The 230,686-nt window shown below is 47.6% G+C and carries 216 protein-coding genes, 4 tRNA genes, 3 rRNA genes, 1 pseudogene and 1 riboswitch (2 of these 225 running past the window's edge); of the genes and pseudogenes, 120 read left to right on the top strand and 104 right to left on the bottom strand.

What is annotated here, in order from left to right; genetic code table 11:
* The 3 genes from UM402_RS11865 to UM402_RS11855 form a co-directional block, all read right to left on the bottom strand.
* Positions 1-511: the 5' portion of a hypothetical protein gene (locus tag UM402_RS11865; RefSeq protein WP_322295324.1), read on the bottom strand. The gene continues 191 nt to the left of window position 1, outside the view; only the first 511 of its 702 coding nucleotides appear in the window; its start codon is at positions 509-511; the stop codon falls past the left edge of the window.
* 114 nt (positions 512-625) lie between these two features.
* Positions 626-1,180, bottom strand: coding sequence for a hypothetical protein (locus UM402_RS11860; RefSeq protein WP_322295323.1), 555 nt, complete (start codon positions 1,178-1,180; stop codon positions 626-628).
* Positions 1,181-1,234: 54 nt separating this feature from the next.
* Positions 1,235-1,441, bottom strand: coding sequence for a helix-turn-helix transcriptional regulator (locus UM402_RS11855; RefSeq protein ID WP_053953341.1), 207 nt, complete (start codon positions 1,439-1,441; stop codon positions 1,235-1,237).
* A 134-nt stretch (positions 1,442-1,575) separates the two neighbouring features.
* Here UM402_RS11855 and radC point away from each other — a divergent pair, with 134 nt between their 5' ends.
* Positions 1,576-2,049, top strand: coding sequence for a RadC family protein (gene radC, locus UM402_RS11850; RefSeq protein WP_322295322.1), 474 nt, complete (start codon positions 1,576-1,578; stop codon positions 2,047-2,049).
* 63 nt (positions 2,050-2,112) lie between these two features.
* On the opposite strand, the gene UM402_RS11845 is transcribed toward radC, so the two are convergent.
* Positions 2,113-2,796 carry a YagK/YfjJ domain-containing protein gene (locus UM402_RS11845; RefSeq protein ID WP_322295321.1) on the bottom strand — a complete coding sequence of 228 codons (684 nt, stop codon included), beginning with the start codon at positions 2,794-2,796 and terminating at the stop codon, positions 2,113-2,115.
* Between the two features lie 57 nt (positions 2,797-2,853).
* Here UM402_RS11845 and UM402_RS11840 point away from each other — a divergent pair, with 57 nt between their 5' ends.
* Positions 2,854-3,021: a hypothetical protein gene (locus tag UM402_RS11840; protein ID WP_322295320.1), complete on the top strand. Its 168-nt coding sequence runs from the start codon at positions 2,854-2,856 to the stop codon at positions 3,019-3,021.
* A 50-nt stretch (positions 3,022-3,071) separates the two neighbouring features.
* Here UM402_RS11840 and UM402_RS11835 read toward each other — a convergent pair whose 3' ends face one another.
* From UM402_RS11835 to istA, 3 genes are all read right to left on the bottom strand, one after another.
* A complete protein-coding gene (locus UM402_RS11835) occupies positions 3,072-4,517 on the bottom strand; it encodes a hypothetical protein (protein ID WP_322295319.1) in 1,446 nt (481 codons plus the stop codon).
* A 502-nt stretch (positions 4,518-5,019) separates the two neighbouring features.
* Positions 5,020-5,742 (bottom strand): IS21-like element helper ATPase IstB, encoded by a 723-nt coding sequence (gene istB / locus UM402_RS11830; RefSeq protein ID WP_416182886.1) that lies wholly within the window; start codon positions 5,740-5,742, stop codon positions 5,020-5,022.
* Between the two features lie 22 nt (positions 5,743-5,764).
* Positions 5,765-7,258: an IS21 family transposase gene (istA, locus tag UM402_RS11825; RefSeq protein WP_322295311.1), complete on the bottom strand. Its 1,494-nt coding sequence runs from the start codon at positions 7,256-7,258 to the stop codon at positions 5,765-5,767.
* A 153-nt stretch (positions 7,259-7,411) separates the two neighbouring features.
* Between istA and UM402_RS11820 the strand changes: the two genes are divergently transcribed.
* The gene (locus UM402_RS11820; RefSeq protein WP_322295318.1) at positions 7,412-8,068 is read left to right on the top strand and encodes a hypothetical protein; all 657 of its coding nucleotides are present in this window, start codon (positions 7,412-7,414) and stop codon (positions 8,066-8,068) included.
* A gap of 200 nt (positions 8,069-8,268) precedes the next feature.
* On the opposite strand, the gene UM402_RS11815 is transcribed toward UM402_RS11820, so the two are convergent.
* Positions 8,269-8,820, bottom strand: coding sequence for a 3'-5' exonuclease (locus UM402_RS11815; RefSeq protein WP_058578498.1), 552 nt, complete (start codon positions 8,818-8,820; stop codon positions 8,269-8,271).
* A gap of 218 nt (positions 8,821-9,038) precedes the next feature.
* On the opposite strand from UM402_RS11815, the gene UM402_RS11810 reads away from it, so the two are divergent.
* The 4 genes from UM402_RS11810 (at position 9,039) to UM402_RS11795 (ending at position 12,266) form a co-directional block, all read left to right on the top strand.
* The gene (locus UM402_RS11810; RefSeq protein WP_058578497.1) at positions 9,039-9,335 is read left to right on the top strand and encodes a hypothetical protein; all 297 of its coding nucleotides are present in this window, start codon (positions 9,039-9,041) and stop codon (positions 9,333-9,335) included.
* A 17-nt stretch (positions 9,336-9,352) separates the two neighbouring features.
* Entirely contained in the window at positions 9,353-9,772 is a 420-nt protein-coding gene (locus UM402_RS11805; protein WP_058578496.1) for a nuclear transport factor 2 family protein, read from the top strand.
* 99 nt (positions 9,773-9,871) lie between these two features.
* A complete protein-coding gene (locus UM402_RS11800; RefSeq protein WP_058578495.1) occupies positions 9,872-11,740 on the top strand; it encodes a DUF885 domain-containing protein in 1,869 nt (622 codons plus the stop codon).
* 82 nt (positions 11,741-11,822) lie between these two features.
* Positions 11,823-12,266 carry a YaiI/YqxD family protein gene (locus UM402_RS11795; RefSeq protein WP_058578620.1) on the top strand — a complete coding sequence of 148 codons (444 nt, stop codon included), beginning with the start codon at positions 11,823-11,825 and terminating at the stop codon, positions 12,264-12,266.
* A gap of 6 nt (positions 12,267-12,272) precedes the next feature.
* Here the strand turns inward: UM402_RS11795 and UM402_RS11790 are convergent, their stop codons facing one another.
* On the bottom strand, positions 12,273-12,551 hold the full coding sequence (locus tag UM402_RS11790) for a peptidylprolyl isomerase (protein ID WP_053953327.1): 279 nt from the start codon (positions 12,549-12,551) through the stop codon (positions 12,273-12,275).
* Positions 12,552-12,664: 113 nt separating this feature from the next.
* Here UM402_RS11790 and UM402_RS11785 point away from each other — a divergent pair, with 113 nt between their 5' ends.
* Entirely contained in the window at positions 12,665-13,342 is a 678-nt protein-coding gene (locus UM402_RS11785; RefSeq protein WP_322295317.1) for a DNA-3-methyladenine glycosylase I, read from the top strand.
* Here UM402_RS11785 and upp read toward each other — a convergent pair.
* A complete protein-coding gene (gene upp, locus UM402_RS11780; RefSeq protein ID WP_058578494.1) occupies positions 13,339-13,968 on the bottom strand; it encodes a uracil phosphoribosyltransferase in 630 nt (209 codons plus the stop codon). The two genes, UM402_RS11785 and upp, sit on opposite strands and share 4 nt — an antisense overlap.
* 18 nt (positions 13,969-13,986) lie before the next feature.
* On the bottom strand, positions 13,987-15,171 hold the full coding sequence (locus tag UM402_RS11775; RefSeq protein WP_058578493.1) for an MFS transporter: 1,185 nt from the start codon (positions 15,169-15,171) through the stop codon (positions 13,987-13,989).
* A gap of 72 nt (positions 15,172-15,243) precedes the next feature.
* On the opposite strand from UM402_RS11775, the gene UM402_RS11770 reads away from it, so the two are divergent.
* The gene (locus UM402_RS11770; RefSeq protein ID WP_058578492.1) at positions 15,244-15,498 is read left to right on the top strand and encodes a YkoF family thiamine/hydroxymethylpyrimidine-binding protein; all 255 of its coding nucleotides are present in this window, start codon (positions 15,244-15,246) and stop codon (positions 15,496-15,498) included.
* Here UM402_RS11770 and UM402_RS11765 read toward each other — a convergent pair.
* On the bottom strand, positions 15,495-16,142 hold the full coding sequence (locus UM402_RS11765) for an isoprenylcysteine carboxylmethyltransferase family protein (RefSeq protein WP_322295316.1): 648 nt from the start codon (positions 16,140-16,142) through the stop codon (positions 15,495-15,497). The genes UM402_RS11770 and UM402_RS11765 overlap by 4 nt on opposite strands.
* A gap of 89 nt (positions 16,143-16,231) precedes the next feature.
* Here UM402_RS11765 and UM402_RS11760 point away from each other — a divergent pair, with 89 nt between their 5' ends.
* Entirely contained in the window at positions 16,232-16,726 is a 495-nt protein-coding gene (locus UM402_RS11760) for a hypothetical protein (protein WP_058578491.1), read from the top strand.
* Here UM402_RS11760 and UM402_RS11755 read toward each other — a convergent pair.
* Positions 16,713-17,144 (bottom strand): nuclear transport factor 2 family protein, encoded by a 432-nt coding sequence (locus UM402_RS11755; protein WP_058578490.1) that lies wholly within the window; start codon positions 17,142-17,144, stop codon positions 16,713-16,715. The genes UM402_RS11760 and UM402_RS11755 overlap by 14 nt on opposite strands.
* Before the next feature lie 79 nt (positions 17,145-17,223).
* On the opposite strand from UM402_RS11755, the gene UM402_RS11750 reads away from it, so the two are divergent.
* A complete protein-coding gene (locus UM402_RS11750; protein ID WP_058578617.1) occupies positions 17,224-17,646 on the top strand; it encodes a secondary thiamine-phosphate synthase enzyme YjbQ in 423 nt (140 codons plus the stop codon).
* Between the two features lie 2 nt (positions 17,647-17,648).
* Positions 17,649-18,545: a TIGR00730 family Rossman fold protein gene (locus tag UM402_RS11745; protein ID WP_058578489.1), complete on the top strand. Its 897-nt coding sequence runs from the start codon at positions 17,649-17,651 to the stop codon at positions 18,543-18,545.
* Between the two features lie 38 nt (positions 18,546-18,583).
* Here the strand turns inward: UM402_RS11745 and pgsW are convergent, their stop codons facing one another.
* The 5 genes from pgsW to UM402_RS11720 form a co-directional block, all read right to left on the bottom strand.
* Positions 18,584-19,735: a poly-gamma-glutamate system protein gene (pgsW, locus tag UM402_RS11740; protein WP_058578488.1), complete on the bottom strand. Its 1,152-nt coding sequence runs from the start codon at positions 19,733-19,735 to the stop codon at positions 18,584-18,586.
* A 15-nt stretch (positions 19,736-19,750) separates the two neighbouring features.
* Positions 19,751-20,326: a poly-gamma-glutamate biosynthesis protein PgsC gene (gene pgsC, locus UM402_RS11735; RefSeq protein WP_058578487.1), complete on the bottom strand. Its 576-nt coding sequence runs from the start codon at positions 20,324-20,326 to the stop codon at positions 19,751-19,753.
* Entirely contained in the window at positions 20,323-21,528 is a 1,206-nt protein-coding gene (gene pgsB / locus UM402_RS11730; protein WP_058578486.1) for a poly-gamma-glutamate synthase PgsB, read from the bottom strand. Before pgsB ends, pgsC begins: the two co-directional genes overlap by 4 nt.
* Positions 21,529-21,659: 131 nt before the next feature.
* On the bottom strand, positions 21,660-21,998 hold the full coding sequence (locus tag UM402_RS11725; protein WP_058578485.1) for a zinc ribbon domain-containing protein YjdM: 339 nt from the start codon (positions 21,996-21,998) through the stop codon (positions 21,660-21,662).
* Positions 21,999-22,057: 59 nt separating this feature from the next.
* A complete protein-coding gene (locus UM402_RS11720) occupies positions 22,058-23,422 on the bottom strand; it encodes an SLC13 family permease (protein ID WP_058578484.1) in 1,365 nt (454 codons plus the stop codon).
* Between the two features lie 61 nt (positions 23,423-23,483).
* Between UM402_RS11720 and UM402_RS11715 the strand changes: the two genes are divergently transcribed.
* The gene (locus tag UM402_RS11715) at positions 23,484-24,425 is read left to right on the top strand and encodes an ATP-grasp domain-containing protein (protein ID WP_058578483.1); all 942 of its coding nucleotides are present in this window, start codon (positions 23,484-23,486) and stop codon (positions 24,423-24,425) included.
* A gap of 69 nt (positions 24,426-24,494) precedes the next feature.
* On the opposite strand, the gene UM402_RS11710 is transcribed toward UM402_RS11715, so the two are convergent.
* Positions 24,495-26,633: a TonB-dependent receptor family protein gene (locus UM402_RS11710; RefSeq protein ID WP_058578482.1), complete on the bottom strand. Its 2,139-nt coding sequence runs from the start codon at positions 26,631-26,633 to the stop codon at positions 24,495-24,497.
* 228 nt (positions 26,634-26,861) lie between these two features.
* On the opposite strand from UM402_RS11710, the gene UM402_RS11705 reads away from it, so the two are divergent.
* The 3 genes from UM402_RS11705 to UM402_RS11695 are packed head-to-tail and all read left to right on the top strand — an operon-like array spanning position 26,862 to position 29,557.
* Entirely contained in the window at positions 26,862-27,797 is a 936-nt protein-coding gene (locus tag UM402_RS11705) for an META domain-containing protein (protein ID WP_058578481.1), read from the top strand.
* A gap of 25 nt (positions 27,798-27,822) precedes the next feature.
* Positions 27,823-28,272 carry an RrF2 family transcriptional regulator gene (locus UM402_RS11700; RefSeq protein WP_058578480.1) on the top strand — a complete coding sequence of 150 codons (450 nt, stop codon included), beginning with the start codon at positions 27,823-27,825 and terminating at the stop codon, positions 28,270-28,272.
* 13 nt (positions 28,273-28,285) lie between these two features.
* The gene (locus UM402_RS11695) at positions 28,286-29,557 is read left to right on the top strand and encodes a metal-dependent hydrolase family protein (RefSeq protein ID WP_058578479.1); all 1,272 of its coding nucleotides are present in this window, start codon (positions 28,286-28,288) and stop codon (positions 29,555-29,557) included.
* A 15-nt stretch (positions 29,558-29,572) separates the two neighbouring features.
* On the opposite strand, the gene UM402_RS11690 is transcribed toward UM402_RS11695, so the two are convergent.
* The gene (locus UM402_RS11690; RefSeq protein ID WP_058578478.1) at positions 29,573-30,460 is read right to left on the bottom strand and encodes a MaoC family dehydratase; all 888 of its coding nucleotides are present in this window, start codon (positions 30,458-30,460) and stop codon (positions 29,573-29,575) included.
* Positions 30,461-30,575: 115 nt separating this feature from the next.
* The gene (locus tag UM402_RS11685) at positions 30,576-32,615 is read right to left on the bottom strand and encodes a BCCT family transporter (protein ID WP_058578477.1); all 2,040 of its coding nucleotides are present in this window, start codon (positions 32,613-32,615) and stop codon (positions 30,576-30,578) included.
* Between the two features lie 146 nt (positions 32,616-32,761).
* On the opposite strand from UM402_RS11685, the gene UM402_RS11680 reads away from it, so the two are divergent.
* Positions 32,762-33,931: a PAS domain-containing protein gene (locus UM402_RS11680; RefSeq protein ID WP_058578476.1), complete on the top strand. Its 1,170-nt coding sequence runs from the start codon at positions 32,762-32,764 to the stop codon at positions 33,929-33,931.
* A 12-nt stretch (positions 33,932-33,943) separates the two neighbouring features.
* Here UM402_RS11680 and UM402_RS12750 read toward each other — a convergent pair.
* Positions 33,944-34,099 (bottom strand): annotated as a pseudogene (locus UM402_RS12750) (4-coumarate--CoA ligase); the annotation flags it as partial.
* A 192-nt stretch (positions 34,100-34,291) separates the two neighbouring features.
* On the opposite strand from UM402_RS12750, the gene UM402_RS11675 reads away from it, so the two are divergent.
* Positions 34,292-34,882 carry a TetR/AcrR family transcriptional regulator gene (locus tag UM402_RS11675; RefSeq protein WP_058578475.1) on the top strand — a complete coding sequence of 197 codons (591 nt, stop codon included), beginning with the start codon at positions 34,292-34,294 and terminating at the stop codon, positions 34,880-34,882.
* On the opposite strand, the gene UM402_RS11670 is transcribed toward UM402_RS11675, so the two are convergent.
* Positions 34,866-36,080, bottom strand: coding sequence for a cyanate transporter (locus UM402_RS11670; protein ID WP_063744322.1), 1,215 nt, complete (start codon positions 36,078-36,080; stop codon positions 34,866-34,868). The genes UM402_RS11675 and UM402_RS11670 overlap by 17 nt on opposite strands.
* Positions 36,081-36,189: 109 nt before the next feature.
* On the opposite strand from UM402_RS11670, the gene gmk reads away from it, so the two are divergent.
* The 4 genes from gmk (at position 36,190) to UM402_RS11650 (ending at position 39,766) form a co-directional block, all read left to right on the top strand.
* Entirely contained in the window at positions 36,190-36,831 is a 642-nt protein-coding gene (gene gmk, locus UM402_RS11665; RefSeq protein ID WP_058578474.1) for a guanylate kinase, read from the top strand.
* Between the two features lie 63 nt (positions 36,832-36,894).
* Positions 36,895-37,164, top strand: a complete 270-nt coding sequence (rpoZ, locus tag UM402_RS11660) for a DNA-directed RNA polymerase subunit omega (protein WP_053953306.1) — start codon at positions 36,895-36,897, stop codon at positions 37,162-37,164.
* A gap of 102 nt (positions 37,165-37,266) precedes the next feature.
* Entirely contained in the window at positions 37,267-39,372 is a 2,106-nt protein-coding gene (spoT, locus tag UM402_RS11655) for a bifunctional GTP diphosphokinase/guanosine-3',5'-bis pyrophosphate 3'-pyrophosphohydrolase (protein ID WP_058578473.1), read from the top strand.
* Position 39,373: 1 nt separating this feature from the next.
* Complete coding sequence (locus UM402_RS11650; protein ID WP_058578472.1) at positions 39,374-39,766, top strand: RidA family protein; 393 nt, start codon at positions 39,374-39,376, stop codon at positions 39,764-39,766.
* An 8-nt stretch (positions 39,767-39,774) separates the two neighbouring features.
* Here UM402_RS11650 and UM402_RS11645 read toward each other — a convergent pair whose 3' ends face one another.
* Positions 39,775-41,115, bottom strand: coding sequence for a Na+/H+ antiporter NhaC family protein (locus tag UM402_RS11645; RefSeq protein WP_058578471.1), 1,341 nt, complete (start codon positions 41,113-41,115; stop codon positions 39,775-39,777).
* Between the two features lie 136 nt (positions 41,116-41,251).
* Here UM402_RS11645 and UM402_RS11640 point away from each other — a divergent pair, with 136 nt between their 5' ends.
* From UM402_RS11640 to UM402_RS11630, 3 genes are read left to right on the top strand one after another with little or no spacing between them, the layout of a single operon-like run.
* Positions 41,252-42,475: a hypothetical protein gene (locus UM402_RS11640; protein WP_058578470.1), complete on the top strand. Its 1,224-nt coding sequence runs from the start codon at positions 41,252-41,254 to the stop codon at positions 42,473-42,475.
* Entirely contained in the window at positions 42,475-43,029 is a 555-nt protein-coding gene (locus tag UM402_RS11635; RefSeq protein WP_058578469.1) for a hypothetical protein, read from the top strand. Before UM402_RS11640 ends, UM402_RS11635 begins: the two co-directional genes overlap by 1 nt.
* Positions 43,029-43,952 carry a cation diffusion facilitator family transporter gene (locus UM402_RS11630; RefSeq protein ID WP_058578468.1) on the top strand — a complete coding sequence of 308 codons (924 nt, stop codon included), beginning with the start codon at positions 43,029-43,031 and terminating at the stop codon, positions 43,950-43,952. The genes UM402_RS11635 and UM402_RS11630 overlap by 1 nt, the downstream gene beginning before the upstream one ends.
* On the opposite strand, the gene UM402_RS11625 is transcribed toward UM402_RS11630, so the two are convergent.
* Positions 43,949-45,157 carry an EAL and HDOD domain-containing protein gene (locus UM402_RS11625; protein WP_058578467.1) on the bottom strand — a complete coding sequence of 403 codons (1,209 nt, stop codon included), beginning with the start codon at positions 45,155-45,157 and terminating at the stop codon, positions 43,949-43,951. The two genes, UM402_RS11630 and UM402_RS11625, sit on opposite strands and share 4 nt — an antisense overlap.
* Before the next feature lie 95 nt (positions 45,158-45,252).
* Here UM402_RS11625 and trmH point away from each other — a divergent pair, with 95 nt between their 5' ends.
* The 11 genes from trmH to hemB are packed head-to-tail and all read left to right on the top strand — an operon-like array spanning position 45,253 to position 56,010.
* Positions 45,253-45,936, top strand: coding sequence for a tRNA (guanosine(18)-2'-O)-methyltransferase TrmH (trmH, locus tag UM402_RS11620; protein ID WP_058578466.1), 684 nt, complete (start codon positions 45,253-45,255; stop codon positions 45,934-45,936).
* A gap of 9 nt (positions 45,937-45,945) precedes the next feature.
* Positions 45,946-48,027, top strand: coding sequence for an ATP-dependent DNA helicase RecG (recG, locus tag UM402_RS11615; protein ID WP_058578465.1), 2,082 nt, complete (start codon positions 45,946-45,948; stop codon positions 48,025-48,027).
* Positions 48,028-48,069: 42 nt separating this feature from the next.
* Complete coding sequence (gene ubiE, locus UM402_RS11610) at positions 48,070-48,825, top strand: bifunctional demethylmenaquinone methyltransferase/2-methoxy-6-polyprenyl-1,4-benzoquinol methylase UbiE (protein ID WP_058578464.1); 756 nt, start codon at positions 48,070-48,072, stop codon at positions 48,823-48,825.
* Complete coding sequence (locus UM402_RS11605) at positions 48,825-49,430, top strand: ubiquinone biosynthesis accessory factor UbiJ (RefSeq protein WP_058578463.1); 606 nt, start codon at positions 48,825-48,827, stop codon at positions 49,428-49,430. Before ubiE ends, UM402_RS11605 begins: the two co-directional genes overlap by 1 nt.
* Positions 49,430-51,088, top strand: coding sequence for a ubiquinone biosynthesis regulatory protein kinase UbiB (ubiB, locus tag UM402_RS11600; RefSeq protein ID WP_058578462.1), 1,659 nt, complete (start codon positions 49,430-49,432; stop codon positions 51,086-51,088). The genes UM402_RS11605 and ubiB overlap by 1 nt, the downstream gene beginning before the upstream one ends.
* Positions 51,089-51,108: 20 nt before the next feature.
* The gene (tatA, locus tag UM402_RS11595) at positions 51,109-51,333 is read left to right on the top strand and encodes a Sec-independent protein translocase subunit TatA (protein ID WP_058578461.1); all 225 of its coding nucleotides are present in this window, start codon (positions 51,109-51,111) and stop codon (positions 51,331-51,333) included.
* Complete coding sequence (tatB, locus tag UM402_RS11590; RefSeq protein ID WP_053953292.1) at positions 51,334-51,684, top strand: Sec-independent protein translocase protein TatB; 351 nt, start codon at positions 51,334-51,336, stop codon at positions 51,682-51,684.
* Entirely contained in the window at positions 51,681-52,424 is a 744-nt protein-coding gene (gene tatC, locus UM402_RS11585; protein WP_058578460.1) for a twin-arginine translocase subunit TatC, read from the top strand. The genes tatB and tatC overlap by 4 nt, the downstream gene beginning before the upstream one ends.
* A gap of 2 nt (positions 52,425-52,426) precedes the next feature.
* On the top strand, positions 52,427-53,206 hold the full coding sequence (locus tag UM402_RS11580; RefSeq protein WP_058578459.1) for a TatD family hydrolase: 780 nt from the start codon (positions 52,427-52,429) through the stop codon (positions 53,204-53,206).
* 6 nt (positions 53,207-53,212) lie between these two features.
* Positions 53,213-54,988, top strand: a complete 1,776-nt coding sequence (locus UM402_RS11575; RefSeq protein ID WP_322295315.1) for a diguanylate cyclase — start codon at positions 53,213-53,215, stop codon at positions 54,986-54,988.
* A gap of 17 nt (positions 54,989-55,005) precedes the next feature.
* Complete coding sequence (hemB, locus tag UM402_RS11570; RefSeq protein WP_058578457.1) at positions 55,006-56,010, top strand: porphobilinogen synthase; 1,005 nt, start codon at positions 55,006-55,008, stop codon at positions 56,008-56,010.
* A gap of 3 nt (positions 56,011-56,013) precedes the next feature.
* Here hemB and UM402_RS11565 read toward each other — a convergent pair whose 3' ends face one another.
* Positions 56,014-56,940: a Ppx/GppA family phosphatase gene (locus UM402_RS11565; protein WP_058578456.1), complete on the bottom strand. Its 927-nt coding sequence runs from the start codon at positions 56,938-56,940 to the stop codon at positions 56,014-56,016.
* Positions 56,941-56,946: 6 nt separating this feature from the next.
* Complete coding sequence (rhlB, locus tag UM402_RS11560; protein ID WP_058578455.1) at positions 56,947-58,218, bottom strand: ATP-dependent RNA helicase RhlB; 1,272 nt, start codon at positions 58,216-58,218, stop codon at positions 56,947-56,949.
* Between the two features lie 91 nt (positions 58,219-58,309).
* On the opposite strand from rhlB, the gene trxA reads away from it, so the two are divergent.
* The 8 genes from trxA (at position 58,310) to UM402_RS11520 (ending at position 67,354) form a co-directional block, all read left to right on the top strand.
* On the top strand, positions 58,310-58,636 hold the full coding sequence (gene trxA, locus UM402_RS11555) for a thioredoxin TrxA (RefSeq protein WP_053953285.1): 327 nt from the start codon (positions 58,310-58,312) through the stop codon (positions 58,634-58,636).
* 250 nt (positions 58,637-58,886) lie between these two features.
* Positions 58,887-60,155: a transcription termination factor Rho gene (gene rho / locus UM402_RS11550; protein ID WP_053953284.1), complete on the top strand. Its 1,269-nt coding sequence runs from the start codon at positions 58,887-58,889 to the stop codon at positions 60,153-60,155.
* A 7-nt stretch (positions 60,156-60,162) separates the two neighbouring features.
* Positions 60,163-61,635 (top strand): 4-hydroxy-3-polyprenylbenzoate decarboxylase, encoded by a 1,473-nt coding sequence (gene ubiD / locus UM402_RS11545; protein WP_058578454.1) that lies wholly within the window; start codon positions 60,163-60,165, stop codon positions 61,633-61,635.
* Positions 61,636-62,337 carry an NAD(P)H-flavin reductase gene (gene fre, locus UM402_RS11540; protein WP_058578453.1) on the top strand — a complete coding sequence of 234 codons (702 nt, stop codon included), beginning with the start codon at positions 61,636-61,638 and terminating at the stop codon, positions 62,335-62,337. It begins immediately after the preceding gene.
* A 40-nt stretch (positions 62,338-62,377) separates the two neighbouring features.
* A riboswitch (TPP riboswitch) is annotated at positions 62,378-62,476 on the top strand.
* 49 nt (positions 62,477-62,525) lie between these two features.
* A complete protein-coding gene (locus UM402_RS11535; RefSeq protein WP_058578452.1) occupies positions 62,526-64,649 on the top strand; it encodes a TonB-dependent receptor in 2,124 nt (707 codons plus the stop codon).
* 9 nt (positions 64,650-64,658) lie between these two features.
* The gene (pnuC, locus tag UM402_RS11530; RefSeq protein WP_322295314.1) at positions 64,659-65,276 is read left to right on the top strand and encodes a nicotinamide riboside transporter PnuC; all 618 of its coding nucleotides are present in this window, start codon (positions 64,659-64,661) and stop codon (positions 65,274-65,276) included.
* Positions 65,273-66,016 (top strand): phosphotransferase, encoded by a 744-nt coding sequence (locus UM402_RS11525; RefSeq protein WP_058578451.1) that lies wholly within the window; start codon positions 65,273-65,275, stop codon positions 66,014-66,016. Before pnuC ends, UM402_RS11525 begins: the two co-directional genes overlap by 4 nt.
* 12 nt (positions 66,017-66,028) lie before the next feature.
* Complete coding sequence (locus UM402_RS11520) at positions 66,029-67,354, top strand: MFS transporter (RefSeq protein WP_058578450.1); 1,326 nt, start codon at positions 66,029-66,031, stop codon at positions 67,352-67,354.
* A 22-nt stretch (positions 67,355-67,376) separates the two neighbouring features.
* Here the strand turns inward: UM402_RS11520 and UM402_RS11515 are convergent, their stop codons facing one another.
* The gene (locus UM402_RS11515; RefSeq protein ID WP_053953278.1) at positions 67,377-67,574 is read right to left on the bottom strand and encodes a DUF3185 family protein; all 198 of its coding nucleotides are present in this window, start codon (positions 67,572-67,574) and stop codon (positions 67,377-67,379) included.
* Positions 67,575-67,752: 178 nt separating this feature from the next.
* Between UM402_RS11515 and UM402_RS11510 the strand changes: the two genes are divergently transcribed.
* On the top strand, positions 67,753-70,206 hold the full coding sequence (locus tag UM402_RS11510) for a TonB-dependent receptor plug domain-containing protein (RefSeq protein ID WP_058578449.1): 2,454 nt from the start codon (positions 67,753-67,755) through the stop codon (positions 70,204-70,206).
* A gap of 95 nt (positions 70,207-70,301) precedes the next feature.
* Here UM402_RS11510 and UM402_RS11505 read toward each other — a convergent pair whose 3' ends face one another.
* Both UM402_RS11505 and UM402_RS11500 read right to left on the bottom strand, forming a co-directional pair.
* Positions 70,302-70,778 (bottom strand): Dps family protein, encoded by a 477-nt coding sequence (locus UM402_RS11505; protein ID WP_058578448.1) that lies wholly within the window; start codon positions 70,776-70,778, stop codon positions 70,302-70,304.
* A gap of 147 nt (positions 70,779-70,925) precedes the next feature.
* Positions 70,926-71,849, bottom strand: a complete 924-nt coding sequence (locus tag UM402_RS11500; protein ID WP_058578447.1) for a rhodanese-related sulfurtransferase — start codon at positions 71,847-71,849, stop codon at positions 70,926-70,928.
* A 48-nt stretch (positions 71,850-71,897) separates the two neighbouring features.
* Here UM402_RS11500 and UM402_RS11495 point away from each other — a divergent pair, with 48 nt between their 5' ends.
* Complete coding sequence (locus UM402_RS11495) at positions 71,898-72,734, top strand: sulfite exporter TauE/SafE family protein (RefSeq protein WP_322295313.1); 837 nt, start codon at positions 71,898-71,900, stop codon at positions 72,732-72,734.
* Here the strand turns inward: UM402_RS11495 and UM402_RS11490 are convergent.
* Together UM402_RS11490 and UM402_RS11485 are read right to left on the bottom strand one after the other, a co-directional pair.
* Positions 72,642-73,697, bottom strand: coding sequence for a CNNM domain-containing protein (locus UM402_RS11490; RefSeq protein ID WP_058578446.1), 1,056 nt, complete (start codon positions 73,695-73,697; stop codon positions 72,642-72,644). The two genes, UM402_RS11495 and UM402_RS11490, sit on opposite strands and share 93 nt — an antisense overlap.
* Before the next feature lie 25 nt (positions 73,698-73,722).
* Entirely contained in the window at positions 73,723-74,307 is a 585-nt protein-coding gene (locus tag UM402_RS11485; RefSeq protein WP_058578445.1) for a YqaA family protein, read from the bottom strand.
* A 141-nt stretch (positions 74,308-74,448) separates the two neighbouring features.
* Between UM402_RS11485 and hemH the strand changes: the two genes are divergently transcribed.
* Genes hemH through UM402_RS11465 form a run of 4 tightly spaced genes read left to right on the top strand, consistent with a single transcriptional unit; the run spans position 74,449 to position 79,087 of the window.
* Positions 74,449-75,552 carry a ferrochelatase gene (hemH, locus tag UM402_RS11480; protein WP_058578444.1) on the top strand — a complete coding sequence of 368 codons (1,104 nt, stop codon included), beginning with the start codon at positions 74,449-74,451 and terminating at the stop codon, positions 75,550-75,552.
* 2 nt (positions 75,553-75,554) lie between these two features.
* Positions 75,555-76,058 carry a retropepsin-like aspartic protease family protein gene (locus UM402_RS11475; protein ID WP_058578443.1) on the top strand — a complete coding sequence of 168 codons (504 nt, stop codon included), beginning with the start codon at positions 75,555-75,557 and terminating at the stop codon, positions 76,056-76,058.
* A gap of 30 nt (positions 76,059-76,088) precedes the next feature.
* On the top strand, positions 76,089-76,631 hold the full coding sequence (locus UM402_RS11470; protein ID WP_058578442.1) for a hypothetical protein: 543 nt from the start codon (positions 76,089-76,091) through the stop codon (positions 76,629-76,631).
* 20 nt (positions 76,632-76,651) lie between these two features.
* Complete coding sequence (locus UM402_RS11465; RefSeq protein WP_058578441.1) at positions 76,652-79,087, top strand: bifunctional diguanylate cyclase/phosphodiesterase; 2,436 nt, start codon at positions 76,652-76,654, stop codon at positions 79,085-79,087.
* A 2-nt stretch (positions 79,088-79,089) separates the two neighbouring features.
* Here UM402_RS11465 and UM402_RS11460 read toward each other — a convergent pair whose 3' ends face one another.
* Positions 79,090-79,719 (bottom strand): peroxiredoxin, encoded by a 630-nt coding sequence (locus UM402_RS11460; protein ID WP_058578440.1) that lies wholly within the window; start codon positions 79,717-79,719, stop codon positions 79,090-79,092.
* A 137-nt stretch (positions 79,720-79,856) separates the two neighbouring features.
* Here UM402_RS11460 and UM402_RS11455 point away from each other — a divergent pair, with 137 nt between their 5' ends.
* Together UM402_RS11455 and gdhA are read left to right on the top strand one after the other, a co-directional pair.
* Positions 79,857-81,047: a GGDEF domain-containing protein gene (locus UM402_RS11455; protein WP_058578439.1), complete on the top strand. Its 1,191-nt coding sequence runs from the start codon at positions 79,857-79,859 to the stop codon at positions 81,045-81,047.
* Between the two features lie 68 nt (positions 81,048-81,115).
* Positions 81,116-82,468, top strand: a complete 1,353-nt coding sequence (gene gdhA / locus UM402_RS11450) for an NADP-specific glutamate dehydrogenase (RefSeq protein WP_058578438.1) — start codon at positions 81,116-81,118, stop codon at positions 82,466-82,468.
* Positions 82,469-82,518: 50 nt separating this feature from the next.
* On the opposite strand, the gene UM402_RS11445 is transcribed toward gdhA, so the two are convergent.
* From UM402_RS11445 to UM402_RS11435, 3 genes are all read right to left on the bottom strand, one after another.
* Entirely contained in the window at positions 82,519-85,392 is a 2,874-nt protein-coding gene (locus tag UM402_RS11445) for an insulinase family protein (protein WP_058578437.1), read from the bottom strand.
* 93 nt (positions 85,393-85,485) lie between these two features.
* A complete protein-coding gene (locus UM402_RS11440) occupies positions 85,486-86,358 on the bottom strand; it encodes a LysR family transcriptional regulator (protein ID WP_058578436.1) in 873 nt (290 codons plus the stop codon).
* A gap of 81 nt (positions 86,359-86,439) precedes the next feature.
* A complete protein-coding gene (locus tag UM402_RS11435; protein ID WP_058578435.1) occupies positions 86,440-87,063 on the bottom strand; it encodes a hypothetical protein in 624 nt (207 codons plus the stop codon).
* Between the two features lie 31 nt (positions 87,064-87,094).
* On the opposite strand from UM402_RS11435, the gene UM402_RS11430 reads away from it, so the two are divergent.
* Complete coding sequence (locus UM402_RS11430; RefSeq protein WP_058578434.1) at positions 87,095-87,433, top strand: YnfA family protein; 339 nt, start codon at positions 87,095-87,097, stop codon at positions 87,431-87,433.
* Here UM402_RS11430 and UM402_RS11425 read toward each other — a convergent pair.
* The 4 genes from UM402_RS11425 to UM402_RS11410 all read right to left on the bottom strand — a co-directional run bounded on the left by UM402_RS11425 (position 87,430) and on the right by UM402_RS11410 (position 92,791).
* A complete protein-coding gene (locus tag UM402_RS11425) occupies positions 87,430-88,185 on the bottom strand; it encodes a DUF3307 domain-containing protein (protein WP_053954632.1) in 756 nt (251 codons plus the stop codon). The two genes, UM402_RS11430 and UM402_RS11425, sit on opposite strands and share 4 nt — an antisense overlap.
* Positions 88,178-88,819, bottom strand: coding sequence for a hypothetical protein (locus tag UM402_RS11420; protein ID WP_053954631.1), 642 nt, complete (start codon positions 88,817-88,819; stop codon positions 88,178-88,180). Before UM402_RS11420 ends, UM402_RS11425 begins: the two co-directional genes overlap by 8 nt.
* A gap of 181 nt (positions 88,820-89,000) precedes the next feature.
* Entirely contained in the window at positions 89,001-90,353 is a 1,353-nt protein-coding gene (gene gorA, locus UM402_RS11415; protein ID WP_058578433.1) for a glutathione-disulfide reductase, read from the bottom strand.
* Positions 90,354-90,490: 137 nt separating this feature from the next.
* The gene (locus UM402_RS11410) at positions 90,491-92,791 is read right to left on the bottom strand and encodes a S9 family peptidase (RefSeq protein WP_058578432.1); all 2,301 of its coding nucleotides are present in this window, start codon (positions 92,789-92,791) and stop codon (positions 90,491-90,493) included.
* A gap of 134 nt (positions 92,792-92,925) precedes the next feature.
* Here UM402_RS11410 and prlC point away from each other — a divergent pair, with 134 nt between their 5' ends.
* Positions 92,926-94,968, top strand: coding sequence for an oligopeptidase A (prlC, locus tag UM402_RS11405; RefSeq protein ID WP_058578431.1), 2,043 nt, complete (start codon positions 92,926-92,928; stop codon positions 94,966-94,968).
* Positions 94,969-95,103: 135 nt separating this feature from the next.
* Here the strand turns inward: prlC and UM402_RS11400 are convergent, their stop codons facing one another.
* Both UM402_RS11400 and UM402_RS11395 read right to left on the bottom strand, forming a co-directional pair.
* Positions 95,104-95,325: a DUF2970 domain-containing protein gene (locus tag UM402_RS11400; RefSeq protein WP_058578430.1), complete on the bottom strand. Its 222-nt coding sequence runs from the start codon at positions 95,323-95,325 to the stop codon at positions 95,104-95,106.
* Positions 95,326-95,336: 11 nt separating this feature from the next.
* A complete protein-coding gene (locus UM402_RS11395) occupies positions 95,337-95,639 on the bottom strand; it encodes a hypothetical protein (protein ID WP_058578429.1) in 303 nt (100 codons plus the stop codon).
* Positions 95,640-95,773: 134 nt separating this feature from the next.
* On the opposite strand from UM402_RS11395, the gene rpe reads away from it, so the two are divergent.
* The 4 genes from rpe to UM402_RS11375 all read left to right on the top strand — a co-directional run bounded on the left by rpe (position 95,774) and on the right by UM402_RS11375 (position 99,306).
* Positions 95,774-96,448 (top strand): ribulose-phosphate 3-epimerase, encoded by a 675-nt coding sequence (gene rpe, locus UM402_RS11390; RefSeq protein WP_058578428.1) that lies wholly within the window; start codon positions 95,774-95,776, stop codon positions 96,446-96,448.
* 14 nt (positions 96,449-96,462) lie between these two features.
* Positions 96,463-97,473, top strand: coding sequence for a tryptophan--tRNA ligase (gene trpS, locus UM402_RS11385; RefSeq protein ID WP_058578427.1), 1,011 nt, complete (start codon positions 96,463-96,465; stop codon positions 97,471-97,473).
* Positions 97,474-97,482: 9 nt separating this feature from the next.
* A complete protein-coding gene (locus UM402_RS11380) occupies positions 97,483-98,064 on the top strand; it encodes an anthranilate synthase component II (protein WP_058578426.1) in 582 nt (193 codons plus the stop codon).
* Positions 98,065-98,133: 69 nt separating this feature from the next.
* The gene (locus tag UM402_RS11375; RefSeq protein WP_058578425.1) at positions 98,134-99,306 is read left to right on the top strand and encodes an HDOD domain-containing protein; all 1,173 of its coding nucleotides are present in this window, start codon (positions 98,134-98,136) and stop codon (positions 99,304-99,306) included.
* On the opposite strand, the gene UM402_RS11370 is transcribed toward UM402_RS11375, so the two are convergent.
* A complete protein-coding gene (locus UM402_RS11370) occupies positions 99,303-100,007 on the bottom strand; it encodes a flagellar brake domain-containing protein (protein ID WP_058578424.1) in 705 nt (234 codons plus the stop codon). The two genes, UM402_RS11375 and UM402_RS11370, sit on opposite strands and share 4 nt — an antisense overlap.
* A 335-nt stretch (positions 100,008-100,342) precedes the next feature.
* Between UM402_RS11370 and UM402_RS11365 the strand changes: the two genes are divergently transcribed.
* The 5 genes from UM402_RS11365 to UM402_RS11345 all read left to right on the top strand — a co-directional run bounded on the left by UM402_RS11365 (position 100,343) and on the right by UM402_RS11345 (position 104,941).
* Complete coding sequence (locus tag UM402_RS11365) at positions 100,343-101,545, top strand: aspartate aminotransferase family protein (protein WP_058578613.1); 1,203 nt, start codon at positions 100,343-100,345, stop codon at positions 101,543-101,545.
* Positions 101,546-101,561: 16 nt separating this feature from the next.
* Positions 101,562-102,587 (top strand): arginine N-succinyltransferase, encoded by a 1,026-nt coding sequence (gene astA, locus UM402_RS11360; RefSeq protein WP_058578423.1) that lies wholly within the window; start codon positions 101,562-101,564, stop codon positions 102,585-102,587.
* A 15-nt stretch (positions 102,588-102,602) separates the two neighbouring features.
* The gene (gene astD, locus UM402_RS11355; protein ID WP_053954343.1) at positions 102,603-104,072 is read left to right on the top strand and encodes a succinylglutamate-semialdehyde dehydrogenase; all 1,470 of its coding nucleotides are present in this window, start codon (positions 102,603-102,605) and stop codon (positions 104,070-104,072) included.
* Between the two features lie 71 nt (positions 104,073-104,143).
* On the top strand, positions 104,144-104,494 hold the full coding sequence (locus UM402_RS11350; RefSeq protein ID WP_058578422.1) for a DUF3802 family protein: 351 nt from the start codon (positions 104,144-104,146) through the stop codon (positions 104,492-104,494).
* A 42-nt stretch (positions 104,495-104,536) separates the two neighbouring features.
* Positions 104,537-104,941 (top strand): OsmC family protein, encoded by a 405-nt coding sequence (locus tag UM402_RS11345; protein WP_322295486.1) that lies wholly within the window; start codon positions 104,537-104,539, stop codon positions 104,939-104,941.
* Positions 104,942-104,944: 3 nt separating this feature from the next.
* Here the strand turns inward: UM402_RS11345 and UM402_RS11340 are convergent, their stop codons facing one another.
* From UM402_RS11340 to UM402_RS11330, 3 genes are all read right to left on the bottom strand, one after another.
* Positions 104,945-105,847: a phosphoribulokinase gene (locus UM402_RS11340; protein ID WP_053954340.1), complete on the bottom strand. Its 903-nt coding sequence runs from the start codon at positions 105,845-105,847 to the stop codon at positions 104,945-104,947.
* 61 nt (positions 105,848-105,908) lie between these two features.
* Positions 105,909-106,133: a SlyX family protein gene (locus UM402_RS11335; RefSeq protein WP_058578420.1), complete on the bottom strand. Its 225-nt coding sequence runs from the start codon at positions 106,131-106,133 to the stop codon at positions 105,909-105,911.
* Positions 106,133-107,125, bottom strand: a complete 993-nt coding sequence (locus tag UM402_RS11330) for a WD40 repeat domain-containing protein (RefSeq protein ID WP_058578419.1) — start codon at positions 107,123-107,125, stop codon at positions 106,133-106,135. Before UM402_RS11330 ends, UM402_RS11335 begins: the two co-directional genes overlap by 1 nt.
* 94 nt (positions 107,126-107,219) lie before the next feature.
* On the opposite strand from UM402_RS11330, the gene fkpA reads away from it, so the two are divergent.
* Positions 107,220-107,975 (top strand): FKBP-type peptidyl-prolyl cis-trans isomerase, encoded by a 756-nt coding sequence (gene fkpA, locus UM402_RS11325; protein WP_058578418.1) that lies wholly within the window; start codon positions 107,220-107,222, stop codon positions 107,973-107,975.
* A 58-nt stretch (positions 107,976-108,033) separates the two neighbouring features.
* Here fkpA and UM402_RS11320 read toward each other — a convergent pair whose 3' ends face one another.
* Positions 108,034-108,510 carry an Rsd/AlgQ family anti-sigma factor gene (locus tag UM402_RS11320; RefSeq protein ID WP_053954336.1) on the bottom strand — a complete coding sequence of 159 codons (477 nt, stop codon included), beginning with the start codon at positions 108,508-108,510 and terminating at the stop codon, positions 108,034-108,036.
* Between the two features lie 102 nt (positions 108,511-108,612).
* Between UM402_RS11320 and nudC the strand changes: the two genes are divergently transcribed.
* From nudC to UM402_RS11300, 4 genes are all read left to right on the top strand, one after another.
* A complete protein-coding gene (gene nudC, locus UM402_RS11315; RefSeq protein ID WP_058578417.1) occupies positions 108,613-109,410 on the top strand; it encodes an NAD(+) diphosphatase in 798 nt (265 codons plus the stop codon).
* Positions 109,411-109,495: 85 nt separating this feature from the next.
* Positions 109,496-110,566 carry a uroporphyrinogen decarboxylase gene (hemE, locus tag UM402_RS11310; RefSeq protein ID WP_058578416.1) on the top strand — a complete coding sequence of 357 codons (1,071 nt, stop codon included), beginning with the start codon at positions 109,496-109,498 and terminating at the stop codon, positions 110,564-110,566.
* A 157-nt stretch (positions 110,567-110,723) separates the two neighbouring features.
* Positions 110,724-111,779, top strand: coding sequence for an efflux RND transporter periplasmic adaptor subunit (locus UM402_RS11305; protein ID WP_058578612.1), 1,056 nt, complete (start codon positions 110,724-110,726; stop codon positions 111,777-111,779).
* Positions 111,780-111,782: 3 nt separating this feature from the next.
* Positions 111,783-114,881: an efflux RND transporter permease subunit gene (locus UM402_RS11300; RefSeq protein ID WP_058578415.1), complete on the top strand. Its 3,099-nt coding sequence runs from the start codon at positions 111,783-111,785 to the stop codon at positions 114,879-114,881.
* Here UM402_RS11300 and UM402_RS11295 read toward each other — a convergent pair.
* From UM402_RS11295 to rsgA, 3 genes are read right to left on the bottom strand one after another with little or no spacing between them, the layout of a single operon-like run.
* Positions 114,878-115,606: a glycerophosphodiester phosphodiesterase gene (locus UM402_RS11295; protein ID WP_058578414.1), complete on the bottom strand. Its 729-nt coding sequence runs from the start codon at positions 115,604-115,606 to the stop codon at positions 114,878-114,880. The two genes, UM402_RS11300 and UM402_RS11295, sit on opposite strands and share 4 nt — an antisense overlap.
* Positions 115,603-116,451 carry an archaetidylserine decarboxylase gene (asd, locus tag UM402_RS11290; RefSeq protein WP_058578611.1) on the bottom strand — a complete coding sequence of 283 codons (849 nt, stop codon included), beginning with the start codon at positions 116,449-116,451 and terminating at the stop codon, positions 115,603-115,605. Before asd ends, UM402_RS11295 begins: the two co-directional genes overlap by 4 nt.
* A gap of 44 nt (positions 116,452-116,495) precedes the next feature.
* A complete protein-coding gene (gene rsgA / locus UM402_RS11285; protein WP_058578413.1) occupies positions 116,496-117,539 on the bottom strand; it encodes a small ribosomal subunit biogenesis GTPase RsgA in 1,044 nt (347 codons plus the stop codon).
* A 69-nt stretch (positions 117,540-117,608) separates the two neighbouring features.
* Here rsgA and orn point away from each other — a divergent pair, with 69 nt between their 5' ends.
* The 5 genes from orn to UM402_RS11260 all read left to right on the top strand — a co-directional run bounded on the left by orn (position 117,609) and on the right by UM402_RS11260 (position 120,149).
* Positions 117,609-118,160 carry an oligoribonuclease gene (orn, locus tag UM402_RS11280; protein WP_058578412.1) on the top strand — a complete coding sequence of 184 codons (552 nt, stop codon included), beginning with the start codon at positions 117,609-117,611 and terminating at the stop codon, positions 118,158-118,160.
* A gap of 68 nt (positions 118,161-118,228) precedes the next feature.
* A tRNA-Gly gene (locus tag UM402_RS11275) sits at positions 118,229-118,304 on the top strand.
* A 38-nt stretch (positions 118,305-118,342) separates the two neighbouring features.
* Positions 118,343-118,418 (top strand) — tRNA-Gly (locus tag UM402_RS11270).
* 166 nt (positions 118,419-118,584) lie between these two features.
* Positions 118,585-118,830 (top strand): helix-turn-helix domain-containing protein, encoded by a 246-nt coding sequence (locus UM402_RS11265; RefSeq protein WP_054491303.1) that lies wholly within the window; start codon positions 118,585-118,587, stop codon positions 118,828-118,830.
* Complete coding sequence (locus UM402_RS11260; RefSeq protein WP_058578411.1) at positions 118,830-120,149, top strand: type II toxin-antitoxin system HipA family toxin; 1,320 nt, start codon at positions 118,830-118,832, stop codon at positions 120,147-120,149. Before UM402_RS11265 ends, UM402_RS11260 begins: the two co-directional genes overlap by 1 nt.
* Here the strand turns inward: UM402_RS11260 and UM402_RS11255 are convergent.
* From UM402_RS11255 to UM402_RS11245, 3 genes are read right to left on the bottom strand one after another with little or no spacing between them, the layout of a single operon-like run.
* Positions 120,146-121,291 (bottom strand): dicarboxylate/amino acid:cation symporter, encoded by a 1,146-nt coding sequence (locus UM402_RS11255; RefSeq protein ID WP_058578410.1) that lies wholly within the window; start codon positions 121,289-121,291, stop codon positions 120,146-120,148. The two genes, UM402_RS11260 and UM402_RS11255, sit on opposite strands and share 4 nt — an antisense overlap.
* Positions 121,292-121,336: 45 nt before the next feature.
* Positions 121,337-122,254, bottom strand: a complete 918-nt coding sequence (locus UM402_RS11250) for a histone deacetylase family protein (protein WP_058578409.1) — start codon at positions 122,252-122,254, stop codon at positions 121,337-121,339.
* Between the two features lie 3 nt (positions 122,255-122,257).
* Complete coding sequence (locus UM402_RS11245) at positions 122,258-124,099, bottom strand: bifunctional acetyl-CoA hydrolase/transferase family protein/GNAT family N-acetyltransferase (protein ID WP_058578408.1); 1,842 nt, start codon at positions 124,097-124,099, stop codon at positions 122,258-122,260.
* Positions 124,100-124,192: 93 nt separating this feature from the next.
* On the opposite strand from UM402_RS11245, the gene UM402_RS11240 reads away from it, so the two are divergent.
* Both UM402_RS11240 and UM402_RS11235 read left to right on the top strand, forming a co-directional pair.
* Positions 124,193-126,289: a GGDEF domain-containing protein gene (locus tag UM402_RS11240; protein ID WP_058578407.1), complete on the top strand. Its 2,097-nt coding sequence runs from the start codon at positions 124,193-124,195 to the stop codon at positions 126,287-126,289.
* On the top strand, positions 126,286-127,506 hold the full coding sequence (locus UM402_RS11235) for an Nramp family divalent metal transporter (protein WP_054491309.1): 1,221 nt from the start codon (positions 126,286-126,288) through the stop codon (positions 127,504-127,506). Before UM402_RS11240 ends, UM402_RS11235 begins: the two co-directional genes overlap by 4 nt.
* Positions 127,507-127,560: 54 nt before the next feature.
* Here the strand turns inward: UM402_RS11235 and UM402_RS11230 are convergent, their stop codons facing one another.
* On the bottom strand, positions 127,561-128,559 hold the full coding sequence (locus UM402_RS11230; RefSeq protein WP_058578406.1) for a DUF4382 domain-containing protein: 999 nt from the start codon (positions 128,557-128,559) through the stop codon (positions 127,561-127,563).
* 172 nt (positions 128,560-128,731) lie between these two features.
* Here UM402_RS11230 and maoP point away from each other — a divergent pair, with 172 nt between their 5' ends.
* Positions 128,732-129,097 carry a DUF413 domain-containing protein gene (gene maoP / locus UM402_RS11225; RefSeq protein ID WP_053954321.1) on the top strand — a complete coding sequence of 122 codons (366 nt, stop codon included), beginning with the start codon at positions 128,732-128,734 and terminating at the stop codon, positions 129,095-129,097.
* Here the strand turns inward: maoP and UM402_RS11220 are convergent.
* The 12 genes from UM402_RS11220 to cutA all read right to left on the bottom strand — a co-directional run bounded on the left by UM402_RS11220 (position 129,094) and on the right by cutA (position 141,571).
* Entirely contained in the window at positions 129,094-130,878 is a 1,785-nt protein-coding gene (locus UM402_RS11220) for a bifunctional diguanylate cyclase/phosphodiesterase (protein ID WP_058578405.1), read from the bottom strand. The genes maoP and UM402_RS11220 overlap by 4 nt on opposite strands.
* A gap of 70 nt (positions 130,879-130,948) precedes the next feature.
* The gene (purD, locus tag UM402_RS11215) at positions 130,949-132,232 is read right to left on the bottom strand and encodes a phosphoribosylamine--glycine ligase (protein ID WP_058578404.1); all 1,284 of its coding nucleotides are present in this window, start codon (positions 132,230-132,232) and stop codon (positions 130,949-130,951) included.
* Positions 132,233-132,240: 8 nt separating this feature from the next.
* The gene (locus tag UM402_RS11210) at positions 132,241-133,104 is read right to left on the bottom strand and encodes a class I SAM-dependent methyltransferase (protein WP_058578403.1); all 864 of its coding nucleotides are present in this window, start codon (positions 133,102-133,104) and stop codon (positions 132,241-132,243) included.
* An 86-nt stretch (positions 133,105-133,190) separates the two neighbouring features.
* Complete coding sequence (purH, locus tag UM402_RS11205; RefSeq protein WP_058578402.1) at positions 133,191-134,747, bottom strand: bifunctional phosphoribosylaminoimidazolecarboxamide formyltransferase/IMP cyclohydrolase; 1,557 nt, start codon at positions 134,745-134,747, stop codon at positions 133,191-133,193.
* A 74-nt stretch (positions 134,748-134,821) separates the two neighbouring features.
* Positions 134,822-135,115 carry a DNA-binding transcriptional regulator Fis gene (gene fis, locus UM402_RS11200; RefSeq protein ID WP_053954316.1) on the bottom strand — a complete coding sequence of 98 codons (294 nt, stop codon included), beginning with the start codon at positions 135,113-135,115 and terminating at the stop codon, positions 134,822-134,824.
* A 7-nt stretch (positions 135,116-135,122) separates the two neighbouring features.
* A complete protein-coding gene (dusB, locus tag UM402_RS11195; protein WP_053954315.1) occupies positions 135,123-136,094 on the bottom strand; it encodes a tRNA dihydrouridine synthase DusB in 972 nt (323 codons plus the stop codon).
* 124 nt (positions 136,095-136,218) lie between these two features.
* Entirely contained in the window at positions 136,219-137,100 is an 882-nt protein-coding gene (gene prmA / locus UM402_RS11190) for a 50S ribosomal protein L11 methyltransferase (protein WP_058578401.1), read from the bottom strand.
* A 4-nt stretch (positions 137,101-137,104) separates the two neighbouring features.
* A complete protein-coding gene (gene accC / locus UM402_RS11185) occupies positions 137,105-138,454 on the bottom strand; it encodes an acetyl-CoA carboxylase biotin carboxylase subunit (RefSeq protein ID WP_058578400.1) in 1,350 nt (449 codons plus the stop codon).
* A gap of 20 nt (positions 138,455-138,474) precedes the next feature.
* Entirely contained in the window at positions 138,475-138,936 is a 462-nt protein-coding gene (gene accB, locus UM402_RS11180; RefSeq protein ID WP_053954312.1) for an acetyl-CoA carboxylase biotin carboxyl carrier protein, read from the bottom strand.
* Positions 138,937-138,944: 8 nt separating this feature from the next.
* Positions 138,945-139,409: a type II 3-dehydroquinate dehydratase gene (gene aroQ / locus UM402_RS11175; protein WP_058578399.1), complete on the bottom strand. Its 465-nt coding sequence runs from the start codon at positions 139,407-139,409 to the stop codon at positions 138,945-138,947.
* A 144-nt stretch (positions 139,410-139,553) separates the two neighbouring features.
* On the bottom strand, positions 139,554-141,263 hold the full coding sequence (locus tag UM402_RS11170) for a protein-disulfide reductase DsbD (protein WP_058578398.1): 1,710 nt from the start codon (positions 141,261-141,263) through the stop codon (positions 139,554-139,556).
* A complete protein-coding gene (gene cutA, locus UM402_RS11165) occupies positions 141,260-141,571 on the bottom strand; it encodes a divalent-cation tolerance protein CutA (protein ID WP_058578397.1) in 312 nt (103 codons plus the stop codon). Before cutA ends, UM402_RS11170 begins: the two co-directional genes overlap by 4 nt.
* A gap of 172 nt (positions 141,572-141,743) precedes the next feature.
* Between cutA and UM402_RS11160 the strand changes: the two genes are divergently transcribed.
* The 3 genes from UM402_RS11160 to UM402_RS11150 all read left to right on the top strand — a co-directional run bounded on the left by UM402_RS11160 (position 141,744) and on the right by UM402_RS11150 (position 144,349).
* Positions 141,744-142,034 carry a co-chaperone GroES gene (locus UM402_RS11160; protein WP_053954308.1) on the top strand — a complete coding sequence of 97 codons (291 nt, stop codon included), beginning with the start codon at positions 141,744-141,746 and terminating at the stop codon, positions 142,032-142,034.
* Between the two features lie 51 nt (positions 142,035-142,085).
* A complete protein-coding gene (gene groL, locus UM402_RS11155) occupies positions 142,086-143,732 on the top strand; it encodes a chaperonin GroEL (protein WP_053954307.1) in 1,647 nt (548 codons plus the stop codon).
* A gap of 116 nt (positions 143,733-143,848) precedes the next feature.
* Entirely contained in the window at positions 143,849-144,349 is a 501-nt protein-coding gene (locus UM402_RS11150; protein ID WP_058578396.1) for a DUF3016 domain-containing protein, read from the top strand.
* Here UM402_RS11150 and UM402_RS11145 read toward each other — a convergent pair.
* Both UM402_RS11145 and epmB read right to left on the bottom strand, forming a co-directional pair.
* On the bottom strand, positions 144,346-144,666 hold the full coding sequence (locus UM402_RS11145; protein ID WP_053954305.1) for a hypothetical protein: 321 nt from the start codon (positions 144,664-144,666) through the stop codon (positions 144,346-144,348). The genes UM402_RS11150 and UM402_RS11145 overlap by 4 nt on opposite strands.
* Positions 144,667-144,679: 13 nt before the next feature.
* The gene (epmB, locus tag UM402_RS11140) at positions 144,680-145,702 is read right to left on the bottom strand and encodes an EF-P beta-lysylation protein EpmB (RefSeq protein WP_058578395.1); all 1,023 of its coding nucleotides are present in this window, start codon (positions 145,700-145,702) and stop codon (positions 144,680-144,682) included.
* Between the two features lie 106 nt (positions 145,703-145,808).
* Here epmB and efp point away from each other — a divergent pair, with 106 nt between their 5' ends.
* The 3 genes from efp to UM402_RS11125 all read left to right on the top strand — a co-directional run bounded on the left by efp (position 145,809) and on the right by UM402_RS11125 (position 147,896).
* Entirely contained in the window at positions 145,809-146,378 is a 570-nt protein-coding gene (efp, locus tag UM402_RS11135; protein ID WP_053954303.1) for an elongation factor P, read from the top strand.
* Between the two features lie 9 nt (positions 146,379-146,387).
* Complete coding sequence (gene epmA / locus UM402_RS11130) at positions 146,388-147,359, top strand: EF-P lysine aminoacylase EpmA (protein ID WP_058578394.1); 972 nt, start codon at positions 146,388-146,390, stop codon at positions 147,357-147,359.
* A gap of 141 nt (positions 147,360-147,500) precedes the next feature.
* A complete protein-coding gene (locus UM402_RS11125) occupies positions 147,501-147,896 on the top strand; it encodes a MerC domain-containing protein (protein WP_053954301.1) in 396 nt (131 codons plus the stop codon).
* Positions 147,897-147,898: 2 nt separating this feature from the next.
* Here UM402_RS11125 and trmA read toward each other — a convergent pair whose 3' ends face one another.
* Positions 147,899-149,002, bottom strand: coding sequence for a tRNA (uridine(54)-C5)-methyltransferase TrmA (trmA, locus tag UM402_RS11120; RefSeq protein ID WP_058578393.1), 1,104 nt, complete (start codon positions 149,000-149,002; stop codon positions 147,899-147,901).
* A 491-nt stretch (positions 149,003-149,493) separates the two neighbouring features.
* Here trmA and UM402_RS11115 point away from each other — a divergent pair.
* The 10 genes from UM402_RS11115 (at position 149,494) to UM402_RS11070 (ending at position 161,472) form a co-directional block, all read left to right on the top strand.
* Positions 149,494-151,036: ribosomal RNA gene (locus tag UM402_RS11115) — 16S ribosomal RNA — on the top strand.
* Between the two features lie 66 nt (positions 151,037-151,102).
* Positions 151,103-151,179 (top strand) — tRNA-Ile (locus UM402_RS11110).
* Between the two features lie 152 nt (positions 151,180-151,331).
* Positions 151,332-151,407, top strand: a tRNA-Ala gene (locus UM402_RS11105).
* A 218-nt stretch (positions 151,408-151,625) separates the two neighbouring features.
* Positions 151,626-154,509: ribosomal RNA gene (locus tag UM402_RS11100) — 23S ribosomal RNA — on the top strand.
* A gap of 108 nt (positions 154,510-154,617) precedes the next feature.
* Positions 154,618-154,733: ribosomal RNA gene (gene rrf, locus UM402_RS11095) — 5S ribosomal RNA — on the top strand.
* The 16S, 23S and 5S rRNA genes sit together here with 2 tRNA genes alongside, the layout of an rRNA operon.
* 363 nt (positions 154,734-155,096) lie before the next feature.
* Entirely contained in the window at positions 155,097-157,526 is a 2,430-nt protein-coding gene (locus tag UM402_RS11090) for a TonB-dependent receptor plug domain-containing protein (protein ID WP_058577079.1), read from the top strand.
* Between the two features lie 157 nt (positions 157,527-157,683).
* Positions 157,684-158,001, top strand: coding sequence for a hypothetical protein (locus UM402_RS11085; protein WP_053953856.1), 318 nt, complete (start codon positions 157,684-157,686; stop codon positions 157,999-158,001).
* 44 nt (positions 158,002-158,045) lie between these two features.
* Positions 158,046-158,459 (top strand): copper chaperone PCu(A)C, encoded by a 414-nt coding sequence (locus UM402_RS11080; protein ID WP_058577078.1) that lies wholly within the window; start codon positions 158,046-158,048, stop codon positions 158,457-158,459.
* Positions 158,460-158,480: 21 nt separating this feature from the next.
* Positions 158,481-159,170: a TIGR04219 family outer membrane beta-barrel protein gene (locus UM402_RS11075; RefSeq protein WP_053953858.1), complete on the top strand. Its 690-nt coding sequence runs from the start codon at positions 158,481-158,483 to the stop codon at positions 159,168-159,170.
* 88 nt (positions 159,171-159,258) lie between these two features.
* On the top strand, positions 159,259-161,472 hold the full coding sequence (locus tag UM402_RS11070; protein WP_058577077.1) for an EAL domain-containing protein: 2,214 nt from the start codon (positions 159,259-159,261) through the stop codon (positions 161,470-161,472).
* Here UM402_RS11070 and UM402_RS11065 read toward each other — a convergent pair.
* The 5 genes from UM402_RS11065 to UM402_RS11045 form a co-directional block, all read right to left on the bottom strand.
* Positions 161,466-161,936, bottom strand: coding sequence for a DUF3299 domain-containing protein (locus tag UM402_RS11065; protein ID WP_058577076.1), 471 nt, complete (start codon positions 161,934-161,936; stop codon positions 161,466-161,468). The genes UM402_RS11070 and UM402_RS11065 overlap by 7 nt on opposite strands.
* Positions 161,933-163,162: an ABC transporter permease gene (locus UM402_RS11060; protein ID WP_058577075.1), complete on the bottom strand. Its 1,230-nt coding sequence runs from the start codon at positions 163,160-163,162 to the stop codon at positions 161,933-161,935. Before UM402_RS11060 ends, UM402_RS11065 begins: the two co-directional genes overlap by 4 nt.
* Positions 163,159-163,857 (bottom strand): ABC transporter ATP-binding protein, encoded by a 699-nt coding sequence (locus tag UM402_RS11055; protein ID WP_058577074.1) that lies wholly within the window; start codon positions 163,855-163,857, stop codon positions 163,159-163,161. Before UM402_RS11055 ends, UM402_RS11060 begins: the two co-directional genes overlap by 4 nt.
* A gap of 26 nt (positions 163,858-163,883) precedes the next feature.
* Positions 163,884-164,414: an inorganic diphosphatase gene (gene ppa, locus UM402_RS11050; protein WP_053953863.1), complete on the bottom strand. Its 531-nt coding sequence runs from the start codon at positions 164,412-164,414 to the stop codon at positions 163,884-163,886.
* Positions 164,415-164,497: 83 nt separating this feature from the next.
* The gene (locus UM402_RS11045; protein ID WP_053953864.1) at positions 164,498-165,481 is read right to left on the bottom strand and encodes a class 1 fructose-bisphosphatase; all 984 of its coding nucleotides are present in this window, start codon (positions 165,479-165,481) and stop codon (positions 164,498-164,500) included.
* Between the two features lie 150 nt (positions 165,482-165,631).
* On the opposite strand from UM402_RS11045, the gene mpl reads away from it, so the two are divergent.
* From mpl to panP, 6 genes are read left to right on the top strand one after another with little or no spacing between them, the layout of a single operon-like run.
* A complete protein-coding gene (gene mpl / locus UM402_RS11040) occupies positions 165,632-166,978 on the top strand; it encodes a UDP-N-acetylmuramate:L-alanyl-gamma-D-glutamyl-meso-diaminopimelate ligase (RefSeq protein ID WP_058577073.1) in 1,347 nt (448 codons plus the stop codon).
* Positions 166,978-167,598 (top strand): flavin prenyltransferase UbiX, encoded by a 621-nt coding sequence (locus UM402_RS11035; protein ID WP_053953866.1) that lies wholly within the window; start codon positions 166,978-166,980, stop codon positions 167,596-167,598. Before mpl ends, UM402_RS11035 begins: the two co-directional genes overlap by 1 nt.
* Before the next feature lie 8 nt (positions 167,599-167,606).
* Positions 167,607-168,536, top strand: a complete 930-nt coding sequence (locus UM402_RS11030) for an ABC transporter ATP-binding protein (protein ID WP_058577072.1) — start codon at positions 167,607-167,609, stop codon at positions 168,534-168,536.
* Complete coding sequence (locus tag UM402_RS11025; RefSeq protein WP_058577071.1) at positions 168,533-169,309, top strand: ABC transporter permease; 777 nt, start codon at positions 168,533-168,535, stop codon at positions 169,307-169,309. The genes UM402_RS11030 and UM402_RS11025 overlap by 4 nt, the downstream gene beginning before the upstream one ends.
* The gene (gene trmB / locus UM402_RS11020; RefSeq protein ID WP_058577070.1) at positions 169,309-169,983 is read left to right on the top strand and encodes a tRNA (guanine(46)-N(7))-methyltransferase TrmB; all 675 of its coding nucleotides are present in this window, start codon (positions 169,309-169,311) and stop codon (positions 169,981-169,983) included. Before UM402_RS11025 ends, trmB begins: the two co-directional genes overlap by 1 nt.
* Positions 169,984-171,633, top strand: coding sequence for a pyridoxal-dependent aspartate 1-decarboxylase PanP (gene panP / locus UM402_RS11015; protein ID WP_058577069.1), 1,650 nt, complete (start codon positions 169,984-169,986; stop codon positions 171,631-171,633).
* A 13-nt stretch (positions 171,634-171,646) separates the two neighbouring features.
* Here panP and panC read toward each other — a convergent pair whose 3' ends face one another.
* The 7 genes from panC to sfsA all read right to left on the bottom strand — a co-directional run bounded on the left by panC (position 171,647) and on the right by sfsA (position 177,423).
* A complete protein-coding gene (gene panC / locus UM402_RS11010) occupies positions 171,647-172,492 on the bottom strand; it encodes a pantoate--beta-alanine ligase (RefSeq protein WP_058577068.1) in 846 nt (281 codons plus the stop codon).
* Positions 172,489-173,283: a 3-methyl-2-oxobutanoate hydroxymethyltransferase gene (gene panB / locus UM402_RS11005; RefSeq protein ID WP_058577067.1), complete on the bottom strand. Its 795-nt coding sequence runs from the start codon at positions 173,281-173,283 to the stop codon at positions 172,489-172,491. Before panB ends, panC begins: the two co-directional genes overlap by 4 nt.
* Before the next feature lie 19 nt (positions 173,284-173,302).
* Entirely contained in the window at positions 173,303-173,809 is a 507-nt protein-coding gene (gene folK / locus UM402_RS11000; protein ID WP_058577066.1) for a 2-amino-4-hydroxy-6-hydroxymethyldihydropteridine diphosphokinase, read from the bottom strand.
* Complete coding sequence (gene pcnB, locus UM402_RS10995) at positions 173,796-175,118, bottom strand: polynucleotide adenylyltransferase PcnB (protein ID WP_322295485.1); 1,323 nt, start codon at positions 175,116-175,118, stop codon at positions 173,796-173,798. Before pcnB ends, folK begins: the two co-directional genes overlap by 14 nt.
* A 148-nt stretch (positions 175,119-175,266) precedes the next feature.
* Positions 175,267-176,118: a tRNA glutamyl-Q(34) synthetase GluQRS gene (gluQRS, locus tag UM402_RS10990; RefSeq protein WP_058577065.1), complete on the bottom strand. Its 852-nt coding sequence runs from the start codon at positions 176,116-176,118 to the stop codon at positions 175,267-175,269.
* A gap of 6 nt (positions 176,119-176,124) precedes the next feature.
* Positions 176,125-176,577: an RNA polymerase-binding protein DksA gene (dksA, locus tag UM402_RS10985; RefSeq protein WP_053953875.1), complete on the bottom strand. Its 453-nt coding sequence runs from the start codon at positions 176,575-176,577 to the stop codon at positions 176,125-176,127.
* A gap of 141 nt (positions 176,578-176,718) precedes the next feature.
* Positions 176,719-177,423 (bottom strand): DNA/RNA nuclease SfsA, encoded by a 705-nt coding sequence (sfsA, locus tag UM402_RS10980; protein ID WP_058577064.1) that lies wholly within the window; start codon positions 177,421-177,423, stop codon positions 176,719-176,721.
* 55 nt (positions 177,424-177,478) lie between these two features.
* Between sfsA and pepB the strand changes: the two genes are divergently transcribed.
* The 3 genes from pepB to mrcB are packed head-to-tail and all read left to right on the top strand — an operon-like array spanning position 177,479 to position 183,498.
* Complete coding sequence (gene pepB / locus UM402_RS10975; protein WP_058577063.1) at positions 177,479-178,777, top strand: aminopeptidase PepB; 1,299 nt, start codon at positions 177,479-177,481, stop codon at positions 178,775-178,777.
* Between the two features lie 6 nt (positions 178,778-178,783).
* Positions 178,784-181,240, top strand: a complete 2,457-nt coding sequence (gene hrpB / locus UM402_RS10970; RefSeq protein ID WP_058577062.1) for an ATP-dependent helicase HrpB — start codon at positions 178,784-178,786, stop codon at positions 181,238-181,240.
* Positions 181,237-183,498 carry a penicillin-binding protein 1B gene (gene mrcB, locus UM402_RS10965; protein ID WP_058577061.1) on the top strand — a complete coding sequence of 754 codons (2,262 nt, stop codon included), beginning with the start codon at positions 181,237-181,239 and terminating at the stop codon, positions 183,496-183,498. The genes hrpB and mrcB overlap by 4 nt, the downstream gene beginning before the upstream one ends.
* A 49-nt stretch (positions 183,499-183,547) precedes the next feature.
* On the opposite strand, the gene hemL is transcribed toward mrcB, so the two are convergent.
* From hemL to UM402_RS10945, 4 genes are all read right to left on the bottom strand, one after another.
* On the bottom strand, positions 183,548-184,831 hold the full coding sequence (hemL, locus tag UM402_RS10960; RefSeq protein WP_058577060.1) for a glutamate-1-semialdehyde 2,1-aminomutase: 1,284 nt from the start codon (positions 184,829-184,831) through the stop codon (positions 183,548-183,550).
* A 15-nt stretch (positions 184,832-184,846) separates the two neighbouring features.
* Complete coding sequence (locus UM402_RS10955; RefSeq protein ID WP_053953881.1) at positions 184,847-185,860, bottom strand: aspartate carbamoyltransferase; 1,014 nt, start codon at positions 185,858-185,860, stop codon at positions 184,847-184,849.
* Positions 185,861-185,930: 70 nt separating this feature from the next.
* Positions 185,931-186,362, bottom strand: coding sequence for a protoporphyrinogen oxidase HemJ (gene hemJ / locus UM402_RS10950; RefSeq protein WP_058577059.1), 432 nt, complete (start codon positions 186,360-186,362; stop codon positions 185,931-185,933).
* Positions 186,359-188,047 carry a chloride channel protein gene (locus UM402_RS10945; protein ID WP_058577058.1) on the bottom strand — a complete coding sequence of 563 codons (1,689 nt, stop codon included), beginning with the start codon at positions 188,045-188,047 and terminating at the stop codon, positions 186,359-186,361. Before UM402_RS10945 ends, hemJ begins: the two co-directional genes overlap by 4 nt.
* A 94-nt stretch (positions 188,048-188,141) precedes the next feature.
* On the opposite strand from UM402_RS10945, the gene UM402_RS10940 reads away from it, so the two are divergent.
* The 3 genes from UM402_RS10940 to pepQ all read left to right on the top strand — a co-directional run bounded on the left by UM402_RS10940 (position 188,142) and on the right by pepQ (position 190,695).
* Positions 188,142-188,888, top strand: a complete 747-nt coding sequence (locus UM402_RS10940) for a DUF6776 family protein (RefSeq protein WP_058577057.1) — start codon at positions 188,142-188,144, stop codon at positions 188,886-188,888.
* Positions 188,889-188,943: 55 nt separating this feature from the next.
* The gene (gene erpA / locus UM402_RS10935) at positions 188,944-189,294 is read left to right on the top strand and encodes an iron-sulfur cluster insertion protein ErpA (protein WP_058577056.1); all 351 of its coding nucleotides are present in this window, start codon (positions 188,944-188,946) and stop codon (positions 189,292-189,294) included.
* A gap of 81 nt (positions 189,295-189,375) precedes the next feature.
* Positions 189,376-190,695, top strand: a complete 1,320-nt coding sequence (gene pepQ / locus UM402_RS10930) for a Xaa-Pro dipeptidase (RefSeq protein WP_053953886.1) — start codon at positions 189,376-189,378, stop codon at positions 190,693-190,695.
* Between the two features lie 15 nt (positions 190,696-190,710).
* Here pepQ and UM402_RS10925 read toward each other — a convergent pair whose 3' ends face one another.
* Together UM402_RS10925 and UM402_RS10920 are read right to left on the bottom strand one after the other, a co-directional pair.
* Positions 190,711-191,817, bottom strand: a complete 1,107-nt coding sequence (locus tag UM402_RS10925) for an anhydro-N-acetylmuramic acid kinase (RefSeq protein WP_058577055.1) — start codon at positions 191,815-191,817, stop codon at positions 190,711-190,713.
* Positions 191,817-193,133, bottom strand: coding sequence for an OapA family protein (locus UM402_RS10920; protein WP_273269469.1), 1,317 nt, complete (start codon positions 193,131-193,133; stop codon positions 191,817-191,819). The genes UM402_RS10925 and UM402_RS10920 overlap by 1 nt, the downstream gene beginning before the upstream one ends.
* A 204-nt stretch (positions 193,134-193,337) precedes the next feature.
* On the opposite strand from UM402_RS10920, the gene tyrS reads away from it, so the two are divergent.
* Positions 193,338-194,543, top strand: a complete 1,206-nt coding sequence (gene tyrS, locus UM402_RS10915) for a tyrosine--tRNA ligase (RefSeq protein ID WP_053953888.1) — start codon at positions 193,338-193,340, stop codon at positions 194,541-194,543.
* Between the two features lie 79 nt (positions 194,544-194,622).
* Here the strand turns inward: tyrS and UM402_RS10910 are convergent, their stop codons facing one another.
* The 7 genes from UM402_RS10910 to UM402_RS10880 are packed head-to-tail and all read right to left on the bottom strand — an operon-like array spanning position 194,623 to position 203,253.
* Positions 194,623-196,623, bottom strand: coding sequence for a methyl-accepting chemotaxis protein (locus UM402_RS10910; protein ID WP_058577054.1), 2,001 nt, complete (start codon positions 196,621-196,623; stop codon positions 194,623-194,625).
* Positions 196,624-196,661: 38 nt separating this feature from the next.
* Positions 196,662-197,474, bottom strand: coding sequence for a symmetrical bis(5'-nucleosyl)-tetraphosphatase (locus UM402_RS10905; RefSeq protein ID WP_053953890.1), 813 nt, complete (start codon positions 197,472-197,474; stop codon positions 196,662-196,664).
* A gap of 2 nt (positions 197,475-197,476) precedes the next feature.
* Complete coding sequence (gene apaG / locus UM402_RS10900; protein WP_053953891.1) at positions 197,477-197,848, bottom strand: Co2+/Mg2+ efflux protein ApaG; 372 nt, start codon at positions 197,846-197,848, stop codon at positions 197,477-197,479.
* Between the two features lie 3 nt (positions 197,849-197,851).
* Positions 197,852-198,670 (bottom strand): 16S rRNA (adenine(1518)-N(6)/adenine(1519)-N(6))-dimethyltransferase RsmA, encoded by an 819-nt coding sequence (gene rsmA, locus UM402_RS10895; RefSeq protein WP_053953892.1) that lies wholly within the window; start codon positions 198,668-198,670, stop codon positions 197,852-197,854.
* Positions 198,663-199,655, bottom strand: a complete 993-nt coding sequence (pdxA, locus tag UM402_RS10890) for a 4-hydroxythreonine-4-phosphate dehydrogenase PdxA (RefSeq protein WP_053953893.1) — start codon at positions 199,653-199,655, stop codon at positions 198,663-198,665. The genes rsmA and pdxA overlap by 8 nt, the downstream gene beginning before the upstream one ends.
* Entirely contained in the window at positions 199,652-200,950 is a 1,299-nt protein-coding gene (surA, locus tag UM402_RS10885; RefSeq protein WP_058577053.1) for a peptidylprolyl isomerase SurA, read from the bottom strand. Before surA ends, pdxA begins: the two co-directional genes overlap by 4 nt.
* An 11-nt stretch (positions 200,951-200,961) precedes the next feature.
* Positions 200,962-203,253, bottom strand: a complete 2,292-nt coding sequence (locus tag UM402_RS10880) for an LPS-assembly protein LptD (RefSeq protein WP_058577052.1) — start codon at positions 203,251-203,253, stop codon at positions 200,962-200,964.
* A 125-nt stretch (positions 203,254-203,378) separates the two neighbouring features.
* Here UM402_RS10880 and UM402_RS10875 point away from each other — a divergent pair, with 125 nt between their 5' ends.
* The 3 genes from UM402_RS10875 to djlA are packed head-to-tail and all read left to right on the top strand — an operon-like array spanning position 203,379 to position 205,887.
* On the top strand, positions 203,379-204,380 hold the full coding sequence (locus tag UM402_RS10875) for an aminoglycoside phosphotransferase family protein (protein WP_058577051.1): 1,002 nt from the start codon (positions 203,379-203,381) through the stop codon (positions 204,378-204,380).
* Entirely contained in the window at positions 204,377-205,054 is a 678-nt protein-coding gene (murU, locus tag UM402_RS10870; protein WP_058577050.1) for an N-acetylmuramate alpha-1-phosphate uridylyltransferase MurU, read from the top strand. Before UM402_RS10875 ends, murU begins: the two co-directional genes overlap by 4 nt.
* Positions 205,051-205,887, top strand: coding sequence for a co-chaperone DjlA (gene djlA / locus UM402_RS10865; RefSeq protein ID WP_058577049.1), 837 nt, complete (start codon positions 205,051-205,053; stop codon positions 205,885-205,887). Before murU ends, djlA begins: the two co-directional genes overlap by 4 nt.
* A gap of 6 nt (positions 205,888-205,893) precedes the next feature.
* Here the strand turns inward: djlA and UM402_RS10860 are convergent, their stop codons facing one another.
* From UM402_RS10860 to rapA, 3 genes are read right to left on the bottom strand one after another with little or no spacing between them, the layout of a single operon-like run.
* Positions 205,894-206,685: a DUF3530 family protein gene (locus UM402_RS10860; protein ID WP_058577048.1), complete on the bottom strand. Its 792-nt coding sequence runs from the start codon at positions 206,683-206,685 to the stop codon at positions 205,894-205,896.
* 54 nt (positions 206,686-206,739) lie between these two features.
* Complete coding sequence (locus UM402_RS10855; RefSeq protein ID WP_053953900.1) at positions 206,740-207,396, bottom strand: pseudouridine synthase; 657 nt, start codon at positions 207,394-207,396, stop codon at positions 206,740-206,742.
* A complete protein-coding gene (gene rapA / locus UM402_RS10850) occupies positions 207,396-210,056 on the bottom strand; it encodes an RNA polymerase-associated protein RapA (RefSeq protein WP_058577047.1) in 2,661 nt (886 codons plus the stop codon). Before rapA ends, UM402_RS10855 begins: the two co-directional genes overlap by 1 nt.
* Before the next feature lie 142 nt (positions 210,057-210,198).
* Between rapA and UM402_RS10845 the strand changes: the two genes are divergently transcribed.
* Positions 210,199-211,593, top strand: coding sequence for a PhoH family protein (locus UM402_RS10845; RefSeq protein ID WP_407716541.1), 1,395 nt, complete (start codon positions 210,199-210,201; stop codon positions 211,591-211,593).
* A 10-nt stretch (positions 211,594-211,603) separates the two neighbouring features.
* Here the strand turns inward: UM402_RS10845 and UM402_RS10840 are convergent, their stop codons facing one another.
* The 6 genes from UM402_RS10840 to UM402_RS10815 are packed head-to-tail and all read right to left on the bottom strand — an operon-like array spanning position 211,604 to position 215,655.
* Complete coding sequence (locus UM402_RS10840; protein ID WP_058577046.1) at positions 211,604-212,572, bottom strand: hypothetical protein; 969 nt, start codon at positions 212,570-212,572, stop codon at positions 211,604-211,606.
* Positions 212,573-212,591: 19 nt separating this feature from the next.
* Positions 212,592-212,882 (bottom strand): hypothetical protein, encoded by a 291-nt coding sequence (locus UM402_RS10835; protein WP_053953904.1) that lies wholly within the window; start codon positions 212,880-212,882, stop codon positions 212,592-212,594.
* A gap of 37 nt (positions 212,883-212,919) precedes the next feature.
* The gene (gene ruvX, locus UM402_RS10830; RefSeq protein ID WP_053953905.1) at positions 212,920-213,354 is read right to left on the bottom strand and encodes a Holliday junction resolvase RuvX; all 435 of its coding nucleotides are present in this window, start codon (positions 213,352-213,354) and stop codon (positions 212,920-212,922) included.
* The gene (locus UM402_RS10825) at positions 213,351-213,908 is read right to left on the bottom strand and encodes a YqgE/AlgH family protein (protein WP_053953906.1); all 558 of its coding nucleotides are present in this window, start codon (positions 213,906-213,908) and stop codon (positions 213,351-213,353) included. Before UM402_RS10825 ends, ruvX begins: the two co-directional genes overlap by 4 nt.
* 60 nt (positions 213,909-213,968) lie before the next feature.
* Complete coding sequence (gene gshB, locus UM402_RS10820; protein WP_053953907.1) at positions 213,969-214,913, bottom strand: glutathione synthase; 945 nt, start codon at positions 214,911-214,913, stop codon at positions 213,969-213,971.
* 10 nt (positions 214,914-214,923) lie between these two features.
* Complete coding sequence (locus tag UM402_RS10815; protein ID WP_058577045.1) at positions 214,924-215,655, bottom strand: 16S rRNA (uracil(1498)-N(3))-methyltransferase; 732 nt, start codon at positions 215,653-215,655, stop codon at positions 214,924-214,926.
* A 115-nt stretch (positions 215,656-215,770) separates the two neighbouring features.
* Here UM402_RS10815 and metK point away from each other — a divergent pair, with 115 nt between their 5' ends.
* The 11 genes from metK (at position 215,771) to tgt (ending at position 229,537) form a co-directional block, all read left to right on the top strand.
* Complete coding sequence (gene metK / locus UM402_RS10810) at positions 215,771-216,916, top strand: methionine adenosyltransferase (protein WP_058577044.1); 1,146 nt, start codon at positions 215,771-215,773, stop codon at positions 216,914-216,916.
* Between the two features lie 90 nt (positions 216,917-217,006).
* The gene (gene tkt / locus UM402_RS10805; protein ID WP_058577043.1) at positions 217,007-219,007 is read left to right on the top strand and encodes a transketolase; all 2,001 of its coding nucleotides are present in this window, start codon (positions 217,007-217,009) and stop codon (positions 219,005-219,007) included.
* Positions 219,008-220,027 (top strand): erythrose-4-phosphate dehydrogenase, encoded by a 1,020-nt coding sequence (gene epd, locus UM402_RS10800; RefSeq protein WP_058577042.1) that lies wholly within the window; start codon positions 219,008-219,010, stop codon positions 220,025-220,027. It abuts the gene before it with no gap.
* 27 nt (positions 220,028-220,054) lie between these two features.
* On the top strand, positions 220,055-221,236 hold the full coding sequence (locus tag UM402_RS10795; protein WP_058577041.1) for a phosphoglycerate kinase: 1,182 nt from the start codon (positions 220,055-220,057) through the stop codon (positions 221,234-221,236).
* Positions 221,237-221,268: 32 nt separating this feature from the next.
* Complete coding sequence (gene fba / locus UM402_RS10790; RefSeq protein WP_058577040.1) at positions 221,269-222,333, top strand: class II fructose-bisphosphate aldolase; 1,065 nt, start codon at positions 221,269-221,271, stop codon at positions 222,331-222,333.
* Between the two features lie 10 nt (positions 222,334-222,343).
* The gene (locus UM402_RS10785; RefSeq protein ID WP_063744300.1) at positions 222,344-223,129 is read left to right on the top strand and encodes a DUF481 domain-containing protein; all 786 of its coding nucleotides are present in this window, start codon (positions 222,344-222,346) and stop codon (positions 223,127-223,129) included.
* A gap of 120 nt (positions 223,130-223,249) precedes the next feature.
* On the top strand, positions 223,250-225,169 hold the full coding sequence (locus UM402_RS10780; RefSeq protein WP_058577039.1) for a methyl-accepting chemotaxis protein: 1,920 nt from the start codon (positions 223,250-223,252) through the stop codon (positions 225,167-225,169).
* A 92-nt stretch (positions 225,170-225,261) separates the two neighbouring features.
* Positions 225,262-225,942: a TIGR00153 family protein gene (locus tag UM402_RS10775; RefSeq protein WP_058577038.1), complete on the top strand. Its 681-nt coding sequence runs from the start codon at positions 225,262-225,264 to the stop codon at positions 225,940-225,942.
* Between the two features lie 14 nt (positions 225,943-225,956).
* Positions 225,957-227,228 (top strand): inorganic phosphate transporter, encoded by a 1,272-nt coding sequence (locus UM402_RS10770; RefSeq protein ID WP_058577037.1) that lies wholly within the window; start codon positions 225,957-225,959, stop codon positions 227,226-227,228.
* A 105-nt stretch (positions 227,229-227,333) separates the two neighbouring features.
* A complete protein-coding gene (gene queA / locus UM402_RS10765; RefSeq protein WP_058577036.1) occupies positions 227,334-228,389 on the top strand; it encodes a tRNA preQ1(34) S-adenosylmethionine ribosyltransferase-isomerase QueA in 1,056 nt (351 codons plus the stop codon).
* A 32-nt stretch (positions 228,390-228,421) separates the two neighbouring features.
* Positions 228,422-229,537: a tRNA guanosine(34) transglycosylase Tgt gene (tgt, locus tag UM402_RS10760; RefSeq protein ID WP_058577080.1), complete on the top strand. Its 1,116-nt coding sequence runs from the start codon at positions 228,422-228,424 to the stop codon at positions 229,535-229,537.
* Here the strand turns inward: tgt and UM402_RS10755 are convergent.
* On the bottom strand, positions 229,513-230,686 hold the 3' portion of the coding sequence (locus UM402_RS10755) for a protein kinase domain-containing protein (RefSeq protein WP_058577035.1). It continues 143 nt past the right edge of the window; the window shows 1,174 of its 1,317 coding nt (coding positions 144-1,317); its start codon lies off the right edge, out of view — the gene reads right to left on this strand; the stop codon is at positions 229,513-229,515. The genes tgt and UM402_RS10755 overlap by 25 nt on opposite strands.

The following is a 230,686-nucleotide window of genomic DNA, read 5'->3' as shown; positions in this document are numbered from 1 at the left end:
CTTTGATGACCTTATCTATTCGCGTAGCTGAGGTGTTTGCAATCGCTTCTATGAACAATGGATAAATAGTGTCTGGCATGTAATAGCCGTGGGACTTCAGATATACGGTTACTACTCGAGCCAGATATTGATAAAAGCGCTCAGCCGACTCTGGCTCTTTGGGCGTCAGCTGGGCCGCTTGATAGGTAAATGATGCAATGTAAACAAACGGGTCTGGCGCGTGGGTAGCTGCGATTAAGTGCCACCATGTTACCGACTCAAGCTGGTTATTCGTTATTCGTTCGCAATCACCATCCCAGTTTGACGGATTAAGTGAGTGTTTTACGGCGTCCAAAAGTTCTTTCGTGATTGGTGTGACATTGAGCTCTGCTATCGCAACGCCTGCTCTGTAAGCTTCATTTAACCGGACTTGAATCATTTCTTTTGATGCGTGGTCATAGACCGAAACGAGAGGCATGTGTGTTCGGCGAAATCCAGTATCGACATAACCTTCTTGGGGATCGAATCTCAAAACGTTACTCCTTGTTTTGGGTAGACTGGAGTAATCGAGTTGATAATTAGTGGTGGTTAATTACCCCAGTATGAAAGGGTGACATTACTTGTTTACTTTATTAGATTCAACGGGTTAGTCGTTGACGTAGTTGTCCCACTGAACGCCTTTGCATCCTGATACAGTGAAACTTTCTCTTAAGCTCCTTAAACCCGTTATAAGCGGTCCAAAACGAATCGGTGAGTGAATCCTCCGCTTTGTCATTTCAAGGGCATCACCTGCTGTTAAGGGCTCGCTCGAATTGCTTATGATGGTCTTGGCGTGCTCTAACATGAGTCGTGGTGCAAACTTATCGACCGTTGTCCATTCGTCCCGCATGACGTTGAACAATATCTGGTCATTGCCTTTCATGGGGATGCCATACTGATTCAAAAATAGCAGGCACACAGCAAATGCAGTTTCTGCGGCACGGTTGGTATCCTCTGTCCACTCGGTGTGTGCTAAGCGAATAGCGTACTCAGCAGCAATTGAGAATATCGAGTCTAAGTTAACGGTGTAATCAAAATACTCACGGTCAATGGTGCTGCATATATCGACAAGCTGAGCAAAGTTGGGCTGGTGTTTCGCTTCGCGGTGCATCCCCTTGTGTATTTTGACGATGTCCATGGGTTTGACTAGACGTAAAATCATAATGGTCTCCGATTGATAAGTGGCGGCGAGCTGCCGCCATTGAGAAATGCAGGGTTAGCAGTTCATATCTGGAATGGCGTCGCCGCGTTGGTCGGCAATGCGTTGCATAATCCATTCGTCGACTTCTGAGTCTATCCAAGCGACATTTTTGCCAAGGATTTTGACCGGCTTAGGAAATGTGCCTTCGTTAATCATTTTGTAGATTGATGTAGTGCCCAAGCCTATGCGCTCTTTAACTTCTTTTAAGCGTAAGAATCTCATTGTTATTTCCTCTGATTGGTTTGTCTCAGAGGATTCACAGGGGCTGTAACGAATAACCATGAAAAACGAAACCACTGGATTTCAGGCCTATATTACGCACGTGCATTCAAGAATCGAAAACATGGAGACACAAAATGCACGAGCAAAATGCTGAGTATGTAACGAATGGGCCGATGACTGAGAACGATGTGCTGAACAAAGCGTCTGAGATCCTCGAGACGAAGTTTTTGAAGGGGGACGGCTTTACCAGCCCATCTGCTGCAAAAGACTTCCTGAGATATAAGCTGGCGCATCAAAAGCGTGAAGTGTTTGCTGTCATGCTGATGGACTCACAGCATCGCCTGATTGAATACAAGGAGTTGTTCTTTGGGACGATTAACGCGGCTCCTGTATATCCCCGTGAGGTGATGAAGGAAGTGCTTCAGCAAAACGCTGCAGCCATCATCCTGGCGCACAATCATCCATCGGGTGTGACAGAACCATCGGAGGCTGACAAGCGTGTGACGACGCGTATCAAGGACGCGCTCAATCACATAGACGTCCCCGTGCTTGACCACATCGTAGTAGGCCAAGACACGGTTTCGTTTGCTGAAAGGGGATTATTGTAGTTGCACTGTCACTAAGCACGTAGAAGAGGTTGTCCCTGGGCCTTTTCTACGTTGCTTGGTGCCTTATGCTGGCGCTTTATTTTTTGCATTACTGCTGTAAAACGACTGACGCTTACCCTGGTACTTGGTCGTGCCTTCTTTGCATAGGTAGCTGAAATGCAGGAATGCGTCTCTGTGTACTGGGTCGTCAGTACTGAGTGGTCCTTGCAATACCCTAAACACGGGCGTCGATGTGTGAAGGAGCGCTACGGGCGAGTCAGCTGATAACCCATGCGTCTTGAGCCATGCTTGTCGGATAATCTGACCCAGCTTAGTAGGGTCTTCATGGCTTAAGTTACCGACCGGATACAGCGTGTCTTTGTTGGTGAATAGTACGACGTGGTAGTGCTCTAATTCGCACTCCTCAGTCTGTTCAACCTTAGCAAGGTATTCGACGTCCGTTAGATAAACACGTTTGCTACGGCGGTTTAGGGACTTTTGATAGCTTGCAATGCCTGCCTTAACTCGCTCTATAAACTCCGTAATCGGATTACGCTGCAGGTAAGGGTTCGTATGAGCCGGTAGATGCAAGTCAAACTTTACTGCCAGTACTCGCTTATGGTTCTGGAGCACTCTATCCATGACCGTATGTAAGCGGTCTAGAAACGGCAGGATGTATGGTGCATTAGCAGTGTGTAAATCAAAGCCCGCATATTCAGCATCGTAATGTAGCGTGTGATTATGGTTATTGGTGTTACGTTTTCTCATTTCAGACCTCTTGATCGTTATTGATTCATAAGAGATCTGATCCTGTAATCTTTAACCATGAGTCAGGCGGTAAGCTTAGCGGCTTACCTGTCACTGGCTAAGCATTGGTTACTAGACGTACCAATGAATGATGCACTGATTGATAATAGTGAAGGGTGTATATATTACTATTACCAACAGGTGCTTAATAAGCGATTCACGTTCATTTGGTTACTATTGCAATGAGAAACACTTGGCCTGTCATAAGTAAAAATTCTGATAATTTAGAATACTGATTAGAGAATCGGTCGTTTGAGTCTGAAATTGCCGTTTTCGGGAAGTGGGATCACAAACAGTGTATGCTCTCTGTGGTAAGAATAATCCGCTGGTAGAAGGCATGTAGCTGCTCGTCTTTGCTGATTGTTTAGCGAGCTAACGATATCAACGTCTTGAATAGGATTTGCACGAGCCATCGCAGCTGCAATACTGAAACAAAAAGTGGTCCAATCAAATATCGGGTTATCAAAATTATCTGCTTTATGCCAGACCATCTCGGGTATAAGTTGAGAGTGCTTTAAAACAAAACGCACTTCCTTCATTATGCTACGCAATTTGATGACATCCTGATGGGCTGGGTTTGACACATCCAATTTGAGCTCTTTCAAATGCTCATATCCTATATTTGCATACGGCTTTTCAGTGACCTTTTTAGGCTTCAAACTCTCAATGAAACGCAGTGCATTACTCACTGAAAATGGCTCTTTTCCTTCACTAAGGGAAAGTCTTTTAATCAATGACTTTGTAATCGCATAAAGCTCTTTGTTAGCTAGAGGATAAATATGCGTTGGTTCCGATAATCCATGTGTGATTGACAAGTTAAGTGAGCATGCGGACTCGACGATTCTGTCATCAAAAAATGAATCAAATTTCAGAGATACGGAAGGCAAGATTCTCTCTAATTGAAATTTTAGTTGATACGGTTTAACACAGCTCGCTTCGAACAAATGGTAGCTGAAAACAGGGAAGCTCGGGCAGCTAATTAGAGCTGGATGAGCAATGTTTATTTGATACGATGATGCCGAAAAACCAAGTCTTGATGAGTGGGGATGTTGATGCTGATAAACTCTAATAACTAGTTTATGCTTTACTAATTGATCAATATATCGTCGCACTTGGCTCCGACTCAAACCGCTTATCTTACCTAACCTGCTATAGCCAGCTTCAACAACGAACGCATTGTCCGTGTGGCTAAACATACTGCAAAACAGGTGAATCATTTTATATTTATCCGTTGACGATAAGCTACTGAAAAAGTCGTGAGCTTCCTCCGCAACCTCTCTACTAGTGCGAGAGTTATAATGGCGTTTGAGCATGTCGGTTGTTGCGGTGACATTTAATTGACCGTCGAATGCAGCTCCCCATAACTCATTATACAACTGATCTTCAAAAGGCCACTTTGAAGCTTCTGTACTCACAAGTTTATCGTGCGTACTAGTTGATATCTGTAAACTCCTTTTGCCTCTGATACCCGACGACAAGAATTCTTTCGTCAGAATACCCTGACTGATTAACTTAGTGATTCCTTTTTCAATGAGCCACTTTGGCAAAAACAAACGACTTTCAAGCTCCTTCGCTGAAAGGCACGTGGCTTCAAATCCAATGGCGCTAATGAAGCGGGAAATTACGATCGACGAGTGACAACCTAGTTTTGACGAATCAATATTTAGTGATGTGCTATGCATAAAAAGCCTAATTAGTGAGCCAGCTATAATAGCACAGTAATTACGCTGCATTAAAGTTAATTTATTTTGTAAGCTTGACGTCAATGATTGATGGCATCCATTTATTCATGTAATGTCGGTGGAAATAAATTTTTTACACTGATATTTCGTAATTTGACTATGCAAAGGAAAGAAAACCGAGGGCGAAAGAAGGAGAGCTTTGAAAAATGGCTCAACCGCCCTAGCGATAATGGGAATACTCACAAAGATGAAATTGTGCGAGCACATTGTATTCAGCAACTGCCGAAATCAGTGCGAGAAGCAGCGAGTCAACTCACCACGCTAGAATTATACAAGCGAGCTTTAAATTCGGTTCCGATGGGAGAGGCTAAGTTTCTTGATGAGTTAAAAGTTAAGTTTCGACATTCAAGGCCTAAAAAGCAAAGGATGTTCGGGGAGCTATGTAGCGTCAATTACCTTGGCCGGTTTTCCGGCAATTATCCTGGCCGGTTGATACCGATTTTTAACTACCGTTGCTCATTGCCATTTTGCGACGGTAACTTTCACCTTCACAATGAAGGATTGTCGCATGATGCACCAGCCGATCGATGGCGGCGATGGTCATCGTTGAGTCATCGAACAGTTCATCCCATTGCTCGAACGACTTATTTGATGTGATGATCATGCTGTGTCTTTCGTATCGATGTGCGATTAGCTCGAACAGCACACTGGTTTCCTGCTCGGTTTTGCGAACGTAACCTACGTCGTCCACGATAAGCAGGTTGTACTTATCCAGTTTCAGTAACTCATCCTGCAACCGAAGGTGCTGTTTCGCTTGTTGTAGCTGTTGCACGATGGCTGACGCCGCGATGAACTTAACCTTATAGCCCTGCTCGATAAGCCCGTAACCGATGCCACTGGCGATATGGGTTTTACCCAGTCCGCTGGCTCCGAACAGTAAGACGTTAGAGCCCAGTTTCAACCACCCGGGTTGGTTAACCAGATCGATGATCTGGTGTTTCGAGATACCGTCGACCAGATTAAAGTCGAAGTTGCCAAGGTTTTTTCCAGCCGGTAACTTTGCGTCTTTTAGCAGCCGCTGTAAGCGTTTGTCTTCACGGTTTGCCAGCTCGATATGGCAGAGCTCCGATAAGTATTGCTGGGGGCTCCACTGCTCTTTAACGGCTTTATTGCCCAGCGCATCCCACTCCTTAACCATGGTGGCCAGCTTAAGCCGCTTGAGCATGAGTGATAATGAGGCCGTTGTGTTATCCATGCAGACCTCCCGGTATCATACTGGCATACGAGCTTAGACTGTGTTGCTTGATGGTAAGTGATGGTGCTTTCGGCTCGATAACTAAAAAGCGCTCTTCGCATTCCCGGATGGCCGGTAATTGTCGCTGGGTAATTGACGCAGCAATAAATCGGCCTAATTGACGCTCACAGCCGCTTTGTTTGGCTAAATGAAGCAGTTTTACCATGTAATAGCTGGCTTTATCGGCCGTTAGCGTGTCGTCGACATACTCCCAGATGGTCTTGTAATTGTCGTCCGGTAATAGGTCATCGCGCAACTGTGAGTGGCGGAACGCACGCGGTTTCTTAGCCAGTGCATCAATAACATGCCGGTAATTGACGCTGCGGGCGCGACCACCTTTGTCGGCATAGACTCGCTCAAGCTCCATCACGAAGTCGGTGCCGTAAAATAGCGCTAACCGGTCATCATAAAGCCGTACCAGCAATCGGCTGTCAATAAGCCGTGATGGCACCGTGTAGGTGACGCGCTTGAGGCAAATCGTGCTTGTCCGCGACACCGTGACATAATGCTCGGTGTAATTGACGCTCATTGCCGTGGGCAGCGGCTGTAATTGCCGCTGCTCGAGTTGGTATTTGTCGCTGACGCGGCGATTACGCCGTGCTACCACACTGGCGACAAAGGCTTCATACGCATCACGGCTGTCGAAGTCATAACTGCCGCGGATTTTTAGTGCTTGCTCGACTTGGGACTTGGTGTGTCCGTGCGGACTTTCGATAGCACCGTTCTCATGCGCAACACCCGGATTATTGCGTGTTGCTTTAAAACCGTAATGCTTCACAAGGTCGTTGAAGCGCTCGGTTAAGTCATCAGCCGATGAGTGATTCTTATAAGCGGCACTCAGGCTGTCGGTACGGACTTCCCGAGGCACACCACCGGCAGCATGTAGCGCATTTTGTAATCCATCAGAGAAAGCCGCAAAGCTTTCACCACCGTAGATGACCTGCACGAACGCCCAGCCGCTGGCCGGCATCCGGTAATGAAACAGCATGTGCTTTAATGGCTCACCGGCAATGGTGACCGGCGATTTCACATGAGTAAAGTCGGTAATACCGAGCGCACCATATTCATGCGTTTGTATAAACACAACGTCTTTAGCAGGCCCGTGTAACGACCGCCATTTACGGATGCGGCGCTCAAGTGTACGACGCGAGCCGGGACTGAATTTATCAGTGTGATATTCGCAAAGGTGATCAAAAACGCCCACCGGCGTAATGTCATTATCCTGCTTGAGTATGGGAACAACAACGCTATCCCATACCGCTTCAAGCGGATCTTTGCGGGTGCGCCACTGGCGCTTACCGTCGTTCGTTTGTTGATTGGCTTTATCAAGGCGCCGGGCTGATCGCTCTGAAATGCCTGCCTTAGCAGCAGCGACAACTTGGCTATTTCGTGTTCTGTGTTTCATATAGATCATGACCTGTTGATCCGTGATTCGTGTTCCCGGCACAGTGAACTCCCTCCGTTCTGCTGTGCCGAACCTTATCAGATCAACCGGCCAAGATAATTGCCGCTAGACCGGCCACCGTAATTGTCGCTCAATAGGGAGCTTGTTAATTACATACCAACTCAAGTGAAGATTCCCAAATCCGTGGTTAAAGCTATGGACCAGTACATCAGTAGAAAAGAAAACATCAATAACCGTTCGGAGCTATTTGTTAAAGCATTCCAAAATTTGCAGAAGTTGGATAAGGATCTTAAGTTTTATTACAAAGAATGGGAAGCAGACGTTGAGCGTAATTTTAAGACTAGGGTAGAGAAAGAAATTGACAAGAAAGAACGAAAAATCAGTAAGTTAATGGACGATAATGAAAGTTTGAAGTCTGAGCTAGCTAGTCATAAGAAGGTCATACAGCGTTGTGAATCCCTGATGCTTGTAGAGTTAGAAGGCTTGTATTCGAGGTTAGATAGTTACGAGGAATTGTTTGACCGTCACAGTATAGATTATGCCGAGCTTAGAAAGCCTGGATCAAAGCTGTCAAGGCGCGCTCACGCTGAAATGAAGCACCTTAAAAGTAGAATACGAGAGCTTCGAATCGAAGGTAAGAAGGCTGAGCCCGAAGAGGTCAGTAGCTCGGGACTTGTTGACCGAGCTGATTCATCAAAGACAAGGCTTAAACCTAGAAAATCACAAACGATACCTAAAGATTTGAGGGAAGCGATGCGAGATACAGATAAGGCTGAGCCCGACTGTAACCCTCAAGCAAAAGGAGAAGGTGTTATGACCAACTCTGAGACTCAAGGTAAGACGGATAAGTAATTAAGGCCATTTGCATCGAGGTAAGTATCGACAGTTAATTGGATAGCATAGGTGGTTTAATTGGTGGGTTAACTTAAAAAACAAAAAATTTCATCTTTTTAAATCTATGATAAATAACCGATATTTATTGTTATTCAACATTAAGATCCAGAACATAGAATAACCCCGGCGTAGCCTGCGGTTCTACCGCAGGTGCGATCTTATAACTCAGTAAACCGCATCAATCGGGTAATATTTAACGCATCATCAATACCTCGGTGATGCGTGCCTTCAAAAGACAAACCATGATAGTTAAGAGCATTGGCTAAGCCAGCGCTACGACTATTCACTTTGCCCTGTCGCCACTGTTGTTTGATGTTAATGTGCGGCAGCGAGAAAAACTTTGGGACTAGGCTATGACGTCTTTGCTCTGCGCTAATCTGGTTTTTGTCGTAATTACCCCATGAGCCCCAGGCCTCTAACTTATAGTCCTTTAACCATAGGTCTATTTGAGGGACGACACTTTGGTAAACAGCAGCCGCGTCAACATCACTTTGCGTGATACTTGTCAGCTGTGTACAAAACTCACTGAGGTTAGGGTGCAATTGCGGACGCACCATGAATGAACGACAGTCTATTACAGTGCCATTGTCTTCCGCGACAGCACAGCCGAATTCGATAATTTCCATATCGTCGACTGTTTGCTTTCGGTTTAAACCTTCAACATTGCCGTCCCAGCAAGTGGCTTCAAGGTCGACTATTAGAATAACCATTTTTGAACTCACAATATCTGGATTCTTTTCTCATGGCCTGTAAACGACTTTTCTTGTAGTTATTAAGATATATAAATAATAGTGAATTTTATATTTGGAAAGGAATTTATGTATAGGAAATGCAGTTTTTTATACATAATGGGCAGAATATAAGTGGTGCGTCCCGCTTGTTTTTCTTTGCAATGCACAACATAGTTTGGTCGACGAGAAAACTCCTTATGCGAAAAAATGACAAAAAAATCGAACGAGAAATCATCCGCAAGCTGACCCGGGTGTGTGAAGAGGCCAAATTTGACCATCCAGGCTTTATTTGGCTGACGCACGACGTGAATTACCAACGCTTTCCGCAGAGTTTAAAGGTAACTCTGGTATTCAATGAGCAAGTCGATGAAGCGGTTATGCTGTCTGAGTTTGGCCAATTAATTCCGATCGTTCAGGCTGCGCTGGAACCCGTTATTGGTGGTATGCTGCCAGCTAAACAAATTGAAGCTCGCCGTGAGCATACCCTGCAATGATGGGTTAAGGACTGATCATGTGTTACCTACGTTACTTCTTTGTGTTTTTCTGCTTTATTTTATCTGCGCCTAGTTTTGCAGAATCGAACCGATTCGAACAAGTTGAGCAGTTTGTCGCTGCGTTTAATGACCACAATGCTGAGCGAATGGCGCAATATGTGACTGAAGATGTGCAGTGGCTATCGGTAAATGGTGACAAGATCACGGTTGAAACCCGTGGTAAAGAAAGCTTGGTTAAGGCGATGAGCGGTTACTTTACGTCTTGTCCATCGTGCCAAAGCCGATTAGAAGACTTTACTGTGCTAGGCAGTCGCATCAGCGTTGTGGAAGAGGCCAGCTGGCGCCGGAACGGCGAGCTCCGTTCGCAGAAAAGCCTGGCCGTTTATGAGTTTTCCAATAACTTAATTCACCGCGTTTATTATTTCCCTGCTGAATAGGTCTATTGACCTTAGTAACTGACCTCACCACCGCGCATCAATTGACATCCTGTGCTGCAACCGTTATCAAGTTAAGCACAACAACAGGAGAACACACACATGTTTGAATATAAGAAAATTGCGCTGGTGGTATCGCTGGTGCTGATGACAACTGCATGCTCAGATGCTGCAAAAGACAACACAACAAATAAAGCTGCAGAAACGCAAACGGCGAGCGCTGAAAACACCAACCAACAGTCAGAGCAAACCGAGTCAGAAAAGGCTAACCAGCTGTTTGAAGACATTTTCATGGGAAATGTCATGCGCAGCCCAATGTATCAGTCTTATCTGGGTATTAAAGACGACCAGGATAAGTGGGATGACATTTCTGACGAGCAAGCCAAAGAAGACTTGGCGTTAACCAAAAAACATTTAGAGCAAGTTAAAGCCATTGACGAATCAAAGCTTAATGAGCAAACCAAAATTAGCTGGATGCTCATGAAGCAGAGTCTGGAAAACGACATAGCTGACTTTAAGTGGCGCCATCACAACTACCCGGTTAACCAAATGTTTGGTATGCACTCGCAAGTTGCTTCATTGCTGATCAACCAACATGGTATTGGGAGTGTCGACGATGCCGAAGATTATATTGCGCGGTTAAATGGCTTGCCGGGATTATTTGATCAGCTTGCAGAAAACCTGGAGCTACGTGCCGAAAAAGGCATTATCGCCCCTAAATTTGTTTACCCTTACGTCATCAGCGACAGCAAAAACATCATTACCGGCGCGCCATTTGACGATAGTGAGCCAAGTGCACTGTGGGAAGACTTTACCAGCAAAGTTGAGCAGCTAGAGCTTGAAGAAAGCCAGCGTGAAGAGCTGTTAGCGGCGGCCGAGAAGGCTATGCTTGAGTCAGTTAAACCGGCTTACCAAGACTTAATTACTGCCGTCGAGGGCATTGCTGAGCAAGCCACGACCAAAGACGGCGCCTGGAAGTTCCCGGACGGTGAAGCGTTCTATAATAACGCGTTACAACGCACCACGACGACTGACTTAACGGCAGAAGAAATCCACGAAATAGGCTTAAGCGAAATGGAGCGTATTCATGAAGAAATGCGCGCCATTATGGAAGAAGTTGGTTTTGAAGGCTCGCTGCAAGAGTTCTTTGTCCACATGCGCAACAGTGACAAGTTTATCTATCCAAACACGGAAGAAGGTCGCCAGCGTTATCTGGATGAAGCAACAGCCTACATCGATAACATGCGTGAGCGTCTGGATGAATTGTTCATCAATAAGCCAAAAGCGGGTCTTATCGTGAAGGCGGTTGAACCGTTCCGCGAAAAGTCTGCGGGTAAGGCGTTTTACCAACAACCTTCAATGGACGGCTCACGTCCAGGCACTTACTATGCCAACTTGTACGATATGGAGGCTATGCCAACGTATCAAATGGAAGCGCTGGCTTACCACGAAGGTATTCCTGGTCACCATATGCAAATTGCTATTCAGCAAGAGCTGGAAGGTATTCCTAAGTTCCGCCGCTTCGGTCGCTACACCGCCTACAGCGAGGGTTGGGGACTGTATACCGAAAAGCTGCCGAAAGAAATTGGCTTATATAAAGACCCATATTCAGACTTTGGCCGCCTAGCAATGGAGTTATGGCGTGCGGTGCGTTTGGTCGTGGATACCGGTATTCACGACAAGAAGTGGACGCGCGAAGAGGGTATCGATTTCTACGTGACCAATACCCCAAATGCCAAATCTGATGCAGTGAAGATGGTCGAGCGTCATATTGTTATGCCAGGTCAGGCAACGGCTTACAAAATTGGTATGAACAAAATTCTGGAACTGCGTGAAAAAGCGAAGTCAGAACTTGGTGATAAGTTTGATATTCGCGAGTTCCATGACGTAGTGCTTGGCAGTGGTCCAGTACCACTTAACATACTTGAGCAGTTCGTTAATGATTATATTAGCGAGAAAAAGAGCGCATAGTCGCAAACGTTAAGCTCATTTTAAGCAGGCACCATCGATATGCGGTGGTGCCTTTTTTCGTTAGGAAGTCACTATGACCACAATCACAATTTGGGTGGATGCCGATGCCTGTCCTACGGTTATAAAGGATATTTTGTATCGTGCGGCAGAACGCAAACAACTGCCGTTGGTATTAGTAGCGAATCAGCCACTGCGGGTGCCTCCGTCTAAATTTATACGGACGATGCAAGTGTCAGCTGGATTTGACGTTGCAGATGATGCCATTGCCGAACAATGCCAGCCGGGTGATTTAGTTATTACAGCTGATATACCATTGGCAGCGGATGTTATTAAAAAGGGTGGACAGGCACTGAGCCCACGGGGTGAGCTTTTTACAAAAAGTAATATCGGCTCGCGGCTCAATATGCGTGATTTTATGGATACTATGCGTAGCAGCGGTGAACATACCGGCGGTCCACCACCCTTGCACCAGCGCGATCGTATGGCTTTTGCGAACGAGCTGGATAAAATTCTGGCGCGTGTTTAAGCAGCTTTAGCTGCGGGAAAGCGTTTTAATTAAATGCCAGCCAAACGCGGTTTTTACCGGGCCGTGTACTTCCAGCGTGGGCTTGCCAAACACGACCTTGTCGAAAGCCGGAACCATTTCTCCGCGGCGAAACTCACCCAGGTCGCCGCCCTTTTTACCCGAAGGGCAAAGTGAATGTTTGCGCGCTAAGTCTGCGAACTTGGCACCGCCAGCCAGTTTCTTCTTCAAGTCTTCTGCTTCTTCTTTGGTTTTCACTAATATGTGTACTGCGTGCGCTCGTGCCATGTCGGACTCCTCTGTTTATTAACTGTATTTTACCTAAATTTGCATCATGAGCCGAATAGAATCATTATTTGGCTCAAAGTGTAAGCGGAATAGCGAGGCTGTAGTAAACCAGAATGACTGACATTATCGACTTTTCAGTATTTTATGAGCGTGCCTGCGAACGCAAGGGCGGAGAAGCAGCAATGCGCGCCATGTTACCCGAGGTGGTAAGCGATACAGAACTAGCAAAAATTACTGATGACAGAGTCCTCTCGTTAATGACCCATTGTATCTTTCGGGCAGGTTTCGTCTGGCAAATTATTGACCGCAAGTGGCCACAGTTCGAAGAAGCCTTCAGTGGTTTTGTACCGCTTTACTGGCAGCAAGTGCCACCGGAGCGACTAGAAGAGCTGGCGCAAGACGAGCGTATTGTGCGTAATTTTCAAAAAATAATAACCGTACCTGTTAACGCCCGAATGATTGTAGAGGTTTCTGAAGAGCACGGGAGTTTTGGCAAGTTTTTGGCGAGCTGGCCGCATGATGATCAAGTTGGGTTATTGATGTTCTTAAAGAAGAATGGTGCGCGCTTAGGCGGTAACACGGGTCAGTATTTATTACGCATGTTGGGCTGGGACGGCTTTGTTTGCGCAAGTGATGTGCTCACTGCGCTACGGAACTACAATTTATTAGATGCCTCACCGACAAGTCAAAAGGGTCTTAAGCAAATACAAGCAGCTATTAACCATTGGCACGAGGAAACAGGACTGCCGCGCAGCCATATTTCCCGGATATTGTCATACAGCGTTGGTTAACGCGTACCAAAAATTTTGTCGCCGGCATCACCCAAACCAGGGATAATATAGCCGTTTTCGTTGAGCTTCTCGTCTAACGCTGCGGTGAATATACGCACGTCAGGGTGTTTCGCTAAAACAGCTTCTACGCCCTCGGGTGCTGCGACTAACACGAGTACGCGAATGTCTTTACAGCCTTTGGCTTTCAGCATGTCCAATGTTGCTATCATACTGCCACCGGTTGCCAGCATCGGGTCAATAACGAGCGAAATACGCTGGTCGAGACTGCCAACAAACTTATCAAAATAACTGACGGGCTCTAAGGTTTCTTCGTTGCGATATAGTCCGACCACACTGACTTTGGCGTTGGGTATTAAGTCGAGAACGCCGTCCAACATGCCAATACCCGCTCTTAAAATAGGCACGACAGTCACTTTTTTGCCTTTTAACTGTTCGACTTCTATGGCTTCACCGCTCCAACCGTCAATAGTGGTCATTTCTAAGGCAAAGTCACTGGTTGCTTCATAGGTCAGTAGGCTGCCAACTTCGTTGGAAAGCTCGCGAAAACTTTTGGTTGATATACCCGACTTACGCATTAAGCCGAGTTTATGCTGCACCAGAGGGTGCTTGATGACTTCTAATCCCATGGTTTGTGTTCCTATCGTTTAATTCGAGCTGATTTTACCAAACTTTCGCATTGCCCAAAGCCCTAAAACAGGGCCGGGTAATAGCAGCCAGGCGACCCACTCGTTTAATACTGGCCAGCTCCAGCTAGCTAACCAGATGGCTGGAATAGTCAGGGCGAATCCAACCGAGTTCATTACCGCTAAGGCACTGCCAACTTTGTAAGCTGGCGCCTCTTGAGCGGCTAAAGCTGAAAACTGAGGTGAGTCGGCGATAACCGAAACACCCCAAAGCGTCAGAGTAAAAAGAGCAACCCAAGCCGGTAGTTCAATAATGAATGGGTATAACAAACACATTGTGCCGGAAGTGATAAGAGCGAATCTGGCAACCGACATGCCACCATGCTTTTTGCTAAGCCAACCACCGCAGATACAACCAAGAGCGCCTACCCCAATTAACGAGAATGATAACCAGGGAATGGAAGACAAAGACCAGCCAAGCTCAGATACCGGTGCTAATAGCAGCAGAGGTATCAGCATCCAGAAGGCGTAGAGCTCCCAGCAGTGGCCAAAGTAGCCACCGGCAACCGCGCGGAAGCGTGGCTGTTTAAGCGCCGATAATCCCTGATTTAACGCCGCTGGTTTAGCTGTTGCCGGCAAATGTGGCCCACTACCCAGAAGCCCTACGGCTATACCGCCTAAAATGGCTAACACAGAGGCAGCAAACAAAGGTATGTGCCAATCTAAACCAAGAGTGAAGCCTCTCATTAAGTGCGGTAGAGCGGTGCCCAGGGTCAGCATTGCCAGTAACCAGGAAAGAGCCGCGCCGGCGTATTTAGGCACCCAGGAAATAATCAGTTTCATGCCCATCGGGTAAATGCCGGCCAAACACAAGCCGGTTAGCAAGCGGAGAAACCACGCGAGTGAGAAATGGTCGACGGCAGTAATGAAGAGCGCATTAATTAACGCGCCGAACAAACTAGAAAGGCAGAAAATAGCGCTGGCTTTGTAGCGATCAGCCAAACCGGTAAGCGCTAAAAACAGGGTGCCGACAATGAAGCCTAACTGAACGGCTAGAGTTAATGCCCCTAAGTCGGCTTCTGAAAGACCCTGCGCTGACGACAGGCTTAACCAAACACCATTAACGCTGAACCATAACGAGGTGCCTAGCAGCTGAGCTAAAATGATAACCGGTAAAGCAATGCGCGAGCGGACATCCGATGTCATTCATCAACCTCGTGTTAATATGAATAGCCTGGTAATTTACGTCGCAATAGTAACGACAAAGGAGTGACTATCATGAAACTGACGGTTGAAATTAGCAAGTATCCACTGGCAGATGACTATATTGGCCCAATCAAAGGCTTTATTGATGAGCTGAATAAAACCGATGATGTAAAAATTATCACCAATACATTGAGTACTCAGATATTTGGCGACTACGACAAGGTGATGGAAGCCTTGCAGCGCTGTATTAAATGGTCATTTGAGCGTTACGGAAAAGTCGTCTTTGTTTGTAAGTTTTTACACGGCGACCTGAGTCCGGAAGACTAAAAAAGCCAACGCGGAACCTGAGCTTTGTAGTTTTGATACTCTTTGCTATAAAGCTCATTTAGGGCGTGCTCTTCTTTAATGGCTTGAGCATGCACCATGGCCACGCCGACCAATAAGCACACTAAGGTAAACAGGCTGGGTAGCGCCAGGAATAAACCCAGTTGGCCAAGCATAATGGCTAAGAACATAGGGTTACGCGAGCGCGCAAACGGGCCTTGCGTTAACAGTGCTCGGGAGTTGTCGCTGTCGATACCTGAACGCCAGTCCTGGCGCATATAGGCGTGGCTGTAACTGACAAACCCAAGTGATACCAACATTGTGAGCATGCCAATAGACAGCACCCAGGGTGTGTAAAGAGGTTCTATAATGCCGAGCCAGGTATCAATAGGGTAAAAGACACGGGCAATACAAATAAGCAAAATTGCACCGCGGAAGAGGTTAAAAACCTGACGTATCCACCATGTCGCACTGCCTTTTTCACCATATTGAATGTGGCTTTGTGAGGTACGGCTATTAAGCCCAATGGCAGTACTGGCGTAATGAACCGCAATAAACAAAAAGTACACGGCTAAAAAGTGGCGGCTAATCAGGTCAATATCGAACAAAAAGATCTCCAAGCTTCGGTACACGCAATCATCTCCCATTCTACGGTTCTTTAAAGAGATTGAAAGAGTCGGGTGAAATATCGTTTTTTGTGCTATTGCTTAACTGTGCTCTTGGTAAAGGAAAAATTATGCGCGTTATAACCTATGGTGCTCTGCTATTAATTGCCCAGGCGTTGGTTGGCTGTGCCTCGCCAACCTCCTCCATTCTTATTGGTGATGCCCGACCGGAAATTCCGGTAGAACAAGTAAAAGTCTACTTAGAGGCGCCTGACAGCTACGAGGAAATAGCCCTTATAGAAGCAAGCAGTGATGCCTCCTGGAGCTTTGGTGAACAAGCGAAAATGGAAGCCGTGCTGAAGCGACTGAAGCAGGAAGCGGCTAAAGTGGGCGCTAATGGTGTGTTGTTACAAAAAACCGGAGACAAGCAAGGCGAGTCAGTTTATGTCGGAGCTGGCTCTGGTGGCTATTCAGGTAATGTTGGCTTCGGGGTCAGTGTCGGCAAAGCTTTTGGTTTGACGGATAAAACCGGAGAAGGCATCGCCATTTATGTAAAACCAGATAATGGCGATGCGGCACCAGAGAACGGCTCGTCAGAAATTAAGGAACCTCTTAAGGAACTTTAGTCGCGTTCCAGTTAACCGCTTGCCAGCGGCCATCGCGGTGAATTAAAACTCCGGTATTATAGAAGTACTTAGTGACTTTACCTTCTTCTTCAGCGGTTAACGTGAAGTTGAATACAACGGTGTCACCAAACTGTTTTACCTCGATGTCTTCAGCGCCATACCAGACTTTAACGTTGTCTGGGTCTTTGGCTTTAGCGTCTTTCATACCCGACATAAGTTGCTCTTTACCAAAACGCTCCCCGCTGGAACTGGTATAGGTCAGCTCCTCTGCCCAGAAACGGTCATGCGCTTTGGGTGCGCCAATGCTAGCGCCGTATAAAAACGCTTCTACTGCTTTAGTTGTTGCTTCTTCAACGCTTTCTTGTGCGGTGCACGCCGCACTGAACAAAACGGCGATGGTAAATAATAAGTAACGCATTGTCGTTATTCCTTTCGGTTGTTTTTCGGTATGCTGTAAGCATATGGCAAGCAATGAAGCACGGCAAACAGGTTTACAAATGCTTATCAAACAAACGGAACTGCAACTGGCGCCTCATCCACGGGGCTTTCACCTTATTACCGACGAGATTGAACGAGCTTTGGTTGAGCTTGGGCAGGTATCAACCGGGTTACTACATGTGTTTATTCGGCATACATCGGCGTCGCTGACTGTTAATGAAAATGCTGACTCGACGGTTCGTCAGGACTTTGAAAGCCACTTTAATGAAATGGTGCCGGAAAACGCTCCTTACTACCGGCATACGTTTGAAGGGCCTGACGACATGCCAGCTCACTTAAAATCGAGCATTCTGGGGAGTAGTTTAACTCTGCCTGTAACCAATGGGCGTTTAAACCTGGGAACCTGGCAAGGCATTTACCTGTGTGAACACCGAGACCACGGCGGATCTCGAACGCTAATTTTAACTCTGCAAGGCGAATAACAATGACAGAAAAAGAATTGCACCGACGCCGCCTTATTTCTGCTAAGCAGTCTGAAGAGTCTATTGCGAAGATTGAAGGGCAAGGCTCTTACAAATTAGCGTTTGCTGACAATGAGTTTTTGCTGAGTGATGACTTACGAGCCGTGCGCCTTCAACTGGAGTATTTAAAGCCACAGCTGACTCTGGAAAAGCACAATGTTGATGCCACTATTGTAGTGTTTGGCAGTGCAAGGTTTTTGCCGCCCGAGCAGGCACAGCATGATGTTGGTGTCGCCGAGCAGGCGCTGGAGAAAGACCCTGAAAACGATACCCTTAAAGGACACCTTAAGCGGGCAAAAAGGGCTCTGAAAAACAGTGCTTATTATCAGCAGGCAATGGACTTTGCGCGTATTGCGACAGAACACAACCTCTGCCACGACGATGAAAACCTAATGATTGTCAGTGGTGGAGGTCCCGGCGTCATGGAAGCGGCAAACCGCGGAGCGATGGAAGCCGGAGGTGACAGCATTGGCTTGAATATTGTGTTGCCTCACGAGCAACGGCCAAACCCTTATATAACCCCCGAATATTGCTTCCAATTTCATTATTTTGCTATTCGTAAAATGCATTTTTTGCAACGAGCCCGTGCCCTGGTCGCTTTCCCCGGTGGATTTGGTACATTGGATGAACTGTTTGAGACGTTAACATTGGTGCAAACGAAAAAGTCCGAACCTGTACCTATTGTGCTCGTTGGAAAAGAGTTTTGGCAGCGGCTAATTGACTTTGATTTACTCGTTGAAGAAGGCACTATCTCCGAGCATGACCTAGAGTTATTTGAAATTGTCGATAGTGCCGAAGAAGCCTGGCAGGCCATTTGCCATTGTTATGACTTAAAAAACGGCGGCGAGCCAGTTGCCTAGTTCGCCGCTTTGAGTGCTCTTGGATGAAGTGGTCACGATTAAACCATGGGCTTTGTGCCTTTACCGCTGTGGCCCGAACGTTGCCATAAACTGGTAATACGTGCAGAGCGAACAATAAGCCAAGTCAGACCAAATAAGCCAATGGCTAAGCCCAGCGCTAACCACCGGTTATAGGTGGTCGCAGAATAAACACCGCCGTTTCCAACCGGCACTGCTTCTGGTGGCATTAACGGCAAACCGTGACGCTCAGCCATAGTTTTAATGCCAATGAAGTGAATGCCCGGAATATCTTCTTGTAAGAAGTAACCCATAACAGTCTCTACGGCAAAGGCGCGTGCAGGGGCATCTGTTTGCAAGCCCGAGCTGAACATATCATCAATGCCCGGAGGGCCTACCACGGTAGCACCACCGCCGACGTTAATGTAAGCAGTGTAATTGCGCTCAGCTGAGTATTCACGGAAAATCGCAATGCGATCAGCAACCGCCTCCTGATAGTTTGCCGGGTCAATAAACTTAACATCAGCACGGTCAATTGAACGGCGAATGGATTGAATGCCTTCCTCAGGAATGCCAATGCCCCTATCTTCAATGCCGCCAATAGACGCATAATCGGCATGAAGTGAAATAACGCCAGCTTCACGAAGCTTGCGTTCCATATCCAGCCATAAAAAGTTGGGCACATTTGCTCCCCACTGCGATGACGAGGCAGACGCAACAATAACGGCATTAGCTTCCATTGCCTCAAGCGCGGAATATACCGCTAAGTTCAGTGCCGGAAAAGAGCCCGAAACAGTCACTGCAACCAGGTCGCCTTTTTTAACACCGGCTTCCGCTAACAGCTTTACTGCAACGGCAGCCCAGTTTGGGTTGACTGTGGTCTGCTTAGATTCGCGGCCACCGTGGTTGGTTGTCACAATACTGTTTTCTAAACCGACCAAGCCAGACCTTTGTGGGTCAAACTCCGGGTTAATAGGTGCTAATTGAGCTCTTAGTGGCTGTAGCACATTCATGCCTTCACGCATGATTTTAGCAGCGTTCACCATGGTCGCGTAGTTGTCTTCAACGACTGGATCGCGTTGTTTCATTTTTTCTGCCGCGACAACCACGATAATTGCGACGACAATTAAGAAAATAAGTCCCCAGGTTGGTACACCTGAAGAGCGCCAATAAATTTTAGTAAAACTACTCATTATAGGGTTCTCCTGTTACCAACCGGGCATTTGAAAGGCTTTGCTGGCTTCGTACATTTGCAATGACTCGGGCATAATGACAATGAGTGCTAAACGCACTAAAACAGCGGTAACTGCCAGTCCGCATAGTGTTTGCAAAACGCCTTGCCGTTCAAACCAAATAGCAATAAGCCCCGGAATAATGTAACCGATAATGCTACTTTCCATGACCGACATCATCACGGTTGATTCGAGCGCTCCAACTTGTGCTTGTGCATTGTCACCGCCGGCAATCATTTGTAAGTCGGCCCAGTTGACTAAGTTGCCAATGAACAGGTCGAACAGACCAGCAATTAAATAGCCGGTTAAAATCATGATGATGGTTTGGCGGCGTCCATAAATAATGGCAAAGCTTGCTATGACTTTAACAATCAAGTAAGTAATCAGCGCAGCAAGTAAAGTTATAGCAAGGCTGAGGGGGTCCGTCAGCTGTAAAGCGACATAGCCCGGAACAACCAAACCACCTGCTGCGAGCCCTAACGTATGGGTCAGTAGTAACGTAAAAAATAAGCCAACGCCAATGGCAACGGCCAATATGTTAAGCGCTATCATAAATCTTCCTCTTTAACGGCACGGTTTTGGAAGAAGCGAGCGACTTCTTCGCCGCCGCCGTGAATATTACACATACCTACAACCAGTGCGTTGCCTGCAGATTCTTCTAAAATAGTTTCGGTAATATCGGTAGTTTCGCCGCCTTCTAGCACCAGTAGTTTTTCTGGGTCGAGGCCGTATTTGACTGCATTACGAACAAAGACAAAACAACCTGAGCCCATTAATATGACTTTGTCTGCGGCAGTCCATTTGCCTGCTTCTTCGGCCATTTGCTGTGAGCGGTGAGGTCGGTCAGCCCGGCAATTAATGAGCATGATCTTCTTGCGGCCTTCGCCGAACTTCTCAATCATGTTTTCCCAAATTTTACCGGTCGACTCAGGGTCGTTAGCGGCAAAGCCGTTAACGAACACAATTTCGCGTTTGAAGTAGTTAATGTGCAGAACCTGCATGGCGCCGGCTTCCGGTTCGAGTTCGGTCATGCCTTTTAAGGCTTTATCGCGGTCAACGCCCAGGTGTTCGCAAATTTTTAAGGCCAAAGCGACGTTTTCTTTATGCTCGGCATAGCGAAACTGACTCATGGTGTCATCAGAAATCGCTTCGACTTCTTCTAATGTGACACCGTGTAACTCTGACTTTCTGTCTTTGCAGGAATGCTCGAAAGTCGGCAATAAGTCACGTTCTGCGGTAAATAAATTACCTTTCACCGGAGTGCTTCCCGCCAGCGCTAAGGCGACGTCTTCTTCTCCAGGACCCATGACATCTAAGTGGTCGGGACGGGCGTTGGTAATGACACCCACATTAGAGCGCACCATGCGTAGCTCACTTAAAGACTGGTACTGTGGTTGTAATGCCATACACTCCATCACGACAATCTCAGGCTTTAATCTTGCCATGCGTTTAAGTGTTCGCATTTGCTCTATAATGTTTGCGCCACTGATGCGGTAAATTGGGAACTCGCGACCGTCAGGGTCGGTGACTGCGGCGGCGGAGCCCGTTGTTTTCGCACAAACACGTTTACCGCCGGCACGAAGCCCTGCGGCAATGAGTCTAGTGACACTGGTTTTCCCGCGCGTACCATTGACATGAACACGAACCGGAATGCGGCTCACCAGCCAACGGTGTTTTAGCGCTTCTAAGCCGCCTGCCAGAACAAGTGCTACCCAAAGTCCTGCAACAATGGCGAGCAAAACAGGTATTTCCATAATCGCTCCCCTTAACATACATAAATGTATGTATTCTTTTTAGCGAACCTTTATGAAAAAAACCAATGAATTTAGGGATCTTTACACTTTAGTTCGCAAGAAGAAGCGGATGACCGTATGGCGAATTGGGATTATGCTTTTTTAACGAATTCGGACTTTAATTTCATGGGACCAATGCCGTCTATTTTGCAGTCGATGTCATGATCACCCTCTACCAGGCGAATATTTTTTACTTTCGTGCCGACCTTAACGACGGAAGAAGATCCTTTTATTTTCAAGTCTTTAATCACAGTGACGGTATCGCCGTCTTCAAGCGGTGTGCCGTTAGAGTCACGGTACTGGGGGGTATTTTCAGTGTCTATTGGTTCATCTTCAGACCACTCATGGCCGCATTCAGGGCAAACCAGTAAGTTACCGTCGTGATAAGTGAAGGTTGACTGGCATTCAGGGCAGGCGGGGAAGTCGCTCATTAGAAATCCTTTTAAATTAAAAAGAGGCGCAATTATAGCCTGTTAGCGCCACGCCCGCATTAAACGAACAGCAACACCGCAATTGTTGTTATTACGGCCAGTAGAACGTTAAGAACAACTCCCTCTCGTGCCATAGCTTTTATCGTAATGCGTTTAGAGGCAAACACAATAGAGTTTGGCGGTTTTGCGACAGGCATGCAGAATGCACAGCTACAGGCAATAACGGCCGGAATCATCAGTAATTCAATCGGTAACTGTAATGCCGTAGCGGTGGCTGCCAAAATAGGCATAAGTAGAGTGGCGGTCGCTGTATTGGACGTGACTTCAGTGACAAAAGACACTGTCAAAGTGAGCACAAAAATGAGCAACCACAAGGGTAGCGTGCCTAATGACGTAAGTGACTGGCCAATAATATCGCCTAAGCCACTTTCCATAACACCTCGTGCCAGGCAAATACCGCCGGCGAACAACAACAAGATGCCCCAGGGGATGTCCTTTGCCAACGGCCAGTTGAGCAGCTTTTCGTGCTTAACTTTACCGCTTGGAATGACAAACATGGCAACCACACCGGCTAAGGCAACAGTGGCGTCATTTAAGCTGCCCAACCCTAAAAGCCTGGTCCAGCCGCCAAATGGTGCTGTGCGGGTTATCCACAGAAAAACGACGGCACCAAACACTATTAATACGCGCTTTTCATAGGTGGTCATTTTACTCGTAGTGGGAAGCTCTAATGGTTTTGTGAGCTTGACGTTTCGGGTGAGCCAGAAGGCAATAACAGGCAACCCGAGTAATACCATCGGTAAACCAATGCCAAGCCAGCGGGTAAAGCTGAACTCGGTTCCGGTAATATTCTGATAAATGGAGGCGAAAATTAAATTAGGCGGTGTGCCGACCAGGGTAGCAATACCGCCTAACGAGCCGGCGTAAGCAAGACCCAATAACAGTGCGCGTTGAAAGCTTTCGTCGTCGCTGGCATCGGCGAGTGCCAGAGCGACGGGCAAAAGTGCCAGAACACCAGCGGTATTCGATATCCACATGGATAAAAATGCGGTCGCAGCCATAAACGAGATAACCACTTTGCGACCATTGTCAGCTCCGATACGGGCGATAAGCGTTAATGCCATACGTTTGTGAACGCCGCTGGCTTCCACCGCTTTGGCCAACATAAAGGCACCCATGAACAATAAAATGATATTGTCACCCAGCGCGCCTGCAGCGGTGCTGGTATCAATAACTCCGAATACGGGCAGTAACACGAAGGGCAACAATGAAGTGACAGGCAGAGGAATGCATTCGGTGACCCACCACCAAGCGACCCAGACAACTGTGCTTAGAGTGAGAGCCGCCGGTAAAGGCATGTTGGCGAGTTGGGTGGCAAGCAGTACAATGAGAGCGGTTAAAGGCCCCAGCGCTAAATGTTTCATTAAACGATTTTTCTATCCATAGCGTATCTTTCCCAGTAAAGATAATAGATAAGAGGTTCACATGCGAGATATTGTTATTCTGCACGAAAATGAAGAGTGGCTAGTGCCATTGAGAGCAGAATTTGAGAAGCGCGGAGTTGCGGCCAAAGAATGGTTTCTTGATACGGGCGTTATTCCTTTTACAGAATTGCCCGATGATGCGGTGTACTACAACCGTATGAGCGCATCGTCACATACGCGTGGACATCGGTTCGCACCTGAACTGACCCGTATGGCGCTTACCTGGCTTGAAAACAATAACCGCACCGTTGTGAATGGCAGCGGTGTGCTGGCGCTGGAAGTGTGTAAATTATCGCAGTATGCGGCTTTGCAAAAAGCCGGACTCAATGTGCCAAAAACACAAGCTGTGGTTGGCAAAGAGCTTATTGCGGAAGCGGCTGAAAACTTTGCTCAATGGCCACTTATTTTGAAACCAAACCGTGGCGGTAAGGGCTTGGGAGTTATCAAGTTTGACGATGTGGCCGGTTTGCAAGCTTATATAGAGAGCGATGACTACGAAGAGCCATTAGACGGTGTTTGGCTGTTGCAGGAGTACATTAAGCCGAAGCAACCGCACATTACTCGTAGCGAATTTGTTGGTCAGAAGTTTGTATACGCAGTCAATGTGAATACAGAGCAGGGTTTTGAGCTTTGTCCGGCGGACGTATGCAGTGTTGATGATGCGTTCTGCCCCACCAGCAAAGCACCGGCTGAGACCCCCAATAAGTTTTCGATTACAAAACGCTTTAACGGCCACGAAATTATTTTCGCGCTTGAGGCGTTTTTGAAAGCGAATGATATTGATGTAGCGGGTATTGAGTTCATTGAGGACGAAAAAGGCGAGTTGTACGTTTATGACGTGAATACCAATACGAACTACAATCAAACTGCCGAGCGCGAAGCTGGTGTGAAGCAAACCGGAATGGGAGCGTTGGCGGATTACCTTATTGGTTTAGCCAAATAGTTAACCTGTAAATAAAAAAACGGCCCCAACCTTTGGGGCCGCAAAAAAGCCAGGGAGAGAGTCTGGCGTTTAGAAAGTGTATTCAACACCAAATGACGCTGTTTGAGGTTTGTTAGGGCGTGCACCATGCGGTGAGCGAGCCACAATTTTTTGCTGATCAAACAGGTTTTCGACTTTGAAATAAACCGCCATGTTGTTGTTCATCTCATAACGGCTGACAAAATCAGTCACAAATACAGACTCCGTTCTGTCGAATTGACTGTCGGTACGGTTACAGCCGACATCGACACACATCTCGTCCGCGTACTTCGCTACAACGTAGTTAACCCAACCGTTTTGGTTGTCTAGAGCAACGCGCATACTAAAGGTGTTTTGCGGAATATCGTTTAACTCATCGCCATCCATTAGACCTGACACGGCGTTGTCTTTGCTAATTTCACCTTTGGTGTAGGTGTAAGTCACATCTACAGGTATCAGGAAACTACCCGCTTCAAAGGTGTTGCTCGCCTGGAATTCTAAACCGCGAACAACCGACTCACCCAATACATAGTTGCCTGACTCCGCACCGTTGTCACAAGGATTAGCAATAGAGCATTGCTGTGTGGTGTCGCTAAAGTCGCTGTAGAAACCAACCGCTTCGACAAATAAAGCGCCTTGGTTGTAACGCACGCCAGCTTCATAGTTCGTGCTGGTTTCAGGCTCTTGGTTTTCTTTTGCACCGCCACCTAAAGGAGAGAAGCCCTTATGAACGCCAGCCAGAACCTGCCAGTTGTCGTTTACGTCATAAGTAAAGGAGGCACCAGGTAACCATTCGCTGCTGTCGTTAGAGCGGAAGCTGTCCAGCTGTGAGCGATCTGTGTCAGCAAACTGATAACGGTAAGACTCCACATCTTCATATCTAAGCGCAAAATTAACCATCAGGGCGTCTGATAGTTGCCATTGGTCGGTTAACCATACGCTCAACGCGTCAGCGCCTTCTAAACGATTATTACCGCCGGTAGGCATGATTTCGTTTTGATAAACCAAACTGCCGTTTATTTGATCGTATATGGAAACAGGCTGGAAGCGATCCATCTCATCACTATGGTCGCGCGCCCCTAACTCCAGGTTATGATTGGCTAAATTGAACTGCGCATTCAATTCGATGCCTTTTGACTCGTACGCGCGGTTGTTGTTTTTGTAGTTCAGGCCAGTCTCATCCATGGAACCGTGCAGTATGGCTAAGGCATCTTCGTCGCCATTGTTAGCGGCATTAACATAAGCATTACCGCCATCAAGTTTGAACCAGTTACGAGCGAAGTCATTGTAGTAACCAAGGATATTAAGCGTAAGGTTATCTGTTGCTTCGAATGCATAATTCAAACTGTAGCCTTTATGTGAATTGTCCATCTGATCGATTTCTGACAATCCATAACGACGGTTTTCATCTTTTTCGAAGTCTGAATCTGTCAGTCCCAGGTAGGTTTCGTTTGAAATCTCTTCGGAGTACTGAACTTTAGCCAATAAACTTTGGCGATCTCCTGTCCATTTTAGTTTGGCCACATAATCTTCAATGTCGAATCCAGCGTCACGGCTGCTGCGGTCGATATCTTTAAAACCATCGCTGCTGCGTTGAACGGTTTCTAGCAAGAAGCCCCACTGGCCCTCTGTTCCACCAACGTGAGCATGAATGTCTCGGCTACTGTTTTCACCAAACTCAGTTAATACTTGCCCACCAAACTGCTCTGGAATAGGGGTCGTGACTAAGTTAAGCACACCACCGGTTGTTTGAGGGCCGTAACGCAATAACGGAGCGCCTTTCAGTACCTCAATAGAAGACATTCGGAATGTCGTTGGGAAGTAATACGCGGCCGGGTTTGAATAAGGCGCTGGCGCTACCATAACGCCGTCCTCCAAAAGGGTAACTTTACTGACACGACCAGCGGTTGCGGCACGGATGCCAATGTTTGGGCGGAGGCCTTGGCCGTCTTCTTCACGAACATAAACACCAGGAATGGTTTTCATCAACTGGTTAATGTCTGTAGGGACTTCAATGCGCATTTGCTCTTCATCGATAACGGCGCTTGAGCCAGCTGTAGCTCTGGAATCAGTTTTCGTGCCGATTATTTTTATCTGCTCGATATCGTCAGGTCGGTCTACTGCGACCTCTGCAAAGGCCGGAGCTGCAAAGCTTGCAAGAATAGCCGTAGTCAGTAACGTCTTTTTCATGATCTACCCTGTTAATGTTTTTTGAAAGGTTATTTCATTATTGGTTTATCAAATCGCCGCGAATGCTAATATAAATAATAATGATTCGCAACAACAGTTTTGATCTTTAGCAATTTTTTGGTCGGTTTTTTTGTGGTACTTGTCGCTGTCTTAGTCAGAGAGGTTGGTTAAACGCGCTTGGGCGAGGTAAAGTGTTTATAAAGAGGGGAAACCGTAAAGGCGCTTTAAATGACGAAAATAATAAAACTGACCACTGTGCTAACCGTATTAGCTAGTGTAGTCGGTTGCAGTTCATTAACCAGTGACTCAGAGCAAACCATTCAGTATCAATGCGGGGCGGCAGAAGTTGAGCTCAACTTTATTGACGCGGCAGCGACACTTCATTACAAAGGCAGCTCGACACACTTGCAGCAGGTGGTTAGTGCATCGGGCGCACGGTATAACGATGGTGCTGATCCCGTCACCCAATATTGGGGGAAAGGTAATGAGGCGACTATTACCTGGCAGGGACAGGAATTGCCAATCTGTGTGGAAAAAGGCACTTTGCCTAAGTACTTTACCGGACGTGGCAACGAACCCTTCTGGCAGGTTGCCGTTAACCCGCAACACATGACCATTACGACACCGAATACCGAGGCAATTGTTGATGTCTCGCCGGCCAAAGTCGTTTCTGAGAACCCTTATGAATGGCGTATTGAGTCGGCAACAAAAACTCAGTTAGTGGTCATAGACACCTTATGTCGAGACTCAATGAGCGGACGGCTCTACCCCTACCAAGTCGATTTGCACGAAGGCGGTAACGTGTACTCTGGTTGCGGTGGTGACAGTGAATGGCTGGTTCAGGGGGTTGAGTGGCAATTGGTTGAGTTTGATGGGCATTCGTTGAATACGAAAGCGCCAACACTGAGTTTTCTGGCTGACGGTCAGTTGACCGGCTTTAATGGCTGCAACCGCTACTTTGGTCAATACAACTTAGGTGGTGAGCTGGCGCAGATACGACTGATGGGTAGCACGAAAATGGCGTGTCCGGAAACTGCCAGCCAACTGGAAAGAGGTTTCAGTGAAGCCATGCAGCGTGTTTATCAAATCAGCATCGATAATAAAGAGCGGTTAGTGCTGACCACTCGTGGTAATCGACAACTGATATTTGTCGAGCAACAATAGCAATATCCTGATAGGGTTAACACCTATGCAACTTAAAAAATACACCGATTATGGCTTGCGCGTTTTAATGTATCTAGCGGCCAAAAAAGACGACGACAGAGTCACTATCGATGAACTCAGTGCCATCTTTAATGTGCCCAGAAACCACTTAAATAAAGTGGTTCATCAGTTAGGAAAGGAAGGGCTCATTGAAACCCGGCGAGGGAAAAACGGCGGTTTTTTGTTGGCTGTTGACCCGGCTGATGTTCGACTAGACAAGATTATACGCCGGCTAGAAGGCGACGAATACTGGATAGATTGTCACAAACCTGAATGTGCGATATTTCCAGCCTGCGAGCTTAAGAATTTAATCAACGAAGGTAAGGAAACGTTCTACCGGTTTTTATCAGACTATACATTAGCCTCGCTAATGCAGAATGACGCTGGTATTCGCCGACTCTGGGGACAGGAAATTCCAATAAACGAAGCACAATAATAAGGGGAGTTTCATGCTTAAAAAGTTAGCAGTAGGTATAGCCGTTGGTTTGGCTGCAACATCAGCGCAAGCGAACGACTGGCTGCATTGCGGGGACGTATTTGATAGTCAATCCGGACAGCTTGTTGGTGAGCGCTATATTGAAGTTGAAAACGGTGATATTAAGTCGGTGAAGGTTAATGCCCCTGGTGACTCAAGTCGTTTAATCGATTTATCGGACAGCACTTGCCTTCCTGGGTTTATTGACCTCCATGTGCACTTAGACGGTCAGTCCGGGCCAAACTCGTACATTAAACAGTTTACTCAAAACCCGGCTGACTTAGCCCTGGTTGCTCAGAATTATGGCATGAAAACGTTGAAAGCGGGATTTACAACGGTTCGTAACCCGGGTGACTCTGACAATGTGACCATTGCTTTGCGGGATGCGATTAACGCGGGTATTACCGATGGACCACGCATTTATACCGCAGGCAAATCTATTGCAACAACAGGTGGGCATGCGGATCCGACAAATGGCTGGAAAGAACAACTCATGGGTCGCCCAACGCCGAAAGACGGTGTTATTAATAGCGAAGAAGATGCTCGTGAAGCGGTTCGCCAACATTACAAAGACGGTGCCGACTTTATTAAAATTACCGCAACAGGTGGTGTATTGAGCATGGCCAGCAGCGGTGACAACCCTCAGTTTACTGACGACGAGTTAGAAGCCTTGGTCGATATTGCTGATGATTACAACTTTCATGTAGCGGCTCATGCACACGGCAAAGCTGGTATGCTTCGTGCAGTAAAAGCAGGCATTGCGTCGGTTGAGCATGGTACTTATATGGACGACGAAGTGATTGCGGCCATGAAAGAGCATGGTACGTATTTAGTGCCAACAATACTGGCGGGTAAATTCGTTGCCGAAAAAGCCGAAATTGATGGCTATTTTCCGGAAGTTGTAAGGCCTAAAGCGCGTGATATTGGTCCGAAAATTCAGGATACCTTCGCAAAAGCGTATAAAGCCGGAGTAAACGTTGCCTTTGGCACGGACAGTGGTGTGTCAGCGCATGGTGACAATGCTTTAGAGTTCCAGTACATGGTCGAAGCGGGAATGCCGGAAGCTGAAGCAATTCAAGCGGCAACCAGTATCGCTGCAGACTTCCTCAAGAACGATAAAATTGGCCGTATTGAAGCGAACAAGAAAGCCGATATTGTGGCGGTAAAAGGTAATCCTTTAGAGGATATTACGCTGTTGCAAAACGTTAGATTCGTTATGAAAGACGGAAAAGTGTATAAGCAATAAAATAACCAAGAGGGGTCAGTCGAAACGTACTGACCCTTCTAGTTTTAAAGACGTATGGTCGCCACTACGCACTTCATACTTGGTCTTATCTTCCTCGCAATTTACCCATAGCTGCACTCTCGCCGGCAAAATAACCGGTCGTTTAAAAGTTACATCTATGTAGGTCACTGCTTTTGACTGTTGACGTTCGAGCTCTGCTTGGGCCCGCGCCATCATATACATGCCGTGAATTATCGGTTTTTCAAAGCCGAACCAGCGCGACACGAGCGGATGCAAATGGATAGGGTTAAAGTCGCCGGATATACGAGCGTATCGACGACCCATACCGCTGCCTAATTGCCAGTGCGCTAAGTTGTCCCAACCATCATCGGGCTCAAAGGGTTTTGGGGGGGCTTTTTTAGCTTTGGCGTTGCTATTATCGCCTTTCATGACCTGATAGACACTGGTGCATGTGGCGACTTTCTCACCGTTTTGCCAAAACTCGACCGTGAACTGGGGCCTTAACCGGCGTGGAGACACATCAGGTCCGCGCTTAGGTACTTTGACTTTTGACACCAGTTGAAACGACTGGTCAGTTTGAATAACCGCATGGCGCTCTAGTTTGTTGCTGACGTGCACCAGACCCGGTGCCGGCCAGGGAAAGCTGTCATCGAGCATCTGCGCTAAGTGCGCACGCTGCGCAATGCAATAAAGCATGGCAAGCGGGACATCACTCACAAAGCCACCAAAAGCATCGTGATACTTTTCAAGTTGCTTATCTGCCGGAGCGGGAATGGAGTAGTGCTTTTCCAGGGTTTCTGAATCGGCCTCAGACTCATCGCTACGCTGCAAGGTAAATAATGACCTGAACAGCATACTTGGCATGGGGGCTAGTTTTTGCGGATGGTTATCCACACGTTCCATAGTGATAGTGACTCCTTACTGACTTAGTGGTTATTCTCGCACATGTTGCAAAAATTCAACAGTCCGACCACTAAAAAGCCGCTCCGAAGAGCGGCTTGCTTAGTTTTTCTTCGCCTTACTTATTGGTTTCTATGTCGTCGTTAAGATCTTCATCGTGTTTTTCGAGATCCCACGGCAGAACGCCCGGGCTGTGGTGTCTGAAGTGCAGGTAGTTCTCGAATTGGTTAATCACGTCATTGATGATATCCGACGACTCATAACCGTAAAGATCATACGACTGCCCACCTTGTCTTAGGAACACCTCTGCTCGGTAGTAGGTTTCGCGATTTTGGTCGTTGCTGAGCACAAACTCAGGTAACAAGTAGTCGCGCAGACGTATTTCGTAAGCGAAGTCCAAGTCATTTTCTTTTTCAACGCTTAAAATAATACGGTTGTGCTCCTCATCCGTCGTGAACTCAGCTGGCCAGTCCTGGCTTTTCAGCTCTTCTTTTACCTTTTGCAAAGACTCTGTTGCAGGCCCGTTGATAAAGTCCAGCACGGGCTCTTTCTTCGGAAAGTCGACCAGGCCGGCTAAACGTTTTTTCCAATAGTCAGGACCTTCGTTAACACCACGACGGTGATGATGACGATGGCTCTTCAGACTGTTGTATTGGTGCCCTTCAATAACCAACGCCCGCCACATTCCGGCCGCCGATATCAAAATAATGACAGCGAACGGTAAGGCACTAGTTATTGCTGCGGTTTGCAGCGCGCCTAAGCCGCCGGCAACCAGCAGTACTGCCGCAACAACGCCTTCACTACTTGCCCAGAAAATACGCTGCCATACAGGTGTTTCCATACCACCGGATGCTAACGAGTCGATAACCAGTGAGCCAGAGTCCGATGATGTCACGAAGAAGGTAATAATTAAGAGCACAGTGACAAAGCTAACAATGCTGGTCAGAGGCAGTTCTTCGTAGAGTTTAAACAGGGCTATGGCCTGGTTATCCTGCACTTCAGAGATGAGTGCTGTGTAACCTTCGTTCATGATCATATTCAAAGCGGTATCGCCAAATACGGCGAACCAGAAGAACGTGAATATGGTAGGCACGAACATGACCCCAAAGACAAACTGGCGAATAGTGCGACCGCGACTGATTTTGGCAATGAACAGCCCAACGAACGGTGCCCAGGCGATGGTCCAGCCGAAGATAAATAGCGTCCAGTTACCAATCCAGTCACTGCGTTCATAAGCTTGCAAGTTAAAGGTACGTTCCACAATGCCGCTTAAGTAAGCGCCAGTGTTTTGCAGGAAGGTTTCCAGAATGTGGATTGTAGGTCCGGCAATGAACACGAATAATAGTAGGAAAAGCACCAGTGTCATGTTCAACAGAGACAGCCGTTTAATCCCTTTATCCATGCCGGCAACAACCGATGCTATTGCGGCAAGAGTGATAACACCTATTGCAATAACTTGTACGGTGGTCCCCACGGGGATGTCTTCCCACAAATAGTTGAGGCCGGTGTTTATTTGTATTACCGACAAGCCCAGGGTTGTGGCAATACCAAACATGGTTCCCAGCACCGCAAAGGTATCAACGGCGTGTCCTATTGGTCCATTAATTTTCTCGCCAATTAGCGGGTACAGCGTAGAACGCATGGACAGTGGAAGGCCATGTCGGAATGAGAAATATGCCAGAACTAAACCTACTAAGCCGTAAATTGCCCAAATGTGGAAGCCCCAGTGGAAGTAGGCAATTTGCATAGCCTGTTTAGCTGAGCCGATTGTTTCAGCCGCGCCTGTGGGAGGTTCCGCGTAATGTAAGACAGGCTCTGAGACACCGAAGAAAAGCAAAGCAATACCGTAACCCGCCGAAAACAGCATGGCGAACCAAGAGGTAAAGCTGTATTCCGGTTCGCAATGGTCGGGACCTAATTTAATACGCCCCCAGCGCGATATTGCCACACCAATAATGAATACTAAGAAAAGAGCGACGGCGAGCATGTAAAACCAACCAAAGTTGTCAGTAATACCTGCTAACGTCCAGTTAAAAAGTTCACCGGCTTTTTCAGGCGCGCTTAACGTCCCTATCACCAGCAAAGCAATCACAATAACAGCCGGTAAAAACACCGGAATCAATATTGCGTTGTGCCACTTAGCTTTCTCCGCTGACATAAAAACTCCTGTTTTTATTATGGTTTGTATATATATAGCGTACTTATTTTGTTTTGTAATGGGTCACTTTACATTTCTTTTACTGCTTATTTTGTAATCTTTAAGGTATGATGAGCGCTTATTCATATTTATGAGTTAGCGGTTATATGAATGCTCAGAAGTCATCAGTTGATTTAGTCAGTTTAACAAACGCACTGCCTGGTGCTGTCTATCAGTTAGAGTTAACCGAGAATGGCGACTGGCACTTTCATTTTGTCAGCGAAGGCATCGAAAGTATTTACGGCTGTTCGGTGGCCGACCTTCAGCAAAACACCTGTGTGCTTAAAGACATTATTGTTGCAGACGATTATGACTCTGTGGTTAATAGTTTGCTTGATTCGGCGAAGTACCAAATTCCGTGGAACAAAGAATACAGAGTAGTTCGTAATGGCGAAATCCACTGGGTTTATGGGCACGCGGTGACTGAAAAGCAGCCTAATGGCAGTACCATCTGGAAAGGTCAATTACTGGATATTACTGAACGTAAGCAGTTAGAGCTGACGGTTAAAAGGCATCAGCGGAATCTTGAACTTGCCGAACGCGTCGCTAACTTAGGCCACTGGAAACTGAATTTAAACACCGGCAAGTCGGTTTGGTCTGATACGGTGTACGAGCTATATGGCTTAGAAAAGAGCAAGACTGACCCCGGCCTCGATATAGTCATGGAAAAAACGCACCCAGAGGACCGTAAAGCAATAACTGACGCGATTGAAGCCGCTAAAAAGTCTGGTGTGCGTGACGTTGAGCACCGCATTATTCGCAGTGATGACACTGTTCGCTGGTTGCGAGAGTCGGGTATTTATCAGCTCGATGAAAATGGTGATGAGATCATCTTTGGTACGGTGCAGGACATTACCGAATACAAAGAAATGGAGCTGAAACTTCGCAGTACCGGTGGTGAAGACGAGCACACCGGTTTTTACAACCGACGTATGATGCTACGCGCATTGCAGCGGCGCTTTAGTTTTTATAAAGCACACCCAGAATACCCATACTTTTTGTTGGTTCTGCAAGTGACTAACGACGCCAAAACGCTGGCGCATACGGCAGAAATTGTTCGCGCAAATATCAGAGATTACGATACTCCCGGGCACTTGGGTAATGGCTTAATTACTGTGCTGCTGTCAACGCTGTCGTCACCCGAAAATAAAAGCAGTCTTCGACGAGTTATGGCGCAACTCTCTAATGCCGGCATTGAAGGTCATTGTATGTTGGAAGAGGCTCGAAGTACCGACAGTCGGTTCGATGACATCTTGACGCGCGCGTTGCCTAAATAAACCCAGTTTAATTTAAAGGGTCCAGTCCCTGCGCTTGCCCATGCTATTGGTTGGAATCGCGCTTCCGAAGCTAACATGAGTGGGGATTTCAATATCGATCAGTTGCTCGCTCAACCACTGTTTCAGGCTGGTCTCTGTCAGGTTGTCGCAGCCGCTTTTCATAACAACATAAGCTTTTAATCCCTCGCCTTCGCTTGTTTTTTTCTGACGTACAGTTGCAGCTTCTTTTAATTAATTTCACTTCTTATTGTATCGGAATGGCTCAGGTTAGATCACATCCCTTAACAAATTCTTTACTGTAATAACCAAAATAGCGGTCTATACTTAATTTTTTATGAGCAACACCAAGGGGACACAAGGATGCCAAGAACACCCCAGTTTCACCGTGAGACAGCATTAAATAATGCGCTGCAGTTATTCTGGCGGCAGGGCTACCATGCCACTTCAATGAAAGATATTGAGGAAGCGATGGATATGCGACCGGGTAGCATTTATGCGGCGTTTGGTAATAAAGAATCTTTATTTAAAGAAGCGTTGGACTCGTACTTTGCTATGGTTGAGGAAGACTTTAAAAATACCATTGCCAAGCAACCATCGGTATTGCAGGGCTTTCGCCAGTATCTTAAAAATATCGCAAAAGCGGATGAGAGCTGCGCACCGACAAAGGCCTGTATGTTGGTAAAAACCTTACTGGAATTTACACCGGAAGACAAAGCCTTCAACGAACCTGCGCATGCGTATTTAGACTCAATTGAAGCAATGTTTACTGAAGCACTGAGTGAAGCCCAAAGCCGTGGCGAACTGAGTAGACAGAGCTCTCCTGAAAAGTTGGCAAGACTAATACAAACCAATGTTATTGGCTTAAGAACCATGGCTCGACGCAGCAGTTCACAACCCTATCTTGAAGCTTTGGTCGATGATGTGGTCGCTCGTATTATTCCTGTGAATTAAACAAGCCTTTGTAGCCTTTAGGATTAAACTGCCACGTCATTGCTAAAATAATGACACCGACGAGAATATGTAGTTGCCAACCGAATGTGTAGTTACCGGAAAAGTCGCGGAACCAACCGGTAACTAACGGCATTAAACTGGCAAACATAAACCCAATACCCTGCATGAAGGACACCAGGCGACCAGCCTGAACGGGATTGTCGATATGGTCTAGCGCCATAACAATGCATAGTGGAAAAGCGCCGCCCAGACCAAACCCGCAAAGTGCCGACCACAGCCAGGGCGATACATTTGGGAACCAACTTAGGCCAATAAACCCAACCATTTGTGTGAGTACGGCCAATGCCAACCAAGGGCGGCGATCTTGTGAACGTGATAACGCGGGTAAAATTAAAGCGCCAATCACCTGAACTAACGAAAAAAGCGCCAGTAAATTACCTGAGGCCTGTGCAGACCAACCGAACTCGGCGTAAAAAGGTGCTATCCAGGCAATGAAACCCGCGTAACCGGCATTAACCAAAGCAAAATAAGCCCCCAGAATCCAGGCTCGCGGTGTTTTATAGGCACGCAGCAGCAAATGTCGTGGTGGTACGCTGGCAACCGGGGTTCGGTTAACCGGTAAATACCAAATAACGAATACCAGAGCCGCTAACAGGCTCCAGCTCCCCATGGCTTGGTATCGCTCAGGTAGCAAGCCGGCAGCCCAGGGAGTGGCAACCGCGCCTAACGCAGCCCCGCCCATCAGGGCTGCCGACCAAAGACCGGTCACTAAGCCGAGCCGTTTCAAATATTGCTGCTTGGTGAGCTCGGGAATAACAATGTGCAGCAGTGAGATACCGACACCGCCAACAATAGCGCTGGTCATCATACTGGTGCTGGTGGGCTCGAATAGGCGTGCGATAAGACCGGCAGTTAAAATAAGCAGCCCCAGTCCAATACCGTGGCGGTAACCCAAAGCGGTCGTGACACGCCCGGCAAACAGCGCCATAGCGCCAATCATCAAAATTGGAATGGTGGTGAGCAATGAAACTTCGCTGAACGACAAGCCGGTTATGTCGCGTAACTCGCCGGTTAGTGGTCCGATAGAGGTCAGCAAAGGCCTTAAGTTCAGCCCTAGTAACACTAATACCGCTAAGCTCAGTGCAAGTCGAACGCCTGACGGAGCAGGAGTGAATGTTGGCTCTTTTTGCAAACTCATACCGCTGGTTATTTAAAACCTTACTTTACTGAATTTTTATCGTTGTGTGAAACCGTGTTATTCTTTGGCGCCAACAGTCGCTATCCTTTTCTTAGAAAGAGTACCCGTTATGACCGCATCTACGGCGCCAGGGAATTTATTTATTGTTGCTGCTCCGAGTGGTGCAGGCAAATCGAGTTTAATAAAAGCCTTGTTGGACAAGTACGCCGACGACTCCATGCAAGTGTCTGTATCGTCAACCACACGAGCCCCCAGACCCGGAGAAGTTGACGGTGTACACTATCACTTTCTAAAGGTTGATGAGTTTGAACAGCGCATAGCAGCGGGCGAGTTTTATGAATGGGCTAAGGTGTTTGATAACTACTACGGTACTTCTCGTAAAGTGGTCGAATCGCTTCTGGCTGAGGGCAAAGACGTCTTTTTAGATATTGACTGGCAGGGAGCGCAGCAAGTCCGCGAACATTACCCCGATGTGCGCTCTATTTTCATTGTACCGCCAAGCTTGGCTATTTTAGAGCAGCGTTTGCGAGCACGAGGACAAGACTCTGAAGAGGTTATAGCGAAGCGTATGGCGAAAGCCCATGCAGAAATGTCGCATTATCATGAGTTCGATTACCTGCTGGTGAACGACGATTTTAATGACTCGTTACATGCTCTGGAGCACATTGTTATGGCGCAACGTCACAAAATGCCGCACCAGCAAGTAAGATATTCGCAGGTATTGAAGGAATTACTTGGATCGTCCGGCTGAATTCCGTATAATTCTTAGCCTTTCGAAAAATGTCACTCAAGTTTTAGTGGGAGTAAGTAAACCATGGCTCGCGTAACCGTAGAAGATGCTGTAGACCGTGTAGGTAACCGTTTTGATTTAATCTTGTTAGCGTCACGCCGTGCGCGTCAAATTGCTAATGGAAAAGAGCCTCTCGTTGAAACCAAAAATGAAAAGCCAACCGTTATTGCGTTGCGTGAAATTGAGCATGGCTTAATTGACAGCGCACGTTTAGACGTAGAAGAGCAAGCCGCTCAGCAAGAGCAAGACGCAGAAGAGCTGCGTGCTGTTGACGCTTTGCGTGGCATTGAATAAAAGATATCAGTTCGCCAACGGTATCAATACCGTTGGCAAATCTCGCAAATCCCCTTATTCTGAAAGTATATCCATTGTCCAGTCTTAACTGGGGAGTTCTCGGTGTACCTATTTGAAGGTTTAAAAGCGCAAGTTAGCGAGTATCTGCCGTCCGACCAAGTGGACAGAGTGGCGGAAGCATTTGTGGTGGCTAATGACGCCCACAGCACACAGAAGCGCAGTAGTGGTGAACCTTACATTACCCATCCGGTGGCAGTAGCCAGCTTACTGGCCGATATGCGGTTAGACTGTGAAACTATTATGGCGGCGTTGTTGCACGACGTTATAGAAGATACGGAAACCAGTCAGGAAGATCTCGCCGAGCAGTTTGGCTCAACCGTTGCTAGCCTCGTAGAAGGTGTTTCTAAGCTCGATAAACTGCAATTTAACTCTAAAGAAGAGGCGCAAGCTGAAAACTATCGCAAAATGATAATGGCAATGGTGCAGGACATTCGCGTAGTTTTGATAAAACTCGCGGACAGAACGCATAACATGCGTACCATTGAGCACCTGCGTCCGGACAAGCGTCGTCGCATTGCGCGAGAAACCTTAGAAATTTACGCGCCACTGGCTCACCGGCTGGGCATTCACGACATTAAAAATGAGCTTGAGCATTTAGGCTTTTGGGCGCTTTACCCATGGCGAGCACGACTGCTTGAGTCTGAGCTTAAAAAAGCCAGGGGTAATCGTCGTGAATTTACGGACCGGGTAAAAAGCGAGATAAACTCTCGCCTGGAAGGTAATAAAATCAGTGCCCGAGTGCTCGGCCGCGAAAAGCATCTGCACAGTATTTATCGAAAAATGCAGGCTAAAGAGCTCAAGTTCGAAGAGGTTATGGATATTTATGCGTTCCGCGTCATTGTTGATAGCGTGGACACTTGTTACCGAGTTCTGGGCGCACTGCATAACCTCTACAAACCTATAGAGACACGCTTTAAAGATTATATTGCCATTCCTAAATCGAACGGTTATCAGTCATTGCATACCTCATTAAAAGGTCCGCATGGGGTGCCAGTAGAAATTCAGATTCGTACTGAAGAAATGGATTTAATGGCTGACCGTGGGGTTGCCGCTCATTGGATGTATAAGAAAACCGATGACTCCGGCACCACCGCACAGGTGCGGGCTCGCAAGTGGATGCAGAGCTTACTCGAACTACAGCAAAGTGCTGGGAATTCATTCGAATTTATTGAAAGCGTTAAGTCGGACTTATTCCCGGAAGAAATTTATGTGTTCAGCCCGGACGGGCGTATTACCGAGCTTCCGCAAGGTGCCACGGCAGTCGACTTCGCTTACGCAGTGCATACCGACATTGGCAATACCTGCATTGGCGCGCGGGTCAATCACCGCTCTTATTCGCTGAGCAAACCGCTGGAAACCGGACAAACGGTGGAAATAAAAACGGCACCGAATTCGCGTCCGAACATCGCCTGGCTAAACTTTGTGGTAACGGGCAAAGCACGCGCGAAAATACGTCAGTATTTGAAAAGCCAGGAAGCGGACGAAGCCCAACAGTTGGGTGAGCGCTTACTTCGCTCAGCACTTGGACCTGTCAGTTATGATGATATTCCTGAGTCTGAATTTGAGCGCGTCCTTAAAGACACTAAAGTGGCGTCGAAAGAAGAGCTACTCAAGCAAATTGGTTTGGGCAATTTAATGTCCATAGCCATAGCGAAGCGTCTGTTAGGCGAGTTACAGCCATTAAAAGACGAGAATGCTTCTGAAAAGAGCCTTTCAATTAAAGGGGCGGAAGGCTTATTGGTTAGCTTCGCTAAATGCTGTCGACCTATCCCGGGTGACGATATTATTGCGCATGTTAGCCCCGGCAAGGGCTTGGTCATTCATCGCCGCGAGTGTAAAAACGTGCGCGGTCATGAGGATGATCCGGGACGTTACTTCCCTGTTGAGTGGGATAACAAACCAGAAGCGGAATTTATTTCTGAAATTAGAATCGAAATTATTAACCACCAGGGCGTTTTAGCCCGGTTAACTTCTTCAATAGCGACCACCGGTTGTAATATTGACGGACTGAAAACAGAAGAAATTGACGCCAATATATACTTTATCGATGTCGCATTAACGATAAGAAACCGGAAACATTTAGCGGATGTGATACGTCATATTCGTAAAATGCCGGATGTTCAGCGCGTGACGCGCTTAAGGAAGTAGTATGTCAAAAGTCATTATTTCTACCGATAACGCACCTGCTGCCATTGGCACTTATTCACAGGCGGTAAAAATTGGAACAACTGTGTACCTATCAGGGCAAATTCCATTGGTACCGGAGACCATGGAGCTGATTAGTGAAGACTTCACTGCACAAGCGGAGCAAGTTTTTAAAAACCTGACCGCTGTCTGCGAAGCTGCCGGTGGCGAACTGCAGGACATGGTTAAGTTGCAAATTTACTTAACCGATTTGGGCGAGTTCGCTATTGTGAATGAAGTGATGGCGAAGTTCTTTAAAGAACCTTACCCAGCCCGTGCGGCCATTGGCGTGAAGCAATTGCCAAAAGGCGCACAGATTGAGATAGACGGCATTTTAGAACTGCCGAGTACTAACTAAGTTAAGGCTTACACTGACTCTGGCGCCGGCTCTCTGTCTTCCAGCGGGCGGCGCCAAATAATAATAGCAATAGCCACTGCCGCCAGAATAAAGCAGTAACCGGTGTGAATACTCACCGACAACGGCGATATCTTGAAGCTTGCCCCCATTAATAAAGCTTGCGCTCCGTAGGGCAAGGCACCTTGCACAACACAAGCAAAAATATCCAGTAGGCTGGCGCTTTGACGTGGCGCTAAATTACCAATTTTTGCCAGCCGCTTACTGACTTCACCTGCCAAAAGAATGCTGACCGTATTGTTGGCAACACATAGGTTAGTTAATGCTGTCAGGCCAGCGATGCCGATGGCTGACGCACGTTGTTTGTGCTTGCTAACTTTATTCGCAGCAGCTTCAACAAATTGAGCTAGGAACGCCAAACCACCCTGCTGGCGAATAAGCGCGGACAACCCACCAATAAGCAATGACAGTAAGAAAATTTCCTGCATGCTTTCAAAGCCTTTATAAATGTCCTGACTAAAGGCAACCCATTCGTAGTCCACTGTGAACATACCAAAAGCTGCCGCCAGGACAATTCCAAGCCCGAGTACTGCAAAAACGTTCAACCCCATAACCGCCAGTACGATGATCGCGAAGTAAGGCAGTGAGAGCCAGAGGTTGGCATCGGGAATTTTCAGAGGCGCTTCGCTGGTATCGTAAGTTACTAACCACAAAATAGTAATGATAGCTGCTGGTATTGCAATTTTTAGGTTCGCACGGAACTTGTCACGCATCGTACAGCCTTGCGTGCGTGTTGCGGCAATGGTGGTGTCCGAGATAATTGACAGGTTGTCACCAAACATCGCGCCACTGACTAATACACCCGCGAGCAGCGGTAAACTGATGTCGGTGGCCTCACCAATACCTAATACCACTGGAGCTAAGGCAGCTAGGGTTCCCATTGACGTCCCCATTGCTGTTGAAATAACCCCGGCAATAATAAACAGCCCGGGTAGGAGAAACGCCGCCGGAATAATGCTGAGCCCGAGTGCCACCATTGCATCCACGCCTCCGGTCGCTTCTGCAACCGTACTAAACGCGCCCGCAAGAAGGTAAATAACACACATGGTAATGATGTTATTGTCACCAACACCGGCAACGAAGGTGTTAATTCTCTCTTCAAAGGCCTGCTTACTCAGTAGTATGCCCAGCACAATAGCGGGCAAAATGGCGACCGGACTCGGTAGCTGATAAAAGGCGTACTCGACCCCTTCGTTTTGGAAGTACAGGCCGGTGCCTAAAAATAGCACGAGGAATAACGCCAAAGGCAGGAGTGCTTTTGCGCTTGCCGGCTGCGGCGACGAATCTGTCATAAACTACCCTTTTATTTTTATTTGGACGTCCAGAAGCTTATCCGTCCACTGGTTTTTGTGCAACACTTTTTCTGCAACACGAAAGTACTGCATTGATTGTGACCACAGTGGTATATTTTTGCAAAAGGAGGCGTTTATGGATCAGTTTTTTGGCCGGGCGTATGTGTTTATTCCCTGCTATTTGGACGGTAAAGAGCTAAAAGGCAGTGAAACTGAACAAGGTTCTTATGTCAGTGAAATCGCCGACAGGTTTTCAGAGGAAATTTCTAATCGTAGCTGGAACCAATTTGAGCGTGGGGCGCTAGGCCGCTTTTCATTTAATTTTCATGGTGAAAGTGAAAAAGATACCAACTGCGAACAGCTACCGGGCGATGTGTATTTCACGCTTAACCAACGCACTCAGCTATGTATTTTGACCATTGTGTTTGGTGTTACTGGTGAACCAATTACTCAGCTACTCGACAGAGTGTCGCGTGAAGGTATTGAAATAACCGACGGCGACGAGCGTAATGCTAACTTTTATGCGTATTTAAAGAAAAAGCATGGCTTGCAGGTATCCGGCAAGGCGCGAGTTTGTCTTAGTACTGGCCGAAAACTGCCAGAAACCTTAAAGCCGTCGATATTTGCTAACGAAATGTATGAGTCTGACGTAATGGAGTCGGCGGGGTTGCTACCAACCTTTGGTAATGGCGGTTGGCAGGACAATATAGCGGTTTACAACAGCAGTGAAATTTACGCCAGTAAGACAACGGTATTGCGATACGATGACAACCTGGACAAGGATGATCCTGAGCTGTCTGGTACTTCCGTAAAGGCTATTCGGCGCGACTTAATGCTAACCTTTATTATTGAGCTGCTCATGTTCAGAGAGGCGTCTATAAAGCGTGCGAACTTGCGGGTGACTCATTCAATTCAAACCGATGAAAAACTGGAGCTGGACGACATTAATGACTTAATGGGCGACTTTAAGTCAGCGATTTTGTTTTGGGATTTGGATATATTTTTATACCCCTCAGCGCAGCAGCTAGCCGACCGTTTATTTGAGAAGTTTGATATTGATCGCTCGTTGGAAACTTACCGAAAAAACCAAAACTTTCTTGAGCAGCGGGTTAATTTATCGAATGCTGCGCAAGCAGAAAAAGAAACCCGAACCATTAATTACATTGCTATCATTGTCTTCTTTTTCGAGGTGGTACCACTATTGTTCGTACTCGCCCAATCGTTTATTCAGAAGCAACCGCTCGATATGTCAGTGATATACTCGGGCATTGCAGCTATCAGTGTCAGTTTTGTTCTATTCGTTATTATTGTCGGCATTGTCAGAATGCGCCGATTAACTAAAAAAGCGGTACGAAGTTAATGCACGAAAAACAATTAAGCCCCAGGTTTTTGACCTATGCAGAATTACAGGAATTGGGCTACACCGTTGATGACATTGTTGAAAAAACAGTGGCGTTATCGGCCGATGATATTTCTGGCTATGACTCGCAAGATAACGAGAGCCAGTATTGGCTAGAACATCGACGTAACAATATGTCGCTGTTTGTGTGCGCTATGCAAGATGACGCTATGCTAGGGCATTTCTCGGCCATGCGCGTAAAAACAGATGAAGCAATGGCGTTTCTAGAAGGAAAGTGTGCAGAAACCGAGTTTACCGTCGTTTCAGAGCAGGGCGCCAAAACAACGCCACATTATGTTTATATCAGTGCGGTTGTGGTAAAAAAATCCTTGCGAAACAGTACGGTTGCGCTGAAACTGATACGACAAGGCTATCGTCTTCTGAATCAGTATTTAAAAGACACTCAGCAGGCTGAAGGGATCTTTGCGGAAGCCTACTCGGAGGAAGGCCGAAGGCTTTGCGAGCTGTTTGGTATGAACAATATATCGGCTAACTTTTATCGTAAGGACATTTAATGTTCAGTAAAAAGCTCGACCCGGAGCTAGAGTCCCAACTGCTATCGTTATCGGTACTGGCATCGCTACTGTTTACTGTTTCGGGCATTGTGGTTGGGCTGTTAACCGGCTCTTCCGTCGTGCTTTTTGACGGTCTCTATTCAGGTATTAGCCTATTACTGTCCTATTTGTCGCTCATTGCTGCTAAAAATGTCAATGCCGACGACAGCGTGTCTTTTCCTTACGGTAAAAGCGCCATTGAACCATTCTTAGTTGGTGTTAAGTACCTCACCTTAATTGTCTTGTGTGTTTATTCAGCCTTTGCCGCCGCCTTTGATATTGCTGCTGGCGGCAGTGACGTAAATATCGACGTTGCCTTGATATACTCGCTCATATCCTCTGTCGTTTGCGCGGGCGTCTATGTCTACTTCAAAAAAGCGTCGGCCAATTTGGAGTCAGACTTAGTGCGCTCCGAATCTTACGAATGGTTTCTCGATACCATTTTGTCGACGGGCATATTTATCGGCTTCGTTGGTGCGCTAGTACTCATGCGTGCGTCGATGGAAGAGTGGGTGCCATATATTGACCCGACGCTCGTATTGGTGGCCTCTCTGGCGTTCATTGCAACCCCCTTAAAAGGGTTAATTCAAAGTGCTAAGGAACTCATTGGTTTTCAACCGAAAGGGAAGTTAGTTAAGCAGTTAAACCGTATTGTGGAAGAGGTCGAGAGAGAAAATAACTTCGACTCGAGTGTGGTTCGCATTCAAAAAGTAGGCCGCACTGTATTTTTGGAAATTGACTTTATTGTTAGGCACGACGACTTCTCTGTCACGGTGTTACGACAGGATGCCATTCGCGAAAAAATACACAGTCAAATTATAAAGCTAGGGTATCGCTGGTGGTTGACGGTCGCCTTTACTAAAGACGAGAAATGGGTCGCTTAACTGATTGCTAGACGACACCACTGGCTGGCATCGATATACAATTGCCCGACGTTGGTGCCGTTCATTTTTTGTTTTAACGGGTGCTTTTCCAGTTTGTCCCATTTACCGCGTTCATAAAGCTCGGTCATTTCCAGTAAGAAGCCCCAGGCACCTTCACGTTTTATCAAAGCCCTTTCAATGTCTTTTGATACGGGGAGCTGCTTTAAAATGTCTTCCATAGACACTCCCAAAATTACATCTAACAGGGAAAGCATGCCTGTTAGAAATGCGGCAGAGTGATATTTTTCGCTGAGAATCTCTGCGCTAATAAGCTCCATAAATCGGGCCCGGGTTATCGACTTAATGGTGAGCTCTTCGGGTTCACCCGCGGCGACGTTGGCCAGTACAACTAAGGTAATAAAGCGTTTTATTTCGTTGGTTCCAAGGTAAGCCAGCGCATGCTGAATGGTTTCAATTTTCTTGCGGCCGCCGTGCAACGCACTGTTGACCAGTTTTAGCAGGCTGTAGGTGAGCGACAAGTCCTGCTCGATAATTTTTCGTAACGCTTTTAAATCAATCTCTTCTTTATGAGTCTCTTTTAACAGCGTTAGCATACTCAGTCGATTCGGTGACAGAGATTTTCGTTGAAGCACTTGAGGCTGTTCAAAAAAGAAGCCTTGAAAGTAATCAAAACCTAACTCCAGGCACTGCTCAAATTCTTCTCGCGTTTCGACGCGCTCAGCGAGTAAAGGAACACCTTGTTCTTTGAAATACTTAATTTTTTCACCCAGAGCTAGTCCCTGTTCCTGAATATCAATTTTGACCATATTGATCATGGGAATGACGGGTTCCCACTGGTTATCGAAGTCGTGGTCATCGAGTGCAATTCGGTAACCTTTGTCTTTGGCGGAGCTGCAGGCTTTCAACAAAGGCTCGTCGACACCGACAGTTTCAAGCAGCTCCACCCAAACCGTTCGGGCGTTTAAAAATGACGGGAAGTCATTCAGCAAGGTTTGCGCATGAAAATTAATAAATGCCTGCTTACCCATACACAATGTTTGAATGTCGCCCAGCAAATGTTGCTCGAGTAATAATTTTGATGTGGCTTCGTTAGGGTCAATATTCGGAAAGCTGTTCGCCTCGCTGTCGCGAAACAATAACTCATACCCGTAAACCTTTTGGTCTCGCGTTAAAATAGGCTGTCTGGCAATGTACGAATAAGACATTTATTGTCCTGATTGTGGGCTGTTGTTTTCGGTTAGGACTGATTCATCGACTCAGGTATACTGCTAATAATTAGTTCTTTTTTCGAAAAAATGCAATGAGTCCTGAACGCTATTTAAGAATTAACCAAATGCTCGATAAACGCCAGCCTGACTTAACGGTCATTATGGAGAACGTTCATAAGAACCATAATTTGTCGGCGGTAGTACGCTCTGCCGATGCGGTCGGTGTGCATGAAATACATGCTGTATGGCTGACTAAAAAGGCGCGATTGTCAGGTGGCACAGCGCTTGGCAGTCAGAACTGGGTGAAAATTCATAATCATAAGTCGATGGATGATGCTATTAGCACAGTCCGCGAGCAGGGTATGCAAGTTGTGGTTACGCATTTATCAGAGCACTCGGTTGACTTCAGGGACATTGATTACACCAAGCCGACAGCTATTTTGCTGGGGCAGGAGAAGTACGGCGTGACTGAGCAGGCGTTGGCGCAAGCTGACCATCATGTGATGATACCCATGGTCGGTATGGTGCAGTCGCTGAATGTGTCAGTAGCGGGTGCGGTGATGTTTTATGAAGCACAACGCCAGCGTGAACTAGCCGGTATGTATCAGTCGCCTCAAATTAGTGCTCAAGAGCGTCACCGGGTGCTTTTTGAAGGCGGGCACCCTATTTATGCGAAGGCGTGTAAGCGCAAAGGTATTGACTACCCCGAACTTGACGATGGTGGGCAAATTATTGCGAACGACAGTTGGTGGCAAGCTATGCGGGAAAAACGGTAAGGGGGCATTGTGCCGGAAAACGGGCTGCACCGAATTCCATTAACGGTGCTAAAAGGCGTTGGAGACAAAGTAGCGGTTAAGCTGAAAAAACTCGGGCTTGAGTCTGTCAGTGACGCTTTATTGCACCTGCCGCTTCGTTACGAAGATCGCACCCGCATTGAATCAGTCGCTCAATTGCGGCAGGGGCTGTCGACGAATGTGCTGGTCACTGTAAGGCATGCCGATATTAAATATGGTCGCCGCCGTATGTTGATATGCCAGGCGTCTGATGACACCGGCAGTATTACGTTGCGGTTCTTTCAATTCAGTGCCGCTCAGTTAAAGCAATTTGCAGCCGGCACAAAAATTCTGGCATTTGGTGAAGTGCGCCGGGGCATGACCGGCTGGGAAATGATTCACCCGGAATACAGGGTGATGCGGGTGGGCGAGGCTATGCCCACCGAAGATACGCTGACACCGGTATACCCCATGACTGAGGGGGTCACTCAAGGACTGCTAAGAAAGGTCATCGAACAAGCACTTAGTTACTTAACACCGGGCGCCTTACCCGAACTACTTCCCAATACGTTACAACCGCATCATTTGTCCTTGGAGCAAGCGATTTTAACGCTCCACAAGCCCGCGACAGATGTGTCTCTGCAAGCGCTTGAACAAGGTGAACACCCTGCTCAGCAGCGTCTGGCGATGGAAGAGCTTATTGCTCATCAGTTAAGTATGCTGCAACTGCGCCACTCGAAACAGCAGCAAGCCGGATTTAAAGTCACCGGAACCGGGCGTTTAACTCAGCCCTTTTTAAGCCAGCTTCCGTTTTCTCCGACTAATGCACAGCAGCGTGTCGTGGGTGAAATTACTGGTGATATGGCACAGGGAGCCCCCATGATGCGGCTTGTGCAAGGCGATGTCGGCTCAGGTAAAACACTGGTTGCGGCGCTGAGCGCATTAGCCGCTATTGAAGCCGGCTACCAAGTGGCGTTGATGGCACCGACGGAGCTGCTTTCAGAGCAGCATGCGATTACGTTCGAGCAGTGGTTAAGCCCGCTGGGTGTCAATGTTGCATGGTTAAGTGGTAAGTCGAAAGGTAAACGCCGCAACGAGCTACTTGAGCAATTAAAAGTCGGCAATATTCACTTGTTGGTGGGCACGCATGCGCTGTTCCAAAACGACGTGGAATATAAAAACCTGGCGTTGGTGATTATTGACGAGCAGCATCGTTTTGGGGTGCATCAACGGTTACAATTACGGGAGAAAGGCGTGCAAGCGGGTGTGCATCCGCATCAATTAATTATGACGGCAACGCCAATACCAAGAACCCTGGCCATGACAGCCTATGCCGATTTGGCCACGTCCATCATTGACGAACTGCCGCCGGGGCGAACCCCAGTAACAACCGTGGCGGTGCCAGACACGCGCCGGCAGGACGTTGTTGAGCGAGTGCGAGACGTGTGTCAGAGCGAAGGTCGGCAGGCGTATTGGGTGTGTACACTCATTGAAGAATCAGACGTGCTGGAGTGTCAGGCAGCGGAAGACACCGCCAACGAGCTTCAGGAGCAACTGCCGGGGTTAAATATCGGATTAGTGCATGGTCGCCTCAAGCATGAACAAAAAGAGCAAGTCATGCAGGCGTTTAAAGCAGGCGACGTTGATCTTTTGGTGGCGACAACGGTTATTGAAGTGGGTGTTGATGTGCCAAACGCCTCGCTTATGATCATTGAAAACCCGGAGCGTCTGGGGTTGGCGCAATTGCACCAATTGCGTGGGCGAGTTGGGCGAGGGTCGGTTGCCAGTCACTGTGTGTTGCTTTATCACAGTCCGTTGTCGCAAACGGCTCAGCAAAGGCTTGGTGTTTTGCGTGAAAGTAACGACGGCTTTGTGATTGCCCAGCGCGATTTAGAAATTCGTGGGCCGGGTGAGCTGCTCGGTCACCGGCAAACCGGTTTGGCAGCCTTAAAAGTGGCGGATTTAGAACGTGACGAACCGCTTATTCCGGAAGCCCAGCGTATTGCAGAAACTTTATTAAGAGAGTACCCGCAAAGCGCACAGGCACTTATTGAACGATGGTTACCAAGGCGTGATCACTATGCTCAAGTGTGAACATCAAGTACACTACAGGAAATTGAGTTCGGGACAGTTTGAATGAACGATAGAAAAGACGATTCGATAGATTTTGGCTACCAAAAAGTGGCCAGAAGTGAAAAGAAAAACCTGGTCGCAAACGTGTTTCAGTCGGTTGCGGCTAAATACGATGTCATGAACGATTTAATGTCGTTTGGCATTCATCGGTTATGGAAACGCTACACGATAGATTGCAGTGGTGTTCGTAAAGGCATGAAAGTACTCGATATTGCGGGTGGTACGGGCGACTTAACTGCGCAATTTTCACGTCGGGTCGGCCCGGAAGGCGAAGTGGTTTTAGCCGATATTAACGATGCTATGCTAAAAGTCGGCCGCGACAAGCTGCGCGACCGCGGTGTTGTTGGTAATGTGCGCTATGTGCAGGCTGACGCTGAAGAACTACCGTTTGACGACAATTCTTTTGACATTATTACTATTGCCTTTGGTCTGCGTAATGTGACTGATAAAGACAAAGCGCTGCGCTCGATGCTGCGTGTATTAAAGCCTGGCGGACGATTGTTAATTCTTGAATTTTCGAAACCCGTATCTGCAACCTTAAACCAGGCGTATGACTTTTATTCGTTTAATATATTGCCCAAAATGGGGCAAGTCGTTGCTAATGACGCCGATAGCTATCAGTACCTGGCCGAATCGATTCGTATGCACCCCGATCAGGAAACATTGAAGTCAATGATGGAAACCGCCGGTTACGAAAAAGTCGACTATCAAAATATGACAGGCGGCGTTGTCGCTCTGCATAGAGGATATAAGTTCTAATGACGTTATTGCCGCTATTGCCAACGGTTCTGTTTGAGAAGTTAGCAAACTCACTGCTAAAGAAAGACGCACAAAGCCCTGAAAGGTTGCGTCGCTTGGCGGGCAAGCGTATTCGTCTGAAACTCAAAGAATTGCCTTTTACGACCACTGTCAGTGTTGATGACGCAGGCATTTACATTAGCACAGCCGATTCCGATGACGTGGACTGCTGTATTAGCACTGAGCTTGGCGTTTTGCCGGAACTGCAGGATACCGCCAATTTAACGCGTTTGATTAAGGCTGATCAGCTCGATATTGATGGCGATCCTATGTTGGCACAACAACTGGTGGGCTTGTTTAAGTCGCTGGATGTTGACTGGGAAGGCGAGTTGGCAAATACTCTGGGGGATGCTCCAGCGCATTGGTTAATGACTCTGTGGGGCAAAAGCCGAAGCCACGTCGAAAAGCGACTGGAAGAAAGTAAGCGTTGGTTTAAAGGCATTGTCACGGACGAGAAACAATTGCTTCCGACACGCGAAGAATTTAATGAATTCAAAGACAATATGCAGCAGTTGCGTGCAAAAGTAGAGCGCCTGCAAAGGCAGTTCGGGGAAAGGAAGAGCTAATGCGGACTCGGCGTTTTTACAAAATCACCAAAACCTTACTGACTTACGGGCTGGATGATTTAATTCCGGCTCGTTGGTTGCCCTGGACGATACGCCTGGGTCGTCATGCGCTATTTTGGATGCCCAATAAGCACAAAGACAAGCCGGCTGGCGTTCGCTTAAGGTTGGCGTTGGAGCAGCTGGGGCCTGTTTGGGTTAAATTTGGTCAAATGCTCTCGACACGCCGAGACTTACTGCCGCCGGATATTGCTATTGAGCTGGCGCGCCTGCAGGACAAGGTACCGCCATTCGACGGCGAAGCCGCACAGAAAATTATAGAGAAGTCATTAAACATTAATAGCATTGATGACTGTTTTATCGACTTTGATACGACGCCATTGGCTTCAGCGTCTATTGCGCAAGTTCATACTGCGAAGCTGCAACAAGCCGACGAGGTTGTTGATGTCGTCATTAAAGTTATTAGGCCAGACATTCGAGAAACCATTAATGCCGATCTTGAGCTGATGGAAACACTGGCTTCTGTGGCGGCGAAACACCTGCCCGACGGGCGTCGTCTAAAGCCCAAAGAAGTGGTTAAAGAATACCGTAAGACATTGCTGGACGAGCTGGACCTATTGCGTGAAGCCGGCAATGCGATTCAGCTTAAGCGCAATTTTGAAAACTCTGACATGCTATATATCCCGGTAGTTTACAGTGACTACAGCCGCCATAACGTGATGGTGATGGAGCGTATTGACGGCATACCGGTGAGCGATGTTGATACTTTGCGAGCCCGTGGTGTCGATATGAAAAAGCTGGCCGAGCGCGGTGTTGAAGTGTTCTTCACACAAGTGTTCCGCGACAGCTTCTTTCACGCCGACATGCATCCGGGCAATATCTTTGTGGCCAAAGACGATCCGCTGCACCCACGCTATATTGGCATCGATTTCGGTATTGTTGGCACGTTGAATCGGGACGACAAGCGCTATTTGGCTGAAAACTTTTTGGCCTTTTTTAACCGCGACTATCGCAAGGTTGCCGAGCTGCATGTTGACTCCGGCTGGGTACCCCGCCACACCAATATCGAAGAGTTCGAATCGGCTATTCGCACGGTTTGTGAACCTATCTTTGAAAAGCCATTGGCGGAAATTTCATTCGGGCATGTGCTTATTAATTTATTTAATACCGCCCGCCGGTTTGAAATGGAAGTGCAGCCGCAGTTAGTGCTGTTGCAAAAGACGTTGCTTTACATTGAAGGCCTGGGGCGTCAGCTTTATCCTGAACTCGACTTGTGGAAAACAGCGAAGCCGTTTCTTGAGCGCTGGATGAATGAGCAACTCGGCTGGCGTGCGGTGGTGCGTTCGGTAAAAGAAAATGCGCCTTACTGGGCGGAGAAAATGCCAGAAATACCGAACATGATTTACGACAGCCTGCGCCAGTATCAAACGCAACCTAAGCAGAATGACCGTCGGTGGGAAGCGCAGCTCCGCGCGCAACGACAGGCCTCAACGTCAACCTTCTGGACCTTGTTAAGTGCCAGCGGACTCATTTGTACCACGCTATTATGGACCGACTCAGAATTGTCGGCGCCAACCATCGGCTCTGGTATAATTACGGTATTGTTAGCTGTTATAGCCTGGCGAAGCCGGCCGAAAGCATCGAACGGCGAATTTAACTAAAAACGATTATAGGAAAGCACATGGGTATATCACCTTGGCAGTTACTGATTCTGCTCGTTATTGTTGTTTTATTGTTTGGCACCAAGCGCTTGCGCAATATGGGCTCAGACTTGGGTAATGCCGTAAAAGGCTTCAAAAAGTCAATGAACGACGAAGCTGATGACAAGGACAGCAAAGATAAGAAAAAAGAGTCGCTGCAGGACAAAGAGCAACATGACGACTCGGACACATCCGGAAAGTCGTAAATGTTCGATATTGGCTTTTGGGAGTTATTGCTGATAGCAATTGTCGGGCTGCTGGTGCTAGGTCCCGAGCGGCTTCCCTCTGCCATTCGTGGTTTCCAGCGTATGCTCAGTGGCGTGCGCCAATACACGCAAAAAGTCCAAAGTGAACTTGACCACGAGCTTCGTATTAAAGAGTTGCATGAGCACTTAAAGCAGGCCGAAAGTCAGGATCTCGAAAACCTTAGCCCCGAGTTGCAACGCTCGCTCGTTGAGCTGAGAAATGCCGCCGCCGACGTTCAGCGTCCCTATTCTAAAAAATCGGACGACTCTAATTCATCGAACACGTCAGATAAAAGCAAGGATACTGAATGAGTGACTCACCGTTACTGAATCACTTGCTGGAATTGCGCAACCGGCTGTTGCGGTCGGTGTTAGCTGTACTGGTTGTCTTTGCGGCACTGGCGTATTTTGCGAACGACCTTTATAACTTGTTGGCTCAGCCGTTGTTAGTGGCGCTGCCCAGCGACTCGCAAATGATAGCAACTGACGTTGCAGCGCCGTTTTTCACGCCTTTTAAGCTTACCTTTGTTGTCGCACTGGCACTCGCCATTCCCTATTTACTTTGGCAGCTCTGGGCGTTTATTGCGCCGGGGCTTTATCGCAAAGAAAAACGTTTAGTAGTGCCGCTACTTATTAGCAGCACTTTGTTATTTTACGCTGGTGTAGCCTTTGCGTATTTTGTTGTTTTACCCATTGCTATGGCGTTCTTTACCGGTGCGGCTCCCGAAGGCGTTACGGTTGCAACGGATATAAGCCGTTATCTCGATTTTGTGTTGGCCATATTTATGGCTTTTGGCATTGCTTTTGAAACACCTGTCGCCATTATGTTGTTGATATGGAGTGGTGTCAGTACTCGCGAATCTTTGGCGCGCAAACGGCCTTACATTATTGTCGGGGCGTTTACTGTCGGCATGTTGTTAACGCCTCCGGACGTTATTTCGCAAACTTTACTGGCTATTCCCATGTGGCTGCTGTTTGAGCTGGGTTTGCAAATAAGTCGCTGGTACACACCCGCAAAGTCGAATGACAAAGAACAGGCTGATGAGGCTTAACGATGTGGTTTGATGCTGGAGTGAATTTAACCAACAAACGGTTATTGAAGGCGTTGCCTGAAGTGATGGAGGCTGCGGAAAAAGCCGGTGTGACTAGGCAATTGATTATAGCGACCTCGCTCGAAGAAACGCGAGAAGCGATAAAACTTTGTGAGCAATACCCACAACAGTTAGTGATGACTGCTGGCATTCACCCCCATGACGCCGGGGAAGCACCCGAGAATTTCGCTGATGAGTTGAGAGCACTTGCTGAGCACAAAGCTGTTGTTGCCATTGGTGAGTGTGGGCTCGACTTTAACCGAAATTATTCGCCTAAAGATATTCAGGAAGAAGTGTTCGTCGCGCAAATAAAGTTAGCGAATGAGCTTAACTTACCGTTGTACCTCCACGAGCGTGACGCCATTGATAAACAAATTGAATTGTTGAACCGCTACTGCGATGATGAGACAACTTGTTTAACGCATTGTTTTACAGGTGGTCCTGCCGAGTTAGAGCGGTATATGGCAAGAGGCCATTGGTTTGGTGTAACAGGCTGGGTTTGCGATGAACGTCGTAACAGCGAGTTAATGGCTGCTTTACCGAGCATGCCGCTCGACAGGTTAGTGCTGGAAACAGATGCGCCATTTTTGCTGCCCAGAGGTATTAAGCCTCGTCCGAAAATGAATGAGCCGAAGTATGTACCGGTTATTGGTGCAGCGGTAGCCGAAGCATTGGGAATGTCCGCAGAAGCTCTGGCGAGCCAAACAACGAATAACGCCGAGCGGTTATTTAACTTAGGGTAACGTGCATTGCGCTTAACACGACGACTGACAAAACACTTTTTGCTGATGATGCTGTTAGCCATCGGTATGGCTGTCGCGTTTTCGTCGCATGCCCAATTGCTGACCAAAGCAGAGACATCTTTAGATATCGAGTACACAAACAGTGAGCAAAAGCTGTCATTGGACGAGGTTAAGCTGCTCGACGGCGACCTCTGGTCAGAATTAAAAACAGATAGAGCTTCTTTTGGTTATACCACTGATGAATACTGGTTCCGGTTTCAGTTAAAAGACTCAAATATTGATCGAGTGCTGCACATTGCTTACCCGCTGCTCGATGAGCTAAATATTTATATACAAACCGACGCAGGTATAAAAACTTACAAGCTCGGCGATACTAAGCCGTTTCATGAACGCCCAATTCCCACGTCTGAATTTGCTGTTCCCCTTCCCAAAGGAACCAGCGGCACTGTGTATCTGAGTGCGTCGAGCCAAAGCTCAATGCGCTTGCCAATAGCTGTGCGATCCAACATTGGCTTCTTTGAAACTCAAATGAATCGGCGTATTGCCGAGGGTATCTACTTTGGCGTTCTGCTGTGTATGGCGGTTTTTAACCTGTTCGGGTTTGTCGCGTCGCGTGAACCGGAGTTTGGTCTGTACTCGTTATATACCGTGTTTTTCGCCGGTATGATGCTATCTCTCGAGGGGCTGGGCTTTCATTATCTCTGGCCGGAGTCTATTTACCTCCAGGATAAGGGCATACCCATATTCGGTAGCCTGACATTTTTAACCGCCGCCTTATTTGCGTATCAGTTATTAGAGTTGAAGCGATACCGAAATACACTGGGACGTGGGTTGATGGTTATGGCATTTTTGTCCGCCGCCAGTTTAGTGGTGGGGATATTTGCCAGTTACCGTATTAGTATTCATGTACTGCTGATATTAGCGGCTCCGGGCTGCTTTTTCTTGCTGTTAGTGGGCGCTTACTTATGGCGTAAAGGTTTTCTTTATGCGCGCATATTCACATTGGCCTGGTGCAGTCTATTGCTATCGGTTGTCGCTAACTCGCTCGGTTATTTAGGCGTTATCGACAGTATGTTCATTCAGCGCCATGCCATCATGCTTGGCTCGGGTATTGAGATTTTACTTCTGTCCTGGGTACTGGCAGTGCGCTATAACGAACAGCGCAAGGAGCGCCTGGCGGCACAGCAAAAATACAACCAAGAGCTTGAAGAAAACGTTGAAGAACGTACCTTTGAGCTACAAATTGCGTTGCGTGAGTTGCAGGACGTCAATAGTGAGCTTGAACAGAAAAACATGGAAGACCCGCTCACGGGTCTTTATAACCGTCGCTACTTCCAGCAACACTTAGAACGGGAGCTACGCCGTACAATGCGCAGAGAGCTTCCGCTGGCATTGCTGATGATAGATGTTGATCACTTTAAACCCATTAACGATACCCATGGGCACTTGGTTGGCGATCAGGTTTTAAAACAGTTAGCGGGCTTGATGAATCAGCACGCTAAGCGAGCCGCTGATGTCGTTTGTCGATATGGTGGCGAAGAGTTTGCTATTATTCTGCCGGAAACAGACCTTGATGATGCGCGGATCTTTGCTGAGCAACTGCTAAGTATGGTTAGGGAGCAGCGCTTTGAAACTGATGTCGGAGAACAGCGTATCACCATCAGTGCCGGTGTTATTTCAACTAGCAATCGTATTTTTGATAACGTGGATGAGCTTTTCAAAGCCGCAGATGAGGCCTTGTATACCGCTAAGAATCAAGGTCGTGATCAGGTGGCTGAGTAGTAAAGCAGGAGTAAGCAATGACTAATGAAGGGGTATTCCCAAAACGCCGTTTAAGACGTTTAAGACGTTCAGATTTCAGCCGCAGACTGGTTGCGGAAAACCAGCTGTCTGTGAACGATTTAATTTACCCTGTGTTTGTGTTGGAAGGGCAGAATGAACGCGAAACGGTTGATTCTATGCCCGGCGTTGAGCGTCTGAGTATCGACTTACTTGTCGCTGAATGTCAGCGCTTGGTCGAGCTTGGTATTCCAATGGTAGCGCTATTTCCGGTAACCCCGGCTTCGGCAAAGTCCGAGATGGCAGAAGCGGCCTATGATGATAATGGTTTGGCGCAGCGGGCGGTGAAAGCAATAAAAGCAGAGTGCCCTGAGCTGGGTGTGATGACTGACGTCGCTCTGGATCCGTTCACGACTCATGGACAGGACGGCATTATTGACGACAGCGGTTACGTCCAAAACGACATTACTACTGAAGTCCTGGTTAAACAGGCGCTCTCTCATGCTAAGGCCGGTGCTGACGTTGTAGCGCCGTCAGACATGATGGACGGGCGTATTGGTGCTATCCGTGATGCAATGGAAGCTGAAGGTTTCCATAATACTCAGATAATGGCGTACTCTGCTAAATACGCCAGTGCATTTTACGGACCTTTCAGAGACGCAGTTGGCTCTGCGGGTAATTTGAAGGGCGGCGATAAAAAGACCTACCAAATGGATCCGGCAAATTCCGATGAAGCGCTGCATGAAATTGCGTTGGATATTCAGGAAGGGGCTGACATGGTGATGGTGAAGCCGGGAATGCCCTACTTAGATATCGTGCGTCGGGTAAAAGACGAGTTCGGCGTGCCGACCTTTGCGTATCAAGTGAGCGGTGAATATGCCATGTTACAGGCTGCCATCGCTAACGGTTGGCTGGGCGACGATGTTATTGAAGAGAGTTTATTGGCATTTAAGCGTGCGGGTGCTAATGGCATTTTGACGTACTTTGCTAAATCCATTGCTGAAAAGTGGGCGAAGTCTGAATAATCGTTACGCCGTTACTTCATTGGCAAGCTGTGCGAGTAACCCCTCGCGCAGTGCGCCATAAGTCACCTCAAACTCTTCTATATTAAGTGCTTCAGTAATGCCCGCAAGAATGGCTAAGCCACCGGCAAGCACCGCTTTTCTGTCCTCTCTTAAGCCAGGAAAATCGAGTGCCTCCACGGCTCCTTTTTCGGCGCAGCGTTTCATCAATTCGGTCAGCCACTCACGCGTTAATTGTGTTTGACCTTCGGCGTGGGCTATTTCACTGACGGCTCTGAAGGTACCGGATGCACCCAGTACGCGCTTCCAGCTGTGCTGATGGTAGTCGTTGAGAAAAGGCTCAATGAGGGAGGCTGCATCACTTTTTGCTTGTTCAAAAGAGCTGTCATTGAGTATGCCACCGCTAAAATAGCGATTCTGAAAAACCACACAGCCCATATCCAGGCTTTGCAAGTATTTCGGGCTTAAACCGTGCCCTGCAATGACTTCGGTACTGGCACCTCCGATATCGATGACCAGCACATCGTCGGTGCACTGAGACACACTACACACACCTGAATAAATTAATTCAGCTTCCTGCTCGCCGGTAATGACCTGAATAGGATGTCCTAAAGCGTTTTCAAATTGCTCTAGCAGCTGGGCCTGATTACTGGCTTTACGCAGTGCGGCGGTGGCGACAACAGTCACTGCATCAGGCTGAAATTGTTCGAGCTCTGCGGCAAAACCTAACAGGCATTGGCATGCCCGTTTTGCTGCGTCGTCATCAATGGTATTTGCTGCGTTAAGCCCGTCGGCCAGCCTGACTTTCTGTTTGTGGCGTGTAAGCACTCGGGGCTTTGGGAAAAAACCGGTCATTGAAACTTCTGCCATCAACAAATGAAAGCTGTTTGAGCCCATGTCGATGGCAGCCAGTTTTTTCTTTTTCAGCGCCATTGGCGTTTATGACCTTGGAGGACCAGAGCGTCGACCACGTGGTTTGCCTTTATTGCCACCAGAGTTATGGCGGCGGCGTCGTTGTGGTGGGCGAGGACGTCTTAAGTCACTTAGCATAGCATCTGCATCGTATTTGGTGACCGGAATGCTGTGACCAATATATTCCTCAATAGCCGGAAGGTTATAAACATACTCTTCACAGGCCAGGCTGATTGCAGCACCACTGGCGCCTGCGCGGCCAGTACGACCAATACGATGTACGTAGTCTTCGCAGTCGTCCGGCAAATCGAAGTTGTAGACGTGAGTCACTTCCGGAATATGCAGTCCACGTGCAGCGACATCGGTCGCGACCAGAAAGTCGATACGGCCTTCGGCAAAGTCATCAAGAATTTTCAGCCGCTTTTTCTGCGGTACGTCGCCGGTTAAAAGTCCGGCTCTGTGATCATTTGCGACCAACCAGCCGTGAACTTTTTCACAACCGTGCTTGGTATTAGCGAACACAATGGCTTTTTCCGGCCAGTCTTCTTCAATAAGGGTTAGCAATAGCGGGAATTTGTCCGGCTTAGACGGATAAAATAATTCTTCGGTGACACGTACTGCGGTTTTCTGTGCCGGTTCGACTTCCAGCTTAGTTGGCGCGTTCATGTGCTCGTATGCCAACTCTTGAACTCGATAAGACAGGGTTGCCGAGAACAATAGATTAAGACGCTTCGCAGGCTCTGGCATTTTGCGCAGCAAATAGCGAATATCGTCAATGAAGCCTAAGTCAAACATACGGTCGGCTTCGTCCAGTACCACTACCTCAATGTCGTTCAATGAGAACAAGCCTTGCTTGTAAAAGTCGATAAGGCGACCTGTGGTGCCGACCAGAATGTCCGGACTATTACTTAACTGCTCTTTTTGAGAGTCGTAACCTTCGCCACCGTATATGACACCCATCTTCAAGCCGCAGCTTTCCAGCAAAGGCTCTGCGTCATGGGCAATCTGAATGGCAAGCTCACGGGTTGGGGCCATAATAAGGGCACGAGGGCCTGAATCGGTTTTTTCGGACGACGCGTTCTGCATTAAGCGGTTGAAAGTCGCCAGAAGAAATGACAAGGTTTTCCCTGTTCCGGTTTGAGCCTGACCAGCAACGTCGCGCTCAGATAACGCAACAGGCAGACTTAAGGCCTGGATTGGAGTACAATATTCGAATCCGGCATTGGATAGCGCTTGCTGTAATTTGGGATGAAGCGCCAAATCAGCGAAACGAGTTTCTGAAAGATGTGTTTTATTCATAAGTTATAAGCATATCAGTTTGCGCTTGTATTCAAAAACAGAAATAATACTATTCTATATTTCCACGCGAAAGAATTTAGCGGAGAGTACCATGAGTGACGCAATTGTTCAGCTAAGCGATGACAGTTTTGACGAAGATGTCATCAAATCCGATAAACCTGTACTGGTCGACTTTTGGGCCGAGTGGTGTGGGCCTTGTAAAATGGTCGCGCCAATTCTGGACGACATTGCCGAAGAGTACGCCGGTAAGTTGGTTATTGGTAAGCTGAATGTGGACCATAACGAACAAACCCCGCCGAAATTTAATATCCGCGGTATTCCTACGCTGCTGTTATTCAAAGACGGCGATGTGGTGGCAACCAAAGTTGGCGCGCTATCTCGAGCGCAACTGGTTGAATTTCTTGACCAACACATTTAATCGGTATCAAAAAGCGGCGCATTATGCGCCGTTTTTGTTAGCAAAACTGGACGAACTCTAATTTTGGTGATACCTTTCTGTTTATTAACTATTCAAGCAGGCTTGCCAACTCCACCGGCGCGCCTTGTTAAGTAAGAGAAACTTCTGTTTCTGACTTCGCAACTCGCGAAATCCGAACGTTCCAATTGTTTTAATATTCTAGAGTCAATAAAAAGGCTTTGTGTTCAATCGATAACTCGAAAACCCTCCTATGAATCTAACTGAACTTAAAGATAAACCCGTAAACGAGCTTGTTGAGCTCGCGGACTCAATGGGCCTTGAGAATATGGCCCGTCTGCGCAAGCAGGACATCATTTTTGCTATTTTAAAGGCGCACGCAAAAAGCGGTGAAGACATATACGGCGGCGGTGTGTTGGAAATTTTGCAGGACGGCTTCGGCTTCTTGCGATCAGCCGACTCGTCATATTTGGCCGGTCCCGATGACATTTATGTATCGCCTAGCCAAATTCGTCGCTTTAACTTACGCACTGGCGACACTATTGGCGGCAAAATTCGACCGCCGAAAGACAGCGAACGTTATTTTGCTCTTCTGAAAATTCGCGAAGTTAACTTCGACAAGCCTGAAAACTCTCGTAATAAAATTCTTTTTGAAAACCTGACACCACTGCATGCAGACGAACGTTTTCGTTTAGAGCGCGGCAATGGCAGTACTGAAGATATTACGGCGCGTGTTCTCGACTTGTCGGCACCTATTGGTAAAGGCCAGCGTGGTCTTATCGTTGCACCGCCGAAAGCGGGTAAGACGCTATTACTGCAGAACGTTGCGACGTCTATTGCGGCGAATCATCCTGAAGCAGAGCTTATTGTACTGCTTATCGATGAGCGTCCGGAAGAAGTAACGGAAATGCACCGTTTGGTGCAGGGTGAAGTGGTTGCTTCAACCTTCGATGAGCCTGCCAGCCGCCACGTACAGGTTGCTGAAATGGTTATCGAAAAAGCGAAGCGTTTGGTTGAGCACAAAAAAGATGTCGTCATCTTATTAGACTCGATTACTCGTTTGGCGCGCGCTTATAACACCGTTATTCCAAGCTCAGGTAAAGTCCTGACCGGTGGTGTAGACGCTAACGCGCTACACAAGCCAAAACGTTTCTTTGGTGCAGCACGTAACGTCGAAGAAGGCGGCAGCTTAACCATTATTGCAACGGCGCTTATCGATACCGGCTCGAAGATGGACGAAGTTATCTACGAAGAGTTTAAAGGTACCGGTAACATGGAACTGCATTTGAACCGTAAGTTGGCAGAGAAACGTGTTTTCCCTGCAATCGACTTTAACCGTTCAGGTACACGTCGTGAAGAATTGCTGACGTCGCAGGACGAGCTGCAGAAAATGTGGATCCTGCGGAAGATTATGAACCCAATGGGCGAAGTTGAAGCCATGGAGTTCCTGATTGACCGTTTGCAGATGACTAAGACCAACGACGAATTCTTCGAATCGATGAAGCGTCAACGCAACAGCTAAGCGGCGTATGAAATATCAAGATCTGCGAGACTTCATCGCGCTCCTCGAAGAGCGCGGTGAACTTAAACGCATCCAGCAAGAAATAGACCCCTACCTTGAAATTACCGAAATATCTGACCGTACACTGAAAGCAGAGGGCCCGGCTTTATTGTTTGAGAACGTGAAAGGCCATGATATGCCGGTATTAGCGAACCTCTTTGGTACGCCAGAGCGTGTGGCTTTAGGTATGGGGCAAGAGTCAGTGACAGCTTTGCGTGATGTCGGCAAATTACTGGCGTTTTTAAAAGAGCCAGAACCGCCGAAAGGCTTCCGAGATGCTTTGAATTTGCTGCCAACGTACAAAAAAGTGCTTAGTATGTCGCCGAAAAAGCTTAAAAAGGCGCCATGTCAGCAGGTAGTAATGAGTGGCGATGAAGTTGACTTGACCAAACTGCCAATTCAGCATTGTTGGCCGGGCGATGTAGCACCGCTAGTCACCTGGGGGCTTACAGTGACCCGGGGGCCACATAAAGAGCGCCAGAACTTAGGTATTTATCGCCAGCAACTTTTGGGGCCGAATAAGCTCATTATGCGTTGGTTGTCGCATCGTGGCGGCGCGCTGGACTTTCAGGAGTGGTGTCAGCAACATCCGGGTGAAAAATTCCCTGTCTCGGTAGCCTTAGGTGCTGATCCTGCGACCATTTTAGGTGCAGTAACACCGGTGCCGGATAGTCTCTCTGAATACGCCTTTGCTGGTTTGCTGCGCGACAGTAAAACCGAAGTAACACAGTGCCTAAGCAATGACTTACAAGTCCCGGCACATGCAGAAATTATTCTGGAAGGTTACATTGAGCCGGGTGAAACAGCGCCCGAAGGGCCGTATGGCGACCACACTGGCTATTACAATGAAGTGGATGAGTTTCCGGTGTTTACCGTGACTCATGTTACCCATCGTAAAGACCCGATTTACCACAGCACTTATACCGGTCGGCCACCAGATGAGCCCGCAGTATTGGGTGTGGCTTTGAACGAAGTTTTCATTCCGTTATTGCAAAAGCAGTTTCCGGAAATTGTCGATTTTTATCTGCCACCGGAAGGCTGTTCGTACCGTTTAGCCGTAGTCACTATGAAGAAGCAGTACTCTGGCCATGCCAAGCGCGTGATGATGGGGGTCTGGTCTTTCTTACGTCAGTTTATGTACACCAAGTTTGTGATTGTGTGTGACGACGATGTGAATGCACGCGACTGGAAAGACGTGATTTGGGCTATGACAACCCGAATGGATCCGGCTCGTGACACCACCCTGGTTGAGAACACACCAATTGACTACTTAGATTTTGCGTCACCAGTCTCTGGTCTTGGTTCGAAAATGGGCATGGACGCAACCAACAAATGGCCCGGTGAAACTGACCGTGAATGGGGCGAGCCTATTGTCATGAGTGAAGAGGTTAAGCAGCGTGTCGACCAGCTGTGGGACGAACTGAACATTATGGAGTCGTGAATGAGTCAACAAATGACCTGTAAAGTCGAGATTTCGCGTCAGTTAGCGGACGCTGTTTGGGAAGTGCGTTTGCAATTGCCGCAGCCAGTCGCGTTTAAAGCAGGCCAGTATTTAATGGTTGTCATGGGCGAAAGAGATAAGCGACCTTTTAGCATCGCGTCGTGCCCGTCAAGTGATAGTGAGTGGTTACTTCATGTAGGGGCTACGCCTGACAATAGCTACGCTATGGAGGTGTTGGATAAGATCCGCGCTGAGAGCGAGTTAACGATCGAGGCGCCTGATGGCATCGCGTTCTACCGCCAGGACAGTGATAAGCCGGCCGTTTTAATAGCAGGCGGCACTGGCTTCTCATATGCTTACTCTATTTTACAGCAACATTTACGAGCAACGCCGGAGCGCCCTTTAACCTTATATTGGGGCGCAAAGACTCAGGCCGATTTGTATCTGCACGATGAACTTGAGCGTTTAGCCAGTGAACATGAGCATTTTGACTATCACCCAGTGCTTGAAGGTGCTGCCGGAGACTGGCCGTATTCCATAGGGCTGGTTCATCAGGCGGTAATGACGCGCCAACAGAATTTGAAAGACTGCGAAGTTTACATGGCCGGTCGCTTCGAAATGGTGCGTGTTATTAGAGACGATTTTGTCGCCCAAGGTGTGCCGTTAGAAAACCTTTACGGTGACGCATTGTCGTTCATTTAAAGAGCATTTGTTAAAACAGCAAGCTGCGTTATACTGACGCCGCTTTACCAAGGGGTGCCGGCAACGGCTGAGATGCGAAAGCGAACCCTTAAAACCTGATCCGGTTAATACTGGCGTAGGGATGGTAGAAAACCCGTCTAATACAGCCTTACCGGATCGTTTCTGACTTTGTTTTGAGGAAATGATCCATGCAAAAAATAACGTCTTACTTAGCAGCTAGTATTGGCTTAGCATTACTGCAAACTCCGGTTCTGGCCTATGGTCAGGAAAATAGCAACGACTTTGAAATAATTGAAGTTAGTGGTGACTTTCATAAGCGCACGCTTAATGAAACGACCAGCAGTGTGTCCATTATTGACCAAAATGCAATGCAGCAGCGAAATGCGCAGCATTTAGAAGACACGCTCAACAGTTTTGCCAATGTTAATTTCTCCGGCGGTACATCGACCGCACGCTTTATTCAGATTCGCGGCATGGGCGAGCGTTCTCAGTTTGTTGATCCAATTAGTCCGTCAGTCGGTCTTATTATAGATGGCATTGATTACAGTGGTTTAGGCACTGCTGCGTCCCTTTTCGATATAAACCAGGTTGAGGTATTTCGAGGGCCCCAAAGCGGTCGTTTTGGTGTGAACGCAATGGCCGGCTTAGTATTGCTTGATAGCGTACAGCCCACGGAGAACTTTAGCGGTCAGTTTGAGTTGTCAGCCGGTAATTATGATGAACGCATGGGTGGTTTAGCATTAGGCGGACAGCTGAGCGTATTAGGTAACGCCCGCTTCTCTGTCAGTCAGTTTAAGCAAGACGGCTACATTGAGAATGCCTATTTAGAAAGGGACGACACCAACGATAGAGACGAACTTGGCGTTCGCTTTTTATTGAACACCCAATTTACCAATAACTGGACGTTAGACACCGTTTTGCACTACAACGATGTTGATAACGGCTACGACGTATTCAGTCTTGATAACAACCGAACCACGCTGTCAGACGAGCCGGGCTACGACCGCCTTGAAAGTGATGCGGTAAAAACCACATTGAATTATTTAGGTTGGGATAACAGCCGACTTGAGTTGTCAGCGAGTATTTTAAACGCAGATACTGCTTACGCCTTTGATGAAGACTGGACTTACGTCGGTATTGCGCCCGGTTGGGAATATTCGTCGTTTGATGCTTACTTGCGTGACAGAAAAGACAAAACCGCCGAGGTTCGCTGGTTGTCGGATGCCCCGCAAGTGTTGCTGGGAGTAGACAGTGAGTGGGTAGCGGGTGTTTATTATTACGATAAAGACGTCGAACTAACGCGTGATTACTTTAATTGGGACTTAGGTCAGCCGGATATTTTCCAAAGTGATTATCGCAGTCAACATGCCGCGGTATACGGCGAATTGACGCAGCACTGGAGCGAGAAGTTCACCACTATTAGCGGTTTGCGTATTGAGCAGTACGATAACGACTACTCCGACAGTCGCAATATAGACGCACAACCGGAAGATACCATGGTGGGTGGTAGTTTTAGTGCACGCTACCAGGCAGCACCAAACAGCTATTGGTATGCGACCGTGTCACGAGGCTATAAGTCCGGTGGCGTTAATGGCGAAGCGCTGGGTAAAGCGGACGACCAGGGTCTCGACGAGCTAAAAGACTACCTGCTGGAACGCGCTACTTTTGAGCCTGAAATTCTATGGAGTGCCGAATTTGGCGTTAAAGGCAGTAGCCCAAGCGGTGACTTAACGTCACGAGTGAGCACTTTTTACCATTGGCGTGATGATGTTCAGCTTAAAAGTTGGGTGAACCGCAACCAGTCGTTTGTCGGTTACATTGAGAATGCTGCCGAAGGGACGGGGTACGGTCTTGAAGCCGAAATCCGCAATAAATTGACCGACTGGCTCACATTATTTGCTTCTGCGAGTTGGCTGGAAACCGAAATAGAAGGCTTTGTGACTGAGGACGGCATGGATATGACAGGGCGTGAGCAAGCTCATGCGCCTCAGTATCAGTTCAACGTTGGCTTCGAAGGTTGGTATGGTGAGAATGTTCAATGGGTACTTCAGGCCGATGGCAAGGACGAATTCTATTTCTCGAACTCGCATAATCAGAAGTCGGACTCTATGGCACTGGTGCATTTCGCGGTGAACTATTACGTTGATGATTGGCGTGTGAGCTTGTGGGGACGGAACTTAACGGATGAAGACTATGAAGTGCGTGGTTTCTATTTCGCTAATGATCCCCGAACTCAGTATGCCAATGACGAAACCTACGTGCAGTACGGTGAGCCGCGCCGTTTCGGTGTCACTGTTAGCAAATCGTTCTAAGGAAAAGCCGTGATAGAAACCCTGTTAGAACAGTTAATGATGAGCTCTTTGTGGGAATTAGCCGCACTGTTATTTGCGCTGGGGTACCTCGTGCTTGCGGCGCATCAGAAACAATGGTGCTGGTTGTCGGCAACCATAAGCTGCAGTATTTACGCGGTGTTGTTCTGGCAGGGTAAGTTGTATATGGAGTCGGTACTGCAGGCTATTTATGTGGTCATGGCGGGTTACGGCTGGTGGCAGTGGCGTTTCCAAAAATCCGCAGCGCAAGAGAGTCCCGGGGGGGCTAAGTACTCGTTGAGGTGGCATCTTTTACAGTGGGCTTGGCTGATACCTCTGGCTGCTATGACCGCTTATATGCTTTCTGTGTATACTGACGCCGACGCCGTGTGGCTCGATACTAATACCACTGTATTCAGTTTGCTGGCGACTTGGCTGGTGACTAAGAAAGCGTATGAAACCTGGTGGTACTGGCTGGTTATCGACAGTGTTTATGTGTATTTGTACGCCAGTAAGGGTTTTGTCGCTACGGCGTTATTGTTTGTGGTTTATCTGGCGCTAGTGTTGTATGCCATGTGGCGCTGGCATCAGGATAATTCACAACCAGAGCCGGTAAAGAGTGCCGGATGATATCTGTACCTAAAGCAGTCACTCGGTTAACCAGTGGGCAGTCAAACCAAACGCTGCGGCTTAAGTCCGATGACTCTGATCTCGTACTAAAGCGGTGGCAAAATGATGGCTTATTTCAGGTTGATCGAGGTCTGGAGGTTGCTGTACAGAAAACGCTTGCCGAAAGTGGTGCTGCCCCTGAGGTACTGGAGTGGAATGAAGCAGAAGGCTGGTTACTGCAGCCTTACTTAGAGGCGCCTTCATTAAATCAGGTCACCTTATCGCCCGCTATTAAAGCAACGGTATTGGCTGAGGTTCTCGCTAAAATCCACTCCTTTAAGCCAAGCATTCCTCACTGGAGATTGAACGACAAAGTAGAGCATTACCTGCAGCAGCTTTCTAACTATCAACCTTCCTTGGCTAAGTCTTTTCGGGAAGAGAAAAGCCAACACCAGCAGGCGATTGATCAATGGCTGGAGTACCCGGTGCTTTGTCACAATGACCTGTCGATGAATCATATTCTTATGACGGCTCCCATTAAAGTGATTGACTGGGAGTATGCGGGAGTCGGGCACCCACTGTTTGATATTGCGAATACCATCGTCATGAACAAGCTTGACGACGCTATGGCGGAACGGCTGCTGACAGACTACGCACGATTAACGCGTTATGACGTCGAGCTTGCTGATATGGCCGAATGGCTTGATTTGGTGGATTGGCTGAATAACTTATGGCAGCATTTACTTTCCTATTCCAAGTAAACGGAAAGCAGCATGACTGACAAACAGCTAACCGAGAAGGTTTACGGCTACCTCGCAGAAGATGAAGACGCGCGAGTGTGTAAGGATATACCTGAGTCGGCGTGTAACCATCAGCCAAAGTCTTTTGTGCTAATGCTGCTGTCTCTGACGTTAACCAAGCTGGGTGACAGCCTGGTCAGCGCACGTTTAGTCTTGCCGTGGATGTTAAGTTCGTTAGGCGCTCCTGCCATATTCATTAGTGCGTTAGTTCCCTTGCGTGAGTCATTGGCACTATTACCTCAACTATTTGTTGCCCAGCAATTGCGCCAACAACCGGTTAGGAAGTGGTTTTGGGTTGCAGGTAGTGTCGGGCAGGCCGCATCGCTGTTGCTCATGCTGTTTGCGGTTGCCACGTTAAATAATAGTGCTCTGGGCTGGAGTGTCGTGTTACTGCTCGCGTTATTTAGCTTGTCTCGCGGTATCTGCTCGGTTGCCAATAAGGATGTTACGGGTAAAACGGTGTCTAAAACACGGCGGGGTAGGTTATCCGGTGTAGCAGCCTCTTCCGCTGGGTTGCTGACCTTGCTAACTGCTTTAGTGATTGTTTTTTCTCCGGAAGTAGACGGTCAGCGTTGGTTATTTTTAGCCTTGCTGGGAGCGGGTGTTGTTTTATGGCTTTTAGCGGCGGCTTTGTACGCAGGTATTCCAGAGGTTGCTGGCGCTACTGAAGGTGGCGGTAACGCCGTCTCTGAAGCCGTTAAGTCGATGTCATTGCTCTGGAAGAATGGCCAGTTTGGACATTTTGTGTTGACCCGAGCCTTACTTGTCGCCGCAGCTTTCGCCATTCCCTACATTGTGGTGCTTATTCAGCGTCAAGGCGATACAGAGTTAACCAGTTTAGGTAGCCTTATGCTGGCTAGTGGACTTGCGGGTTTGCTGGCCGGGCGTTTTTGGGGACGTTGGTCTGACTCAGCCAGCCATCATGTGATGGCGGCAGCATCGATCATGTCGACGCTAGTCATGGCGGCGGCACTGGCTATATTCTATTGGGCACCAAATTGGCTCGGTCTTGAGTGGATTGCTGCTTTGTTGCTGTTTGCGTCCGCAGTGGCCCACCACGGTGCGCGCGTTGGTCGTAAAACGTATTTGGTTGATATGGCAAACCAGGAGAATAGAGCGCAGTTAACGGCTGTCTCTAATACTGTCATGGGTGTTGTACTGCTGGCAGGTTTGTTACTCGGTTGGGTTGATGCGGCTTTTGGTGCTCACGCCGTACTATGGCTGTTGGTCGTTGTCGGTGTGTTGGCGACGTTAAGCGCATTGAAACTACCTGACGTGTCCGGAGACACGTCAGCATAGCGTGTTTACAACGTTGTAGGTTTTACTTGCCGCGAATAGTCGCGTACAGACCAATGATAACGGCAGCAACCCCACCAATTAAATACCAGATAGTGTTGTCTGTTGGCTCATTGGTCGCCATTTCCGATACTTCCGACGCGATGGATTGTGACGCTTCATAAGAGAAGTAAAGCAAGATAGCGCCAACGATAATTAATACAATACCAACTATGCGTGTCATAACGGTTTCCTTTTGTTGTGTTAACAGTTTCTCAATATATCGCACTATAAATTAAGCGCAAGTTTCTACCTTTTTATTGATTTATATCATCTGACATATTTCTAAACCCTGATTGTAAGTGTAATTGTTAATAAGTGCGCATCGTTTAAAACTAAAATAACAAGATTGGGGAAGAACTATGACTAGAGCGCCTTTCAAGCTAGGTTTTTTATCAGTGTCTCTGGCTGCTGCATTTATGGCGCCGGGAATTGCCATTGCTCAAGATGCCGTTAATGCCGAAACCGGGGAGTCAATTGAGCGAATTGTTACTCTTGGGTCACGTGTGAATGGTCGGACGGCTACAGAGTCTGCGTCACCTATTGATATTATCTCAGCCGACCAGCTGGTTGATACCGGTGCCACTGAGCTGGGTAAAGCTTTGCAAATGAGTGCTCCGTCATTTAACTTCTCGTCAACGACTATTTCAGATGGTTCGGACATTATCCGTCCGGCAACTTTACGAGGCTTAAACCCTGACCAGGTATTGGTTTTGGTGAACGGTAAGCGCCGTCACCAGCAAGCGTTGGTGAACGTACAGGAAACTATTGGTAAAGGCTCAGCGGGCTACGACATTAACGCCATTCCGATTACAGCGGTTGAGCGTGTTGAAATTCTTCGTGATGGGGCCGCGGCTCAGTATGGCTCTGATGCTATAGCGGGTGTTATTAACATTACGCTGAAAAGCTCTGAGGGCGGTAGTATTTCTGCCGAAGTAGGTCAAACGTATGAAAAAGACGGTGAAGTAAATACTGTTGGTATTAACTTCGGTAAAGAGTTTGATAAGGGCTTCTTCAACGGTACGTTAGAATACCGTGACCGCGGCATGACCAATCGCGCTTCGCCGGCTGAAGCATCACTTATTGGTGACTGGTTGTCTCCAAGCGGTGAGCCTGTCGTTCGTTTACACGTTGGCGACGCAGACTCTGAAAATATGTACGCCTGGTTTAACGCTGGTTACAACTTGGGCAATACCACTGAGCTTTACGCGTTTGGTGGTATTTCGAATCGCGACGGTGGCTCTTCAGGCTTTTTCCGTGGACGCGGGCACCCAAGAACGATAGAGGCAATTTATCCTGACGGTTTCTTACCAAAACTGGAAACAGAAGCCGATGATCAGTCCTTAGCGGTGGGGGTTCGAGGGGACCTTCCCAATGCTTGGCTATGGGATGCGAGTGTGGTTTACGGTAAAAATGAGTTTGGGTTTAACTCGTCAAATTCTGCCAACGTGAGTTGGTACTATGAACCACACCCAGATGGCGGTATTTATGGTGAGACGCCAACGGAAGCCTTTGACGGTGAGTTAGTGTTTGAACAAACCACATTTAACTTCGATGTAAATGGTACGGTTGATGTTGCTAATGAGCTTCTTTATCTAGCGCTGGGTGTTGAACTGCGTCAGGACAGTTACCAGATTAACCCAGGTGACCCGGTGTCGTGGGCTTATGGTCGAGCGAATGATCCGGATGTAGAAATATTAACGCCTTATGGGACCGTTGCAGAAGCTGGTATTCAAGGGTTTCCGGGCTTTAGTCCTAGCCAGGCGGTAGATGCTGACCGAGATAGCTACGGCGCATACGTCGACGCGGAATATTATGTCACTCCCGATTTTTTATTGGCTGGCGCACTTCGTTATGAAGACTATGATATTGCCGGTGATAATATCTCGGGCAAACTCTCTACCCGTTACGACATTGATAGCGACTTTTCTTTGCGAGGCACTGTCGCAACTGGCTTCCGGGCGCCGGGTGTTCAGCAAATATACTACAGTCAGGTTCTAACAAACGTTGTTAATGGTACTCTGGTGGAAACAGGCACAATAGCTAACGACGATGAGTTAGCACGCCAGTTTGGCATAAAAGAGTTGGAAGAAGAAACCTCGGAAAGCATCAGCTTTGGTTTAATTAAACGTTTTGATAATGGCTTTGATTTAACCATGGATGCGTATCAAATCAATATTGATGACCGCATTGTTTTGTCTGAAACTCTTACGGCCGATGTTGGTGCGGAGTTTGGTGATATTCTGGCTGATAATAACTTAGGTGCGGCTCAGTTCTTTACAAACTCAGTTGATACTAAAACCACGGGTTTGGATGTTATTGCCTCTTACCCAACTGAGTTAATGGATGGTGAGTTAAACCTAACCGCGGCTATGAGTTTTATGAACACCGAAGTTGAACGAGTGAATTCGGTTTCATCACTCATTGATGGCGACGATATTTTCAATGACACTCAGATACTTCGTTTGGAAGAAGGTCAGCCCAGTGAAAAAGCAACTATTAGCGCTGACTGGTCTCGCAACGCCTGGAATGTGAATGTGGCGTTCAACTATTTCGGTGCTGTTGAAGGTCAGGCATTTACCGGCGTTAAAAAAGAATGGGGTGGTAAATGGTTAACGGACGCATCTGTTGGTTATGACTTCACTGACAATCTGAATGTCCGTATTGGCGCAAACAACCTGTTTGATACTTACCCGGACGAGTGGGGCAGCGAAGGCTCTCCATTCTCGGATGCGGGCTTCAAATACGGTTGGGAAACCTTCCCGTTTGGTATTAATGGCGGTTATTACTATGCGCGCTTGAACTATACGTTCTAAAGGGTAGTTTCTAAGTACTGCATAGTATAAATACAAACAAAAACGCCCCGCTTTGACGGGGCGTTTTTTATGGCTGAGCTCAATTAATAGAGCCTTCAGTCACCTAAGTAAGAGGTCAGCATCCACGCTGTTTTCTCTTGCTCTTTGATGTAGTCACTCATCAGTGCGTTAGTACCTTCATCACCGGCTTCACCGGCTAGGTCTAAAATCTCTCGCTGTAAGCGAATGGTAGTTTGGTAACTATCCAGAATATTCGCAACACAAGCGCGACCTTCATGAACGTCTTTTACTTCCTCAATTTCGCTGTTCTTAATGTACGTTGAGTAAGCATGTTGAGGACGTTGACCTAAGGTCAGAATACGCTCTGCTATTTCATCAATTTTCAGCAGTAAGTCGTCGTAGGTTTCTTCAAACTTAGCGTGCAGTTCGAAGAAGCGCTCGCCTTTAATGTTCCAATGGAAACCACGAACGTTCATGTAAAACACTTGATAGTTCGACAGTAGCTCGTTCAGCTTGTCACCAAGTTGCTCGGCTTTTTTCTTATCTAAACCAATAACGCTTAACTGTTTCATAAAACCCTCCTTTGTCATCGTTATGCTTTAACCATAGTCTATTGATGCGGTTAAAGAAAGCGATGAAAACCGATGAAGCTGACAGTTAAATTCGATAACTGTCAGCTTTAGCTTACATCAGGGAGTACGCTTATGAAGCGAGTTAGATCAACTCAGTGACTCAACTTTGCCGTCGCGAATGTGCTTTTCGCCGCGCGCTTTAGCAAGCTGAATTTGACGCTCGCGTTCTGCGTAACGTTCTTTTTGTTCTGGTGTAGTTTTGTCGAAACAGTGTGGGCAGCTAACCCCTTTCTGGTAGTGCTCAGAAGCCATTTCCTCTTGAGTAATAGGCATACGGCAGGCATAACACTGGTCATATTCACCTTGCTCTAGTCCGTGTTTAACCGTGACACGTTGGTCGAATACGAAACATTCACCATTCCAGCGACTCGTGTCTTCCGGTACCAGCTCAAGGTACTTCAGAATGCCGCCTTTTAAGTGGTAAACCTCGTCGAAGCCCTGCTCTTTTAAGTAAGCGGTCGACTTTTCACAGCGAATGCCGCCGGTGCAGAACATGGCGACTTTCTTGTGCTTTTCCGGATCAAGATGTTCTTTTACATACTCTGGAAACTCGCGAAAGGTATCGGTTTTAGGGTTTACTGCGCCTTCAAATGTGCCGACGGCATACTCGTATTCATTACGGGTATCAATAACCAGTACTTCCGGGTCAGAAATCAGGTCGTTCCACTTTTCCGGCTCAACGTAGGTGCCAACCGTGTTCTTAGGATCGACCCAGTCGACGCCCATAGTGACAATTTCTTTTTTGAGCTTGACCTTAGTGCGGTAGAAGGCCTGCTCGTCACTCGGTGATTCTTTGTGATCAATGTCAGCAAAACGTTCATCTGAACGTAGATAAGCTAAGACGTTATCGATGGCTTCGCGGGTACCGCAAATAGTACCGTTAATGCCTTCTCGAGCCAGCAGAAGGGTGCCTTTTACGTCGTTGTCGATAAGGGTTTGATAGAGTGGTTCGCGAATTTGCTCATAGTCATTGAGCTCGACAAACTTATACAATGCCGCACAAATGTACATATCGTGTTACCTTTTTCAGCGGTTCGGAACGTAAATCCGAAGCCTTGTTTGGAAATAGTCGATTTAAAAATCGAGCGCGAATTATACGTATTGATCCAGATCAGCGCAAACCGGGAGTCGAAGCCAGTGGTCAGTGAGTCGTTATTTTATGGGTTAGTGTTGCTGTCTGCGGCAACGTCGTTATTAAGTGCGGTAGCCGGTGCTGGGGGCGGCGCGGTATTAATAGGCGTTATCGCGTTGGTGCTGCCCGGCAGCGCCGTTATTCCGGTTCATGGTTTAGTACAAATGGGCTCGAACGTAGGGCGGGCAGCTTTGTCATGGCGACATATTCACTGGCCGACTATTGCTTGGTTTGTGCCTTTTGGGCTATTGGGCACCTTTCTGGGAAGCCTGTTACTGGTTCAGTTACCAACAGAGATACTGCAAATTACCATTGGCCTGTTCCTGTTATGGTTAACCTGGGGTCCTAAATTACCGCAAAGCTTGTCCGGGCGTGCGGGTCTTGTCGGTGGGGGCTTGTTAACGGGGTTTTTAGCTTTATTTGTTGGCGCTTCAGGACCTTTGGTGGCGGCTTTCGTAAAAGCCCGTTTCAGCGAGAGAATGCAAACCGTGGCTACCTTTGCTGCGGTTATGACTTTTCAGCATGGTCCTAAAGCCATTGTGTTTGGTATGGCTGGCTTTGCTTTTAAAGACTGGCTGCCTTTAATTGGAGCAATGATAGCGGCTGGTTTTGCCGGTACTTGGATAGGTTTGCGCTGGCTCAAAAAAATAACGAACCAGCGCTTTGATCAACTATTCCGAATCATTATTACCTTGTTGGCGCTGCGTTTGCTTTGGGTCGCGCTTGAGGCGCTTATCCCAACGTTGTCTGGCGTAGCGGCGTAGGCTGGCAATGTTGTCAGTTTCATCCATTATTGGCGTGCCCAAAATGGTTTCGATAATATCTTCCAGGGTAATAAGTCCTAACCAGCTGCCATGCTCGTCATAGACTAACGCCATGTGTTGCCGTGTGGATATAAGGTGGCTCATTAAGGCTTCGACACTCACGGTTTCGGTAACGACTTCAACCTGGCGAACAATGTCGAGAATAGGTGTTCCTTCGTCGGCGTCAAAAACATCGCTGCGGAACAGAATGCCGTGAGGCTCTTCTTCGGCGTCGATGACCGGGTAACGGGAAAAGGGGAGCTCACGAATCTTTTGACTAACGGCCATAATGTCTTCGTCAGGCCGTATGGACTCGCAAACCGTTCGCGGTGTCATAACTTCCTTAACCCGAATGTCGTGAAGGTCAAGAATGTTTAAAATAACACGTCGCTCGTCCGCATCCAGAGCTTTTTCCTCATGACCAATGGTTGCCATGGCTTTTATCTCAGAGCGCACATCAATTTCTTCTTCCCCACCGCCAATACGTTTTGTTATTTGGTCAGACAACCAAATAAATGGCTTTAATGTCAGAATCATGAAGTTAAGCGTGGGCGGAAGCCAGGGAGCCAATGGACGCCAGAATTTAGCCCCAATGGTTTTCGGAATAATTTCGGACAAAATGAGGATGAGTAACGTCATAACTGCAGACGCAACGCCCAAGTAACCATCGCCAAACACAACACCGACCTGCGCACCGACACCGGCAGCACCAGCGGTATGAGCTACCGTATTTAAGGTTAAAATAGCGGCTAAAGGCTTATCGATACCATCTTTTAGTTTGCGCAGCTGTTTGTGTGTTTTAGGACGAGACTCTTTCAGTTGTGCAATATAGCTAGGTGTCACCGATAGTATTGCGGCCTCCAAAATTGAGCAAATAAAAGACACGCCTATGGCTAAAAACGCAAAAAGTATAAGAAGAGTCATTGGGCTCCGGTTGAATTGGTTTTAGTTACAAGAATTGTATCAACAATATAACAGAAACCGCAGCAATAAGTATGGACCAGCCGGCAGGGCCTGAGTAACGTTGCCACACGTCTTCTGCTTGCGGACCTAACCAGGCAACCAATGCTGCCAGGACATAGTATCGTAAGGCTCTGGCAATGCCGGCAGATAATAAAAATAGAGTTAATGGGTACTGGCCAGCCCCTGCGGCTAGCATCGCAACTTGAAACGGAACTGGGGTAACGCCAACAACAAATATTGACCAGAAGCCATTGTTTTCGAGCGTTTCCTTAAATTCAGCGTACTGTTCCTGAGCCGATAAATAGTCAATGAACCATTGTCCTACGGTGTCAAATAAAGCATAGCCAATGTAGTAGCCACCAACCGAGCCCGCCATAAAGCCAGCTAACGCCACAGACGCAATAAGCCAAATGCGATCTCGCTCAAGCAGCATGTAAGGAACCAAAATAAGCTCTAACGGGATAGGCAGAATAGTGGCTTCTAATGCTGACAGAAAAAACAGAAGCACTAGCGAATGCGGTGAGTTAGCCAGCTTTATATACCATTTTTCACGGGTTGATGTGGTCGCCATAAATGGGTCAAGCAAATAGTTTCGATTGAGTGTATCGTTGCAGTGTAACCCGATTTTTTTGCAAATAGGGATCGAACCCGTTAAAAATTACGTAAATTTGGCTTTAAACCCTAAGCAGAACAGACTTTTAAGGTAAAACTGATGAAATATCGTGGTAGTCCGGCGTTTTCTCACCGCCAAGCTGACAAAATTGGTGTGCTTGTTACCAACTTAGGCACGCCAGAGGCGCCGACAAAGAAAGCGCTAAAGCCCTACTTAAAAGAGTTTTTGTCTGACCCTCGGGTGGTTGAAGTACCGCGGTTGCTTTGGTCGTTAATTTTAAACGGCGTTATTTTGCGAATTCGGCCAAAGCGCTCAGCAGAAGCCTATAAAACGGTCTGGACAGATCGGGGTTCACCGCTTTTATTTCATACGGAAGACCAGGCCAAAGGCATAGAAGCAAAATTGAAAGAAACCTGGGGTGAGGATATTGTTGTCGACTTTGCCATGCGTTACGGCAGCCCGGCTATTTCGGAGGCCGTGGAGCGCATGATGCAAAAAGGTGTGCGGAAGTTGCTGGTTCTGCCTCTTTATCCGCAGTACAGTGCATCAACTACGGCTTCGACGTTTGACGCGTTGGCAAAAGATTTCACTCAGCGACGCTGGTTGCCCGAATTACGTTTTGTGACCCACTATCATGATTACCCTCCTTTTATTGAGGCGGCCGCTAAGCGTATTGAGCGTCACTGGAATGAGCATGGGCGTGCTGACAAATTACTGTTCTCCTACCATGGCATACCGCTGCGATACCTGAAAAATGGTGATCCTTATCACTGCGAATGCTACAAAACCTCGCGGCTGTTGGCAGAACGACTCGGTTTGAACCAAGATGAGTATTTAACCACTTTCCAGTCGCGGTTTGGTCGCGAAGAGTGGTTGCAGCCATATACTGACATGACCATGAAAGCCTTACCGAAAAAAGGCGTTAAATCGGTACAGGTTTTTTGTCCGGGGTTCAGTGCTGACTGTCTGGAAACTATTGAAGAAATTGGTGAAGAAAACCGCGAGTACTTTATGGAAAACGGCGGAGAGCGCTATGAATACATTAGCGCATTGAATGCAGAGCCTGATCATATCGATGCATTAACAGAGTTAGCAAACACTCACTTGCAGGGCTGGTCAGTTGAAGAGGTGAATGAACAGCGTCAGGAATTAGCGAATAAAGTAGAAAAGCAAACATTGCCTTATAGTGAGGAAGGACAATAAAAGTGGCAGGCGGTAATTCTTTTGGGAAGCCCTTCATGTTCATTGCGTGGGGGCTGGCAATTGCTCTATTAGTTTGGTTTTTTCAAGATCAGCTTCAGGAGCAGTTTAACCCCAATTCAAACATCCAGAGCTATCGCAGCAGTGGTGAGGTGACTGTTGTCCTCGAGCAAAACCGTATGGGACATTATGTGGCCAGAGGTAAAATAAATGGCCAACAGGTGACATTTCTTTTAGACACCGGAGCAACACTGGTGGCAGTCCCTGAAGGACTTGCTCGTGAATTAGGTTTACAGAAGGGCCGGCAGGGCATGTCACAAACTGCAAATGGTCGGGTTATTACCTATCGAACGAAAATTGATACATTGGAGCTGGGCGATATACGCCTGAATAATGTAGATGCTTCGATTACACCCGGTATGGATGGGAATATCATATTGCTGGGAATGAGCGCATTAAAAGAATTTGAGTTAACCCAAAAAAACGATACGCTTAGGTTAACGTATTAAAACGAATCACATTTATAGGAAGAATGAATTATGCATAAGTTGTTTATTGGAGTAGCAGCGGCTGCCTTCAGTGCTACCAGTTTTGCTCAGCAGTCAGGATTAGAGGCTTGTGCCGAAATTGAGGACTCTTTAGAGCGTTTGGTGTGTTATGACAATTTAGCTAAGAAAGAACAGTCTGGGGAGCGAAAACGTCAGGACAAAGAACTTCCGGAGCAGGCCCGTAAAGGCAAGCAGAAAGCGGCTGAGATGAGAGATAAGGCGCAAGAGCGCCGTGAACAAGCGCAACAAAGTCGAAAAGATACGGAACGTGCAAGTGACCGCTTCGGGTTTGAACATAAAGAGAGAGAAGAAACTGAAGACGAGCGCGTTAACGTGACTCTGGCCGAGCGTGAGGAAGGACCTTACGGAAAGTGGCGTATAACTTTAAAAAATGGTCAGGTTTGGAAGCAGACTGACAGTGGCTATTTTTCCTGGGAAGGAGACGCTTACTACATTGAACGCGGTGCACTTAACTCATTCTTCTTTGGGCGTGAAGGTTCTAATCGTCGCATGCGAGTTCAGCGCGTTAAATAAGCGCCAAAGGAATGTGAGTCATGCAGGATAATTTGCTGGAGTACTCGTGGGTTGCAACAGGAGTGGTTTTAGCGCTCCTGGCCGTTACGATACTCTGGCGAGTGTACCTGCATTACTCGCACAAAAAGTCGTATCAACCGGGACAATTGATAAAGGCGCAGTACGATGCGTTAAACTCTCTCGTTCAGCAAAAGCCAGTTGCTAATAAGCTGGAAGATATTTGTCACCTTATAGAGTCGCAAATTGATGGGGCGTTATGCTCGGTCATGTTAAAGCGTGACAACTCCAACAGCCTTAGGGCCGCGGCAGGCCCGTCTCTACCCCGACCATTTGTCAGTGCATTACAGGATCTTGAAATAGCTGACGGTGTCGGCGCCTGCGGTACCGCGGCCGCACTTGGGCAATCAGTTATTGTAAGGGATATGCGGCTTGACGAGCGGTTTGAGGCGTTTTTAGAACTTATTGATGAACATAACCTTGTTGCGTGCTGGTCTCATCCGATATTTCACGCCAGGGAAGAGCGAGTAATAGGGACTTTTGCTGTTTATTTTCGCTCCCCCAAACTTCCAACAACGCTCGACTTAGAGTTTTTGGTGCGTACTCGCGACTTGGTGGCGTTGGTAATGGAGCAGCAAGAGCTGGCGCTGCAACGCGAAAAAGTGGAACAGCATCACAAGTCGCTATTTGCGTATAACCCTCAACCTGTTTTCACCATGGACTCTGACGGTCGTTTTATTTCGATTAATCGGGCCGGCTGTGAGCTTTTGAAGCTTCATGAGCACGAGTTAATTGGTCAGCATTATGAACTAGCGGTAGTCGAAGAAGACAGAGAGCGAACGAAAGAGCATTTCGAAGAAGCCAAACGCGGTAATGCTCAGTCTTACGAAATAAAAGTGGCCGATAAACTGGGCCATATTTACGACTTAGATATAACTAATACCCCAATTATTATTGACGGGGAAGTGACCGGTGTGCACGGCATAGCACGCGACCGAACAGGACAACGCAAGAGTGAAGCTCAACTAAAAGTTCTTGAAAGTGGTATAGAAGCGAGCGTTAACGGCGTTGTGATTAGTGATGCGAATAAGCCAGGCTTTCCAGTAACCTACATTAATCCTGCTTTTACGAAACTGAGCGGATACAGCTTTGATGAAATGGTTGGTCGCAGCTGCCGAATTTTGCAGGGTAAAGACAGCGACAGGAAAACGGTTCACGAAATAAGAAAAGCCCTGCATGAGCGAAGACAGGTTAAAAGTGCGGTTTATGTGTTGTTTATTGATCTCGACGGGTTTAAGCCGGTAAACGACAGTTTGGGTCATTATCTGGGCGACCAGGTGTTGATTGAAACGGCTGACCGCCTGAAAAACGTTGTATTGGGTCCCAACTTGTTGTGTCGATTTGGCGGTGATGAGTTTGTTGCTGTTATTGAGAATGCCAGTAACAAAGAGCAAATTGCTGCGTTTTGTCAGGAAGTATTGAGTGTTTTCGAACAGCCGTTCCAGATTGAAGGTAAGTCAGTATCGCTGTCTGCGGCTATCGGCGTGTCGTCTAACTTGGCTGCTTTTAATCATCCAATGGAACTTATTCAACGTGCTGACGTGGCAATGTATGAAGCTAAAAAACGCGGCGGTAACTCATGGCTTTGGTATGAGTCTAAACTCGATGAACGCTTGAGCTTCCACGTCGCCTTACGTACCCAAATTCAAGAAGCGCTTCAGCATGAACAGTTTGAGTTATTCTACCAGCCTATTATGACGGCGGCAGGCCGTATTGCTGGCGTTGAAGCATTGATACGCTGGCAACACCCGGAGCGGGGATATATTTCACCTGCCGACTTTATTCCGGTAGCCGAGCGCACAGGTCAAATTGTTCCTATTAGTGACTGGGTGTTGCGGCAGGCATGTCGTGATCTCGAAAGGTTAAAGCCCTATGGCATTGGCTCTATGTCCGTTAACTTTTCACCTATTCAGTTTTATCGCGATGACTTTATTGAGAAGGTTAAAAGCACGCTGAAACGTTATGAAATTCAACCGGGTGAGCTGACAGCAGAAATCACCGAAAACGTTTTGGTGCACGACACTCAACGAATTACCGAACTGCTAGAGCAACTCAGGGAGCTGGGTCTCGATGTCGCCATTGATGACTTTGGCAGTGGCTTCGCCAGCCTCAGGTATCTGAACTCGTTGCCGGTCAATAAGTTAAAAATAGACCGAAGCTTTACTGAGAATATCAATGAGAACGCACAAAACGCCGCTATTACACGCGGTATCTTGAAAATGGTCAAAGACCTGCATATACAGGTTGTAGCAGAAGGTGTGGAAACAGAAGCTGAGTTTGCATTTCTTGCTCAACACGGTTGCGACTACATGCAGGGCTACTTGTTCTGCAGGCCAAAACCGCTGGACGAACTGCTCGAATGGGCAGAACGCCAGCAGTCATTAGAAAACGAACTCTAACGTTATTTAATGTCTGTTAGACGCAGGTAAGGCTTCACGGTTTTCCAGCCTTGTGGGAACTTCTCTTTAGCGTCTTCATCGCTGACATTGGGACGAATAATGACAGAGTCGCCAGGTGTCCAGTCAGCAGGACAGGCTACTTCTTCGCGATCAGTTGTTTGCAATGCATCAATAACGCGCAGAATTTCGTTGAAATTACGGCCAACCGTCATTGGGTAGGTCATAATGAGACGAATTTTCTGATTCGGGTCGATAATAAATACCGAGCGAACCGTTGCTGTCGCACTTTCGTTTGGGTGAATCATGTCGTATTTTTGCGCCACTTCCAGCTCTTTGTCGGCAACAATTGGAAACTCCAGAACGGTATTCTGAGTTTCGTTAATATCGTTTATCCAGCCTTTATGTGCGTCAACTGAGTCAGTAGATAAGCCCAGTGGTTTCACATTGCGCTTTTCAAATTCCGGCGCTAATTGTGAGGTGCGACCCATTTCTGTTGTACAGACCGGGGTGTAGTCGGCCGGATGGCTGAAGAAAAAGACCCAAGAGCCTTTGGCCCAGTCGTGAAACTTAATGGGGCCTTCTGTAGTATCGATAGTAAAATCCGGGGCGGTATCGCCAATACGTAATGTCATGTTGTTGCTCCTAAAGTGTCTTTTTGAGACGAAAGTCGATAACCTTTAAATAGTAGCCGATTAACCGCTTTGCAAGGCGGTTAACTTATAATCTTTTTTTCTACATTAGACGGTTGAGTTATTAGTAGGAGTTGCTTTTGTCCTTAGTCGTGTTTTTGCCGCTGGTGGTTTGGGTTGTGCTGGGCTTTTTTGCCCCGACAGTGTTGGCTGACGTCATCTTGCCTGTGCCTGAAAGTGTTATAGCGTCTTTAGGGTTAGTAACCCTCATTGCCGGGTTTTTCAGGCAGTGGCAATGGCTTTACTGGTGTGCCTGGACCGCAGGCTTTTACGCGTTAATTCAATTGGGTTTACAGCAGCCACTGAGCCAGCAGCATGTTTCTGTTTTGTATGAAGCGCTGCCTGTTTGGCTGTCGCTAACGGCGTTGCTGTTGGTGTTTATAAAATTGCCGGTGTTACTTTCACCGAGAGGCTTCTTGTTACTTGCCGCAGTTGGTTTGTCGCCATTGTTATTGCTAACAGCACCGGTGGCTGCTGCTTTGGCTATTCTTAACCCAACCGAAATGTTAAGCCTTTCTGGTGAATTACCTGGCGTAGGTTTATCGCTGTGGATGATAGCAATGGGGGGTATTTGGGCAACCGTTTTGCTTTATAAAAATGCATCAGCATTCCGGTGGAGTCAGTTAGTTGCCTGGTTGGCTTTCATGATCTTTGTTGTTGGCATTGAACAAACTGACGCTTCGACTTGGGCCGCACTTGCTATTTCCGGCAGCCTGCTGTTGGCTCTGGCTGACCGAATGCTAAAGCTAGCATACATAGATGAGCTAACCGGGTTACCGCAACGCCGAGCACTCATGAGTGAATTGCAGCATTTACGCAAGCGCAGTGCCGTGTGCATGTTGGACGTTGACCATTTTAAAAAATTTAATGACCGCTACGGGCACGAAGTGGGCGACCAGGTACTTCGGTTATTAGGCAGCATATTAAAGAGCGTTAGCGGTTTCAAAGCCTACCGCTACGGGGGAGAGGAGTTTACTCTGGTGTTTTCACACAATAACGAAGAAAAACTGAAAGATGTGTTGGAAACCGTTCGCTCAAAAGTGGCTAATTATCCACTCACATTGAGAGACCCATCAAGACCTGAAACAACAAGCAAAGGCAAAGAAAAGCGAGGCAAGCAAAGTAACAAAAAGGCCGTTAAAGTGACTATCAGCTTAGGCGCAACGACTAAGCTACCAACCGATACCCCCGATAGTATTCTCAAGCGGGCGGATGAAAACCTCTACGCCGCGAAAAAAGCCGGGCGGAATCGGGTTGTTCTGAAACACTAAGAAGCGCTTGGCGATCTAAATTTAACGGAGTACGTTAAAGAGATAAGTTTCAAATTACAGAGGCGCACATGAGCTATATAAAAGACACTATCGAGACTTTAAAGCAAACCAGCCCTGCGCAGTCAGAGTTTTATCAGGCAGTGGAGGATGTACTTGAGTCGATAGAGCCTTTGTTGGAAGAACGTCCGAAATATCGAGAGCAAGCTATTATTGAACGTTTGGTTGAGCCTGAGCGGCAAGTGATGTTTCGCGTGCCCTGGGTTGATGACAACGGCCAGATACAGGTCAATAAAGGCTACCGTATTGAATTTAACTCGGCATTAGGCCCTTACAAAGGCGGTTTGCGCTTTCATCCAAGCGTTAATGCCGGAATTATAAAGTTTCTTGGTTTTGAACAAATATTTAAGAATGCGCTGACAGGCCTGCCTATTGGCGGCGGTAAGGGAGGCTCCAACTTTGATCCTAAAGGTAAGTCGGACGCTGAAATCATGCGTTTTTGCCAATCGTTTATGAGCGAACTGTATCGCCACATTGGTCCAAATACAGATGTGCCTGCTGGGGATATTGGTGTCGGAACACGGGAAATCGGCTATCTGTTTGGCCAATATAAACGCTTAGCGAATCGATTCGACGGTGTTCTTACGGGGAAAAGCACGCTCTGGGGTGGCTCCTTCGTTCGTAAAGAAGCGACGGGTTATGGTGCAGTGTATTTTGCCGAGTGCATGCTGGACGATAAAGACGACTCATTAGAAGGTAAACGCTGCTTGGTATCGGGCTCTGGTAATGTCGCTATTTATGCGATAGAAAAGCTCTACGAACTTGGTGCTAAACCAGTGACTTGCAGTGACTCAAGTGGCACCGTTTACCATGACAGCGGCATCGACTTAGACTTAGTAAAACGCATAAAAGAAGAGCAAAACGGGCGTTTGGAGGAGTATTTAGAGACTCATAGTAACGCCGAGTACACTCCAAGAGATGATTATCCGGAAGATGGTCATACCGTCTGGCGTTATAAAGGTGACATCGCACTTCCGTGCGCGACTCAAAATGAGCTGACCGAAAAGGATGCTCAAGCCTTACTGGAAAACGGATGCAAATATGTGGTGGAAGGCGCCAATATGCCGTCAACCCAAGCAGCGGTCGACTTATTCATTGAAAGCAATACCGCTTACGGTCCGGGCAAAGCTGCGAACGCCGGTGGTGTGGCCACGAGCCAGCTGGAAATGATGCAAAACGCCAGTATGTTGCGTTGGACCTTCGAAGAAGTGGATGAAAAGCTCAAAGGCATTATGCGTAATATTTTCAAAGACGCGAAACGCACCGCCGAGGAATTTGGCCATCCGTCAAACCTGGTACTGGGTGCCAACGTAGCCGGCTTTCGAAAAGTAGCCGATGCTATGATTGAACAAGGTGTGGTTTAAAAGAAACTGAATAGGGTGGTCAGCAGTGACCACCCTATTATGATCCCAAATTATTGAGTCTCCATAGCTTGGTGAAACTCTGCGAGATCTTCCACAACCGTTTGATTCGGTAAGTCTGCATAAGGTTCGTCTGCGAACTTAGTGCCGCGGAGCTGCACGGAAATACGGGCAGAGTCTGGATTCATTAACGTATCTTTATAGAATGCTTTAGCGTCTGCCAGCGTCGTGTTCTCGACGGCATTAATCAGTTGCTCTTTACTGTCAAAGTCATAACGTTCAAGCGCTAAGTCTGACAATATTGGAGCGACTTCTTCGCGCATATTCTTCGGCGTTTCTTTTAACGTTACCAGCGCACTTTGTTTTAACTGAGCGAACTCGTCTTCAGTCATCTTCTCAAGTTGCGTCCAGTATTCGTCTTTGAACTTGTCAAAACGCGCCTGCATATCCGCCACGCTCTTAACTGGCGTTTGAATGTATAGACCAAAGCCTGCGTAATGGTCAAGCGATGGCGCAAAAGCGCCGACGGCATAAGCCAGCTGCTCTTCGGTACGCAAAGTATCAAAGGCTGCCGTGCGGAAGTGGCTTTGCAATACTGTTCCCGCTGCCTGGGCTTTGAAACCTGGCTCTGGATGAATGTGTGCATCCACTAAAGCGACGTCGGCAACCTCGAGATCTTTGTGCAATACAACCGCTTTATTTGACTGTGGCTTCCAGAATTTTGCCGTTTCAAAATCAGTGATGTTACGGTCATTGGGCAAGCTTGCTTTAACGCGCTCAGCGGCTTCTGTTAAATCGGACTTGTCGTAGTTACCAAACGCAAACACACGAATGGAGTTATTACCTAACAGAGTGTCCATATAAGCTTCTAACTCTTCATTGCTGAGCGATTGAGCCGTGTTGATTAAATCTGACTGCTCAAAACCACCTTCGCGAATTAGCTGCCCGTACGCATCGAAGCTCTGGTAAATAGGGAACTGCTGACCTTTGTTTTTCAGTGCACGAACATAGCGGTCAACGGCTTGTTTAAAGGCTTGTGGGTCAACCTCAAAGCTTAAACCTTCAATAGCACGCTCAAGCAACTGTGGCTGTTTATCGGTAAAGCCTGACACGGTTAACGTCATGCCCGTTGTATCGTTTAAGCTCAAGTTCATGCCAGCTATGTTCGCCTCTGTATCCAGGGCACTGACGTTCATGTTGTACAAATCTTTCCACAAAGCGCCTAGAACGTTCGCTTTAATATCATGCAGTGTCGCAGGGTTATTAATTTGAACGTTAAAAATGCCGCGTGGCTGGTCACTATACAGCTGGCTTGGGTATTGCCATACTTGCAGACCTTGCTCGTCAATAACCACCTGAGGCTTCTCAAACGCGTCGTTTTTCTTAACCTCGAAGCTCTCCGGCAGAAGCGTATTCACTTTAGGCAGGTTAATTGCCATTTTGGGGTCTTGTTTCCAGCTAGCAATTTCTTCGGCAGTTATGTTCGCTACTTTGTATTTGCCATCGTAGTAGTCAAGTTCGCTGTCATGCGGCTCATCCTGACTGATGTACCAAACACGCAAACGCTCAGGCGTTAATTGAGAAAGCACTGAACGAATAGCTTCAGGGTTAAACTCTTGGTATTCGTAAGGCGCACTAATAGCATATTCAGCCGGATAGTTTTGCATGGCTTCCGCAAGGTTGGAGACATAACCAAACTCGTCGCCTTTCTCTAAAAACCGGAAGCGGTTATTCAAGCTGGTTTTTATTTCATTGAAATACTTTTCGTCGACGCCTTCCGCACGGACTTTGTCGATGTATTGCATAATTAACGCGACAATCTCTTCACGCTGCTGCATGCCGCTATCGGTGAGCTCAATGTCTAAACGCATAACTCCGTAGTTACCGTAGAAATTAGGCTGTGCTGATGCATTTAAACTGGCAATAAGGCCTGCTTCTTTCAGTTGCTGAGCGGGTGTGCCTGGCATTTCTGAACCTAACAAGTAGCTAACGTAACGGTTAGGCTTCACCTTAAACTGGTCTTGGTTGTTGTTTATGATGAACTCAAGCTTCAGCTGTTTAACGTCCTCATTAGGCACGTAATGAATGCGTTTTTTACCAACATCGTCAAAGTTGATTTGTGCGGAAACTTCTGGCTCGTCGATACCGTCGTCTTCAATACTGGCAAAATGCTTACGTGCTAGCGCTTCCATATCATCAAGCGAACGGTTGCTTATCATCGCCACTTTCATAATGTTTGACGAATAAAAACGGTTATAGAAGTCGACAGTTTCCTGATGCAGCTGACTGTTTTCTTTGTCGCTGAGGCTTTCAAGGTTGCCGATAAGAAATCGATTGGAAGGGTGTGAACCAAGCAACAACCGACCGAGTTTAAATTGACCAAAGAAGTCCATTTCACGGCGCATCGACCACTCGGCGTTGACTGCATTACGCTCTTTATCCACATATTCTGGATACAGTTTAGGTGCTTTGAAAAAGTCTGAGAAGCGGTCCAGACCTTCGTCGTAAGCGTCATTGTTCACTTTGAACATATAATTAGTAACGTCGAGCCAGGTCGAAGCGTTCTGGCTGCCGCCATTATTGCTCATAAACTCGCTGTAGCCGTTGGTGTCCGGGTATTTCTCGGTACCCAAAAACAACATGTGCTCCAGATAATGGGCCATGCCTTGTTGTGATTTAGGGTCTTGTAACAGACCGACGCCAACACTTAAAGATGCTGCTGATTTATCAACGTCAGGGTCTGACACCAGCATAATTTCAATGTTGTTATCGAGTTTAAGAACGCGATAGTCACGTTCGTCGTTCGGACTTTTTATTACCTCACCGGCAACAGCGCTTTGAACGTTTGGAGTTTCTGTAACTGTTTGACCACAGCCAGCTAGCAATAAAGCAGAGCTAATAGCGCTCGCAAGTAATAACTTTTTCATATTGGAGGTCCCTTTTATTCATCTAATGTCTAGATGATACTCGGGCGCTCCGGAGGCTTGAAGTTATTTTGTTAGTAATTTGTAACAGAGTGTTTAAGTCAGAAAGCGAATGTGACCAATAAAGCTTCTGGCAACAGGACCGACACTGTCCGCGTCTTCGAAATTCAGATAAATAGGCATAGAGCGGGTAGCGCCGCGTTCGAGGTTTAAAGTCACCAAACTGCCTTCTTCAATATGCGCATTTACCGCCGATTCAGGCAACCAGGCAAAGCCCAGGTTCTTGCGAATAAGCTCAACGGACGTGGTTAAGTGGCTGACCGTCCAGCGCTGCTCAGAACCCAGCCAACCAATGTCAGAGCTTTTTTCTATACCTGAGTCTCGCAGTACTATTTGACGGCTGTTCTTTAAGTCTTCAAGAGTGACAGACGCTTTTGACGCAAGCGTGTGATTGGTACCGCATACCGCAACAAAGGTAACGTCGCTAAGCGCCTCGCTCAGTTCGTTATCAAGCATAAAAGGTGACAGTGATACGGTAGCGAGACCTTTACGTAACAACTCATCAGCACCCGTTAATATGGTTTCAATAACCTCTATGTGCACCAGCGGAAACTCTTCCGAGACTTTTTCTAACGCTTCGTACAGCACTTCTTTCGGGAAAGCTTCATCGACAGCAATGCTAAGCGTCGACTCCACTCCCTCTTTCAGATTCTGAGCGACATTTTCAAAGCGCTCAGCTTCTGACAGCAGATAATTAATACGGCGTAGCAAGAGTTTGCCAGCATGGGTTAACACCGTTTTGCGGCCATCGACCTCAAACAAATTAACACCTAACTGCTCTTCCATTTTATTAACAGCATGATGAATGCTCGACTGGCTTTTGTGCACCTGCTGAGCCGCCTGCATAAAACCACCGTGGTCAGCTACAGCTTTAAACATCCGCCATTGTTCGAGAGTCGATTTTGCCATTAGTCCGTCTCTTGCTATATGTGTTAGCTAGGATGATATTATGCTTTGGGTGGGTTGGATATACTTGCCAAACATTGATATTTATTCTTTAGGGCACCCAGCATAGACTTCAGCGTAAGTTTTGCCAAAGCAGCGAATAAAGCTATCAACGATACTTAAATTAGGCGGCCACGGCACGTCGACAGGGTTTCCTTGTGCATCTCTGGGGTTAAATCCGGCGGGTTTTGGAACCATAGCCAGCTTTTCCCTGTAGGCTTTCAGTTTATTTAAATCGGACTCTAAAAACGCGATTGTTGCGTTAACGTAATGATTCCATCCGGAACCGTCTTTTTCAGCAGGTTTGGTTGCCTTCTCCATTAGCTCAATAGCGCGTTGATATTGCCCCGTTTCAGCGCGAAGTTGCCCTTCGTGCCATACCAATGTTCTCATGGCGCCTTCCGAGACTTTGTTCTTTGTGTAATAGAGGTGGATAAGATCAGCCGCTGGCTTCAGGCATTCTCCATTTTTAACTAATGAAGGCCAACCTTCGTCATAGTTTTGATCAAACGCTCTGGGGCTTAGTTCCAGCATTTTTTCTTTGTCATAACTGCACTCGGACTCTATTGGTGCGGCATTAGCAACGCTCAGAGAGAGCAGAGTAAGAGCTAAGAAGCAACTGAAGAGAAAAGTGTTGTGTGTCATTATTTCTTTTATAGTAGAACGCATAATTTAATTTCCCTATCTAAAGGCGCTGACTATGTCTGCTTTGTTAGTCACTAAAACGCTCGGACTGTTTTTTATAACCGCTATTGCTGAAATTGTAGGCTGCTACTTACCTTACCTGTGGTTGAAAAAAGATGGAAGTGCATGGTTATTGATACCTGCGGCAATTAGTTTGGCTCTGTTTGCCTGGTTACTTACCTTACACCCAGCGGAAAGTGGCCGAGTTTATGCTGCTTATGGTGGGGTGTATGTCGTAACTGCGTTGCTTTGGTTAAAAGCCGTGGAAGGGGCGTCGCTGTCTATGTACGATGCTGTGGGTGCTGCTTTTACTTTAACCGGTATGGCGATTATAGCTGCAGGATGGAATCATTAGTATGCCAATATTGACTGGGTGATTAAGCCTATGAGTAAAACAATGGAGAGGCTAGTGACTGTTCCTAGAAGGACGTATTCATGTTTGCTCTCGTCTTTAAATCGCAGAATTGATTTTGCGGCAATAACGAACCCAATAGCGGTAAATTGGTTCATCAAAATAAGCGTTAAAATAATAAATCTCTCTAAAATTCCAATTAAGGAACCTGCTTTGTCCAGCGATTCTTCGCTGCCCTGACTATAGCTGTCGGTATTATTTGATAAACGCCAAGGCTTAAGTACGAACTGAATAACAATAGAAGTTGGTTTTAAAATCAGCAGGTAAGAAAGTGTGATTGCGACAAACTCCAACGTGATCGCGTGTCGTAGTGTGTCGACATTGATAAAGGCAAAGTAGCCGAACAGGTATGCCCAGACACTGAGAATGACAATGAAATGTAGCAACTGATCGACGTTAAAGCAGAGTAGCGAACCTTTGCATTTAGGCAAGTGTGACTTAATGAGGTCAATCACGAAGTGAGTGCCGCCGATCACTAAACTTGCCCATATCAGAGTGAACTCAAAGCTTGAGGTAAATAACAAAACGATAAGAGCAAGAAGGGTGTGAGAGGCTGCGTGCCGCAGGTTTGCCAGTATTGAGGTTTTAGCCCCTTGAGAAGACTTACTTTTTATACTGCGGCTGGTTTGCAAATAAAAGTCACCGACAACATGAGCCAAAATTAACAGGGCCAGTATGACAAAATGATCAATCATGATTGAGCTCCTCATGAACCAGTGTTTCAAAATATTGAATTGAGTCAGCAACGAGCAAGTATTCACTGCTATTAAGGATTTTTGTGGTATTAGCGCGACTTTTTCCCAACTTATTTGCAAGCTCGGCGTGTGTCTGTGAGTCATCTAGTAAATATAAATAGAGCGCTTCAGCTTGCATGGGTGTCAAGGAACTGAGATGAGTGTCGAGTAACTTCACAACAATAGGAATATGGCGATTCAGTAGCTTGTTTTCGGAGCTGAAAACGAGGCGGTGTGACTTCATTTCATCTAGGTGTTTGCCTGATAAGATAAAGGCTTGCCCGGTAGAGGTTTTCACATCCTCTCTAAGATCTTTTACGTTACCGATGGCGATACTCTGACGCACGTCGATTTTATAATTATTAGATTTGAGCCTAAGACGAATCAGTATGGCTGCTTTTAACGCTTCCCAGGGGCAAAAGAAGGTGATTTGAAAAGAGTCCCCCCTGTAGATGTCGAAAGTAGCTTTGTTGCTTGCTTCAAAGGTCGTCAGCTCGTTCTTAAGCTGTTTTAGTAGCTCATCATAATGCGCTGAACTCAAACTTCGTGAGTCAACGATATCGCCTGTGATAACTGCTATAACATGCTTTTTCATATGATTGCCCAAATAACTCAGAAAAGTAACTGATTATAGTTACATTTAAGAATGTAACCGTTTTCAGTTACTTTTTCAAATGTAACTGAATTTAGTTACATTAAAGCGGTTTTTTGGATGGTGCGGCAGTCTTTGGGGGAAGAAAGCCCCCTGACTCTTTCAGAGGGCTTAAAACCTAAGGCTAGCGCATCGTGACGAACTCTTCCGCGCTAGTAGGGTGCAGAGCTACAGTAGAATCTAAATCAGCTTTCGTAGCCCCCATTTTCAGCGCGGTTGCGAAGCCTTGTAAAATTTCATCCATGCCTTCGCCAATGCCGTGAATGCCAACTACCTTTTCCTCTTTACCGTGGCAAACTAGCTTAAAGTAGCTGAGGGCGCGGTGTGGGGTGACAGCGTTGTACATAGCCGCGAACGAAGACTTATAAACGGTAATATTCTCTTCACCGAACTTCAGTTTAGCGTCTTCTTCGCTCAAACCAACAGTGCCAATGGTTGGATGACTGAACACAACGGTAGGAATATTTTCGTAGTCCATGTGCGCGTTTGGCATGTTGTTAAATAGGCGCTCTGCTAATTGACGGCCTGCCTTAATCGCAACCGGTGTTAGCGCTGCTGCGCCGGTGTTATCACCGACCGCATAAATGCCCTGTACGTTGGTGTTCTGGAATTTATCGACCTGAATGAAGCCGTCTTTGTCGAGCTCGACACCAGTGCATTCCAGGTTAATGTTGTCGGTGGACGGCACGCGACCAATGGCCCATACCAGGCAATCCACGCCTTCCATTGTTTTGCCGTTTTCAAAGTGCAACGTTAGGGTACCGTCATCCTGTTTAGCTACTTCACGTACTGTTGTTTCGGTATGAAGTTCAGGGCCGTCCTGCTTCATGCGCTCCAGCAAGCCGTCGGTAATGTCTTTATCAAAGGTGCGCAGAGGTCTATCACGACGTACCAGTAAGTGTGTGTCCGTTCCTAACGCGTGGAATACACCGGCAATTTCAACGGCAATATAGCCAGCACCCACAACGGCGGCTTTTTTAGGTTGTTCCGTTAATGCGAAAAAGCCGTCGGAGTCGATACCGTGCTCTGCGCCCGGAATTTCAGGGATCATCGGGCGGCCGCCGGTAGCAATGGTAATATGGTCAGCGGTAATTTTCTCACCGTTAACTTCAACCGTTTGGTGGTCAACGAATTTGGCAAAGCCTTCAATGAACTCAACGCCGTTGCTTTGGAAACCACGATGGTAGCCGCCATGAATGCGCTCAATGTAGGCTTCACGGTTTTTCACCATAGTTGCCCAGTCGAAGCCTTTCTGCTCCAGATTAAAACCATACGAAGGTGAGTATTTAACGGCTTCGGCAATATGAGCGCCATACCACATGACTTTCTTAGGTACACAACCCACGTTTACGCAGGTACCACCAACAAATTTTGCTTCAATAACGGCGGCCTTTGCACCACGAATGGCGGCACGGTTGGCTGAGGCAATACCGCCACTGCCGGCACCTATCGCCAGATAGTCATAATGTCTGCTCATACTGCTTAACTCCTGTGCTTAATTCAAAAACTGCGCATATCTTGAATAAAAACCCCGTATCTTGCAAATAAAGACACGGGGTTTCACGTTTTTTATACCGATAGCGGTAATCGAAAGATCAGTTTACAGCATAGCTCTCAACGACCACCTGCTGGTAAATGCTCTTTGATGAACTCGGTCATCATGGTGCGCAGGTGCAAAGTGGTGCCTTCACCCTCGTAAATACCGTGCGAGCGGTTCGGATAAGCGAAAAACTCAAATTGCTTACCGTGTTTAATCAGTTCGTTAACTAAGCGCTCACTGCCCTGGAAGTGGACGTTGTCGTCGCCTGTGCCATGCACTAACAATAAGTCACCTTCCAGATTCTCGGCGTGTGTAATTGCCGAGGTCTCTTTGTAGCGCTCTGCTGATTCCGGCAATAACCCGGAGTAACGCTCCTGATAAATGGTGTCGTACAAGGTTAAGTCAGGTACTGGTGCCAGCGCCATACCCATGTGGTAGGCGTCTGGGTAGCGGAAGAGTGCATTAAGCGTTTGTGATCCACCGCCACTGTGCCCCCAAATACCAACACGGCTTTCATCAATAAAGTCCCAGCGTTCCAGCATCTGTTGCAGTGCGTCATACTGGTCTCGTACGGTAACAACGCCCAGGTTTTTGTAGATAGAACGGCGCCAGTCAAAGCCGCGTGGTGACTTAGTGCCACGGTTATCAATGGAGGCAACAATATAGCCCTGTTGTGTCAGCATGGTGTGCCACAAATACAACGAACCACCCCATTTATTGGCCACAGTTTGCCCCCAGGGCTCGCCGTAAACGTAGAACAAAATAGGGTATTCTTTGCTCGGGTCAAAGTCGGTTGGCTTCATGATGTAGCCATCCAGTTCAAGGCCGTCGCGCGCTTCCACACGGAAAAACTCAACTGGCTGTTTCTCGACGTTTTGGACCGCTTTTTGGACGTCAGTGTTGTCCACTACCGTACGAATAACCTTATGGTCCGGCAGAGAAATCATCTTGGTTACAGGCACCTGATTCACAGAGTGAAAGGTATGCTCTGCGTATTTGGCATCTTGCGAAATACTGTAGCTGTGGGTACCGTCCATGTCCGGCGTCAGGCGTTCTAAGCGACCACTGCCGTCTAAGCTGGCGCGGAACAAATAACGCTCTAACGGCGTTTCAGGTGACGCAATAAAATATACCCAGCCGTCTTCTTCGTTGACACGCAAAACATTGACAACGTCCCAGTTACCGCGGGTAATAGCGCTAATTCGACCACTGTCACGGTACACACGATAAATATGGCGATAACCACTGCGTTCGCTTAGCCAGGTAAATTCTTGTCCGTCATTCAAAAAGTGAATGTCATCGACGTACTCGGCCCAAGAGTCTGTGCTCTCACGCAGCAGTTCCTGTGCGTTGCCGGAATCTATGTCGGTAATGAAAGCACGGTTAATGTGCTGCTTTCGAGTAAGTTGCTGAATGAGCAGTTGCTCACTATTACCGGCCCATTGCATGCGTACCAAGTAGTGTTGGCGCGGGTCGCCGGGAATATCCATCCACTGTGTTTTGCCGCCACTGGCCGGCATGACACCAATACGCATAGCAGCGTTGGTTTCACCGACTTTCGGGTAAGGAAACTCTTTTAGTGTCGGGTACAGTTCGTCGGTGTTATTGATCATGGTAAACACCGGCGTGCCTTCGGTATCAAGTTGCCAGTAGGCAATGTGTTGCCCGTCCGGGCTCCAGCGGAAACCGTCACGCAGGAAGAATTCTTCCTCATTCACCCAGTCGAAGGTACCGTTCACAATAGTGTCGCTACCGTCGTTGGTCAGCTTGCTAATGCGGAAGCTGTTTAAGTCCTGCACGTAAATGTTGTTTTGCATCACATAAGCGACTTTGGTGCCCTGCGGGTTAAACTTGGCAAACTGCAGCGTCGACTCTGGCGCGTTACCGCCAAGTTTCTTCAGTTCATTATTACTGCGGTTTAAGACCCAATAGTCGCCCAGCGTATGGGTGCGCCATGAGCGTTTTGTATTGGTAAAAATTAATACTTTGTTGCCATCGTCAGACCAGACGTAGTCCGCAATATGCAACGCTTTGTCTTCGCCGTTTGGGGTCAATTGCTCAGCGCTGACTAACACAGTACGCTCATTCGTTTCCGGATGATAACGGACAATATCTCGGCCATTGGCAGACTCGGACTCTTCCAGCGTTGTATAACCTGAACCGTCTTCCAGCCAGCGTGTCGGTGCGGGGCGTTCAACGTTAAAGGTGTCGCTGGCAAAGATTTTTTCAGGTGTTAACTGATGACTACCGGCAACGTCTGTTTGCGCAGTGTCGTCGGATGCTTGTTCGCTGTCGAAGCTACTACAAGCACTTAGCGCCATAAAAGCCGCCGCGCCAGCGACTAGGCGTAATGTTCGAAAAGAGGTGTCAGACATGACATTTACCTTTATTCTGAATAATTAACAACGGAATAATACCGTAAATACGATAAGAAACCACGGGACTCGCTTGAAGACTAGCCTAAAGCCCCAATATCCACTGTAAGCATTTTGAAAAAATTGAGGTAATAATGAGCCAGAACCCCTTACTTGAACAGGGTCAGCTTCCTGACTTTGAAAGCATTAAGCCAGAGCATGTAAAACCTGCGGTAGAACAATGTATTAATGATGCGCGACAAACTATTGATGACGTGCTGGCGAGAGGAGATTTCAGCTGGAACGGCTTAATTGAGCCTTTAACCGACGCTGATGAAAAGTTAGAGCACGTGTGGGCACCGGTGTCGCATTTAAATTCGGTTGTCAGCACGCCTGAGTTGCGTGAAGCCCATGACAGCTGCCTGCCGTTGCTGTCTGACTATGCAACTTATGTTGGTCAGCACAAAGGCTTGTTTGATGCCTACGAAACGCTGCGTAACAGTGACGAATTTGCCGAGCTGACCGAAGCTCAGCAGAAGCTCATTAACGATACCTTGCGTGATTTTCGTTTGTCGGGTGTCGATTTACCTGCGGACAAAAAGAAACGCTACGCTGAAATTTCGTCTCGCCTATCTGATTTGTCGTCGACGTTCAGCAACAATTTGCTGGATGCGACTCACGCCTGGACGTGTTTAATTACGGACGAAAGTCGCTTAGCCGGGTTGCCCGACAGCATTAAAGAAGCGGCGAAAGAAACAGCCGAGGATCAGGAAAAAGAAGGCTGGCTATTTACCCTGGATATCCCCAGTTACCTGCCAGTGATGCTGTATGCCGAAGACCGTGAGCTTCGCAAGGACATGTACCAGGCCTTTGTGACCCGAGCGTCAGAAACCGGCCCTAACGGTGGTAAGTTTGATAACTCGGCAGTGATGGATGAGACCCTGGCTTTGCGTCATGAAATGGCCAAGTTGCTTGGTTTTAATGACTATGCCGAAATGTCGTTAGCAACGAAAATGGCGGAGTCACCCGAGCAAGTGCTGGGCTTTGTGAAGGACTTAGCTGACAAGTCGATGTCGCAGGCAAAAGAAGAATACGCTGAGGTGGAAGCCTTTGCCAAAGAGCAAGGCGTTGAGAAAATGGAGGCCTGGGACGTGCCGTATTTCAGTGAGCAACTGAAACAACAGCGTTATTCCATTTCCGATGAGTTACTGCGCCCGTACTTCCCGGAACAACAAGTGCTAAATGGCTTGTTTGAAGTGGTTAAGCGCTTGTTTGGCATGACGGTTAGCGAGCAGAAAGACGTGAAAACCTGGCATGAGAATGTCCGCTTTTTCCGCATTCATGACGCCGATGGTCACTTGCGTGGCAGCTTTTATTTAGACTTGTATGCCCGCCAGGGTAAACGCGGCGGCGCCTGGATGGCAGACTTTGTTGGGCGTCGGGTTCATGCCGACGGTGAGCTACAAAACCCGGTGGCGTTTTTAACCTGTAACTTCAGCAAACCAGTGGGTGGTAAGCCTGCGCTCTTTACTCATGACGAAGTACTGACGTTATTCCATGAGTTTGGCCATGGTCTGCACCATATGCTGACACAGGTCGATACGGCTGGGCTTTCCGGCATTAATGGCGTTGAATGGGATGCCGTAGAGCTGCCAAGTCAGTTTTTAGAAAACTGGTGTTGGGAGCCGGAGGCACTGGCACTTATTTCTGGCCATTACGAAACCGGAGAACCATTACCGCAGGAACTGCTGGATAAAATGCTGGCGGCACGTAACTACCAGTCGGCTATGCAAATGATGCGTCAGCTAGAGTTTTCGCTGTTTGATATGCGTATTCATCACGAGTTTGATGAAAGCAAAGGCGCGCGTATCAGCGAAATTTTGAGTGAAGTTCGCGAGCAGACCTCAGTACGTATTCCGCCAGAGTACAATCGGTTCCAGCACAGCTTTGGTCATATCTTTGCCGGTGGTTATGCGGCGGGTTACTACAGCTACAAATGGGCGGAAGTATTGTCGTCAGATGCATTCGCACGCTTTGAAGAAGAAGGCATTTTCAGTGCCGCAACCGGACGTGACTTCCTGCAAGTTATTCTGGAGCGCGGCGGCAGTCGTAAAGCTGCTGACTTATTTCAGGAGTTCCGTGGTCGCGAACCTAGCGTGGAACCGTTACTACGTCATAGTGGCATCAAGGCTGCATAGCTATTGGGGCGCTCTAAAGGTTGTGAGGGGTCTTCAAGAGGTGTGTAGCGCCATGGATGGCGCTACTCAAGCCCTACAGGGAAGTACTCGCGGGCGTCCTCATGAAGACCCCTCACAACCTTCGCGCCCCTAATGTTATGCGGCGGATGCCATGACTAGATTCACAACGCCAACCAGGCCTAAAACAAACAGAATGGTCAATATAACGCCAATAATGATGTAGGCTTTGGGGTTTCCATGTTGAAAGTCTCGTTGGCGGTTTTTCTCGGTTTGCACACCTAAAAACGCCGCCAGTACGCTGACAATCATGCTAATGAAGCCGGGTTTTTGTTGTGTGTTTTCCTGCTGTTCAGACATTAATAGACGTCTTAACGAGAGTAATTGTTTTTGTAGTGTTCTTTTTGAGCGTCGCTAGAGCTTGAAAAAAGCTCTATTAAGTCGAAGAAGTGGAACTGCACTGAACGACTGTGGCCTTTTAGCCAGTCACCCCAGGTGACTTCCTCTGTGGCCAGCCCACATTCTTTTTTCGCCTGAGAGTTTTCGCTACCAGCCAGAAGTTGCTGGCATTGCTGAGTGGCATTTTGCTGGGCGAACAATGTGCTAGGCGTTACCGTCGCAACTGCGGCAAGAGCCATCAGTGTCAGTGATAGAGTAACTATAGATAAGCGCATAACGTCCCCCAAAAGCATTAGACTGAACAATTTATCAGCGATTTTGTAAAAATTCCAGTTATCAATACGAATTTTTTTGTTTCGGGTTAACTGCTACAATAGCCGCCTATTTTGACACCGTGGGATAAATAACGATGAAGCCATTAATTGCCCCTTCTATCCTGTCCGCAGATTTTGCGCGCTTAGGAGAAGAAGTTGAGTCTGTATTAAGCGCTGGCGCCGATGTTGTCCACTTTGATGTGATGGACAACCACTACGTGCCAAACCTGACCATAGGCCCTATGGTTTGTCAGGCGTTACGAGACTACGGCATTAAGGCGCCTATCGACGTGCATTTAATGGTTAAGCCGGTAGATAGAATTATTCCTGACTTTGCAAAAGCCGGTGCTTCAATTATTACCTTCCACCCGGAAGCGTCTGATCATGTGGACCGTACTTTGCAGCTCATTCACGAGCATGGATGTCAGGCTGGGCTGGTATTGAACCCAGCGACACCTTTGCATTACTTAGACCATGTTATGGACAAGGTTGATGTTATTTTGCTGATGTCGGTAAATCCGGGTTTTGGTGGACAGTCGTTTATTCCTTCAACGCTGGATAAACTCCGGGCGGTGCGTAAGCGAATTGATGACAGTGGCCGCGAGATCCGTTTAGAAGTGGATGGCGGTGTTAAAGTCTCAAATATTGGTGAAATAGCAGAAGCGGGTGCTGATATGTTTGTGGCCGGTTCGGCTATTTTTAATGCGGATGATTATGCCAGTGTCATACAGACCATGCGTGATGAAATTGCTGCAGTAACAGGTTCGTAGAGGAAAGAAAAAGAATGTCGAAACCAATTGTATTAAGTGGTTGTCAGCCGTCAGGGCAGTTGTCTATTGGGAACTATATTGGTGCCTTGCGTCAGTGGGTGAATATGCAGGACACGCATGACTGTAAGTTTATGCTGGTTGACCAGCATGCGATAACCGTTCGCCAGGAACCTGAACAACTGCAGCAGGCGACGCTGGACGGTTTAGCGCTTTATTTGGCGTGCGGTTTAGACCCTGAGAAAAGTACCGTCTTTATTCAGTCGCACGTACCTGAGCATGCGCAGTTGGCCTGGGTGTTGAACTGTTACACGCAAATGGGCGAACTGAATCGCATGACCCAGTTCAAAGACAAGTCACAACGTCACGCGAATAATATCAATGCGGGTTTGTTTACGTACCCTGCACTAATGGCAGCTGATATTTTGCTATACCAGGCTAATGAAGTACCTGTGGGCGATGACCAAAAGCAGCACTTGGAAATGACGCGCAATGTCGCAGAGCGATTCAACAATTTATACGGTGACATTTTCACGATTCCCGAGCCAATGATTCCAAAGGTGGGTGCACGGGTTATGTCGCTGCAAGACCCGACCAAGAAAATGTCTAAGTCAGATGACAACCCAAATAACTTTGTCGGTCTGTTGGAAGAGCCCAAGAAAATTCTTAAGAAAATTAAGAAAGCGGTTACTGACTCGGACGAGCAAGCACGTATTTATTTTGACCCTGCCGAAAAGCCGGGCGTATCCAATTTGCTGAGCATTATGTCTGCCGCAACAGGCAAGTCGATAGACGAGTTGGTCCCTGAATACGAAGGTAAAATGTACGGGCATTTGAAAGTCGATGTGGCGGAGTCAGTAGTTGCTATGCTTGAGCCCGTTCAGCAGCGCTACCATGAGATGCGTAATGATCAGGCTTTTTTGCAAAGCGTCATGAAGCAAGGCGCTGACAAAGCGCGCGAAGCTGCCGCAAAAACCTTAAAAGATGTTTATAACGCAGTTGGATTTGTGCCCTACCCAGAAGCGTAACGCCGGTACATGATTGTACTCATTGATAACTTTGACTCTTTTACTCATAACCTGGCTCGCTATTTCTGCGAGCTGGGTGAGTCGGTTGAGGTTTTCCGCAACAGCGAAATAAGCGTAGCAGACATCAAGCGCTTAAACCCAGAGGCTTTGGTTATCTCCCCTGGCCCATGCACCCCCAATGAGTCGGGCGTGTCGCTGGATGCTATTTCCGCCTTTAAAGATAAGCTTCCGATTTTAGGTGTTTGTCTGGGTCACCAAGCTCTGGCACAGGTGTTTGGTTCAACAGTAGTGCGTGCTGAACAGGTGATGCATGGAAAAGTATCTAACCTGACACACAACAGTCAGGGATTGTTTGAGGGGTTGCCAACCCCGATGGAAGTCACCCGGTATCACTCGTTGGTTGTTGAACCTGACACATTAGCTCAAGAGTTTGTCGTAGATGCCGAAACCAAAAGTGAGACAGGCCAGCGGGAGATTATGGCTATTCGACATAAAAAATGGCCGCTTTTTGGTGTTCAGTTTCACCCTGAATCGGTTATGACCACGCAAGGTCATAATCTATTAGCGAATTTTTTACGTTATATACGATAATTGGTAACTGTTGCCAGGCGCTGAAATCGCCGATACTTAAGCTGTTTTAAAACTCATAGGCGAACATCGATGTTTCACTTTTTCTCAAATACCACGGAAGGTGGTTCTAAAGACCCCGCACTAAGGCTGGAGAAACGGTTTATTAACTATCTCATTAGTTTTCCGTTTGCTCGTAAAGCCCGTTCTAAAGCCGATGGGGTCGAAGATGAAGAAAAAGAGCAACGTCGTAAGCTACTAGAGGTAGAGCGTTTAAACTACGAAGAGCGTGACCGAAAAGCGCAGGCGCGCCAACGCTTCTCCGATAGGGTCTCAGAAGAGCTGCATGAAGAAATTTATCATCGCGCACTAGAAACCATAGAAGACGGCGACTATGTGCGAGAGCGCCTAATACCTCTACCCGAAAAACTTCCCGAATTGTTAGATACGCTTAGCTTAAAAGCAGCGTCTATGCGCCGTATTGAGTCCCTTGTTCAGGGGATGGACTGGTTTCATACTGGTTTACTGCGTACCGTGAACCAACCTCCGTTTATTGACCGTAACCGACAGGTTAAAGTCGATAATTTACGGGTAGCTATGAGCTTTGTGGGTACTGAAAACCTCCGTTTGTTGGCACCTGCCTATATTATGCAAAACTGGCTACCGCCATCGACTCACCCGTTCACTTTGTTCCGTCGAAAGGTGTGGGATCACTCATTAGGTACCGCTATTGCCGCGCACAACATTGCGGTTGAGCGAAAACTAAAAGATCCCATATTGGCTTACACCATGGGTATGTTTCACGAACTGGGCAAAATTGCGCTAACTAAGTTGTATCTGAAGTTGTTTGATGAAGTGCAGCGAGAGTTTGCAATGGCCTCAGTTAATGACAAGTCGCCGGAGCGTCATAACGCTTTGGTGCAGTTAACGCCTGACGAACATTTCCTGCGTGATTTAATGTTAGAGAAAGACAAAGAAGTGAGTTATCTGGTTGCTGAGGGCTGGGGTTTAAAACGGGTGCCAGTTAGCAAGCACTTACTTGCTTTTACTCAGGCGAATAGAACAACACCTAAGTACGACTCAGACTATGCTGAGGTATTGGCACAGGCTAATGCGTATTGCGAATTTCGTATGATGAGAGAAGTTGATTTAGCAAGCCTGGAAGAAGGCAAACGCATACTGAACAAGTATTCGGTGTCGGCGGAAACGGTGGCCAGGTTGAACAACGTTAGTTTAAAACGCCCACCAATTATTGTTCCTGACTAACACTCGAAGTCGGTGTCGATAAGCAGGTGATTAAACACTTCTGTTATATGTTCTTCCGGATCGGTGAAACGAACGCCGATACCAATTCGTCCAACCTCTTTACGTTGGTTCATAATTTGGCCGGACAGAGTTAACGGTTCTCGTTGAGAGCCAGAGCCAATGTTTATTTTAATGTTCATGTGCGTCACATTGCCTGCGTTACTCTGTGCTTTGAACAGTATGCGGCAACCTGCCGTTGAAATATCCACAATAACGCCACTGGCAAGTTTTTTACGGGCGTCTGCTTGAACAGCAGCGGAAGTTACATCAACGGGAATGTGAGTGCTGACGCGTTTTTGCGCCCGTAGCGCCCGTTGCTCAACTTCTTTAGGGTAGTCGAGATAAACAAGCCGGAAAGGAAAGTTAGTTACTGCCCGTATCTTACTTTTGAAAGCGATACACTCGCCGGCTTCGCCTTCTATGACAAGACGAACAACAACTGGGTTGCCTTCATACAGAACGTCAACGTAGCTTCCATCGGTTTTCGGGTTAGGTTGTTTTAATAAAAGGTAACGACCGCTATCAAAACCAATGAGCTGCAGTTTGGTGCGCACTTTGGTGGCGGATGCAAATTCAACATCTATCATATCGCCAGGGCGCAAGTAATTGAGCTTCATATGAGGCTGCGACGATTCTGGTAGTGTCGATGTCTCTTTTTCCATAACATCTGCCGAAGTTGTATACGAATAGTCTCAGGCTAAAAGAAGACGGTAAAAATTGCAATGCAATTCATGATACAGAGTTGTTAATAAATTTTACAAAAAGAAATTTACAGAAAAAGTGTGAGTAAAGATTCAGTGACTATTCACGCTTAAGCATAACTATTCAGTTAAAACGCAATAAATCCCCAAATGCTGATATGAAAAGGCTTTTGAAAGGAATTAACACAGACAAGCTGGTCAAATTTTGGCATAATAGCGCCCTTTTCAAGACATTCATTTGTTGACACCTTTGTTAATTCGCATGAGCGATAAGGACGAGAGTAATGACAGACAAAATGGCAGTAAATCGCGAAATGTTTAACGACGTTATGGTTCCAAACTACAACCCAGCGTCAATGATCCCGGTTAAAGGCGAAGGCGCCCGCGTGTGGGATCAAGACGGCCGCGAATATGTAGATTTTGCTGGCGGTATTGCTGTTAACTGTTTAGGTCATTGCCACCCGGCAATGGTGTCAGCGTTGCAAGAGCAAAGTCAGAAGCTATGGCACTTAAGTAACGTATTTACTAACGAGCCGGCGATTCGCCTTGCTAAAAAGCTGACCGATGCAACTTTTGCAGACCGCGTTTATTATGCAAACTCAGGTGCAGAAGCCAACGAAGCAGCACTAAAATTGGCACGTCGCTGGGCGATTGAAAAGCACGGTGAACATAAGCAAAAGATTATTGCTTTTACTAAAGGCTTCCACGGTCGTACTTTCTTTACGGTAACTGTTGGTGGCCAACCGGCTTACTCAGACGGCTTCGGTCCGAAACCAGGCGCTGTTGAGCACGTTGACTATAACGACGCTGAAGCGTTGAAAGCGCTTATTTCTGACGACACTTGTGCCGTTATGATGGAGCCGTTGCAAGGTGAAGGTGGTGTGGTAGCGCCAGACGTCGAGTTTGTAAAAACTGTGCGCGAATTGTGTGACCAGAACAACGCGTTGCTCATTTTTGATGAGGTTCAAACAGGCTTTGGCCGCACGGGTACTTTGTATGCTTATGAACAATTAGGCGTAACACCTGACATTTTGACTTCTGCTAAAGCGTTGGGCGGCGGTTTCCCAATTGGCGCTATGCTAACCACCAAAGAAATTGCCGAGCACCTGAAGCCAGGCACGCATGGCAGTACTTACGGTGGTAACCCGTTGGCTTGTGCTGTTTCTGAAGCGGTATTCGATATTGTGAACACCAAAGAAACTCTGGATGGCGTTAAAAAGCGCGAGCAGCTTTTCAAAGAAGAACTGCAGCGCATCAATGAAAAGTATAACGTCTTCAGTGAAATTCGTGGCCAGGGGCTCTTGTTGGGCGCGGCACTTAACGAGCAATACGAAGGTAAAGCGCGTGAATTCTTGTTAGCCGGTCAAGAGCATGGCGTTATGGTGTTAATTGCAGGCGCAAATGTTGTGCGCTTCACGCCAGCGCTCATTATTTCTGAAGACGATATCAAAGAAGGCCTGCAACGCTTTGAAAAAGCTGTTGCTCAGGTTGCCGGTTAATTACTGAGGCGTTTTTATGTTGCTAATCAGACCCATTAAGCCGTCAGATTACGAAGCCTTGTATCAGTGTGCGATTGAGTCAGGTCACGGGTTTACCTCGTTGCCCGTCGACCAGTCGCTACTAGAGCGCCGTATTGATCGTGCCCAAAAGGCTTTTCTAAAAGAGAACGTCGAAACACCGGGTGATGAAAGTTACCTATTTGTGATGGAAGACACCGAAACCGGAACCATCGCGGGTGTTAGTGGTATTGAAGCTGCGGTGGGTCTGGATGAAGCATTTTGGCATTACCGTCTCGGTAAAGTCGTGCATCATTCAGAAAAACTTAATATCTATAATGCATTGGAAACTTTGACCTTGTGTAATGACTACACAGGTGTGTCAGAGTTGTGCACCTTGTTCTTGCGCGAGCCTTACCGTCACAACATGAACGGTCGTACGTTATCGCGTTTCCGTATGTTGTTTTTGGCTCAGTTTAAACAGCGTTTCAGCGACTGGGTGATTGCAGAAATGCGTGGGGTTTCCGATGACAATGGTGACTCGCCGTTTTGGACTTGGCTGGAAGATAATTTCTTTTCCATGGACTTTCCAAAAGCGGATTATCTAAGCGGTATTGGCGATAAAACCTTTATTGCTGAGCTAATGCCACGCTTTCCAATTTACACGAACTTGTTGAGTGAAGACGCTCGTGCGGTTATTGGAAAAGTACATGACAACACGCGACCAGCGCTTAAATTGCTGGAGTCGGAAGGTTTCCGTTTCCGTGGCTTTGTCGATATTTTTGATGCTGGCCCAACGGTAGAAGCCGAGGTCTGCAACTTAAACAGTGTAAGAAACAGCAAAGTGGTAACTGTGAGTGTTAAAGAACAAGTACCTGAAGTTGAAGCAGCGGTGCCACATATTGTCTGTAATACTCAGCTTGAAAACTTTCGAGCCACCAAACTGTTGTTAGCAGAAGGTGCAGATGAGCTGATTCTCGATAAAGAGCAAGCAGATAAGATGCATTTAAGTGACGGCGACGACGCACGAATTGTCGCACTTTAAGCAGGAGTTAAATTTATGACAAACAGTATTCAGTTTATTAACGGAGCATGGGAAGCAGGCGAAGGCCAAAAATTCGATTCTGTTGACCCGGCTCGTAACGAAGTCATTTGGTCGGGTGAATCGGCCAGCGCGAACCAAGTGGAAAAGGCTGTTATGGCTGCTCGACAAGCGTTTCCGGAATGGGCTGAAAAGTCTGTCGACGAGCGTTTGGCTATTTGTAAAAAGTTTTCAGAGTTACTGGAAGAAAACAAAGAGCACTTAGCGCGTACCATGGCAAAAGAGACCGGTAAGCCGGTTTGGGAAACTCGTACAGAAGTTGGCGCTATGATGGGAAAAGTAGCAATTTCAGAGCGAGCTTATAATGAGCGTACGGGCACGGTTGAAAATGAAATGCCAGGCGCGAAAGCCTTTATCCGCCATAAACCGCACGGTGTTGTTGCCGTTTATGGTCCTTATAATTTCCCAGGCCATTTGCCAAACGGACACATAGTACCAGCACTTATTGCCGGTAATACCATTGTCTTTAAGCCCAGTGAGCTAACGCCTATGGTCGCTCAGGAAACCGTTAAGCTTTGGGAAAAAGCGGGTATACCTGCTGGTGTTCTTAACTTAGTGCAAGGCGAAGTTGAAACGGGTAAGGCGCTGTCTGCACACCCTCAAATTGACGGCTTGTACTTCACCGGCTCATCGAATACCGGACACCTACTGCATAAACAGTTCGGTGGTCGTCCGGATAAAATCTTAGCGCTGGAAATGGGCGGTAATAACCCATTGTTAGTGACCAATGTTTCGGACATTGATGCGGCGGTTCACAACATTGTGCAGTCTGCGTTCATTACCTCAGGCCAGCGCTGTACTTGTGCGCGCCGCCTGTTTATTGAAGACTCAGAACAAGGTCGAGCGGTACTAAAACGCTTAGTCGAAGTCACTGAAAATATTCTGGTTGACGACTATGAAGCAGAACCTCAGCCATTCATGGGCGCAATGATTTCTGCTAAAGCTGCCGGCGAAATGGTCGATGCACAGAATGAGCTTTTGCATAAAGGTGCCAAGTCGCTGGTTCGTATGAAGCAGGAAGACCCTAAAAAAGGCTTTGTGACACCAGGTATTGTTGATGTCACGGGTGTTGAAGGTCTTGAAGACGAAGAGCACTTCGGTCCGCTGTTAAAGGTGTATCGTTATAAAGAGCTTGATGATGCAATTAAAGAAGCAAACAACACGCGTTATGGCTTGTCGGCTGGTGTTCTTTGTGATGACGAGCAGACCTATCGCTACTTCTTTAAGCACATTCGGGCAGGCATTGTGAACTGGAACAAGCCAATTACAGGTGCGAGCAGCGCTGCGCCATTTGGTGGTATTGGAGCCAGTGGTAACCACAGAGCAAGCGCTTACTATGCGGCTGACTACTGTGCGTATCCTGTTGCTTCGGTTGAAGCTGATACCATGACATTACCTGAGTCATTGGCACCAGGACTTAAATTCTAGTCACAATCTGTGCTACTTTAGCGGTTGGGCAATTTGAATGATTGTCCAGCCGCATACGTAAAGAGAGTCAGATGATAGTAGAAACCGACGGATACATTGAGCTGATTCAGTACTTAACGGGGCAATTACCGTTATTTTCTGACCAAAGCGCGCAGGAAAAAACCGCAGACTACACCTTGCGAGACTTGATGGAAGAAAAGCTTTCCATGAGCATGATGGCGGTTTTTGAGCAAAATGAGCTGAGTCAGGAGCAGCGGCTCGATATTGTTCGCGAAACAGATACTATTGTTTATGACTTAGAAGAAGTTCTCTCCAAAGTATTGGATACTCATCCAACCCCAGAGCAGGAAGCTTTCATAGATGAGTTTGTCGGGCTGGTGAAAAACCTGTTTGACGAGCATCTGCGAGAGTATCGCGTATAACCTTACTGAAAACGACAAGGAACAATAATGGCTGATAATACGATGAACGCAAAAGTGAGCTGGCATGAGGACATGACGTTTGTAGCTACCTCCGGCAGCGGTCATCAGGTCATTATGGATGGAGACTCTCGAGGCAAAGCGCCAAGCCCAATGGAAATGGTCTTGATGTCTGCGGGCAGCTGCGCCTCGGTCGATGTTGTCAGTATTTTGCAAAAAGCCCGTCAGGACTTCAGCGAATGCTACTGCGAGCTTTCTGGTAAACGCGCTGATTCAACGCCCAAAGTCTTTACAGACATTCATATTGAGTTTGTGGTGGTTGGTAAAAACGTCAGCGAAAGTCATGTTGAGCGTGCGGTCAAACTGTCAGCCGACAAATACTGCTCAGTGGCTAAAATGCTGGAAGCCTCAGTCAACATCACTCATAGCTATCGAATAGAGGAAGCTTAAAGGCTACTGCTGGCTTGAGATCCAGTCGACTTGTCGGCGAACTTGGTTCTTTCTATCCATAATTTGCTCAATCAACGGCGTTAAAATAAGCTCCATTGCTAACGCCATTTTCCCTCCCGGCACGACCAGAGTATTGGTACGCGACATAAATGAACCTTCTATCATTTGTAAGTAAAACGGAAAGTCGACGTTTTTAATTCCGCGAAAACGAATGACGACAAAGCTTTCATCCAGCGAAGGGATGTCTTTTGCGCTGAATGGGTTGGACGTGTCTACCGTGGGAACGCGCTGAAAATTAATATGGGTGCGTGAAAACTGCGGCACAATATGATGAATATAGTCTTCCATACTGCGCACAATGCTGGTGGTGACCGCCTCTCTTGAGTGACCGCGCTCTGAAGTGTCACGAATGAGCTTCTGAATCCACTCTAGGTTAACAATGGGTACCATGCCGATAAGTAAGTCGACATACTGTGCAACGTCGTAGCTGTCGCCACAAACACCGCCATGAAGCCCTTCGTAGAAAAGTGCGTCGGTGCTTTCCGGAAGCTCTTCCCACGGGGTAAAGGTGCCTGGCATTTGGTTGTAAGGCACAGCGTCATCAAAACTGTGCAAATAACGTCGAATTTTGCCCTGGCCGGTTTGTGAATACGAGCGAAAAAGCGACTCTAAGCGGTCAAAGTCATTGGCTTCAGAGCCAAAATAACTGATGTGCCGCCCCTGCTCCTGAGCTTTGCGAATGGCTAGGTCCATTTCCGGTCGGGAGTAGCGGTGAAAACTGTCACCTTCCACAAAGGCAGCACTTACATCTAACGAACGAAAGATGTGTCTAACAGCCTGGCCTGTTGTGGTGGTTCCGGCGCCTGATGAGCCGGTGACCGCAATGATTGGATGCTTTGATGACATAACATTCCCGCACACTAAAACAGAACAGTTGTTATACGTTGCTTAGCCCGCAAGATCAATATTAGTAATGTGGTGGTGGCGGTTCTTTTGCGGGATCAGAATTGTCGGAGTTCTGCTCCTGCATTTGTTTTAAACGCTTACCGAGCCAGCGAATTTGACGCTGCATTTCAGTCATTTGCTGAGTTTGTTCCGTGACTAATTTATTCAATGAGTCAATGGTGTCTTCCTGAAAAGTGAGTTGCATTTCCAGGTTTGCCATTTGTTGTTCGACTTTCTTTAAATCCATTATTTACTGCCTGTTAAGTCAATTTCCCACCATTCAACCAGACCTGCTGAGCTTTCGCTGACGACGGTATTCTCAGCTTCGTCGAAAACCACTGCTAAAACCGACGCGTTACTTGGACGTCCACCGTCTCGTAAGTCGACTCGCCAGTCACTTAACAGTTTACCCGTAGCCGTGTTCCAAATGGCGATGCGACGCGAAGGGGCGCCGGTGATTAAGTAGTCTCCTGACTCACTGAAACGGGCTGCGCTAAAAATACGTTGCCGGTCAGGAAACTTCAATCGGCTCACTTCCTCACCACCGGGCAATGCTCGAATAACTGCATTATCTGTAGAGTCGGCAGCAAACGCATACTTGCCACTGGGGTGAAGTGCCACTTGCGTCATACGACCTTCATACTCCCAGCGGTGCACAATTTGGCCACTGCGAGTGTCCCATAAAATGGCGGTGTAGTCGTTAGATGCACTGAGTACATAAAAACCATTGGGTGAAATATCCAGCGCATTGACGGCTTCGGTATGACCGTAAAACTCTATGCGGCGGCCGGACTGCGGGTTAAAAGCGACCTGAGTGCCGTCACGTTTACCTAACACAACGGTACCACCGGACTTGCTCACAACAATTTTCTGAATGCGCCCATTACCAATGCTCCAAAAACCTAAGTTTTCACCGGTTTTCATATCCCACATAGAGAATTCATAGCGCGACGCAGCAACGGCAACACTATTGTCCGCGGCAATATCAACATCAATAATTTGTGAGACTTCACCTTCTTCGTGTTCCCACTGATACTTTGCGTTATTCGCGTAGCGTGGCCATAACAGTAAGCCGGTTTCGTCAGTAGACACTAAGCTGTAAGATCCGTCGTCTGATATGTCAGCCGCGTAGGTGCCATTTTCAGCATGGACCTTCTTGTGAATTTTATCAGGGGAAGGCTGGCAGGCACTCACTGCTAAAGTGAATAGCAGTATAGCGCTAAGCTTTATAAAAGGCATAGGCAACTCCCCTGTGGTTGTGTAGTATGGTTCTGTTCACTAACACTATTATGACATAGTCCGAAAGGATGCAAGACGATAATTGGAGAAAACAATGAAACATCTGATGAAACCGTTGGCAGTATCAGCGGTCGCCCTGGCGTTAGCCGCTTGTTCACAAGAAAAATTTCCGGCAAACGACACTCAGTTGCAGACAGAAAAAGACAAACAAGCGTACGCGTTGGGCTCATCGGTTGGTGGCTTTATTGCCCGTAACTTAGAACGCCAGGAAGAAGCTGACTTTATTCTTGAACGTGATGTCATCATTGCTGGTTTCGTGGATGCCATTAAAGGCGACCCTCAGCTGAGTGACGAAGAAGCAGAAGAAATTTTGAACGCGATGCGTCAGGAAGTGATGGAGCAGCGCCAAAACGTTTTAGGTCAGAAGTCGGCTGAAGAAGGTCAGGCTTACCTGGAAGAAAACAAGAAGAAAGAAGGCGTTAAAGTGACTGAGTCCGGCTTACAGTACGAAGTGCTGGAAGAAGGTGAAGGTGACAGCCCGGCTGAAACCGACATGGTCGAGGTTCATTATGAAGGTACCTTAATTAATGGTGAAGTATTCGACAGCTCTTATGAGCGTGGTGAGCCAACCTCATTCCCTCTGAACCGAGTTATTCAAGGTTGGACTGAAGGTCTTCAGTTAATGAAAGAAGGTGCGAAATACCGCTTTGTCATTCCAGCAGAGTTAGCTTACGGCGAGCGCGAAGTGGGTGGCGGACAAATTCCACCAAACTCAACACTAATTTTCACGGTAGAGCTGTTGGACGTGAAAAATACTGAAGAAGAGCCGGCAGGCGATACAGAGCAGTAATACTTTGTAATATGACGTGGCCTGACGTAATTAACGTCAGGCCACGTGCGTTTTAGGCTTATGCAGTTATAAGCTGATGCTCTTCTAAGTGGTTGAGTAATTGATCCTCAAACTCCATGCGAAGCTCAATGGCTTCACCTAACGCAGACAAGTCTCGGTCAAACTTGTCGCAATGATTGGTAGAATCGATATCGCCGTATTTGTCGTTAAAGTCTAATGCAATATCGGTTGTATCAGAGATTAACGGGAATAAGTCGTCTGCTAAGTCATCAACTGAATGTCCCTGACTGCTCGCTTCTCGGACAATCTGGTCATAAATTTCAAAATGACCACTGGATACATAATCAACTAACTGACCGCAGAAGTTTCTTATATCAACAACGTCTGGCAAGCCTTTATGACTGTTTTCATAAGGCGGTAAGGCGGCAAGTTTAAAGTAATTGATCAGCAAGTCCTGGCGTTCTTCCAGCCAGTGATCAATGGTTTTATGAGCGCCACCCCAGCGCTTTTTTGCCTGTTCATTACGGCTTAACATGATACTCTCCGTTATTGATATCAGTCATCAATGTAAATTCTCAGTCGTTAGAACTCAATAGGTTTTACGCAAAAATCGTCTTACAGAAGAAAGAACCGAAATATGGCAACTTTATACGCAACTCCAGCGAATGACGAACCCGCATGGTGGTTTGTTGTCAGCGCCGATCATATTTTTCTGACTCACGATGGCGAAGTGCCGTTTGGGCCGCTTAATGAGCTTGCTTTTCCGGACTTGGCGCAATACCAGGTTATTGAAATTGGCGAAATTCGCGAAAGAACCTGCTATCTGGTCATGGCGGATTACATGGATGAGCAGTTTAAAGGCGGTGATTTTGCACCGTTGCGACAGCTGTTAAAACCGGATGACATGGAAATATTCAAGATGGCCGGGCGTGCGCGGCAGTTCAGCGACTTCCTGAATACACACCGATTCTGTGGCCGCTGTGGTACTCGCATGCAAAGTGTTGAATGGGAACTTGCCATGCACTGCCACCAGTGTCAGCACCGCTGTTATCCGCGAGTGTCCCCTTGCATTATTGTTGCAATCACAAAAGGCGAGCAACTGCTTCTAGCTCAGGGTAAACGACATAAAGCGGGGCTTTACTCTATTCTAGCCGGATTTGTGGAAGCGGGAGAAAATCTGGAGCAAGCACTCGAGCGTGAGGTGTACGAAGAAGCTGGTATTCGTGTGAAAAACATTCAGTATCATATGAGCCAACCTTGGTCTTTTCCGCATTCTCTTATGATGGGCTTTACCGCCGAATGGGAGTCCGGCAATTTGCATATTGACCCTCACGAACTGGTTACCGGAGACTGGTTCCCAATTAATGACTTACCTCAAATCCCCCCGCAGGGAACTATCGCACGCACACTTATCGATATAGCCATAAAGAGGTAGAAACCGGCTAGCTATAAGTTTTCATGGAGTGCGCGCGCATGCACTGCTAAAATGCGCGCCAGAATTTTGTAAAAATGGATGAGTTATGACGGCTCCAGTATTAAAAAATGATCGTTATCTTCGCGCCTTATTGAAGCAACCTGTTGACCGGACGCCAGTTTGGATGATGCGTCAAGCAGGACGCTATTTACCTGAGTATAAAGAAGTTCGGGCCGAAGCTGGCGACTTTATGTCGCTTTGTCGTAATACGGAGCTGGCGTGCGAAGTCACTCTGCAGCCGCTACGCCGTTTTGATTTGGATGCAGCTATTTTATTCAGCGACATTCTCACTATTCCTGATGCTATGGGCCTTGGGCTGTATTTTGAAGCGGGTGAAGGGCCTAAGTTTAAAAATCCAGTCAGAGACATGGCGGCGATAAAAAACTTGTCAGTACCTGACATGGAAGATGAGCTGGGCTATGTCATGGATGCGGTTAGAATGATTCGCCGTGAACTGCAAGGTGAAGTGCCCCTGATAGGCTTTTCCGGCAGCCCCTGGACGCTGGCGACTTATATGGTCGAAGGCGGCAGCACTAAAAACTTCTCCAAAGTTAAGCAGCTAATGTTTGCAGAGCCCGAAGCCATGCACCACCTGCTGAATGTACTGGCTGACTCTGTCACTCAATATTTGAATGCGCAAATAGCCGCAGGAGCGCAGTCGGTTATGATTTTCGACACCTGGGGCGGCGTGTTGTCACCACGAGACTACAAAGAGTTCTCGCTAGCCTACATGGAAAAAATTGTAAAAGGACTGACGCGTGAAGCCGACGGTCGCAAAGTACCAGTGACGTTATTTACTAAGAATGGTGGTCAGTGGTTAGAAGCAATGGCGGCGTCAGGAGCCGATGCTCTGGGAGTTGATTGGACAACCGATTTATCAGACGCACGCGCACGCGTTGGCGGACAAGTTGCTTTGCAGGGAAATATGGATCCGAGCGTTTTGTACGCTTCGCCTGAGCGCATTGAACAAGAGGTTCAGACAATACTGGAAAGCTTTGGTCACGGGAATGGTCATGTGTTCAACTTAGGGCATGGTATTCACCCGGAAGTAAACCCAGAGCATGCGAAAGCGTTTATCGATGCGATTCATAAACACAGCCCGATATACCATAAGTAAACACCCTGACTTGTAGATTCGGGCAAAAACGCATCTAAAATACTGAATTTGCGATTAAAGACCGATAATCCTCGTTAAGTGCACCGCCTTTATGGCGGTGTTTTTCGTACAATAAGCTATGTTTAAAACCGTTGGACACAAGCTTTTAGAGGTCAACATGGCGAAACGTAGCTGGATTAACCCAATTACCATTGTGGTTGTCGTTTTATTAGCGGCAGCAATTTACTTATTTGGGTTTCCACCAAAAGAAGCGGTAGAGCAGGGAGAGCAGCAGGCCGTGCCGGTAAAGGTACAGCAGGCAGAGGTCAGTGAGTTTCGGGATACTATCGAGGCTTTGGGTACTGCTATGGCCAATGAAACTGTCGAAATTACTGCGCAGACACAAGACGTGGTTGATAAAATCTACTTCGACAGTGGTGACCTGGTGAAAGAGGGTCAGCTTTTAGCCGAGCTTAACGCACGCAAAGAAGTTGCTCGTGTTCAACAAATTAAGTTCAGCTTAGACGAAGCAAAACGTCAGTTAGATCGTATTGGTGAGCTGCGTCGTGGCAATGCAGCGTCACAGCAACAGCTCGATGAACAACAGGTAAAAGTTAATGGCTTACAGGCAGACCTGGAAGTCGCAGAAGCCACGTTGCGAGAAATGAAGATTTACGCTCCGTTCTCAGGACGCGTAGGTATCCGTCAGGTCAGTCCTGGGTCTTTAGTAGGTCCAGGCGACGTCTTCACAACGTTAGACGACATTAAACCGATAAAAATCGATTTCAGTGTGCCAGAGCGTTTCTTTGCCAGCATAGCGGTGGGTCAGGAAGTAATGGCGCGCAGCCGGGCATACCCGGGAGAACTTTTTAGCGGACGCATTACCAGCATTGATGCACGCATTGACCCGGTAACCAGAGCTGTACGTGTTCGAGCCAAAATAACCAATGATGATGAGCGCTTGCGCCCGGGGATGCTGTTGCAAATTACCCTATTGCGCAGTATCGACGAAGCCATGTTGTTACCGGAAAAAGCGTTGGTTCCTATTCAAAACCGCCAGTATGTTTATGTGTTAACTCCTGACAACAGAGCCCGTCAGAAAGAAGTGACCATTGGTCGAAGAAAGCCGGGCATTGTTGAAATAACCGATGGTTTGAAGCCTGGTGATAAAGTCATCATTGAAGGTATTGTTCGCCTTCGCGACGGAATTCCAGTATCCGTTCAGGGAGAGTAATTTATGTTGTTGTCTGATCTCTCTGTTAAACGTCCGGTATTTGCGACGGTTCTAAACATACTTTTATTGGTGTTTGGTATTGTTGCGTTCACGATGCTGCCGCTGCGTGAATACCCTGATATCGATCGCCCTATTGTCTCCATTGATACCGACTACCCTGGCGCCTCTGCTGAAGTTGTGGAAACGCAGGTCACTCAGCTTGTGGAAGACCGCATCAGTGGCATTGAGGGCATTAAAAATATCAGCTCCAGCAGCAGTAATGGCCGCTCGCGTATCAGTATCGAATTTAATTTAACCCGTGATATTGATGCGGCATCGAACGACGTTCGTGAGCGCGTATCGCGTGTGCTCGATAACCTGCCTGAAGAAGCCGACCCGCCTGAAGTGTCAAAAGCCTCCAGCGACGAAAGTACGGTCGTTTGGTACAACCTGCGCAGTGAAAGCATGTCCATTCTTGAGCTGACCGACTACGCTGAACGGTACATTGTGGACAGACTGTCGGTGGCTGACGGGGTAGCGCGAGTGGTAATCGGTGGTGACCGCCGTTATGCCATGCGTGTTTGGCTGGACCGCGATGCAATGGCGGCACGGCGTGTGACGGTGACTGATATTGTTAATCGGTTGCGTGAAGAGAACGTTGAATTACCTGCCGGTGAGGTTGAGTCAACAGACCGGGAGTTTTCGGTTCGAATGGCCCGGGCTTACCTGGCGCCGGAAGACTTTAAAAACCTTGTAATACGCCAGGGCGATGATGGTTACCTTGTTCGTTTAGGGGAGGTTGCCCGGGTAGAACTCGGCGCCGAGGACGATAAAACCGACTTCCGCGGTAATGGCGTGAATATGGTCGGTATTGGCATCATTAAACAGTCCAAGGGCAATACGTTGGAAGTGGTGAATAATGTTCACCGGGAAATGGAGAACATACAGGAAACACTTCCGGAAACCATGTATTTGGCGCCAAGCTACGACTCATCGATATTCATACAGGGGTCAGTGGATGAGGTATACAACACCTTAGCCGTAGCGATGTCGCTGGTTATTGTCGTGATTTACCTGTTTTTGGGGAATGTACGGGCGACCATAGTTCCCGCGTTAACGGTACCTGTCGCCATAATTGCCTCTTACATTGTGCTTTTTGCCTTAGGCTTCTCTATCAACCTTCTGACTTTGCTGGCGCTGGTATTGGCGATAGGCCTTGTGGTTGATGACTCCATTGTCGTGTTAGAGAACATTTACCGACGTATCGAAGAAGGCGAGCCGCCATTGTTGGCCGCTTACCGGGGCGCGCGAGAAGTTGGCTTTGCCGTTATAGCAACCACATTAGTGCTTATTTCCGTTTTTGTACCTTTGGCGTTTCTGGAAGGGAACATTGGTAAGCTCTTTACCGAGTTTGCTTTAGCCATAGCTGCGGCGGTCGCTTTCTCAAGTATTGCAGCACTGACGCTAACCCCAATGTTGAGCTCCAAAGTACTCAGCAAAAAAGAGCGAACCAGTAAGTTTGGTCGGGCTTTTGATGCGACCTTTAACTGGCTGGAAAACGGCTACGGCAACATTCTTGAAAAAAGCGTGAAGCGCCCGCTAATGGCGGTAGTTTTAGTCGTAATGTCAGGTGTTGTTGCTTATGGCTTGTTTAGTTTTATTCCGCAAGAGTTTGCGCCACCGGAAGACCGCGGAACCTTTTATATCCGTGTAAACAGTGCCGAAGGTGCCAGCTTTGAGTCGAGCTCACGACACATGGATGAAATTGAGCAAATACTTCTGCCTTATATTGATGAAGGCAAAATTGATCGCCTAATTGTCCGGGCACCGGGTTGGGGCGGCAGTGCCGGTATCGCCATTGTTGGCGCAGTGCCATTTGATGAACGTGACTGGTCAAGCTTCGACTTAATGGAAGAAATGAGAGAGCAGCTTAATTCGGTTGTTGGCGTGCAGGCTTTTGCCTTCATGCGCAGTGGCATTAGCGGCGGCGGAGGTCGACCGGTACAGTTTGTGTTGCAAGGTAACACGTATGAGCGCCTGGCGGAGTTTCGCGATATCGTTATCGAAGAGGCGTCAACGAACCCAGGGCTGCAAAACCTGGACAGCGACTATAAAGAAACGTTGCCGCAACTCCTAATTGAAGTGGATGAAGCCAGTGCGGCAGACTTAGGTGTGTCGGTTCAGGATATTGGTATTACGCTACAGTCCGTGCTGGGTCAGCGCCGTGTCACCACGTATCTTGATAGAGGTGAAGAGTATGACGTTATGCTCGAAGGTGAGAAAGCAGACTACCGCAGTCCAAGCGCTATCGATAATATCTATGTGCGTTCGCGCAAAAGTGACGAGCTTATTCCTCTTTCAAACTTAGTCAGCGTTACTGAGCAGGCAACTTCAGCGCGACTGAATCGTTATAACCGCATGCGCAGTGTGACCATAGAAGCGAACCTGGCGGACGGTTACTCGCTGGGTGAAGCCTTGAGCTATCTGGAAGGGGTGGTTCAGGAGAAGTTGCCTGAAGACGTTTCTGTTGACTACAAAGGTGAGTCGCAGCTTTATAAAGAAAGTGGCAGCTCTATCGTCTTTGTATTCGGCTTAGCGTTGGTTATTACCTTCCTGGTACTAGCCGCTCAGTTTGAAAGCTTTATACATCCGTTGGTCATCATGCTGGCGGTTCCAATGGCGATTGTGGGTGCTCTCATAGGTCTTTACGTAACGGGCATGAGTATCAACATTTACAGCCAAATTGGTATTGTCATGCTTATTGGTTTGGCTGCCAAAAACGGTATTTTGATTGTTGAATTTGCGAACCAGCTTCGTGACTCCGGTGTCGAGTTTAAAGAGGCGGTGCTGCGGGCTTCGCGTCAGCGTTTGCGCCCTATTGTGATGACTGCATTCACGACTCTCATGAGTGCTATGCCGCTTATTCTTGGCTCAGGGCCGGGCGCTGAAAGCCGTCAGGTTATTGGTACGGTAATATTTGCCGGTGTGGCGGTATCGGCGTTCTTAACCTTGTTCGTCATTCCTGCGCTTTACATTGCACTGGCTCAGAAGACCAGTTCACCTATGGCAATTACGCGCAAGCTGGAGTCAATGCAGGAAGAGTATCCGGACCACCACAGTTAATAGTGCAAGATAGGATCATTGCCGGCAGTCGTTAAGCCGGCAATGACATTTTGTGCAAAGCTTGGATGGTTCGTGAAAATGCCATCAACGCCCATTTCGTGCAGCTCTTCAATATCGTGTCTTTCGTCGACCGTGTAGACATACACCTGAAGTCCCCGTTCATGTCCGTCTTCGACCAGTTCTTTAGTCACAAAGTCCACGGCGAAGTGAGCGGAATAGGCGTTAAGATCCTCCGCAAACTGACAGTAAGTTAACGGACAGCTGGCACTTAAAGCGCCAATAAGGGCGTCGGGGCGACGCTTTTTGAGGCGTTGCAACCAATGATGGTTAAACGATGAAAACAAAAGCTGCTCTTGCGAAAAGCTCGTATTGGTTAGTGCGAAATCCACATCTTTAAGCAATTCGCGAGTCGGAATGTCGCCTTTTAGCTCAATGTTCACATGACAGTGCCCATTAATGTGTTTAAGGGCATCGCGCAGCGTCGGTATGGGTTGTTGTCCAAATATTTTTAGCTGCTTTATTTGCTCGGCAGATAAGTCTTTTAAGCGACCAGGCGTTGCGGTGAGGCGCTCGAGGTAGCGGTCGTGAAAGACGAAGCGCTCGCCGTCAAAGCCGTAAACATCGAGCTCGATGCCATGGACGCCGGAATCCATGGCGCGCGTAAAGGCCGCTAGTGTGTTTTCCGGGGCTTCGTAACTTGCGCCCCGGTGAGCCCATAAAATCAATCGTCACTCTCTTTAGTTTCTGTTTTTATTTTTGCCATGACCTCACCCATGCGAGTTGTAGAGCGAGGCTCAAGGTCATCATCAAACTCTATAGCATCCTTGGCAAACGTCAGCACCACGGTCGAGCCTAATTTGAAGTGACCCATTTCTTCACCTTTCTTAAGGTGTATAGCCGCAGGGCCAGATGCCGGATAAGACCAGCTTTGAATGCGTCCACCAGTTGGCGGTGTCACAGTGCCGGACCAGACTGTACCAATACTGGCAACAATAGTGGCGCCAACCAGAACCATCGACATGGGGCCAACTTCTGTGTCAAAAATAGCCACAACACGCTCATTACGAGCAAATAAATTGGGCACATTGGCCGCTGTGAGCGGGTTCACTGAATAAAGGTCCCCCGGTACGTAAACCATTTTCTTGAGCACGCCATCGCATGGCATATGAATACGGTGATAGTCTTTCGGTGCCAGATAAATGGTCGCGAAATCGCCATTCATAAAGGGTTTGGCATCTTCTTCGCTGCCGCCTAGCAGCTCTTGTAACGAGTAGTCGTGACCTTTGGCCTGGAATATACGCCCGTCTTTAATTTCGCCAAGCTGACTGACTGCACCGTCTACCGGATGTGCCAACTCGTTATCATCCGCCTTTAATGGTCTTAGTTCGGGCTTCAGACGGCGCGTGAAAAAGTCATTAAAGGTTTTATACGCTTGCGGTGACTCTTCAATAGCCTCACTCATATCAATTTTGTATTGACGGATAAACCAACGGATGAATGTCTGTGTGAACCATCCGGCACGTGCCGCTGCAAATTTTCCCATCAAGCGGGAAATAAGGTGCTTCGGCATAACGTGCTGAAAGAATATTTTGGCTTTATCGGTTTTTGCCACAGTTAATTACCTCTAATGACCCTACTGGGTTTCTGTGTTTTCATCGTTTCAATAATGCGATGATAATTAGAAAGGCGCCAGTCGTGCAATTCATTCTTGCTGACAGCCTCTTGTAATGCGCAGCCCGGGTCTTCTGCATGTTTGCAGTCCCGGAATTTGCAGCCGCCTAAATAGTCACGAAAGTCGACATAACACCAGGCAACACGCTCTGGCTCCAGGTGCCACAATGAGAACTCCCGAATACCGGGCGAGTCGATAAGCGCACCGCCCTCGGCTAAGTCGTACCAGGTTGCTACCGTTGTTGTGTGCTGGCCTAGTCCGGAATTATCTGACACTTGTTTGGTTTCGGCGTTCACTTCAGGCAATAGCTGATTGACCAGCGATGACTTCCCGACACCCGATTGTCCGACAACAATAGAGACATGGTCTTTAAGCCGCTGCCTAAGTGTTTGAAGCCCTTCGCCGGTTGTACTGCTGACCTGAAGCACCGTGTAGCCAATATTCTGATAGTCAGCTAAACGTTGCTCAATATGCGCTTTTTCTTCGTCATCGATATTGTCGAGCAAGTCGGCTTTGTTAAGTACAATAATAGGCTCAATACCTATGTCTTCGCACGCCACTAAATAGCGATCGATAATTTGTGCCGAAAAGCTAGGCAATACGCTTGATATGACAAAAATTTGGTCAATATTGGATGCCACAGGTTTCAAGCCGTCGTAATAGTCTGGACGTGAAAGCAGGCTTTGGCGCTCGTGTACTGCGATGACAACGCCCTGCATACCCTGCTGCTCAGTCGTCGCCCGCGCCCATTGAACAATGTCTCCACAAACTAAGCTGTCGACCACACGGCGAATATGACAACGATAGGTGTTGCCTTGCTCATCTCTAATGTCAGCGTGCTGTCCAAAACGGCTAATGACACGCCCTGTTTCAGGCGCATTAAGCTGGCCGTCGTTCCATTCGACGTCATTACCTTTCAGCCGCTTTTTTTGATTCGCCGACACACGGCGTTGCTGACCTTTATTGAGACGTTTGCGTTTTGCCAATCGGGATAACCTGTTGTCGAGCTTTAAATGACGCTATCATACAACAAATTGCATTGAGAGAGCAGGGTAATGGCTGAAGACGATAAGAAACAACGCTTAATTTGGATAGACTTGGAAATGACCGGCTTGGTGCCGGAAGAGCACCACATTATTGAGGTAGCGACCATTGTTACGGACGCTGAACTCAATACAATTGCCGAAGGCCCGGTTATTGCCGTTCATCAACCCAAGAAATACCTCGATCGCATGGACGCCTGGAATGTGAAAACCCATACCGGCTCAGGTCTCGTCGAACGCGTGCAAAAAAGTCAGCATAACGAGCGTACTGCAGCGGCAGCAACCATTGAATTTTTGCAGCAGCATATCGATGCCGGCGTATCGCCTATGTGTGGTAACAGTATCTGCCAGGACCGTCGTTTCTTAGCCCGTCACATGCCGGATCTCGAAGCGTTTTTCCATTACCGAAACCTAGATGTGAGCACGTTAAAAGAACTGGCAAAGCGCTGGCAGCCAGAAGTAGCGGATAGCTTCAAAAAGTCCGGCGCGCACGAGGCCTTGGCAGATATTCGAGAGTCTATCGATGAGCTGAAACATTACAGAGAACATTTTTTCAGCAAATAAGCCAATTGCAGCGCAAAAACTATTGACCTTATCAGTGGTATCAGTAGAATACACGCCGCACTGACGAAGCGGGAATAGCTCAGCTGGTAGAGCACAACCTTGCCAAGGTTGGGGTCGCGAGTTCGAATCTCGTTTCCCGCTCCAACGTCAGACTTTCCAGAATACTGCAAAAGTACCAATATGCGGGAATAGCTCAGCTGGTAGAGCACAACCTTGCCAAGGTTGGGGTCGCGAGTTCGAATCTCGTTTCCCGCTCCAAGTTTCTTATTAAAACTCCCTAATAACTTTGATGAATGGCTTCTATTTTTTCTAAGGCATAGTAACTCCTCTTCCTGATTATACCAAAACAGGTATAATTTGACTTTATACTAAATTTGGTCTATATCTTATTTATCCTTTTATTAGTATAAATTTAGAAATAGCCATGAAAATAAACACACCGCAAGACATCGCCTCGGCTCTGCGCGATGCACGAAAAAGCAAGAAGTGGACGCAAACCGAACTGGCCGACAGGCTCGGTGTTTATCAAAAAGACATTTCTAAGTACGAATTGCAGCCCGATAAAATCAGTGCGGATATGCTTTTAAGGCTTTGCGCTATGCTCGATTTGAAAGTTGATATTGGGCCAATGTATGACATACCTCTTCAATGTCAGGAGGTGGACTTCTAATGGGACGGCGCTCACTGACGGATACATTATATTGCTCAATGAATGGCTTTTTAGTCGGACGCCTTTTTCGGCGTAAAGGTCGGCTAAGCTTTCAATATGAAAAAGAGTGGCTTGGCCTTAAAGGTTCGCGCCCAATTTCCTTGAGTATTCCGTTGCAGTCTTCAGAGATAACAACAGATTCGGTCCACGCTTATTTCGATAATTTGTTACCCGACAGCGATATTGTTCGCAAACATATTGTTGATAGGTTGGGCGCCGATAGCCTGTCTCCCTTTGATCTACTTGCAGCAATTGGTGGCGATTGTATCGGTGCAATCTCGCTGACAGTAGCTCCGCCGGAAAATGCAGGCACTGAAGAGCTTTCCTTAACACCACTAACTGAAAGTGGTGTTGCAGAGCAAATTAAAAGGACCCGAGTAGAAAATACGCTAGGTTTAAATGAGGATGACGACTTTCGAATTTCTTTAGCCGGTGCTCAGGAAAAAACAGCACTCACTTACTGGAATGAAAAATGGTGTATGCCTCACGGTATGACCGCGACAACGCATATCTTTAAGCCGCCTATTATGCATCACCCGCAAATGGCTTTGGATATGAGCAATAGCGTTGAAAACGAGTGGTTTTGCCTACGTTTCCTTCATCATCTCGGCTTTGATGTTGCTGAGGCCGATATTTTAATGTTTAAAGGCCAAAAAGCGCTAGTGGTGAAACGGTTTGACCGGAAGGTAGAAAGCGAGAAGGAGCGTATATTACGACTCCCTCAGGAGGACATGTGCCAAGCGCTAGGTCGTGTTAGTGGCAGTAAATACGAGGAACACGGGGGGCCTAGCTCAAAGGACATTATGGATACGTTGAGTCGCTCGATAATGCCACATGAAGATAGGTTGACGTTCTTCAAAACTCAGGTCGCTTTTTGGTTACTGGCGGCAATTGATGGTCATGCGAAGAATTTCAGTATTCACCTTCAGGCAAACGGCTTTAAGTTGTGTCCCATCTACGATGTGATGAGTGCCTACCCTTATTTTGGGCAGGGTAATATTCAGTCGAAGAAGATTAAAATGGCAATGAAAGTACACAGCAAAAACACACACTATCGCTGGTACAACATTTTAGGGCGTCATTGGTTGAGTCATGGCCGTTATTTACGATTGTCAGCCAGCGCGGTGAAGCAAGTATTGGGCGAACTGTTGGAGCTTACTGAACCGGCACTGAATAAGGCCTTAGAGGACGCGCCAACGGCAGAGGCGTTGTCGGTTGGTGAAACCATCAAGGCTCGCACGTTGAGTCATCTGGCGCGCCTTGATGGTTTAGCTGACTAACTCTCTTTCGAGCTGTCCACAAACATCGCAATAGCACCATCACCAGTAATGTTACAGGCGGTACCGAAGCTGTCCTGTGCCATGTACAAGGCTATCATTAAGGCGACTGCTGTTTCGCCGAAGCCCAGCATTGAACCAAGTAGGCCGACTGCTGACATAACTGCGCCGCCTGGAACGCCCGGTGCAGCTAACATGACAATACCCAGCATTAAAATAAACGGCAGCATGATAAAGAACCCGGGAATGGCGAGGGAATTATGCAGAACCATAACCGCAACAGCACAGCTGACAATGGTAATGGTGGAACCGGCTAAGTGAACGGTGGCGCAAAGTGGCACGGTAAAGTTGGCAACGTCGTTATCGACTTTGTTCTTGCGCACGCTTTGCAGGGTTACTGGAATAGTGGCGGCGCTGGACATAGTACCTAGTGCGGTAAAATACGCCGGCAGCATATTTTTGATTAAAAACAGCGGTGAACGACCTGTTTTTATACCCGCCATAATGTACATAGAGGTGATGTAAACCCAATGCAGGGCGACAGCGAGTATCAGAATAACACCAAAGGTTTTCAGCGTGTTAAACACCGTGCCTGCAACGGCCATTTCCGCAAAAATGCCGGCAATATACAGCGGCAGTAAAGGAATAATGACTTTAACCAGAAGTAGCTCAATAATATCACGGCCTTGATCCGACAGTTTCTTCAGGTTTTCTGCTTTGGTACTGGCAATGCCTAAACCAAAGATAAAGGCCAGAACTAATGCGGACATCACTTCCATTAGCGGTGGAACCGACAGCTCAATAAAAGGTTCGATAGTGGCTTTGGCTTCTGTAGAAACACTCTGAGCGTCGGTTGTCAGCCAGGGAACGACAATGCTGGCAGCGAAAAACGCAACAATACCAGCTGTAACGGTTGAGGCATAAGCAATGCCTAAGGTTTTACCCAGCATTTTCCCGGAGTTGCTTGGTAAGCTCGCAATACCGCTGGTAATAAAGAACAAAATAAGTAATGGGATAGTGAAGAACAGCAGCTGACCGAACAGTGTTTTGAAAGTCAGCAGGGTTTGGCTAACCCATTCTGGCATGTACAACCCAATAAGAATACCGGCGACAATACCCGCCACAAGCTTAAGAACTAATCCCATAATATTCGACTCTTTTTTATGAATGTTTTAAGAATAGAGGTGCGCTTAGAGTAAGCCTTTTAAATGCGCAACAACACTGCGGCCTAACGCGCTGAGATTATACCCGCCTTCGAGCGTAGATACGATACGGCCGTCACAATGTTTGTCGGCAATTTCTTTCAGCTTAACGCTTATCCAGTGGTAGTCTTCTTCTTTCAGGAGAAACTGAGACATGTCGTCTTCTGCGTGACCATCGAAGCCGGCAGAAATAAGCACCAGTTGAGGTTGGAAGTCGTCGAGTGCATGAAACCATTTTTCTGAAACAGCTTGTTGCCATTGTTCGCCTTTGCAGCCAGCCGGCAGTGGCACGTTATGTACATTGCTGGCGCTGCTGTCTTCGCCGGTGAATGGGTAGAAGGCCTGCTGGAATGACGAGCAGAACAAGATACGGTCATCACCCTGAACTATGTCTTCGGTACCGTTGCCGTGGTGTACGTCAAAATCGACAATAGCAACGCGCTCAAGCCCGTGTTTTTCAATAGCGTGGTACGCCGCAACGGCAATGTTGTTGAATAAGCAAAAGCCCATGGCTTTTGAGCGCGTAGCGTGGTGGCCGGGTGGCCGAACGGCACAAAAAGCCTGTTTGTTGAGGGTGGTCATAACATCGTCAACCGCATTAACCGCCGCCCCGGCTGCTTTCAAGGCAGCGGTTAAGCTACCTGGTGTCACTAAGGTGTCCGGATCTATCCATTCATGGTCGTACTCAGGAATTTCCGCTCGAATAAAGTCGATGTGTGCTTGCGAATGCGCCGCTTGAATAGCTTCCCAGGGCGCTTCTGTTGCTTCTTTTCGTATAAGCACGAAGTCGAGCCCGGAGCGAATGAGTTGGTCATTAATAGCTTCAATACGGGCAGGGCACTCGGGGTGCTGCTCGTTGGGTATGTGTTTAAGGCAGTCATCGTGACTGAATACGACTATCGACATAATTTATTCACTGCCTTCTTTAAGGTCGAGTTTTAGCAAAACTTCACCGGGCTCTTCACTGGGCAAGCGCTTAAAGCCGCCCCGTTCAAACACACTCAGCATGGGTTTATTCGCGGCTAATACGTAGGCTTGCATACTGTCCAGGCCGCGCTCCCGGGCTATGCGGATCATTTCATCTAAGAGTTTGCCCGCCATGCCGCGGCCCTGGTATTTCTCGCGGGTCACGAAAGCAACTTCGCAACTATTTTGCGACTCGATGTAGTAGTAACGCCCAACGGCCTGAATTTGAACGGCTGAACCTTTTTGGTGAACAATACAGAGTGCTAGGTCTTTAGATTGATCAACACTGACTAAGTTACAGGACTTTTCACGACTCATGCTAGTGGGCACGGCGTTGTAGCGCAATTGCAGCGTTTCTTTAGTGTGCGAGTAGAAAAATTCCTGCAGGCGACGTTCATCAGATGGGTATAGCGGGCGCAGATCGAAATTTTCGCCGTTGATTTTCAGCTTTTTAAAGCCAATGTCGCCAAGCTCCGGCACATCAACCGGCGTTTGTTGCTGATAATGTGGCACCCAGTAGTGTTTACGAACCTCCTGCAATAAGTGACTACGGAATTTAGGGTGAGCTACCCGAATTAACTCCATAGCTCTCTCGCGGATACTTTTGCCACGCAATGAAGCGACCCCAAACTCTGTGACCACATAGTGAACGTGGCCACGAGTGGTAACTACGCCAGCCCCTTCTCTTATAAAGGGAACTATGCGGGAGACTTTACCGTCGTTGGTGGTTGAGGGAAGAGCGATAACTGGTTTACCGCCTTTACTTAAGGAAGCCCCTCGGCTGAAGTCCACTTGCCCGCCTATACCGCTGTAAAATTGATGTCCAATAGAGTCCGACACGATTTGTCCGGTTAAATCGACTTCAATAGCACTGTTTATCGCCACTAACTTATCGTTACGTGCGACATTAGCGGGTGAGTTGACGTATTCACTCGGATAAAAGCCTACGTGGGGGTTGTGATCGACAAAGTCGTATAGGGCTTTTGACCCCATGCAGAAACTCGTCACAATTTTATTCGGGTGAAAGGTTTTCTTGCGGTTATTAATGACACCTTTCAGCATCAAATGCATGACATCGTCGGTAATCAGTTCGCTATGAATGCCTAAATCTTTATGATTACTGAGGTATCTCAAAGCGGCTGCACAAATATTGCCAATACCAACCTGCAACGTGGCACCGTCCTCGACGAGCAAGGAAATATACTGACCAATACGCTCAATGATTTTGCTATTGTCGTGCTCTGGCGGCGCCAGTTCCGGCAAGGGTGAGGAATGCTCCCAAAAGTAGTTAATTTGATTTTCGTGTAAAAACGACTGTCCGTAAGTGACAGGCATTTGCGGGTTAACCTGAGCTATCACGGTTTTTGCGGATTTAGCTGCAGCCGCTACCACATCAACTGATACACCCATTGAGTGATAGCCATACTTATCGCCCGGAGCAACCATAATCAACGCCGCATCCAGTGGCAAAATCCCATTATTGAACAGGTTGGGTATGTCTGAAATAAAGCTTGGCGTGTAATCAGCCCGGCCTTCGTTGACAGCTTTGCGAATTGTACCGCCACCGATAAAAAAGGTATTTACCTTAAAAAGTTGCTGATATTGCGGCTCTGCCCATTTGTTATCGGACAGCGTCATAAGCTGCACAATTTCAATATCGTGCAGATCTTTTGAGTTCTCTATCAGGTCGTCAATTAAGGCTGTTGGCACCGCAGCATGAGAGCCGATAAAGATGCGCTGCCCCGATTTTAGAACGTTTGACCAATTAATTTTTGTTTCTGCCATAACATCCGTTTTATCGCAGATGTATATTTTGTGCAATGGTTAAAATTCGGGTAAACTCGGCGATTAATTTATAACCGAAACGATGTCGCACCCATGCATAAAAAGAACAATAAATGGACTCAGTTTGGGGCTGCCTTGTCATTATTGCTGCTCCTTAGCTTTGTCGTTAAAGCAAACCAGGCGCCCATTGAGAATATCAACGGAGTGCCGGTTGATATAGCGATGGAAAAGCAGCTCGACAAGTATCTTACTACTAGCGGTGAAGAAGGCGTCGACTCCAAAGCTTTGCTTTTTGGCGTTATCGAAAAAATTTCTAGCGAAACTCCTGCCGCGACTCATGCCAGAGCATTGAGTTATGAAGCTTATTGGCACTATTATGAAGAAAATAAAGAACTTGCCTTTGAAACACTGGATAAATTATTTGCCCTTGCTGACAGTACTGAAATTACCGATGTCAAAGTTGAAGCGCTGGCAACCCAGTTAGAGTTACTGCAGTACGAAGGTAAGTATGGTGAAGCATTCCTACTACTTAGTGACATTGAGATTCACCTTGCCAATGCACGAATGCCCCGGTTGCGTTACTTCGCTCATAACCGTATTTCTCGTGTTTATGCGGATTGGAACCGCTACGATGATGCCTTGCGCCACCTGCTTTCAGCTCAGGAAGCTGTGAATGAAACCAACAACGAAAGAAACCCTATTCGTCAGCAGTACTTGGACTATTCTATCGCTGTTATTCAGTCGGAGCTGAAAAACTGGGAGGGTTCGCTGACCACTATTAATAAAGCGATAGAGAATGCTAAACAACATGAATTAACCTATGATTTACCAGACTTCTACCTTCAGAAATCATACATAGAAGCCAGTATGGGCAGCAGGGAGGCCTCGCTGGACTCATTAAGAAAGGCTTATGATGCCGCGAAAAGTGGTGACCGAATTTATTTGCTGCCGACAATTTTGAACAATTTCGGCGATCATTACATGTATGAACAAGACTGGGAAAAGGCACGCAGCCATTTACTAGAAGCGCTAGAGCTTGCCGAAGAGGTTGAAGATGTTTGGATGGCTCAAACTATACATTTTAATTTAGGGTTTGTTGAGGTGCATCAGGGGAATACTGAGGCAGGCCTGAAAGAAATGATGGATGCCATTCAATTTTACAGGGATGAAGACCTAACAAAAAAAGTGGAAGCGATGTTAGGTGAACTCGCCCAGGCTTACGAATTTGCGGGCTTATATCAGAAACAAGCGGCAACACTAAAAGAGCAGGTTGCGTTGTCAAAGGAGCACTACCAGAGTGATCAGCAAAAAAACCTTGCGAACCTGCAACAACTTTATGAAACTAAAGACAAAGAACAACAAATAGAATTATTAGAACGGCAAAATGAACTAAAAGAACAGTTGCTGGAGATCAACCAACAGCGGAATATGATTTGGTTGTTACTTGGTGTTGTGGCGTTATTTGCTACTGTTTTCGTATTCATAATGTACCGCAAGGCTCAGAAAGCAAACTTGCGATTAAAGGCAGCGAACAGCATGTTGGCCGATCAATCGCTGAAAGACCCTCTGACAGGTTTGTGGAATAGGCGCGCACTGCAAAAGGAAATGGATGAACGCCAAAAGCACGGAGAGCGCCGTGATGCCGCGACTCAATCCGATGGCTTAATCCTGCTTGATCTCGACTTTTTCAAACGTATCAATGATAAGTATGGTCATGCAGCCGGAGACGCGGTGCTAGCTGAGGTCAGTCGACGCCTGCAGATGATCTGTCGAGACAGCGACAAGCTGATACGCTGGGGCGGGGAAGAGTTTCTATTCTTGGTTCGCAATGTCGATGATGAAAACTTAAAAGAGCTGAGTGAGCGCATACTGAATGAGCTGGCTAAAAAGCCTGTTAGGTTTGAAGGTTATGAAATTCCAGTGACAACCACTATTGGTTTTATTCGCCTACCTTTCTCGGGTGTTTCAGAGAAACAAATGGATTGGGAAAAAGTACTTCAGGTTGCTGATATGGCGTTGTATATGGGCAAAGCGCACGGACGTAACCGTGCTTGTGGGGTTACTGAGTTGCATGTGTCGTATGAAGAAGCCCAGGCAATACTGGAAACCGACTTATCTGAGGCATTAAGTAATAAATGGATCTCTATGGAAACCATCGAGGGGCCTGAAGAGCCTCAAGACCCCTCATGAAGCTGTCCCAGTTTGGCCCCGGCGCGCTGGTCGCTGCCGCTTTCATCGGCCCCGGAACTGTTGTTACGGCGTCGTTAGCCGGTGCTAATTATGGCTATGCTTTGTTATGGGCTTTAGTTTTTTCTGTTTTCGCTTGTCTTATCTTGCAAGAAATGTCGGCTCGCATTGGGTTAGTGACTCAAGCTGGGCTGGGCGAGAATATCCGAAATAACCTGACCGCGGGCTGGTTGCGGTGGTTAGCTCTTTTGCTTATTTTCAGTGCAATAGCCATTGGCAACAGCGTTTACCAGGGCGGAAACTTATCTGGTGCGAGTTTAGGAGCTTTTGAACTGCTAGGTCCTGTGCCATTAGTTGATAAATGGCTAAGCAATGCCTGGGCAGTGGTTATTGGTGTTGTGGCCTTTCTGGTACTTTGGTCGGGTAATGCTCGGGTTATCGAGAAGTCGTTAATTGCCATGGTGCTCCTTATGAGTATCGCATTTCTAGGTACGTTCTTTTTGACCGATCCTGACTGGGCTGGTGTATTTAACGGTATTTTCGTGCTCAGCATGCCTTCGGGAGCGACGCTTACTGTGGTTGCGCTCATTGGCACAACGGTTGTGCCTTATAATATCTTTCTTCATGCCTCCAGCATTTCTAAAAAATGGCAGTCAACCAGTGATTTGCCAGCAGTTCGTCGCGACTTATTTGTTTCCATTCCATTAGGCGGCTTAATATCCATGGCAATTGTGGCGACTGCCGCATCGGCGTTTTTTGGTCACCAAATTACAATTTCCAGTGCTGCCGATTTAGCCGTCTCCTTAGAGCCTCTGTTTGGTGATGCCGCAACGTATCTAATGGCAATTGGTCTGTTTGCTGCGGGAATTTCTTCGGCGACAACGGCCCCTTTAGCAAGCGCCTATGCGCTAAATGGTATTATGGGGTGGTCAGTGAATTTGAAGAGCAGGGCCTTTAGGACGGTCTGGTTGAGTATTTTGGTGTTGGGCGTAGCTATTTCCAGCCTTGGCATAGAGCCTGTCACCGTTATTTGGTTTGCGCAGGTCGCTAATGGGATTTTGCTGCCTGTTATTGTGGGCTTTTTATGGTGGTTGAGCTGGGGAAGTTTATTGGGTCAGAATCGCAATTCCTGGTGGCAAAACCTGTTAGCGGCAATGGTGTTTATCATTTCAATTGTACTGAGTGTCAGAAGTTTAGGTTCAGCGTTCGGAGCTTTTTAGCCCTCTAAAATAAGAAAAAGGCAGCGTCCCTGCTGCCTAAAACTGCGAAATGAGTTATTCGCTTGCGGCACCAATAAACTCGAGTTCTACTGGTTCACTTGATGCTTCAATGGTGACATTTTCAGTTAGGAAAAACTCTATGTCATCATCTGCTTCTGGGTCATCCGCATCATTACAAGTTAACGCAGCGGTGTACTCGCCGGTCGCAATGAAACCCATCGTAAAGTCATAGGTATCAACTCCGTCAAAATAAACCGCTGTGCTCGCGTACGGCTCATTCTCTTCGCTACCGCTGTTGTCTGCTAATGTCGAAGCCTCTAAGTCGCTGCCCTCATAAAGGTAAACGTAAGCAACGGGCTGCGACTCATCTTCAGGTGCGACAGTGCAGGCTTCGTTAAACAGCAGAGCCCCTTCCGCGACCGTTCCTTTCAAGTGACCAACAGCTGAGTTATCAACTAAGCGAACGCCGCGAGGCTTGAGAATATAGTGTTCTTGACCAACAGGGTTGGTCATGGCGTGGCGCAAATCAAACTCAACGGTGAAGTTAAGGTTACCGCCTGCATCAGCGATGAACCCATCGAGTTTAAGTTCATTAGACGGCACCTGGACAGGCACTTGCTCAGCTTCTCCATCGCCATTTGTGTCAGTCATAATGTACGAACCATCGGCCATTACCAGTCTGAGCTGTCCATATTGACCGGCTTTAATTTCCGCATTTTCGAGAAACACCATCGACTCGTTACCCGTAAATTCAAGTAAGTCGATGCCTATAGTATTAGGAATCGGGTTACCTTCATCGTCGAGGCAAAGATCATTCTCTTCAGGCGCTTCTAAATCATCGCCAACAGTAAATGTCTGCGTTCCATTACCGTTTCCAGTGAGCTCCACGGCATTAAAGCAGGCAATCACGGACTCCGCGTTATCGACAGGCGCGTCACTCACTCCTAAAGTAAACTGAGCAGTATCCGGTGTGGTCGGGTCATCATCTGAACCTCCACAAGCGGCTAGCGTTACTGTCGCCAAAGCTAACGTAGTGTAAGCAAATAAACGCATGGGCATTCCTCCTTATGAGTTAACTCTTGTTATTTATAGGCATTACCGCACTTATTTAAAACGCGTTTTACAAACATTTTCATTGACAAATTCTCAGTATGGCTCTATATCGTTTTTGTCGTAAATAACGACAGGCTTTTTGTTCGGTTTTAGTCTGTAGGAAGGGCTTATCATGACCATTATTACCCGAGAGTTATTATTGAAGAAACCGTTTAACGATTTCAGAAACTACCCTTATGGCTTCGCTCGTTCGGGCGATTTTTCTATCCGGGAAAGCGATGCATTGACACACTACGGTTGTTTAATTACCGCCATGCTTAATGGAGAGTTTAAACCGACTTCTCAAGAGGATATCGACTTACTGGCTGCTGCAAAAGGCGAGCAAGCGCCTGCTACCCCGGTTGAAAAAGCCTGGGCCAAATATCAGGCGCGTATTCACCGTCCTAAAGTCGCCAGTATGTATGGCAAAGGTAAGTTTGCGGATGACTCATTAGGCTCATCGTCTGACACAGAAGACGACCTGATAGTCGAAGACTAAGAGCGTGAGCTGACGAGTTTTAATCGTCTGGGCGCCTGGCGGTGGCATTGATAGCAATGGCTGCCGCCAAAGCGCTTCGCTTCTTTTTTTGCCTCAGTTGCAAGTAAAGCAACGTCGTGGTGTGAGTCACAAAGTCTAGCGTCTGGGCTGACAATACCAACGGCAATGCTCAATAAAGAGAAGAACGTCGGGTGACCTTCTCGGTTAACCGCTTTAATACCGCCGAGTTCTATGTGTTCCTCTTGATAAAATTGAATAACGTCTCTGTCAAACAGCTCTACAACTTTTTGGCAGCTTTTTTCAACGATTTCACTATTTCCAGCTGAGTGTTCAAATATTACGACGAAATCATCGCCACCAATATGACCGACGAAGTTACTGCATCCTGTAAGGCTTTTTTGCAGTAATTGGGCGACCCATTTTATCACTTGGTCACCTTGCTCGTAGCCGTAAATATCGTTGTAGGGCTTAAAGTGGTTTAAATCGAAGTAGGCGACACTAAACCGACTTTGATTTCTCAGCTTTTCGTTAATAACACGATTGATAGCTACGTTTCCGGGGAGCTGAGTCAACGGGTTAGCGTGCCGAGCATCATTAATTTTTAGCTCTGTTATTTTTCGCAGTAAGCTTTTTATAGAGGCTACGCCATAATATCTGCTATTACGGGTAACAATAATATGTTGATAAACGTCAGCCTCTTCATGTTCGGTTATTAACTGGCTGACGTCTTCCAGCGAAGCTTGCCAATCGACAGCAATAGGCTCTTTTTCCATTATATGAGCAACAAGCTTATTTGCGTTCAGTGCATGCCCATACGATCCGGAAAAACGCTCCAATAATTTTTCTCGCCTGATTACGCCGACTACTTGCTCGTGTCGGGTGACAGGAAGTAACGACAAAGCCGCATTTTTGGTAAAGCGGTTCAGTGCCTCTAGTGCCGGTTCATCATCAGCAATAATTTCCAGTGAATTAACAACGCTGGCGATAGTCTCATTATAACCGGCTTTTACTGGCTTATAGGTGTTTAAGAGTGACGGTTGAACCTTATCCACAGGTAATTTTTCGGGACGACCAAGCAAGTAGCCCTGACAATGTTTAATGCCTAAAGCGTGAAGTTGTTCAAGTTCATCGCTGGTTTCAATACCCTCAGCAATAACCTTAGTTCTTATGTTCTTTGCCAACGACAAGATACTTTGAACAAACTCTCTTTTAACTGATGATTCGTGAATATCCTGAATGAAGTAGCGGTCAATTTTAACGTAATCAGGATGCAGTTCAGACCAAAGCTTTAAGCCAGAATAGCCGGCACCTAAGTCGTCAATGGCAATCATAAAGCCTAACTGACGATAATGAATAATAGCTTCTTTTAGGTTCTCGGTATCTTCTATCGGGTAGCGTTCGGAAATTTCTATAACAATTTGGTGAGGATCGAGCCCCAGTTGTTGTGACAGTCGTAATGTTGAACCATGAGGGTGAGAGTCATCTTTTAAAACGTTGGGGTTTACGTTTAAAAACAGTTTGCCGGTCATATCTCGACGCTGAAATTCTTTTATCGCGGCGTAACGACAGGCAAGCTCAAGTTCTGAGAGTAAATCGCTTTCGTGAGCAACCGCGAACAGTTTGTCGGGAAATTCCAGGACATGGCCTTTAGGCCCCCTAATAAGGGATTCATGACCAATCACACAACCGCGGGTAGTATCAACAACAGGTTGAAAGAGGGGATACAATTGTTGATTATCAATGAGTGAAATGAGTGCCCGGCGGTTATCGCTCGTTGACATAAAGCCTCCTGTCATAAACACCACGGATGATAAGTCCTTTTTATGACGGTGTTATGACAGGAGGTGGGTTTTAGCTTTCGCGTTTAATGGCTCTGTGGGCAATATCTGTGCGGAAGTAGACATTGTCCCAGCTAATATTATCAACCAGTTGGTATGCGAGGCTTTGAGCTTCGGTTACGGTTTTGCCAAGTGCGGTGCAGCAAAGAACGCGACCTCCGCTGGTAACTACGTTTCCGTCGTTCATTTTGGTACCGGCGTGAAAAACCTTTTGGTTCTCCAGTTCAGCGTCCGGTAAACCGTGAATAACGTCGCCTTTATGGTAGCTTTCAGGGTAACCACCTGCAGCCATGACGACGCCTACCGCCGCGCGCTCATCGAACTCGATAGGTGCTTGGTTTAATTTGCCCTCGACTGCTTGCAGACATAGCTCAACTAAGTCTGACTTAAGGCGCATCATAATTGGCTGTGTTTCCGGGTCCCCAAAACGACAGTTGTATTCGAGCACCTTGGATGTACCATCTTCCGCAATCATTAACCCAGCGTATAAGAAGCCTTTATAAGGTGCACCTTCAGCCGCCATTCCGTCAACGGTTGGCTTAATAACATGGCGCATTACCCAGTCATGAATAGCCGGAGAAACGACCGGCGCTGGAGAATAGGCGCCCATACCACCGGTGTTCGGGCCGGTATCGCCATTGTCACGAGCCTTATGGTCCTGACTTGATGCAAAGGGTATTGCGCGTTCACCGTCAACCATCACAATAAACGACGCTTCTTCGCCTTTTAAAAACTCTTCAATGACCACGCGGTGACCTGCGTCACCAAAGCGGTTGCCTGCCAGCATATCGTCTATCGCTGCGTTAGCTTGCTCCAGGGTTTCAGCGATAATAACGCCTTTACCGGCTGCTAAGCCGTCTGCTTTGATGACAATAGGCACGCCTTTTTCAGCAACATAAGCTTTTGCAGGTTCTACTTCTGTGAAGTTTTGGTAGTCGGCGGTTGGAATCTTGTGACGTTGCAGGAAGTCCTTACTGAACGCTTTAGACCCTTCCAGCTGAGCGGCTTTAGCTGTAGGACCAAAAGCGGCTAAGCCAGCTTCAGTAAATTTGTCGACAATGCCGGCGACAAGAGGTGCTTCAGGCCCAACAATGGTCAGCCCGATGTTTTCCTGTTTGGCAAAGTTAAGCAGGCCGTCGATGTCTTCGGCCGCAATATCAACGTTTGTGAGGTTTGGCTCACGTTCAGTTCCTGCATTGCCAGGAGCTACGAACACACAGTCTACTTGTGAGGACTGTGATGCTTTCCACGCCAGTGCGTGTTCACGGCCTCCGCCGCCAACAACCAAAACTTTCATGAGTATCCTTATTCTACGGGTTTTCTAAACTTCAGTGTGAATCGGTCGCTCTCACCGATAGCTTTATAAATTTCAGCGTCATCACCATCTTCTACATTGAGTGTTGGAGGTAAGTTCCAAACACCGTTAGGATGGTCCGCTGTATCTTTCGGATTTGCATTAATCTCACTGCTTTCGACTAGCTCAAAGCCCGCCTGTTCAGCAAGATCGATGACCCAGCTTTCTTTTATATAGCCGCTGTTTTCCATTGCGCCGTCATCGGCACTTTCAGGCAACCGATGGTCGACCACCCCTAAAATTCCGTCAGGAATTAGCGCTTGGTGGAACTGACGAAAAGCGCTTAGTACTGCCTCTTCGCCGCCGCTCATGTACCAGTTGTGTAAGTTACGGAAGGTCAGTATGCGATCAGCGCTGTTTGGTGGTGCAATATCAGTTTCCAATGGTGTCAAAGGGGCAAACTGAGTCAGCTCAACATTGCCGAACACGGCTTCGCTGGTGAGGCGTTCTTTAAATTTATTAAGTGAACGCTGGTAATAGTCGCTTTGTGTATCTTCCGGAAAATGTGCAGCGTAAAATGTACCTTTGTCAGCGAGGTATGGCGCCAGAATTTCGCTGTAGTAACCACCGCCTGGCCATATTTCGACAACGGTCATCGAAGGTTCAAGTTCAAAAAACTCTAGAGTTTCTTTTGGATGGCGGAACTGATCACGCTCAACATACGCAGGCGTGCGATCCTCGTGGTTAACTGCGCTTTCTAAAGTGATAGGTGCGCCTTGCTCTGTGCTTGCCGGTGCCGACGACTTCGGACCACTGTCACAGGCAGACAATGCTAAAAGAGAAACCATGGATAATGCGATTGCAGAATATTTCATATAACTGCCTCTTCGTTTTTATAAGTGTTTGTAAAGATTAGCCCCGAATCGTCGGGGCAGCAAATAACATCACTTATCACTACGCATTAATGGCGGAAATGGCGCATTCCGGTAAAGACCATGGCAATACCGTGCTCGTCTGCGGCCGCTATAATTTCGTCGTCGCGAATAGACCCACCGGGTTGAATAATGGCTTTAATGCCCGCTTCAGCGGCAGCATCGATTCCGTCCCGGAATGGGAAGAATGCGTCAGACGCCATGACTGACCCTTCGACTTGAAGACCTTCATCAGCGGCTTTAATGCCGGCAATTTTTGCACTGTAAACCCGACTCATTTGCCCAGCGCCAACTCCAATGGTCATACCGTCTTTGGCATAAACAATGGCATTTGACTTAACAAACTTCGCCACTTTCCAGCAGAACATTAAGTCCGTCATTTGTTCTTCGGTTGGCTGAACCTTGCTAACGACTTTCAGTTCGTCTTCGTTAAAGTCCTGAGTGTCGGTATCTTGTACCAATAAGCCGCCGGTGACTCGCTTATAGTCGAGCTGAGTGCCAGAGTCAGCCCACTGGCCGCACTCAAGCAAACGTACATTCTTCTTACCGGAGACGGCTTCTTTCGCGGCATCGCTAACGCTTGGTGCAATAATAACTTCGACAAACTGGCGCTCAACAATAGCCGTTGCTGTCGTTTCATCCAGTTCGCGGTTAAACGCAATGATGCCACCAAAAGCAGAGGTTGGGTCGGTTTTAAAGGCTCTATCGTAAGCGTCGGTAATAGACTCGCCAATGGCAACGCCGCAAGGGTTAGCGTGTTTTACAATGACGCATGCAGGCTCTGCGAAACTTTTCACACACTCCAACGCTGCGTCGGTATCGGCAATATTATTAAAAGACAGTGCTTTGCCTTGTAGCTGCTTTGCTGTAGACACGTTACCTTCAGGCGCATTACGCTCAGTGTAGAAAGCTGCCGATTGATGCGAGTTTTCACCGTAACGCAAGTCTTGCTTCTTAGATACTTGCAAGTTCAAGGTGCGCGCAAAGTCATTGTCGCTGAGCTGCTGGCCTAAGTAGTTTGCTATCATACCGTCGTATTGGGCTGTGTGTTCAAACGCAGCAACCGCTAGATCAAAACGGGTGTTGTAGCTGACACTACCGCTGTCATTAATCTCATTTAAAACACGGTCATAGTCAGACGCATTAACTACTATAGTGACATCTTTATGGTTTTTAGCTGCTGCGCGAACCATGGTTGGACCGCCAATATCGATGTTCTCTATGGCGTCTTCTAAAGTACAGCCTTCTTTCGCTACCGTTTCGGCAAATGGGTATAGGTTGACTACCACCATGTCGATAGGCGCAATGTCTTGCTCCTGCATAACGTCCTGATCAATGTCTCGTCGACCTAAAATGCCGCCATGAACTTTCGGGTGCAGCGTTTTCACACGACCGCCCATAATTTCCGTTTGACCTGTATGCTCAGAGACATCAATAACGGTTAAGCCAGAGTCGCGCAAAAGTTTAGCAGTGCCACCTGTAGAGAGAATTTCAATATTTTTCGCTGCTAACGCCTGAGCAAACTCAACAATGCCTGTTTTATCTGAAACACTGATTAACGCGCGTTGAATAGGACGGTTTTCCATGGTTTTGCCTTTCTGTTCTAAGTTACTTTTTTAAGCCATAAAAAAAGGGCGCCAAAAGGCGCCCAAAAATCGTATTAGTTCATGCCGTATTTTTTCAGCTTTTTGCGTAATGTGCCGCGGTTAATGCCTAGCATGGTCGCGGCGCGGGTTTGATTACCCCGGGTGTAAGTCATGACCTCTTCAAGTAATGGTGCCTCTACTTCTGAAAGCACCAGTTCATACAGCTCTTCTGGGTCCTGACCGTCAAGCTGGCGCAGGAAGCTGTGCAGTGCTTGCTTTACGGAGTCACGCAGCGGCTTAGGCTGAGCGTTATTTCCGATAGTGGTCAGGGGAGATACATTCTCACGATTAGGGTTTTGATCAAACATAATACGCTTATCTCTTCTCTACAGTGACAAAATAATCTTCAAGTGCCTGGAGTTGCTCGCTGGCGTCTTCCAGGCGATTAAATACTTGCCGGAATTCATCGTTGCTGGCTTGTTCTTTCAAGTACCAACCAACATGTTTTCTGGCTATTCGAACACCTTGAAAGCTGCCGTAAAATTGATGCAGCTGTTCAACGTGATTAATCGTTGTTTCCGCGACTTCCGATATTGACGGTGGCGCTAATTCTTCGCCGGTTTCCAGGAAATGGCTTATTTCCCTGAATAACCAAGGGTTTCCTTGCGCACCACGTCCTATCATTATTGCGTCAGCACCGGTATAAGCTAAAACCTGTTGTGCTTGCTGTGGTGTACGAACATCACCATTAGCAATGACAGGGATTGAAACCGCTTCCTTTACCGCTCGTATGGTGTCGTATTCGGCTTCGCCTTTGTACATACAGGCTCTTGTTCGACCATGCACTGCGAGCGATTGTATACCACAACGTTCGGCAATTTTTGCTATTTCAATGCCATTTTTATTGTCCCGGTTCCAACCGGTACGGGTTTTTAACGTGACCGGAACATCGACAGCTGAAACCACGGCTGTCAGTATCTCTTCAACAAGCTCCGGGTATTGCATCAGCGCAGAGCCTGCCATTTTTTTATTCACTTTCTTCGCTGGGCAGCCCATATTGATGTCAATAATTTGAGCGCCCATATCGACATTCACTTTGGCCGCTTCTGCCATTAAAGAAGGCTCGGAGCCTGCAATTTGCACGGCGCGAATACCTAATTCACCCGAGTGGTCCATGCGTTGCCTGGACTTCCCGGTTTTCCACACTTTCGGGTTACTGGACAGCATTTCAGACACTGTCAAACCTGCCCCTTTGCTGTAACACAGCTGACGAAAGGGCTGATCAGTAACTCCGGCCATGGGAGCTAAAATGACCTGATTGTCGAGTTGATATGGACCAATCCGCATCGGTTAAAAACTACTCAGCGAAAGGGGAGAGAATTTTATGGAATTTGCGCAATAAAGAAAAGGCTATTTATTACGCAATTTGAGTCTTTTTTTAACTTTTTACTATTGACAAAGCGAACGCTTGTTAACCAACTCGAGTACCGCTGAGCATTGCCCAGTCGCCGTCTATGACGGGCGTGTCGAATTTTATGTCAGGCTGGTAGGCTTGCATTACATCGCTGACTTGACGTTCCAAAATTCCAGAAAGTACGAGCTGACCACCGGGTTTAACAAATGCCAGTATGGTGTCCGACAACTCTCTGAGTGGTCCGGCGAGCACGTTGGCTAGGACTAAGTCGACCTGTGTTTGTGGTTGCTCGCTTGGCAGGAATACGTCGAATTTGCTGCTGACACCATTGCGCTCGGCATTGTCTTTAGTGGCGATAAGCGCCTGTTGGTCAATGTCGATACCAATAGCGTGCTTCGCATCAAACAAGAGTGCAGCAATACCCAAAATACCGGAGCCACAGCCAAAGTCTAAGGTGGTCTTATCTTTTGGTGGGTTAGCGTCAAGCCATCGCAGGCACATAGCCGTCGTTGGATGCGTCCCAGTACCAAACGCCATGCCTGGATCAAGCAAGATATTTACTGCTGACGGGTCAGGAATATCGCGCCAGCTAGGGCAAATCCAAAGGCGCTCGCCAAACTGGATAGGGTGGAAGTTATCCATCCACTCACGTTCCCAGTCTTTGTCTTCAAGCGCATCGGTTTTGTATTGAAGCGGGGTCGGTAAAATCGACGACTTTTCCAAGTTAGTGACAACCGACTTAATATCAGCCTCAGCGTCAAACAACCCCGTTACTAGAGTGTTTTGCCATAATGTCACTTCGCCCGGTCTGGGTTCAAAAATAGGTGTATCGGCGCCGTCACGGTAGGTGACCGCTTGAGCGCCATTGCCCATGAGCATGTCGCCGACACGCGGCGCATGCTCTTCACTACTGGAGAGGGTGAGTTGTATCCAGGCCATTCTGTTAATGACCGCCCATACCGAGCTTTTTCTCTAAGTAGTGAATGTTGGTACCACCATGCTGGAAGTTTTCATCCGCCATGATGCTTTTTTGCAGAGGTACGTTGGTTTTAATGTTCTCAATAATGAGCTCATTTAACGCATTGCGCATACGTGCGATAGCAATATCGCGGTTTTCACCGTAAGTAATGAGCTTACCAATCATTGAATCGTAATTAGGTGGCACTTTGTAGTCTGCATAAACATGAGAGTCCCAGCGCACACCGAAACCTCCCGGCGGGTGGAATCGGGTGATTTGTCCTGGCGACGGCACAAAGGTGTCTGGGTCCTCTGCGTTAATGCGGCACTCTATAGCATGGCCACGAATAACCACATCTTCCTGGCTGATAGAAAGCTGTCGACCAGCAGCAATGCGCAGCTGCTCTTTAATAAGGTCGATACCGGTAACCATTTCGGTGACTGGGTGCTCCACCTGAATACGGGTGTTCATCTCAATGAAGTAGAACTCGCCGTTTTCATATAAGAACTCAAAAGTACCAGCACCGCGATAGCCAATTTCTATACAGGCCTTGGCACAGCGCTCACCAATGAACTTACGCATTTCTGGCGTAATACCTGGGGCTGGCGCTTCTTCGACCACTTTCTGGTGGCGACGCTGCATAGAGCAGTCTCGCTCGCCTAAATGAATAGCGTTGCCCTGGCCGTCGGCAAGAACCTGAACCTCTACGTGGCGAGGGTTTTCCAGGAACTTCTCCATATAAACAACGGGGTTCCCGAAAGCCGCTCTTGCTTCATTCTGAGTCATACTAATGGCGCTTAGTAACTCGCTTTCTTGACGCACAACGCGCATACCGCGACCACCGCCGCCGCCGGCCGCTTTAATAATAATTGGGTAACCAATGCGCTTGGCGAGTTTAATATTGCGCTCATCATTGTCGTCCAGAGGTCCGTCTGACCCTGGAACACAAGGAACACCCGCTTTTTTCATGGCTTTTATCGCTGAGACTTTATCGCCCATCAGGCGAATAACGTCTGCTGTTGGTCCCACGAAAACGAAACCTGATTGTTCAACTTGCTCAGCGAAGTCTGCATTCTCAGCAAGGAAGCCGTATCCTGGGTGAATGGCGGCTGAGTCGGTAATTTCTGCAGCGCTAATAATTCTTGGTATGTTCAAATAGCTTTCATTCGCCGGTGCTTTACCAATACAAATGGCTTCATCAGCAAGCAGTACGTGCTTTAAATTTCTGTCGACCGTCGAGTGAACCGCAACCGTCTTAATGCCAAGCTCTTTACAAGCTCGCAAAATTCTCAGTGCAATTTCGCCGCGGTTGGCTATGACCACTTTATCTAACATGACAAATTCCTGCGGTTACTTTATTCGATAACAAATAGTGGCTGATCAAACTCAACTGGCTCTTCGTTCTCGACCAGAATTTGTTTCACAACACCGGACTTGTCTGCTTCAATTTGATTCATCATTTTCATTGCTTCAACGATGCACAGTGTTTCGCCGGCGTTGACTTGTGAGCCCACAGTGACAAATGGCTTAGCATCAGGTGAAGGCGCTTCGTAGAACGTTCCCACCATGGGTGAGCGAACGATATGACCGGATATTTCTTCACTGGGTGCTTCAGCACTATCGGCAGCAGCTGGTGCTGACTGAGCTTGAGGCGCCGCCTGAGGTGCTGGTTGCGGAGCGTACTGAACGGGCGCTGGTGCAGCCTGAGCGCTGTATCGGTTAATACGGACCGACTCTTCACCCTCAGTGATTTCTAACTCAGCCACGCCTGACTCTTCAACCAGTTCAATCAATTTCTTAATTTTACGAATGTCCATGCTAACGCTTACCTTTCAATGTCGTTGTTATTTAAATGCTGTAAAGCGGCCTTCAAAGCGTACTCATAACCTGAAGGTCCTAAGCCGCAAATAACGCCGGTTGCGGCGTCCGCTAAATACGAGTGATGCCGGAATGACTCACGGCGATAAATATTGGAAATGTGTACTTCAATAAATGGAATAGCAGTGGCTAATAGTGCATCTCTTATTGCAACGCTGGTGTGAGCGTAAGCCGCAGGGTTGATGATGATGTAATCAACGTCAGATTCTGCTGCTTGCTGTATCCAGCCAATCAGTTGATGTTCGGCGTTTGATTGCTTAAAGGTCAGCTCTGCCTCTTCTGCTTTGGCGATACTGTTCAAGTCCTGCTGAATATCGGAGAGCGTTTTATGACCATAAATCGAGGGCTCCCGCGAACCTAGCAGGTTAAGATTTGGGCCATTTAGCACTAATATATGAGAAGGTTTCGCCATTATGCCGCCATCTGCTTCGAAATCACTGAAAACTAACTATTGTAGACAGTAACTTCTAATGTGAGTTCTTATTTTCCGTATTATAGGCAAAAATGACAGGAATGCAGCACTTTACTGGTCTTATCAGAGCATTTAGGCGCAAAATTACTCATTTAGCATGTTTTCAAGGTGCTTTTTAAAGTCTTCAGCGTTTTTAAAGCCCGTTACACGGTATGTTTTCTGCTCTTCGCCGCTGGGTGAAAAGAACAAAATGGTTGGCAGACCCAGTACTTTGTAGTGATTCAGTATAGCGATGTCCTGCTGGTTATTGGCAGTCACGTCAGCCTGTATCAAATGCATGCCCTCAAAGTGTTTTTGTACGTTGGCGTCAGAAAAGGTGTACTGCTCAAACTCTTTGCAGGCAACACACCAGTCAGCGTATAAATCCAGCATGACCCATTCATCGCTCTGCGTTATCTCACGCTGAATGTCTTCAAGAGTACTCACTTGCTTAAATAAGCCATGACTTTGCTGCTCTAACTGAGCTTTATTCACTTGCCAGTAAACCCCAATGGTAGCCAGGCTCGATAAAACGATTAATGAAATAACGGTCGATTTCACTGAGGTAATTCGACTAATGGCGGCAATTAACGCACCGGCGGCAATCACAAAGTAGAATACCCAGAGCCACATACTTATATGGGTTGGTAGTAAACGCTCGATTAAGAACAGTGTGACAGCAAGCAGTAACCAGCCAAAAACCTGTTTTACGACGGTCATCCAGGCGCCAGCTTTAGGTAGCAGCTTACCGCCGCTGAGACCGAACAGAATAAGGGGCACACCCATACCTAAACTTAATGCATAGAGTATTGCCGCTCCGTTAACGATATCGCCTGATTGTGCAATAAAGAGTAAAGCGCCGGAAAGAGGTGCCGTTGTGCAGGGAGAGGCTACTAATCCGGAGATGGCGCCGATAATGAATACACCTAAGGGGCTACCTCCTTTTTGTTGACCGCTAAACTGCTGCAGTCGAGACTGCCAGCTAATGGGAAGTTGTAAGGTAAACACACCAAACATACTTAACGCGAACGCGGTGAACAATACTGCTAAAACAATGAGAACCGCTGGGTGCTGAAAATAGGCTTGGTATTGCATGCCTGCGAGCGCAACGACCAGGCCTAATAACGAATAGGTGATAGCCATACCTTGCACATAAATAAAGGACATCCATAACGTATTACGCCAGGTGCGCTGACGGTTTCCCAGGACAACGCCCGACAGAATCGGATACATAGGGAAGACACAAGGGGTAAATGCTAAACCTATACCCAAGGCAAAGAACAGAAGAAGAGTCACCACAAGTGACTGCTCGCCAATACCAAACAAGGAATCATTGGAGCTTGTTCCGTTTACCGGACTAGCGTCAGCTTCGGCGCTAACGTCAAGCGTTATGGTTTTCTGGGTCGGCGGATAACATAGCCCCGCATCAGCACAGCCCTGATACTGAATGGTAATTTTTTGGCCGGAGTAGTCTTCGCTTAGCTCGAAGGTAAGCTCTGCATACTCTCGGTAGATAAAAGACTTGCCGAAAAATTCGTCGTGATGAGACTCTGCTTCAGGGAAGTTTAACTCACTAGCTAAGGCGTTCTTTGGAACCACCGAAAAGCGGTGTTGATACAAATAGTAGTTTGGCGCAATTAACCAACTGACAGTTACTGTTTTGCCATCAACGTCGCTACTAAAGTCAAAGGCTTCGTCGACCGGTAAAAACTCTTGGTTATTACTGGCGAATGGACTTTGTGTCGCGGTAGCGGGTAATGTCGCTGCGACTATCAACAACAATGCTAGAGCGGCCTGGAACAGCGATTTTATCATTTTACGGTATCCTGAACCCATTGTAGATAATCGGGTAAGCCGTCGGTAACATCGACACTGATAAGCTCTGGTGAATCGTACGGGTGTATCTTCATTATTGCTTCTTTGAGAGCCTCAGACATGTCGCCTGTGGTTTTAATAAGTAGCAGCCATTCTTGATCGTGCTGAATTTCGTTATCCCAATGATACACCGAGGTAATGCCCGGGATGATATTAACGCAGGCGGCCAATTGCTGTTCCACAATCGATGCGGCTAACTCATTAGCGGACGACTGACTATCGGTTGTGCAATAGAAGAGTTTGACCATGGAAACACCTGTATCATTGCGTTATTCAATTGAGCAGCAAAATTACCATAAAAAATTTTTATCTGCCCCCCTTGATAAGACAAAAATTTCCCCCATTTATTGAGCACAACGTTTTTAACACGCCCCAAAGGGGTATTTACCACTAACAACATAGGTTGAGGAGTTATCACCAATGAAACTTCGTCCTTTACACGATCGAGTCATTATTAAACGCATCGAAGTCGAAGCTAAATCGGCAGGCGGCATTGTTCTGACTGGTTCTGCGGCAGAAAAATCTACACGCGGTGAAGTCGTCGCTGTAGGTAATGGCCGTATTTTGGATAACGGTGAAGTGCGTGCGCTGGACGTAAAAGCCGGCGACAAGGTTCTGTTCAACGAAGGTTACGGTGTCAAAACCGAGAAAATCGACGGTGAAGAGTACCTGATTATGAGCGAAAGCGACATTTTGGCTATCGAAGAATAAGCCAAACCCAAACGCATAAATCGTTAAACCCTATTTAAGAGGAAAGCAAACATGGCAGCTAAAGAAGTTAAGTTTGGTAACACAGCGCGTCAAAAAATGCTGAAAGGCGTCAACGTACTGGCTGACGCAGTAAAAGTAACTTTAGGCCCTAAAGGTCGTAATGTTGTTTTAGATAAGTCATTCGGTGCGCCGAACATCACTAAAGATGGTGTGTCAGTTGCAAAAGAAATCGAGCTGGAAGACAAGTTCGAGAACATGGGCGCACAAATGGTCAAAGAAGTGGCGTCTAAAGCAAATGACGAAGCTGGTGACGGTACAACTACTGCGACCGTATTGGCGCAAGCTATTGTAAACGAAGGTTTAAAAGCGGTAGCTGCGGGCATGAACCCAATGGATCTAAAACGTGGTATCGACAAAGCGGTTATCGCTGCCGTTGAAGAGCTGAAGAAAATTTCTCAGCCATGCGCAGACAGCAAAGCCATTGCGCAGGTAGGTACCATTTCTGCGAACTCTGACCATACTATTGGTCAAATCATCGCTGAAGCGATGGACAAAGTTGGTCAGGAAGGCGTTATCACCGTTGAAGAAGGTCAGGCACTGACTGACGAGCTGGATGTTGTTGAAGGTATGCAGTTCGACCGTGGTTACCTGTCTCCTTACTTCATCAACAATCAGGAAAGCGGTTCAGTTGAACTGGATAACCCATTCATCCTGTTGGTTGACAAGAAAATCTCTAACATCCGTGAATTACTACCGGTATTAGAAGGTGTTTCTAAAGCAGGTAAACCATTGCTGATCATCGCTGAAGACGTTGAAGGCGAAGCGTTGGCAACCTTGGTTGTAAACAACATGCGCGGCATTGTTAAAGTTGCAGCCGTTAAAGCGCCTGGTTTCGGTGACCGTCGTAAAGCAATGCTGCAAGACATCGCAGTATTGACAGGTGGTACTGTTGTTTCTGAAGAAATCGGCATGGAGTTGGAGAAAACTCAGCTGGAAGACTTAGGTACAGCGAAGCGCATTGTTATCACTAAAGATAACACCACTGTTGTTGACGGTAATGGCGACGACGCCGCTATCGAAGGCCGTGTAACGCAAATCAAACAGCAAATGGAAGAAACCACTTCTGACTATGACCGCGAAAAACTGCAAGAACGTCTGGCTAAGTTAGCTGGTGGTGTTGCAGTCATTAAAGTAGGTGCTGCGACCGAAGTTGAGATGAAAGAGAAGAAAGCGCGCGTTGAAGACGCTCTGCACGCGACTCGCGCTGCGGTTGAAGAAGGCGTTGTCCCAGGTGGTGGTGTTGCACTGGTTCGTGCAGCAAGCAAACTGGGTGAATTACGCGGCGACAACGAAGAACAGAACGTCGGTATTCGTTTAGCATTGCGTGCAATGGAGGCGCCACTGCGTCAAATCGCAACCAACGCTGGTGCAGAAGCTTCTGTTGTTGCTAACAACGTACGTGACGGCGAAGGTAACTACGGTTACAACGCGGGTAACGATACGTACGGCGATATGCTGGAAATGGGTATTTTGGATCCAACCAAAGTGACTCGTTCAGCGCTGCAGTTTGCTTCTTCAGTAGGTGCGTTAATGATTACTACCGAAGCTATGATTGCTGACATCCCACAAGATGACAATGCTGGCGGAATGCCTGGCGGCGACATGGGTGGCATGGGCGGAATGGGCGGCATGATGTGATGCGCGCTTAAACGCCTGAAAAAGGGAGCCTGCACTGGCTCCCTTTTTTTATGGAATTTTTTTAGCATTGCGTACTCTAAGGCTGTATAAGCAAAGCGTATGATGGAGGAATAAGCATGCGTATTCGTAGTTTAGTGGTATTAATGACTATCTCCTTTAGTGCTTTTTCCTTTGCTGGAGAAGCCGAAGTGAAATGGGAAGGTGTTGATAAATATACTGACTTTAAACCGGCTAACAGCAACGAAGAGCGTTATCAGGAAAAAGTGAAAGAGCAGTTGACTGAGCATATTCATCAGTTAGCCGGTGAGCTACCTGATGGGCAAAAGCTGCATATGGTTGTAACCAATGTCGACTTAACCGGCCGTTTGGAGCCAACGTTTGGGCGGTCAACGTCTAATTATGTGCGTATTGTTCGTGAAATAGACTTTCCACGTATCAGCTTTAATTATCAGCTAACGGACAGTAGCGGCGAAGTGATAAAAGAAGGCCAGGAGAAGTTAAAGAACATGGGCTTTAACTATGACAGCCTGGCTTCGGTAAAACGTCGCGACGATTTGTATTTTGAAAAAGAAATGTTAACCCGCTGGTTCAACGAAACCTTGGGCGAAAAGAGTTAACCGGCCTGGCGAATACTTTTAAGTCGCGCCAGAGTTTCAGTCATAAGCTGTAGTTGCTGAACTAGTAGCTGCAGTAGCTCTTCATCACTTTGGTTTTGTTTCCAGGCTTCAAAGTTTTCAGTGATTTCATTTAAGTAAGGCTGAAACTTATTGCCTTTACTTTTGAAAATTGTCTGCTCGGCAAACACTCCCTGGAACTTGGCCTTACCCTGTTGACGCATATCATCTAGATATTGATCGGCATCGACGACCTGTCTATAGAGAACTTGCAGGTGCTCCTGAATTTTCTGTTCAACACTGTCAAAGCTGTCGCTCATGAATCATCCTTCATTATGTTGTTAAGCCATCGGGCATTATGGCTGTTTTACTGGGTTTGCGAGCTTGCTCCCGAACAAGCTTAGGAACTAAAAAGCCGGGTAACTGTTGCGTCATGTCCAGCCATAGTTGTTGGGCTTTGTCGTCACTCACTTCAAAATGGCTGGCGCCTTCAACCTTATCCAGCTGGTGCAGATAATAGGGTAACACGTTTGCACGAAAGAGCGTTTCACTCAGGCGGCAAAGTGCATCCGAACTATCGTTAACTCCTTTTAGCAAAACGCTTTGATTCAGCACGTGTATGCCAGCGTTATGCCATTTCTTTAAAGCGGCGGACAAATCATTAGAAATCTCGTTCGCGTGATTCGCGTGTATTACTAACACGACTTGTAATCGGCTTTGGCTTAAAGACGTTAATAGCTCGTCGGTCAGCCTGGACGGAATAACCACGGGCAGCCGGCTGTGAATGCGTAAACGAGTCAGCTGAGGTAAAGCTTCTAACTCCTGCACGAGTTTATGTAGCCTCTCGTCTTTCGCCATTAGTGGGTCACCGCCACTTAAAATAACTTCGTTAACTTCTGGATTCTGTTTTATGTAGTCTAGCGTGTCATCAATTTGCCGCTGACTAATGGTTAACTCGTCATAGGGAAAGTGCCGGCGAAAACAATAGCGGCAATTAACGGCACATCCGCCTTGCAGGATTAATAAAACCCGTCCGTGATATTTATGCAGCAGACCATTAGCCGGAGAGCTTTGCTCGTCGAGCGGATCTTTATGGAACCCCGGTTCGACTCTAAATTCGTCTACAAGAGGAAGTACCTGCCGCAGCAAAGGGTCATTAGGGTCGCCAATGTTCATTTGTTGAACGAAGGGGCGTGGCACTCGCATGGAGAATAGTTGCCGTGCTTTAATATCGTCAGCATACGCGCTGTCGTCCAGCTGCAAGGCTGATAGCAAGTCTTCAGGTCGGGTATATGACTTTTTTAATTCGTAGAGCCAATCAGCTCGTGGACTGACGGACACTGAATTTTCGGTCATGCGACCTCCCTATACTCAACAAAGTTCGTATTTTACCTGAAAATAAAGTCATTTTGTTTTATTATTGCGCGCAAATAATGATGGTTTAAGCAAGGAAAATGTCGTTATGGCAAATTACAGTACAAGTGAATTCAAAGGTGGTTTAAAAATCATGCAAGACGGCGAGCCATGCTCGATCGTCGAAAATGAGATGGTTAAGCCTGGTAAAGGTCAAGCATTTAACCGCGTAAAAATCCGTAAGTTAATTAGCGGAAAAGTGGTAGAGAAAACCTTTAAGTCGGGCGAGTCAGTTGAGGGTGCTGACGTTATCGAGCTTGAGTTATCTTATTTATACAACGACGGTGAGTTCTGGCACTTCATGAACAATGAAACGTTTGAACAGGTGCCTGCTGACGCTAAGGCTGTTGGCGATGCGGAAAAATGGTTGGTTGAACAGGACGTGTGCACATTGATTTTATGGGAAGGAAAGCCAATCAGTGTACAGCCACCAAACTTTGTTGAATTGGAAATTACCGAAACAGACCCGGGCTTAAAAGGCGATACCGCGGGAACAGGTGGTAAACCGGCAACATTAAGCACTGGTGCCGTTGTTCGAGTGCCGTTGTTCGTGCAAATTGGTGAAGTGATCAAAGTGGATACGCGCTCTGGCGAATACGTTTCACGCGTTCAGAAGTAAGTTTGAATAATGAGCTGGCGCCCTGACGCAAGTTGGAGCATGCTGCAACAGCGGGCTGACCTATTTAAGTCAGTGCGCCAGTTTTTTGAAAATCGTGGTGTGACTGAAGTCGATACCCACTTACTTTCCCAGTATGGTGTTACTGACGTCCATCTAAAAAACCTGTCTACCGAGTTTAGTCAGCCTCTTCCGTCTGGTACAAACACCCTCTATTTACAAACCTCGCCTGAATTTGCAATGAAGCGGCTTGTCGCAGCTTACCAACAAGACATTTACCAGCTCAGTCATGTGGTTCGGGACGATGAAGTTGGTCGGTATCATAATCCCGAGTTTACTTTACTCGAGTGGTACCGTATTGGCTTTGACGATAACGCGCTTATTAATGAAGTCTCTCAGTTGTTGTCGGAAACCTGCGGCGCTCCGCCGATCGTTGAGCGTAGCTACCAACAGTGTTTTCTGGAGACGCTAAAGTTGGATCCTTTGACGCCGGACGGCATTGAGGGCATAAGACAACATTTAGAGAGCGTTCCTGCGCTGACTGACTGGATGCAAAAAGAAACTGATGCGTCCACTATATTACAAGTAGCTTTCTCGGAATGTATTGAACCAACTTTTACTAAAAACGTGCCGCAATGTGTAACGCGCTTTCCTTTAGAACAAGCTGCACTAGCTCGAGTGGATGAGTCTGACCCACGAGTCGCAAAACGGTTTGAGGTTTATTATCAAGGTGTCGAGCTTGCCAATGGTTATCACGAATTGACCGATGCTGTTGAGCAGACAAGGCGCTTTCAAGACGACAATCGACACCGAGTGGCAAACAAGCAGCCGCAGATGGCGGCGGACAAGCGACTAATTTCAGCTTTGGAATCCGGTTTACCCGACTGTGCCGGTGTCGCTTTAGGTTTCGATAGGCTCCTAATGATAAAATCCGGTGCCAAGCACATTAGCGAAGTGCTTCCTTTCACGACTAACAACGCCTAAAAACCAGCAATAACTCTGTCTTAAATCAAAATTTAGATGATCTGTCTTGGATAATAAACGCGTATGTTATAATATAACACGTCAGTTAGATGATGAGTTCAATAAATTCATTCAGTAATAAAGAGTAAGGCAGAACGTTTTATGCAGGCTAATACGCCCCAAAACTTAGACAAAGCAGGAATCTGGATTACCACATTATGTGCTATCCACTGCCTATTGCTGCCTCTTATCTTGCCATTATTAGCGATGGCGGGTTTAGCATTCATCGGTGAAGATGCGCTTGAAAATACCATTCTTGGCCTGAGTGTATTTGTTGGGCTTTGGTCATTAGTCAGTGGCGCTCGCAAACACGGTAACTGGAATCTGTTAACGCTCCTACTGTTAGGTGCGGCTATTTATTCACAGCGAGACGTGCTTGGTCATTGGGGTGAACCCGTCATTATTCTATTTGGCGCAGGCTTGATAATATACGCTCACGTATCAAACTTACGCCTTATTAAAAAGTTGGCTTTTACCTCTTCTCAGCAACCGCTGTAAAGCTAGTCAGCTTTAGCCTTAAGTACGACCCCCGTTTCTACATGATCAGTATATGGAAATTGATCAAACATAGCGGCGGCAATAATCTCATGAGTTTCCGTTAAATAATCTAAGTTCTCTGCTAATGTATCTGGGTTGCAGGAAATGTAGATAATTCTGGAATAAGCCGACACCATTTTCAGTGTTTCAGCATCAAGCCCGGCGCGAGGCGGATCAACCAACACGGTTTTGCAGTCAAAGCTTTTAATGTCAGCCTCATCAGCGCGACGAGATGACCGCTCACCATTTAGCGCTTCAGTAAACTCTTCAGCAGACATACGAACAATGGTGACGTTTTCAATGTTATTCAGCTCAGCACTTCTCCGGGCAGACGCTACCGAGCTTTTACTAATTTCCGTGGCTAAGACTCGCTGGAAGTTTTCTGCTAAAGGTAGGGTGAAGTTGCCGTTACCGCAGTACAGCTCTAATAAGTCGTGGTCATTTTGCCCAATATGCTGTTTGACCCAACCAATCATCGCTTCGTTAATTCTTGCATTGGGCTGGGTAAAGCTATTTTCGGTTTGAATCGATTGGTAGGTTTTATTTCCGACATTGACGTGCTCGATGACACTGTCGTCAAACAAAACGCGTTTTTGCTTACGAGCACGACCAATAATATTAATATCCGCCGACTCTTTAAATTCTTCACGTAAAGCTGTGGCTTCTTTTTCCCATTCGTCATCCAGGGGGCGATGATAAAGCAAAGAGATAACTGCTTGGTTCGTTGTGGTTGTAAGAAAGTCGACTTGAAAAAGCTTGTTCCTGAGTATTGGATTAGGTTTTAGCTTTTCTATTAGTTGTTTCATTAGGCGATTAATTAACTCGCTACCCGGTAAAAATTCGCCCATTCGGATTTTTTCCCGCGTTTCCGGGTTGAACATGATGTAATAGAGATCATCGCCCTCATGCCAAACACGAAACTCAGCACGCATACGGTAGTGTTTCCTGGGTGACTCGAAAGTATCTAATTGCTGTACCCCAAATTTCGACAATTTCTTTATTAAACTTTCTTCTTTGTGTCGGAACTGCTCTGGGTAGTTTGTTGTATCAATCTTTTTGTACGTCATAGTATCCGCTGTTGCTTAAGTTTCGTTTATTCCTCTATTTTACGCACCGAAACTATTAACTACCAAGTTTTGCTCAGATTTAACGCATAAAATGTTAACTCTTGATTACATTTGAACGAATACTGAACGGTCGAGAGAAAAACAGTTAAAAAGGTATAAAAAGCGCTTGACGGTGCGAGTTAAATCTCTAAAATGCGCTCCACGTTCGAGGCAGGCAACGAAGCCGCCGAAAACCTAAGTTTTCTAAAACATCTTTTTTCAAAAAAGTATTGACGGAAAACACACGGTGTGTAGAATACGCACCTCTCGCAGCCAAGGCTGCTGAGAAACGCTCTTTAAAAATTATATCAAGCCAAGCAAACTGTGTGGGCACTTGCAGAAGTTACGCAAAACAGAAATATGTATTGCAACTTTTGAATGAGTGTTCAGCAAGGTTTCATTAATGAAGCTAAGCAAAGACGCGTAATTCATTGAGTTGATTGAACTACTTTTAATTGAAGAGTTTGATCATGGCTCAGATTGAACGCTGGCGGCAGGCCTAACACATGCAAGTCGAGCGGTAACAGAGAGAAGCTTGCTTCTCTGCTGACGAGCGGCGGACGGGTGAGTAAGACTTGGGAATTTGCCTTTAGGCGGGGGACAACCACTGGAAACGGTGGCTAATACCGCATAATGTCTACGGACCAAAGTGGGGGACCTTCGGGCCTCACACCTAAAGATGAGCCCAAGCGGGATTAGCTAGTTGGTGGGGTAAAGGCTCACCAAGGCGACGATCCCTAGCTGTTCTGAGAGGATGATCAGCCACACTGGGACTGAGACACGGCCCAGACTCCTACGGGAGGCAGCAGTGGGGAATATTGCACAATGGGGGAAACCCTGATGCAGCCATGCCGCGTGTGTGAAGAAGGCCTTCGGGTTGTAAAGCACTTTCAGTGGTGAGGAAAGGGTGATAGTTAATAGCTATCACAGTTGACGTTAGCCACAGAAGAAGCACCGGCTAACTCCGTGCCAGCAGCCGCGGTAATACGGAGGGTGCAAGCGTTAATCGGAATTACTGGGCGTAAAGCGTACGTAGGCGGTGTGTTAAGCTAGATGTGAAAGCCCCGGGCTCAACCTGGGAATAGCATTTAGAACTGGCACGCTAGAGTCCTGAAGAGGGTGGTAGAATTTCCAGTGTAGCGGTGAAATGCGTAGATATTGGAAGGAATACCGGTGGCGAAGGCGGCCACCTGGTCAGAGACTGACGCTGAGGTACGAAAGCGTGGGGAGCAAACAGGATTAGATACCCTGGTAGTCCACGCCGTAAACGATGTCAACTAGTTGTTCGTGTCATTAAGACGTGAGTAACGCAGCTAACGCACTAAGTTGACCGCCTGGGGAGTACGGCCGCAAGGTTAAAACTCAAATGAATTGACGGGGGCCCGCACAAGCGGTGGAGCATGTGGTTTAATTCGATGCAACGCGAAGAACCTTACCATCCCTTGACATCCAGTGAATTTTCCAGAGATGGATTAGTGCCTTCGGGAACACTGAGACAGGTGCTGCATGGCTGTCGTCAGCTCGTGTTGTGAGATGTTGGGTTAAGTCCCGCAACGAGCGCAACCCTTATCCTTAGTTGCCAGCACATAATGGTGGGAACTCTGGGGAGACTGCCGGTGATAAACCGGAGGAAGGTGGGGACGACGTCAAGTCATCATGGCCCTTACGGGATGGGCTACACACGTGCTACAATGGCGCATACAAAGGGCAGCGAACCTGCGAAGGTAAGCGAATCTCATAAAGTGCGTCGTAGTCCGGATTGGAGTCTGCAACTCGACTCCATGAAGTCGGAATCGCTAGTAATCGTGGATCAGAATGCCACGGTGAATACGTTCCCGGGCCTTGTACACACCGCCCGTCACACCATGGGAGTGGGCTGCACCAGAAGTGGTTAGTTTAACCTTCGGGAGAACGATCACCACGGTGTGGTTCATGACTGGGGTGAAGTCGTAACAAGGTAGCCGTAGGGGAACCTGCGGCTGGATCACCTCCTTACATTATTGCGAACGGACGTGAGTGCTCACACAGTTTGCAGGCTTGATATTAGAAGAGAAGAAAACTGGGTCTGTAGCTCAGCTGGTTAGAGCGCACCCCTGATAAGGGTGAGGTCGGCAGTTCAAGTCTGCCCAGACCCACCATTTTGAGCGCCTGGACAGCGTTGGAAAGTCACTCGCATAGCAGGCTATGCGTCGCGCCTTTCCGCCTTGCCAGCCACTCAAAAACATTTCAAGACTCAGGCTTTGCCTTACTTGAAATGTCCTTATCGGGGGTGGTCGAAACGCCCATGATTGGGGCCATAGCTCAGCTGGGAGAGCGCCTGCCTTGCACGCAGGAGGTCAGCGGTTCGATCCCGCTTGGCTCCACCACTTCTTCTCTGGTAACCGTTAGCGTTAAGTGTTCTTGGTTAAGAACATTTACCGGTAACTTCGTGTTACACGCTCTTTAACAACATGGAAAGCTGATTGTAAATAAAGTAAGAAATGCCACTCTACTTGAACAAACCGTAAGGTAGAGGCGTATCGAACTTGTGTACAGCGAGAACAAACAATCTTGGTCATGTAGTCCAGACACCTTCGGGTTGTATGGTTAAGTGACTAAGCGTACACGGTGGATGCCTAGGCAGTTGGAGGCGATGAAGGACGTACTAACTTGCGATAAGCCATGACGAGGCAGTAAGAGCCACTTGAGTCATGGATTTCCGAATGGGGCAACCCACTGAGCTTGCTCAGTATCCGGCACTGAATAAAATAGGTGCCAGGAGGCGAACCCGGAGAACTGAAACATCTAAGTACCCGGAGGAAAAGAAATCAACCGAGATTTCCCTAGTAGCGGCGAGCGAACGGGAAGCAGCCCTTAAGCGTTACATGTGCTAACAGAATCTGTTGGGAAGCAGAGCCATAGACGGTGATAGCCCGGTATGTGAAGGCGCATGAAACGTGAAAACGAGTAGGTCGGGACACGTGTTATCTTGACTGAATATGGGGGGACCATCCTCCAAGGCTAAATACTCCCAACTGACCGATAGTGAACCAGTACCGTGAGGGAAAGGCGAAAAGAACCCCGGCGAGGGGAGTGAAATAGAACCTGAAACCGTGTACGTACAAGCAGTAGGAGCGGACGTGTTCCGTGACTGCGTACCTTTTGTATAATGGGTCAGCGACTTATATTTTGTAGCAAGGTTAACCGAATAGGGTAGCCGTAGGGAAACCGAGTCTTAACTGGGCGCTCAGTTGCAAGGTATAGACCCGAAACCGGGCGATCTAACCATGAGCAGGTTGAAGATTGAGTAACATCAATTGGAGGACCGAACCCACTTATGTTGAAAAATGAGGGGATGACTTGTGGCTAGGAGTGAAAGGCTAATCAAGCCCGGAGATAGCTGGTTCTCCCCGAAATCTATTTAGGTAGAGCCTCGGACGAATACCATTGGGGGTAGAGCACTGTTTGGGCTAGGGGGTCATCCCGACTTACCAACCCCATGCAAACTCCGAATACCAATGAGTACTATCCGGGAGACACACGGCGGGTGCTAACGTCCGTCGTGGAGAGGGAAACAACCCAGACCGCCAGCTAAGGTCCCAAAGTTATGGCTCAGTGGGAAACGATGTGGGAAGGCACAGACAGCTAGGAGGTTGGCTTAGAAGCAGCCACCCTTTAAAGAAAGCGTAATAGCTCACTAGTCGAGTCGGCCTGCGCGGAAGATGTAACGGGGCTAAGCCATACACCGAAGCTGCGGCAGCAACTTGTTGCTGGGTAGGGGAGCGTTCTGTAAGCGGATGAAGGTGGTTCGAGAGGACTGCTGGACGTATCAGAAGTGCGAATGCTGACATGAGTAACGATAATGGGAGTGAAAAACTCCCACGCCGGAAGACCAAGGTTTCCTATCCCATGCTAATCAGGGTAGGGTAAGTCGGCCCCTAAGGCGAGGCGGAAACGCGTAGTCGATGGAAAACAGGTTAATATTCCTGTACCGATGTTCATTGCGATGGGGGGACGGAGAAGGCTAGGTGAGCGCGGCGTTGGTAGTCCGCGTGAAAGTGCGTAGGCTGAGGGTTTAGGAAAATCCGGACCCTTAAGGCCGAGACACGAGACGAGCATCTACGGATGCGAAGTCATTGATGCCCTGCTTCCGGGAAAAGCCTCTAAGCTTCAGATGAACATTGACCGTACCCCAAACCGACACAGGTGGTCAGGTAGAGAATACTAAGGCGCTTGAGAGAACTCGGGTGAAGGAACTAGGCAAAATAGTACCGTAACTTCGGGAGAAGGTACGCCGCTGATGGTGATTGACTTTTCGTCATGAGCTGTTGGCGGTCGCAGTGACCAGGTGGCTGGGACTGTTTATTAAAAACACAGCACTGTGCTAACACGAAAGTGGACGTATACGGTGTGACACCTGCCCGGTGCCGGAAGGTTAATTGATGGGGTTAGCGTATGCGAAGCTCTTGATCGAAGCCCCGGTAAACGGCGGCCGTAACTATAACGGTCCTAAGGTAGCGAAATTCCTTGTCGGGTAAGTTCCGACCTGCACGAATGGTGTAACCATGGCCACGCTGTCTCCACCCGAGACTCAGTGAAATTGAAATCGCAGTGAAGATGCTGTGTACCCGCGGCTAGACGGAAAGACCCCGTGAACCTTTACTACAGCTTGGCACTGAACATTGAACCTACATGTGTAGGATAGGTGGGAGGCTTTGAAGCATTGGCGCTAGTTGATGTGGAGCCATCCTTGAAATACCACCCTTGTATGTTTGATGTTCTAACATAGGCCCCTTATCGGGGTTGTGGACAGTGCCTGGTGGGTAGTTTGACTGGGGCGGTCTCCTCCCAAAGAGTAACGGAGGAGCACGAAGGTTGGCTAAGTACGGTCGGACATCGTACGGTTAGTGCAATGGCAGAAGCCAGCTTAACTGCGAGACAGACACGTCGAGCAGATACGAAAGTAGGTCATAGTGATCCGGTGGTTCTGAATGGAAGGGCCATCGCTCAACGGATAAAAGGTACTCCGGGGATAACAGGCTGATACCGCCCAAGAGTTCATATCGACGGCGGTGTTTGGCACCTCGATGTCGGCTCATCACATCCTGGGGCTGAAGTCGGTCCCAAGGGTATGGCTGTTCGCCATTTAAAGTGGTACGCGAGCTGGGTTTAGAACGTCGTGAGACAGTTCGGTCCCTATCTGCCGTGGGCGTTTGAGAGTTGAGAGGAGCTGCTCCTAGTACGAGAGGACCGGAGTGGACGAACCTCTGGTGTTCGGGTTGTCATGCCAATGGCACTGCCCGGTAGCTATGTTCGGAATCGATAACCGCTGAAAGCATCTAAGCGGGAAGCGAGCCTCGAGATAAGCTCTCACTAGCACTTTAAGTGCTCTGAAGGGTTGTTGAAGACGACGACGTTGATAGGCGGGGTGTGGAAGCGTAGTAATGCGTTGAGCTAACCCGTACTAATTGCCCGTGAGACTTAACCATACAACACCGAAGTTGTTTGAGACGTTACGCACAAGCGAGCGACTCTGCTAAGCGGCAAGAAGAGTGGCGATTACTAAGAATCAGTTTTTTATGTTGTGACAGTTTATGTCTGGCGGCCATAGCGGTGTGGCACCACCTGAATCCATCCCGAACTCAGCAGTGAAACACACCAGCGCCGATGGTAGTGTGGGGTCTCCCCATGCGAGAGTAGGTCACCGCCAGACTTCAAATAAAAGAGCCCCAGCCGATTTTGGCTGGGGCTTTTTATTTTGTGTGTTGTGCTACTCGAGCATGGGCATGTGACAAAATCGCCGGGAGCGATTTTGAACGCACGTTAGTGCGGCCCGAAGGGCGGAGGGCAGGAAGCCCGGAGTAAAGTAGGACACCGCCAGACTTCAAATCTAAGAAGCCCTCAGCTGATGCTGGGGGCTTTTTTTATGCCCGTCCTCCCGGAACTGCCATCACACCTGATGCAATAACCTTAGGCTACTTATAACAAATGTTCATATGTCATCGCTAACAGGACTGAACCAAATTACGTTTTAACTGCTATATTAAAATGACATATAAATGGGGAGAACAGCAGTATGAAACGTATAAATCCTATAACACTAGCTTTGGCTAGTAGTTTTCTTGTCGCTCCAGTAGCATTAGCACAAAATGCTGATACAAATGACAGTGCAGAGGTTGAAGAGGTTATTCAGGTTGTAGGTTCTCGTTTATCGATGAGAACAGCGACTGATGGTTCGGCGCCAGTCGACATTATTAGCGGAGAAGATCTAGCTGCCACAGGAATGACCGATACAGCAAAAGCACTTCAATATGCTGTACCAAGTTTTAACTTCCCATCATCTTCTATTACGGATGGTAGTGACGCTGTTAGACCAGCCTCACTAAGAGGTTTATCACCTGATCATACGCTCGTCCTTATCAACGGCAAACGGCGTCACAGTTCTGCTTTAGTCCACTTAAATGGGACAACGGGGCGAGGTAGCTCAAACGTTGACCTTAACGCTATACCAATGTCGGCCATAAAACGCATTGAGGTCTTAAGAGATGGCGCTGCTGCACTTTACGGCTCAGATGCTATTGCCGGTGTGATTAACGTTGTATTGAAAGACAATTCAGAAGGCGGTAGTGCGAGCTTTCAGCTTGGCCAAACACATAAAGGTGATGGTGAACAATGGCGCGCATCGGCTAGTACTGGATTTTCGGTGGGCGAAGACGGTGCGTTAACGGTGTCTGGAGAACTTCAACATAAAAACCGTACCAATAGAGCCGGTCCAGATACTCGGCAACAGTATCCATTGCTTGAAAACGGTGACCCAGATCCCCGAGAAGAGACCTTTGATAGACAAAGTTTTCATATTGGCCAAGCTGAATACGAAAACGCATCTTTATTTGCTAACTTCGATATGACTTTGGGCGACGGTAGGATTTATGCTTTTGGCGGCATGAGTGACCGTAAATCTGAGTCCGGGGCTTTTTACAGAAGAGCGATTCAAAGTAACACGTTGACTGAAATCTACCCTGACGGGTTTCTGCCTATTCTAGCACCTGATGTTAAAGACTACTCTATGTACGCCGGTTATGAGTGGTACTTGGGTGAATGGACTTTAGATTTTAGTGGTGGTTATGGTGTTAGTGAGTTCCAATATAATGTTAAGAACTCATTGAATGCATCTCTGGGGCCTGACGTAACTCCAACCTCGTTCGATGCGGGAACTCTGACGAACGAAGAATCGAATATCACATTCGATGCTCAGCGTTTTGTCCCGTTTGTGAACAATTCTGATTTATCGATTGCGTTTGGTGTGAGCTACCGCGACAACACTTACCAAATTGAAGCTGGTGAAGAGGCGTCTTATATTAACGGTGGTTACGAGGATCGTCCTGCCGGGAGTCAGGGCTACACAGGCTTTAGACCTGACGCAGAAGTTAACCAAAGCCGTGACAATGTTGGCGTGTACTTCGAAACCGAAAACCAGCTAACTACAGACTTTATGTGGGGCGCAGCGGTACGCTATGAAGACTATTCAGACTTTGGTGACAATACGAGCTGGAAGGTATCGGGACGCTACGACATTACGGACAGAATAGCGGTACGTGGCGCGGTTAATACCGGTTTTAGAGCACCCAGTGCCCAACAACTTTATTTCACCAACATCTCGACTCTGGCTGTTGATGTTGATGGTGAGACAGTTCTGCAACGCTCTGGAACCTTTAACTCTCTGAGTCCGGTTACAGATGCTTTGAATATCCCTGATCTTGAACCAGAAGAATCTGACAGTATCAGCGCAGGTATTGTCTGGAATGGTTATGACGGTTTGGCCATTACATTAGACTATTTCCGAATCAATATTGATGACCGCATTATTTTATCAAACCAAGTGTTTCCGGGTGACTCGCCGGCTGTAGCCGATGCGCTAAGCACGGTGTCCGCAGAAAATGCCCGATTTTTTATCAATGCAGTTGATACAAAAACAGAAGGCTTGGATATTGTTGCGAGCAAGACATTTAGCTTAAATGACTTTGGTGAGCTAAAAGCACAACTTGCTTATGGCTTTAATAACACGGAAATAGAATCAGTTAATTTGCCGCCACTTTTTGATGGGCTTGAGTCGGTATTATTCGATTATGACGAAAAAATCCGTATGACCGATTCAACACCAGATCATAGTGGCTCGTTGGGCTTTACTCATTCATTAGGAAACTGGAAAACAGACGTACGTTTTAATTACTTTGGAACTTATATTATTGGTGATTACGACACAGGAGAGACTGCCGAAGAAGCCAATGATACTTATGGACCCAATTGGGTGACTGACATTTCAGTGAAATACGCATTTTCTGATGACCTCAGCTTAATCGTTGGTGGCCAGAACGTGTTTAGTGAGTATCCAGAAGAGCAACCGGTAGAGAGCGCGTTTGATACGATATTTAAGTATCCTAATACAAACTCGCCTATTGGATTCAACGGCGCTTACTTCTATTCCGAAGTTGAGTACAAGTTCTAAATTATCGAAAACTTAGTAAAAACCGCCATTATTTGGCGGTTTTTTTATTTCCGCCAACATCTTTTTTCAAAAAAAACTTTAAAAACAGAGAGTTACTCATTGGCATGGTTTATGATAGCAATACTATTAAAATGATTTAATAGGTGTGGATAAGATTATGTCAGACAAGAAAACTGTTTGGATCATTGTAATTGCCGTTATCGCGTTTCTATTGTTTGGGGACGAGATTGTTGCCTTAACCGCTTCTATCTTAGGGGCTGCAGTTGAGCTTTCGGTGTCACTAATTGTTTGGTTACTGGTCGTCGGTGGTATTTTCTTCATCGTGACGTCGATATTCGGGAGCACGCTACTTGGCTTCTGCGCAGCGTTTATAGCACTGGTGCTAAGTGGAATTAGCTTTTTCTGGCCACTTTTACTCTGTCTTTTCGTTCTTTACTTAGTGTTTCGCAAACCGAGGGTTTCTAGGGCTCCTTAATTAAGTGTAAGATAGCGCATTATAAGCTGATTACTGGAATGACAATGCGTACATTACTGGCTGGTATTTTTACACTATTAATGACATCGACGGTATACGCCGATGTCGTTACTTTTTCCGAAGGCTGGGCGCGAGAAAGCATACCCGGAGCGGAGAATGGAGCCGCTTACGGCAAGTTAGCCAACCCGTCTCAAGAAGTCCTGATTATAAAGGGCGTGAGCGGTTCCGTTGCAGACAAGGTAGAAGTCCATACTCATGTGATGACCGATGGAATGATGTCGATGCAACAGGTAAAGGCGCTTGAATTACCTCCAAATGAACAAATAACCTTTGAACCTGGAAGCTATCACTTCATGTTATTTGGACTCTTGTCACCGCTGAAAAGTGGGCAATCGTTTGATTTGCAATTACACTTTACCAATGGTGAAACCCAGCCAGTTACTATTCGTGTTAAATAAAACGTTGTATTAAGGATGAACATGTATAAAAAAAGCATTATGCTCGCCGCTGCTTTGGCGCTAACACCTCAACTTGCAAACGCAGACACTGTTTTAGGTTTATATGTTGGTGGCCAATACTGGGATACCGATGCCAGCGGTGAGTATGGCGTTGGTTCGGAAGTATTTCCCCCTGGCTTCGAGGACAAAGGACAAAACAGTTATTACGCAGCACTAGAGCACCCTATCCCATTAATTCCTAATGTAAAAATACGTGAAAACTCACTTGAGTTTGACGGTGGATATGGACGTAATGACTTTAGCCATCGCGACTATATTTTTTATTACGAGTTTTTCGATAACGACATTATCTCGTTTGACGCTGGTATTAATGCAATGGATTTTGATGGTACGGTTCGCACGCCGGTGAGCACAACATTTGGGCGCCAGGACTTTTCTGTCACTGTTCCTACCGGTTACTTGGCAACACGCGTTGGTATTCCGATGACCGATCTTACGTTGTTTGCTGAAGTGAGTGCGCTGAGTGTGAAAGACTCAAAAGTGCAGGATGCCCAAATTGGTATCGAATATCGCTTGGTTGAAAACCTGGCTATCGACTTTAATTTGCATGCCGGTTACCGCCACTCTGTCATTGAGTTAGATGACGTTGACGATATTTATTCCGATGTAACCTTTAAAGGTCCTTTTGTAGGCCTAGAAGTCCATTTCTAAAGAAAACGAATACTGCTTATTCGCTTGCAGTTGTACAACTTTATAAGCTAAATTGTTAGATGTTTGTAACGGTTTAAGCGGAAGGCGAATGAGCAGTACCCCAGATGAGCCGCTGTTCCTTCATGATGACGATGAAGAGATCAAGGTAGACAAGCCCAAGGGCTTTTGGAAAATCCTGATTGTCGATGACGATCAGGAGATTCATGCTGTCACAAAAATGGCTCTCGCCGATGTCATTATTTCAGACAAACCGCTTCAATTTTTGCATGCGTATAGCGGTAGCGAAGCGCTCGATCGTTTAAGCGAGCACGATGACGTTGCTATGATTTTACTGGATGTTGTTATGGAAACTGACGACGCCGGTTTGAGAGTCGCGCAGGATATTCGAGAAAAGCTCGCTAACGATGAAATACGTATTGTGTTGCGAACGGGACAGCCAGGGTATGCACCGGAAGAAAATGTCGTAAAAGCGTATGACATCAATGACTATAAAACAAAAACTGAACTCACTCGTAGTCGCCTGTTAACCACTGTTTTCTCGGCAGTGCGTTCTTACCAACAGTTAAAAACCATTAATGAAAATCGCCGTGGCTTAAGAAAAATTATTCATTCTGCTTCGAATTTGATGGAACGGCACTCCATAGTGAATTTTTCCGAAGGTGTCGTTACTCAAATTGCTTCACTACTTGGCCTAAACGCAGAAGGCATTGTCGGCGCACGAGCTCCTCATAAAGATAATGATATTTTAGTACTGGGGGCTGCTGGTCACTTTGCGAACAGCATATATAAAAGTTTATCGACGCTAAACTCTGAGGAAATAGAAAGATCTGTTCGTCAGTGTCTGAATGAAAAGCGACACATTCAGACAGAGCACGCAACGGTATTTTTCATCGATGGGCAAGAGCATCAGGCTGCGGCCTATATTGAGACTGACCAAAAAGTGGCTGAGTACGATCAGGAGTTGCTGGAAGTCTTTTTAGCCAATATTGCTGTCGGGTTTGAAAATGCGAATTTATTTGAAGAGCTACGCACTGCTGCTTATCTTGACCCGCTAACCGGCATTCCTAACCGCGCTGAATTTACGCGAAAGCTTCAGGTTATCTCTGAAAAGCCTTGCCAGGAAACCGCCATAGCGGTGGTGGATATTGACCACTTTTCAGATGTGAACGATGGCCTCGGCCAGGATATAGGCAATCTACTTCTACGTTCCGTTGCGCTTCGACTTACCGAACAACTTGGTAATGAAGTTTTTGTTTCCAGAATTTCAGCGGATGTTTTTGGCATAACAGGTCCTAAAGCTATCGTCACGCCGGGTAATATTAACCAACTGTTTATGTTACCGTTCAGAGCCGGCGAGCACTACATACCGCTGCAAGTCACCTGTGGTTTTACTTCTGCGGAAAATACCGAGCGAGTTAACGGTAAAGGTCTTTTGAAGCAGGTGTATATTGCCCTGAAAAGTGCGAAAACTCATTCATTCGAGCGTTTCGACTTTTATGAACCCATTATGGAACAAGAGACTCAGCGTCGTCTCGAACTGGTCAGAAAGTTAAGAGCTGACTTTGCGGATAGAAAACTGCAGGTCTGGTATCAGCCCCAGGTTGACCTGAAGACTCAGAAAATCATTGGTGTTGAAGCACTATTGCGCTGGCCACAGAGTGATGGCAGTTTTATTTCACCCGCTGAGTTTATTCCCTTGGCGGAGTACTCGGGGCTTATTGTTGATATTGGCTCCTGGGTCATCGAAGAGTCTTGCCGACAAATTCAAGCCTTTGATGAAAGCGGCCTGCCTAGCTTACGTATCGCCATTAATGTGTCGGTTCCGCAGTTTAGAAAGCGGGACTTCCCCGAGTTGGTTGAGCGACAAATTGAGCAGTCTGGTATATCGCCTGAGCGTGTCGAGCTGGAAATTACAGAAAGCATTCTGATGGAAGAGCCCGAGCTGGTCGCAGATATTTTAAAACGACTGAAGCTTCAAGGCGTGAAAGTTGCTATTGACGATTTCGGTGTCGGTTTTTCTTCGCTCAGTTATTTACAGAAACTACCGCTTAACCGAATTAAAATTGATAAAACTTTCGTGAATAACTCCGCCCATAAAAGTGGGCAAATCATTATTGAGACTATTGTGGATATGGCCCATCGACTGGGTCTGGAAATTCTGGCGGAAGGTATTGAAGAAACAGAGCAGCGGGATTATTTCATTGGTCTGGACTGCCGGGAAGGGCAAGGCTTTTATTTCGCCAAACCCATGCCGGCTAATGAGCTTATTCAGTTACTGAAAGAGCAAACAGACTCTTACTGATACACCTCAACAGAGTCGGCATCCATAGTGTAGCCAACAACTGCTAAGTCGCCTTCTTTGCGTTCCACCTTAATCGTACCCTCAATCCATACGGCATCGTAGGTGTTTTCGTAAGGAACACCTTCTGCGTATTGAACATGGATAATCTGATTCGGCGGCGGTGGCGGCACGTGAATACAGGCGCCGAAATAAGGCACTAACAAAAATTCAGTGACATTGTCAGCGTCACCTTCAAGCTGCACCACATAACCCGGTATGCGGACTTTTTTGCCATCCAAAGACTCGACCACAGGTGCATCTAAGTTAGTTTGCCTGTCTTCTTCTGGATTAGCGTCATAGTAAGATTGAGGCTTAACCGGCGGTGGGGTAAAACCTTCAGGGATTAAGTCTTTCCAGCCAATTTTCTCTGCTGCGAACGTCGGCATTGCAACGACCAAAAACATTAATGCTAATAACTGTTTCATACTTTCACCGTGAGTCCGTCTGCTAAAGACTGGCGATAGGCTCGCCAGGCTGGAATTAAACTTAACAAAAAACCGGTAGCCACAACGAGCCCTAAGCGCCACCACTCAGCAACTGTTGGCCATGCAAAGCTAAGAACAATGCCGGTCTGCGACTGAATAACGCCGGCCAGCGACCATTCGAGCAAGTACAGCAGAGCCAACCCGCTTGCGGCGCCTACCACCGTCAGTAATAAAGCTTCACTGACTAACAAGCCAAAAACGGTTCCTGGTCCTGCGCCTACTGCTCTTAAGACCGCCATTTCACGACGGCGTTCCCGTAAGCTGGCAAGCATAATGGTCAGCATGCCTAGTAACCCAATAAGTACCACCATCGAGGATATAACGGTTAACGCTTGTTCGAATACGCGCAGAGTCTTCCACAACTCTTGCAGTGTCATACCGGGTAATAATGCTGTAAGTGGCTCCGGTTTATAAGTGTTAATTTGTCGTTGAAGCCTTAACGCCAGCGGCTTGGCTTTGAGCCCCAGCAATGCCGCGCTGATGCTCTCTGCAGGAGGAGCGTGGCTGTCACCGTGGTCATGTTTTTCATGGCTTTCGCCACCATGAATAACTTCAAGGCTCGTTAAGCTGGTCAAAATAGTCTGGTCAACGGGTGTCCCTGTGCGTTTTAAAGTACCTACGACAGTTAGTGGGTGATCATCGTGCTCACTAAAGCTAATGCCACCACTGCCATGCGCAATGGTAATGTTATCACCGACTTTCTTGTTTAATTTAGACGCAGCTTCAGCACCCAGTACAACCTGCTTTTCACCTTTAAAAGCGTCGCCAGCAGCAAAGGTTAGTGACTGCTTACTACCGTATCTAAAGTGTTTAAAGTAGTCTTTAGTAGTGGCAACAACGGGTAAACCGCCGACACTGTCACCCAGCGAAATTGGCACCGCCCACTCCACTGCGGGGCGTGAACGAATGTCATCAAAGGCCTCCCAACTCATGTTGTTGGTCATGCTACCAATATGAAAAACGGACGACAGAAGCAGCTGTATCTGACTGGTTCTGGCTCCAATAATTAAGTCTGTTCCCGAGACCGTATTAGCAAAGTTTGTTTGCACTTGTTCTCGCGTGCGTTCGACAGCAAGTAGCAAAGTGACACTGACTGCAATGGCAATAACAGTCAGCAGAACACTCGCACGGCGATTCAGCAAACTTTTAATGGCCAGCTTTATCATGCCGTTACTCCTGCTTTGTTGAGGTCATTGAGTTCAACATGGGAGTCAAAGTAGCGAGATAAAGCGGCATCATGCGTGACAAAAATCACCGTAGTATTGTTCTTAGCGGACAGTTCGAGAAGCAATTGAATAAAGCTGTCACGGTGCTCAGCGTCGAGTGCTGATGTTGGCTCGTCCGCGATTAAAAGTGGTGGTGCGCCTAACAAAGCGCGTGCAGCAGCAACCCGTTGTTGCTGACCGACGCTGAGGGAGTGCGCGGGCTGTTGAATCTGGCTCTCGCTTAAACCTAAACGTTTCAACATATTGTTAGCTGAGCTCTCTGGTGTCTCGCCAGCCTTTGCAATGCGCTCTTTGCGAATGCTTGAAAACTGACAAGCTAATAAAGCATTGTCCAATGCAGACAAATAAGGCAAAAGATTAAACTGCTGAAAGATATAACCGATGTTATCGGCCCGGAACCGATCTCTCTGGCGTCCGGAAAGCTTAGAAAGTCGTGTGTCGAAAAGGCTCAACTCACCTTTTTGCGGTGTATTAATGCCGGCTAGCAGCGATAACAGAGTGGACTTTCCGCTACCGCTGGGGCCGCGTAAAAGCAGAGTTTCGCCGTTCTGTACTTGCCACTCGGGTATGTCTAATGTGGCGGGTTCATTGCGCTTCCAGGAGAAGCTTAAATCACGAACAGAAACGGCGGTCATAGATACTGCCTTTTAACGTTAAGAATTTACGACTTCTGAGCGCGCTCAAATGACGTTTTAATTTCTTCTTTAGCTGACGCTGCGTTTTCCCAGCCGTCAACTTTAACCCACTTACCTTTTTCAAGCTCTTTATAACGTTCGAAGAAGTGCGTGATTTGAGCTTTCAATAGCTCCGGTAAGTCGTCCACGTCATTAATGTGGTCGTACTCTTTGGTTAGCTTACTGACAGGAACCGCGATAACTTTTGCGTCTTCACCAGACTCGTCAGTCATTTTTAATACACCGACCGGACGGCATTTGATCACACAGCCTGCTTGCAGTGGGTATGGTGTTGGTACTAAAACGTCAACCGGGTCGCCGTCGAGTGACAAGGTTTCATTAACGAAACCGTAGTTTGCAGGGTAGAACATTGGCGTTGCCATGAAACGGTCAACCACTAATGCACCTGTGTCTTTGTCGACTTCGTACTTAATTGGGTCAGCGTTTGCCGGAATTTCGATGATAACGTTGACTTCTTCTGGCAGGTTTTTACCTGCAGGTACGTTTCCTAAGCTCATAATACTTCCTGTTCTCAATGTAAAAGTTATACCGATTGCGCGATTATAGCGGTTCGGCTTTATCGTGCAATATCGCTAAAGGTCTAATACGGTTTCGGGTACTGCTTATGGTACTCCATGCAAACGTCAACTTCGTTTGCAGAGCCAAGTACAACGGCAACTCTTTGGTGAATATGGTCAGGGACAATGTCCAGAATGCGTCGGTAACCGTCAGATGCCTTGCCGCCCGCCTTTTCAACCAGCATAGCCATAGGCGCGGCTTCGTACATTAGGCGTAACTTAAAGGGCTTTTCTGGTTTTCGGGCGTCCCACGGGTAGGTAAACAATCCTCCACGAGAAATCACTCGGTGTACATCAGACACCATAGCGGCATTCCAGCGCATGTTAAAGTTCTTGCCTCGAGGCCCTTCTTTACCTTCCAGTAAGTCATTGATATACGCTTTAATTGGCTCTGCCCAGTGGCGACGGTTCGACATGTTAATAGCGAACTCTTTTGTATCTTTAGGAATTTCCGCCTTTTCGTGCGTCAGCAAAAACTCGCCCACGGTTTGGTCTAACGTATAAACCCGAACGGCTTTGCCAGTGGTTAACACCATCATGGTTGCCGGGCCATATAATACATAGCCTGCAGCAACTTGAGCCTTGCCCGGCTGCAGGAACATAGATTCGCTGGTCTCTTCACCTTCAGGCTTGCGTAAAATAGAAAAGATAGTGCCTACGCCACCGTTAATATCGATATTTGAACTGCCATCGAGCGGGTCAAAAGCAACCAGATAGTGACCAGAATTGGGGCTGTCGACAACGGAGTCTTCTTCTTCTGACGCCACTGCGTGTACGTTAGGTGACTCCAACAGCAGGGTTTTTAACAGTTGGTTGGCGACAACATCGAGCTTCTTCTGAGTTTCGCCCTGAATGTTTTCATCCAGCGTAGAGCCCAGCACACCGGCTAGTGCGCCCTGGTGAAGTCGGAACGAAATTTCCTTGGCTGCAATTTGAATGGTGTTAATAACGGATATGAGCGACTCGCTGGTTTGGTCGGCTCTCAGTGTAGGCAATAAGCGTTTCATAACAGTTCCTGCAGCTTAAAATGTTGGTGCGTTAAACGACATGTTTTCGAGGGCGCAAATGATACCTTATTTTTTAGTAAAAATCCTGCTTGGCGTTTTTGACGTGGTACACTTTCGCTTCAGTAACAAATAGATGAATTGGATTGACGCATGCATATTCATATCGTCGGTATTTGCGGTACCTTTATGGGCGGTGTCGCCGCTATTGCCCAGCAGCTTGGACATAAAGTAACAGGCTCTGATGCCAGCGTGTACCCACCAATGAGCACTCAGCTGGAAAGTTTGGGCATAGAGTTAATGGAAGGTTATGCCGAAGCGAATTTAGAACCTAAGCCCGACTTGGTTATTATCGGCAACGCATTGAGCCGGGGAAATCCAGAGGTGGAAGCAATACTGCGCGAACGGCTCCCTTATGTGTCTGGTGCGCAATGGCTGCATGACAATATATTGACCCAACGCTGGGTACTGGCGGTTGCGGGTACTCACGGTAAAACCACAACGGCCAGTATGCTGGCGTGGATTCTGGAGGATAACGGTTATAATCCAGGGTTCATGATTGGTGGCGTGCCGGGAAACTTCTCTGTCAGTGCAAGGTTGACCGAGTCGGACTTTTTTGTGATTGAAGCCGATGAATATGATACGGCATTTTTCGATAAGCGCTCGAAGTTTGTACACTACGCCCCCGACACTCTGGTGCTTAATAATCTCGAATTTGATCATGCCGATATCTTTGATGATCTTGCCGCCATTAAACGACAGTTTTCGCACTTGCTGCGTGTTGTGCCAGACTCCGGTCAGGTTATTTATCCAACTGAAGACAAAGCGTTAAACGAAGTTGTTGACGGTGGCTGCTGGAGCGACAATGTCCAGCTGGGTAAAGACTGGTCTGCAAAGCGCAACAACGAGGATGGCACGTCCTTCGAGGTGATGTATGAGGGCGACACGGTCGCAACCGTTGAATGGTCGTTATTAGGTGAGCACAACGTTAATAACGCCATGATGGCTATTATTGCAGCTCGTCATGTTGGTGTCCCTGCAGAGCAAAGTGCTGACTCCTTAAGCCGCTTTCAAAGCCCTAAACGACGCATGGAACTGATTGGCGAACATAACCGTATAAGAGTCTATGATGACTTTGCCCATCATCCCAGCGCAATTAAAACAACGCTGAGGGGCTTGCGCTCTCACCTGCCGGGTTCGCGCATTGTTGCGGTACTGGAACCACGCTCAAACACCATGAAAATGGGTGTTCATGCTGACGCTATGGAAGAAGCGTTGAGAGCTGCCGATGAGGTCTTTGTACTGCAACCTGACGGATTAAAGTGGGAGCTGGCGCTGGTGTTACCGAATGCACACGTTTTCACTAGCACCGGGCAATTGCTCGAGGGTTTACTACATGAAGCGCAGCCGGAAGACTCTGTCGTTATAATGAGTAATGGTAGCTTTGATGGTTTACACCAGCGCTTTCTCAGTGCGTTGCAACACAGCCAGGAGGCATAATGAAACAGGATAATAGGGTCACGGTCGCTATTACCGGCGCATCGGGTGCACCTTATGCACTGCGTTTGATACAATGCTTGCTTGATCAGGATCAACAGGTGTTTTTGTTGATATCCAGCGCAGCCAGAGTGGTTCTGGCAACCGAGCATGGTATGCAGTTGCCGGCCGCCCCTGACAAAGCGGCTGAACAATTACGTAAATACTTTTCAGCCAGCGACGATAAGCTTCAGGTTTTTGGTAAAGAAGAATGGTTTTCGCCGGTGGCGTCCGGCTCGTCTGCGCCCGGGAAAATGGTGGTTTGTCCCTGTTCAACCAGCACCTTATCGGCAATAGCTTGTGGTAGTAGCAATACGCTTATAGAGCGGGCCGCCGATGTCGTTATGAAAGAGCGTGGGCAGCTTATTTTGGTTCCTCGCGAATCGCCATTGTCGACCATACATTTGCAAAACATGCTACAGCTAAGTCAGCAGGGCGTCACCATAATGCCGGCAGCACCTGGCTTTTATCATAAGCCTGAGAGCATTGACGATTTAATTGATTTTATGGTCGCCCGAGTGCTTGATCATTTAGGGTTAGAGCAGAAGCTGGTTGCGCGTTGGGGCTACTCAAAGGAGTCATAGTACAGAGTATGAAAGCGCTAGAAATTAAAGGGTTAAGAAAAGTATACCGAGGTGGTTTTGAAGCCTTAAAGGGTATCGACCTGTCGGTAGAAGAAGGCGATTTTTATGCATTGCTTGGGCCTAATGGCGCGGGTAAGTCGACCACTATCGGTATTATTTCGTCGTTGGTGAATAAGACCGCGGGCACCGTGAGTGTGTTTGGGTATGACCTGGATACGCAGTTAGCGGATTTAAAACGCCAAATTGGTTTAGTGCCACAGGAGTTCAACTTCAACCAGTTCGAAACGGTTCAGCAAATAGTGGTGAACCAGGCAGGCTACTATGGTGTGCCCAGACAACTTGCCAAAGAGCGCTCAGAAAAGTACCTGAAACAGTTAGGTTTATGGGACAAGCGAAATGAACCTGCGCGTTCTTTGTCAGGCGGTATGAAGCGCCGCTTAATGATTGCCCGGGCGTTACTGCACGAGCCGAAGCTATTGATTTTGGATGAGCCTACTGCCGGTGTTGATATAGAGCTGCGCCGCTCAATGTGGGACTACCTGACCAAAATAAACGAGCAGGGCATTACCATTATTTTGACAACGCATTATCTCGAAGAAGCGGAAATGCTGTGCCGCAATATTGGCATTATTGATGCGGGACGGATTGTCGAAGACACCTCAATCAAGCGTTTATTGGCGACGCTCAGTCGGGAAACCTTTATTCTCGATATTGAGCCTGGTCACAATGGTGCGACCATTGACGGCTTTAATCATCGTTGGACAGACGACCACACGATTGAAGTCGAAGTCGATAAGGATGCGGGCCTCAACCGTGTGTTTGAGCAACTGAGCGAACAACAGGTAAAAGTATTATCCATGCGAAACAAAGCAAACCGACTTGAAGAGCTTTTTGTCTCAATGGTTGAGCAGGGTCGTCAGAAGGAGGCTGCGCAATGAGTCATTCAGCATCAAACTTTATCGCACTGAAGACCATTTGGATAAAAGAGTGCACCCGCTTTTTAAGAATTTGGGTGCAAACGCTGGTGCCGCCTGCAATTACAATGACGTTGTACTTTGTGATTTTCGGTAGCATTGTCGGTGAACGCATTGGTGAAATGAGTGGTGTTGGCTACATGGAGTTTATTGTACCGGGTCTTATTATGATGTCGGTCATTACCAACTCCTATTCAAACGTCGCTTCTTCGTTTTTCAGTGCGAAATTTCAACGCAATATTGAAGAGATGCTGGTGTCGCCGGTGCCCACCTCAGTTATTATTGCGGGCTATATCGGTGGAGGCATGGCTCGGGCGATGATAGTGGCCGTTATTGTCACTTGCGTGTCGTTCCTGTTCGCCGATATTCAAATTGCTCATATCGGGTATGTTGTTTTGACGGTGGTATTAACCTCGACCTTATTTTGCTTAGGCGGCCTGATTAACGCTGTTTATGGTAAAACTTTTGACGATATATCCATAGTGCCAACCTTTGTACTGACGCCGTTGACCTATTTAGGTGGGGTGTTCTACTCGGTGAGCTTACTGCCGGAGTTTTGGCAAAAAGTGTCAATGGCGAACCCAGTGCTTTATATGGTGAACGGTTTCCGCTACGGCTTTTTAGGCCAGTCGGATGTTGGTATTGGTGTCGCTATTGCGGTACTTGTCGGGTTTAATGTGCTGTTTTTTGGCGTGGCGTATTACATCCTTGAGAAAGGCATAGGAATTCGCTCGTAATGAATGAAGCAAGGCCAGTAAGCAGTAACCAACATGGGCCACATGAAGACACTGTCGCTGTGGTTGAGCGCCACCTAAACACTGTTTTCAAGAAGCCATTTCAGGAGCATAACCTGAGAGCGTTTGAGGAAATTAATGCTCAGGTTGAAGACTGGAAGGGGCCGGTTATTTTGGATTCCTGCTGTGGAGTTGGTGAAAGCACAGCAAAACTGGCGGCTCAACACCCGGACGCTATGGTTATTGGCGTTGATAAGTCAGCGCACCGACTGGCACGTCATAGTCATTACCAGAATAATGAAAAAGGCCAGCGCTACTGGGTCGTTCGGGCTGATCTTATCGACTTTTGGCGTCTGGCCAACCAGGCCAACTGGACGCTTGAAAAACATTGTATTTTATACCCAAACCCCTGGCCCAAGGCATCACACTTGTCTCGACGCTGGCATGGCAGCCCGGTATGGAAAGACGTGGTTGAACTTGGTGGGCACTTACACATGCGCTCCAACTGGAGCCTTTACTTGCTGGAAGTAACGCAAGCGCTTATGGTGAGTGGTTGTCAGGCACAGGTGTCACTTGTTAAAAACGACGAAGAGATTATGACGCCGTTTGAGCGCAAGTATAAAGCCAGTGGCCAGCCGTTGTGGCAACTCGACGCAGATTTATCGAAGGAGACCTAATTGAGCTCTAAACCCGAAGTGGCTGAGGTTAGTGAAGAATCGCTTTATCGCATTTTCACCATTCCGGAAGCGCCCGACTCAACACTGAGTAAAATTGAAAAGCATTTGTCTGAGAACCTCATGGGGTTTCTTGGCGATCATATCGTTGCGCGCGAGAAACCCCTGCAGGAAATTGAGCGGGACTTTGACCGCTCGCAAATTCCGGAAGAGCCGCAGTTCGTTTCTGACCATACTGAGTTTTTGCTCGATAAATTGGTGGCGCACTCAGTACATACCGCTTCGCCGCGTTTTATTGGCCACATGACATCGGCTTTGCCTTACTTCCTATTGCCGTTAGCGAAGTTGATGGTTGGGCTGAATCAAAATCTGGTAAAAATAGAAACCTCGAAGGCGTTCACACCGTTAGAACGTAACGTTATTGGCATGCTGCATCATTTGGTTTACCGAGAAGAAGCAGCATTCTATAACCGTTGGATGCACAGTGCACAGCATTCATTGGGAGCCTTTTGCTCAGGCGGCACTATCGCCAATATGACGGCTTTGTGGGTCGCCCGAAACCGGTTGCTACAGGCCGACGGTAACTTCGGTGGCATTGCGGCGGACGGAATAGCGGCAGGTTTGCAGCACTATGGATATTCACGCCTGACGGTGGTGGTCTCTGAGCGAGGGCATTACTCGTTAAGTAAAGCCGCCGATGTTTTGGGTATTGGGCGCCGCAACTTAGTTTCAGTGCCAACGGACAGTAACAACCGCATTCGTATCGATAAGTTGCGTGAAACCTGCGAGTCAATAGCGGCGGAAGGTGGCAAAGTGCTGGCGCTGGTTGGTGTGGCTGGTACCACAGAAACAGGACACATAGACCCGTTGGACGAAATGGCCGATGTTGCAGAAGACATTGGCGCACACTTTCATATCGATGCCGCTTGGGGAGGCGCAACGCTGTTATCTGAGCAGCACCGTTCGCTATTGCATGGCGTTGAGCGTGCCGACAGTATTACCATTGACGCTCATAAACAAATGTATGTGCCTATGGGCGCAGGGCTGGTGTTGTTTAAGAACCCGTCGCTGGTGAAGTCGATAGAACACCATGCCGAGTATATTATTCGACAAGGCTCTAAAGACTTAGGCTCGCATACAATGGAAGGCTCCCGGGCGGGCATGGCCATGATGGTCTTTTCTGCTATGCACGTGATAGGGCGCCGGGGTTATGAGCTGCTAATTAACAACAGTATTGATAAAGCGCGTTATTTCTCGAAACTTATTAGCGAGCAGGATGACTTTGAGGTCATTACCGAGCCTGAGCTTTGTATACTGACCTATCGCTTTGTACCGGCAAGAGTTAAAAAGGCGCTTGAAAACGCTACGCCTGAGCAGCTGGCACGCTTAACCCCACACTTAAATGCGTTAACGCGTTACATTCAAAAGCGTCAGCGTGAAACCGGACGATCATTTGTGTCGCGAACCAAATTGACGCCGGCGCAGTATCATCATGAGCCTACTGTGGTATTTCGAGTGGTGTTGGCAAACCCGCTAACAACGCACGACATGCTCGAGGAAGTATTGGAAGAGCAGCGTGAAATCGCATCCAAAGCAACCAGTCTGAGAGGGGCGTTGCATACCGAGATGCGTGAACTCGGTATGCTGAACTAAGCCGAAAAGTGAGTTAAGTGGCCGCTGGATTATCAGCCTGAAGGTTGTCTATCAGGCGAGTTTTTCCGAGAAAAGCCGCGGCCAATATAACCCACTTTTCGTCGGTTTTAGAGGCTGGCTGTAAGTCGTTTGCGTTACGGATGCTAAAGTAGTCCACTTTAAAACCAGCTTTCCCCAGCTGTTGCACTGCCTGAGACTCTATCTGCTCAAAGTCTTCTCGGCGTTCAAGCCCCGCTTTCGCATCTTGAAGGCTTTTGTAGAGCGCTGTTGCCTGAGTTTTCTCTTCTGCTGTCAAATAACCGTTGCGTGAGCTTAAAGCCAAACCGCTGGCTTCTCGCTGTGTTGGCACGCCAATAACCTCTACCGGCAAGCTTAAGTCCTGAGTCATCAGCCGAATGACTTGCAGTTGCTGATAGTCTTTTTCGCCAAAAACAGCAACTTGAGGCTGCACCATATTGAACAGCTTGCAGACGATTGTCGCCACACCGTCAAAATGGCCTGGGCGGCTGGAGCCACATAAAATATTGCTAATGCCGGGCACGCTGACCTTCGTTTGTTGCTCCAGTCCGCGTGGATAAACATCACTGACTGTGGGAGTAAACACGGCACTAACGCCCAATTTCTCTAATGCTGCGCAGTCGGCATCTAAGGTTCTGGGGTAACTGTCGAGATCTTCGTTGGGACCAAACTGCATTGGGTTCACAAAAATACTCACCACCACATTGTCGCAATGTTGCAGCGCACTTTTTACCAGCTGTAAGTGGCCGTCATGTAAGTTGCCCATAGTTGGAACGAGTGCGACTTCCTGCTGTGCACTACGCCACTCACGAAGCGCCTGTAAGCTTTTTAGTACCTTCATTTATAGCAGTGCTCCGGAGCCGGAAATTCGCCCGAGCGCACTTGCTCGGTGTATAAACGAAACGCGTCAGCGAGAGAGCCCCCCTGCGCCAGAAAGTCTTTGGCAAATTTGGGCAAATAGTCACTGTTCATGCCCAGCATGTCGTGCATCACCAATATCTGCCCGTCGGTGTCAGGACCGGCACCGATACCAATGGTCGGAATAGTTAAGGCGTCGGTAATGCGCTTGCCTAAGCTGGATGGAATACACTCCAACACCAGCAGTTGAGCGCCTGCGGCTTCGAGTGCTTTTGCCTGACGCAGGGTGTTTTCTGCCTGTTGCTCTTCTTTACCTTGTACTTTGTAGCCGCCTAGCACATTGACTGACTGCGGCAGTAAACCAAGGTGTGCACAAACCGGAATTCCGCGAGTATGCAGCCCTTTAATGGTGTCTTCCAGCCATTCACCGCCTTCCAGCTTCACCATATTGGCACCGGCTTGCATAAGTGCCGCTGCATTGTCATAGGTTTGCTCAGGTGTCGAGTAGGTCATGAACGACATATCGCTAATAACGAAGGCTTCAGGGGCGCCGCGGCGCACACATTCTGTGTGGTAGGCCATGTCACCGAGTGTGACCGGAACGGTCGAATTGCGACCCTGAACCACATTACCTAATGAGTCGCCGACAAGCATAAAGTCGACACCTTGTTCGGTCATTAATTTTGCGAAGCTGGAGTCGTAGGCGGTAAGCGAGCTAATTTTAACGCCTTCACGCTTCATTTTTTGCAGTGTAGCAATGCTGGTTGTAGCCATTATGCGACCTTTAGCAAAGTTATAAAGAAATAGATGACTGGTAGACTAGCACGTCAAGACCGCTTTCGGTAAGTGTCTTGGCTTGCTCAGTCACTGTTTTGCCGTTGGGTAAGACAAGTGCTGGCGTTATTTCAGCCAACGGATACAGGACAAAGCTACGCTCATAAATACCCGGGTGTGGAACCGTCAAGTCTGGCTTTTGGTGCGTCTCGTTATCGAATAATAATAAATCGAGATCTAACGTGCGCTCACCCCAATGACGAATGCGTTTGCGACCAAACTCGTCTTCAATATCATGCAGTGACTGCAGCAAGTCGTAAGCAGACAATTCCGTCTTCAACTGACACACGGCATTAACATAGTCAGGCTGATCTTGCGGTCCCATGGGCTTGCTGCCGTAAAGCGACGAATAGCTGACGAGTTGCCAGCTATTGGATCGATTTAATCGTGACAGCGCACTGAGTAAGTTATTGAGCGGGTCGTTTAAATTACTCCCCAGTGCGACATAGGCATTATGCTGAGCCATTATCTGAGTTGCTTTGTGGCTTCTTCTTACGCGGTCCGCGACGACGGCGTCTCGGCTTGCGAGTGGGAGCGCCGGACTTACCGGTTTTTAGCTTAGTCGGGTTGTTCTGAGCTTCTGTCCAGAACTGAGCCAGTTCAGCCAGCTTTTTGTCTTCGGGCTCGGCGTGTGAGCGCAGCAACATAAAGTCATAAGCGGCGCGGAAGCGTTTATGTTCAAGCGCTTTCATTGCCCGACCACCTTTAGTGACTTGCAAACGTCGTTGTAGCTGCCAAATTTCACGCGCCGGTAAACTAAAGCGTTTAGGAATAGAAACACGCTGAGACTGCCTGTGTACGACATCGGCAGCGGCTATGTTAATCGCATCCATAGGCGGCAGACCACCTTCGTTTTCCAGTTGCTCTTTGCGGGCCAGTAATGGCCACCACAACAACACAGCAACAAGGTAGGCCGGGGTGACCCGTTTGTCTTCAGCAATGCGCTTGTCGGTATCTTTAAATGCTTTTAACAGCATTTGGTATGCGGGTGACTGGGCGTCACTGAGGTGCCCTTTAAGCATTGGGAATAGCTGCTGAAACAGCCCCAGCTCCATCATCATGGAAAAGTTGGCAGTGGCTTTACCCGACATGAACATTTTCAGAAATTCGTCAAACAGACGCGCTGGCGGAATGTTTGCAAGCAATGACGCTAGTTCAGGAATAGGGTCACGTACCGCGGTATCTAGTTGCATGTTGAGCTTGGTCGCAAAACGTACCGCACGCAGCATTCTGACCGGGTCTTCGCGGTAGCGTGTTTCAGCATCACCAATTAAGCGTAAAACACCTTTGTTGATATCTTCTACGCCGTTCGCAAAGTCGTAAATGGCAAAGTCGGCAATATTGTAATACAGCGCGTTAGCGGTGAAGTCGCGGCGCTCTGCGTCTTCCTCTATGGTGCCATAGACATTGTCGCGTACTAACTGACCGTGCTCATCACTGTGTGCGTGCTGGTTTTTCTTACTGTTTTTTGAGTCGGTGTCATCGGCGTGATGCCCGCGAAACGTAGCGACCTCAATAATCTCTTTGCCAAACACAACATGCGCCAGACGAAACCGACGACCAATAAGGCGGCAGTTTCGAAATAGCGATTTCACCTGTTCAGGCGTCGCGTTGGTGGTCACGTCGAAGTCTTTCGGTTGAATACCGAGTAAAATATCACGTACGCAACCGCCCACTAAATAGGCGTCGAAGCCGCTGTTATGTAAGCGGTAAAGGACTTTAAGTGCGTTTTTGCTAATGTCGTTCCGGGATACGGGGTGTTTATCTCTTGGGATAACTTTCAACGCCGGTAAACGACTGTTGCTGGTAGTATCCTTGCTGGAGAAAGCGCGTTTTGCTAACTCTTTTATTCGCTTAATAATGGTGGTCTCTCCCTTACCATTGTTATTGTTGTTTCTTCTCAATTGGTCGCATATTGTACCGTCAAGCAGGCGTAATGTGCCACTTTTTGCGCCATTTTTGCACCGCAAAGGCCAATATCTCATCGATTTGTCGCGTTTCACTGAGTTCATGGGCATCAATACCCAGGTAATCGAGGGCTGTTAACAGATTGTCTGACGCGTGTTGGCTGTTTATTGCTGGCGCGTGATTTTGTTTGCTGAGCTTACGGCCGTCACTCGATGTCACTAATGGTAAGTGCATCATTCGAGGCTCGGTTTTAGCGATATGCTGCCACAAAGTGAGCTGCCAAAAGCTCGGAACAACCAGGTCGCTACCACGCACAATATCGGTAATACCTTGCTCAATATCATCAACTACCACCGCTAATTGGTATGCGTACAAGCCATCACGGCGCTTCACGACAAAGTCTTCTGCACAGGTGCCGGTATCACCCCGTTGTATGCCGAGTGCCCGGTCATTGAATTGATTGACGGGGTTGCTGTTGATATAGCGTAATGCATAAGGTGTCGGGCGTGGTTGACGAGTTCGGCAATAGCCATCATAAATACCACCGCGCTCACGAATGGCCTTACGTGAACAATCGCATTGATAGATGAAACCGGCGGAAATTAGCGAGTTGATGTAATCCTGATACGATTCGTCACGATTACTTTGAAAGATAACCTCACCATGCCAGGTGAGTCCGTGGTCTTCGAGTTGGCGGAGGATAGTATCAGCAGCGCCGGGAATTGCGCGAGGTTTGTCGACATCTTCAATACGAACAAGCCACTGGCCGTTATGCGCATGAGCATCAAGGTAGCTACCAACAGCAGCAACCAACGAGCCTAAATGTAGAGGCCCCGACGGGGTCGGGGCAAATCGGCCGCGGTACATGAGCCCTTAGGCTCCTGTCATTTGTTTCTCTTTCATTTCTGCCAGGGTTTTGCAGTCAACGCAGAGATCCGCTGTTGGACGCGCTTCTAAGCGGCGAATACCAATTTCTATGCCGCATGAATCGCAAAAGCCGAAGTCATCGTCTTCAATTTTTTGCAGCGTTTTCTCAATTTTCTTAATCAACTTGCGCTCACGGTCACGAGTGCGCAATTCAATGCTGAACTCTTCTTCTTGTGCCGCGCGGTCAACTGGGTCAGGGAAGTTCGCTGCTTCATCTTTCATATGATGCACGGTGCGATCAACTTCCTGGCGTAACTGACGACGCCATTCTTCCAGAATACGACGAAAATGCGCACGCTGCGCGTCATTCATGTACTCTTCGCCCTGCTTCTCCTGATAAGGCTCCAGGCCGGCTAGTGCCAGAATGCCATGGGTTTTCTTTTCCTTGCCTTGAGGCATTTTGGATCTCCTAATTCTCTAAAACTAGAGTGCTCTAAAAGCGTGCGTTTAAAAAAGGACGCTACATATACCAGAAAGGGGTCAGGTTGGCAACGCTATTTCAACAACTCTTTTGTTCAAAATTTAGCTCAATGCCGCGCGCTACAAGCGCACTGCAACTGGTCTCTCCAGTCGAATTTCTTTTTCATTAACAGTGCATTTCACTGCGTAAAATTCGACGCCATGTTCAGCCGCTTTAATACACAGTTCCGCGTATTTTGGATCGATATGTTTCGCCGGGCTGACAGATTCAATACCGGTGTGCATAACCATATAAAGCTGAACGGCTCTGTGTCCTTCATCGACAACATGCATAAGTTCATTCAAGTGCTTATGGGCACGCTGACTGACGGCATCCGGGAAATAGCCGCTTTCTTTCTCGGCAAGTGTCACGCTTTTTACCTCGACAAAGCACTCTTTGCCATTAGGGTCTACGCCCCACCAGTCGATGCGGCTATTTTCCTGCCCGTACTTCTTTTCAGACCTCAGTTCGGACCAACCGCTAAGCTCCGGTATAAGTTCGCTATTTAGCAGCTCTCCGGCCAGGGTATTGGCACAGCCGGTATTCACCGCAATAAATTCGCCTTCCTTGGTTCGTGATAACTCCCAGGTATGTGAATACTTACGTTTTTTGTTGTCAGAAAGACTGCAATATGCGTCGAACCCAGGTTCAGCACAGCCTGTCATTGCACCGGTGTTCGGGCAGTGAACCGTTGTTATTTGCCCATCACCAAAATCAATGTCGGCAAGAAAGCGTTTATAGCGTTTTTGTAAAACTCCCCGGCGAAGGGGCTTGTTAAATTGCATCAGAGGCCTCATAACTCTAAAGTAACTGAAAGCAAATTATCGAGAGAGGTTGAGAATGTCCAGCGCACTAGCGGTTTACTTAACGAATGAAGCACCAGCAGCTCATTGGAACCCGAAATCGAACGTCGTTTTTGACGGCGACGCAGCAAAAATAGTATTGGTAGACGACGAGTCTGAGAATTTGCGGCGTATTCAAAAAGCCGGGCGAACCCTCGACAACAACGGCTTAGTAAAGGTCGCAGTGTCTGGTGACGGTTGGGATATGGAACGTCAGTGGGCGCTGTATCAGGGCTTTACGTCAACGCTGTCGAAAAATGATGTGGTGTGGCACACAGGCGACGCAGAAGCGGCCAAGCATCTTGATGCTATGCGTGATGCCACCCGCTTTAGCCGTGAGCTCACCAACTTACCGGCAGAAGATATTTATCCGGAAAGCCTGGCTGAGCGCGTTATTGAACATTTTAAAGGGTTAGCGCCCGATGCGATAAGCGCAGAGTTTATTAAAGGTGAGGCTCTGAAAGACGCAGGCTGGATGGGAATTTATACCGTGGGTCGTGCCAGCCAGCATGCGCCTGGCATGTTGGTACTTGACTACAACCCAACCGGCGACGACAACGCGCCTGTTGATACAGCGCTTATCGGTAAAGGTATTACCTATGACAGCGGTGGCTACAGTATTAAGCCGAGCGAAGGCATGTTGTCTATGAAGTGCGACATGGGCGGTGCGGCGACGGTGACTGGTGCATTGTCGCTGGCTATTCGCCGTGGTCTGAACAAGCGCGTTAAATTGATTCTTTGCTGCGCTGAAAACATGATTGACGGACGTGCGTACAAGCTGGGCGATATTATTCGTTATAAGAACGGTTTGACCGTAGAAGTGGTTAATACTGACGCCGAAGGTCGTTTGGTGCTTGCTGACGGATTGCAGGCTGCTGGTGAGTTTGGTGCGAAGAACATTATTGATGCAGCCACGCTGACCGGTGCCGCTCAAATGGCCGTGGGTAACGAATACAATGCGTTGTTTAGTGTCGATGACAGCGCCGCGGCTCGAGCATTGAAAAATGCCGACAAAGAGCACGAGTTGCTGTGGCGTTTGCCGCTGGCTCCATGGCATTCGGAAAACTGCCCATCGGCTTTTGCTGATACCGCAAACAGCCGCCCGCAAAAAGGTGGTGGTGCCGGAGGGGCCAGCAATGCGGCCGGTTTCCTGCTGCGCTTTGCGCCTGAGCAAGGTAAAGGCTGGCTGCACTTTGATTTAGCCGGGGCGTATCAGAAGTCTGCGACAGCTATGTGGGCAACAGGGGCGACAGCGTTAGGCGTCAGAACCATTGCCGCTACTGTTCAAGGTGACTAACTTGGTATGAGCCTACCTGTTGAAAACGTGCTGCCGGCGTTAGCGCAATGCTTCCCGGCAGCACGTGTGGTTTTAGAGGCACCGCCGGGTGCCGGTAAATCGACCTTCCTGCCTCTTTATTTACTGCGCGAACAACTGGGCACTCATGGTATTACTGTTATGCTGCAGCCGCGTCGGGTTGCTGCTGTCAATGTGGCCAGTTACCTGTCCAGGCAACTGGGAGAACAGGTTGGCGAAACGGTTGGCTATATTGTGCGCGGTGAGACGAAACGCTCGAAGAGCACTAAGCTTCTTGTCGTCACTGAAGGCGTATTAGTACGCTGGTTACAGGAAGACCCTGAGCTTAGTTATATCTCCACACTGATATTTGACGAATTTCATGAACGCAATTTACACAGTGATTTAAGCTTGGCGTTAGTCGTGGACGCGCTGCCATTACGTGACGATTTAAACCTGTTGGTCATGTCGGCGACACTGCCGGCCGAAGCTATTTCTGAGTGGTTGTCCGGGTATTGTGAAGGGGTAACAACGCTTAGAAGCGAAGGGCGTAGCTTTCCAATAGACATTCAATACCGAGCACCCAAAACGCGAAGTGAGTGGTTACTGCATTTGCCCAGCGTCATTGTCGAGGCTTTGGGAAACGCTGACAAAGGCGTGCTGGTGTTTCTGCCGGGTATCTACGAAATTGAACGTGTGCAACAAGCACTGGGCTCTCTGGTAGCAACCGATGTCGGTGTTTATACACTGCATAGCCGGCTGTCACTTAAAGAGCAGCAGCACGCGTTAAAAGCCAGTGATGGTAAGCGAATTATTCTCGCGACTAATATTGCAGAGACGAGCCTAACCATAGAAGGCATAGATGTGGTTGTGGACAGCGGACGTGAACGTCGAGCGAACTTTTTGCCGGGTTACGGTATGAACCAGTTGACTACGCACTTTGTGTCTAAAGCATCCGCAACGCAGCGAGCTGGCCGCGCAGGACGATTGCAGCCCGGAACATGCTACCGCGTTTGGTCTAAAGCGGACGAGCACGGTCAGCCTGAGTACGCTTCTGCCGACATAGAAAGTCAGGACTTAACGTCACTGGTACTGGAAGTGATGAAGTGGGGCAGTTCAGTCGACGAACTGGCCTGGCTGACACCGCCCAACTCTGTGCATTGCCGGGTTGCTGAGCAGTTTTTGTCATTAACAGGGCTTTTGGTTGATGGTCAGTTGACGCAGAAAGCGAAGACTCTCGACCCGGGCACCGATGCGCGTCTTGCACTCATTTGCGATGCGGCCCGCTCAGAAAGTCATGAACTGAAGGCTGCTTGCGCCCAGGCTTTGGCGACCCTGGAAGAGCCATCGGCGCACATTAAAACGCTCGATATTCTCGACAGTGCACAGCAACATTATCAACAACGTCAGACATTGAGTCGCTGGCGCAGGCGTTGGCAGTATTGGTTAAAGCGTTTACAGGTGTCTGAGAGTACGCGAGCTAACAACAAAGGCCTAGAAAAAAACCTTATCGCAGGGTTTCCCGACAGGTTGGCAAAGTACAGCAAAACGAAAAAAAGTTACCAGCTGGTCACCGGCGGGCGACTCGCACCCGTTGTCGAGTTATTAAACCAGCCTCAATGGGTAGTTATATTTGACGCAACCTTTCAACAGAGTGATAGCAACGGCAAACTACGGAGTTATGCCGAGCTGCCTGACATTTGCGGCGCAATAGAGGCCGCTGGGTTATCAACTACTGACATTTATTCAGCTGACTGGGTTGGCACGCAGCAAACGCTGACTCGAATTAAGCGGCAGACCATAGGGGTATTGTCTCTGTCCGAAGAGAAACTCGACGGAGATGTGACCAATGAAGAGCGTTGCCAGGCATTTGCGGACTATCTGAATAAAAAAGGTCTTGAAATACTTAACTGGTCGCGAAAGGCAAACCAACTGTTGGCACGCATGCGTTTGTTACAGTCAGTGACCGGCGAATTAAGTGACTACTCACTATCACCTGAGGGCCTGCTTTATAATTTGAAGGCCTGGGCTTACCCGTATTGGACTTCGGTGAAGTCGCTGACGCAGTTACAAGCCTGGGACCCATACGAGGCGTTGGTGTACTGGCTTAACTACGATGAAAAGCAACGGCTGGATAATGCGTGCCCGGAACACTGGGAAACACCCACACAACGTAAAATCTTTATAAATTATCTGGACGGAACCCCGCGAGTTGAGGTGAAATTGCAGGAAATGTTTGGCATAAAGGATTCACCGCGGATTATTGATGGGCAGCAAGTCGTATCGGTCGATTTACTCTCGCCGGCAGGCCGGCTGTTACAGCGAACCAATGACTTAAAGAGCTTTTGGGACAACGCGTATCAGGACGTCCGCAAGGAGATGCGCGGACGCTACCCGAAACACCCGTGGCCGGAAGATCCAATAAACGCCGAGGCGACCTATAAAACCAAAAGGCAAATGCAGTGATAAAACGTCAATGGTTAAGCTATTTATTCTGGACAAGCTTTAAGATTGGTTTAGCGGTTGCTGCCGTCATTGCTGTGTATGCGATATATCTCGATGCCACCCTGTCTAAGCACTTTAAAACAGAGCGTTATCTGGCGCCGGCACTTGTGTACGCCGGCGAGTTACGTGTCTATCCAGGTTACCCATTACAGCAGTCGGCGCTTATAAAAACACTCGAGCGTATTGGCTATAACCGCAGTAATAACACTGAGCAGTCCGGGTACTATTCGGTCGGCAATGACAGCGTCATGGTTCACCGTCGGCCGTTTGATTTCTCAGACGGTCCACAAATGTCTAAGCGGGTTCAGGTTCACTTTGTAAATGACCGAGTTGCATCTATTACCTCGTGGCCCAGTGGGAGAGAGTTGGAGAGCTTTCGTTTGGAGCCTGAGCTCATTGGTCGAATTAGTACGTTAAGCAAAGAAGACCGGTTATTGGTTGGTTTAGAAGTTGTACCAAACCTACTTATTGAGACGCTACTTCAGGTGGAAGATCGCAACTTCTATCATCATAAGGGGGTTTCTCCCTGGGCTATTCTAAGAGCGTTAGTCGCGAACTTAAGAGCAGGCAGAACGGTTCAGGGGGGCTCGACGCTAACTCAGCAGTTGGTTAAAAACTTGTACCTCACCCGCGAACAAACCTTGTGGCGGAAATTTCATGAAGCCATGATGTCGCTGGTTATCGACTACCGTTTTGATAAAAACACTATTCTGGAAACCTATTTAAACGAAGTGTATTTCGGTCAGGACGGACGTAACGCGATTCACGGCATAGGGCTTGCCAGCCAGTTTTACTTCGGTAAACAAGTTCAGGAGCTGTCAGTTGATGAGGTTGCGTTGCTCATTGGCATGATAAAAGGCCCTTCTTATTATGACCCCAGACGTTTTCCTGAGCGCGCTCAAGAGCGCCGGGATACCGTGTTAAAGGTCATGTTTGATCAGGATCTTATCGCAAAATCGACCTATGTCGCCGCGGTACAGCGACAGTTAGACGTGAGGGAAAGTCGACGGTTAGTAGAGCATCCGTACCCTCACTATATGGATATTATTAAACGCGAAATGAAAACCCTGGCGCTGCCGGAAGACTGGCAGGACACAGGCTTGAAAATATACACCCACATGGATGTTAATGCGCAGGAGGCTGTACAAAAATCGCTGGCGCGTAAGCTTACCGATGACGACAGTACTCTGGAAGGCGCTATGGTCGTCGCGAACTATCGTGAAGGGACGGTAACCGCTTTGGCTGGCGGAAGACTCAGCCAAACCGTTGGTTATAACCGGGCATTGATGGCGCTGCGCCCGATAGGCTCACTAATAAAGCCAGTAATTTATGCAACCGCAATGCAAGAGTCCGGTATTGGACTGCATACTCCCGTTGTTGATGAAGCAATTACACTTGAAGATAAACAGGGGAAAACCTGGGAGCCTCAGAACTACGATACCGAATTTAAAGGAAGTTTGCTGCTGTACGACGCGCTTGTTCAGTCGCGCAATATTCCGGCAGTTAGGGTCGGTGTGGAGGTTGGTGTTGATACGGTCATTGATTACATGAGGCGGCTTGGTGTGGTAACGCCACTGGAAGCGTATCCATCGTTAACCTTAGGTTCTGCGTCATTAACGCCGTTTGCAGTCACCAGAATGTACAGCGCCCTGATGAATGACGGCCGCTTCCAGTCGTTGTCAGCAATTTCGTCTATTACCACGCATCAGGGCGATGTTTTATATCGAGCTCCCGATAAGAATGCCTCTCAGGTGTTTGACTCAAAGGTCGCGTACCTGACGAAGTTTGGCTTGCATGGTGTAGTAGCGGAAGGTACTGCGAGCGCCTTACAACGAGTACTAGCCGGACAACAAGTTGGCGGCAAAACTGGTACCACCAATGACTATCGGGATAGCTGGTTTGTTGCCGTTGACGGAGAGCAAGTGGTGACAGCCTGGTTGGGAAGGGACGATAACCAACCGACGGGCCTGACAGGCAGTAGCGGTGCGTTAAGAGTTGTCGCTGACTATTACGAACGTAAACCACCGCTAAGCATGGCGTTGGAGATTCCTGAGCCGTTGAAGATGCAACGTTTTCATGAACGGACAGGGCAACGCATACCTAATGATTGTGATAATGGCGAACTATTGCCAGCAGAAGAAATACGCTTGCCGGACAATATAACCTGTGACGGTAATATTGAGGAAAAAAGTTGGTGGGACCGCTTGTTTGGAGGCTAGCCCCACCGGGCTATTAGCTACTACAGAAGTTAGCTACTAAAGCAGTGGTTTACTTCAGTTGAGTAAAGGCCTTTTCCGCAGCCTGTAAGGTCTTCTCAATGTCATCTTCAGTGTGTGCAGCTGACATGAAGCCGCCCTCAAATGCAGATGGCGCAAGGTACACACCTTCATTCAACATAGCGTGATAAAACGCTTTGAAATGCTCCATATTGCACTGAGTTGCCTGCGCATAAGACGTGACTTCCGGATCTTCAGTGAAGAAGAAACCAAACATAGAGCCTGCACGGTTGGTTGTCATTGGCACGCCCGCTCTGTTGGCTCGCTCTTGAAGGCCATCGACTAAGGCATCTACGCGTTGGTAGAGTTGGTCATAAAGCCCCGGGGTCGACAGTTGCTGCAACGCAGCTAAGCCCGCTGACATGGCGACTGGGTTACCTGACAAGGTGCCGGCCTGATACACTGGGCCAACTGGCGCAATGTAGTCCATGACTTCTTTCTTACCGCCAAATGCACCAACCGGCATACCGCCACCAATTACTTTTCCTAAGGTGGTTAAGTCGGGAGTAATGCCGTAGCGCTCCTGAGCACCGCCGGGCGCAACGCGGAAGCCGGTCATGACTTCGTCAAAAATAAGTACTGAACCGTACTTGTCACAAACGTCACGCAGGCCTTCTAAAAAGCCGGGAACAGGCGGAATACAGTTCATGTTGCCGGCCACTGGCTCAACGATAATACAAGCAATATCGTCGCCGAACTCTTTAAACGCTTCTTTAACTGAGTCGATGTCGTTGTAGTTAACAGTCAGCGTGTGCTTGGCTAAGTCTTCCGGAATGCCCGGAGAGTTTGGAACTCCCAAGGTTAATGCGCCAGAGCCTGCTTTCACCAACAACGAGTCAGCGTGGCCATGGTAGTTACCCTCAAACTTCAGAATTTTGTCACGACCGGTATAACCACGCGCCAAGCGAATAGCTGTCATGGTTGCTTCGGTACCGGAATTTACCATACGAACCTTTTCAATGGACGGTACAATTTTACGAATGGTTTCCGCCATAGTGATTTCAATTTCAGTTGGCGTACCGAAGCTTAAGCCTCTTTTAGCCGCTGCTAATGTTGCCTCTAAGACGGCGGGGTGATTGTGACCAAGAATCATTGGTCCCCATGAACCGACGTAGTCAATGTAACGTTTGCCGTCGGCATCAAACATATAAGCGCCTTCTGCGCTTTCAAAAAATATGGGTGTGCCACCTACGCCACTAAAGGCGCGAACAGGCGAGTTAACGCCGCCGGGAATACTAATTTGTGCTTGTTTGAATAAATCTTCTGAACGACTCATGCCGCAGTTACCTCTTTATAATTGGCTTTTTTCGCTGTACCAAATGACGTCACATTCATGCTTGTCGACCTGGTCAACGACGCCGAGTGTCAGTGCAAATAGCGCCATCCGAATGAGCACTCCGTTATCAGCCTGCCTGAAAATTGCCAGGTTTGGGTTCTGGTTGAGGTCATTATCGAGCTCATTCGCTTCTGCTCGGGAATCCCTCGGTAACGGATGCATAATGACGGTATTGGGTTTGTAGTGCTTGGTATAAATTTCCTGATTTAAACGAAATTTACCGCGATATTGATCAGCGTCTTCGGGACTTGCGAAGCGCTCTTGCTGGATACGGGTTTGATACACAATGTCGGCATCGACAATGCCGTCTACCTTTTCTGTGACAGTGACCTGATGACCCGCGTTCTCCAGAGTGGCTAAGACGGACTCTGGCATCGACAATTCACGCGGAGAAATCAGCGTAAACTTAATGTTTTTATACATGGACAATAGTGTCGACAGCGAGTGCACCGTACGCCCGTACTTTAAGTCACCAATCATGCAGATGTGCATGTTATCGATGCTCTGCTGATGGTAAGCCAGCTCTTTCTCAATGGTATACAGGTCGAGAAGTGCCTGAGTCGGGTGCTCGTTGGCACCATCACCGCCATTAATCACCGGAACCCGGCTGCCACTGGCAAATTCTTTCACCGAGCCGGATTTAGGGTGGCGCATAGCAATAACATCGCTGTAGCTGCTGAGTACACGGGCGGTGTCGTAGAGAGACTCGCCTTTGGCAATAGCTGAGCTTTCCATGCCTGTGGTTTCGCGAACTTCGCCACCTAGCAGGTTAAACGCAGTGCCGAAACTGACTCGGGTACGAGTCGAAGGTTCGAAAAACAGGTTGCCGAGAATGGCGCCATCTAATACCCGGGTGCGTTTTTTACGACGGGCGTAGGGCTGCATTTTATCAGCAACGGAAAAGATATAGTCGATACTGTCTCGGTCGAATTGGTTGACTGAGAGAATGTTGGAACCGGTGAAATTCATCAATAGGTGCGCCTCTGCCGCAGAATGTCACTGGACGCACACTATAGCAAAGTCAGCCCAATTTTAGAATCTAATACGGTTTCACCACGGCTAAAATAATAATCGCGAACAGTGCCAGTACCGGCAGCTCGTTAAAGACTCGGTAGAAACGGTGGCTTTTCGTGTTTTTTCCGTTTTTGAAGTCTTTCAGAAGTTTGAAACAGTAGCCGTGGTAAGCGTATAAGAGCGTCACCAAAACTAGCTTGGCGTGTAGCCAGCCACTGGCGGCAAACCAAGCTGAACCGTAGGCAAAAATAAGTACCAGGCCAAAAACTAAGGTCAGAATGGCAAAAGGAGTTACAAAAAAAAGTAAGCGTCTTTCCATGACACAGAACTGTTCATGCACCGCAGGTTTGGCGTTCATGGCGTGATACACAAACAGCCGGGGTAAGTAAAAAATACCTGCGAACCAGGCGACCATAAAGGCAATATGCAGTGCTTTAACCCATAAAATCCACGTCATGCTAACTCTCTTTGTAATGCTTTTCGGACGGTTTCCCAGGTGACTATGCCACATGGGTGTTCACCGTTTGATTCATAAATATACACCGCACCGCGGCGTTGTTGTCCAATTTCATCGTACACTTCAGCCAGTGTTGATGTAATACGCAAGCCCTTAATGGGTGTATAGCTCAAACTTGGACTGTCACCGGCTGTAATGTCATAGGAGACAAGACGGTACAGCGGTTGGTTGTCTTCGTCGACTGACATGACAATAACGGTTTTGGCCTGAGCGGACTCGAGCGAGTCGACCAACTCATTCTGAGTGGGCTCAAGCAATAGTTTAAAGTCGGTTTCCATGGCATTTTCAACGCCGGTTTTTTGCAGCGCCACATGGACGGGAGCCAATTGGTAAGGCAGACCCTGTAACTCTAACTGAGCGATAAAAATCGACTTTGACTTAAATAGCTGGCTGGATATCAGGTAGGCAGGCACAATTACCAGCATCGCCGGAATAATAATTTCCACACTGCGCGACAACTCAACAATAGCCAGTAATGCTGCCATAGGTGCGTGGATACAGGCCGCCAGAATACCGGCCATACCCAATAGAATAAAGCTGTCAAAAGACAGAGCTTGCTGAATACCCAGTACGTCAACAGCGCCGACAAAGACCGCGGCGATAATAGCTCCAATACCGAACACCGCACCAATTAACCCGCCGGGGATACCCATGCCAAGAGCAATTGCAGCGGCAAATAGCTTAGCAAGCAATAAGGTTGTTAATAGTGACATTTCGCCCTGGTGATTAATCACCTGCTCAATAGCGGTTAGCCCGGGACCTAAACTGTTTGGAATGATAACTGCCAGAGACGCGGTGATAATGCCTGCGAACAGTAGCCGGGTCAGTAAGGACATGTCTTTCACGGTGTCCATGACATCCAGCATGAGTTTTTTGAAGATAACGCCGACGACGCCTAACACGACACCCAGTATAACCACCCAAGGCAATTGAGTGGTCGGAATGTCTTGTGCCGATAGCATGGCCAGCTCTGATGCAACGCCGAAAATCTCTTCGGTGATTAAAGACCCGGCGACGGCCGACAGCATGACTGGAATAAAGACGTGGACTTTGTATTCCCGCAGTACCACTTCCATAACCAATACCATAGCGGCAAGTGGGGTATTAAAAGAGGCCGCAATAGCCGCCGCAATACCGCAGGCGGCAAGCGTGCGTAATGCGTTTTTAGGGGCATCGACATGGAAGCCGAGCCAAGTCGATGCGGCGGCTCCTAAATGAACTGCGGGACCTTCGCGGCCGACACTGTACCCGGCAATCAGGGCAATAATTCCACCAAAAAACTGGTTAACGGTGCTGCGCCAAGGAAGCATGCCGTAATGTTGTTTCATGCGATGAATAACATAAGGAATGCCCATACGAACGTAGCGCGAGCCTGACAAACGAAAAATACCGTAAATTAATAACGCCGCCGCAATGGGTATGGTAAAACGAAGCGTTGTCGGCAAGGGCTCCTGCCAGTATGTGTCGTTACCAATGAGATGAGCGCCGTACTCAATAGCAAAACGGAAACCGGCAATCATTAAAGCAGCAAGTACGCCCCCGGCAAGCCCTAATAGACAGATAGCAATTGTTGTCGTTGGCATGGCCAATTGTTTGCGTAACTGCTGTCGTAATAAAGGCGCCATTTAGTGTTGTTCCTTAAACGAAACCCGGGCTCGAGGCTTGCATATTTATCAATAACATATCAGCATAAGCGGCTAATGGAAACGAGCGAGCATTATGAAGCAGTACTTTAATCTCAAATATTGGCAAAAAAGGTTCGGAAGGCTGCCTGTTTTCTTCGCAGTGGCAGGTCTACTGATTCTGTTTGCTTATCTGGCATATCTTGCCGGCGTTTGGCATGCAAAGTCGTTAAAAGAAACGGTCAGCGAGCAGTCCGCACAACTTGATGATATGTATGAGCGCCTGGAACAGATGGAATACCAGCGTCATATTATGCAAGTAGAGCTGGATATTGAGCGTTCATCGAATCAAAGCCTGCAAGACGAGTTAACTGCACTACAAAACGACAACTACGCATTGCGTCGAGATCTCGCTTTTTACCAAAAGATAATGGCGCCTGAGTTGCAGGAAAGTGGCGTGACTATCGACTCCATAACAGTGACACCAAACCAGGCAGATAAGCATTTCCACTTCTCCTTGGCGGTTCTGCAAATTGAGCAACGCAGGCGCTTTGTTGAAGGGCGTGTCGCCATCGACCTGGTTGGTCGCATAGACGGTCAGAAAAAGCGCTTTGATTTAATGAAGCTTGCCAACATTAGCGGCGACGACCGTACCTTTACTATGCGTTATTTTTCGATTTATGAGGGTGATTTCTTCATGCCCGAGGGCTTCGTGCCTGAGCGTATTGACGTATCGGTGACTTTAACCGATGGTGGTCGCGGCACGTTGAACCGTTCGTTTTTTTGGAAGGACATTCGTAAAGGTAAGCCGGCGCCGAACGTCAGAACCGACGGCGATACTTGACCAAAATAGTCAGGTAAGAGAAAATGCCGATAGAGTTCAACAAAGGTGAAACACTATGAGCAGTTCTGCGGAAACAGCGGTACCTATTGAGTTTACCGAACAAGCCGCAAAAAAAGTGAGCCAACTCATTGCGGAAGAAGAAAATCCGAACCTTAAGTTGCGCGTTTATGTAACGGGCGGCGGGTGCTCGGGCTTTCAGTATGGCTTCACCTTTGACGAAACCCCTAACCCGGGTGACATGCAGGTGGAAAAAGACGGGGTCACATTGTTAGTAGATCCAATGAGTCTTCAGTATTTAATGGGCGGTATTGTCAGCTATGAAGAGGGCTTGCAAGGCTCTCGCTTTTTTGTCGATAACCCGAATGCCACTACTACCTGTGGTTGTGGTTCAAGCTTTTCTATCTAGTCTTTACAGGGCGTCTGCTTCAGCTGAAAACTGGGCTTATTTGCGCTAAAATGACCTCACCATTTGTTGTGAGGTTTTTTTATGAGTGCATACGCTGAACATATCAAAACGGTTTGTGAGCGCTTCGACAAAGCACTAGCAGATACCGGTTTTGAATCGACCCTGGTTTACTCAGGTCAGCCACGAGTCGATTTTCTTGACGACAACGCGCCGCCTTATCGCGTCAACCCGCTGTTTAAATACTGGGTACCTGTTACTGAAAGCCCCAAAAGTGCGATTTTTTATCGCAAAGGCAGTCAGCGTCCTACCGTTTATCTATTCCAGGCCAGAGACTTCTGGCACGCTCCGGTTGATGTGCCCGAAGAAGAATGGCAGCAGTATGTCGATCTAAAAATTATCGATGACCTCAGTATTATGACTGATGATATCGGCAGTGAGCTGGCGAATACTGCATTTATCGGTGAAGATTTTGCAGAGCCGGTTCATAGCTGGAACGTAAAAGCGCGTAACCCACAAAACCTGATTGATCATCTGCACTTCCACCGAGCCATTAAAACCGAGTGGGAACTGGAGAACTTGCGTGAAGCCAATAAGTTGGCGGCGAAAGCGCATGTCGCTGCAAAAGAAGCTTTCTACGCTGAAAAAAGTGAGCTGGAAATTCATCACGCGTATTTGGCCGCCATTAACTTTCGTGAGTCACAGGTGCCCTATAACAGCATTGTCGCTTTAAACAGTCACTCTGCGATTTTACATTACGATGTCTATGACACTGAGCCGCCGAAGCAATTTCGTTCGTTCTTAATTGATGCGGGGGCACGTTACCGAGGCTACTGTGCCGATATCACGCGTTCATACGCATACGAAGAAGGTTTTTACGCTGACTTAGTAGAAGCAATGGATAATGCTCAGAAAGAGTTACTCAGCGAAATTAAGCCGGGCGTTAATTACTACGACTTACATGTGTCTATGCACCTGAAAGTAGCTAAAATCCTGAGTGACTTTGGCTTTATCAATGGCGATGCACAAAGTATTTACGACAAGGGTTATACCAGTGCCTTTATGCCGCACGGTCTTGGCCACTTTATTGGCTTACAGGTTCATGACGTTGGTGGCTTCCTGAAGTCTGACGACGGCAGCAGTTATGAGCGTAGTGAGCGTCACCCATTCTTGCGTTTATTGCGTGACATTGAAGAAGGTCAGGTCTTTACAATTGAACCGGGGCTGTATGTCGTTGACCAGCTGCTTGAAGAGCACAAAGACAGTGATGATATCAACTGGGACAAAGTGGACGAGCTAAGACCGTATGGTGGCGTTCGTATTGAAGACAGCATCGTGGTTGGTAAAGACGGTAACAATGAAAACCTGACTCGTGATGCTTTTAAAGCGCTTGGTGCAGAGTAAGGCTCACTCGTCGGCTCAATAAAATAAAGTTTTAGAGCCTAATACAACCGGGGCGGCTGCACCTGTCACAGCAGGGTGGTTCCCCGGTTTTTTATGCTCATAGCACCAACCTAACCAGGCAAAAGCCATTGCCTCAACCCATTGAGGATCAACCCCTAATGCCTGTGTCGTGTCGTACTTCTTTGTCTCAAGGCGCTGAGTAATTTCTGTTAAAAGTAATTCATTTTTGGTGCCGCCGCCGCAAAAATAAACTTGTTCAGGCTTGGTCGGTAATTTATTAAGTTCGTTACTCAGAGTTTCCGCGGTTAGCACGAGCAAGGTTCTTTGCACATTTTCAGGCGGGTAGTTTGCTTTAATAAGCGGCTTTAAATAGGACAGGTTAAACTCTTCACGGCCAGTACTCTTGGGCGCGGTGCGGGAATAAAAAGGGTGTTTCAGTAAAGCCTCTAAAAGTTCGTCAATGACCTTGCCCTGACGAGCGAAATGACCGCTCTCATCATAGCTTTTGTTCGCATCGCAGTGTTGTATCCACTGGTCCATTAAAGTGTTTGCCGGGCCGGTATCGAAACCAAGCAGTTGCTGCTCTGGCCCTAGCCAGGTGATGTTTGCAATACCCCCCAAATTGACAATGGCAACGCTTTTCCCCGGCTGAGCGAAAACATGTTGGTGAAAAGCGGGCACTAATGGTGCGCCCTGACCGCCGGCCGCTACGTCTTTGCGGCGAAAGTCGTGTATGACATTAACTTGAGTTTTGAAAGCCAGCCTAGAAGGGTCGCCTAATTGCAGTGTATACGGAGCGCTATGACTTGGCTTGTGGCGAACTGTTTGGCCATGACTGCCTATAGCTGTGACGCTTTTCGCCGGAATTTTGGCTTCACTCAGTAACTTATTAACGGCAACAGCGGAATGCTCAGCGAATAACACATCAAGCTCTGCCAGCTCATCCGCGTTCCATTGATCACTAATGCTGAGTGTTAATAGCCGGGTGCGTAATTCAGAGGGAAGTGTATAGCTGTGTGACGCATTAAGCCTAAGGTGCCCATCAGCCGTTATATCAACCAGCACGGCGTCTAGTGCATCCATGCTGGTTCCTGACATTAAGCCAATATAACGTTCGGACATTATCTCATTGCCAGATAAACACGTTTATTGTCGTTTAATATCGCAATAATTTGGTCGGCTTGCTGGCGGAATGATGGCAGCTCCGACTCAGCCAGTGATTTGGCTTGTGGCAGCTCAACTGTTCGAGGGTTTCTGTGTACCCCATCAACCAGGAATTCATAATGCAAGTGCGCACCGGTTACGCGGCCTGTCGCACCTACACGACCAATAACCTGGCCCTGTTTGACTCGGTCGCCAGTTCTGACGTGTTTTCGGCTTAAGTGCAAATATTTAGTGGTATAACGCTCGCCGTGTTGCACAAAAATATAATTACCATTTAAGTGGCTATAACCGGCTTGAACAACTTTACCGTCGCCAGATGACATAACAGGCGTGCCGGTCGATGCGGCGTAGTCAATGCCGTTGTGCGGACGCACACGGCCTGTAACCGGGTGCAAGCGGCGAGGGTTAAAGCTTGAGCTTATGTACGTAAAGTTAACCGGAGAGCGTAAGAATGTTTTACGCATTGCTCGCCCATTTGGTGTGTAATATTGGCCATTGTCATGCAATATGGCCTGGAAGTGCTCGTCTCGGTTGACGAACTCCGCCGCAAGAATTTTTCCGTAACCGACAAATTCGCCGTCGACATAGTGGGTTTCGAATAAAACACTGAACTCGTCGTTTTTGCGTAAATCGAGGGCAAAGTCGATATCCCAACCAAAAATATTCGCAATTCGCATAATCTGGTTATCGGTTAGTCCGGCACCGATACCCGCGTTCCAGAAACTGGAATCAATAACGGCGTGTGCAAACTCGGTACGCACCTCAACGTCTTTGGTTTCTACTTCTGCGACAAAGCTGTCTTTTTGACGCGTTATAATGAGTGTGTCGGTACCGTTAATATCGTGCGCTAACTGAACCAGTTTGTCGCTTGAATCGGTTGCAAAGCGCAGTAAGTCACCGGGATGTACTTTACGCAATAGCTTCGCTTCTTCACCTGACTCAGTGACGCGGTAAAGCTCTTGTGCACTAAAACCTAACTTACTAAAAATGTCAGCCAGGTTATCGCCAGACTTGATTTGATAGGTTTGCCAATGTAACTCTTGTGCTGAACTATCTTCGCTATTGCCGTTGTTCTCAAAGGCCAGTTCCAATTGGTAACGTTTACCTGGAACCAGCTGATCAACGGAGGCTGTGTTCTTTGACGCCGTAGCCGGTTCTGAAGGAATCACCAACAAAATGAGTAGGGCAACACTAATCGCGCTGATTAGTATTTTATGAGAATGCGGAAGCTGCAGGAACATCCGCTGCATTTGAGAAACTACTTTCAATGTCATATTTAGCGCACTTTAGAACAAACTTTCTTTATTATGATTACCCATGTAAACGATACACAGGGTGTACTCGTTTACGACCTCAGAATAACCTTATGGTTTCGAGGATAATACGAAAAAACGCAGAATACCAGTTTCTGCGCTTAAAACAGTGTTAAGAATGGCGTAAAATAATGGGTTTGACTGGGCAATCGATGGAGAGGTTTGATGAAAACAGAAGTGGCAGAGGCGATAGCTGAGATTACACGTGGTGCCGAAGAGGTTCTGCTGGAAAAAGAATTGGCGGAAAAGCTGGAAAGTGGCAAGCCTCTGATTGTTAAGGCTGGCTTCGATCCAACCGCTCCCGATTTGCACCTGGGTCACACGGTTCTAATTAATAAATTGCGAGTCTTGCAGGACTTTGGTCATAAAATTGTGTTCCTTATTGGTGATTTTACCGGAATGATTGGCGACCCAACGGGGAAAAATGTGACTCGCAAGCCGCTAACGCCGGAAGAAGTGGCGGCTAATGCCGAAACCTATAAAGAGCAAGTCTTTAAAATTCTCGACCCTGAAAAGACAGACATTCGCTTTAACTCAGAATGGATGTCGAAAATGGGCGCTGCGGACATGATTAAACTTGCAGCCCGTCAAACAGTTGCCCGCATGCTAGAGCGTGATGACTTTAAAAAGCGCTACCAAAATAACCAGTCTATTGCGATTCACGAGTTTTTGTATCCACTGGTTCAAGGCTGGGACTCTGTCGAACTGAAAGCCGACATCGAGCTGGGCGGTACAGACCAGCGTTTCAACCTGCTAATGGGGCGTGAACTGCAAAAAGAAGAAGGCCAGCGTCCGCAAACGGTCATTATGACGCCGTTACTGGAAGGTCTGGATGGCGTTCAGAAAATGTCGAAGTCGCTGAATAACTACATTGGTATCACTGAGTCACCCAACGACATGTTCGGTAAGATAATGTCAGTGTCTGATGAATTAATGTGGCGCTACTTTGACCTTCTAAGTTTCCGCTCTATTGCAGAAATAGATGGCTTGAAAGCGGATGTTGCTGCGGGCAAGAATCCGCGTGATGTCAAAGTGCTGTTGGCGAAAGAGATTATTGCACGCTTCCATTCTGATGAGGCCGCAGAAAAAGCCGAACAGGATTTTATTCAGCGCTTTCAGAAAAATGCACTGCCTGACGAGATTGAAGAAAAGACCATAGCGGTCGGCTCTGAAGGTATGGGCATTGCTAATGTCTTAAAAGAAGCGGGTCTTGTTCAGTCAACGTCTGAAGCATTACGAATGCTGAAACAAAATGCAGTGAAGCTAGATGGCGAACGTTTTACCGATAAAAACTACGTATGCACCGATAAAGACTCTGGTGTGTATCAGGTAGGCAAACGTCGTTTTGCGAAGCTGACACTGACAATCTAATTAGATAGTCCCTCAATAAAAACGCCGGTCACCTTAAAAGTGACCGGCGTTTTTTTATAACTACTCTTTTTACAGGCTGTTAAACCCGGAAGCTCTTAATAGAGTCTTGCAGCTCATCAGCCAGCTTGGCAACTTCATTAGAAGCCTGGGCTGTTTGCTTAGAGCCGGAAGCGGTTTGTTCGGCAATAGAAACAATCGACTCCAGTCGCTCACTAATGTCGTGAGCGGTACGGCTTTGCTCTTGCGCGGCATTAGCAATGTGATTACTGCTATCAGATGCCTGATGCACCGATTCCGTAATTGACTGCAACGCCTGGGCTGCTTCGTCCGACTGCTGAACACTAAGCTCGGCCTGTTCGCGCCCTCGGTTCATAACTTCTACCGCGCGCTTCGAGTCATTCTGCAGGTTTTCAATCATATCCTGAATTTCTTCAGTCGACTCTTGAGTACGGCTTGCTAGCGTGCGAACTTCATCAGCTACTACGGCGAAGCCTCGGCCTTGCTCGCCGGCTCGGGCAGCCTCAATAGCCGCGTTCAGCGCAAGTAAGTTAGTCTGGTCAGCAATGCCGCGGATAACATCCAGGATGCCGCCGATATTACTGCTGTTCTCAGACAGTTGATCGATGACCTGGGATGCGCCCTGAATTTCGTGAGCTAACTGCTCAATAGTAGAGCGGTTTTTATCTGAAATTTCACGGACACGTTTTGCTTCATCGTCAGAATGCTGAATTTCGCGTAGAGCCTGGTCAGCGCCTTCAGCCATTTCACTGGCGGTGTTATTCATTTCCTGGGTCGCAGTTGCAACCTGCTCAATTTGACGGCGTTGTTCATCTATTGCGTTGGTAGTTTCGTCAGATACATTTGATGATTGCTCGGCTGCCGTTGCCAGTTGTGTAGCACGGTTCGCTATGCCTTCAATAAGCTTGCGAAGGTTACCCGTTAACTTATTAGTGTTTGTTGCCAACTCACCAAATTCATCTTGTGCGTCATAATCAACACGCTCAGTCAGGTTACCTTCTGCCATAATATTCAGCATGTGGTTAACACGCGACAGAGGTCGGCTGATACTGCGTACAGTTAACCAGGAAATCAGCACGGCTAATGCAATAGAAATAACCGTAATAATGCTGTTTATCCAGCTGCTGGTTGAAATTGAATCGGCTGCTGAGTTACGGCTGTCTTCGGCAATGTTTCGAACCGCTGTTTGCAATTCATCGGTTTGTGTCATCAGCGTATCAGACTGTTGCTGCGCCTGATCAAGAGTTTGGCCTGCATCGACACGACGTTGCTGGCGCAAAATAACGTTATCTGGATAAGAGCCAGCACCCTGCAGTTGATCAATGGCGTTGCGTACTGTTGTTACTGCATCGTCGACCATTTGCTCAGCACTGCCTGTCGATTCATTGTCTAATGCGTCGAGACGAGGACGAATGCTGTCGATATTGATATCAATTTCGCTCTTAATAACATTTGCTGAGTCGAGGTCGTTGGTTTTGTTTAAGTCGTACATTAGAGTTATCAAACTAGACAATGATGACTCAACATTGCTGGCTTCGCGCGCAACAACCTCGTTATTCGACATATCCATGGTGTCGAGTAGCATGATGGCTGCGTCATCTATACTGAAGGCTATTTCGTCAAGCTGATCGGCCGTGGTGCCACGAAGTTCAAGATATTCACGCTGATAATTAAACAGTTGATCGATAAGGTCAACGTATTGGGTGACTGAAGATTCTGTGCCGTTGATAAGGCTACTTTGACCTTCGCCTTTCACCAACTGCTGAAGGTCTTCTAATGAGCTCATAAGCGACTCTTCGGAAGTGTCAAATTCGCCGCGGTATGATTCTATTGCCGATAATGACTCTGCGTAATAAGTTTCGAGTTGAAGACCCGAAAGTTCTAGCGTATCAACCTTAATGGCCGCCACTTCGTTCAGAGCAGGCATGGCTTTGTCGTTAACGTTGTCGACGGATGAGCCAATGCTGTTAATGTTGAACAGTGAGCTCAAACTGATGACGAGTAAAAGCAGGGTTATGATGGCAAATCCACCAATCACTCGCATAGCAACCGTTATTTTCATGAAACCTTCCTCAGCACAGCAATGATTATCTTTGTATTCTAAGCACTAAACGCATTCTGGTAGTAAAATTTGTCGTTACTCAGGTCGTACAGCGTCATGTATTGTCCCCAAACACACCCGGTATCTAACGCGAGAATGTCCTGGCGATGGGTATTACCCATTAATGCAGCCCAATGTCCGAATAATAACCGATAGTCGCTGCCTGACCAAAAGTTAAACCATGGTTGCAAGTCATCCTGCGACGAATGTTGATTCGGATCATCTTTACGGGTTAAATCCAACTCGGCGTTTGGGTGACAATAGCGCATTCGTGTAAATGCGTTCACTATAAAACGGTATCGGTCAAATCCGCTAAGACTTGAGTCCCATTTTGAAGGCTTATTACTAAACATACTTTTAATAAAGTCTTCAAAATCATTGTTGTTCAAAACAGCGGAGACTTCGTCGGCATAGGTTTGAGCTTCTTCGACAGACCACCACGGGTAAATTCCAGCGTGTGAAATAACGGTCGATGGGTTTAACTGTTGCATGAGCGGTTGACTGCGTAACCAATCTACCCAATCCAGCTTCTCCGATGCCGTTAAAATACCGCTGAGCTTGTCGTTACGTTTTGCTTTTCTATGTCCAAGCAAAACAGCCACTAAGTTAAGGTCGTGGTTACCCAGCACCGTGTGGACGGAGTGTTCATTTTCATAAAAAAAGCGGATGGCGTCTGCTGAATCAGGCCCCCGAGCTACTATGTCGCCGACACACCAAAGTTGGTCCGTTTTATGGCTAAAGCCAACGGTTTCCAGTAATGCCATAAGCTCACGGTAACAGCCCTGAATGTCACCGACTGCGTAAGTTGCCATAATTAATGAATAATATTCGGAATAGCGAGGCGGAAAGACGGAATATCCGCTTTAAATTGCTCACCGTTTTCGTCGATCATCACGTAATGGCCTTCCATTGTACCAATGGGAGTAGCTAAGACAGTGCCACTGGTATAGCTGAAAGACTCGCCCGCTTGTAAAACAGGCTGCTGACCAACAACCCCGTCACCGGCGACTCGAGTGATCTTATTTTCAGCATCGGTAATGCGCCATTCTCGAGCCAGCAGTTGTACCTGCTGAGAGGTCGTATTCGTAATGGTGATGGTATAAGAAAATACATATTGCTCAGACTCAGGAGAAGACTGTGCCGATAAGTAGTGTGTATTGACTTCAATCTCGATTATGCCTGCCATAAATTACTCAGCCTGCTCAGTTAACCAATCTGAAAGCTTGCAATAATCCTCAACGGATAGCGTTTCTGGTCTTGCTGAAGGGTCAATACCCAGAGACTCTAACTGTTCAGCGGGTATTAGCCCCTTAAGGTTATTTCTTATTGTTTTACGACGTTGATTAAAAGCTGTCAAACACAAACTGTGTAGCTGTTTGCGGTCTTTAACCGGGTACGGGCTGTCTTTATACGGCGTTAAACGTACTACGGCTGACTCTACCTTGGGTGGCGGTGTAAATGCTGATGGTGGCACGTAAACAACCGGCGTCACTTCACAAGCCTGTTGTACACCAACGCTAATGCGACCATAGTTTTTTGAGCCAGGTTGTGCCGCTAAACGGTCGACGACTTCTTTTTGCAGCATAAAGTGCATATCTTCAATGCTGTCTGCGAATGACAGTAAATGAAAAATCAACGGCGTGGATATATTGTAAGGTAAGTTACCGAACACACGAACTGGCTTTTCCGCGGCAAATTGGCGAAAGTCAGTCTTAAGTGCATCGGCTTCTATTACGTCGAGCTTTTGGTTTAAAAACGGGTGCGTACGCAAGCGTTCAACCAAGTCACGGTCAATTTCGACAACTTTCAAATGACCGCTGCGATCGGCCACTGGCTCGGTTAATGCAGCTAAACCGGGACCAATTTCAATTAAGTTTTCGCCCGGTTCAGGGTTAATGGCATCAACAATTTCTTCGATAATGCCATCGTCATTCAAAAAGTTTTGACCGAAGCGCTTACGAGCGCGGTGACCCAGGTGGGTCTGGGAATGATTGTGGTGTTTACTCATAATAACTTGCGTTTGCCATATCAATAGCGGTTTGTATTGCCAAGCGGCAGCTACCGTCGTTTATATTGCCGGTACCCGCTAAGTCGAGTGCCGTACCATGGTCAACCGATGTTCTAATGTAGGGCAGACCGAGTGTAATATTGACCGCTTGCCCAAAGCCTTTGTATTTTAAGACTGGCAGTCCCTGGTCATGGTACATGGCGACAACAGCACTGGCGTCGTCCAAATATTTGGGCTGAAAGATGGTATCAGCCGGGTACGGGCCATGTAAGTTCATGCCGCCAGCATTGAGTGTTTCGATGACTGGCGCAATGGTATCAATTTCCTCATGACCTAAATGTCCGGATTCACCCGCATGGGGGTTCAAACCGCACACTAAAATTTTAGGTTGAACTTCTCCAAACTTGTTGGTCAAGTCGTTGTGCAAAATCGTCAAAATATTGGTTAAGCGTTCTTTGGTAATTGCTTTGGAAACGTACGCCAAAGGTATGTGAGTGGTGACTAATGCAACGCGTAACCCCTCGGTTGCCAACATCATGACAACGTCATTACAGTCGGCCTCGTGAGCTAAAAACTCGGTGTGCCCGGAAAACGCGACGCCGGCCTGATTAATGACGCCTTTATGCACGGGACCTGTCACTATAGCGTCGAACTCTCCGGCTAGGTTGCCGTCTGAGGCGCGCTTTAAGCAATCAACAACGTAATGGCCATTGGCGACGGTAAGTTCACCCGCTGTTACTGGCTCACAAACCGGCAAATGCTCTACCCATAAGTGCCCGGCTTCGTGCTTAGGCACTTTTTGCCCCTTTTCGTACTTATGGAACGTCACCGGCAAGTTCAGAAGCTCTGCCCTTTCCCGTAACATATTTTTGTCAGCACAAACGACAACAGCAGCCTCTAAGGGCTGCTGCGCCACTTTTAAAATTAAATCCGGGCCAATACCAGCGGGCTCGCCCGGAGTAAATATCAGGGTTGGGTAACTCACTCAGCAACCCGTCTTATGTAAGCTTGATCGCGCATTTCCTGCTGCCAGTTGTCCAACTCTTCACGGAACTTACGACTAAACAACATTTGGTAAGCACGCTCTTGTTTGCTTTCGTCCGTTGCGTCGGTTGTGCGTCTGTCTGTCACTTCGACAATGTGCCAACCGAACTGAGTCTTAAAGGGTTCACTAATGGTATTTGCAGCAATGGTTTCTACTTTCTCTTTAAACTCAGGCGCGTACTTGTCAGGACGAGCCCAGCCTAGGTCACCACCGCGTGATGCAGAACCCGGGTCTGACGAATGCTCTTTGGCTAATTCGTCAAAGGTTTTCTCGCCGGCAGCAATTTGTTCGCGGAATGTGTTTAGCATTTCTTTTGCTTTATTGTCCGATAAAATTACTGATGGCTGAATAAGAATGTGTCGAGCTTTCACTTCTTCGACTTCAACGGTTTGCTCGCCGCGTTTGTCCTGAACTTTCAGAATATGGAAACCAACACCACTGCGAATAGGGCCAACCACTTCACCAGCAGGTTTTCCATCCACCGCTTCTGCGAACAAGGTTGGCATGCTGTTAATTGTCATCCAGCCCATGTCACCGCCATCTAATGCGGCAGAGCCTGAAGAGGAGCGAATTGCTAAGTCAGAAAAGTCGCTGCCTTCGTCCAGTAAACGAAGGACGGTGTCAGCACGATCTTTCGCTTTTTCCAGCTCACTTTGCGATGAATTAGAGTCTGCAGCAATAAGAATTTGCCCTAAGCGGTATTCGGTTTGAGTGCTTTGGTTACTGTCTATTAGCTTGACCAGGTTATTAATTTCCTGAGGCGTAATAGAAACACGTTGTTGAACGGCTGCGCGCTGAACTTGCTGGATGGTAATTTCATTACGAACGTTCTCACGGTAGCTTGCCCAACTAATACCATTGTCAGCCATTTTTTGGCGGAGCTCATCAATGCTCAGGTTCTGCTCTTGCGCAATACCGTTAATGGCTTGCTCCAGTTGAGAGTCATTAACCTCAATGCCCATTCTATCAGCCATTTGCAGTTGAATTTCCTGCAAAATAAGTCGCTCTATAGCCTGAGTTTCCAACACTTCGTCAGAAGGTGCGTTCGCAGAGTTGAAGTTGTTACCGGCTTTTACTTGTTGCACCAGTTGATCAATTTGGCTTTGTAATACAACGCCATCATCAACAACCACAACAACCCGGTCCAGAAGTTGTTGTGCGTGAGTTGTATTACTGACCAGCAAAGGCGTCGCCAGAAGCATTGCCGTTGCAAAAAAAGCTACCAATTTTTTCATTCTACCTACCACTAGTTACTGAGATAAAAAGGACGGCGATAACCGTACGTACTTTTCTCAAGCATATCTATCAGCCCCCGGTTGTCAGAGGCTAAACCGCTAATAATAAATTGTATGCTAATACCATTGTCAAACTCGGTATCAGCGTTGATTGTCGCATTGTTAAATGCAGGTTCAAGGTCACGATTAATGCGTCGGTAAGCGCTGACGCGAACAGCCCAGCAACAATTGCTGTATTGAATGCCTACCATAGCATCATTTACCCGGTCGTGTGTTAAGTCATAAAACACATTGGCGGCGACTTGCCATTGTTTACTGGCGGCAAATACGGCCTGAGTACCCACTTGCTCAATATCGTTGTTAAGAATGTTGGTGGCCTTACGATGACTCACCTGCACCAAATTACCGCTGTTTTTCCGGTACTCCAGTGCGGTCTGACTCTTACGAGTGCTGTTAAGTTCCGTATCGTATTGAATGGAGCTTTTCAGTGACCACTCGTCAGTCATAGCCCAGTTGATATCCGCCACCCATTCACTGTTACTGGAGGTGAAGGTAGGCTCTTCCGTTTCTTCAATTAACAGTGCTGTGCGGCTGTCTTCAATGTTATATATTTGCCCGAGGCTGGCTCGTAATACTTCGCGCTCATTATCTGTAAAGAGGCTTGTGGTTAGGCCGTAAGTTATCTGGTTGGCTTCGGCAATGCGGTCTAGCCCAGAAAAACGACGGCTGCGAAATAAACCGTAATAGTCATCCTGCAAAAGAGCTGTGTCATAAATACCGATGTTCTGCTGATTTTCATAAGGTACATATAAGTACTGAATTTGCGGCGACAAGGTTTGACGATAGCCATCGCTGGTGCTTCTCTCTAAATGCAGTTGAGCCTGCAGCCGCGCTCTGGGCAATGTCCGGGTGACATCTTCGTCTAGCCGGATGTCGTCGCTTTGTTGCTGGTAGCGAGTAAATAAGTAAGACAGTTCAGCTTCTGCGTCAAAAGCTGGTTTTTCATAGCGGTACTTGAAGCTGGGCTCGATATGAGCTCGCGTCGCGTAATTACTCGCCCTGTCTTGATTCTGGAAATAAGTGAGTTCAGTGTAAAGGTTGGTGCTAAAACCGGTAAACTTATTTTGCTGATAGTTCAGGCTTATTTGCGGCAGCGTTCGGAATGGGCTTAAGTAGTCGCCCAAAATCTCGTAATCTTCCGTTCGAACCTGAGCCGTCCAGTTTTCATTGATGTAATCAAGTTGAGCTACTCGGTATAAGTGGGTGTCAGCGCGCCCGGCAAAGTCGCTGCCAAAATCATTTAAATAGTTATCATCACTTATTTGCGTGCCGTCCAGGTACAAGCTCAACTTATCGTTAAACTGGGTTTTATGTTGAACATGCCAAAGGTAACGACTGTCTTCGGTGGCAATAGCTTTGTCATTATTTAAATATTCAAGGTTTAGCTGGCCAACGCTTTCATCAAATAAATAACGATACTCCCCGGTCAGCATGGTGCCGCGCTCAGACATATAAATCGGCGCTACTGTGGCATCCATGTTTGGTGCAATATTGAAGTAATAAGGAACTTCAACTTCAAAGCCGTTATTAGATGACGAGTCAAAGGTTGGATACAAAAAGCCGGTTTTACGGGCGTCGCTTATTGGGAAGTTGAAGTACGGCAAATAAAGAATGGGTACGTCAAAGAGTTCGAAACGGGCATGCCAGGCTTCACCGAAGTCGCTGTTCTCGTCTATTTCAATGCGCTCTGCTCTTAATTGCCAGGCTGGCGTGTCGCCGGGGCAGGTGGTGAAGCTGGAGTCTTGCAGAAGCACTTGTTGCTGTGACAAGGACAGCAGCTCGGCGTGTCCCCGAGCGTTGACGTTCTCCAGTCGATAGTCGCTGGAGTAAAGTCGGGCTTCGTTGCTGTTTAAATCCAGAAACAGCGATTCACCACTGACGCTCAAGTAGCCATCGCTGAAATTAATACCATTGCTGGCTTCAATTTGACCTTTTTGCTGATCAAGGGTTGCCGCTTGAGTTGACAGCCACTGGCCATTGCGCTGAATAATGACATTACCTTCAAAGTAAGCTTTGTCATTGGATAGAATACGAGTCGACTTAGACTCAACGCCTATCTCGCCAGCCTTTGTTGCTTGCAGGCGCACGGACTTATCGGCGATGCTCTCAACAGGCACTGCCTGGCATACCATAGGTTGGGATACTGAATTTTGCGGCGCTGCTGATGCCAAACCTGAAAGCGTTAAAAGCAGGACAGCCAGTAGCGACGTTACTGTGGTAAGCCTAAGTAACAAATGAGTCATCCGTTTTGGTTGTTGTTAGCGTTATTGTATCTGCGTAAAGGGCAATATAATAAAGCAATTTTGTTTGTTTCGCTATTTGATACACTGCAAGTTTAGGCACATAAAGCATATTTCTGGAGGACATTTTGGAAGATAAGCGAGAGCTGGCTCTGCAAGCCTGGTGTGAGTCGCAAACCGGAGTAACACAACCTACCCTGGAAGTGGTGTCGGGAGATGCCAGTTTTCGTCGTTATTTTAGAGCGACTAACGGCCGTGAGAGCCTTATTGCGGTTGACTGTCCTCCAGATAAAGAGCCTATGGAACCTTTTTTGGCGGTTGCTGAAGCGTACCGTGATGCTGGCGTTACTGTACCGGAAGTGATTGCGGCTGACACTGAACATGGCTTTATGCTGCAGTCAGATTTTGGCCAAATTTTGTTACTGAGTAAGCTTCACGCGCGCAATGCCCGTCAATTTTATGAGCAAGCCCTTGCTGCATTACCTAATATTATGGATGTCACCAACACCCGAAAAGGGGACTTGCCCAAGTTTGATAAAGCGCTGTTGGAACGTGAGTTAGGGTTGTTCAAAGACTGGTTATTGGGAACTCATTTAACCATAAGCTGGCAGCCTGAAGATGAACGTATTTGGAAGGACTTTTGCGACAAAATGATCAGTAATGCATTGTCGCAACCCCAGGTTGGCGTGCATCGCGACTATCATTCCAGAAACTTAATGCTGCTGAGCGATGACCGTATTGGCATTATCGACTTTCAGGATGCAGTGGTGGGCCCTATTACTTATGACGCTGCGTCGCTGTTGCGCGACTGCTACATCGAGTGGCCAGATGCATTGGTTGATGAGTTGAGTGATCGTTTGCGCCAACATTTAATAGAAACGAACCGATTAGCAGCACAGACTGGCTTAGCCCAGTGGCAACAGTGGTTTGACTTAATGGGCATGCAGCGGCATACCAAAGCGGCAGGCATTTTTGCACGACTGGCACATCGCGACAAAAAGCCAGGGTACCTGCAGGACGTGCCCAGAACCTTGGGTTATTTAGAACGCGTAAGCCAGCGATACAGTGAGCTGAAAGAATATAACGCCTGGCTCAATGAGCGTGTGTTGCCGGCGTGGGAGCAGCAATGAAAGCAATGATTTTAGCTGCAGGTCGCGGGCAACGTATGCGTCCACTGACCGATAACCAGCCAAAACCCCTGCTGCCTGTCGCCGGAAAGCCCTTATTGGCTTTCCACTTAGAAAAGCTCGCAAAGGCAGGAGTGACTGAAGTGGTTATTAACCATGCCTGGAAAGGTGAGCAAATTGAACACTTTGTTGGAGACGGCTCTGACTGGCAGCTTCAGGTGTCATTCTCTCCGGAGCCCGAGGGCGGACTTGAAACCGCCGGCGGTATTATTCAAGCGCTACCGCTGCTCGGAGATGATCCTTTCTGGGTCATTAACGGGGATATTTGGACGGACTGGGATTACTCTGAGCTGCCGAAAAGCCTACCCGATGATAAGCTGGCGCATTTGCTGATGGTTGATAACCCACCGCATAATCCTGACGGTGACTTTGGTGTTGTCGACGGCTGCTTAGTTGAAAAGCCGCTAGGTGAGTCAAAAACCTTTGCGGGTATTGGCTTGTATCGAAAAGAGTTACTGCAGCCATACCCTGAGGGCAAACTTCCGTTAAAACCGTTTTTTGAAAAAGCCATATCAGAACAAAACGTCCTTGCCTCTGTAATGAAAGGCCTTTGGACAGATGTAGGCACACCGGAGCGGCTTGAGCAACTGAATCAACAAGTAAGGAAGTATCGATGATTTGGGGAAAGGTAATAGGTGCGTTAGCCGGTTTCGCTTTTATGAAGTGGCCCGGGGCTATTTTTGGGGCGTTGGTTGGTCATTGGTTTGACCGTGGTATGGCGCAGGATTTTTCCAAGCGGGGTGCCTGGGGACGCTTCTTATACGGTGCTGAAAAAGCGGTGGGGGATGCAAACTTTATTTATACCCTATTTGCGGTGATGGGGCATGTGGCCAAAGCGAAAGGGCGAGTGACTGAGCGTGACATTGCACAAGCGCAGTATTTAATGCAGCAATTAAAACTGGGAACAGATGCCACCAAAGAAGCGCAAGATGCTTTTCGTGAAGGCAAAGAACCCACTTTTCCATTGCAACAAGTGATGAAAGATTTTAGTGCGTCGTTTTACGGCAATCGAGATGTTCTTCAGCTGTTCATGGAGCAATTAATTGGCCTGGCGCTGAACGATGGCGTGCTTGAAAAAGCTGAGCATGAAGTCTTGGTGGACGTGGCGAAAGCCTTAGGTTTTACGCGTTTTCAGCTCGATCAGTGGCTAATGATGGAAAAAGCGGCGTTTCGCTTTCATCAACAGCGTCAGCGCAGTCACGCCGGCAGCGGTGGACGCCAGTCGTCGACGAAAAGTGATTTAGAAGACGCTTACCAAATATTGGGTGTCACTGAAAAAAACAGCAATGCGGAAATTAAAAAGGCGTACCGGAAGTTGATGGCGCGACACCATCCGGACAAGCTGGCTTCACAAGGGCTTCCGGAAGAGGTGATGAAGCAGGCGCAGCAAAAAGCTCGTGACATTCAGGCGGCGTATGAACAGGTGAAAGAGCACCGAAACATTCGGTAGTTGTGGTTAATAACCGTGGAATTCGAGCCAGCCTTTTACGGTAGAGCGCAGCTCTGTTTGTCCTGAGTTACCGGAACTGAGTAGTTTTCGCTGACGGTAAGAAACGTGTTGGTATTTGGTGGCGAGTTTTTTTCGTAACGTCCACTGAGCGTCGAGCCAGTGATTACTCTCGGCAGTTCGAATATCCAGAATAGGCAGCGGCGACTTAGCGATTCGTTCCGACAGCGCCTTGTTGAAATGATACTGAGGAATGTAAGCATTCACTATCACCAATGCATCGGGCATCATTGAGGACGTTTTTTCGAGTAACCGCAACGTAATATCGGCGGTTATTCCCTCTACAACCCAAACGGCAAATCCAGGCCGGCTTAGGGTTTCGTCCTGCAATAGCGCTATGCGGTTTTCAAGCGCAGCAACTAAAGGCTCAAATACACTGTCATCGGCTTGCTGTGGAAAATGCGTGCTTGTAGCGGGCGTTTGCAGGTTGTCTGTACGAATGGTGTTATCCGGTGGTGTCAACGCCCAGGTGGTCCAGCCAAAGTCCGGTGCGACGTTATACAAATAACTGACATAAAATGACTGCAGCGGATGATAATGCCAGTCGGGAATAAGCGTCATTTGTCCACTCTCAAACGCCTGTAAATATTCTTTTTTTAGCACTAAAAAGCGTGCAGCGTCACCGTCCGTTAACCAATGAAGCTGGTCTTCGGGAAGGTAACGCTGCAAATCGTCCTGTGCATTCAACACAGGAGCAGTGACGAAAAACAGCAAAAAGGCGATAAGAAAATGACGTTTCATAGTCGTAATATCGGCTTTAGGGAACGGAACTTGATAATAAAAAAGCGTAAAAAACTAAAAAGGCAGTGGGCTTGTGAAAGTAACGGCTTGCTCGGTGAGAGGGTGGGCAATCGTTAATGAATGAGCGTGTAAGTGTAATCGCTCAGTCATGTTAAAGGCGTCAGTGTGTGCGTAAAACTTGTCCCCCAAAATGGGGCAACCTAACGCCTGCATGTGCACGCGAAGCTGGTGTGAACGTCCGGTATGCGGGTAGAGCTCAACCCGTGAATAGTTTTCATTAGTTGCTAACACGCGGTAACCCGTGGTGCTGTCTTTGCCGGTGAAGAAGTCCATGTGTTGGCGAGGGCGGTTCGGCCAGTCACACGACAGCGGGAGTTCAACAACGCCTTGTTGCGCTGGTAAGCGGCTCCACACGTCAGCAATGTACGTCTTTTTAGTCACGCGCTGCTGAAATTGACGGCTAATATGGCTTTGAGCATGGCGAGTTTTTGCCAGCAAAATGACCCCCGAGGTTGCCATGTCGAGTCGGTGAACAACTCGAATATCGGGTAACACACGCTGTGCCCTGGTATATACAGAGTCGCGATGCTCAATATGCTTACCAGGCACACTGAGCAAGCCCCCTGGCTTATCAACCACCAGCAATTCAGAGTCCTCGTAAATAACTTTTAGGTAAGGCTCTAACGGTGGTCGATAATGCAAAAGGGCCATTAGTGATTATTCACCAATATGCGAATAGCCGTTAGCGACAGTTGCGGCTGCTCGGTTGCCGCCAACAAAGTGGCTTGGCGCTCTTTGAGAGCCTCAATTTCTGACTCACGAACGGATGGGTTCACGTCCTTTAATGCTTCCAGACGCTTGAGCTCGCGTTGCAGTGTCTCACTGATTTTTTCTTGCTGCGCCTTAACCAACCGTTCTTGCCAACTGCGAGCTTGGTCCTGGGCTCCGTGTATCAGATCTTGAGCCGGGCCTCGTAACTGCTTCAAAATTTGACGAGCGGTTTTTTTGTCGAGAAAGCTGGCTTGCTGATCAAGTAGCTCCCGTGAGACTTTATCCGACAGTTCTCGGCCCTGACTGTCGAGTAACAAACGCAGGTTACCTTGCGGACAAAATTCCTGAGCCGCGGTTTTAGCAGGAGCCGTTACTGTATTGGTGAAGTCCAGTTCGAGAAACCAACTGCCTGCCGGAATGGCGGTGTTTTTCATTTGAGCAACGCACGTACTGCCAAAGTCGTCGGTGGACAGCAGTTCTAACGCGGCCTGAACCATCGGATGATCCCAGCTAAGAAAGTCTACGTCTTCAAAGTTAAGTGCTGTTACCCGGTTGAAAGTAACCGTGATGCCATCTTCTGGCAGGCCGGGGAGTCCAGGAATACGCATGTGTTCGCTGGCGCGAATAAACCAACGGTTCTCGTCCAGAACTTCGTTGTTAACACCAAAGCGGTCCCAAAATGCGAGCATAAAGTCCGCGACGGTATCGACGTCTGAGTCTGTTTCAATATTCCCGATAATGCGCTCGGCCTGCTCGGGGCGGCAGGCGTTCATTGCCTGCAGTTTGTCATGACCCTGCTTATTAAGTTCACGCCATGCATCACTCAACTCTTGAGTTTGCTGAATAATGTCGTCGGACAAGGGTTGACGTTTTTGAAGTGCCGCTTCAATGAAGGTGCCAAAGGCGTCGTAAAGTTTACGACCAATGGCATTACACTGGCGGAAGGCATTCATGCCTTGTTCATACCACGGCAGCAAAATGGATTCGCTTGAACCTGAAGTATAAGGCAGATAGATATCAATCGTATTTTGCTGACCAATTCGGTCTAAACGGCCAATGCGCTGCTCGAGTAAATCGGGGTTGGTTGGCAAATCGAATAAAATCAGTTCGCTAACAAACTGAAAGTTACGGCCTTCGCTGCCAATTTCAGAGCATAATAACACTGGGCTGCCGTCTTCTTCACTTGCAAAGAATGCTGCGGAACGGTCACGTTCAGTCAGTGTCATGCCTTCATGGAAGGTGGCCGCCTGAACCCCGGCTAAAACGCGCAATGCTTCCGATAAGTCGAGTACCTGCTCAGCAGTTTTACAAATGAGGAGCGCTTTAGTATTGCGATTCTCTTTAAGGTGGTTAATGAGCCAGTCGACTCGTGGATCATCCATCCACCAGGGCATACCCTCTTCTGGCGTAAACTCAGGCAGTTCTATGGGATGGAATCGGCGCTCGGGAAAGCCGCCAATGTCTGCACGACGATTTCGGAACATGACTCGGCCGGTACCGTATTTATCGAGAAGCGCATCGAGTTTCTCGCTATCGGTAATTGATTCTGCTTGTTCGGCGAGCTCTTTGTAATGCTCTTGCTCTTTTAAAAAGGCTTCGTAGTCATTAAAACGATCAGGGTCCAGCAGTTGCAAACGCAGGAAGTGTCCTTCCGAACCTTCCTGCTCAGGCGTTGCTGTTAACAGCAATAGTCCGGGAATGGATTCACACAGTGCTTTGACTTGCGCAAACTCGTCAGCGTCGGGTTGTAAGTGGTGGGCTTCGTCAATGACGAGTAAGTCGAAATCAGCGTCCGACAAAGCACTTTGCCATTTCGGCTCTTTAATAAAGTCACTACTGACAATAATATGCTGCTCAGTGAGAAACGGGTTTCCTGTATCTTCCGAGGCTTGCTCACAACGCTCTTCGTCAAACAGAGTGAAGCTTAAAGCTAAGCGGCGACGCAGTTCGATGAGCCATTGATGCATGAGCGATTCAGGCACCACTATCAGAACTCGACTGGAGCGGTCGGTCATCAGTCGGCGCTTTATGATCATGCCAGCTTCAATAGTTTTACCTAAGCCTACTTCGTCGGCTAAAAGAACGCGTGGGTGGTAGCGGTCAGCCACTGTTTTTGCAATATATAACTGATGTGGCAGTAAGTGCGTGCGCACACCCAAAAGTCCGGCGACTTCGCTGTTTTGATACGCAGCCAAATGCTGATTCGCTTCGCAGCGTAATTGGTACATATCTAAGCGGTCGGCTTGTCCCGCCAGTAAACGGGTCAGCGCTGGGTTGTTGTCAATTTGGTACGACAACTGTGGTTCAGGAACCGTGACTGTTTCCTGGGTGTCCTCGCGTGTGCCGTGGTAAGTGACAATGCCTGCCGCTTCAGACAGCTCCTCAATAATAAAAGTCCAGCCCTCGGCGTGTTTCCCTTGCTGTCCTTCCTGCAATAGGTAACGGGCTAAAGGCGCCTCTTGTGCGGCATATAAGCGCACTTCACCGTTGGCAGGAAACATAACGGTTATGTGGCGTCCCTCTGCTTGTGTGATAAGGCCAAGCCCCATTTCCGTTTCAGTTTCACTGAGATACCGTTGGCCGACTCTAAATTCACTCACTGCAGAACTCCCAATCGCTTTATTTAAGGGCGGCAATGGTACTGAATTCACCGAAAAATTCCGAGAAAAAATTTTCTCTGTGTCACTATTTTGTCATTAATTTTAGGCTAAGCTGTAATTAAACAGTAACGACAAAAGGTAAATGCCTATGTCTGAAAATAAAGCGGGTAAATACTTCATCCTCGACACCAACATTCTACTGCATGACCCTCTTGCCTTCCTCAACTTCGACGAGCACAACGTTATTATACCAATGGTTGTTCTCGAAGAACTCGACAAAATTAAAGACCGAAATAAAGACGTCAGCCGTGAGGCGAGGGTGGCGATTCGTTCTTTAGAAGAGGCATTAAAAGAAGCTCGGCCGGATGAAATTATTGATGGTGTAAAACTCAGCCGTATGCACGGCGAGCACAACGCTCAAGGCACCTTGGCAATATTCCCGGATTATCAGTTGGAACAAAACGAGTCGGTGCTATCTTTATCCGAGAATGACCACCGTATTATTCAGGCTGCACTGGAAATTCAAAAAGATAAATCTCCGGCAGAAGTCGTGCTGGTGACAAAAGACATTAATATGCGTCTGAAAGCCAAAGGCGCGGGCATGAAATATGTCGAAGACTACCGTACCGATCAGCTTATTGACGATATTCGCTTACTGACCAAAGGCTTTTATAAATTTGAAGGGGATTTCTGGTCGCAGGTCGGTAGCGTGGAAACCCATCAGGAAGGACGCGATGCCTACCATACAATGGGGCGTGAGCTGCTGCCGCAGGTTTTTGCCAACGAATATATTATTGATGAAACCAGCAGCTTTGCGGCCCGGGTGGATACCTACGACAAAGACTCGGTAACCCTTATGGACTTAGGCGTTGAACGGCTAATGTCGTATGACGCCTGGGGAGTGCGACCAAAAAACATCTATCAGGCAATGGCGCTACATGCTTTATTAGACACCCATATGGATATGGTCATTCTAACGGGGCCTGCCGGTAGCGGAAAAACCTTTTTGGCGCTTTCGGCAGCTTTGCAAATGGTAGTCGAGCAGGGCATTTATGAAAAAATTATTGTGACCCGCAATACGCCGGAAATTGCTGAGTCGATAGGCTATTTGCCAGGTACGGAAGAAGAAAAAATGGCACCTTGGCTATCGGCTATTACCGACTCACTGGAAGCTTTACACAAGCATGATGAAAGCATGGAGTCGAGTCTTAGCTACATTATGAAAAAGGCGAACATTCAGTTTAAGTCTTTAAACTTTATGCGTGGACGCAGTATTCAAAACGCCATTGTCATTCTGGATGAAGCGCAGAATTTAACGGCCTCACAGCTTAAAACACTCATAACTCGCTGTGGGGAGAACACGAAATTGATTGTATCGGGGAACCTGGCGCAAATAGACAGTTATTACTTAACCGCGGTCACATCGGGCCTGACTTATATTGTGGAACGTTTTAAAGATTACCCGGGCAGTGCGACTGTTAACTTAAACGGTGTGGTACGCAGCTCCTTGGCACAATTTGCGGAAGAGCATTTATAAAGCGGGGAAATTAATTCACGGGTTTTACAGTGTACTGACCGGTGCGAATATGAAACTCGGTATCTTCACCTACGGTTCCCGCCGGCATAGCGGCGGGGCCGGTAACATCAACCAGCACGTATTGAATGCCCTCATGCTCAATGGTCGTGTCACTGTCACGTTTGCTTATATTGATGCCGAAAACCGCATGCTCGGGTAAGTAAATAATTGCCATTTTAGCGTTATTGATAATGTTACGCATAATAGCCGTCATTAGCGTCACTTTGCTGTCGCAATCGCCTTGGTTGTAATAAATCAGTTGATTCGGTGGAGTAAAGCCATCGCCGCGGCTGTCGAGTTTGTTGGTCAATTCGTTGTAAGGTATTTGCTGTAGGAAACTGGTCACATAATTAATGTAATTTCGCTGTGTATTGTCACCCAACTGCTCGCCAATCGCATTAATTAGCGGCTTTATGACGTTCTCCATTTCACTGGCTATAGCGGCATGGTCTGGAATGATACCTCGCTCTCCAGGTGGCAGTGAGATACTTTCGTAGAAATTAGAATCCAGATAGTCAATCCAACGCTCATTGTAGTACTCGCGCAAGCGTCTCTTGTACTGTTCGAGCTGAGTTTGCTGCTCTTGATTTCTCGCCCGACTTGTCACTAGTTCCACGCTTTGCTGCCTGGGGGTTAGTTTTGCTTGAATACCTCGCCAATTTTGCTGGCGAATGTATCGATTGAGCTGGCGGCTTAATTCACGCTGACTGCGTTCACGATTAAATCCGCGGTAACGCTTTAAGGGTTCCAGGAAGTCTTTTTTGTGGGCGGAAAACTCTATGGCGTTTTGATTACCATCGAAGTCGTCCCAGTGATACGAAAAGTGGAGTTGGTTGTCTTTTTCATCAAGCTGAAAAAAAGATTGAGCAAGGCTGCTCGAGGAAAATAACAGTAAAAAACTGAGAGAAAGCCAGAAAAACGCACCGTTATGATGTGTCACGCTGGCTTCCTTAACGTCCTTAAAACTTCATTTCCGTAATGGGGCTTTCTTCGAATTTAAGGTCGATTTGGTACTCGACACCGCCCGCACGGACAAAAAAGTAGGTTTTTTCTTTCTTAAAGACTTCTAATAAAGACACCAGTCTAAGCCCCGGTCTACGCTCTGGCGGAAGGTCAGTAAACTCAACGCCACTGCGCGATACGAGAATGTTGTCGTATTTAGGCCCAGTAATTAAGAGAAGTTTTTTATTTTCATCTTTTAAGAGAATTGTATTGCCCGTAACTGAATACGGTTCTTCGTTACCAAACAAGGTCAGCTCCTGTCACATCAACTGATTACTGAGCACACTATAACGAATTATCGCTGGTTGGCAAAGAATTGCTCAAGAAATCCTCGACAATTAGCAGTGCGGCTTGACTATCGACAAGTCCTTTTTCGAGCTTTTTATAGCCGCCGCTGTTAAATAGCTCTTCGCGTGCAGCCGTTGAAGTCAACCGTTCGTCTTGAAAAGATACGGGCAAGCCGAAACGTCCATGTAAGCGATTACCGAACTTTTTGGCACGTTGGGTCAGTGGTTGCTCGCTACCATCCATATTTAAAGGTAGCCCCACAACCAGGCGCTCTGGCTGCCACTCTTTAAATAACTGCTCTATAGCGTCCCAGTTAGGAATGCCGTCTTTGGCTTTTAAAGCGCTAAGCGGTGACGCTGTCCCGGTAACACTTTGACCAACGGCGACTCCGATACTTTTGGTGCCAAAGTCAAAGCCAATTATTGTGCTCATGCGTGTCCTACGTCAGGCGCCAATTTCCAAACATCGAAACCGAGCTTCTCGGTTGCTTTTTGCCACCGTTCACTGACAGGAGTATTGAATAAAAGCTCAGGGTCGGCAGGTATCGCTAACCAAGAGTTCTCTTCCATTTCCTCTTCTAGTTGGCCTGCTTCCCAACCCGCGTAACCCAGTGTCAGCAAAAAGTGCTGCGGTGCGGCCGAGGAGCCCAGCGCCTCCAAAATATCACGCGATGTGGTGACCATAATATCGTCGCTCATTTTTAAGCTGGCGCGCCAATTGTCTTGTGGAGGGTGAATGACAAAACCTCGCTCGCGACCGACAGGGCCGCCTTGATAAACCTGGCCTTGCAGATACTCGTTGTTATCCGGGTAAACAATTTCTAATTTATCCAGTAACGATGTTACGCTGAGCTCCGCAGGCTGGTTAATGACCAGCCCCATAGCGCCCTCTTCATTGTGCTCACAAATGTAGGTAACGGTCCGTTTAAACGCTGGATCGTTTAGCATGGGTGTTGCTATCAAAAAATGGTTTTGTAAGCTGTTCATCGATTCACCGACTCCTTAACGATAATCTCTACTTTCGATATGGGGGCGCAAAGAGGAAATTCAATTTAATTTCGACTCGGCAGCTTCAAACACCAATTCGGCAATATTGATATCGTAAGCGTTTTCAATTTCCCGCATGCAGGTTGGGCTGGTTACGTTTATTTCTGTTATACGGTCGCCAATGACATCCAGACCAACCAAAATAAGGCCTCTTTTTTTCAGTTCAGGTCCAACTTTACGTGCTAGCGCCCAGTCACTGTCGGAAAGCGGCTGTGCGCGACCGCTGCCGCCTGCCGCTAAATTACCGCGAGTTTCACCGGCGCTGGGAATACGAGCTAATGAGTAAGGCACCGGCTCACCATCAATAATCAGAATGCGCTTGTCACCGTCTTTAATTTCCGGCAAATATTTCTGAGCCATGGCGTAGCGCTGGCCTTTCTCGGTGAGGGTCTCAATAATAACGCTCAGGTTGTTACCGTCTTCGGTGACTTTAAAAATTGAAGCGCCGCCCATGCCGTCCAACGGCTTCAAAATGACATCGCCGTGCTTTTTGTGGAATGCTTTTATAACGTCTGCACGGGCACTGACCACGGTGTCAGCAATAGCGTCCGCAAACCACGAGGTGAACAGCTTTTCATTACAGTCACGAAGGCTTTGCGGCTTATTCACTACCAGGCTGCCACGATGTTCGGCAAGCTCTAATATGTGCGTGGCATAAAGGAATTCGCTGTCAAACGGCGGATCTTTGCGCATCATAATGACATCGAAGCTTTCCAAAGGCAGGTATTCGCTGTCACCAAGGTCATAAAAGTCAGTTTTTTGGTCGCGGACAGTGACCTCCTGTGCGAACGCCATCGGGTTTCCGTTGTCGATAACTAAGTCGCCCAGCTCCAGGTAGAAGCATTGATAGCCGCGCGCTTGTGCCTCGAGTAATAAGCGGAAGCTGGTATCTTTCTCGGTCTTTACGTCGGCGATAGGGTCCATCACCATTGCTAACTTTTTCATATAAACTCCTTTAGCGTAAATCGCCAAACTGATACTGCACAGCGGTTAAAGCAGAGAGCGCTGCGGTTTCTGTTCTTAATATTCTTGGGCCTAACTTCATGGGTTTAAAGCCCTGGCTTGCCGCGTTGCTGACTTCGTCATCGGTAAAACCGCCTTCGGGACCAATCAGTAACTGAATACCCTTGTCAGCTTGAGTATAAGATGACAGCGGCTGTTCTGCTGTTGGATCGAGCGTTAACCGCAAGCCGTCAAAGCTGTTGTTTATAAAGTTTTCTAGCGTCTGTGCCTGTTTAACGTCCGGTACTACACTGCGGCCGCACTGCTCACAAGCCGAGCGCACTATTTTCTGCCATTGTTGCTGTTTTTTTTCGAGCCTGTCACCGCTGAGCTTTACGCCGCAGCGCTCGCTAAACAACGGCGTAATTTCGCTGACCCCCAGTTCCACTGATTTTTGCAACACGAAGTCCATACGGTCGCCACGCGAAATAACTTGTCCTAAGTGCACATGAACCGGAGATTCAATATCGTTCGCTTCGGCTGCGGTTGCCTTAAAGGACGCAGACTTTTTCGCAACATGAGTGATGGTTGCCGGGTAGTTTTTGCCGTCCCCATTGAACAGGACAATGCTATCGTTTACGTTTAAACGCAGCACTTTGATCAAGTGTTGAAAACCGTCAGCACTCAGTTCGGCTTCAACGTTTAGGTCGATGGGATCAGGGTGATAGATCCGCGGTACTCGCATGCTATTTGCCTTATTCGGACTTTTAGACGTCCAGAAGTAGAAAAAAACAGAGTGATCGGTTACATTATGCAACCAGTATTGAGTGATTTCATCAAAATAAAGGAATAGTGGGCATATGTCACGTCACCTGTTTACTTCAGAGTCAGTGTCCGAAGGGCATCCGGACAAAATTGCCGACCAGATATCTGATGCGGTTTTAGACGCCATTTTAGCAAAAGATCCTAAAGCCCGTGTTGCTTGTGAAACTTACGTTAAAACCGGCATGGTGCTGGTTGGCGGTGAAATTTCAACAAAAGCCTGGGTTGATGTTGAAGACCTGGCTCGTCAAACCGTCAAAGACATCGGCTATCGACATTCCGATATGGGGTTTGACGGTGCGTCATGTGCGGTTTTAAACGCCATAGGCAAGCAAAGTGGCGATATTAATCAGGGCGTCGACCGTGCTCACCCTGAAGAACAGGGCGCAGGTGACCAGGGGCTGATGTTTGGCTATGCCTCGAACGAAACCTCCGTTCTAATGCCTGCACCAATTACTTATGCGCATCGAGTGATGCAACGTCAGTCGGAAGTGCGTAACAACGGCACGCTGGACTGGTTACGCCCTGACGCTAAAAGCCAGCTGACTTTTGTTTATGAGAACGGCAAGCCCGTCGCCATTGATACCGTGGTTCTGTCAACGCAACACAGAGAAGACATTACTCAGGAAACTTTGCGTGAAGCGGTGATGGAAGAAATTATTAAACCGGTATTGCCGGAGCAGTGGATTTCCAAAGACACGCAATTCCATATTAACCCAACCGGACGCTTTGTTGTTGGCGGACCTATGGGTGACTGTGGTTTGACGGGTCGTAAGATCATTGTCGACACCTATGGCGGTATGGCACGTCACGGTGGTGGTGCTTTCTCAGGTAAAGACCCATCTAAAGTGGATCGTAGTGCGGCTTATGCTGCACGTTATGTTGCTAAGAACTTAGTCGCCGCCGGTTTAGCGGAGCGTTGCGAACTGCAAATTTCTTACGCCATTGGTGTTGCGGAGCCAACCTCTATCAGCATTGATACCTTCGGTACGTCTAAGCACTCAGAGGAGCAATTAATTGCACTGGTGCGCCGTCATTTTGATTTACGTCCTTATGGCTTAATTAAAATGCTCGACTTAGAGCGTCCTATTTATAAGCAAACAGCGGCATACGGGCACTTTGGTCGTGATGGCTTGCCATGGGAACAAACGGACAAGGCTGCCGATTTACAGGCCGATATTTAGCCAGAAATTAACCAATAAATTTGCTTGTACCCCCTGAAATGTGGAGAATACGCGCATCGCAAGTTGCTCTTCATCCTCAGGGGGTTTTTCATGTCAGATCGTCAATATCTCGCCAATGCCATCCGTGCACTCAGCATGGACGCAGTTCAAAAAGCCAAGTCGGGACACCCCGGCGCGCCAATGGGCATGGCAGATATCGCAGAAGTGCTGTGGCGTGACTACCTAAAGCATAACCCGAATAACCCGGACTGGGCTGATCGCGACCGCTTTGTGCTGTCGAACGGTCATGGCTCTATGTTGATATACTCATTGCTGCATTTGACGGGTTACGACTTAAGCATTGATGATTTAAAACAATTCCGTCAGCTGGATTCTAAAACCCCTGGCCACCCCGAGTATGGTTATACCCCTGGTATTGAAACGACGACCGGCCCTTTGGGTCAGGGTATTGCTAATGCTGTTGGTATGGCGTTGGCAGAGAAAGTACTTGCGGCACAATTTAATCGCGAAAACTACAATATTATCGACCACCACACCTACACATTCTTGGGTGATGGTTGCTTGATGGAAGGCATTTCTCATGAGGTATGCTCTTTGGCGGGCACCCTAGGTCTTGGCAAGCTGATTGCGTTTTACGACGACAACGGTATTTCAATTGACGGTGAGGTTGAAGGCTGGTTTACCGATAATACTGCTAAGCGCTTTGAGTCTTACGGTTGGCAGGTTATTGAAGCGGTTGACGGTCATGACGCACAAGCAATTACACAAGCTATTGAAGAAGCACGCTCAGAAACTGAGAAGCCAACACTGATTATCTGTAAAACTGTTATCGGTTTTGGTTCGCCGAATAAGCAAGGCTCTGAAAGCTGTCATGGCGCACCTCTGGGTGACGATGAAATTGCAGCTACTCGCAAACAGTTGAACTGGTCGCACGATGCCTTTGAAATCCCTGCTGATGTCTATCAGCAGTGGTCAGCAAAAGACAAAGGCGCAGCGGTGGAGTCATCGTGGAACAAGCGTTGGGTGGCTTATGAACAAGAGCACCCAGAGCTCGCAAAAGAGTTGAAGCGTCGCCTGAATGGCGAGCTGCCGGAAAACTTCTCGACAACCGTTTTTGACTACGCACAAAAACTACAGAACGCACCGGAAGCCATTGCAACGCGTAAAGCGTCGCTGAATGTATTAAATGAGATGGGTCCAAAATTGCCGGAACTGTTAGGCGGTTCAGCTGACTTAGCCGGCTCTAACCTGACGTTGTGGGAAGGTGCCAAGGGCGTTACCGCAGACGACGCTAGTGGCAATTATGTTTACTACGGCGTGCGCGAGTTTGGTATGTCGGCCATTATGAACGGTGTGACGCTGCACGGCGGCTTCAAAGCTTATGGCGCGACCTTCTTGATGTTTATGGAATACGCACGTAATGCGGTTCGTATGGCGGCGTTAATGAAACAGCCAAGTATCTTTGTGTATACCCACGACTCTATTGGCCTGGGTGAAGATGGTCCCACACACCAACCGGTTGAACAGTTAGCAAACTTACGTCAAACACCGAACTTGCAATGCTGGCGCCCATGCGACCCTGTGGAAACCGCAGTAGCCTGGGGGGCAGCAATACAAAGCAGTAAAACACCGTCGGCATTGGTGTTTAGTCGTCAGGGAATGCAGCAGCAAGAGCGTGACGAAGAGCAAGTAGCAAGTATTGCTCGTGGTGGTTACATCCTGAAAGACTGTGAAGGTCAGCCTGAAATTATTTTCATTGCGACTGGCTCGGAAGTGGATTTGGCCGTTGAAGCCTATGAGCAACTCTCTAAAGAAGGGCGTAAGGCGCGCGTTGTTTCAATGCCATCGACTAATGTGTTTGATATTCAAAGCGCTGAATATAAAGAGTCGGTCTTACCGGCAAACGTAACACGCCGTGTTGCAATTGAAGCGGGTATTACCGACTTTTGGCTGAAGTATGTTGGCTTAAACGGTGAAGTAATAGGCATGACCACTTTTGGTGAGTCAGCGCCTGCCGGTGATTTATACAAGCACTTTGGCATTACCGCTGAAAGCGCTGTGGCCGCTGCCAAACGTTTATTGGACGCGTAAATGAGCAAAGCTGTTCGTATCGCAATTAATGGCTTCGGTCGTATTGGCCGAAGCTTTTTGCGTGCGCTTTATGAAAATGGTTACCGAGACAGTATTCAGGTGGTGCTAATCAACGAACCAGCGGCTTCGGAAGCGATAGCTCACCTACTGAAGTACGACTCGAGCCATGGTCGCTTCGGTTTCAAAGTAACGCAATCAAATGATGAACTCACGGTTGCCGGTGATGATATAGCCTTAGCTCATGAAACTGAAATTGAAGCGATAGACTGGCGTTCCTATAACGTCGATTTTGTTGTCGATTGCACAGGGGTTTACGGTTCTCAGGACGACGGTCAACGTTATATAAAGCAGGGTATTAAGCGGGTGCTGTTTTCGCACCCCGGTAAGCCCGATGTCGACTTTACCGCCATTTACGGCGTGAATGAAAACGAGCTTTCCCCCGAACATAAAGTGATTTCCAACGGCTCTTGTACCACGAACTGTATTGTTCCGGTTATTAAAGTGCTGGATGACGTTTTTGGTATAGACTCAGGTGCTATCACTACGATTCACTCGGCAATGCACGACCAACAGGTTATAGACGCTTACCATCCAGACTTACGTCGTACGCGTGCCGCAGGCCGTTCCATTATTCCGGTCGATACAAAATTAGCGCGCGGCATTGAACGTATATTGCCGCATTTAGAAGGACGCTTTGAAGCCATTGCTGTGCGGGTGCCAACCACCAATGTGACCGCAATGGATTTAAGCGTTACGCTAAATAATGATGCGACGCTGCAAATGGTCAATAAAGTGCTCAAAGAGCATAGCGCTGGTGCGTTGCAGGGCATTCTGGATTATACCGAAGAGCCACTGGTTTCTATCGACTTTAACCACGATCCTCATTCGTCAATTGTGGATGGTACGCAAACTCGCGTTAGCCATAAGCGGTTGGTAAAGCTTTTATGCTGGTGTGATAACGAATGGGGCTTTGCGAATCGGTTACTGGATACGACTCGCAAAATGGCCGAACAGATTTAATCTGAATTTAAAGAAGAGAGGTTTTAGATGTCTGTCATAGCAATGACCGATTTGGATTTATCAAATAAGCGTGTACTGATTCGCGAAGACCTGAATGTGCCGGTTAAAGACGGCAAAGTCGCATCAGATGCTCGCCTGAAAGCGGCTATTCCAAGCATTAAAGCTGCGTTGGACGGCGGCGCGAAGGTTATGGTTATGTCCCACCTGGGCAGACCGACCGAGGGCGAATACGATGCGCAGTTTTCAATGCAGCCGGTTGTAGACTACTTGGCAGATGCTCTCGATTGCCCGGTACGTTTGTGCAAAGACTATCTTGATGGCGTTGAGATTGAAGCGGGCGAGCTGGTTATTTTTGAAAATGTACGTTTCAACGTTGGTGAGAAGAAAAACGATGATGAGCTGGCGAAGAAGCTAGCTGCCTTATGTGATGTCTATGTTATGGATGCTTTTGGCACAGCGCACCGTGCGCAGGCATCGACTCATGGTGTTGCTAAATACGCACCGGTAGCATGCGCTGGCCCGTTGTTGGCTGCGGAGTTAGACGCTCTTGGCAAAGCATTGGAAAACCCGAAACGCCCATTAGTGGCTATTGTTGGTGGCTCTAAAGTATCAACGAAACTAACGGTGCTGGAGTCATTAAGTGGTGTTGTTGACCAGCTTATTGTTGGCGGTGGTATTGCTAATACTTTCGTAGCTGCTGCCGGTCATAATGTCGGTAAGTCGCTATATGAAGCCGACCTCACAGACGAAGCCAACCGGTTAGTTGAACAAGCTAAAGCCAAAGGCGGTGATATTCCGTTACCGGTGGATGTTGTAACAGGCAAAGAATTCAGTGCCGAAGCAACAGCTGAAACAAAAGCAGTAGACGCAGTTGCCGATGATGACATGATTTTTGATATTGGCCCTAAAACAGCAGAACAACTGGCTTCTATGCTGACAAATGCCGGTACCATCGTATGGAATGGTCCGGTTGGCGTATTTGAATTTGAGCAGTTCGGTAATGGCACAAAAGCCATTGCGGATGCCATTGCCAATAGCGATGCTTTTTCTATTGCAGGCGGAGGAGATACCCTTGCCGCCATTGATCAATATGGTATCGCTGATAAGATAAGCTATATTTCAACAGGTGGCGGAGCATTTCTGGAGTTTCTGGAAGGCAAAACTTTACCCGCAGTGGCCGTTTTAGAAGAGCGCGCAAACGACGCCTGAACCCAAGTTTTATAATTTAAAGGAGTATTTTTATGGCCCTGGTGTCATTACGACAGTTATTGGATCACGCCGCCGAACACGATTATGGTGTACCGGCGTTTAACGTAAATAACCTTGAGCAAATGCGTGCCATTATGCAGGCAGCGGACGCAACCGACAGCCCGGTTATTGTTCAGGCTTCAGCGGGCGCACGCAAGTACGCGGGTGCTCCTTTCCTGCGTCACTTAATTCAGGCTGCGGTTGAAGAGTGGCCACATATCCCTGTGGTTGTTCATCAGGATCACGGTACGTCACCGGCGGTTTGTCAGCGTTCCATTCAATTAGGCTTTAGCTCAGTCATGATGGACGGTTCGTTGCTGGAAGACGGCAAAACGCCTGCTGATTATGACTATAACGTTCGAGTCACTAAGCAAACCGTAGAAATGGCACATGCGTGTGGTGTTTCAGTTGAAGGTGAACTCGGCTGTCTGGGCTCGCTAGAAACAGGTGAAGCGGGTGAAGAAGACGGCGTTGGCGCTGAGGGTAAGTTGTCACACGATCAGCTACTGACAGACCCTGAAGAAGCCGCGGAGTTTGTTAAAGCAACCAATGTGGATGCTTTGGCGATTGCTTGTGGTACGTCTCACGGTGCCTACAAATTTACGCGCCCACCGACAGGCGATATTTTGTCCATTGATCGCATTAAAGAGATCCATCGTCGTATTCCGGGTACACACTTGGTGATGCATGGTTCATCATCTGTGCCTCAGGAATGGCTGAAAGTTATTAACCAATTTGGCGGCGAAATTCCTGAAACTTACGGCGTTCCGGTTGAGCAAATTCAGGAAGGCATTAAAAACGGTGTTCGCAAAGTCAACATTGATACTGACTTACGTTTAGCCTCAACGGGTGCTATCCGTCGCCACTTGGCAGAGAACCCATCAAACTTCGACCCGCGTAAATTCTTAGCGGCAGCAACAACGGCGATGGAAGAAATCTGTAAAGCGCGTTATGAAGCCTTCGGTTGTGCAGGCATGGCAAGTAAAATAAAACCAATAACACTAGAAACCATGTTCCAGCGCTATGAAAGCGGTGAATTAAATGCAATTGTAAAATAAAGGGGTTAATGTGCGTTTATCAGTATTGTTTGCAAGTTTATTTTTGTCAGTTTCGGCCAGTGCTCAAACCTTCATGTTTGATGACGCTGACGATATGGATACCGAAACGGTTGAAGAGTGGGAAGCAAGTGCTGAGTTTGGCCTGCTTTACACGTCGGGTAATACCGAGACTGAAAGCTTAAAAGGCAAGCTTAATATATCGCGAGACGTCCAAAATTGGCGTCATAAAGGTGTTATTGACTACTACACGGCTGAACAGGAAGACCAGTCAACCGGTGAGTCGATAGAAACCGCTGATCGTATGTTTGTGTCGGCTCAGAGCAACTACAAGTTTTCACCGGACAGTCGTTCATCGTTGTTTGTATTTGGTTCTTATGAAGAAGACGAGTTTAGTGGTTACGAGTACCAGGCAACGGTAGCAACCGGTTATGGTGCGCGTTATCGCTATGATGAAGACATTTACGCCGACTATGAAATTGGTCCTGGTTACTCTCGAACCAAGCCAATTCAAATTGAAGGTGAGCCCCCTGTTGAATCTGAAGGGCAAATGATTCTTCGTTTGGCGGGTAACCTGGACTGGAAAATTTCCGAGAATTCAAAGTTCAATGCATTGCTGTCATCTGAATTGGGTGAAGACAACACTAAGAGTAAAGCAGAAGTCTCATTGTCATCGAACATTAACAGTTCACTAGCAATGAAGTTTTCTGTCAGCGGAACGCACAACTCAAACGTATCTGATGAAAGCATTGAAAAGCTGGATACGGAAACGGCTGTTACTCTGGTTTATACGTTTTAAGGTCTATTCAGACTTAATTGTTCCTAAAAGGCCGCGTTGAGTAAATCTTCGCGGCCTTTTTCATAAAATTGTCATAAAAGCGTCTTAAACTGACCGCATTATTCAAAGCGGTTTGACGTTATGCGCGTATCCACATTCAGTCGAGTTTCTTCTTTTGTTTTACTTGGGTTGTCGCTGTTTTTTTTAACGGTTCTGTTTTGGTCGAGCAACAAGCTCAACACTATTGAGGATAAGCAGGCAACTTATTCGTCAGTAAAGCAAAGTCTGATGGTTAATGTGGTTACTGATCTAAGTGGCTACCTGCAGTCCGGAAATACCTTACTGCTTACTGACGCCCAAAAGGCAGTAGAGCACGCCGAAACTAAATTGGTTGACTTAGGCTTTGATAAAAAATCCGATGTTGTTAACCAGCTCCAGTCTATAAATACCAGAATAGGCAAAGATTACCGATCAGTTGGGAAGCTCTCTGGGCAGGAAACTGCTTTGCTTTTTAATGCTGAGCGTTCATTGTCGAATGAACTTTCCCGGTTATTTGATTACGCCCGAAAAGGAATTGCAAACAGCCCGTCCGCCAGCCAAAAGTATGCTCAGGTTGGTAGTGACCTCATCCTATTAATAAATGAGCTTGTTCATACCCGGGAGCGTTTGTTTAATGGAGAAGTTGAGCAGGATGTTCTTCAGCAAGTTCTTAACTCGATCAAGCAAGAAATAAATAGGTTGGAGGGGTTACCAGCACTGGGCGTGAAGGAAGAACTGCCTGACCAGTCAATGATGCTTGTTCAACGTGAGGCGAAAGAGCAGGGCCCTACAATAATCTCGGAGATGGCCAGTCTGGTTAACCGTTACCCACGAGAGTTATCGTCCACTTTAGAGTTAATAGCCAAACGAGAGCAGGCATTCAAAAGTATCTCAGAAGACATTGCGCAAATTCAGGCAATAGCAGTAGCTGCTGAAAAGCAGCTTATCGACGTTCAGCAAGAACAACTTTTACAAATAAAGATAACCATTGTAGCGTTAGTTGCCGCTTTACTACTCTTTGCTTTAATTAACTTTTTGTTGCTAAAACAAATGGTTTTGACGCCTCTTCGAAGTTTGCGTAACGCTATGCAGCAACTCCTCGAACAGCAACAGCTTACCTACTTACCCGGTGCGGATAAAAGAACAGAATTCGGAGAAGTCGCCAAGTTTTTTAATGGTATTCTTGAGCAAACAAAGTCCAGTGAAGCGCAGAAGTCTCGTCAAATGTCTGTCGTAAATGACGCACTTAAAACGGTAATACAAGAGTTGCAGGAGCTGGTCTCATCGTCACATAAAACGCAAACATCGGCAGAATCAACGATTGAGGGCATTAATCAGCTCAATGAGCTGACGACCTCTTTAAATAGCTGTACGGCAGCGCTTGAGCAAAATGCGTTAGGTACACAAGAGTCGATGCAAGTAAGCCGGGAATACATCAGAAAACTGAGTGATGCGTCGAACGTGAATGAGCAGGCAATGAACTCTGCAAAAACGTCAGTTAATGAACTTGCCAGTTCTGTAGAGCAGGTGAGTTCGGCACTGTCTGTTATTTCGGGTATCGCTGATCAAACTAATTTACTGGCGCTTAATGCTGCAATTGAAGCTGCTCGAGCCGGGGAACAAGGGCGTGGTTTTGCGGTTGTCGCTGACGAGGTAAGGCAATTAGCCCAGAAAACTCAGTCCTCACTGACCAGTATTGATAGTACATTAGGAAAGCTGACGGACGCATCCGCTGCTATCGACAGTAGCTACCAGAATATTATAGAGACGAGCTCAAATCAGCATGAGTACGTTAATGTCCTGGTTGATACTGCGGACGAAGTTTCGAAGAAAGCACAGGCTTCAAGTGACGAGGCTAAAACCTCATTGCAGCTCGCAGAGCAGCAGAGCTCAAGGGTTACAGCGTTTTCAGAGGAAATTCGATCGTTAATCGATAATATGAGTCATGCCCATCAGTTGTTGCAAAATGTCGAACTACAGGTTGATAAGCAACAAAGTGAAATTGAGCAAGCGTTCAGCTGATAGATGTTTAATCAAACATCACGGTTCCATTTACAGAAACTTTTCGCTACCATTCGCGCAGCTAACAACAGCTGAAAAAATTGGAACTGGTTATGTCAATGAACTCATTCCTTGGGGTATTTGCAAAGTCCCCGATTAAACCGATGATCGAGCACATGGACGAAGTGCACCGCTGTGCTGAAGCACTGAAAGAGTTTTTTAAAGCGGTATACGCTAAGGACTGGGCGTCGGCAGAAACCGCTCGTAGCAAAATTGTTACGCACGAGCAAAAAGCGGACGAACTAAAGCGCAAAATTCGTTTGAACCTTCCAAGTGGCTTATTCATGCCCGTTGAGCGTACTGACTTACTTGAGTTGGTTTCTCAGCAAGACCGCATTGCTAACAAGGCCAAAGATATTTCAGGTCTTATGACCGGCCGTGAATTAACCATTCCTGAGCCGTTGGTAAAAGACTTCGACGCTTACCTGAATCGCTGTATTGACGCCGCTGCGAAAGCCAGAGAAACCATCGCCGAGTTTGATGACTTGCTGGAAACTGGTTTTAAAGGTCGTGAGCGCGACTTAGTTGATGATTTCATTGCAGAACTTGACGCAATTGAAGCAGACACCGATAAACTGCAAATCCAGTTACGCAAAGACTTACGCAAAATAGAGCTGGATATGAACCCACTGGATGCCATGTTTTTATACCGTATTTTGGACTGGGTGGGTGACTTAGCTGACTTGTCAGAACGAGTTGGTGCACGTTTTGAATTGATGCTGGCGCGAGTCTAAGCGGAGTCTAATTTATGGATATTATTTCAAGTTACAGCATGCTGCTTATTGGCATGGCGGCAATGTTCGGCTTTTTTATGGCCTGGGGTATTGGTGCTAATGACGTTGCTAACGCAATGGGCACCTCGGTTGGTTCAAAAGCGCTAACCATTAAGCAAGCTATTTTAATTGCCATGGTTTTCGAGTTTGCCGGCGCTTATCTTGCCGGTGGCGAAGTGACCTCCACGATACGTAAAGGCATTATCGACTCAGCCTACTTTGTTGATCAGCCTGAGCTTCTTGTTTTCGGTATGATTTCTGCGCTTCTGGCAGCAGGCTTTTGGTTGCTTATTGCGTCTTACCTCGGTTGGCCAGTATCGACAACCCACTCAATTATTGGTGCCATTGTCGGCTTTTCGGCGGTTGGCGTTAGCATGGAGTCTGTGCAGTGGGCGAAAGTTGGCGGTGTTGTGGGGAGCTGGGTTGTGACACCGGCGATATCCGGTTTCATCGCTTATCTCATATTCATGAGTGCGCAAAAACTCATTTTTGATCGTTCAAACCCGTTAAAAATGGCTCAACGATACGTACCTTTTTACATGGGGCTTGCAGGCTTCGTCCTATCGTTGGTTACCATTAAAAAGGGCTTGAAGCACGTTGGTTTAGACTTAGGCAGTCTGGAGGGCTACCTTTGGGCTTTAGGTATCGCTGTGCTTGTGTTTGTTATAGGTAAACTTGCCATTGGCCGTCTTAAGTTCAACCCGTCTGATGACAAAGACATGCATTACACCAACGTCGAGAAAGTATTTGCGGTACTTATGGTGGTAACTGCCTGTGCCATGGCATTTGCCCACGGCTCCAACGATGTCGCTAACGCGATTGGACCACTTGCTGCTGTTGTCAGTGTCGTAACAAATGGTGGTGAAATAGGTGGCAAAGCGCAGTTGGCATGGTGGGTGCTTCCGCTAGGCGGTATTGGTATCGTTGCCGGTCTGGCAATGCTGGGCAAACGTGTTATTGCGACCATTGGTAAAGGTATTACTCACTTAACGCCTAGCCGTGGTTTCGCTGCCGAACTGGCCGCTGCGTCTACCGTCGTGCTTGCGTCAGGTACTGGCTTGCCAATCTCTACTACGCAAACTCTGGTAGGTGCTGTACTGGGTGTTGGTATGGCGCGTGGTATTGCCGCTCTTAATTTAGGCGTTGTGCGCAATATCGTTGTGTCTTGGGTTGTGACCCTGCCGGCGGGTGCCATTATGTCTATTGTCTTCTTCTATATCCTGAAGGCGATATTCGGCGTGGCATAAGCTTCGCCAATTAAGAAGCCATGAAAAGGCAGCCTGTTTCAGTGACAGGCTGCCAACTTTCCAGTAAAATCCGCGCTTTAAAAGTGTTCCAGAAAAAGCGCAGGTATGTCAGAAAATAACCCGTCTTCTTTAAAAGTCAGTGACTTCTCGTTCGAATTGCCTGACGAGCTTATCGCTCGTTATCCGCAGGAGCAGCGCAGTGCTAGTCGCCTGCTTCAGGTCAATGCCGAGTCAAAGTCGATAGAGCACAAACAGTTTACTGACATTGTTGATACCCTGAGCTCAGGTGACCTCCTGGTATTCAATGACACTCGCGTTATTCCTGCTCGCCTACTGGGTGAAAAAGTATCCGGCGGAAAAGTAGAAGTTTTGATAGAGCGCCTGCTGGATGAGCACCGGGTATTAGCTCATGTTCGCTCGAACCGCTCGCCTAAAGCGGGCGCAGAGTTGCTTTTGGAAGGTGCTGTAAAGGTCACTATGTTAGCGCGGCACGATGCGTTATTTGAGCTTAAATTTGAGCATGAAGAACCCGTATTGGACATTCTTGAAGAATATGGTCACATGCCGTTACCGCCATACATCGACCGTCCGGATGAAAGCTCCGACAAAGAACGTTATCAAACCGTTTATAACCGTGAGCCGGGAGCTGTCGCCGCGCCAACAGCGGGGTTGCATTTCGACGACGATATTCTGGAAAAGCTGAGAAACAAAGGTGTTAACTTTGCTTATGTAACGCTGCATGTTGGTGCGGGAACATTCCAGCCGGTGCGGGTGGAAAATATCAATGATCACGTCATGCATAGCGAGTACGCAAAGGTCAGTGAAGAAACCTGCAATGCTATAAAAGAGACGAAAGCCAATGGTGGCCGAGTTGTTGCAGTAGGCACGACCTCCATACGCTCGTTGGAGTCAGCGGCAAATGCTTCAAACAGTGACAATATCGAACCCTTTTTCGACGACACCGATATTTTTATTTATCCGGGGTACGAATTTAAAGTGGTCGATAGTTTAATAACGAATTTTCACTTACCGGAATCGACACTCATTATGCTGGTTTCAGCCTTTGCCGGACGTGATTTAATTATGGATGCTTATCAGCAAGCCATTGATGAAAAGTACCGATTCTTTAGCTACGGCGATGCAATGCTGTTGCAGCGATAAACAGACAATTTTTGAAGTGATACATTATGACAATGAAATTTGAACTTGATAAAACCAGTGGTCGTGCCCGCCGTGGACGCATGCAGTTTGAGCGTGGCACCGTAGAAACACCGGCTTTCATGCCCGTTGGGACACTGGGGACCGTTAAGGGAATGACCCCGGAAGAGGTTAAAGATACCGGGGCTCAGATTTGTCTGGGTAATACTTTCCACCTAATGCTTCGCCCGGGCACGCAAATTATTCAGCAGCATGGCGACCTGCATGACTTTATGAATTGGGATAAGCCCATTCTGACGGACTCGGGCGGCTTTCAGGTATTCAGTCTTGGCGAGCTGAGAAAAATTACCGAAGAAGGTGTGACCTTCCGTTCGCCAATTAACGGTGAGAAGATTTTACTGACGCCAGAAAAATCGATGCAGGTTCAGCGCGAGCTTGGGTCTGACATTGTCATGATTTTTGACGAGTGTACGCCATTTCCGGCCACTCAAGCAGAAGCTCGTAGCTCTATGGAGTTGTCTCTGCGCTGGGCTGAGCGTTCTAAAAAAGCACACGAAGGAAATAAGTCAGCGCTTTTTGGTATTATTCAGGGCGGTATGTACGAAGAGCTGCGCGACATTTCCTTGAAAGGCTTAACTGACATTGAGTTTGACGGCTACGCGATAGGCGGCTTGTCTGTAGGCGAGCCCAAAGAAGACATGATGCGCATTTTAGAGCACACGGCGCCCAAAATGCCGGAGCAAAAGCCACGCTACTTAATGGGTGTGGGCAAACCGGAAGACTTGGTTGAAGCCGTGCGTCGTGGTATCGATATGTTTGACTGTGTCATGCCAACCCGTAATGCGCGTAACGGTCACCTGTTTATCAGTTCCGGCGTGGTAAAAATACGTAACGCGGTGCACAGAACCGATACCGGCCCGTTGGATGAAAACTGTGACTGCTACACTTGTAAAAATTACTCTCGGGCGTACTTACATCACTTAGACAAAACCAATGAAATGTTGGGTGGGCGTTTAAACACTATCCATAACCTACGTTTTTATCAAAAGGTCATGAGTGATATGCGCGATGCGTTAGATAACGATACATTCGACAAGTTTGTCGAGGCGTTTTATCAGCAGCGCGGTCAGTCAGTTCCGCCGCTGGACTGAAACTTCTCAAGCATTTTCTGGGTAGGCAAGTAATGTTCAGCAGAGGAAAGCTCCTGTGCTGAACTCAGCGCTGCCCAGGCCTGTTCAACCCAGCGAGCTCTTAAATGCTCCTGTTTTTTGTTCACTCTAGCGAGTGCCAGATAAGCTCTGGCTTGGACGTGATACGCGGCATCTGGTCTGGAATATTTAGCTGGAGCGCCCATATTATTTAGAGCGTTCAATAGCCGGGTGGTGTACTCGGTATCCGAAAAAATGGGCTCAAGCCCGAGCAGGAACTCAATGCGTTCACGCTGATGCGTCAAATCATCACCATGCTCACTAATTGCATTGTCGAAATGTGATAGTGCTAGCTCGGCAGTCTCCTGGGCCTCACCCAAGTTGCCGTCTTCAATTAAGTGCTCAGTATAATGAGCAAATACTTGCCCGTGCGAATGTTGATGAACCGGGGCACTGTATATGCTTTCGTAAGTGTCGAGTTTATTGAAAGCGGTAAGAGCCAGCCCCCCTAGTATTAGGGTGGAGGCGGTCAATGCCGTTGCCCAGCCCAGGCGTCTTCGTTGCTTGTAAGATTTAGCTCGCCATTTAGCTAGCGTATTAGCCAGTTCCGACATGTCACTAAATGATTCATAAGAGTCGACGGCAAGTGCTTTCTTAATAATGTCCGCCAGCCCTGACGGCAATCGGCGCTTATCGGCTACAGGTTGCATTGAAAATACATCGGGGGTCATGCTGGCAAGAATAAGTAGCAGTAATTCACCAATCTGATAGATATCTTGTTGCTGAGACTCTCTCGAAACGTTTTCAGCGATACTTAAATCAACCAATACAGGCACATCGGACTGCTTCTGTTTCGACAAAATGATGTTATGTCCTTTCACGTCATTATGAGCGTACCCCGACTTGTGTAGTGCGCTTAAAGCATTGGCAAGTTGATAGGTAATTTCAACCGCATCGTTAACTGATAAGTGCTTATTGAGTTTATCGAGCCTAGTCCCTTCAACATACTCCATGACAAGGAATAAAGATGAAGAGGTGACTTCTGGCTCACCAATGTCATAAACGCGACATAATGAAGGGTGTGAAACCTGAGACAGTAAGCGAGCTTCGCGAACCAAACGGTTACGACTGACTAACGAGGGTGAGCGGGCG

Origin of the sequence: Idiomarina sp. OXR-189 (genome assembly GCF_034373425.1) — a bacterium.
Classification (GTDB): Bacteria; Pseudomonadota; Gammaproteobacteria; order Enterobacterales; family Alteromonadaceae; genus Idiomarina; species Idiomarina zobellii.
The sequence above is the reverse complement of the archived record's forward strand: the minus strand, read 5'-3'. Positions and strand labels throughout refer to the sequence as shown.

Coding starts and splice junctions, on each gene's coding strand:
- UM402_RS11375 (WP_058578425.1), top strand. CDS start 98,134: ATGTTTCACTTTTTCTCAAATACCACGGAAGGTGGTTCTAAAGACCCC.
- cutA (WP_058578397.1), bottom strand. CDS start 141,571: ATGGTCAAACTCTTCTATTGCACAACCGATAGTCAGTCGTCCGCTAAT.
- UM402_RS11055 (WP_058577074.1), bottom strand. CDS start 163,857: ATGACCGCCGTTTCTGTTCGTGATTTAAGCTTCTCCTGGAAGCGCAAT.
- astD (WP_053954343.1), top strand. CDS start 102,603: ATGACAAACAGTATTCAGTTTATTAACGGAGCATGGGAAGCAGGCGAA.
- UM402_RS11240 (WP_058578407.1), top strand. CDS start 124,193: ATGCATAAAAAGAACAATAAATGGACTCAGTTTGGGGCTGCCTTGTCA.
- UM402_RS11800 (WP_058578495.1), top strand. CDS start 9,872: ATGTTTGAATATAAGAAAATTGCGCTGGTGGTATCGCTGGTGCTGATG.
- UM402_RS11330 (WP_058578419.1), bottom strand. CDS start 107,125: ATGCCTTTTATAAAGCTTAGCGCTATACTGCTATTCACTTTAGCAGTG.
- folK (WP_058577066.1), bottom strand. CDS start 173,809: ATGGCTCAGCATAATGCCTATGTCGCACTGGGGAGTAATTTAAACGAC.
- UM402_RS11855 (WP_053953341.1), bottom strand. CDS start 1,441: ATGAGATTCTTACGCTTAAAAGAAGTTAAAGAGCGCATAGGCTTGGGC.
- tgt (WP_058577080.1), top strand. CDS start 228,422: ATGAAATTTGAACTTGATAAAACCAGTGGTCGTGCCCGCCGTGGACGC.
- UM402_RS10860 (WP_058577048.1), bottom strand. CDS start 206,685: ATGAAACGTCATTTTCTTATCGCCTTTTTGCTGTTTTTCGTCACTGCT.
- UM402_RS11160 (WP_053954308.1), top strand. CDS start 141,744: ATGAAACTTCGTCCTTTACACGATCGAGTCATTATTAAACGCATCGAA.
- trmH (WP_058578466.1), top strand. CDS start 45,253: ATGAGTCCTGAACGCTATTTAAGAATTAACCAAATGCTCGATAAACGC.
- UM402_RS11720 (WP_058578484.1), bottom strand. CDS start 23,422: ATGAAACATTTAGCGCTGGGGCCTTTAACCGCTCTCATTGTACTGCTT.
- ruvX (WP_053953905.1), bottom strand. CDS start 213,354: ATGAGCACAATAATTGGCTTTGACTTTGGCACCAAAAGTATCGGAGTC.
- UM402_RS11470 (WP_058578442.1), top strand. CDS start 76,089: ATGCATAAGTTGTTTATTGGAGTAGCAGCGGCTGCCTTCAGTGCTACC.
- UM402_RS11845 (WP_322295321.1), bottom strand. CDS start 2,796: ATGAGAAAACGTAACACCAATAACCATAATCACACGCTACATTACGAT.
- UM402_RS10940 (WP_058577057.1), top strand. CDS start 188,142: ATGAAGCAGTACTTTAATCTCAAATATTGGCAAAAAAGGTTCGGAAGG.
- UM402_RS11645 (WP_058578471.1), bottom strand. CDS start 41,115: ATGACAGATTCGTCGCCGCAGCCGGCAAGCGCAAAAGCACTCCTGCCT.
- UM402_RS11860 (WP_322295323.1), bottom strand. CDS start 1,180: ATGATTTTACGTCTAGTCAAACCCATGGACATCGTCAAAATACACAAG.
- UM402_RS11535 (WP_058578452.1), top strand. CDS start 62,526: ATGCAAAAAATAACGTCTTACTTAGCAGCTAGTATTGGCTTAGCATTA.
- panC (WP_058577068.1), bottom strand. CDS start 172,492: ATGAAGGTACTAAAAAGCTTACAGGCGCTTCGTGAGTGGCGTAGTGCA.
- UM402_RS11210 (WP_058578403.1), bottom strand. CDS start 133,104: ATGAAATATTCTGCAATCGCATTATCCATGGTTTCTCTTTTAGCATTG.
- istB (WP_416182886.1), bottom strand. CDS start 5,742: ATGCTCAAGCGGCTTAAGCTGGCCACCATGGTTAAGGAGTGGGATGCG.
- UM402_RS11030 (WP_058577072.1), top strand. CDS start 167,607: ATGAAAGCGCTAGAAATTAAAGGGTTAAGAAAAGTATACCGAGGTGGT.
- UM402_RS11520 (WP_058578450.1), top strand. CDS start 66,029: ATGACTGACAAACAGCTAACCGAGAAGGTTTACGGCTACCTCGCAGAA.
- UM402_RS11685 (WP_058578477.1), bottom strand. CDS start 32,615: ATGTCAGCGGAGAAAGCTAAGTGGCACAACGCAATATTGATTCCGGTG.
- orn (WP_058578412.1), top strand. CDS start 117,609: ATGGCTGAAGACGATAAGAAACAACGCTTAATTTGGATAGACTTGGAA.
- trmA (WP_058578393.1), bottom strand. CDS start 149,002: ATGACGTACAAAAAGATTGATACAACAAACTACCCAGAGCAGTTCCGA.
- UM402_RS11430 (WP_058578434.1), top strand. CDS start 87,095: ATGTCTGCTTTGTTAGTCACTAAAACGCTCGGACTGTTTTTTATAACC.
- UM402_RS11460 (WP_058578440.1), bottom strand. CDS start 79,719: ATGACATTACGTATTGGCGATACCGCCCCGGATTTTACTATCGATACT.
- UM402_RS11320 (WP_053954336.1), bottom strand. CDS start 108,510: ATGTTAAGCCGTAATGAACAGGCAAAAAAGCGCTGGGGTGGCGCTCAT.
- UM402_RS11670 (WP_063744322.1), bottom strand. CDS start 36,080: ATGAGTTTGCAAAAAGAGCCAACATTCACTCCTGCTCCGTCAGGCGTT.
- UM402_RS11695 (WP_058578479.1), top strand. CDS start 28,286: ATGCTTAAAAAGTTAGCAGTAGGTATAGCCGTTGGTTTGGCTGCAACA.
- UM402_RS11790 (WP_053953327.1), bottom strand. CDS start 12,551: ATGGCACGAGCGCACGCAGTACACATATTAGTGAAAACCAAAGAAGAA.
- UM402_RS11760 (WP_058578491.1), top strand. CDS start 16,232: ATGCGCGTTATAACCTATGGTGCTCTGCTATTAATTGCCCAGGCGTTG.
- UM402_RS11440 (WP_058578436.1), bottom strand. CDS start 86,358: ATGGCAAAATCGACTCTCGAACAATGGCGGATGTTTAAAGCTGTAGCT.
- queA (WP_058577036.1), top strand. CDS start 227,334: ATGTCAGAAAATAACCCGTCTTCTTTAAAAGTCAGTGACTTCTCGTTC.
- UM402_RS11445 (WP_058578437.1), bottom strand. CDS start 85,392: ATGAAAAAGTTATTACTTGCGAGCGCTATTAGCTCTGCTTTATTGCTA.
- hemL (WP_058577060.1), bottom strand. CDS start 184,831: ATGAGTCGTTCAGAAGATTTATTCAAACAAGCACAAATTAGTATTCCC.
- rsmA (WP_053953892.1), bottom strand. CDS start 198,670: ATGAGTAAACACCACAATCATTCCCAGACCCACCTGGGTCACCGCGCT.
- UM402_RS11230 (WP_058578406.1), bottom strand. CDS start 128,559: ATGCGTTTATTTGCTTACACTACGTTAGCTTTGGCGACAGTAACGCTA.
- epmA (WP_058578394.1), top strand. CDS start 146,388: ATGAGCTGGCGCCCTGACGCAAGTTGGAGCATGCTGCAACAGCGGGCT.
- UM402_RS10905 (WP_053953890.1), bottom strand. CDS start 197,474: ATGGCAACTTACGCAGTCGGTGACATTCAGGGCTGTTACCGTGAGCTT.
- UM402_RS11250 (WP_058578409.1), bottom strand. CDS start 122,254: ATGTCGATAGTCGTATTCAGTCACGATGACTGCCTTAAACACATACCC.
- UM402_RS10775 (WP_058577038.1), top strand. CDS start 225,262: ATGTCAATGAACTCATTCCTTGGGGTATTTGCAAAGTCCCCGATTAAA.
- UM402_RS11565 (WP_058578456.1), bottom strand. CDS start 56,940: ATGGCGCTGAAAAAGAAAAAACTGGCTGCCATCGACATGGGCTCAAAC.
- UM402_RS11755 (WP_058578490.1), bottom strand. CDS start 17,144: ATGCGTTACTTATTATTTACCATCGCCGTTTTGTTCAGTGCGGCGTGC.
- UM402_RS11750 (WP_058578617.1), top strand. CDS start 17,224: ATGCTTATCAAACAAACGGAACTGCAACTGGCGCCTCATCCACGGGGC.
- tatB (WP_053953292.1), top strand. CDS start 51,334: ATGTTCGATATTGGCTTTTGGGAGTTATTGCTGATAGCAATTGTCGGG.
- UM402_RS11840 (WP_322295320.1), top strand. CDS start 2,854: ATGAGTCAGGCGGTAAGCTTAGCGGCTTACCTGTCACTGGCTAAGCAT.
- UM402_RS10845 (WP_407716541.1), top strand. CDS start 210,199: ATGCCTATGTCTGAAAATAAAGCGGGTAAATACTTCATCCTCGACACC.
- hemJ (WP_058577059.1), bottom strand. CDS start 186,362: ATGACGTGGATTTTATGGGTTAAAGCACTGCATATTGCCTTTATGGTC.
- trmB (WP_058577070.1), top strand. CDS start 169,309: ATGAATGAAGCAAGGCCAGTAAGCAGTAACCAACATGGGCCACATGAA.
- UM402_RS11745 (WP_058578489.1), top strand. CDS start 17,649: ATGACAGAAAAAGAATTGCACCGACGCCGCCTTATTTCTGCTAAGCAG.
- gorA (WP_058578433.1), bottom strand. CDS start 90,353: ATGAGCAGACATTATGACTATCTGGCGATAGGTGCCGGCAGTGGCGGT.
- hemE (WP_058578416.1), top strand. CDS start 109,496: ATGACGGCTCCAGTATTAAAAAATGATCGTTATCTTCGCGCCTTATTG.
- upp (WP_058578494.1), bottom strand. CDS start 13,968: ATGGGATTAGAAGTCATCAAGCACCCTCTGGTGCAGCATAAACTCGGC.
- UM402_RS11605 (WP_058578463.1), top strand. CDS start 48,825: ATGACGTTATTGCCGCTATTGCCAACGGTTCTGTTTGAGAAGTTAGCA.
- UM402_RS11675 (WP_058578475.1), top strand. CDS start 34,292: ATGCCAAGAACACCCCAGTTTCACCGTGAGACAGCATTAAATAATGCG.
- UM402_RS11380 (WP_058578426.1), top strand. CDS start 97,483: ATGATTGTACTCATTGATAACTTTGACTCTTTTACTCATAACCTGGCT.
- astA (WP_058578423.1), top strand. CDS start 101,562: ATGTTGCTAATCAGACCCATTAAGCCGTCAGATTACGAAGCCTTGTAT.
- ubiB (WP_058578462.1), top strand. CDS start 49,430: ATGCGGACTCGGCGTTTTTACAAAATCACCAAAACCTTACTGACTTAC.
- UM402_RS11235 (WP_054491309.1), top strand. CDS start 126,286: ATGAAGCTGTCCCAGTTTGGCCCCGGCGCGCTGGTCGCTGCCGCTTTC.
- dusB (WP_053954315.1), bottom strand. CDS start 136,094: ATGCGGATTGGTCCATATCAACTCGACAATCAGGTCATTTTAGCTCCC.
- UM402_RS11680 (WP_058578476.1), top strand. CDS start 32,762: ATGAATGCTCAGAAGTCATCAGTTGATTTAGTCAGTTTAACAAACGCA.
- UM402_RS11490 (WP_058578446.1), bottom strand. CDS start 73,697: ATGACTCTTCTTATACTTTTTGCGTTTTTAGCCATAGGCGTGTCTTTT.
- UM402_RS11395 (WP_058578429.1), bottom strand. CDS start 95,639: ATGCGCTTATCTATAGTTACTCTATCACTGACACTGATGGCTCTTGCC.
- UM402_RS11065 (WP_058577076.1), bottom strand. CDS start 161,936: ATGAAACAGTTATTAGCATTAATGTTTTTGGTCGTTGCAATGCCGACG.
- pgsW (WP_058578488.1), bottom strand. CDS start 19,735: ATGAGTAGTTTTACTAAAATTTATTGGCGCTCTTCAGGTGTACCAACC.
- fkpA (WP_058578418.1), top strand. CDS start 107,220: ATGAAACATCTGATGAAACCGTTGGCAGTATCAGCGGTCGCCCTGGCG.
- gmk (WP_058578474.1), top strand. CDS start 36,190: ATGACCGCATCTACGGCGCCAGGGAATTTATTTATTGTTGCTGCTCCG.
- UM402_RS11305 (WP_058578612.1), top strand. CDS start 110,724: ATGGCGAAACGTAGCTGGATTAACCCAATTACCATTGTGGTTGTCGTT.
- maoP (WP_053954321.1), top strand. CDS start 128,732: ATGACCATTATTACCCGAGAGTTATTATTGAAGAAACCGTTTAACGAT.
- groL (WP_053954307.1), top strand. CDS start 142,086: ATGGCAGCTAAAGAAGTTAAGTTTGGTAACACAGCGCGTCAAAAAATG.
- rpe (WP_058578428.1), top strand. CDS start 95,774: ATGAAGCCATTAATTGCCCCTTCTATCCTGTCCGCAGATTTTGCGCGC.
- ubiD (WP_058578454.1), top strand. CDS start 60,163: ATGAAATATCAAGATCTGCGAGACTTCATCGCGCTCCTCGAAGAGCGC.
- sfsA (WP_058577064.1), bottom strand. CDS start 177,423: ATGCAATTTAACAAGCCCCTTCGCCGGGGAGTTTTACAAAAACGCTAT.
- UM402_RS11335 (WP_058578420.1), bottom strand. CDS start 106,133: ATGGATTTAAAGAAAGTCGAACAACAAATGGCAAACCTGGAAATGCAA.
- nudC (WP_058578417.1), top strand. CDS start 108,613: ATGGCAACTTTATACGCAACTCCAGCGAATGACGAACCCGCATGGTGG.
- UM402_RS11255 (WP_058578410.1), bottom strand. CDS start 121,291: ATGGGATTAGTTCTTAAGCTTGTGGCGGGTATTGTCGCCGGTATTCTT.
- hemB (WP_058578457.1), top strand. CDS start 55,006: ATGACTAATGAAGGGGTATTCCCAAAACGCCGTTTAAGACGTTTAAGA.
- UM402_RS11260 (WP_058578411.1), top strand. CDS start 118,830: ATGGGACGGCGCTCACTGACGGATACATTATATTGCTCAATGAATGGC.
- UM402_RS11765 (WP_322295316.1), bottom strand. CDS start 16,142: ATGGGAGATGATTGCGTGTACCGAAGCTTGGAGATCTTTTTGTTCGAT.
- asd (WP_058578611.1), bottom strand. CDS start 116,451: ATGCCGAAGCACCTTATTTCCCGCTTGATGGGAAAATTTGCAGCGGCA.
- UM402_RS10920 (WP_273269469.1), bottom strand. CDS start 193,133: ATGACATTGAAAGTAGTTTCTCAAATGCAGCGGATGTTCCTGCAGCTT.
- UM402_RS10925 (WP_058577055.1), bottom strand. CDS start 191,817: ATGTCCGAACGTTATATTGGCTTAATGTCAGGAACCAGCATGGATGCA.
- pepB (WP_058577063.1), top strand. CDS start 177,479: ATGTCCAGCGCACTAGCGGTTTACTTAACGAATGAAGCACCAGCAGCT.
- UM402_RS11725 (WP_058578485.1), bottom strand. CDS start 21,998: ATGAGCGACTTCCCCGCCTGCCCTGAATGCCAGTCAACCTTCACTTAT.
- dksA (WP_053953875.1), bottom strand. CDS start 176,577: ATGCCTCAAGGCAAGGAAAAGAAAACCCATGGCATTCTGGCACTAGCC.
- UM402_RS11345 (WP_322295486.1), top strand. CDS start 104,537: ATGAACGCAAAAGTGAGCTGGCATGAGGACATGACGTTTGTAGCTACC.
- efp (WP_053954303.1), top strand. CDS start 145,809: ATGGCAAATTACAGTACAAGTGAATTCAAAGGTGGTTTAAAAATCATG.
- UM402_RS11815 (WP_058578498.1), bottom strand. CDS start 8,820: ATGGTTATTCTAATAGTCGACCTTGAAGCCACTTGCTGGGACGGCAAT.
- tatA (WP_058578461.1), top strand. CDS start 51,109: ATGGGTATATCACCTTGGCAGTTACTGATTCTGCTCGTTATTGTTGTT.
- UM402_RS11090 (WP_058577079.1), top strand. CDS start 155,097: ATGAAACGTATAAATCCTATAACACTAGCTTTGGCTAGTAGTTTTCTT.
- UM402_RS11505 (WP_058578448.1), bottom strand. CDS start 70,778: ATGAAACAGTTAAGCGTTATTGGTTTAGATAAGAAAAAAGCCGAGCAA.
- epd (WP_058577042.1), top strand. CDS start 219,008: ATGAGCAAAGCTGTTCGTATCGCAATTAATGGCTTCGGTCGTATTGGC.
- UM402_RS11805 (WP_058578496.1), top strand. CDS start 9,353: ATGTGTTACCTACGTTACTTCTTTGTGTTTTTCTGCTTTATTTTATCT.
- UM402_RS11035 (WP_053953866.1), top strand. CDS start 166,978: ATGAAACAGGATAATAGGGTCACGGTCGCTATTACCGGCGCATCGGGT.
- UM402_RS11640 (WP_058578470.1), top strand. CDS start 41,252: ATGGATCAGTTTTTTGGCCGGGCGTATGTGTTTATTCCCTGCTATTTG.
- trxA (WP_053953285.1), top strand. CDS start 58,310: ATGAGTGACGCAATTGTTCAGCTAAGCGATGACAGTTTTGACGAAGAT.
- tyrS (WP_053953888.1), top strand. CDS start 193,338: ATGAAAACAGAAGTGGCAGAGGCGATAGCTGAGATTACACGTGGTGCC.
- surA (WP_058577053.1), bottom strand. CDS start 200,950: ATGAAAAAATTGGTAGCTTTTTTTGCAACGGCAATGCTTCTGGCGACG.
- UM402_RS11025 (WP_058577071.1), top strand. CDS start 168,533: ATGAGTCATTCAGCATCAAACTTTATCGCACTGAAGACCATTTGGATA.
- UM402_RS10815 (WP_058577045.1), bottom strand. CDS start 215,655: ATGCGAGTACCGCGGATCTATCACCCTGATCCCATCGACCTAAACGTT.
- tkt (WP_058577043.1), top strand. CDS start 217,007: ATGTCAGATCGTCAATATCTCGCCAATGCCATCCGTGCACTCAGCATG.
- UM402_RS11265 (WP_054491303.1), top strand. CDS start 118,585: ATGAAAATAAACACACCGCAAGACATCGCCTCGGCTCTGCGCGATGCA.
- radC (WP_322295322.1), top strand. CDS start 1,576: ATGCACGAGCAAAATGCTGAGTATGTAACGAATGGGCCGATGACTGAG.
- UM402_RS10780 (WP_058577039.1), top strand. CDS start 223,250: ATGCGCGTATCCACATTCAGTCGAGTTTCTTCTTTTGTTTTACTTGGG.
- ubiE (WP_058578464.1), top strand. CDS start 48,070: ATGAACGATAGAAAAGACGATTCGATAGATTTTGGCTACCAAAAAGTG.
- UM402_RS11420 (WP_053954631.1), bottom strand. CDS start 88,819: ATGAAAAAGCATGTTATAGCAGTTATCACAGGCGATATCGTTGACTCA.
- UM402_RS11145 (WP_053954305.1), bottom strand. CDS start 144,666: ATGAGCGACAGCTTTGACAGTGTTGAACAGAAAATTCAGGAGCACCTG.
- rpoZ (WP_053953306.1), top strand. CDS start 36,895: ATGGCTCGCGTAACCGTAGAAGATGCTGTAGACCGTGTAGGTAACCGT.
- ppa (WP_053953863.1), bottom strand. CDS start 164,414: ATGAGCTTAGGAAACGTACCTGCAGGTAAAAACCTGCCAGAAGAAGTC.
- UM402_RS10795 (WP_058577041.1), top strand. CDS start 220,055: ATGTCTGTCATAGCAATGACCGATTTGGATTTATCAAATAAGCGTGTA.
- UM402_RS10945 (WP_058577058.1), bottom strand. CDS start 188,047: ATGGCGCCTTTATTACGACAGCAGTTACGCAAACAATTGGCCATGCCA.
- UM402_RS11810 (WP_058578497.1), top strand. CDS start 9,039: ATGCGAAAAAATGACAAAAAAATCGAACGAGAAATCATCCGCAAGCTG.
- UM402_RS11485 (WP_058578445.1), bottom strand. CDS start 74,307: ATGGCGACCACATCAACCCGTGAAAAATGGTATATAAAGCTGGCTAAC.
- UM402_RS10770 (WP_058577037.1), top strand. CDS start 225,957: ATGGATATTATTTCAAGTTACAGCATGCTGCTTATTGGCATGGCGGCA.
- UM402_RS11245 (WP_058578408.1), bottom strand. CDS start 124,099: ATGGCAGAAACAAAAATTAATTGGTCAAACGTTCTAAAATCGGGGCAG.
- trpS (WP_058578427.1), top strand. CDS start 96,463: ATGTCGAAACCAATTGTATTAAGTGGTTGTCAGCCGTCAGGGCAGTTG.
- UM402_RS11510 (WP_058578449.1), top strand. CDS start 67,753: ATGACTAGAGCGCCTTTCAAGCTAGGTTTTTTATCAGTGTCTCTGGCT.
- UM402_RS11085 (WP_053953856.1), top strand. CDS start 157,684: ATGTCAGACAAGAAAACTGTTTGGATCATTGTAATTGCCGTTATCGCG.
- UM402_RS11435 (WP_058578435.1), bottom strand. CDS start 87,063: ATGCGTTCTACTATAAAAGAAATAATGACACACAACACTTTTCTCTTC.
- UM402_RS11125 (WP_053954301.1), top strand. CDS start 147,501: ATGCAGGCTAATACGCCCCAAAACTTAGACAAAGCAGGAATCTGGATT.
- pgsC (WP_058578487.1), bottom strand. CDS start 20,326: ATGATAGCGCTTAACATATTGGCCGTTGCCATTGGCGTTGGCTTATTT.
- UM402_RS11515 (WP_053953278.1), bottom strand. CDS start 67,574: ATGACACGCATAGTTGGTATTGTATTAATTATCGTTGGCGCTATCTTG.
- rho (WP_053953284.1), top strand. CDS start 58,887: ATGAATCTAACTGAACTTAAAGATAAACCCGTAAACGAGCTTGTTGAG.
- UM402_RS10955 (WP_053953881.1), bottom strand. CDS start 185,860: ATGAATTTCACCGGTTCCAACATTCTCTCAGTCAACCAATTCGACCGA.
- UM402_RS11710 (WP_058578482.1), bottom strand. CDS start 26,633: ATGAAAAAGACGTTACTGACTACGGCTATTCTTGCAAGCTTTGCAGCT.
- aroQ (WP_058578399.1), bottom strand. CDS start 139,409: ATGGCGAAACCTTCTCATATATTAGTGCTAAATGGCCCAAATCTTAAC.
- UM402_RS11070 (WP_058577077.1), top strand. CDS start 159,259: ATGAGCAGTACCCCAGATGAGCCGCTGTTCCTTCATGATGACGATGAA.
- prlC (WP_058578431.1), top strand. CDS start 92,926: ATGAGCCAGAACCCCTTACTTGAACAGGGTCAGCTTCCTGACTTTGAA.
- UM402_RS11350 (WP_058578422.1), top strand. CDS start 104,144: ATGATAGTAGAAACCGACGGATACATTGAGCTGATTCAGTACTTAACG.
- UM402_RS11400 (WP_058578430.1), bottom strand. CDS start 95,325: ATGTCTGAACAGCAGGAAAACACACAACAAAAACCCGGCTTCATTAGC.
- UM402_RS11220 (WP_058578405.1), bottom strand. CDS start 130,878: ATGTCAACGAGCGATAACCGCCGGGCACTCATTTCACTCATTGATAAT.
- panB (WP_058577067.1), bottom strand. CDS start 173,283: ATGGCTACAACCAGCATTGCTACACTGCAAAAAATGAAGCGTGAAGGC.
- UM402_RS11425 (WP_053954632.1), bottom strand. CDS start 88,185: ATGATTGATCATTTTGTCATACTGGCCCTGTTAATTTTGGCTCATGTT.
- UM402_RS11410 (WP_058578432.1), bottom strand. CDS start 92,791: ATGTCTGACACCTCTTTTCGAACATTACGCCTAGTCGCTGGCGCGGCG.
- UM402_RS11150 (WP_058578396.1), top strand. CDS start 143,849: ATGCGTATTCGTAGTTTAGTGGTATTAATGACTATCTCCTTTAGTGCT.
- UM402_RS11500 (WP_058578447.1), bottom strand. CDS start 71,849: ATGTACATTTGTGCGGCATTGTATAAGTTTGTCGAGCTCAATGACTAT.
- UM402_RS11650 (WP_058578472.1), top strand. CDS start 39,374: ATGTCAAAAGTCATTATTTCTACCGATAACGCACCTGCTGCCATTGGC.
- gluQRS (WP_058577065.1), bottom strand. CDS start 176,118: ATGTACCGCGGCCGATTTGCCCCGACCCCGTCGGGGCCTCTACATTTA.
- purD (WP_058578404.1), bottom strand. CDS start 132,232: ATGAAAGTTTTGGTTGTTGGCGGCGGAGGCCGTGAACACGCACTGGCG.
- pepQ (WP_053953886.1), top strand. CDS start 189,376: ATGAGTGCATACGCTGAACATATCAAAACGGTTTGTGAGCGCTTCGAC.
- UM402_RS11170 (WP_058578398.1), bottom strand. CDS start 141,263: ATGATAAAATCGCTGTTCCAGGCCGCTCTAGCATTGTTGTTGATAGTC.
- murU (WP_058577050.1), top strand. CDS start 204,377: ATGAAAGCAATGATTTTAGCTGCAGGTCGCGGGCAACGTATGCGTCCA.
- rhlB (WP_058578455.1), bottom strand. CDS start 58,218: ATGAATAAAACACATCTTTCAGAAACTCGTTTCGCTGATTTGGCGCTT.
- UM402_RS11465 (WP_058578441.1), top strand. CDS start 76,652: ATGCAGGATAATTTGCTGGAGTACTCGTGGGTTGCAACAGGAGTGGTT.
- accB (WP_053954312.1), bottom strand. CDS start 138,936: ATGGACATTCGTAAAATTAAGAAATTGATTGAACTGGTTGAAGAGTCA.
- erpA (WP_058577056.1), top strand. CDS start 188,944: ATGAGCAGTTCTGCGGAAACAGCGGTACCTATTGAGTTTACCGAACAA.
- UM402_RS10910 (WP_058577054.1), bottom strand. CDS start 196,623: ATGAAAATAACGGTTGCTATGCGAGTGATTGGTGGATTTGCCATCATA.
- UM402_RS11705 (WP_058578481.1), top strand. CDS start 26,862: ATGACGAAAATAATAAAACTGACCACTGTGCTAACCGTATTAGCTAGT.
- tatC (WP_058578460.1), top strand. CDS start 51,681: ATGAGTGACTCACCGTTACTGAATCACTTGCTGGAATTGCGCAACCGG.
- fis (WP_053954316.1), bottom strand. CDS start 135,115: ATGTTTGATCAAAACCCTAATCGTGAGAATGTATCTCCCCTGACCACT.
- gdhA (WP_058578438.1), top strand. CDS start 81,116: ATGAGCTATATAAAAGACACTATCGAGACTTTAAAGCAAACCAGCCCT.
- apaG (WP_053953891.1), bottom strand. CDS start 197,848: ATGGCAGGCATAATCGAGATTGAAGTCAATACACACTACTTATCGGCA.
- gshB (WP_053953907.1), bottom strand. CDS start 214,913: ATGAAAAAGTTAGCAATGGTGATGGACCCTATCGCCGACGTAAAGACC.
- UM402_RS11075 (WP_053953858.1), top strand. CDS start 158,481: ATGTATAAAAAAAGCATTATGCTCGCCGCTGCTTTGGCGCTAACACCT.
- accC (WP_058578400.1), bottom strand. CDS start 138,454: ATGTTAGATAAAGTGGTCATAGCCAACCGCGGCGAAATTGCACTGAGA.
- UM402_RS11300 (WP_058578415.1), top strand. CDS start 111,783: ATGTTGTTGTCTGATCTCTCTGTTAAACGTCCGGTATTTGCGACGGTT.
- fba (WP_058577040.1), top strand. CDS start 221,269: ATGGCCCTGGTGTCATTACGACAGTTATTGGATCACGCCGCCGAACAC.
- UM402_RS11625 (WP_058578467.1), bottom strand. CDS start 45,157: ATGTCTTATTCGTACATTGCCAGACAGCCTATTTTAACGCGAGACCAA.
- UM402_RS11775 (WP_058578493.1), bottom strand. CDS start 15,171: ATGACATCGGATGTCCGCTCGCGCATTGCTTTACCGGTTATCATTTTA.
- UM402_RS11635 (WP_058578469.1), top strand. CDS start 42,475: ATGCACGAAAAACAATTAAGCCCCAGGTTTTTGACCTATGCAGAATTA.
- UM402_RS11835 (WP_322295319.1), bottom strand. CDS start 4,517: ATGCATAGCACATCACTAAATATTGATTCGTCAAAACTAGGTTGTCAC.
- mpl (WP_058577073.1), top strand. CDS start 165,632: ATGCATATTCATATCGTCGGTATTTGCGGTACCTTTATGGGCGGTGTC.
- prmA (WP_058578401.1), bottom strand. CDS start 137,100: ATGGCCTGGATACAACTCACCCTCTCCAGTAGTGAAGAGCATGCGCCG.
- UM402_RS11770 (WP_058578492.1), top strand. CDS start 15,244: ATGAAACTGACGGTTGAAATTAGCAAGTATCCACTGGCAGATGACTAT.
- djlA (WP_058577049.1), top strand. CDS start 205,051: ATGATTTGGGGAAAGGTAATAGGTGCGTTAGCCGGTTTCGCTTTTATG.
- hemH (WP_058578444.1), top strand. CDS start 74,449: ATGAAATATCGTGGTAGTCCGGCGTTTTCTCACCGCCAAGCTGACAAA.
- UM402_RS11700 (WP_058578480.1), top strand. CDS start 27,823: ATGCAACTTAAAAAATACACCGATTATGGCTTGCGCGTTTTAATGTAT.
- purH (WP_058578402.1), bottom strand. CDS start 134,747: ATGGAAAACCGTCCTATTCAACGCGCGTTAATCAGTGTTTCAGATAAA.
- UM402_RS10825 (WP_053953906.1), bottom strand. CDS start 213,908: ATGAACAGCTTACAAAACCATTTTTTGATAGCAACACCCATGCTAAAC.
- fre (WP_058578453.1), top strand. CDS start 61,636: ATGAGTCAACAAATGACCTGTAAAGTCGAGATTTCGCGTCAGTTAGCG.
- UM402_RS11715 (WP_058578483.1), top strand. CDS start 23,484: ATGCGAGATATTGTTATTCTGCACGAAAATGAAGAGTGGCTAGTGCCA.
- pgsB (WP_058578486.1), bottom strand. CDS start 21,528: ATGGAAATACCTGTTTTGCTCGCCATTGTTGCAGGACTTTGGGTAGCA.
- UM402_RS11690 (WP_058578478.1), bottom strand. CDS start 30,460: ATGGAACGTGTGGATAACCATCCGCAAAAACTAGCCCCCATGCCAAGT.
- UM402_RS11370 (WP_058578424.1), bottom strand. CDS start 100,007: ATGGAAAAAGAGACATCGACACTACCAGAATCGTCGCAGCCTCATATG.
- UM402_RS11525 (WP_058578451.1), top strand. CDS start 65,273: ATGATATCTGTACCTAAAGCAGTCACTCGGTTAACCAGTGGGCAGTCA.
- UM402_RS11080 (WP_058577078.1), top strand. CDS start 158,046: ATGCGTACATTACTGGCTGGTATTTTTACACTATTAATGACATCGACG.
- metK (WP_058577044.1), top strand. CDS start 215,771: ATGTCACGTCACCTGTTTACTTCAGAGTCAGTGTCCGAAGGGCATCCG.
- UM402_RS11365 (WP_058578613.1), top strand. CDS start 100,343: ATGGCAGTAAATCGCGAAATGTTTAACGACGTTATGGTTCCAAACTAC.
- UM402_RS11785 (WP_322295317.1), top strand. CDS start 12,665: ATGACTGACATTATCGACTTTTCAGTATTTTATGAGCGTGCCTGCGAA.
- UM402_RS11820 (WP_322295318.1), top strand. CDS start 7,412: ATGGACCAGTACATCAGTAGAAAAGAAAACATCAATAACCGTTCGGAG.
- UM402_RS11630 (WP_058578468.1), top strand. CDS start 43,029: ATGTTCAGTAAAAAGCTCGACCCGGAGCTAGAGTCCCAACTGCTATCG.
- UM402_RS11340 (WP_053954340.1), bottom strand. CDS start 105,847: ATGTCATCAAAGCATCCAATCATTGCGGTCACCGGCTCATCAGGCGCC.
- UM402_RS10880 (WP_058577052.1), bottom strand. CDS start 203,253: ATGACTCATTTGTTACTTAGGCTTACCACAGTAACGTCGCTACTGGCT.
- UM402_RS11580 (WP_058578459.1), top strand. CDS start 52,427: ATGTGGTTTGATGCTGGAGTGAATTTAACCAACAAACGGTTATTGAAG.
- hrpB (WP_058577062.1), top strand. CDS start 178,784: ATGAGCCTACCTGTTGAAAACGTGCTGCCGGCGTTAGCGCAATGCTTC.
- epmB (WP_058578395.1), bottom strand. CDS start 145,702: ATGACCGAAAATTCAGTGTCCGTCAGTCCACGAGCTGATTGGCTCTAC.
- UM402_RS11060 (WP_058577075.1), bottom strand. CDS start 163,162: ATGATAAAGCTGGCCATTAAAAGTTTGCTGAATCGCCGTGCGAGTGTT.
- UM402_RS10855 (WP_053953900.1), bottom strand. CDS start 207,396: ATGGCCCTTTTGCATTATCGACCACCGTTAGAGCCTTACCTAAAAGTT.
- UM402_RS11045 (WP_053953864.1), bottom strand. CDS start 165,481: ATGAAACGCTTATTGCCTACACTGAGAGCCGACCAAACCAGCGAGTCG.